The 230,686-nt window shown below is 49.0% G+C and carries 222 protein-coding genes, 1 rRNA gene and 2 pseudogenes (1 of these 225 cut by a window edge); 120 read left to right on the forward strand and 105 right to left on the reverse strand.

Annotated features, from left to right (window positions below; genetic code table 11):
• A 16S ribosomal RNA gene (locus ACXAH4_RS00005) occupies positions 1-296 on the reverse strand; the annotation flags it as partial.
• Positions 297-737: 441 nt separating this feature from the next.
• Between ACXAH4_RS00005 and ACXAH4_RS00010 the strand changes: the two genes are divergently transcribed.
• The gene (locus ACXAH4_RS00010) at positions 738-1,271 is read left to right on the forward strand and encodes a gamma carbonic anhydrase family protein (RefSeq protein ID WP_474880234.1); all 534 of its coding nucleotides are present in this window, start codon (positions 738-740) and stop codon (positions 1,269-1,271) included.
• A 14-nt stretch (positions 1,272-1,285) separates the two neighbouring features.
• Here the strand turns inward: ACXAH4_RS00010 and aroE are convergent, their stop codons facing one another.
• Positions 1,286-2,095 (reverse strand): shikimate dehydrogenase, encoded by an 810-nt coding sequence (gene aroE, locus ACXAH4_RS00015; protein WP_474848796.1) that lies wholly within the window; start codon positions 2,093-2,095, stop codon positions 1,286-1,288.
• Between aroE and ACXAH4_RS00020 the strand changes: the two genes are divergently transcribed.
• On the forward strand, positions 2,094-2,528 hold the full coding sequence (locus ACXAH4_RS00020) for a group II truncated hemoglobin (protein ID WP_474880236.1): 435 nt from the start codon (positions 2,094-2,096) through the stop codon (positions 2,526-2,528). The two genes, aroE and ACXAH4_RS00020, sit on opposite strands and share 2 nt — an antisense overlap.
• 68 nt (positions 2,529-2,596) lie before the next feature.
• Here the strand turns inward: ACXAH4_RS00020 and ACXAH4_RS00025 are convergent, their stop codons facing one another.
• The 7 genes from ACXAH4_RS00025 to ACXAH4_RS00055 all read right to left on the reverse strand — a co-directional run bounded on the left by ACXAH4_RS00025 (position 2,597) and on the right by ACXAH4_RS00055 (position 8,344).
• Positions 2,597-3,271 carry an OmpW/AlkL family protein gene (locus ACXAH4_RS00025; RefSeq protein WP_474880238.1) on the reverse strand — a complete coding sequence of 225 codons (675 nt, stop codon included), beginning with the start codon at positions 3,269-3,271 and terminating at the stop codon, positions 2,597-2,599.
• Positions 3,272-3,416: 145 nt separating this feature from the next.
• Positions 3,417-4,340, reverse strand: coding sequence for an oxygen-dependent coproporphyrinogen oxidase (gene hemF / locus ACXAH4_RS00030; protein ID WP_232373448.1), 924 nt, complete (start codon positions 4,338-4,340; stop codon positions 3,417-3,419).
• 3 nt (positions 4,341-4,343) lie between these two features.
• On the reverse strand, positions 4,344-4,904 hold the full coding sequence (tsaC, locus tag ACXAH4_RS00035) for an L-threonylcarbamoyladenylate synthase type 1 TsaC (RefSeq protein ID WP_474842351.1): 561 nt from the start codon (positions 4,902-4,904) through the stop codon (positions 4,344-4,346).
• Complete coding sequence (locus ACXAH4_RS00040; RefSeq protein ID WP_474848788.1) at positions 4,897-5,454, reverse strand: DNA topoisomerase family protein; 558 nt, start codon at positions 5,452-5,454, stop codon at positions 4,897-4,899. The genes tsaC and ACXAH4_RS00040 overlap by 8 nt, the downstream gene beginning before the upstream one ends.
• Positions 5,455-5,521: 67 nt before the next feature.
• Positions 5,522-5,998 (reverse strand): DUF494 family protein, encoded by a 477-nt coding sequence (locus tag ACXAH4_RS00045; RefSeq protein WP_119499443.1) that lies wholly within the window; start codon positions 5,996-5,998, stop codon positions 5,522-5,524.
• A gap of 3 nt (positions 5,999-6,001) precedes the next feature.
• Entirely contained in the window at positions 6,002-7,138 is a 1,137-nt protein-coding gene (dprA, locus tag ACXAH4_RS00050) for a DNA-processing protein DprA (protein ID WP_474848786.1), read from the reverse strand.
• Positions 7,139-7,174: 36 nt separating this feature from the next.
• A complete protein-coding gene (locus ACXAH4_RS00055) occupies positions 7,175-8,344 on the reverse strand; it encodes a LysM peptidoglycan-binding domain-containing protein (RefSeq protein ID WP_474880241.1) in 1,170 nt (389 codons plus the stop codon).
• A 106-nt stretch (positions 8,345-8,450) separates the two neighbouring features.
• Between ACXAH4_RS00055 and def the strand changes: the two genes are divergently transcribed.
• The 4 genes from def to trkA are packed head-to-tail and all read left to right on the forward strand — an operon-like array spanning position 8,451 to position 12,658.
• A complete protein-coding gene (gene def, locus ACXAH4_RS00060) occupies positions 8,451-8,960 on the forward strand; it encodes a peptide deformylase (RefSeq protein WP_119499442.1) in 510 nt (169 codons plus the stop codon).
• A gap of 8 nt (positions 8,961-8,968) precedes the next feature.
• On the forward strand, positions 8,969-9,925 hold the full coding sequence (fmt, locus tag ACXAH4_RS00065; protein ID WP_474880243.1) for a methionyl-tRNA formyltransferase: 957 nt from the start codon (positions 8,969-8,971) through the stop codon (positions 9,923-9,925).
• Complete coding sequence (gene rsmB, locus ACXAH4_RS00070) at positions 9,925-11,253, forward strand: 16S rRNA (cytosine(967)-C(5))-methyltransferase RsmB (RefSeq protein ID WP_474880245.1); 1,329 nt, start codon at positions 9,925-9,927, stop codon at positions 11,251-11,253. Before fmt ends, rsmB begins: the two co-directional genes overlap by 1 nt.
• 25 nt (positions 11,254-11,278) lie before the next feature.
• Positions 11,279-12,658 carry a Trk system potassium transporter TrkA gene (gene trkA, locus ACXAH4_RS00075; RefSeq protein ID WP_474848778.1) on the forward strand — a complete coding sequence of 460 codons (1,380 nt, stop codon included), beginning with the start codon at positions 11,279-11,281 and terminating at the stop codon, positions 12,656-12,658.
• Between the two features lie 45 nt (positions 12,659-12,703).
• On the opposite strand, the gene ACXAH4_RS00080 is transcribed toward trkA, so the two are convergent.
• Positions 12,704-14,155, reverse strand: a complete 1,452-nt coding sequence (locus ACXAH4_RS00080; protein ID WP_119499438.1) for a TrkH family potassium uptake protein — start codon at positions 14,153-14,155, stop codon at positions 12,704-12,706.
• 136 nt (positions 14,156-14,291) lie between these two features.
• The gene (gene elbB, locus ACXAH4_RS00085) at positions 14,292-14,945 is read right to left on the reverse strand and encodes an isoprenoid biosynthesis glyoxalase ElbB (RefSeq protein WP_349591021.1); all 654 of its coding nucleotides are present in this window, start codon (positions 14,943-14,945) and stop codon (positions 14,292-14,294) included.
• 435 nt (positions 14,946-15,380) lie between these two features.
• Between elbB and polA the strand changes: the two genes are divergently transcribed.
• Positions 15,381-18,158 carry a DNA polymerase I gene (polA, locus tag ACXAH4_RS00090; protein ID WP_474880633.1) on the forward strand — a complete coding sequence of 926 codons (2,778 nt, stop codon included), beginning with the start codon at positions 15,381-15,383 and terminating at the stop codon, positions 18,156-18,158.
• A gap of 403 nt (positions 18,159-18,561) precedes the next feature.
• Here the strand turns inward: polA and yihA are convergent, their stop codons facing one another.
• Positions 18,562-19,173 (reverse strand): ribosome biogenesis GTP-binding protein YihA/YsxC, encoded by a 612-nt coding sequence (gene yihA, locus ACXAH4_RS00095; protein ID WP_119499436.1) that lies wholly within the window; start codon positions 19,171-19,173, stop codon positions 18,562-18,564.
• A 175-nt stretch (positions 19,174-19,348) separates the two neighbouring features.
• On the opposite strand from yihA, the gene ACXAH4_RS00100 reads away from it, so the two are divergent.
• The 4 genes from ACXAH4_RS00100 to ACXAH4_RS00115 all read left to right on the forward strand — a co-directional run bounded on the left by ACXAH4_RS00100 (position 19,349) and on the right by ACXAH4_RS00115 (position 22,012).
• The gene (locus ACXAH4_RS00100) at positions 19,349-19,972 is read left to right on the forward strand and encodes a c-type cytochrome (RefSeq protein ID WP_474848772.1); all 624 of its coding nucleotides are present in this window, start codon (positions 19,349-19,351) and stop codon (positions 19,970-19,972) included.
• Positions 19,973-20,322: 350 nt separating this feature from the next.
• Complete coding sequence (locus ACXAH4_RS00105) at positions 20,323-20,994, forward strand: class I SAM-dependent methyltransferase (protein ID WP_474880247.1); 672 nt, start codon at positions 20,323-20,325, stop codon at positions 20,992-20,994.
• Positions 20,995-21,020: 26 nt separating this feature from the next.
• Positions 21,021-21,524, forward strand: a complete 504-nt coding sequence (gene yihI / locus ACXAH4_RS00110; RefSeq protein WP_474880248.1) for a Der GTPase-activating protein YihI — start codon at positions 21,021-21,023, stop codon at positions 21,522-21,524.
• A 14-nt stretch (positions 21,525-21,538) separates the two neighbouring features.
• The gene (locus ACXAH4_RS00115; RefSeq protein ID WP_474869770.1) at positions 21,539-22,012 is read left to right on the forward strand and encodes a DUF2489 domain-containing protein; all 474 of its coding nucleotides are present in this window, start codon (positions 21,539-21,541) and stop codon (positions 22,010-22,012) included.
• A 49-nt stretch (positions 22,013-22,061) separates the two neighbouring features.
• Here the strand turns inward: ACXAH4_RS00115 and ACXAH4_RS00120 are convergent, their stop codons facing one another.
• The gene (locus tag ACXAH4_RS00120) at positions 22,062-22,652 is read right to left on the reverse strand and encodes a DNA-3-methyladenine glycosylase I (protein ID WP_474848766.1); all 591 of its coding nucleotides are present in this window, start codon (positions 22,650-22,652) and stop codon (positions 22,062-22,064) included.
• Between the two features lie 119 nt (positions 22,653-22,771).
• Here ACXAH4_RS00120 and glyQ point away from each other — a divergent pair, with 119 nt between their 5' ends.
• The 3 genes from glyQ to ACXAH4_RS00135 all read left to right on the forward strand — a co-directional run bounded on the left by glyQ (position 22,772) and on the right by ACXAH4_RS00135 (position 26,261).
• Positions 22,772-23,677: a glycine--tRNA ligase subunit alpha gene (glyQ, locus tag ACXAH4_RS00125; protein WP_474848764.1), complete on the forward strand. Its 906-nt coding sequence runs from the start codon at positions 22,772-22,774 to the stop codon at positions 23,675-23,677.
• 2 nt (positions 23,678-23,679) lie between these two features.
• Entirely contained in the window at positions 23,680-25,752 is a 2,073-nt protein-coding gene (gene glyS, locus ACXAH4_RS00130) for a glycine--tRNA ligase subunit beta (protein ID WP_474880250.1), read from the forward strand.
• 65 nt (positions 25,753-25,817) lie between these two features.
• The gene (locus ACXAH4_RS00135; RefSeq protein ID WP_474880252.1) at positions 25,818-26,261 is read left to right on the forward strand and encodes a hypothetical protein; all 444 of its coding nucleotides are present in this window, start codon (positions 25,818-25,820) and stop codon (positions 26,259-26,261) included.
• Positions 26,262-26,315: 54 nt separating this feature from the next.
• On the opposite strand, the gene ACXAH4_RS00140 is transcribed toward ACXAH4_RS00135, so the two are convergent.
• From ACXAH4_RS00140 to dnaA, 5 genes are all read right to left on the reverse strand, one after another.
• A complete protein-coding gene (locus ACXAH4_RS00140) occupies positions 26,316-27,008 on the reverse strand; it encodes an HAD family hydrolase (RefSeq protein ID WP_474848758.1) in 693 nt (230 codons plus the stop codon).
• 168 nt (positions 27,009-27,176) lie between these two features.
• Positions 27,177-29,597, reverse strand: coding sequence for a DNA topoisomerase (ATP-hydrolyzing) subunit B (gyrB, locus tag ACXAH4_RS00145; RefSeq protein WP_474880254.1), 2,421 nt, complete (start codon positions 29,595-29,597; stop codon positions 27,177-27,179).
• Positions 29,598-29,607: 10 nt separating this feature from the next.
• Positions 29,608-30,696 (reverse strand): DNA replication/repair protein RecF, encoded by a 1,089-nt coding sequence (gene recF, locus ACXAH4_RS00150; protein ID WP_474842323.1) that lies wholly within the window; start codon positions 30,694-30,696, stop codon positions 29,608-29,610.
• Positions 30,697-30,765: 69 nt separating this feature from the next.
• Positions 30,766-31,869 (reverse strand): DNA polymerase III subunit beta, encoded by a 1,104-nt coding sequence (gene dnaN / locus ACXAH4_RS00155; protein ID WP_474842322.1) that lies wholly within the window; start codon positions 31,867-31,869, stop codon positions 30,766-30,768.
• A gap of 32 nt (positions 31,870-31,901) precedes the next feature.
• Positions 31,902-33,467, reverse strand: coding sequence for a chromosomal replication initiator protein DnaA (gene dnaA, locus ACXAH4_RS00160; protein WP_474880256.1), 1,566 nt, complete (start codon positions 33,465-33,467; stop codon positions 31,902-31,904).
• A gap of 617 nt (positions 33,468-34,084) precedes the next feature.
• Between dnaA and rpmH the strand changes: the two genes are divergently transcribed.
• The 26 genes from rpmH (at position 34,085) to ACXAH4_RS00290 (ending at position 55,265) form a co-directional block, all read left to right on the forward strand.
• Entirely contained in the window at positions 34,085-34,219 is a 135-nt protein-coding gene (gene rpmH, locus ACXAH4_RS00165; RefSeq protein WP_014290886.1) for a 50S ribosomal protein L34, read from the forward strand.
• A gap of 15 nt (positions 34,220-34,234) precedes the next feature.
• Positions 34,235-34,591, forward strand: a complete 357-nt coding sequence (gene rnpA, locus ACXAH4_RS00170; protein WP_119503225.1) for a ribonuclease P protein component — start codon at positions 34,235-34,237, stop codon at positions 34,589-34,591.
• On the forward strand, positions 34,579-34,827 hold the full coding sequence (gene yidD, locus ACXAH4_RS00175) for a membrane protein insertion efficiency factor YidD (RefSeq protein ID WP_119503569.1): 249 nt from the start codon (positions 34,579-34,581) through the stop codon (positions 34,825-34,827). Before rnpA ends, yidD begins: the two co-directional genes overlap by 13 nt.
• A 10-nt stretch (positions 34,828-34,837) precedes the next feature.
• Positions 34,838-36,502 carry a membrane protein insertase YidC gene (gene yidC, locus ACXAH4_RS00180; protein ID WP_474880258.1) on the forward strand — a complete coding sequence of 555 codons (1,665 nt, stop codon included), beginning with the start codon at positions 34,838-34,840 and terminating at the stop codon, positions 36,500-36,502.
• A 58-nt stretch (positions 36,503-36,560) separates the two neighbouring features.
• A complete protein-coding gene (locus ACXAH4_RS00185) occupies positions 36,561-37,043 on the forward strand; it encodes a YajQ family cyclic di-GMP-binding protein (protein WP_303572547.1) in 483 nt (160 codons plus the stop codon).
• Between the two features lies 1 nt (position 37,044).
• Positions 37,045-38,433: a tRNA uridine-5-carboxymethylaminomethyl(34) synthesis GTPase MnmE gene (mnmE, locus tag ACXAH4_RS00190; protein ID WP_474848750.1), complete on the forward strand. Its 1,389-nt coding sequence runs from the start codon at positions 37,045-37,047 to the stop codon at positions 38,431-38,433.
• Between the two features lie 2 nt (positions 38,434-38,435).
• On the forward strand, positions 38,436-38,870 hold the full coding sequence (gene mioC, locus ACXAH4_RS00195; RefSeq protein WP_474842313.1) for an FMN-binding protein MioC: 435 nt from the start codon (positions 38,436-38,438) through the stop codon (positions 38,868-38,870).
• Between the two features lie 6 nt (positions 38,871-38,876).
• Positions 38,877-39,539, forward strand: coding sequence for a DnaT-like ssDNA-binding domain-containing protein (locus ACXAH4_RS00200; protein WP_474848746.1), 663 nt, complete (start codon positions 38,877-38,879; stop codon positions 39,537-39,539).
• A 5-nt stretch (positions 39,540-39,544) separates the two neighbouring features.
• Positions 39,545-40,363 (forward strand): ATP-binding protein, encoded by an 819-nt coding sequence (locus tag ACXAH4_RS00205; RefSeq protein ID WP_119503219.1) that lies wholly within the window; start codon positions 39,545-39,547, stop codon positions 40,361-40,363.
• Between the two features lie 659 nt (positions 40,364-41,022).
• On the forward strand, positions 41,023-42,924 hold the full coding sequence (gene mnmG / locus ACXAH4_RS00210) for a tRNA uridine-5-carboxymethylaminomethyl(34) synthesis enzyme MnmG (protein WP_474880260.1): 1,902 nt from the start codon (positions 41,023-41,025) through the stop codon (positions 42,922-42,924).
• Positions 42,921-43,562: a 16S rRNA (guanine(527)-N(7))-methyltransferase RsmG gene (rsmG, locus tag ACXAH4_RS00215; RefSeq protein WP_474848742.1), complete on the forward strand. Its 642-nt coding sequence runs from the start codon at positions 42,921-42,923 to the stop codon at positions 43,560-43,562. The genes mnmG and rsmG overlap by 4 nt, the downstream gene beginning before the upstream one ends.
• 10 nt (positions 43,563-43,572) lie before the next feature.
• Complete coding sequence (locus ACXAH4_RS00220; RefSeq protein WP_474842305.1) at positions 43,573-44,364, forward strand: ParA family protein; 792 nt, start codon at positions 43,573-43,575, stop codon at positions 44,362-44,364.
• Positions 44,365-44,421: 57 nt separating this feature from the next.
• The gene (locus ACXAH4_RS00225) at positions 44,422-45,303 is read left to right on the forward strand and encodes a ParB/RepB/Spo0J family partition protein (RefSeq protein ID WP_119503215.1); all 882 of its coding nucleotides are present in this window, start codon (positions 44,422-44,424) and stop codon (positions 45,301-45,303) included.
• Positions 45,304-45,500: 197 nt separating this feature from the next.
• Positions 45,501-45,887 (forward strand): ATP synthase subunit I, encoded by a 387-nt coding sequence (locus tag ACXAH4_RS00230; protein WP_474842303.1) that lies wholly within the window; start codon positions 45,501-45,503, stop codon positions 45,885-45,887.
• A 93-nt stretch (positions 45,888-45,980) separates the two neighbouring features.
• Complete coding sequence (gene atpB / locus ACXAH4_RS00235; RefSeq protein WP_119503213.1) at positions 45,981-46,841, forward strand: F0F1 ATP synthase subunit A; 861 nt, start codon at positions 45,981-45,983, stop codon at positions 46,839-46,841.
• A 102-nt stretch (positions 46,842-46,943) separates the two neighbouring features.
• Entirely contained in the window at positions 46,944-47,165 is a 222-nt protein-coding gene (gene atpE / locus ACXAH4_RS00240) for a F0F1 ATP synthase subunit C (RefSeq protein ID WP_012520222.1), read from the forward strand.
• 44 nt (positions 47,166-47,209) lie between these two features.
• The gene (gene atpF / locus ACXAH4_RS00245) at positions 47,210-47,680 is read left to right on the forward strand and encodes a F0F1 ATP synthase subunit B (protein WP_474842301.1); all 471 of its coding nucleotides are present in this window, start codon (positions 47,210-47,212) and stop codon (positions 47,678-47,680) included.
• A gap of 14 nt (positions 47,681-47,694) precedes the next feature.
• Positions 47,695-48,228, forward strand: a complete 534-nt coding sequence (gene atpH / locus ACXAH4_RS00250) for a F0F1 ATP synthase subunit delta (protein ID WP_474880262.1) — start codon at positions 47,695-47,697, stop codon at positions 48,226-48,228.
• A gap of 13 nt (positions 48,229-48,241) precedes the next feature.
• On the forward strand, positions 48,242-49,783 hold the full coding sequence (atpA, locus tag ACXAH4_RS00255) for a F0F1 ATP synthase subunit alpha (RefSeq protein WP_119503210.1): 1,542 nt from the start codon (positions 48,242-48,244) through the stop codon (positions 49,781-49,783).
• A 57-nt stretch (positions 49,784-49,840) separates the two neighbouring features.
• Positions 49,841-50,701: a F0F1 ATP synthase subunit gamma gene (gene atpG / locus ACXAH4_RS00260; RefSeq protein WP_474842297.1), complete on the forward strand. Its 861-nt coding sequence runs from the start codon at positions 49,841-49,843 to the stop codon at positions 50,699-50,701.
• Positions 50,702-50,734: 33 nt separating this feature from the next.
• Positions 50,735-52,117 carry a F0F1 ATP synthase subunit beta gene (atpD, locus tag ACXAH4_RS00265; RefSeq protein WP_303572537.1) on the forward strand — a complete coding sequence of 461 codons (1,383 nt, stop codon included), beginning with the start codon at positions 50,735-50,737 and terminating at the stop codon, positions 52,115-52,117.
• Between the two features lie 67 nt (positions 52,118-52,184).
• Complete coding sequence (locus ACXAH4_RS00270; protein ID WP_303572536.1) at positions 52,185-52,601, forward strand: F0F1 ATP synthase subunit epsilon; 417 nt, start codon at positions 52,185-52,187, stop codon at positions 52,599-52,601.
• Between the two features lie 119 nt (positions 52,602-52,720).
• A complete protein-coding gene (locus ACXAH4_RS00275; protein WP_474848740.1) occupies positions 52,721-53,155 on the forward strand; it encodes a GFA family protein in 435 nt (144 codons plus the stop codon).
• The gene (locus ACXAH4_RS00280) at positions 53,142-53,507 is read left to right on the forward strand and encodes a VOC family protein (RefSeq protein ID WP_474880264.1); all 366 of its coding nucleotides are present in this window, start codon (positions 53,142-53,144) and stop codon (positions 53,505-53,507) included. The genes ACXAH4_RS00275 and ACXAH4_RS00280 overlap by 14 nt, the downstream gene beginning before the upstream one ends.
• A gap of 142 nt (positions 53,508-53,649) precedes the next feature.
• Positions 53,650-54,615 (forward strand): hypothetical protein, encoded by a 966-nt coding sequence (locus tag ACXAH4_RS00285; protein WP_474842291.1) that lies wholly within the window; start codon positions 53,650-53,652, stop codon positions 54,613-54,615.
• Between the two features lie 47 nt (positions 54,616-54,662).
• Entirely contained in the window at positions 54,663-55,265 is a 603-nt protein-coding gene (locus ACXAH4_RS00290) for a glutathione S-transferase family protein (protein WP_474842289.1), read from the forward strand.
• A gap of 7 nt (positions 55,266-55,272) precedes the next feature.
• On the opposite strand, the gene ACXAH4_RS00295 is transcribed toward ACXAH4_RS00290, so the two are convergent.
• Positions 55,273-55,851 (reverse strand): tRNA-uridine aminocarboxypropyltransferase, encoded by a 579-nt coding sequence (locus ACXAH4_RS00295; RefSeq protein WP_474842287.1) that lies wholly within the window; start codon positions 55,849-55,851, stop codon positions 55,273-55,275.
• Positions 55,852-55,883: 32 nt separating this feature from the next.
• On the opposite strand from ACXAH4_RS00295, the gene ACXAH4_RS00300 reads away from it, so the two are divergent.
• The 3 genes from ACXAH4_RS00300 (at position 55,884) to ACXAH4_RS00310 (ending at position 58,335) form a co-directional block, all read left to right on the forward strand.
• Positions 55,884-56,237 carry an MGMT family protein gene (locus tag ACXAH4_RS00300; RefSeq protein ID WP_474842285.1) on the forward strand — a complete coding sequence of 118 codons (354 nt, stop codon included), beginning with the start codon at positions 55,884-55,886 and terminating at the stop codon, positions 56,235-56,237.
• A 73-nt stretch (positions 56,238-56,310) separates the two neighbouring features.
• Entirely contained in the window at positions 56,311-57,498 is a 1,188-nt protein-coding gene (locus ACXAH4_RS00305) for an HD-GYP domain-containing protein (protein WP_474842283.1), read from the forward strand.
• 204 nt (positions 57,499-57,702) lie between these two features.
• Complete coding sequence (locus ACXAH4_RS00310) at positions 57,703-58,335, forward strand: YiaD family glycine zipper/OmpA-like lipoprotein (RefSeq protein ID WP_474842281.1); 633 nt, start codon at positions 57,703-57,705, stop codon at positions 58,333-58,335.
• A 40-nt stretch (positions 58,336-58,375) separates the two neighbouring features.
• On the opposite strand, the gene ACXAH4_RS00315 is transcribed toward ACXAH4_RS00310, so the two are convergent.
• From ACXAH4_RS00315 to ACXAH4_RS00325, 3 genes are read right to left on the reverse strand one after another with little or no spacing between them, the layout of a single operon-like run.
• Positions 58,376-59,401, reverse strand: a complete 1,026-nt coding sequence (locus ACXAH4_RS00315) for an MBL fold metallo-hydrolase (protein ID WP_474842279.1) — start codon at positions 59,399-59,401, stop codon at positions 58,376-58,378.
• Between the two features lie 19 nt (positions 59,402-59,420).
• Positions 59,421-59,936, reverse strand: a complete 516-nt coding sequence (locus ACXAH4_RS00320) for a DUF3237 domain-containing protein (RefSeq protein ID WP_474880266.1) — start codon at positions 59,934-59,936, stop codon at positions 59,421-59,423.
• Positions 59,937-59,977: 41 nt separating this feature from the next.
• Positions 59,978-62,887 carry a TonB-dependent receptor domain-containing protein gene (locus ACXAH4_RS00325; RefSeq protein WP_474842275.1) on the reverse strand — a complete coding sequence of 970 codons (2,910 nt, stop codon included), beginning with the start codon at positions 62,885-62,887 and terminating at the stop codon, positions 59,978-59,980.
• Positions 62,888-63,270: 383 nt separating this feature from the next.
• Here ACXAH4_RS00325 and ACXAH4_RS00330 point away from each other — a divergent pair, with 383 nt between their 5' ends.
• The 4 genes from ACXAH4_RS00330 to ACXAH4_RS00345 are packed head-to-tail and all read left to right on the forward strand — an operon-like array spanning position 63,271 to position 68,015.
• On the forward strand, positions 63,271-64,590 hold the full coding sequence (locus tag ACXAH4_RS00330) for an MFS transporter (protein ID WP_474880267.1): 1,320 nt from the start codon (positions 63,271-63,273) through the stop codon (positions 64,588-64,590).
• A 17-nt stretch (positions 64,591-64,607) separates the two neighbouring features.
• Positions 64,608-65,681, forward strand: coding sequence for a tartrate dehydrogenase (locus ACXAH4_RS00335; RefSeq protein ID WP_474842271.1), 1,074 nt, complete (start codon positions 64,608-64,610; stop codon positions 65,679-65,681).
• Entirely contained in the window at positions 65,678-66,931 is a 1,254-nt protein-coding gene (locus ACXAH4_RS00340; RefSeq protein ID WP_474842269.1) for a glycerate kinase type-2 family protein, read from the forward strand. The genes ACXAH4_RS00335 and ACXAH4_RS00340 overlap by 4 nt, the downstream gene beginning before the upstream one ends.
• A gap of 58 nt (positions 66,932-66,989) precedes the next feature.
• On the forward strand, positions 66,990-68,015 hold the full coding sequence (locus ACXAH4_RS00345; RefSeq protein ID WP_474842267.1) for an AraC family transcriptional regulator: 1,026 nt from the start codon (positions 66,990-66,992) through the stop codon (positions 68,013-68,015).
• A 151-nt stretch (positions 68,016-68,166) separates the two neighbouring features.
• Here ACXAH4_RS00345 and ACXAH4_RS00350 read toward each other — a convergent pair whose 3' ends face one another.
• The 3 genes from ACXAH4_RS00350 to ACXAH4_RS00360 form a co-directional block, all read right to left on the reverse strand.
• Positions 68,167-69,108: an alpha/beta fold hydrolase gene (locus tag ACXAH4_RS00350; RefSeq protein ID WP_474842265.1), complete on the reverse strand. Its 942-nt coding sequence runs from the start codon at positions 69,106-69,108 to the stop codon at positions 68,167-68,169.
• A 115-nt stretch (positions 69,109-69,223) separates the two neighbouring features.
• The gene (locus ACXAH4_RS00355; RefSeq protein ID WP_474842263.1) at positions 69,224-69,706 is read right to left on the reverse strand and encodes a nuclear transport factor 2 family protein; all 483 of its coding nucleotides are present in this window, start codon (positions 69,704-69,706) and stop codon (positions 69,224-69,226) included.
• A 65-nt stretch (positions 69,707-69,771) separates the two neighbouring features.
• The gene (locus ACXAH4_RS00360) at positions 69,772-70,230 is read right to left on the reverse strand and encodes a very short patch repair endonuclease (protein WP_474842261.1); all 459 of its coding nucleotides are present in this window, start codon (positions 70,228-70,230) and stop codon (positions 69,772-69,774) included.
• Positions 70,231-70,329: 99 nt separating this feature from the next.
• Here ACXAH4_RS00360 and dcm point away from each other — a divergent pair, with 99 nt between their 5' ends.
• Together dcm and ACXAH4_RS00370 are read left to right on the forward strand one after the other, a co-directional pair.
• Positions 70,330-71,607 carry a DNA (cytosine-5-)-methyltransferase gene (dcm, locus tag ACXAH4_RS00365; protein ID WP_474880269.1) on the forward strand — a complete coding sequence of 426 codons (1,278 nt, stop codon included), beginning with the start codon at positions 70,330-70,332 and terminating at the stop codon, positions 71,605-71,607.
• 135 nt (positions 71,608-71,742) lie between these two features.
• A complete protein-coding gene (locus tag ACXAH4_RS00370) occupies positions 71,743-72,342 on the forward strand; it encodes a hypothetical protein (RefSeq protein WP_474842257.1) in 600 nt (199 codons plus the stop codon).
• A gap of 115 nt (positions 72,343-72,457) precedes the next feature.
• Here the strand turns inward: ACXAH4_RS00370 and ACXAH4_RS00375 are convergent, their stop codons facing one another.
• Positions 72,458-73,321: a YicC/YloC family endoribonuclease gene (locus ACXAH4_RS00375; protein WP_119503195.1), complete on the reverse strand. Its 864-nt coding sequence runs from the start codon at positions 73,319-73,321 to the stop codon at positions 72,458-72,460.
• 242 nt (positions 73,322-73,563) lie between these two features.
• Between ACXAH4_RS00375 and ACXAH4_RS00380 the strand changes: the two genes are divergently transcribed.
• The 4 genes from ACXAH4_RS00380 to tusA all read left to right on the forward strand — a co-directional run bounded on the left by ACXAH4_RS00380 (position 73,564) and on the right by tusA (position 77,288).
• Positions 73,564-75,537 (forward strand): alpha/beta hydrolase family protein, encoded by a 1,974-nt coding sequence (locus tag ACXAH4_RS00380; protein WP_474842255.1) that lies wholly within the window; start codon positions 73,564-73,566, stop codon positions 75,535-75,537.
• 142 nt (positions 75,538-75,679) lie between these two features.
• Entirely contained in the window at positions 75,680-76,393 is a 714-nt protein-coding gene (gene rph / locus ACXAH4_RS00385) for a ribonuclease PH (protein ID WP_474842253.1), read from the forward strand.
• 9 nt (positions 76,394-76,402) lie between these two features.
• Entirely contained in the window at positions 76,403-77,047 is a 645-nt protein-coding gene (gene pyrE / locus ACXAH4_RS00390; protein ID WP_474848706.1) for an orotate phosphoribosyltransferase, read from the forward strand.
• Complete coding sequence (gene tusA, locus ACXAH4_RS00395; protein ID WP_303572503.1) at positions 77,034-77,288, forward strand: sulfurtransferase TusA; 255 nt, start codon at positions 77,034-77,036, stop codon at positions 77,286-77,288. Before pyrE ends, tusA begins: the two co-directional genes overlap by 14 nt.
• Positions 77,289-77,339: 51 nt before the next feature.
• Here tusA and ACXAH4_RS00400 read toward each other — a convergent pair whose 3' ends face one another.
• The 7 genes from ACXAH4_RS00400 to ACXAH4_RS00430 form a co-directional block, all read right to left on the reverse strand.
• A complete protein-coding gene (locus ACXAH4_RS00400) occupies positions 77,340-77,636 on the reverse strand; it encodes a DUF1206 domain-containing protein (protein ID WP_474880270.1) in 297 nt (98 codons plus the stop codon).
• Positions 77,637-77,711: 75 nt separating this feature from the next.
• Positions 77,712-78,143, reverse strand: a complete 432-nt coding sequence (locus tag ACXAH4_RS00405; RefSeq protein WP_474880272.1) for a DUF1206 domain-containing protein — start codon at positions 78,141-78,143, stop codon at positions 77,712-77,714.
• Between the two features lie 289 nt (positions 78,144-78,432).
• Positions 78,433-78,894, reverse strand: coding sequence for a hypothetical protein (locus ACXAH4_RS00410; RefSeq protein ID WP_474842248.1), 462 nt, complete (start codon positions 78,892-78,894; stop codon positions 78,433-78,435).
• Positions 78,895-78,964: 70 nt separating this feature from the next.
• Entirely contained in the window at positions 78,965-79,549 is a 585-nt protein-coding gene (locus ACXAH4_RS00415) for a YqaA family protein (protein WP_474848701.1), read from the reverse strand.
• Positions 79,550-79,558: 9 nt separating this feature from the next.
• The gene (locus ACXAH4_RS00420; RefSeq protein ID WP_474880635.1) at positions 79,559-80,842 is read right to left on the reverse strand and encodes a metal-dependent hydrolase family protein; all 1,284 of its coding nucleotides are present in this window, start codon (positions 80,840-80,842) and stop codon (positions 79,559-79,561) included.
• 73 nt (positions 80,843-80,915) lie between these two features.
• Positions 80,916-81,470, reverse strand: a complete 555-nt coding sequence (locus ACXAH4_RS00425) for a DUF1285 domain-containing protein (RefSeq protein WP_474848836.1) — start codon at positions 81,468-81,470, stop codon at positions 80,916-80,918.
• On the reverse strand, positions 81,460-82,308 hold the full coding sequence (locus ACXAH4_RS00430) for a DUF3014 domain-containing protein (protein ID WP_474848697.1): 849 nt from the start codon (positions 82,306-82,308) through the stop codon (positions 81,460-81,462). The genes ACXAH4_RS00425 and ACXAH4_RS00430 overlap by 11 nt, the downstream gene beginning before the upstream one ends.
• Positions 82,309-82,669: 361 nt before the next feature.
• Here ACXAH4_RS00430 and ACXAH4_RS00435 point away from each other — a divergent pair, with 361 nt between their 5' ends.
• A complete protein-coding gene (locus ACXAH4_RS00435) occupies positions 82,670-82,978 on the forward strand; it encodes a DUF6482 family protein (protein WP_474880273.1) in 309 nt (102 codons plus the stop codon).
• Here ACXAH4_RS00435 and ACXAH4_RS00440 read toward each other — a convergent pair.
• The 4 genes from ACXAH4_RS00440 to ACXAH4_RS00455 all read right to left on the reverse strand — a co-directional run bounded on the left by ACXAH4_RS00440 (position 82,972) and on the right by ACXAH4_RS00455 (position 87,630).
• Complete coding sequence (locus tag ACXAH4_RS00440; protein ID WP_474880274.1) at positions 82,972-84,288, reverse strand: ABC1 kinase family protein; 1,317 nt, start codon at positions 84,286-84,288, stop codon at positions 82,972-82,974. The two genes, ACXAH4_RS00435 and ACXAH4_RS00440, sit on opposite strands and share 7 nt — an antisense overlap.
• Positions 84,285-84,566 carry a hypothetical protein gene (locus ACXAH4_RS00445; protein ID WP_474880276.1) on the reverse strand — a complete coding sequence of 94 codons (282 nt, stop codon included), beginning with the start codon at positions 84,564-84,566 and terminating at the stop codon, positions 84,285-84,287. Before ACXAH4_RS00445 ends, ACXAH4_RS00440 begins: the two co-directional genes overlap by 4 nt.
• A gap of 81 nt (positions 84,567-84,647) precedes the next feature.
• Positions 84,648-85,181: a DUF6702 family protein gene (locus tag ACXAH4_RS00450; protein ID WP_474848693.1), complete on the reverse strand. Its 534-nt coding sequence runs from the start codon at positions 85,179-85,181 to the stop codon at positions 84,648-84,650.
• Complete coding sequence (locus tag ACXAH4_RS00455) at positions 85,171-87,630, reverse strand: M1 family metallopeptidase (protein ID WP_474848691.1); 2,460 nt, start codon at positions 87,628-87,630, stop codon at positions 85,171-85,173. The genes ACXAH4_RS00450 and ACXAH4_RS00455 overlap by 11 nt, the downstream gene beginning before the upstream one ends.
• Before the next feature lie 249 nt (positions 87,631-87,879).
• Here ACXAH4_RS00455 and proB point away from each other — a divergent pair, with 249 nt between their 5' ends.
• The 3 genes from proB to ACXAH4_RS00470 are packed head-to-tail and all read left to right on the forward strand — an operon-like array spanning position 87,880 to position 90,393.
• Positions 87,880-88,980 (forward strand): glutamate 5-kinase, encoded by a 1,101-nt coding sequence (gene proB, locus ACXAH4_RS00460; RefSeq protein WP_474880277.1) that lies wholly within the window; start codon positions 87,880-87,882, stop codon positions 88,978-88,980.
• Positions 88,981-89,031: 51 nt separating this feature from the next.
• The gene (locus ACXAH4_RS00465) at positions 89,032-89,463 is read left to right on the forward strand and encodes an acyl-CoA thioesterase (RefSeq protein WP_119503180.1); all 432 of its coding nucleotides are present in this window, start codon (positions 89,032-89,034) and stop codon (positions 89,461-89,463) included.
• Positions 89,464-90,393: a D-2-hydroxyacid dehydrogenase gene (locus ACXAH4_RS00470; protein ID WP_474880279.1), complete on the forward strand. Its 930-nt coding sequence runs from the start codon at positions 89,464-89,466 to the stop codon at positions 90,391-90,393.
• Positions 90,394-90,399: 6 nt separating this feature from the next.
• On the opposite strand, the gene ACXAH4_RS00475 is transcribed toward ACXAH4_RS00470, so the two are convergent.
• Positions 90,400-90,669, reverse strand: a complete 270-nt coding sequence (locus tag ACXAH4_RS00475; protein ID WP_474842236.1) for a hypothetical protein — start codon at positions 90,667-90,669, stop codon at positions 90,400-90,402.
• A 162-nt stretch (positions 90,670-90,831) separates the two neighbouring features.
• Between ACXAH4_RS00475 and ACXAH4_RS00480 the strand changes: the two genes are divergently transcribed.
• Together ACXAH4_RS00480 and ACXAH4_RS00485 are read left to right on the forward strand one after the other, a co-directional pair.
• Complete coding sequence (locus tag ACXAH4_RS00480) at positions 90,832-91,332, forward strand: RNA polymerase sigma factor (protein ID WP_474848686.1); 501 nt, start codon at positions 90,832-90,834, stop codon at positions 91,330-91,332.
• Entirely contained in the window at positions 91,322-91,903 is a 582-nt protein-coding gene (locus tag ACXAH4_RS00485; protein ID WP_474848684.1) for a hypothetical protein, read from the forward strand. Before ACXAH4_RS00480 ends, ACXAH4_RS00485 begins: the two co-directional genes overlap by 11 nt.
• Positions 91,904-91,911: 8 nt before the next feature.
• On the opposite strand, the gene ACXAH4_RS00490 is transcribed toward ACXAH4_RS00485, so the two are convergent.
• The 3 genes from ACXAH4_RS00490 to ACXAH4_RS00500 are packed head-to-tail and all read right to left on the reverse strand — an operon-like array spanning position 91,912 to position 98,479.
• Positions 91,912-92,931 (reverse strand): LLM class flavin-dependent oxidoreductase, encoded by a 1,020-nt coding sequence (locus ACXAH4_RS00490; protein WP_474880637.1) that lies wholly within the window; start codon positions 92,929-92,931, stop codon positions 91,912-91,914.
• Entirely contained in the window at positions 92,931-96,674 is a 3,744-nt protein-coding gene (locus ACXAH4_RS00495) for a translocation/assembly module TamB domain-containing protein (protein ID WP_474880281.1), read from the reverse strand. Before ACXAH4_RS00495 ends, ACXAH4_RS00490 begins: the two co-directional genes overlap by 1 nt.
• The gene (locus ACXAH4_RS00500; protein WP_474848680.1) at positions 96,671-98,479 is read right to left on the reverse strand and encodes an autotransporter assembly complex protein TamA; all 1,809 of its coding nucleotides are present in this window, start codon (positions 98,477-98,479) and stop codon (positions 96,671-96,673) included. Before ACXAH4_RS00500 ends, ACXAH4_RS00495 begins: the two co-directional genes overlap by 4 nt.
• A gap of 420 nt (positions 98,480-98,899) precedes the next feature.
• On the opposite strand from ACXAH4_RS00500, the gene ACXAH4_RS00505 reads away from it, so the two are divergent.
• Entirely contained in the window at positions 98,900-100,114 is a 1,215-nt protein-coding gene (locus ACXAH4_RS00505; RefSeq protein ID WP_474848678.1) for a multidrug effflux MFS transporter, read from the forward strand.
• Between the two features lie 70 nt (positions 100,115-100,184).
• Here ACXAH4_RS00505 and ACXAH4_RS00510 read toward each other — a convergent pair whose 3' ends face one another.
• Both ACXAH4_RS00510 and ACXAH4_RS00515 read right to left on the reverse strand, forming a co-directional pair.
• The gene (locus tag ACXAH4_RS00510) at positions 100,185-101,231 is read right to left on the reverse strand and encodes a hypothetical protein (protein ID WP_474848676.1); all 1,047 of its coding nucleotides are present in this window, start codon (positions 101,229-101,231) and stop codon (positions 100,185-100,187) included.
• 15 nt (positions 101,232-101,246) lie between these two features.
• A complete protein-coding gene (locus ACXAH4_RS00515; RefSeq protein ID WP_474848674.1) occupies positions 101,247-103,193 on the reverse strand; it encodes a hypothetical protein in 1,947 nt (648 codons plus the stop codon).
• 302 nt (positions 103,194-103,495) lie between these two features.
• On the opposite strand from ACXAH4_RS00515, the gene ACXAH4_RS00520 reads away from it, so the two are divergent.
• On the forward strand, positions 103,496-105,460 hold the full coding sequence (locus ACXAH4_RS00520; protein ID WP_474848672.1) for an alpha/beta hydrolase family protein: 1,965 nt from the start codon (positions 103,496-103,498) through the stop codon (positions 105,458-105,460).
• A 145-nt stretch (positions 105,461-105,605) separates the two neighbouring features.
• Here the strand turns inward: ACXAH4_RS00520 and ilvC are convergent, their stop codons facing one another.
• Positions 105,606-107,087, reverse strand: a complete 1,482-nt coding sequence (gene ilvC / locus ACXAH4_RS00525) for a ketol-acid reductoisomerase (protein ID WP_119503171.1) — start codon at positions 107,085-107,087, stop codon at positions 105,606-105,608.
• A gap of 155 nt (positions 107,088-107,242) precedes the next feature.
• Between ilvC and ilvY the strand changes: the two genes are divergently transcribed.
• The gene (gene ilvY, locus ACXAH4_RS00530) at positions 107,243-108,106 is read left to right on the forward strand and encodes an HTH-type transcriptional activator IlvY (protein ID WP_119503564.1); all 864 of its coding nucleotides are present in this window, start codon (positions 107,243-107,245) and stop codon (positions 108,104-108,106) included.
• On the opposite strand, the gene ACXAH4_RS00535 is transcribed toward ilvY, so the two are convergent.
• Both ACXAH4_RS00535 and ACXAH4_RS00540 read right to left on the reverse strand, forming a co-directional pair.
• Positions 108,088-109,608, reverse strand: a complete 1,521-nt coding sequence (locus ACXAH4_RS00535; protein ID WP_474880283.1) for a YifB family Mg chelatase-like AAA ATPase — start codon at positions 109,606-109,608, stop codon at positions 108,088-108,090. The two genes, ilvY and ACXAH4_RS00535, sit on opposite strands and share 19 nt — an antisense overlap.
• 77 nt (positions 109,609-109,685) lie before the next feature.
• The gene (locus ACXAH4_RS00540; protein WP_119503169.1) at positions 109,686-110,297 is read right to left on the reverse strand and encodes a trimeric intracellular cation channel family protein; all 612 of its coding nucleotides are present in this window, start codon (positions 110,295-110,297) and stop codon (positions 109,686-109,688) included.
• Between the two features lie 445 nt (positions 110,298-110,742).
• Here ACXAH4_RS00540 and ACXAH4_RS00545 point away from each other — a divergent pair, with 445 nt between their 5' ends.
• From ACXAH4_RS00545 to ilvA, 3 genes are read left to right on the forward strand one after another with little or no spacing between them, the layout of a single operon-like run.
• Positions 110,743-111,675, forward strand: coding sequence for a branched-chain amino acid transaminase (locus tag ACXAH4_RS00545; RefSeq protein ID WP_119503168.1), 933 nt, complete (start codon positions 110,743-110,745; stop codon positions 111,673-111,675).
• A gap of 36 nt (positions 111,676-111,711) precedes the next feature.
• A complete protein-coding gene (gene ilvD / locus ACXAH4_RS00550) occupies positions 111,712-113,562 on the forward strand; it encodes a dihydroxy-acid dehydratase (protein WP_474842222.1) in 1,851 nt (616 codons plus the stop codon).
• Positions 113,559-115,088, forward strand: a complete 1,530-nt coding sequence (gene ilvA, locus ACXAH4_RS00555) for a threonine ammonia-lyase, biosynthetic (protein ID WP_474848668.1) — start codon at positions 113,559-113,561, stop codon at positions 115,086-115,088. Before ilvD ends, ilvA begins: the two co-directional genes overlap by 4 nt.
• A 49-nt stretch (positions 115,089-115,137) precedes the next feature.
• On the opposite strand, the gene ACXAH4_RS00560 is transcribed toward ilvA, so the two are convergent.
• From ACXAH4_RS00560 to ACXAH4_RS00570, 3 genes are all read right to left on the reverse strand, one after another.
• Positions 115,138-116,121, reverse strand: a complete 984-nt coding sequence (locus ACXAH4_RS00560; protein WP_474842218.1) for a Kelch repeat-containing protein — start codon at positions 116,119-116,121, stop codon at positions 115,138-115,140.
• Positions 116,122-116,153: 32 nt separating this feature from the next.
• Positions 116,154-118,604, reverse strand: a complete 2,451-nt coding sequence (gene plsB / locus ACXAH4_RS00565) for a glycerol-3-phosphate 1-O-acyltransferase PlsB (RefSeq protein WP_474842216.1) — start codon at positions 118,602-118,604, stop codon at positions 116,154-116,156.
• 114 nt (positions 118,605-118,718) lie between these two features.
• Positions 118,719-119,144, reverse strand: coding sequence for a DUF2177 family protein (locus ACXAH4_RS00570; protein WP_474842214.1), 426 nt, complete (start codon positions 119,142-119,144; stop codon positions 118,719-118,721).
• 158 nt (positions 119,145-119,302) lie between these two features.
• Between ACXAH4_RS00570 and ACXAH4_RS00575 the strand changes: the two genes are divergently transcribed.
• The gene (locus ACXAH4_RS00575) at positions 119,303-120,097 is read left to right on the forward strand and encodes a hypothetical protein (protein ID WP_474842213.1); all 795 of its coding nucleotides are present in this window, start codon (positions 119,303-119,305) and stop codon (positions 120,095-120,097) included.
• Here the strand turns inward: ACXAH4_RS00575 and ACXAH4_RS00580 are convergent.
• From ACXAH4_RS00580 to ACXAH4_RS00605, 6 genes are all read right to left on the reverse strand, one after another.
• Positions 120,084-122,333, reverse strand: coding sequence for an ammonia-forming cytochrome c nitrite reductase subunit c552 (locus ACXAH4_RS00580; RefSeq protein WP_474880284.1), 2,250 nt, complete (start codon positions 122,331-122,333; stop codon positions 120,084-120,086). The genes ACXAH4_RS00575 and ACXAH4_RS00580 overlap by 14 nt on opposite strands.
• 16 nt (positions 122,334-122,349) lie before the next feature.
• Positions 122,350-123,813 (reverse strand): sulfatase family protein, encoded by a 1,464-nt coding sequence (locus tag ACXAH4_RS00585; RefSeq protein WP_474880286.1) that lies wholly within the window; start codon positions 123,811-123,813, stop codon positions 122,350-122,352.
• Positions 123,806-124,537 carry a hypothetical protein gene (locus ACXAH4_RS00590; RefSeq protein WP_474880287.1) on the reverse strand — a complete coding sequence of 244 codons (732 nt, stop codon included), beginning with the start codon at positions 124,535-124,537 and terminating at the stop codon, positions 123,806-123,808. The genes ACXAH4_RS00585 and ACXAH4_RS00590 overlap by 8 nt, the downstream gene beginning before the upstream one ends.
• Before the next feature lie 10 nt (positions 124,538-124,547).
• Positions 124,548-125,258 (reverse strand): sulfatase-like hydrolase/transferase, encoded by a 711-nt coding sequence (locus ACXAH4_RS00595; RefSeq protein WP_474880289.1) that lies wholly within the window; start codon positions 125,256-125,258, stop codon positions 124,548-124,550.
• Between the two features lie 12 nt (positions 125,259-125,270).
• Positions 125,271-126,935, reverse strand: a complete 1,665-nt coding sequence (locus ACXAH4_RS00600) for a sulfatase family protein (protein ID WP_474842204.1) — start codon at positions 126,933-126,935, stop codon at positions 125,271-125,273.
• Positions 126,936-127,018: 83 nt separating this feature from the next.
• Positions 127,019-129,370 (reverse strand): TonB-dependent receptor, encoded by a 2,352-nt coding sequence (locus tag ACXAH4_RS00605; protein ID WP_474842203.1) that lies wholly within the window; start codon positions 129,368-129,370, stop codon positions 127,019-127,021.
• 376 nt (positions 129,371-129,746) lie between these two features.
• Here ACXAH4_RS00605 and ACXAH4_RS00610 point away from each other — a divergent pair, with 376 nt between their 5' ends.
• Together ACXAH4_RS00610 and ACXAH4_RS00615 are read left to right on the forward strand one after the other, a co-directional pair.
• Positions 129,747-130,766, forward strand: coding sequence for a LacI family DNA-binding transcriptional regulator (locus ACXAH4_RS00610; protein WP_474842202.1), 1,020 nt, complete (start codon positions 129,747-129,749; stop codon positions 130,764-130,766).
• 42 nt (positions 130,767-130,808) lie between these two features.
• Positions 130,809-132,110, forward strand: a complete 1,302-nt coding sequence (locus ACXAH4_RS00615) for an MFS transporter (protein ID WP_474842200.1) — start codon at positions 130,809-130,811, stop codon at positions 132,108-132,110.
• 23 nt (positions 132,111-132,133) lie between these two features.
• On the opposite strand, the gene ACXAH4_RS00620 is transcribed toward ACXAH4_RS00615, so the two are convergent.
• Positions 132,134-132,601: a LysR substrate-binding domain-containing protein gene (locus ACXAH4_RS00620; protein ID WP_474848654.1), complete on the reverse strand. Its 468-nt coding sequence runs from the start codon at positions 132,599-132,601 to the stop codon at positions 132,134-132,136.
• A 15-nt stretch (positions 132,602-132,616) separates the two neighbouring features.
• Positions 132,617-132,784 (reverse strand): annotated as a pseudogene (locus ACXAH4_RS00625) (helix-turn-helix domain-containing protein); the annotation flags it as partial.
• A 24-nt stretch (positions 132,785-132,808) separates the two neighbouring features.
• On the opposite strand from ACXAH4_RS00625, the gene ACXAH4_RS00630 reads away from it, so the two are divergent.
• From ACXAH4_RS00630 to lexA, 5 genes are all read left to right on the forward strand, one after another.
• The gene (locus ACXAH4_RS00630; RefSeq protein ID WP_474880639.1) at positions 132,809-133,276 is read left to right on the forward strand and encodes an aldehyde dehydrogenase family protein; all 468 of its coding nucleotides are present in this window, start codon (positions 132,809-132,811) and stop codon (positions 133,274-133,276) included.
• Complete coding sequence (locus ACXAH4_RS00635) at positions 133,227-133,682, forward strand: aldehyde dehydrogenase family protein (protein WP_474880290.1); 456 nt, start codon at positions 133,227-133,229, stop codon at positions 133,680-133,682. The genes ACXAH4_RS00630 and ACXAH4_RS00635 overlap by 50 nt, the downstream gene beginning before the upstream one ends.
• A gap of 61 nt (positions 133,683-133,743) precedes the next feature.
• On the forward strand, positions 133,744-134,007 hold the full coding sequence (locus tag ACXAH4_RS00640; protein WP_474842194.1) for an aldehyde dehydrogenase family protein: 264 nt from the start codon (positions 133,744-133,746) through the stop codon (positions 134,005-134,007).
• 41 nt (positions 134,008-134,048) lie between these two features.
• Entirely contained in the window at positions 134,049-134,726 is a 678-nt protein-coding gene (locus tag ACXAH4_RS00645) for a type 1 glutamine amidotransferase domain-containing protein (protein WP_474848650.1), read from the forward strand.
• Positions 134,727-134,983: 257 nt separating this feature from the next.
• On the forward strand, positions 134,984-135,610 hold the full coding sequence (lexA, locus tag ACXAH4_RS00650) for a transcriptional repressor LexA (RefSeq protein ID WP_119503154.1): 627 nt from the start codon (positions 134,984-134,986) through the stop codon (positions 135,608-135,610).
• Positions 135,611-135,711: 101 nt separating this feature from the next.
• Here the strand turns inward: lexA and ACXAH4_RS00655 are convergent, their stop codons facing one another.
• Entirely contained in the window at positions 135,712-136,851 is a 1,140-nt protein-coding gene (locus ACXAH4_RS00655; protein WP_474880292.1) for a serine hydrolase domain-containing protein, read from the reverse strand.
• A 109-nt stretch (positions 136,852-136,960) separates the two neighbouring features.
• A complete protein-coding gene (locus ACXAH4_RS00660; protein WP_119503152.1) occupies positions 136,961-137,533 on the reverse strand; it encodes a YceI family protein in 573 nt (190 codons plus the stop codon).
• Positions 137,534-137,940: 407 nt separating this feature from the next.
• Between ACXAH4_RS00660 and coxB the strand changes: the two genes are divergently transcribed.
• The 4 genes from coxB to ACXAH4_RS00680 are packed head-to-tail and all read left to right on the forward strand — an operon-like array spanning position 137,941 to position 142,158.
• Positions 137,941-139,026: a cytochrome c oxidase subunit II gene (gene coxB / locus ACXAH4_RS00665; RefSeq protein ID WP_474842404.1), complete on the forward strand. Its 1,086-nt coding sequence runs from the start codon at positions 137,941-137,943 to the stop codon at positions 139,024-139,026.
• 9 nt (positions 139,027-139,035) lie between these two features.
• Entirely contained in the window at positions 139,036-140,658 is a 1,623-nt protein-coding gene (gene ctaD / locus ACXAH4_RS00670) for a cytochrome c oxidase subunit I (RefSeq protein ID WP_119503151.1), read from the forward strand.
• Positions 140,659-140,667: 9 nt separating this feature from the next.
• Entirely contained in the window at positions 140,668-141,258 is a 591-nt protein-coding gene (locus ACXAH4_RS00675) for a cytochrome c oxidase assembly protein (protein ID WP_119503150.1), read from the forward strand.
• Between the two features lie 21 nt (positions 141,259-141,279).
• Positions 141,280-142,158, forward strand: coding sequence for a cytochrome c oxidase subunit 3 (locus tag ACXAH4_RS00680; protein ID WP_119503149.1), 879 nt, complete (start codon positions 141,280-141,282; stop codon positions 142,156-142,158).
• A gap of 21 nt (positions 142,159-142,179) precedes the next feature.
• Here ACXAH4_RS00680 and ACXAH4_RS00685 read toward each other — a convergent pair whose 3' ends face one another.
• The gene (locus ACXAH4_RS00685) at positions 142,180-142,389 is read right to left on the reverse strand and encodes a DUF2909 domain-containing protein (RefSeq protein WP_303572462.1); all 210 of its coding nucleotides are present in this window, start codon (positions 142,387-142,389) and stop codon (positions 142,180-142,182) included.
• A 30-nt stretch (positions 142,390-142,419) separates the two neighbouring features.
• Here ACXAH4_RS00685 and ACXAH4_RS00690 point away from each other — a divergent pair, with 30 nt between their 5' ends.
• Genes ACXAH4_RS00690 through ACXAH4_RS00715 form a run of 6 tightly spaced genes read left to right on the forward strand, consistent with a single transcriptional unit; the run spans position 142,420 to position 146,871 of the window.
• Positions 142,420-143,130 carry an SURF1 family protein gene (locus ACXAH4_RS00690; protein ID WP_474842183.1) on the forward strand — a complete coding sequence of 237 codons (711 nt, stop codon included), beginning with the start codon at positions 142,420-142,422 and terminating at the stop codon, positions 143,128-143,130.
• Between the two features lie 5 nt (positions 143,131-143,135).
• Complete coding sequence (locus ACXAH4_RS00695; RefSeq protein WP_474880293.1) at positions 143,136-143,693, forward strand: hypothetical protein; 558 nt, start codon at positions 143,136-143,138, stop codon at positions 143,691-143,693.
• Positions 143,694-143,707: 14 nt separating this feature from the next.
• The gene (locus ACXAH4_RS00700) at positions 143,708-144,709 is read left to right on the forward strand and encodes a COX15/CtaA family protein (RefSeq protein ID WP_474842179.1); all 1,002 of its coding nucleotides are present in this window, start codon (positions 143,708-143,710) and stop codon (positions 144,707-144,709) included.
• Positions 144,702-145,619, forward strand: a complete 918-nt coding sequence (gene cyoE / locus ACXAH4_RS00705; protein WP_474880295.1) for a heme o synthase — start codon at positions 144,702-144,704, stop codon at positions 145,617-145,619. Before ACXAH4_RS00700 ends, cyoE begins: the two co-directional genes overlap by 8 nt.
• Complete coding sequence (locus ACXAH4_RS00710) at positions 145,616-146,263, forward strand: SCO family protein (RefSeq protein WP_474842176.1); 648 nt, start codon at positions 145,616-145,618, stop codon at positions 146,261-146,263. Before cyoE ends, ACXAH4_RS00710 begins: the two co-directional genes overlap by 4 nt.
• A gap of 5 nt (positions 146,264-146,268) precedes the next feature.
• The gene (locus tag ACXAH4_RS00715) at positions 146,269-146,871 is read left to right on the forward strand and encodes a GNAT family N-acetyltransferase (RefSeq protein WP_474842174.1); all 603 of its coding nucleotides are present in this window, start codon (positions 146,269-146,271) and stop codon (positions 146,869-146,871) included.
• On the opposite strand, the gene ACXAH4_RS00720 is transcribed toward ACXAH4_RS00715, so the two are convergent.
• Positions 146,868-147,953 (reverse strand): polysaccharide deacetylase family protein, encoded by a 1,086-nt coding sequence (locus ACXAH4_RS00720; RefSeq protein ID WP_474848638.1) that lies wholly within the window; start codon positions 147,951-147,953, stop codon positions 146,868-146,870. The genes ACXAH4_RS00715 and ACXAH4_RS00720 overlap by 4 nt on opposite strands.
• 21 nt (positions 147,954-147,974) lie before the next feature.
• Between ACXAH4_RS00720 and ACXAH4_RS00725 the strand changes: the two genes are divergently transcribed.
• Positions 147,975-149,303, forward strand: coding sequence for an MATE family efflux transporter (locus ACXAH4_RS00725; RefSeq protein ID WP_474880640.1), 1,329 nt, complete (start codon positions 147,975-147,977; stop codon positions 149,301-149,303).
• Here the strand turns inward: ACXAH4_RS00725 and ACXAH4_RS00730 are convergent.
• Positions 149,260-149,547 carry a hypothetical protein gene (locus ACXAH4_RS00730; RefSeq protein ID WP_474842170.1) on the reverse strand — a complete coding sequence of 96 codons (288 nt, stop codon included), beginning with the start codon at positions 149,545-149,547 and terminating at the stop codon, positions 149,260-149,262. The two genes, ACXAH4_RS00725 and ACXAH4_RS00730, sit on opposite strands and share 44 nt — an antisense overlap.
• A complete protein-coding gene (nfuA, locus tag ACXAH4_RS00735; RefSeq protein WP_119503141.1) occupies positions 149,504-150,082 on the reverse strand; it encodes a Fe-S biogenesis protein NfuA in 579 nt (192 codons plus the stop codon). The genes ACXAH4_RS00730 and nfuA overlap by 44 nt, the downstream gene beginning before the upstream one ends.
• Before the next feature lie 126 nt (positions 150,083-150,208).
• Between nfuA and ACXAH4_RS00740 the strand changes: the two genes are divergently transcribed.
• Positions 150,209-152,797 carry a M14 family metallopeptidase gene (locus ACXAH4_RS00740; RefSeq protein WP_474880297.1) on the forward strand — a complete coding sequence of 863 codons (2,589 nt, stop codon included), beginning with the start codon at positions 150,209-150,211 and terminating at the stop codon, positions 152,795-152,797.
• Here ACXAH4_RS00740 and ACXAH4_RS00745 read toward each other — a convergent pair.
• Positions 152,786-153,454, reverse strand: a complete 669-nt coding sequence (locus tag ACXAH4_RS00745; RefSeq protein WP_474880299.1) for a ComF family protein — start codon at positions 153,452-153,454, stop codon at positions 152,786-152,788. The two genes, ACXAH4_RS00740 and ACXAH4_RS00745, sit on opposite strands and share 12 nt — an antisense overlap.
• 66 nt (positions 153,455-153,520) lie before the next feature.
• On the opposite strand from ACXAH4_RS00745, the gene bioH reads away from it, so the two are divergent.
• From bioH to ACXAH4_RS00760, 3 genes are all read left to right on the forward strand, one after another.
• Positions 153,521-154,327, forward strand: coding sequence for a pimeloyl-ACP methyl ester esterase BioH (bioH, locus tag ACXAH4_RS00750; RefSeq protein ID WP_474880302.1), 807 nt, complete (start codon positions 153,521-153,523; stop codon positions 154,325-154,327).
• A 190-nt stretch (positions 154,328-154,517) separates the two neighbouring features.
• Complete coding sequence (locus ACXAH4_RS00755; protein ID WP_474880303.1) at positions 154,518-154,850, forward strand: hypothetical protein; 333 nt, start codon at positions 154,518-154,520, stop codon at positions 154,848-154,850.
• Positions 154,851-154,866: 16 nt separating this feature from the next.
• Positions 154,867-155,730: a putative metalloprotease CJM1_0395 family protein gene (locus ACXAH4_RS00760; protein ID WP_474880305.1), complete on the forward strand. Its 864-nt coding sequence runs from the start codon at positions 154,867-154,869 to the stop codon at positions 155,728-155,730.
• 33 nt (positions 155,731-155,763) lie between these two features.
• Here the strand turns inward: ACXAH4_RS00760 and ACXAH4_RS00765 are convergent, their stop codons facing one another.
• From ACXAH4_RS00765 to greB, 3 genes are all read right to left on the reverse strand, one after another.
• A complete protein-coding gene (locus ACXAH4_RS00765) occupies positions 155,764-158,289 on the reverse strand; it encodes a hybrid sensor histidine kinase/response regulator (protein ID WP_474880307.1) in 2,526 nt (841 codons plus the stop codon).
• Positions 158,290-158,394: 105 nt separating this feature from the next.
• Complete coding sequence (locus ACXAH4_RS00770; RefSeq protein ID WP_474880309.1) at positions 158,395-160,737, reverse strand: Tex family protein; 2,343 nt, start codon at positions 160,735-160,737, stop codon at positions 158,395-158,397.
• Positions 160,738-160,929: 192 nt separating this feature from the next.
• On the reverse strand, positions 160,930-161,415 hold the full coding sequence (gene greB / locus ACXAH4_RS00775; protein ID WP_474880311.1) for a transcription elongation factor GreB: 486 nt from the start codon (positions 161,413-161,415) through the stop codon (positions 160,930-160,932).
• A gap of 185 nt (positions 161,416-161,600) precedes the next feature.
• Between greB and ACXAH4_RS00780 the strand changes: the two genes are divergently transcribed.
• Together ACXAH4_RS00780 and ACXAH4_RS00785 are read left to right on the forward strand one after the other, a co-directional pair.
• On the forward strand, positions 161,601-161,891 hold the full coding sequence (locus tag ACXAH4_RS00780; RefSeq protein ID WP_474880313.1) for a hypothetical protein: 291 nt from the start codon (positions 161,601-161,603) through the stop codon (positions 161,889-161,891).
• Positions 161,892-162,058: 167 nt separating this feature from the next.
• The gene (locus tag ACXAH4_RS00785; protein ID WP_474880314.1) at positions 162,059-163,141 is read left to right on the forward strand and encodes an alkene reductase; all 1,083 of its coding nucleotides are present in this window, start codon (positions 162,059-162,061) and stop codon (positions 163,139-163,141) included.
• Between the two features lie 63 nt (positions 163,142-163,204).
• Here ACXAH4_RS00785 and fkpA read toward each other — a convergent pair whose 3' ends face one another.
• Positions 163,205-163,987: an FKBP-type peptidyl-prolyl cis-trans isomerase gene (gene fkpA, locus ACXAH4_RS00790; RefSeq protein WP_303572435.1), complete on the reverse strand. Its 783-nt coding sequence runs from the start codon at positions 163,985-163,987 to the stop codon at positions 163,205-163,207.
• A gap of 221 nt (positions 163,988-164,208) precedes the next feature.
• Between fkpA and ACXAH4_RS00795 the strand changes: the two genes are divergently transcribed.
• The 3 genes from ACXAH4_RS00795 (at position 164,209) to ACXAH4_RS00805 (ending at position 166,218) form a co-directional block, all read left to right on the forward strand.
• Positions 164,209-165,174 carry a WD40 repeat domain-containing protein gene (locus ACXAH4_RS00795; RefSeq protein ID WP_474842400.1) on the forward strand — a complete coding sequence of 322 codons (966 nt, stop codon included), beginning with the start codon at positions 164,209-164,211 and terminating at the stop codon, positions 165,172-165,174.
• Positions 165,171-165,401, forward strand: a complete 231-nt coding sequence (locus tag ACXAH4_RS00800) for a SlyX family protein (RefSeq protein WP_303572434.1) — start codon at positions 165,171-165,173, stop codon at positions 165,399-165,401. Before ACXAH4_RS00795 ends, ACXAH4_RS00800 begins: the two co-directional genes overlap by 4 nt.
• Positions 165,402-165,522: 121 nt before the next feature.
• Positions 165,523-166,218, forward strand: a complete 696-nt coding sequence (locus tag ACXAH4_RS00805) for a transposase (protein ID WP_474880316.1) — start codon at positions 165,523-165,525, stop codon at positions 166,216-166,218.
• Positions 166,219-166,259: 41 nt separating this feature from the next.
• Here the strand turns inward: ACXAH4_RS00805 and ACXAH4_RS00810 are convergent, their stop codons facing one another.
• Positions 166,260-167,402 (reverse strand): DUF748 domain-containing protein, encoded by a 1,143-nt coding sequence (locus ACXAH4_RS00810; RefSeq protein ID WP_474880317.1) that lies wholly within the window; start codon positions 167,400-167,402, stop codon positions 166,260-166,262.
• A gap of 214 nt (positions 167,403-167,616) precedes the next feature.
• The gene (locus ACXAH4_RS00815) at positions 167,617-167,823 is read right to left on the reverse strand and encodes a YheV family putative zinc ribbon protein (RefSeq protein WP_119503119.1); all 207 of its coding nucleotides are present in this window, start codon (positions 167,821-167,823) and stop codon (positions 167,617-167,619) included.
• A 125-nt stretch (positions 167,824-167,948) separates the two neighbouring features.
• On the opposite strand from ACXAH4_RS00815, the gene ACXAH4_RS00820 reads away from it, so the two are divergent.
• From ACXAH4_RS00820 to ACXAH4_RS00835, 4 genes are read left to right on the forward strand one after another with little or no spacing between them, the layout of a single operon-like run.
• Positions 167,949-169,856 (forward strand): ATP-binding cassette domain-containing protein, encoded by a 1,908-nt coding sequence (locus ACXAH4_RS00820; RefSeq protein ID WP_474880320.1) that lies wholly within the window; start codon positions 167,949-167,951, stop codon positions 169,854-169,856.
• Positions 169,840-170,328, forward strand: coding sequence for a TIGR02444 family protein (locus tag ACXAH4_RS00825; RefSeq protein WP_474848618.1), 489 nt, complete (start codon positions 169,840-169,842; stop codon positions 170,326-170,328). The genes ACXAH4_RS00820 and ACXAH4_RS00825 overlap by 17 nt, the downstream gene beginning before the upstream one ends.
• 3 nt (positions 170,329-170,331) lie before the next feature.
• Positions 170,332-171,351: a hydrolase gene (locus tag ACXAH4_RS00830; RefSeq protein WP_474880322.1), complete on the forward strand. Its 1,020-nt coding sequence runs from the start codon at positions 170,332-170,334 to the stop codon at positions 171,349-171,351.
• 7 nt (positions 171,352-171,358) lie between these two features.
• Entirely contained in the window at positions 171,359-171,592 is a 234-nt protein-coding gene (locus tag ACXAH4_RS00835) for a YheU family protein (protein WP_303572428.1), read from the forward strand.
• Positions 171,593-171,770: 178 nt separating this feature from the next.
• Here ACXAH4_RS00835 and ACXAH4_RS00840 read toward each other — a convergent pair whose 3' ends face one another.
• On the reverse strand, positions 171,771-172,313 hold the full coding sequence (locus ACXAH4_RS00840) for an outer membrane beta-barrel protein (RefSeq protein WP_119503113.1): 543 nt from the start codon (positions 172,311-172,313) through the stop codon (positions 171,771-171,773).
• A 436-nt stretch (positions 172,314-172,749) separates the two neighbouring features.
• Between ACXAH4_RS00840 and ACXAH4_RS00845 the strand changes: the two genes are divergently transcribed.
• From ACXAH4_RS00845 to ACXAH4_RS00855, 3 genes are all read left to right on the forward strand, one after another.
• Positions 172,750-174,396: an OpgD/OpgG family glucan biosynthesis protein gene (locus ACXAH4_RS00845; RefSeq protein WP_474880323.1), complete on the forward strand. Its 1,647-nt coding sequence runs from the start codon at positions 172,750-172,752 to the stop codon at positions 174,394-174,396.
• Positions 174,383-176,389, forward strand: a complete 2,007-nt coding sequence (gene mdoH / locus ACXAH4_RS00850) for a glucans biosynthesis glucosyltransferase MdoH (RefSeq protein ID WP_474880324.1) — start codon at positions 174,383-174,385, stop codon at positions 176,387-176,389. The genes ACXAH4_RS00845 and mdoH overlap by 14 nt, the downstream gene beginning before the upstream one ends.
• Positions 176,390-176,549: 160 nt before the next feature.
• Entirely contained in the window at positions 176,550-177,773 is a 1,224-nt protein-coding gene (locus ACXAH4_RS00855; RefSeq protein WP_474842135.1) for an NHL repeat-containing protein, read from the forward strand.
• A gap of 62 nt (positions 177,774-177,835) precedes the next feature.
• Here ACXAH4_RS00855 and ACXAH4_RS00860 read toward each other — a convergent pair whose 3' ends face one another.
• From ACXAH4_RS00860 to nudE, 3 genes are read right to left on the reverse strand one after another with little or no spacing between them, the layout of a single operon-like run.
• On the reverse strand, positions 177,836-178,405 hold the full coding sequence (locus tag ACXAH4_RS00860) for a YceI family protein (protein WP_474842133.1): 570 nt from the start codon (positions 178,403-178,405) through the stop codon (positions 177,836-177,838).
• Entirely contained in the window at positions 178,402-179,238 is an 837-nt protein-coding gene (gene cysQ / locus ACXAH4_RS00865) for a 3'(2'),5'-bisphosphate nucleotidase CysQ (RefSeq protein ID WP_303572421.1), read from the reverse strand. The genes ACXAH4_RS00860 and cysQ overlap by 4 nt, the downstream gene beginning before the upstream one ends.
• 4 nt (positions 179,239-179,242) lie before the next feature.
• On the reverse strand, positions 179,243-179,806 hold the full coding sequence (gene nudE, locus ACXAH4_RS00870; protein WP_119503108.1) for an ADP compounds hydrolase NudE: 564 nt from the start codon (positions 179,804-179,806) through the stop codon (positions 179,243-179,245).
• 70 nt (positions 179,807-179,876) lie between these two features.
• Here nudE and yrfG point away from each other — a divergent pair, with 70 nt between their 5' ends.
• From yrfG to ACXAH4_RS00885, 3 genes are all read left to right on the forward strand, one after another.
• Entirely contained in the window at positions 179,877-180,560 is a 684-nt protein-coding gene (gene yrfG, locus ACXAH4_RS00875; protein ID WP_474880326.1) for a GMP/IMP nucleotidase, read from the forward strand.
• A gap of 1 nt (position 180,561) precedes the next feature.
• Complete coding sequence (gene yjjX / locus ACXAH4_RS00880; protein WP_474880327.1) at positions 180,562-181,107, forward strand: inosine/xanthosine triphosphatase; 546 nt, start codon at positions 180,562-180,564, stop codon at positions 181,105-181,107.
• Positions 181,108-181,301: 194 nt separating this feature from the next.
• Positions 181,302-182,678, forward strand: a complete 1,377-nt coding sequence (locus ACXAH4_RS00885; protein ID WP_474842121.1) for an NAD-dependent succinate-semialdehyde dehydrogenase — start codon at positions 181,302-181,304, stop codon at positions 182,676-182,678.
• 84 nt (positions 182,679-182,762) lie between these two features.
• On the opposite strand, the gene ACXAH4_RS00890 is transcribed toward ACXAH4_RS00885, so the two are convergent.
• The 12 genes and pseudogenes from ACXAH4_RS00890 to gspC all read right to left on the reverse strand — a co-directional run bounded on the left by ACXAH4_RS00890 (position 182,763) and on the right by gspC (position 194,144).
• The gene (locus tag ACXAH4_RS00890; RefSeq protein WP_474842119.1) at positions 182,763-183,518 is read right to left on the reverse strand and encodes a type II secretion system protein N; all 756 of its coding nucleotides are present in this window, start codon (positions 183,516-183,518) and stop codon (positions 182,763-182,765) included.
• Positions 183,518-183,991 (reverse strand): type II secretion system protein GspM, encoded by a 474-nt coding sequence (gene gspM, locus ACXAH4_RS00895; RefSeq protein WP_474848832.1) that lies wholly within the window; start codon positions 183,989-183,991, stop codon positions 183,518-183,520. Before gspM ends, ACXAH4_RS00890 begins: the two co-directional genes overlap by 1 nt.
• Entirely contained in the window at positions 183,991-185,184 is a 1,194-nt protein-coding gene (gene gspL, locus ACXAH4_RS00900; RefSeq protein WP_474880329.1) for a type II secretion system protein GspL, read from the reverse strand. Before gspL ends, gspM begins: the two co-directional genes overlap by 1 nt.
• The gene (gspK, locus tag ACXAH4_RS00905) at positions 185,184-186,176 is read right to left on the reverse strand and encodes a type II secretion system minor pseudopilin GspK (protein WP_474842117.1); all 993 of its coding nucleotides are present in this window, start codon (positions 186,174-186,176) and stop codon (positions 185,184-185,186) included. Before gspK ends, gspL begins: the two co-directional genes overlap by 1 nt.
• Complete coding sequence (gspJ, locus tag ACXAH4_RS00910; protein WP_474880642.1) at positions 186,173-186,802, reverse strand: type II secretion system minor pseudopilin GspJ; 630 nt, start codon at positions 186,800-186,802, stop codon at positions 186,173-186,175. The genes gspK and gspJ overlap by 4 nt, the downstream gene beginning before the upstream one ends.
• A gap of 95 nt (positions 186,803-186,897) precedes the next feature.
• A pseudogene (gene gspI, locus ACXAH4_RS00915) lies at positions 186,898-187,269 on the reverse strand (type II secretion system minor pseudopilin GspI); the annotation flags it as partial.
• A complete protein-coding gene (gene gspH, locus ACXAH4_RS00920; RefSeq protein WP_474842113.1) occupies positions 187,266-187,904 on the reverse strand; it encodes a type II secretion system minor pseudopilin GspH in 639 nt (212 codons plus the stop codon). The gene gspH and the pseudogene gspI, both read right to left, overlap by 4 nt.
• A gap of 11 nt (positions 187,905-187,915) precedes the next feature.
• Positions 187,916-188,341, reverse strand: a complete 426-nt coding sequence (gene gspG, locus ACXAH4_RS00925) for a type II secretion system major pseudopilin GspG (RefSeq protein WP_442858472.1) — start codon at positions 188,339-188,341, stop codon at positions 187,916-187,918.
• An 8-nt stretch (positions 188,342-188,349) separates the two neighbouring features.
• The gene (gspF, locus tag ACXAH4_RS00930) at positions 188,350-189,570 is read right to left on the reverse strand and encodes a type II secretion system inner membrane protein GspF (protein ID WP_474842111.1); all 1,221 of its coding nucleotides are present in this window, start codon (positions 189,568-189,570) and stop codon (positions 188,350-188,352) included.
• A gap of 3 nt (positions 189,571-189,573) precedes the next feature.
• Entirely contained in the window at positions 189,574-191,136 is a 1,563-nt protein-coding gene (gene gspE, locus ACXAH4_RS00935; protein WP_474880330.1) for a type II secretion system ATPase GspE, read from the reverse strand.
• Between the two features lie 2 nt (positions 191,137-191,138).
• Positions 191,139-193,175 carry a type II secretion system secretin GspD gene (gene gspD, locus ACXAH4_RS00940; protein WP_474842107.1) on the reverse strand — a complete coding sequence of 679 codons (2,037 nt, stop codon included), beginning with the start codon at positions 193,173-193,175 and terminating at the stop codon, positions 191,139-191,141.
• A 21-nt stretch (positions 193,176-193,196) separates the two neighbouring features.
• Positions 193,197-194,144: a type II secretion system protein GspC gene (gene gspC, locus ACXAH4_RS00945; RefSeq protein ID WP_474842105.1), complete on the reverse strand. Its 948-nt coding sequence runs from the start codon at positions 194,142-194,144 to the stop codon at positions 193,197-193,199.
• Positions 194,145-194,257: 113 nt separating this feature from the next.
• On the opposite strand from gspC, the gene hslR reads away from it, so the two are divergent.
• The 3 genes from hslR to ACXAH4_RS00960 all read left to right on the forward strand — a co-directional run bounded on the left by hslR (position 194,258) and on the right by ACXAH4_RS00960 (position 197,564).
• Positions 194,258-194,662: a ribosome-associated heat shock protein Hsp15 gene (gene hslR, locus ACXAH4_RS00950; RefSeq protein WP_474842103.1), complete on the forward strand. Its 405-nt coding sequence runs from the start codon at positions 194,258-194,260 to the stop codon at positions 194,660-194,662.
• 23 nt (positions 194,663-194,685) lie between these two features.
• Positions 194,686-195,585 carry an Hsp33 family molecular chaperone HslO gene (gene hslO / locus ACXAH4_RS00955; RefSeq protein WP_303572402.1) on the forward strand — a complete coding sequence of 300 codons (900 nt, stop codon included), beginning with the start codon at positions 194,686-194,688 and terminating at the stop codon, positions 195,583-195,585.
• A gap of 416 nt (positions 195,586-196,001) precedes the next feature.
• A complete protein-coding gene (locus ACXAH4_RS00960; RefSeq protein ID WP_474880332.1) occupies positions 196,002-197,564 on the forward strand; it encodes a phosphoenolpyruvate carboxykinase in 1,563 nt (520 codons plus the stop codon).
• 82 nt (positions 197,565-197,646) lie between these two features.
• On the opposite strand, the gene ACXAH4_RS00965 is transcribed toward ACXAH4_RS00960, so the two are convergent.
• The gene (locus ACXAH4_RS00965) at positions 197,647-198,084 is read right to left on the reverse strand and encodes a hypothetical protein (RefSeq protein WP_474842099.1); all 438 of its coding nucleotides are present in this window, start codon (positions 198,082-198,084) and stop codon (positions 197,647-197,649) included.
• Between the two features lie 226 nt (positions 198,085-198,310).
• On the opposite strand from ACXAH4_RS00965, the gene ACXAH4_RS00970 reads away from it, so the two are divergent.
• Together ACXAH4_RS00970 and ACXAH4_RS00975 are read left to right on the forward strand one after the other, a co-directional pair.
• Positions 198,311-199,627 (forward strand): Na+/H+ antiporter NhaC family protein, encoded by a 1,317-nt coding sequence (locus ACXAH4_RS00970; protein WP_474880333.1) that lies wholly within the window; start codon positions 198,311-198,313, stop codon positions 199,625-199,627.
• A gap of 15 nt (positions 199,628-199,642) precedes the next feature.
• Positions 199,643-200,809, forward strand: coding sequence for an MFS transporter (locus ACXAH4_RS00975; RefSeq protein WP_474880335.1), 1,167 nt, complete (start codon positions 199,643-199,645; stop codon positions 200,807-200,809).
• A 20-nt stretch (positions 200,810-200,829) separates the two neighbouring features.
• Here ACXAH4_RS00975 and envZ read toward each other — a convergent pair whose 3' ends face one another.
• The 11 genes from envZ to prmA form a co-directional block, all read right to left on the reverse strand.
• On the reverse strand, positions 200,830-202,146 hold the full coding sequence (gene envZ / locus ACXAH4_RS00980; protein WP_349590632.1) for a two-component system sensor histidine kinase EnvZ: 1,317 nt from the start codon (positions 202,144-202,146) through the stop codon (positions 200,830-200,832).
• 15 nt (positions 202,147-202,161) lie between these two features.
• On the reverse strand, positions 202,162-202,884 hold the full coding sequence (ompR, locus tag ACXAH4_RS00985; RefSeq protein ID WP_474880337.1) for an osmolarity response regulator transcription factor OmpR: 723 nt from the start codon (positions 202,882-202,884) through the stop codon (positions 202,162-202,164).
• A gap of 183 nt (positions 202,885-203,067) precedes the next feature.
• Positions 203,068-204,315 carry an ArsB/NhaD family transporter gene (locus ACXAH4_RS00990; RefSeq protein ID WP_474880338.1) on the reverse strand — a complete coding sequence of 416 codons (1,248 nt, stop codon included), beginning with the start codon at positions 204,313-204,315 and terminating at the stop codon, positions 203,068-203,070.
• Between the two features lie 161 nt (positions 204,316-204,476).
• The gene (locus ACXAH4_RS00995) at positions 204,477-205,379 is read right to left on the reverse strand and encodes a phosphoribulokinase (protein ID WP_119503087.1); all 903 of its coding nucleotides are present in this window, start codon (positions 205,377-205,379) and stop codon (positions 204,477-204,479) included.
• Between the two features lie 148 nt (positions 205,380-205,527).
• On the reverse strand, positions 205,528-205,920 hold the full coding sequence (locus ACXAH4_RS01000; protein ID WP_119503086.1) for a phosphate-starvation-inducible PsiE family protein: 393 nt from the start codon (positions 205,918-205,920) through the stop codon (positions 205,528-205,530).
• Positions 205,921-206,114: 194 nt separating this feature from the next.
• On the reverse strand, positions 206,115-207,410 hold the full coding sequence (purD, locus tag ACXAH4_RS01005; protein ID WP_474842091.1) for a phosphoribosylamine--glycine ligase: 1,296 nt from the start codon (positions 207,408-207,410) through the stop codon (positions 206,115-206,117).
• Between the two features lie 19 nt (positions 207,411-207,429).
• The gene (locus ACXAH4_RS01010) at positions 207,430-208,242 is read right to left on the reverse strand and encodes a class I SAM-dependent methyltransferase (protein ID WP_474848827.1); all 813 of its coding nucleotides are present in this window, start codon (positions 208,240-208,242) and stop codon (positions 207,430-207,432) included.
• Positions 208,243-208,396: 154 nt separating this feature from the next.
• The gene (purH, locus tag ACXAH4_RS01015; protein WP_474842089.1) at positions 208,397-209,992 is read right to left on the reverse strand and encodes a bifunctional phosphoribosylaminoimidazolecarboxamide formyltransferase/IMP cyclohydrolase; all 1,596 of its coding nucleotides are present in this window, start codon (positions 209,990-209,992) and stop codon (positions 208,397-208,399) included.
• Between the two features lie 89 nt (positions 209,993-210,081).
• Positions 210,082-210,375: a DNA-binding transcriptional regulator Fis gene (gene fis, locus ACXAH4_RS01020; protein WP_018982332.1), complete on the reverse strand. Its 294-nt coding sequence runs from the start codon at positions 210,373-210,375 to the stop codon at positions 210,082-210,084.
• 31 nt (positions 210,376-210,406) lie between these two features.
• Complete coding sequence (gene dusB, locus ACXAH4_RS01025) at positions 210,407-211,405, reverse strand: tRNA dihydrouridine synthase DusB (RefSeq protein ID WP_474842087.1); 999 nt, start codon at positions 211,403-211,405, stop codon at positions 210,407-210,409.
• A 224-nt stretch (positions 211,406-211,629) separates the two neighbouring features.
• A complete protein-coding gene (gene prmA / locus ACXAH4_RS01030) occupies positions 211,630-212,511 on the reverse strand; it encodes a 50S ribosomal protein L11 methyltransferase (protein ID WP_474842086.1) in 882 nt (293 codons plus the stop codon).
• Positions 212,512-212,694: 183 nt separating this feature from the next.
• Between prmA and ACXAH4_RS01035 the strand changes: the two genes are divergently transcribed.
• The 11 genes from ACXAH4_RS01035 to ACXAH4_RS01085 all read left to right on the forward strand — a co-directional run bounded on the left by ACXAH4_RS01035 (position 212,695) and on the right by ACXAH4_RS01085 (position 223,156).
• Positions 212,695-213,489, forward strand: a complete 795-nt coding sequence (locus ACXAH4_RS01035; protein ID WP_474842084.1) for a substrate-binding periplasmic protein — start codon at positions 212,695-212,697, stop codon at positions 213,487-213,489.
• Positions 213,490-213,683: 194 nt separating this feature from the next.
• Positions 213,684-215,900, forward strand: a complete 2,217-nt coding sequence (locus ACXAH4_RS01040; RefSeq protein ID WP_474842082.1) for a FepA family TonB-dependent siderophore receptor — start codon at positions 213,684-213,686, stop codon at positions 215,898-215,900.
• Between the two features lie 60 nt (positions 215,901-215,960).
• Entirely contained in the window at positions 215,961-216,773 is an 813-nt protein-coding gene (locus ACXAH4_RS01045; RefSeq protein WP_474842080.1) for a DUF3450 family protein, read from the forward strand.
• A 1-nt stretch (position 216,774) separates the two neighbouring features.
• A complete protein-coding gene (locus ACXAH4_RS01050) occupies positions 216,775-218,103 on the forward strand; it encodes a MotA/TolQ/ExbB proton channel family protein (protein ID WP_474880341.1) in 1,329 nt (442 codons plus the stop codon).
• Positions 218,103-218,486 (forward strand): MotA/TolQ/ExbB proton channel family protein, encoded by a 384-nt coding sequence (locus ACXAH4_RS01055; RefSeq protein ID WP_119503076.1) that lies wholly within the window; start codon positions 218,103-218,105, stop codon positions 218,484-218,486. The genes ACXAH4_RS01050 and ACXAH4_RS01055 overlap by 1 nt, the downstream gene beginning before the upstream one ends.
• Positions 218,479-218,886: an ExbD/TolR family protein gene (locus ACXAH4_RS01060; protein WP_119503075.1), complete on the forward strand. Its 408-nt coding sequence runs from the start codon at positions 218,479-218,481 to the stop codon at positions 218,884-218,886. Before ACXAH4_RS01055 ends, ACXAH4_RS01060 begins: the two co-directional genes overlap by 8 nt.
• 9 nt (positions 218,887-218,895) lie before the next feature.
• On the forward strand, positions 218,896-219,519 hold the full coding sequence (locus ACXAH4_RS01065; protein WP_474842074.1) for an energy transducer TonB: 624 nt from the start codon (positions 218,896-218,898) through the stop codon (positions 219,517-219,519).
• Positions 219,519-220,889, forward strand: a complete 1,371-nt coding sequence (locus ACXAH4_RS01070) for a tetratricopeptide repeat protein (RefSeq protein WP_474880343.1) — start codon at positions 219,519-219,521, stop codon at positions 220,887-220,889. Before ACXAH4_RS01065 ends, ACXAH4_RS01070 begins: the two co-directional genes overlap by 1 nt.
• Positions 220,889-221,185: a hypothetical protein gene (locus ACXAH4_RS01075; protein WP_474842070.1), complete on the forward strand. Its 297-nt coding sequence runs from the start codon at positions 220,889-220,891 to the stop codon at positions 221,183-221,185. Before ACXAH4_RS01070 ends, ACXAH4_RS01075 begins: the two co-directional genes overlap by 1 nt.
• A 13-nt stretch (positions 221,186-221,198) precedes the next feature.
• Entirely contained in the window at positions 221,199-222,821 is a 1,623-nt protein-coding gene (locus ACXAH4_RS01080) for a PepSY-associated TM helix domain-containing protein (RefSeq protein WP_474842068.1), read from the forward strand.
• Complete coding sequence (locus ACXAH4_RS01085; protein ID WP_303572383.1) at positions 222,818-223,156, forward strand: DUF3325 domain-containing protein; 339 nt, start codon at positions 222,818-222,820, stop codon at positions 223,154-223,156. The genes ACXAH4_RS01080 and ACXAH4_RS01085 overlap by 4 nt, the downstream gene beginning before the upstream one ends.
• A gap of 21 nt (positions 223,157-223,177) precedes the next feature.
• Here ACXAH4_RS01085 and ACXAH4_RS01090 read toward each other — a convergent pair whose 3' ends face one another.
• The 3 genes from ACXAH4_RS01090 to ACXAH4_RS01100 all read right to left on the reverse strand — a co-directional run bounded on the left by ACXAH4_RS01090 (position 223,178) and on the right by ACXAH4_RS01100 (position 224,504).
• A complete protein-coding gene (locus tag ACXAH4_RS01090) occupies positions 223,178-223,471 on the reverse strand; it encodes a high-potential iron-sulfur protein (protein WP_119503070.1) in 294 nt (97 codons plus the stop codon).
• Between the two features lie 183 nt (positions 223,472-223,654).
• On the reverse strand, positions 223,655-224,311 hold the full coding sequence (locus tag ACXAH4_RS01095) for a flavin reductase family protein (RefSeq protein WP_474842065.1): 657 nt from the start codon (positions 224,309-224,311) through the stop codon (positions 223,655-223,657).
• A 1-nt stretch (position 224,312) separates the two neighbouring features.
• Positions 224,313-224,504 (reverse strand): zinc ribbon domain-containing protein, encoded by a 192-nt coding sequence (locus ACXAH4_RS01100; RefSeq protein ID WP_119503069.1) that lies wholly within the window; start codon positions 224,502-224,504, stop codon positions 224,313-224,315.
• Between the two features lie 151 nt (positions 224,505-224,655).
• On the opposite strand from ACXAH4_RS01100, the gene ACXAH4_RS01105 reads away from it, so the two are divergent.
• Positions 224,656-226,779 (forward strand): exonuclease domain-containing protein, encoded by a 2,124-nt coding sequence (locus tag ACXAH4_RS01105; protein ID WP_474880345.1) that lies wholly within the window; start codon positions 224,656-224,658, stop codon positions 226,777-226,779.
• A 116-nt stretch (positions 226,780-226,895) separates the two neighbouring features.
• Here ACXAH4_RS01105 and ACXAH4_RS01110 read toward each other — a convergent pair whose 3' ends face one another.
• From ACXAH4_RS01110 to accC, 4 genes are all read right to left on the reverse strand, one after another.
• Entirely contained in the window at positions 226,896-227,816 is a 921-nt protein-coding gene (locus ACXAH4_RS01110) for a hypothetical protein (RefSeq protein ID WP_474848575.1), read from the reverse strand.
• Between the two features lie 331 nt (positions 227,817-228,147).
• Complete coding sequence (locus tag ACXAH4_RS01115; protein WP_474848573.1) at positions 228,148-228,702, reverse strand: outer membrane beta-barrel protein; 555 nt, start codon at positions 228,700-228,702, stop codon at positions 228,148-228,150.
• A gap of 129 nt (positions 228,703-228,831) precedes the next feature.
• Positions 228,832-229,329 carry a DUF3750 domain-containing protein gene (locus tag ACXAH4_RS01120; protein ID WP_474880643.1) on the reverse strand — a complete coding sequence of 166 codons (498 nt, stop codon included), beginning with the start codon at positions 229,327-229,329 and terminating at the stop codon, positions 228,832-228,834.
• A 126-nt stretch (positions 229,330-229,455) separates the two neighbouring features.
• Positions 229,456-230,686, reverse strand: the 3' portion of a protein-coding gene (gene accC, locus ACXAH4_RS01125; protein ID WP_474842057.1) for an acetyl-CoA carboxylase biotin carboxylase subunit. It continues 113 nt past the right edge of the window; the window shows 1,231 of its 1,344 coding nt (coding positions 114-1,344); the start codon falls outside the window, past its right edge — the gene reads right to left on this strand; the stop codon is at positions 229,456-229,458.

Here is a 230,686-nt window from a genome sequence, read left to right on the forward strand (position 1 = left end):
TTCCTCTCAGAACAGCTAGAGATCGTCGCCTTGGTGAGCCTTTACCTCACCAACTAGCTAATCTCACTTGGGCCTCTCTTCAGGTAGGAGCCTAAGCCCCCTTTGGTCCGTAGACGTTATGCGGTATTAGCAGTCGTTTCCAACTGTTATCCCCCTCCCAAAGGCAAGTTCCCAAGCATTACTCACCCGTCCGCCACTCGTCAGCAAATAGCAAGCTATTCCTGTTACCGTTCGACTTGCATGTGTTAGGCCTGCCGCCAGCGTTCAATCTGAGCCATGATCAAACTCTTCAATTAAATATATCGAAAAACTTTTATGAATCGTCGGTTGACACTCTTAACGAGTGCCCACACAGATTGTCTTGTTATAAATTTTTAAAGAACAATGCTAAGAATTTTCTCAGCTGCTTCAATGTTTCTCCCTGAAGCGGGACGCGTATTCTACGCGTTTCGTTTTCAGTGTCAACAACTTTTTGAATTTAATTTCGAATAGTTGCTTCTGAAAACTGCTTATTGAATTTAGCCCTAAGCCTTATTCTATAAGCACTTCGCGGTGTCTGTCAGTGACGTTCCCCGTCGAAGTGGTGCGCATTATAGGGAGTTCAGTTCGCACGTCAACGGTTATTTTCAAAAAACTGAAACAATTCATCTGAACGCTTATTTCTTATACTTTCACGCCTATAAAGCGAGCGATCACACGGGTATAGTACCGTTATTATTGATTATGAGAGCTTTACTATGCCTGTCAGAAAGTACAATTCTGTTTCCCCTTCTATTGCTGATAACTGTTATATCGATGACTCAAGCGTGCTTGTCGGAGATATCGCTATAGGATCAGATTCAAGTATATGGCCACTGGTTGCAGCCAGAGGCGATGTTAATTATATAAAGATAGGCGACCGCACAAATGTTCAGGACGGTTCAGTGCTTCACGTCACCAGGAAATCTGCCGGTAATCCTGAAGGTAACCCACTAATTATTGGTGATGATGTAACGATAGGACATAAATGCATGCTTCACGGATGCACACTGGGCAACCGTATACTCGTCGGTATGGGTGCCATTGTGATGGATGGTGCTGTTGTAGAAGATAATGTGTTTATCGGAGCAGGTACATTAGTCCCGCCAAACAAGCGCCTTGAGAGTGGCTACTTATATGTAGGCAATCCAATTGTGAAAAAGCGCCCGCTCAAAGAGAGTGAACAGGCCTTTCTTAAGATTTCGGCAGACAACTATGTCCGGCTGAAAGATGAATACCTTACACAAGGCTGAATCTGAACTACCGTTTAAGGACGAAGTTTCTGAATAACACCGGCAGTCTCCGGCCTTTTACCTGTCCAGATGGTGAATGCTGCAGCTGCCTGTTCCACCAGCATACCAAATCCGTCTTTGGTTCCTGCAGCCCCTTTCTCAGCAGCATACTGCATAAAGCGTGTTGGCTGACTACTGTATACCATGTCGTAAGCCAACTCGCATTTACCGAACATACTGTCGGACACAACTGGCAGATCGCCCGTCAAACTCGCTGACGTGCAATTAATAATAATATGGGCTTCAACGCTGACGAGCTCGTCAGCCGTTATCGCTTCAAACTTAGGGTTTGCTATATCTGACACAATCGCCTGTGCTTTGGCAAAAGTACGGTTAGCAATAAATAATGATTCCGGATTTTCTCTCAATAATGGCCCTGCTACACCGCGGGTAGCGCCACCGGCACCAATAAGTAAAATACGCTTTCCGCTTAAAGTTCCTATTGTACTGAGTAAGTCCGCAACCAGTCCCATGCCGTCAGTCGTATAACCATTCAGGCAGCCGTCTACTTTATGCAGGGTATTAACGGCTTTTGCGGTTGCCGCCTCTTCATTACAATTTGCTTCACTTAATTTGAACGCTCTTTCCTTGAACGGGACTGTAACATTACATCCCAAAGCCCGCTCATCAGCAAAAAAATTCGTAACTGTATCTTCGAAACCTTCAATGGGCGCTTCAATCTTTTCATATTGAATGGTCTCCCCGGTTAAATCAGCAAACATATGATGAATTGCAGGTGATAAACTCTGAGAAATCGGGTTTCCAAATACAGCGAATTTTTTCATGGGTCTCTTTAGCTTATTAAACAAATCAAAGAAAACGTCTTCAGACACAACCCCCTCCACACCCTATGAAGCAATCGGGGGAGAAGAAACGGTAAAACTTATTGCCAACCGATTCTATGACATCATGGAACAAGATCCTATGGCTGAAGAGTTACTTGCAATACATCCGCAACCAATTGACAGAATAAGACATGTCTTTTTTCTTTATTTAACCATGTGGCTTGGCGGTCCCAATGAGTTTGAAAAGCAATTTGGTCATCCCCGCTTGCGTGCCAGACACCTTGGTTTTGCTGTGACACCTGCACTGAAGCGTCAATGGATGTATTGCATGCGAAAGGCAATGTTGCAATCGGTTCACGACATTGCTCTTGCAGAGAAGTTACTGGAAGCACTGGATCAACTCGCAGAACATATGATTAATACGGAACAATAAAAAAGCCCTCCGGATAAGGAGGGCAAAAGGCAAGTGCGAAAAACGCATGGAAACTAAATGTCAGATGCTCAGAATGTGTAACCTACAGAAATAGTGTAAACCCAGGGATCAATCTGAATATCGTTTACGCTTCCCTGAGCTTCACCCACATTGAAGGTGGCTTCGGTATCAATATCAATCCACCTTACCGACGCATTAATGTGCCAGTCGTTATTCAGCATGTAATCCGCACCGATTTGTGCAGAAACACCAAAGGAGTTATCCAGATCTAAATCTGTCAGTCCTGCATCCCCGTTAGCTGAAGTGAATTCCTCGTCATAAATGAATGTATAGTTCAGACCCGCACCGATATAAGGCTGGAACACTGCCGCGGGATCATTGAAGTAGTAATTAACGGTTAATGTAGGGGGTAAGTGTGTCACTTCTCCCAGCTTATCACCTGTGCCCAGCGGGTCAGACACACCAAAACTGACGTCATGGCTGAATGGTGTCGCTGCGAGTAATTCGATATTGATATTGTCGGTTATGAAATACGCAACATTCAGACCCAGTTGGGTATCGTTATCAACCGACAAATCTACGCCTAAATCTGCACCACCGGCAATAATGGTGGATGTTTCGTCGTCAGGTGCAACCGTTGTAAGACCGCCACGTACAACCCAGTCGCCTTTTTCATATGCTTGAGCGGCAGGAGCAGCAATGAGGGCTGCGAGGATAACAGTAGCCAGAGTGGTTGTTTTCATTTCGATTCTCTCGTGTGTTTAACGTTGATGTGCGTACTGTACGCCTCAGGAGAATCAAAATGTTGATCTGGAACAACAGAAAAAAATGGTTTTAAAATCAGCTTCCTGACCATTGATCTGAATCAATAGTCAGGATAAGCAGAGCTTACCAGTCTGTGGGTTTCAGCCAGTTAGCCAGCTTCGCTTCAGCGCTGCCTGCGGGCGCTTCGAAGCCATATTCCCAGCGGGCAAGGGGCGGCATGGACATCAGAATGGACTCTGTACGGCCGCCGGTTTGTAACCCGAATAACGTGCCACGGTCATACACCAGATTGAACTCGACATAACGTCCGCGACGATAAAGCTGAAATTGGCGTTCACGTTCTGAGTAAGACATGCCTTTACGGCGTTCAACGACCGGAACATATGCGTCCAGATAGCCATTACCTACTGACTGCATAAATTCGAAGCTTTTATCAAATCCCCATTCATTCAGGTCATCAAAAAAGAGACCGCCAACGCCACGGGTTTCGTCACGATGTTTCAGATAAAAATAGTCATCACACCATTTCTTATATCTGGCATAAATATCATCACCAAAAGGAGCACAGCACTTTTTAGCGGTGTCGTGCCAGTGCTGAACATCTTCTTTAAAGGGATAGAACGGCGTGAGGTCAAAGCCACCTCCAAACCACCAGATGGGTGTTTCTCCCGGCTTTTCAGCAATAAAAAAACGCACATTGGCATGAGAGGTGGGTACATAGGGGTTGTGGGGATGAATAACCAGAGACACCCCCATTGCCTGAAAACTTCTGCCGGCCAGCTCAGGACGTGATGCAGTTGCTGAAGCCGGCATGGCTCCGCCGAACACGTGACTGAAATTGACACCGCCCTGCTCTATCACCGCGCCGTTTTTAAGCACTCTTGAGCGGCCACCGCCCCCCAGTTCTCTTTCCCAGCTGTCTTCTACGAACTGACCTTTGCCATCAACCAGCTCCAGTGTCTGACAGATGTTATCCTGCAAGGCCAGCAGGAAAGCTTTAACTTTTTCTATCGCCTTGTTTGTGTCTTCAATATTCATTGTTTGCATTATTTAATCTCTGATCACCCGGCCGGAATCGCAATCCCGGATTGTACTGGGCCTGTCCAGTCCGCCCACATCGCCGTCAATGTAGATAACACTGTCTGCAAAGTATGCTCTTGCTTCACCCTGTGTTCTTGCAGGTTCTTCACCGGAAGGATTGGCGCTGGTAGAAACCAGAGGCTTGCCCAGCTTTTCACACAATGCTTTCACTACCGGATGTGTTGTCACCCGAACTGCTATTTTTTCGTGAGAACCTGTGATCCAACCGGGCGCTGTTTTGGACTTCGGCAAAAGCCAGGTATTCGGCCCGGGCCATGATGAGAAAATTTGCGCTCTGCGATCAGGAGGAACAGCATTGTCATTAACGTAAGGCAGCAAACGGGAATAGGTATCAGCAATAAGGATCATGCCTTTTTCAACCGGACGTTGCTTCAGTTGTAATAGTTTGTGAACCGCCAGCTCATTATCAGGGTCGCACCCTATCCCCATTACCGCTTCGGTGGGATAAACAATTAACGCTCCCTGTTCAAACGCTTCTTTTACAGGGTCAATCTGTTGTTCATTACTCATTTTCGGGCTCTGCCTGATAATCGCATTTAACTTGCGGGCAGCACACTTTGCCTTTTTTATTGATCAAAAGGCCCCAGCCACAATCTGGACAGCTACCCGGAACGGGCGGGAAATTTACCACATACTTGCATTGAGGATAATGATTGCACGCATAAAAGCGCTTTCCGTATTTATTTGTGCGCTCAATGATGTGTCCGGTATTACATTGGGGACAAATGATCTGCGTGTCCTCCTGCTGTTTTACCGGCTCAATATGATGACATTCAGGAAAATTTGTACAGCCAATAAACATACCGTAGCGACCTTTTTTAATGGCCATCGTACTACCGCAGTCGGGACACATCGTGCCGGCGATTTCTTTTAACGTTGTGGTTTGTTGATCGTGTAACGGCTTACTGAAATGACATTCGGGATAAGCCGTACATCCAAGGAAAGGGCCACTCTTGCTATTTCGGATTTGAAGATGACTGCCGCATTCCGGGCAGTCACCGAAGGCGTGCTCAAGCGCATGCTCATGAGCACTGAATAAGGAATGATCTATTTTTGACATGAACCCCTGATACCTTAGAGCACAAATTCAGGAGGCATCCCGGGGACCATGCCGGTACTACTCCTGATTAATGCAGCGTACCATCAGATTCTTCAAACAGAAGATCTTCCATCTGTGCATACGCATTCTCTTTACCGGGCACGTTGAATAACACCATCAACACGACCCATTTTAAATCTTCAAGACAGAACTCAGGAGAGTCTATTTCCATCACTCTGTCGATAACCATTTCACGTGTAGAAGCGTCGAGTACACCAACCTGCTCTAAAAACAGCAGGAATCCCTGGCACTCCACATCCAGACGCATTTGCTCTTCCTGGGTATAAATGCGGCTGACGCCAGATGATATACGCTGACAGAAATACGGCTTATTATCCGTTTCCTGGAGCGCAGCCAGTTTCTCCAGCCATGCTAACGCCTTATAGATTTCATCATGATGAAAGCCAGCGCGTATTAACTCATCCGTCAGTTCGTCCTGATCGACGCGGATTTCCGTTTCGCTATGAATGAAGTTCTCAAACAGATACATGAGGATGTCGAACATGGTTTATTTCCCCCTCAATTTGACGTAACCACCGGGAACGGGGGTTACGAGACCACGCAGTTCATATTCTAATAATGCCGCCATAACCGCTGATACAGGCAGTGCGCTGCGTTCGGCAATGATGTCAACGCCAGTTACATCAAAGTCCACACTATCTAATAATTTATCGGTTGCCAAGTTTTGATCTTCACTTTTTTGTTGTTGCTCAGCTGCGGCAGCAACGGGCGATCTGGCAAGATGGTTAAATTCCTCCAGGATGTGGTCTGCAGTTACCACAAGTTTAGCACCTTGCTGAATAAGTGCATGACAACCTTCTGTCTGCACATTTGCGATATTGCCCGGCACAGCGAACACTTCGCGTCCCAGATCTGCGGCCAGATTGGCAGTTATCAAGGTACCACTCTTTATTGTTGCTTCGACCACCAGCGTACCGGCTGAAATGGCAGCGATTAAGCGGTTTCTGCCAGGAAAGTGATGACGCTTCGGTGGTGTGCCGGGTGAAAACTCAGACACGAGCAATCCATTATGACTGACGATTTCCTCTGCCAGATGAATGTTCCGGCGGGGATAGATAACATCCGGCCCGCTTCCCAGAAAGGCTACCGTTCTGCCCTCTATGGCATTGGCAGCCTTATGGGCTGCGGCATCAATTCCGCTGGCAAGGCCGCTGGTCACAGTGACGCCGGCAGCGGCCAGCTGTGAGGCAAATAATGCAGCATTTGAAAGACCTGCCCGGGTAGCCATTCTGCTGCCGACAACCGCAATCTGCGGATCGCCAAGACGTGAAGTATTCCCTCTGGCAAACAAGAGTAATGGTGGTGATGTCAGACTACTGAACCCTGATGGCCAGTCCGGCATGTCCCGGGTAATGATCTGATTCGCCGGGTCTCTGTCCAGCCAGCGATAAGCCTGTTCATGAAGCTTGTCATTTGCAGATGTCCGTAACTGGCGAATCTGTGCCAGCTGTTCAGAAGTAAGAGGATGGTCAGGATTTGTCATCCACTCATCGGAATGGAGAAAGGCCCGGGCTGAAATGCTGTATTTATTGAGTAGCGCATTCCATTTCGCTGTAGTCATGGCCGGCACTGAAGCCAGTGTCAGCCAGGAATGTATTGAAGTGTTTTGATGATTTTTCCGCATACCGCAGCCCCTCAGCTACGGTATGGGTTATCCCGGTTAAGGATTAGCGACAATAGCGCCCGTCTTCACCAGTTCTCTGGCACGGGTAATGATGCCGTAGCTGGCTTTATCAAATGTTTTGAAAATGACGATTTCGCCGATTTTAATGGCCGGCTGATGCACCGTGCTGCCATCGTTAAACACGCTGTACATGGCATTATTTTCGCCAGCGTATTTGGGTAATTCACCGTCAATAATATCTGGCCCCTGAGAATAAAGTCCCATCACAGTGCCGGGAGACACTTGCTCAGAACCTAAATCCACAATGACCACATCGTCTTTACCCAGCAACTGATGCTGATGAAGGTTTCCTACCACAAAACCCCGCTGTTCAGGCGTTGCAGCCTGCAGCACGAGATCCTGCCGGTCTGTGAAATCTCCGTCATACAGCCGGTCGCCACGGGCTGCTTCAAAGTTTGATTTGGTGACTTTGACCAGCCACTGGAACGGCACGGTATCGTCAATCATATTGGCATCAGCAACATGATGAACCTGAATCCCGAGGATCTCTCCGTCCAGGTTTTCAATAGTAGATTGTCTGCGGACTACACGATACTGATCTGAAGATCGGCCGTAACTCCGGCTGATCACTAAATCGTCGGTAACAAAACGGATATCGCCGGTTTGATTACCGAGAATATGGGGCAGCTTTTCATAGACCTCTTCATCAAGTAATTCATTTTGATTGATGTAAGGAGCAATAACGGACCAGGGCAACATACTGATGGGGTCAGGCTTATTTTGTTTACGCAGGGACGGTCCGAGGGTGATGTGTTTTTTATCCCGCTGAACTACCAGTACCGGCTGACCGTCGACAATACGTATTACAAGAACGTCGCCGGGGTAAATCAAATGAGGATTGATAATTTGAGTATTGTTACGCCACAGCTCCGGCCATAGCCAGGGCTTGTCCAGAAACAGGCTGGCAATATCCCATAACGTATCATTGCGTTTCACTGTATAGGTTTGCGGGGCATCTTCTTTTAACGTGACTGCCTGAGCTAACCCTGTAAGGCAGCTTAAGATCACTGTCACTGCGGTCAGGGCAGCGGCAAAGCGCTTTTTAATCAATCCGGTTGTCATGTTTGCTCCAACCACTCCTGTTGAAATTTTCGACATTGACTCTATATCGGCCATGTATCCGCTATTTCCAGCAAAAAACTGCACGGCAGTTACCGTTATACGATAGAATAGTATCAGAAACCAATGTGTAAATAGCGCTGGCTATTGGATCGTATATTAATTCATACACGCAAGCGAAGCAGAACGACAGATGGCAATTTTAGACGTATTAAGTTTTCCTGACGAACGCCTACGTACCGTAGCGAAGCCCGTTGAGTCAGTAGATGAAGAAATTAAGCAACTGATCTCGGACATGTTCGAAACCATGCGCGATGAGAAAGGCATCGGCCTTGCCGCCACGCAGGTAGACAGACATGTACAGGTTGTAGTGATGGATGTATCTGAAAATCAGGATACGCCCAGAGTATTCGTGAACCCTGAAATCACAGCGAAAGATGGTTCCACCATCAGTGAGGAAGGCTGTTTATCGGTACCCGGTAATTACGCCAAAGTAGACCGTGCAGAACGGGTGACTGTTAAAGCACTGGACGGTGAAGGGAATCCTTTTGAGCTTGAAGCTGACGGTCTGCTGGCTATCTGTATTCAGCACGAACTGGATCATCTGAAAGGTAAATTATTTATTGATTACCTGTCACCGCTGAAACGCCAGCGTATCCGGAAGAAGTTAGAAAAAGAAGCAAGACTGGCTGCTAAGGCCTAGGACTATTTGTGACCACACCACTACGAATCATTTTTGCCGGTACGCCGGATTTTGCTGCCGACCATTTACGCGCCCTGCTCGGTTCTGAGCATGAGGTTATTGCTGTTTATACGCAACCTGACCGTCCTGCCGGACGGGGCAAAAAGCTGACGCCCAGCCCTGTAAAAGTATTAGCTGAAGAAAATGGCATCGATGTTTATCAGCCTGCTTCTTTAAAAGCACGGGAAGCTCAGGAAACGCTGAATCAGTTGAACGCTGATGTGATGGTAGTAGTGGCTTATGGTTTGTTACTGCCGCAGGCTGTTCTGGATATGCCCCGCTCAGGCTGCATAAACGTACATGGCTCTATTTTACCGAAATGGCGCGGAGCGGCACCTATTCAACGCTCTTTGTGGGCAGGCGATGAAGAAACCGGCGTGACCATTATGCAAATGGATGTTGGCTTAGATACCGGCGATATGTTGCATATTGCCAGGCTGCCTGTTGAACCGGAAGATACCAGTGCCACGCTCTACGATAAGCTTGCGAAGCTGGGGCCTGAGGCTCTGGTTAACGTGCTGAACGATTTGGAAAGCTATACTGCAAAAGCAGAAAAGCAGGATGATAATCTGGCCTCCTACGCGAAGAAGCTCAGTAAAGAAGAGGCTCTTATCGACTGGCAGGACAGCGCAGAGCAAATTGAAAGAAACATCCGTGCGTTTAATCCCTGGCCGGTGGCGTGGATGCAAATCGGCAAGGATAACGTGAAAGTATGGTCTGCACATGTGAGCGACAATACGTCAACACAACAACCGGGCACAGTGGTAAGTGCCAGTAAACACGGTATCGTTATTGCCACTGCCACGAAAGATTTAATCATCACCCAACTACAAATCCCCGGCAAAAAAGCGTTGCCGGCAGGCGATGTTGTGAATGCACGGCAGCAATGGTTTGTGGCCGGTAAACTGGTTGGCGGAGAAGCATAATGGCTTCGGTTCAGCCGGTTCCCCTTCCAAGACAAAAGAATTTACGCGCCGATACTGCCTGGGTAATTTTTCAGATCCTGGAAAACGGCAAATCCAGCAGAGAATGTCTTGCTAAAGTACAACGCCGGCATCACGGAAAGGATAACGCCTGGATTCAGGAAATGTCGCTGGGTGTCATGCGTCAACTACCAGTTCTCCAATTCTGGTTGCGGGGATTACTCGATAAGCCTCTGAAAGGGAATAAGAAGATCCTGGAGCACCTGATGCTGCTTGGTCTCTATCAACTGGCTTTCAGCCGGGTATCATCTCACGCAGCAGTAAGCGAAACAGTGAATGCTGCTTCTTATTTGGGTGGTATGTCTTTAAAGGGACTGGTTAACGCTATCCTGCGTAACTTCGAACGTCAGGGGCTGGCAGATAAGCCGGTAGACGATCCCATTATTGCAAGCGGATTACCCAAATGGCTATTTAAACGCATTCAGGATGCTTACCCACAGGTGGCCGACCGCATTATTGAACAAACCAATGATCAGGCGCCTATCTGGTTAAGGGTGAATACGTGCCAGGTTTCACGTGAAACCTTTTGTGATGCCCTGACTGAAATGAACATCCCGTTTGAAACAGTGGCTTCCCACCCTCAGGCGGTAAGACTTATCACCCGCAGCGACATTACTGCACTGCCGGGTTACGACAAAGGCTGGTTTGCGGTGCAAGATGGCGCAGCTCAGCTTGCCGCACCTTACCTGGACCCGCAACCCGGTGAAACCATACTGGATTGTTGTGCTGCTCCGGGCGGCAAAACCGGTCATCTGTTTGAAGTTCAGCCTGAACTGACCCGCTGTATTGCGATCGACAGCGATGCAATACGCCTTGAGCGGGTTAAAGAGAATATGACGCGGTTAAAGCATCATCCTGAAATTAAAACCGGTGATGCATTGCGTCCCGATCAATGGTGGGACGGGAAATTATTCGATCGCATTCTGCTGGATGCGCCCTGCTCTGCAACCGGCGTTATCCGTCGTCATCCTGACATTCGCTGGCTGAGAAAGCCGGCTGATATTGCAGCACTTGGTGCATTGCAGTCGGAAATTCTCGATGTTATGTGGTCATTGTTGAAGCCGGGTGGCACCTTGCTGTACGCCACCTGTTCCATTCTGCCTGAAGAGAACCGTGAACAAATAAAGCAATTCCTGGCACGTACTACAGATGCTGAATTGTCTGAGCTTTGTGAGGGTGAAAGCAGAGATTTCCCGGGCCGGCAGATAGCAACCGGTGAGGAACAAATGGATGGTTTCTATTACGCGAGACTGATAAAGTCTTCTCATTAAACTAGTAAGAGTCTGAATTACATCAATGAAAATCATCATTCTTGGCGCGGGACAGGTTGGCGGTACTCTGGCAGAAAACCTGGTTGGTGAAAAGAACGAGATCACAGTAATTGATTCAGATCCCTCTATACTGCGAGCCCTTCAGGACCGCCTTGATCTTCAGGTAGTCGAAGGCGTGGGTTCCCACCCTGATATTCTCAAAAAAGCCGGCGCTGAAGACGCCGATATGCTGATCGCTGTTACAAATAGCGATGAAAGTAACATGCTTGCCTGTCAGGTTGCATACAGTCTGTTTAAAACCCCGACTAAAATTGCCCGCGTTCGCAGTGAGCAATACATCATTTATCAGGAACAGTTGTACCAGGAAAATAACATTCCTGTGGATCACATCATTGCGCCTGAGCAGTTGGTAACCACTGCAATTAAACGTCTTATTGATTATCCCGGTGCGCTTCAGGTTGTGGAATTTGCCGAAGGTAAAGCGAGCCTTGTTGCGGTTAAAGCCTACTATGGCGGTCTGCTGGTTGGACACGCCTTATCAGCCCTGAAAGAACATATGCCCAACGTGGAAACCCGTGTTGCGGCAATTTACCGTCGCGGCCGTCCAATCCGCCCGCTGGGCACGACGGTAATAGAGGCTGATGATGAAGTATTCTTCATTGCTGCCACCAAACATATCCGTGCGGTAATGAGTGAACTGCAGAAACTGGAATCCAGCTACAAACGCATTATGATTGCCGGCGGCGGTCTTATCGGTGCTGGCCTGGCAAAACGTCTCGAGCACAAACACAACGTGAAGCTGATTGAATTCAGCCCTGAACGCGCACAGTATTTATCTGCGAATCTGGATAAAACCATCGTATTTTGTGGTGATGCCTCTGATCCTGAATTACTGAATGAAGAGAGTATCGATCAGGTAGATGCCTTTATTGCTGTCACCAACGATGATGAAGCAAACATCATGTCAGCGATGCTGGCTAAGCGTATGGGTGCACAAAAGGCCATGGTGCTTATCCAGCGCAGTGCTTATGTGGACCTGGTACAGGGAGGTGAAATTGATATTGCATTCTCACCCCAGCAGGCTACGATTTCCGCATTGCTTACCCATATTCGACGCGGTGATATCGTTAACGTATATTCTCTGCGCCGTGGTGCCGCAGAGGCCATAGAAGCCATTGCCCACGGTGACGAAAACACTTCAAAAGTGGTGGGCCGTGAAATCGGCAATATCAAATTACCGCCCGGCACAACAATCGGAGCTGTCGTCAGGGAAGATACGGTAATCATTGCTCACAGTGATACGAAGATAGAAGCCAACGATCACGTGATTCTTTTTCTGGTAGATAAGAAATACATCAATGATGTAGAGAAGCTGTTCCAGCCAAGCGCATTCTTCTTCGGCTGATAACTAGTGATCTACTGATACCACGTTCCGCGCAGTGTGTTTGCGTCAGCTGCGCCAGAACGTAGGTGAGAACAGTACCAGCAGTGAAAATACTTCCAGCCGTCCGAATACCATTGCCAGTACCAGCAGCCATTTACCACCGTCACTCACCTCTGAATAAGTACCCGCTACGCTGCCCAGACCTGGGCCGAGGTTATTCAATGATGCAGCGGTCGCCGTAAAAGCAGAAATGTTATCCAGACCCGTAGCAATCATACCAATCATGATCACCACAAACACAATGGCATAAGCAGAAAAGAATCCCCACACAGCCTCTACCACCCTGTCAGGCATCGCTCTTTCGCCCAGCTTTACCGAATAGACAGCTTTAGGATGAATGAGGCGGTCAACTTCACGTTTACCCTGCAGGAACAATAACAGTACCCGTACGACTTTCAGACCACCGCCTGTTGAGGACGCACAGCCGCCGATAAAACTGGAGAATATCAGCAAAATAGGCAGGAACGCCGGCCAGGATGAGAAGTCAGTGGTGGCAAAACCGGCAGTGGTACTGATAGACACCGCCTGAATCATAGCCTGATCCAGCGCTTCCTCTGCAGAGGTGTAATAGCCGGATAATGTAAGCACCAGAAAGCAAATCATGATCAGCGTAAACTGAATAAACAGAAATGCCTTAAATTCCGGATCCCGTAAATACCCTTTCAGGGAACGGGAACTTACTGCTGCGTAATGCAAAGAGAAATTCAGTGCCGCAATCAGCAGAAAGACAGAACAAATCACATTCACCATGGGACTATCGAAATAGCCCAGGCTGGCATCATGGGTCGAGAAACCACCTATCGCGACGGTGGCGAAGGAATGACATATCGCATCAAACCAGTCCATACCGGCCAGCCAGTAAGCCACCATGCAGGCAATGGTTAGAGATAAATAAATATACCAGAGATGCTTGGCAGTATCGGCTATACGGGGTGTCATCTTGGAATCTTTCACAGGGCCCGGCGTTTCTGCACGGTACAACTGCATGCCCCCGACCCCCAGAATTGGCAGGATAGCCACCGCCAGTACAATGATACCCATACCGCCCAGCCACTGTAATTGCTGACGATAGAATTGAATTGAATGGGGTAGAAACTCTATACCTTCTATCACGGTGGCGCCCGTGGTAGTGAGACCGGAAAAAGATTCAAAAAATGCGTCGGTCACGGTCATGCTGGGCTGTTCAAGCAAGATAAACGGAATCGCACCGAAACTTGCCAGTACTGTCCAGAACAGGACTACGATAAGAAAGCCTTCTTTCGCACGCAGTTCTTTGCGGTGATAGCGGTTCGGATACCACATCATCATGCCCGTGCCCACACAAAGCAGGAATGCAATGATGAAAGGCAGGCCGCTTCCATCTTCGAACATCAGCGATATCAGTGCCGGTGGGATCATTGTCACGCTGAACAATGCAACAAGTAATCCGAGAATCCTTACGATTGCACGATAGTGCATGTGCCGTTGAACCTTATTGTTTTTTTACCCATGCCAGGCATGGTTGTGTGTACTACCCCAATAGCTGACATTATGCGGTGACAAAGGCGAAAGGGAAAGTCCCATTCGCCGATACTCCCCGCCTTGCGGGGAGGTTTTAATTCATTGCCAGTACAGTTTCGACCATTTTGTCGATCCCCGCCTTTGCTTCAAGGATGTCCCCGGCGAGCATATAAGCAGGCGTGGTTACCAGTTTGGCGTCGGTATCAATTACAATCTCATCTACTGCACAGTCAACGTGAACAGCACCCAGTGCATTAATACCTGCGGCAGCACCTTCATCATTGCCAATGGTCACCTTACGCTGACTGCCATAAACAGCTGCTGCCAGTGCCGGAGCAATACAAGCGTAACCGGCCGGTTTGCCCGCCTCTGCAAATGCTCTGCATACAGTGAGTACATCTTCATTCACAGAGCAGTCTGCACCATCAACTGCAAATGTACACAGATTCTTGGCCGCACCAAAACCACCTGGCAAGATGATGGCGTCAAAGTTGTCAGGCTGACATTCGGTAACAGGTTTAATTTCCCCTCTGGCGATACGGGCAGATTCAACCAGCACATTACGCTGTTCGTTTTCAGCCACTTCACCGGTAAGATGATTTACCACATGCATTTGCATGACATCCGGTGCGAAACATTGATATTCAGCGCCATTGCTGCGAATCGCCAATAAAGTAATCACTGCTTCATGTAATTCAGTGCCGTCGAATACACCACTTCCACTTAAAATCACTGCTACTTTTTTCACGTTTCACTCTCCTTTGCTCTGCAAGCCAGACACAGCAGGCGTTATGCCATTTGCGATTAAAAAACAAACAAAAACTATACAAAAATTATCAAACTCTGCTGTCACTGTTTGTTATCAGTATGCTACATTAACTGACCAACTTGGTTAAACAACAAATTCTTAATTCACCAAGTTATCCACACTATCAGGGAAGAATTCGTCAAGGTAATGACATCTCTTCGAATTCCTGCAAAACCTTATATATAAAGATCTACGGATTTTTTTGCCGTATCAGATCTGTGTGCCCGATCCAACTTCTTTTTATTTTGATCACAAAGTTATCCACAGGCGATCCGCTTTTGTGGATCGAACAGCTCCGCAGACGGTTATATGGCTTTAACAGGCGGCCTGTGGCATTCTGCTCACTTTACTAATGCCTGCGATTTAAGTTTCCTTATGTCTGAAAACAAAACTCCTCCCTTTATTCTGGTTGATGGATCTTCTTACCTGTTCCGCGCCTTCCATGGTTTACCTCCACTGACAAATTCTAAAGGTCAGGATACCGGTGCGATTTACGGTGTGATCAACATGCTGAGAAGCCTTATCCGTCAGTACAACCCCACTCACATGGCGGTAGTCTTCGATGCCAAGGGAAAAACCTTCCGCGACGACATGTATAAAGAATACAAGGCAAACCGTCCGCCGATGCCGGAAGAATTACGATCTCAGATTGCACCTTTGCATGACATTATCAGGGCAATGGGCTTGCCGATCATCGTGGAAGAAGGTGTAGAAGCCGATGATGTGATCGGAACCCTTTCACGTCAGGCCACCGAAAAAGGGATCGACACACTCATCAGTACAGGTGACAAAGATATGGCTCAGCTGGTCAATGAGCATGTCACGCTGATCAATACCATGAACAACCAGATCATGACGACTGAGGGTGTTAAGGAAAAATTCGGTATTCCTCCAGAGCTGGTTATTGATTTTCTGGCCCTTAAAGGGGACAAAGTCGATAACATTCCGGGCGTGCCGGGAGTAGGCGACAAAAGTGCACAGGCACTGCTGAACGGGATCGGTGGAATTAAAGCCATTTATGAGAATCTGGACGCTATCGCAGGCCTTTCATTCCGTGGCAGCAAAACCATGGCTGATAAGATGCGTGAGTATGAAGAGCAGGCGCGGTTATCTTATGATCTGGCAACAATAAAGCTGGATGTTGAGATGGATTTCCAGCCGGAAACGCTGGTACCGTCGGAAGCTGATAATACAAAGCTTGCCGCCCTGTTTGCCGAATATGAGTTTAAGCGCTGGTTTTCTGAAGTCTCATCCGAATCAGCCGCAGGGGAATCTGCTACCAGCGCAAAAACTGACGAAAGTAACGGTGAAGACGACACTCCTGCACTATCAGACATCGACAAAAGCAAATACGAAACCGTTACAGATAAAGCTGCTTTTGAAAACTGGCTGAAGAAGCTGAAACAGGCACCACTTTTTGCATTTGATACTGAGACCACCAGTCTCGATTATATGGAAGCTGAAATTGTTGGTGTATCTTTCAGTACAGCACCCGGAGAAGCCGCTTACGTACCGGTAGCACATGACTATCCTGATGCACCGGAGCAACTTGACCGTGATTACGTGCTTGGTGCATTAAAGCCGTTGCTGGAGTCAGATTCAGTTAAAAAGGTTGGCCAGCATCTGAAGTACGACAAAAACGTCCTGGCCAATTACGACATCAATTTACAGGGCATTGCTTTTGACACCATGCTTGAGTCTTACGTGCTTAACAGCACGGCAACCCGCCATGACATGGACTCACTGGCGATGGCGTACCTGAATCACAAAACAATCCACTTTGAAGAGATTGCCGGTAAGGGAGCGAAGCAACTTACCTTTAATCAGATTGATTTGAACGAGGCCGCCCCCTATGCCGCCGAAGATGCAGACGTTACTTTAAGGTTGCATGAAGAAATCTGGCGCCGGCTGGAACAGCACGAACCACTGAAAAATTTATTACTGGATGTCGAAGTGCCACTGGCCAGCGTACTGTCCAGGATGGAACAGCTGGGCGTGCTGATAGATTCACAAAAGCTGAATCAGCAAAGCCAGGATCTGGCTAAGCGTATAACTGAACTGGAAGCCAGTGTGCATGAAGCCGCGGGTGAAACATTTAACTTAGGTTCAACTAAACAGCTGCAACAGATTCTGTTTGAGAAATTGTCTTTGCCTGTGATCAAGAAAACGCCCAAAGGCGCCCCGTCTACGTCGGAAGAAGTATTACAGGAACTGGCGCTGGACTACCCTATTCCTAAAATGATCATGGAATACCGTGGTCTGACAAAGCTTAAAAATACTTACACAGACAAGCTGCCAAAGATGATCAATCACCGTACAGGCCGTGTGCATACGTCTTATCATCAGGCAGTCACCGCAACGGGACGGTTGTCTTCCACAGATCCTAACCTGCAGAACATCCCTATCCGCACTGAAGAAGGCCGCAGAGTACGGCAAGCGTTCGTGCCACGGGACGGTTATAAGATTGTCGCCGCGGATTACTCTCAAATAGAGCTGCGTATTATGGCTCATCTTTCTGAAGATCAGGGTTTGCTTGATGCATTCTCGCAGGGCAAAGACATACATAAGGCCACAGCGTCTGAAGTATTTTCAGTGCCTCTTGAGGAAGTAACTGCAGATCAGCGCCGCAGCGCGAAAGCTATCAACTTCGGACTGATATACGGCATGTCAGCTTTTGGTTTGTCCAGACAACTGAATATTCCCCGTAACGACGCACAAAAATACATGGATTTGTATTTTGAACGTTATCCGGGCGTACTGCGCTATATGGATAAAACCCGTGAGCACGCGAAAGAAACCGGCTATGTTGAAACGGTATTCGGGCGCAGACTGTATCTGCCTGACATTAAAGCAAGTAACGGTGCCCGCCGGAAAGGTGCAGAACGTGCGGCAATTAATGCTCCTATGCAGGGTACAGCGGCTGACATCATCAAACTGGCAATGCTGCGTGTTGATGAGTGGATCCAAAAAGAAGCCGCCAGGGACGTATTTATGATGATGCAGGTTCACGATGAGCTGGTTTTTGAAATTAAAGAAGAAGTGGTGGAAGAACGCGTTGCCAGCATTGTAGCCCTGATGGAACAGGCTGCCGCCCTGTCAGTTCCTTTACAGGTTGAAGCCGGTACGGGAGAAAATTGGGACGAGGCACACTAAAACAGTAAGTAGATTACAGCATTTAGCGTATTTATCGTGATAATCACCGATATTTGGTAATTTTATTACAATTTCACTTGCCTTTTCAGCATTCTGTTGTACCCTAATGGATGTAGGGTACAGAGGTGAGAAAGCTGTTTTCAAACCTTTGCTTTAACCCCGGTAGTTTTACCGGGGTTTTTTTATGCCCTTAGAAAAGTCATTCCGAAAGCACCCAAGCAATTGTTTTTATTGGAAAATAAAATAAATCTCAAAAAAACTTCTATTTTTTTTCAATTAATTTGAACTAACCGGCTTAAGGGGCACTCTATATCTTCGGTTTTTATGTGTTTTCTCTCAGTCCTTTTCCCCGGCCACTTTGGTCGGGGATTTTTCTTTCAGCTACAAGAAAACCAAAAAACGCCTAAGCGTCCTCTTCCTCATTCAGTTCAAACCACTTATCCAGAACAGCAGCCGCTTCGCTGACACCAATCTTTGATAAAGACGAGAATGCCTGAACAGTAACATCCCCGTTAAAGGCAAGTGCCGCATCTCTGGCAAACATAAATGCTTCTTTTCGTTTACCAGATTTTAACTTATCCGCTTTGGTCAGAAGTGCGAGAACAGGTAACCCTGCATCAACAGCCCAGTAAATAAGATCCTGATCGAGATCTTTAAACGGGTGACGGATATCCATCATGACGACCAGTCCCCGCAAGCTCTTCCGCTTTTGCAGATACTCACCCAGCGAGGCCTGCCACTTCTTTTTCATTGCAATAGGAACCTGCGCAAAGCCGTAGCCCGGCAAGTCAACCAGCCTGCGGGTTTCATCAAGTTCGAAGATATTGATAAGCTGGGTCCGGCCCGGTGTTTTACTGGTCCTCGCCAGGTTCTTTTGTCTTGTCAGTGTATTTAACGCGCTTGATTTTCCGGCGTTTGAACGGCCGGCAAAGGCGACTTCTATGCCCTCATCCTGCTTTAGATGGCGGATATCAGGCGCGCTCATCAGAAACTTAGCTTTTGTGTAATACGACATGTTGAATATCCGTCTATACTTTGCATTTAATTTTAATTTATTTGACACCTGTCAGAAAACGGTTATAAAACCATAGTTTTATTATGGAATAGGTTTTTCTGGCGTGCTAAATGTGTAAAATACAATGATATCACGTATATCGTCGAAGCCGTTTGGTCCTTTGTAGAGATTAGTTATGAAAAAACTGTGTTTAGTTGTTTGTATGACGTTAGGTTTCACCACAAATGCCATGGCGGCAGGCGACCCTGAAGCCGGTAAAGCGAAATCGGCCGTGTGCGCAGCTTGCCACGGAATGGACGGTAACTCTATGATTCCTATGAATCCGAAGATCGCCGGCCAGCATGCAGGGTATCTGCAAAAACAACTAAAAGAGTTCAAACTGGCTTCTCAGACCGGTGGTCAGGAAGGTCGGAACAACGCAGTCATGAATGGTATGGCAGCACCTCTCTCCGAACAGGACATGGCTGACTTAGCCGCCTATTTTGCCTCTCAGGAAGCAAAAGCCGGCGAAACGCCAGAAAATTATGTTGCTGCGGGTCAGGCTTTATATCGCGGCGGTGATGAGAAACGTGGGATCCCCTCCTGCAGCGCATGTCACGGTCCGGATGGTAATGGCATGGGTCTGGCCGGGTTTCCGGATATCAGTGGTCAACATACCGATTACGTAGCCGCACAGCTGAAAGGTTTCAGAGCGGGTCAGCGCGCCAACGATATGAACGCAATGATGCGGGATATAGCGATGAAACTTACAGATGAAGATATCGAAATACTGTCAAACTACCTGGCAGGCCTGCACTAAGTACTTGTTATACAACGCTTGTTAATTAATTGTAAAAATTACCTTGTTTTTTGAAATTTGTTCTGTAGTATACAACTTCAAGTTTGGTGCTTTGCCTGAAAGCGCACCAGCTATACAACAATAATAAAAAGCAACAGTATAGGATTTTGGATAAAGTGTCAGGAAGACCTTGAACAATAATTCCAGCTCTGTGAAAAATAAGAATAAGGGGAGCACACCCTTGCACTTAGTGCAAATACGGGAGAGGTGTCATCAGACACTGATAAACGAGGTGATGGTTTAGGCCATCACCTTTTTTTCTTTCCGGCGCCTGTTACACTTCACAAATAGCATTCATCCTTTTTAATCCGATGCCAAAACTTACCTGCCCTCTTTGTCAGCATTCAGACATTCAGTTTTATCACGAAGATAAACGTCGACAGTTTCATCAGTGCCAGCGGTGTGATCTGGTATTTGTTGACGGACGCTCTCTGCCCTCCGCAGAAAGAGAAAAGCAGGAATATGATCTCCATGAAAACAACGCTGAAGATGAGGGCTACCGTCGATTTTTACAGCGAGCGATGGAGCCTGTAACGGCCACGGTCACCCCGCCGGCAAAGGGACTGGATTTCGGATGCGGGCCGGCCCCGGTGCTCGCCGGTATGTTAAGCGAATCCGGTTATCATATGTCGGTATACGACCCTTTTTATGCTGATGACAGCACTGCCCTTGAAACATCCGGGTACTATGATTTTATTACCTGTACGGAAGCCATAGAACATTTCCATACGCCGCACCGTGAGATTTCATTGTTAACCCGGTTGTTAGCCGCTAACGGTGTGCTTGTCATTATGACCAAGCGTGTTGAAAGCGCATTGAAATTTGCCAGCTGGCATTACAAAAACGACCTCACCCACGTATCATTTTTCTCTGATCAAACCTTCGCCTTTATTGGTAAACAATATGGGTATGACGTCACTCTTTATAGCAAAGACGTTGTTTTGTTGAAGAAGCAATCACAGATACCTGGTATAATCCGGTAATTAGTTTTTATTAGCAGGAGACAACTATGTCGTCCCGTTCGAAGAAGACCAGAAAAATTGGTCGCATTGGTGTCCGTAAAGATCCGGACTTCCGGAAAAAGAAGCCCGCCGGCTCAGAGAATTCCTCAAAGACAAACAAACATAAAGGTAATCCAGCGGGAAGCCGTAATGTTGTTGAGTCAAAACCAGAGCAAACGAAGGCGGTACGGGTGAACAAAGATCCCCGTCATGGCAGTAAAAAACCAGTGCAATTGATTAAAGCACCGGTAGCCCGTGCGACAGTGAAAAAGTATGCAACACCGGCTGATGAACTGGCAGCTCTGGAAGCAGATAACCGTTTATCTGATTTGCTGGATAAACTGGATGAAGGACAAGCCATTTCAAAAGCTGAACAACAATACGTTGATGACAAAATGGCACGACATCGTATCCTGTGTGATCTGCTGGGTATTGCTGAAAGCGACGATGAAGATGATGACGATCCGATGGACAGTCTCGATGCCATGAGTATGGACGAATTTAAAGACTAAAGGTGTCAGGTTTTATGTGGTTAACCATTGCTATCATTGCCGGTTTAGTCATTATTCTCGGCCTCGGTTTTTACGCAGGCCGTTTGCTTTTCATGCTTAAACAACAAAATGAGCGGCATAAAGCGGCCCGCGACGGACGGATAGAAAACATTACAGAAAGCATTATTGTCATCAGCAAAGCGATGCAGCAACAACAATGTGAGTTATCTGAAGGTGCTATCCGGATCACGAAGCTGTTAAACGCTTTACCACTGGAAACCCCGCCTGATTACCGCTCTGAGTTTCCTCACATTCATGCTTTGTACGTGGAAATCAGTGGCTTTGCTATTTTGGAAGAGCGCAAGCAGCTTCCGTTAAAAGAGCGTAAAAAGCAGGATGATGCACGGGAGCAGATTGAATCTGAATACGAATCCCGCGTTCTCAGGGAACTGGATGCGATAAGAAGCTGGAGCGAAAACCTCAGCCAACGTACTTCAGCATCGAAATAACTGATAACTCTCAGCGGCCGTATTTAACACGGCCGCAGCCCTGCAACGGCTAACGCCTCGCCTCCTCGCAACAAGCCTGGTAACAATGACAGGTGACCGTATGGTCGTTTACCATTCCCACCGCCTGCATGTAGGCATAGCAAATCGTTTCTCCGACAAATTTAAAACCAGCTTTTTTCAGTGTCTTTGCCATCAGTACGGACTCTGCTGAACTTACCGGAGCATCTTTATAATTCTGCCAGCTGTTAATAATGGTTTTATGGTCAGTAAACTGCCAAATGTAATCTCTGAATGAGATATTCTCTGTAATGGCCAGATATGCCTTTGCGTTCGCAATGATGCCTTTGATTTTTAGTCTGTTGCGGATGATACCGGGTTCCTGCATCAGACGTTCAACATCCTGCTCCCCCATTTGCGCTATTTTTTCCGGATCAAACTGATGAAACAGTGTTTCGTAATTTTTTTGTTTTTTCAGAATGGTGATCCAGGACAATCCGGCCTGCTGACCATCAAGACAAAGCTTCGCAAACAGTGAAATATCGTCCATTTCCGGCCGCCCCCAGTGCGTGTCATGATAAAGCTTATACTCCTCATCATCAGACACCCAACCGCAACGGTTAACATCAGGTGGCACTGTCATGGCGTTTCTCCTTTTAATTACGCGCTTTTTAATCAGTTTTCGCTGTTTCAGCCTACATTCATCAGCTTACAAATTGTATACTACTCCACCTTTACATTGGTCAGTTATAAGCAGCAAACATGCAGAAATACGATATTAAAACCTTTCAGGGTTTGATCCTCGCACTGCAGGATTACTGGGCACGTCAGGGTTGCGTGATTATCCAGCCTCTGGATATGGAAGTAGGTGCAGGTACATTTCATCCGATGACATTCCTGCGTTCTTTAGGTCCGGAGCCTATCAGCAGTGCTTATGTACAACCTTGCCGCCGTCCTACAGACGGCCGTTATGGCGAAAACCCCAATCGTCTGCAGCACTATTATCAGTTTCAGGTCATGCTGAAGCCGTCTCCTGATAATATTCAGGATTTATATCTGGGCTCACTAAAAGAGCTGGGCTTTGATCCGCTGGTGCATGATATCCGTTTCGTAGAAGATAACTGGGAATCCCCTACCCTGGGTGCATGGGGTCTGGGCTGGGAAGTCTGGTTAAACGGCATGGAAGTGACTCAGTTCACTTACTTCCAGCAAGTGGGTGGTCTGGAGTGCAAACCGGTTACCGGTGAAATCACCTACGGTCTGGAACGTCTCGCGATGTACGTTCAGGGCGTAGACAGTATCTACGATTTAGTCTGGACTGACGGTCCGATGGGCAAAGTAACTTACGGCGATGTATTCCACCAGAACGAAGTGGAACAGTCAGCCTATAACTTCGAATACGCCAACGTAGGCTTCCTGTTCAGGACTTTCGATGAATGTGAAGCAGCCAGCCAGTTACTGATTGAAAAGAATCTGCCATTGCCCGCCTACGAGCAGGTAATGAAGGCGTCGCACGCATTTAACTTGCTCGACGCCCGTCACGCCATCTCAGTGACGGAAAGACAGCGTTATATTTTGCGTGTCCGGACGCTGGCAAAAGCTTGTGCTGAAAGCTACTACCAGGCCCGCGAAGCCCTCGGCTTCCCATTGTGTAATAAGGAGCAGTAATCGTGCGCACTGAAAATCTTTTGGTAGAAATTGGTACAGAAGAATTGCCACCGAAAGCCCTTAAATCATTGGGTGAGAGCTTTGCTGCTAATCTACAGGCAGCACTGGATAACGCAGAACTGGCCTACTCAGGCATTCACTGGTTTGCAGCTCCCCGTCGTCTGGCAGTATCTGTATCTGATCTTGCCGGGTCGCAGGAAGATAAAGTGGTAGAAAAGCGTGGTCCTGCCGTGTCAGCAGCATTCGACGCCGACGGCAATCCGACTAAAGCGGCCATGGGCTGGGCACGGGGCAACGGCATTGAAGTTGCTGATGCAGAACGTATGGTCACAGATAAAGGCGAGTGGTTGTTGTACCGCGCCAGTGTCAAAGGACAAGGCATCGGTGAACTCATTGAAGGTCTGGTGAATCAGGCCATCAGTAAGCTACCTATACCTAAAGCGATGCGCTGGGGAAGTTCAACAACTCAGTTTATTCGTCCGGTACACACAGTTACTGCTTTGTACGGCGCCGAACTGTTACCTTTGACTGTTTTAGGTAAAGCCAGCAGTCGTGTAGTTCAGGGCCACCGCTTCCATGGTGAAGCTACGTTTGAACTTGACCATGCTGATAGCTACGCTGCAGCCATGAAGTCTCACTACGTTATAGCTGATTTTTCTGAGCGTGCTGAGTACATCCGTAACGAACTCGAAAAGGCCGCTGACTCTCTGGGCCTGAAAGCTGACTATGATGAAAGTCTGCTGGAAGAGATCGCCTCTCTCGTTGAATGGCCGGTAGTCATGCAGGCATCTTTTGAAGCGTCTTTCCTGGAAGTGCCCAAAGAAGCACTTATCTACACCATGAAAGATGATCAAAAGTATGTGCCTCTGTTATCAGCAGACGGTGCGCTGGATAACCGTTTCCTGTTCGTCAGTAATATTGAGTCTCAGGATCCTGTTCAGGTTATTTCCGGTAACGAAAAGGTTATCCGCCCCCGACTTGCTGACGCGGAATTCTTCTTCAACACTGATAAGAAGTCTTCGCTGGAGAGTCGTCTTGGCAGTCTCGAAACCGTGTTATTCCAGAAACAACTGGGTACGCTTAAAGATAAATCTGACCGCATCTCTGCGTTGTCAGCGTTTATCGCTGAGCAGACAGGTGATGACACTGAAGCAGCTGCGCGTGCCGGTTTACTGGCAAAAACGGATTTAATGACGCAGATGGTCATGGAGTTTCCGGACGTGCAGGGCGTCATGGGTAAGTACTACGCTATCAATGATGGTGAAGCCCCTCTTGTAGCTGACGCATTGTATGAACAATATATGCCCCGCTTTGCCGGCGATGAATTACCTGTCTCCGGTGTCAGCGCAGCAGTATCTCTTGCAGATAAACTGGATACGCTGGTGGGTATTTTTGGTATCGGTCAGTTACCTAAAGGTGATAAGGACCCCTTCGCACTTCGCCGCGCAGCAATTGGCGTACTACGTATCATCACTGAAAAGGACTTAGCACTGGATCTTGAAACTCTGGTGTCTAAATCTGTTGAAGTGTATGGCGATAAGCTTACCAATGCAGACACCGTAACGCAGGTCGTTGATTTCGTACTAGGACGCTTTGTTGCCCTGTTACAGGACCAGGGTGTCAGTATTGATGTTATTCAGGCCGTTGCAGCCCGTCGTCCTACCCGTCCTGCAGACTACGCAGCACGTGTTCAGGCGGTAGCCGCGTTTAAGGAACGGGAAGAGGCAGAAGCACTTGCAGCAGGCAATAAACGTGTTGCGAACATTCTCGCCAAGCAGGAAGGTAATCTTGCAGGGTCTGTAGATACCGCACTACTTCAGGAAGATGCTGAAAAGGCACTGTACGAAGCGCTGGAAGATGTTCAGGCTGAAGTGAAAGCTGGTGTTGCTTCACAGGATTATAATGCTGTGCTGAGCGCTCTGGCGACTCTCAGGGAAGCTGTTGATAACTTCTTTGATAATGTCATGGTAATGGCTGAAGATGAATCCGTACGGAACAACCGGCTGGCCTTGTTGTCTGTATTAAGACAGCAGTTCCTTGAAACCGCTGATATTTCGTTACTGACTAAACAGTAACTGGTATCGCCTTTTTAACGATGCCCGGCTACAACAATGTCGGGCATTTTTTTAGTGGAGTCACAGTGAATAAAAAGTTCGCTTTTTTATTAATGTTTGTCTTCCTTTCCGGGTGTAGCAGCCGGAGCGTAGTCAGTTTACCCGGCATCATGGAGCCGCCGGAAATTAAATTTGAGAACCTTTACCTGCGTGGTGTTTTTAACTGGTGGGAAGCCAATGCCAAATATCAGTTAAAGGAAGGTTCACAAGGCTGGTACGTAGATGTTGATTTGATTGCTGATGGTCAACCCTATGACTTCCGTTTATCTGACGGTTTCTGGACGCCGGATCAAACTTGTGGTGCCCGCTACAAAGGTCAGGTTGTCATGATGCAATCTTCCATTTATATGGTCTGCGGCACCGAATCCGAAAACCTGCAGTTCACACCCGAGAAAACCGGTGTGTATCGTTTTACCTTCACCCCTGCCAGTGGCGGTGAGGTCATGCTGCTGGTTACACCGAAAGCGTAAACAAAAACGGCTTCATTACGAAGCCGTTTTTTTATCTCTCATTCTTACCCTTAATTACACCCACTCCGCCACTCTGACTTTCTCCCCGGCGAGTTGCTCTGCCCGACCTTTTAACTTTTCAGAGGGATTGATAAGCGTAATGCTTTCCGTGCATTTATCCATAACAGGCATGTCAGACAAGCTGTCTGTATAACCGTGCACCCATTGTTCAAAACATTCTTTTTTCTGTGTAGCCATCGTCAGTTTATTTTTGCCAAAGCAGTATTCTGAAGTAAACAGACCATAGAATGCATGTGTGAGACGCGAGCCGATGATCCTGTCAAAAGGAATACGGCATTGCCGTGCGATATATCTTGCCAGCCAGGATGGGGCTCCGGTAATGATAACAATCCGGTAGCCTTCCCTTTGTCTTATTAGTATCTCCTCCAATGCACTTTCATAAATCAGTACATCCTGCCTTTCAGATAGTTGCTGATAGTATTCACTCAATCTTAATTTGAGATCCTTACCTGTCACGCCCAACGTAGCCAACCAGCATACGAGGTGCAACGACATCAACCTGGTTTTTCTGAACGCAAATAGAATAAGCAACAGCGGGAATAAAAGAATAAACAGAACAACCTTCCTTTTGGATGCGCATATCAGATACCGGTAAAACAAATATCCGGAATCACCATTGAACAGGGTTTTATCGAAGTCAAAGACGACGGTTTTTTTCTTTGCCTGCCTACTATCAAGTAGTTTCAAATTCTGCTCCATCAGCATCTCAACGCTTCCTGTTCTGGTTATGACTCATTTTTACCGGACGCCGTCTAACTGAGTGTGCATCCACTAACCTTCTTAAATGCACACGGCATTTTATATTTACAATAAAAAAGGGTGACTAATGCCACCCTTGTATTGATTATCAGTAAACTACACGTCGAGGTTTTCTACCTTCAGTGCATTCTGCTCGATGAATGCTCTGCGTGGCTCAACCTGGTCTCCCATCAATGTTGTGAATAACTGGTCACAAGCGATGGCGTCTTCAACGGTAACCTGAAGCATACGGCGGCTGTCAGGGTCCATCGTTGTTTCCCACAACTGATCAGGGTTCATTTCACCCAGTCCTTTATAACGTTGAATATACTGACCGCGCTTAGCTTCACCCATCAGCCATTCAAGGGCATCTTTAAATGACTCTACCGGCTGTTTCTTCTCACCACGCTGAATGTATGCTGAGTCATTCATCATGTCGTTGATAGATTCATTCAGGTCACGAATTTTTGCGTAGTCAGTAGAATCGATGAACTCCTGGTTCAGTTTGTAGAAGTAGTCGATACCGTGCATACGCATGGTGATCTGAATAAAGAATTCGCTACCTTCTTCTTCTGGCAGGATGTCGTAACGATACGTTGCGCCATCATTCTCTTTTTCATTGAGGCTGTTTACGAAACTTTCTGCCACGGCGCTAAGCGTTGACTCGCTCTTCAGATCTTCGTGTCTCAATGTTGGAGAATATATTAAACGGTACAGAATCGCCGGCGGCATCAGACGGTGAAGACGCTTGATCATCTTCTCAACAGACTGGTATTGCTTCACAAGATTCTCAAGAGCAACACCGGAAATGCCCGGTGCATCTTCACTGGTAAACAGTGCTGAACCATCAATAGCAATATTTGTCAGGTAGTTAGTCAATGCATCTTCGTCTTTCAGATACTGTTCCTGCTTACCCTTTTTCACTTTATAAAGTGGTGGTTGAGCAATATAGACGTATCCACGTTCGATGATTTCAGGCATCTGACGATAGAAGAATGTAAGCAGCAACGTACGGATGTGCGAGCCATCCACGTCCGCATCGGTCATGATAATGATGCTGTGATAACGCAGTTTCTCGGGATCGTATTCGTCACGACCGATACCGCAACCTAATGCAGTAATGAGGGTTGCGACTTCCTGAGATGACAACATTTTGTCGAAACGGGCTTTTTCTACGTTCAGAATTTTACCTTTCAACGGCAGAATAGCCTGATTTTTTCTGTTACGACCCTGCTTGGCGGAACCACCTGCAGAGTCACCCTCCACTATATACAGTTCAGATAGTGCAGGATCTTTTTCCTGACAATCAGCAAGTTTACCGGGAAGACCAGCCAGGTCCAATGCACCTTTACGACGCGTCATTTCACGAGCCCTGCGGGCGGCTTCACGAGCCCTTGCTGCATCGATAATCTTCGAAGCAATGATTTTACTTTCGTTGGGGTTCTCGAGCAGGAAGTCAGCCAGCTTTTCGTTCATCGTAGACTCAACGGCGTTCTTCACTTCTGAAGAAACCAGCTTGTCTTTTGTCTGTGATGAAAACTTAGGATCAGGTACTTTAACAGAGATAACGGCCGTCAAACCTTCACGGGCATCATCACCACTGGCATTAGTCTTAGCCTTTTTATTCAGGCCTTCTTTTTCCATGTAGTTGTTCAGTGTACGGGTAAGCGCACCACGGAAACCGGCTAAGTGTGTACCACCATCACGCTGTGGAATATTGTTAGTAAAGCAGAATATGCTCTCCTGGAAACCATCGTTCCACTGCATTGCGACTTCAACAGAAATGCCGTCTTCACGCTCAGTGCTGAAGTGGAAGACCTTCTGATGGACCGGAGTCTTATTTTGATTAAGGAACTGAACGAAAGCCTGGATACCACCTTCGTACATGAAGTGGTCTTCTTTTCCGTCACGCTCATCTTTAAGGCGAATGGACACACCTGAGTTCAGAAATGACAGTTCACGTAAACGTTTAGCCAAAATATCATAGTGGAATAAGGTATCGGTGAAGGTATCGGAACTTGGCCAGAAACGCACAGAAGTACCGGTTTTGTCCGTATCGCCGGTTATCGCCAGTGGTTCTTGTGGTACCCCATGGTGATATTCCTGCTCATGAACTTTGCCTTCACGACGAATTTTCAATTTCAGTTTGCTGGATAACGCATTTACAACCGAAACACCTACGCCGTGAAGACCGCCCGATACTTTATAAGAGTTGTCATCAAATTTACCGCCGGCGTGCAGTACCGTCATGATGACTTCCGCCGCTGATACACCTTCTTCCGGGTGCATGGCAGTAGGAATACCACGACCATTATCTGAAACAGATACTGAACCGTCAGAGTGAATTTGAATCACAATTTCAGAGCAATAGCCTGCCAGCGCCTCGTCGATAGAGTTATCTACAACCTCAAATACCATGTGGTGCAAACCGGTTCCATCGTCTGTATCACCAATATACATACCCGGGCGTTTACGTACTGCATCCAATCCTTTCAGGACTTTAATACTGGACGAGTCGTAGTTGTTTTGCTCTGACATAGTCTAACCTTTACTCCTCGTTCACGTGGCCATGTTCCACGTGAAACATTTTTTTGTCTTTATATTTGCTTATAAACTCGAGTTGTTCACGCTCTATAGCAGTCACAAAAAGCTGCGTGTCCATCGCGACTAACCCGTCTATAAACCGCTCTCGCTTATCTAAATCAAGTTCAGCTCCAACATCATCAAGTAAAAAAATACTGCGTCTTGATGTTTCCTGTTGGAACAATGTTGTCTGTGACAACTGTAATGCAGCGACAGCCATTCTAAGTTGCCCTCTTGAGAGAACTTCCTGCGCCGCAGAACCATCCACTTTAAATCGTAAGTCTGATTTGTGTGGCCCTGAAGTTGTGTAACCTACCTTTGTATCGTAGTCACGTTTTCGCGTCAGGCTTTCAATCAAAGAAGCATCTTTATCCCACCCCTTATAATACGAGATTTCGAGAGAAAACTCAGGTAGAAATTCACTACAAATGGCATTAAATATTGGCTGTAACCGCCCTATGTAGTCTTTTCTCTTCTCACTAAGGTGTTCCCCTACGGTTTGGAATTGTTGCTCCCAATAAGCGTTCTCGGGCGCACTCAGATTTGCTTGTCTCTTAAGTAATGTATTGCGTGTTTTTAGCAACTTTTGGAATGTTTGAAACAGCAAATTGAATTCATGTTCCACGTGGAACAATCCCCAATCGATGAAACGACGGCGTTCCCCGGGTGACCCGATAATGAGGTCAGTACTCTGAGGTGTAAATAATTGAACCGGTATAAGACTAACTAAGTCAGCGAGACGGTGTGAATGGTTGCCGTTTATTGAACAAACAAATTGCTCATGCCTGCTACGCTGTAATCCGATGTTTTTTACGTTGCCATCATCGCCCGCACAGCGGGTGAAAATGCTGAAACGGTCTGCATCATGACGAATAGCAGACTCATGCTTGTTTGTGCGAAATGAACGCCCATAACCAAGATAGTAAAGCGCTTCAATAAGAGATGACTTACCGCTGCCATTCTTACCACTTATCAGCGTTAAAGAACGAGACGGGATAAATGAAGCGTATTGAATATTTCGGAAATCAGTCAGCTGGACTTTGTCCAGTTTCATAGGCGTTGCCCGGGGGAAGTATAAAACAGAGAGACGAAAGCAAAGCCTTCGCCCCTGCTTAAAGATGGCCTACAGACGCATCGGCATGATGACATATAACGCAGCATCATCACCGGCATTTTGGATAAGAGCACTGGAGTTAGAATCAGATAAAGTTAGTTGCACTTCTTCTGTCGTCAGAGCATTAAGAACGTCAATTAAGTAAGCGACGTTAAAACCAATTTCTAAATCGTCGCCTTCATAGTTCACATCAACAATTTCTTCCGCTTCTTCCTGCTCAGGGTTGTTGGCTGTGATTTTGAGCTCACCACTGGAAAGGTTGAGTCTTACACCGCGGAATTTCTCGTTCGATAAAATTGCAGCACGGGCAAACGCATCTTTTAATACTGCCTTACTAGCAAGAATAGTTTTATCCCCGTCTTTCGGTAACACACGACGATAATCAGGGAACCGCCCGTCAACCAGTTTACTGGTGAAAATAAAATCGGAAGAGAAAAGACGAATATGGTTAGCACCTATTTGTACTTTAATAGACTTATCGTCATCTCCGATTAAGCGGGAAATTTCCAGTACACCTTTACGGGGTATGATCACCTGACGCGCCGGTAAGGATGCACTTTCATAATCCAGCCTGCATAAAGCAAGGCGGTGACCATCCGTAGCGACGGTACGGATAATATGTTCTTCGGTTTCCAGTGACATGCCGTTTAAATAATAACGCACATCCTGTTGCGCCATGGAGAAATGGGTACTGTTGATCAGGCGTTTGATGTCAACTGAAGAAAGCTCGAACTCAACCTCACCTTCCCAGTCTTCAAGATTTGGATAATCGCTGGCAGACAGCGTGGATAAAGTGTAGCGACCACGTCCTGCACGGATAAGCGCTTTGCTTCCATCGAGGCTGAACTGGATATCAGTACCGTCAGCAATACCACGGCAAATATCAAATAATTTCTTAGCAGGAACTGTAATTTCACCTTCTTCATACTCGCCTTCAAGACGGGTACTGGCGATGAGTTCTACCTCGAGATCCGTTCCGGTTAGCCAGAGTGCATCCTCACTAACTTTAATAAGTACGTTAGAAAGAATAGGTAATGTGTGTCTTCTTTCTACTGCACCGGAAACTAACTGTAACGGTTGAAGAAACTTTTCTCGACTAATGGTAAATTTCATTGATTTACTTTCCTGCCTGGAATGTCAAAGTTTTATGAGGACAAGGTTCTTATCAGGTTTTTATAGTCCTCTTTTATATCATGACTTTCCTCTCTAAGCTGCTCTATTTTTCGGCAAGCGTGCAGAACCGTAGTATGGTCTCTGCCACCGAAAGCGTTACCCAATTCAGGTAGACTGTGATTGGTCAATTCCTTAGCAAGCGCCATAGCTACCTGCCTTGGTCTTGCCACACTGCGGCTACGACGCTTAGAGAGAATGTCAGCAACCTTAATCTTATAATAATCTGCGACAGTTTTCTGGATGTTATCCACTGTAACGAGTTTTTCCTGTAAAGCTAACAGGTCACGTAATGCTTCACGGACGAAATCGATAGTAATAGGCCGACCGGTAAAATTCGCGTTAGCGATGACACGATTAAGTGCGCCTTCCAGCTCACGCACATTTGAACGTAATCGCTTGGCAATAAAGAACGCCACTTCATCAGGCAGGTGAATTTTATTTTCTGCCGCTTTACGCATAAGAATGGCCACCCTGGTTTCAAGTTCAGGGGGTTCTATCGCTATGGTCAGGCCCCAGCCAAACCGGGACTTGAGGCGATCCTCTACCCCGTCAATCTCTTTAGGGTAACGGTCTGACGTCAGTATGATTTGCTGGTTTCCTTCAAGCAATGCATTGAAGGTGTGGAAAAACTCTTCCTGTGAACGCTCTTTATTCGCAAAAAATTGAATATCATCGATGAGCAAGGCATCTACCGAGCGGTAAAACCGTTTAAAATCTTCAATAGCATTATTCTGAAGTGCTTTTACCATGTCCTGTACAAAGCGCTCTGAATGCATATACACAATTTTAGCACCCGGACGGTTTGCAATAATGCCATTACCTACTGCGTGCAGTAAGTGGGTCTTACCCAAACCGGTACCACCGTATATAAATAGCGGATTGTAGGAACCTCCCGGGTTATTAGCAACCTGAGTCGCAGCCGCTCTGGCCAGCTGGTTTGATTTACCTTCAACAAAATTATCAAACTGATAGGTCGGATTGATATTGCTTTTGTGCTTCATCGCTTCAGGGATGGGGACAACTGCTGGCCCACGTCCGGCAGGTATATTAGTCCCCGTCTGCTGATGAACAGGTTCAGGTTCGCGATATGCACCGGCACCAGAACTGGCTTTAGTGATGTTCGGGGCAGACAGGTTGTCATTTTGTTGTACATGTGGAACAGGCGCTGAGGCATTCACCTCCGGCCGTCCCATCCCTGTCTCTGCGGATGAAAACTGTGCAGGAGGTTGAGAACGGCTGAAAGTACCGGATTGAACAGGAGCCGGTCGACCTGAGGGGATACCGCTGGTGGGTCGGCCAGTACGGGTAGCAACATCTAAATGAAGTTGTGGGGAATCCTGCCCACAAAACTCGGTGAACAACTCTGTGATTTTGTCTCTGTACTTATCTCTTACCCAGTCCAGAACAAAACGATTCGGGGCAAATAACGTCAGAACGTCTGCATCTTCCTGAGCAGTAAGCGGACGTATCCACATACTATATTGTTGGGTCGGCAATTCCTGGCGTAGGCGCTCGAGGCACATATTCCACAGAGACATAATAATGTAGGCTCCAAAAGCTGCTGCAGACGCCAGTAAGACAAAAAACGGCGAAGAGAATACGTATTCCTGATTGAGAAAAAGGAAAAGCAATATTTATTCTGGGTAACAGCGGTGTATGTTGTATTCTAATTGTGATCGCTGTGGATTATCTGATCTTCTGTGGGTAAAGTAAATCACGATCTGGCTCGATCTTCCGGATCCAAAGATTAAACTATTGAAATTTATCCCTTATTTTATTTCGTTATATCTCTATCACAGATAATCGCTAAAACACTGTACGCTTGATCAGGCTGTGAGATCCGGGTAAAAAAGCTATGATCTTTACCGATCATCTATTGACTTGTGGATAAAATTATATTTGCAGACAATTTATTCACAGCAAAATTATCATGAATTGAAATATCTTTGCAGAGCTGAACAAAATTTCTGCACTATTTTATAAAAAATATGCAGTATAAAGGCGTTTTGGATTGACATCAGGTGCCGGGATCTCTAGAATTCAGCGTCCTTTTTGGATGGGCGGCGTAACATGCTTATCAATGGACACAATGTTTTGTTGGTAAGACTGCTATTTTGCACGTCTGATATTTAACTAGAAAAGTGAGACTTTGGTCATGAAAAGAACATTTCAACCGAGCAACTTAAAGCGCAAGCGTTCTCACGGTTTTCGTGCTCGTATGGCGACTAAAAATGGTCGTAAAGTACTAGCAGCTCGCCGTGCTAAAGGTCGCGCTCGCCTTTCTGCTTAAGAGTACTACCCAAAAGTGGGTGAAAATAATTTTTCCAGGGAGTTACGTCTGTTAACTCCCTCCCACTTTACCCATGTGTTTAATGACGCAACTCCTGCTGTATCCCCTGCTTTTACCTTACTTGCCCGCAAAAACGAATTAGCACATGCCCGTGTCGGGATTACTATTGCTAAGAAACGCGTGCGAAAAGCCCATGACCGCAACAGACTGAAACGTATCATCAGAGAAAGTTTTCGTCACCGTCGTCACGCACTGCCTGCAGTCGACATTATTGTGGTTGGCAAATCCGGCGCAGATAAACTCACCAATGACGAAATATTTTCTATGTTGGATAAGCAATGGAAAAAGTTAGCAAAACGCTGCGCAAAATAACCATCGCTCTTCCTCTGCTACTGGTTAAATGCTATCAGTGGTTCATTTCGCCGGTTTTAGGACAACGGTGCAGATTTCACCCGACTTGCTCATATTATGCAATTGAAGCATTAAATTCGCATGGATTGCTAATTGGCGGTTGGTTATCGATTAAACGCATATTAAAATGCCACCCTTTCAATCCGGGCGGAAACGACCCCGTGCCGGAATCACGGAATAATAAACACTCAGAATAAAGAGACCTCTATGGAATCGCAACGTAGTTTTCTGTTAATCGGCCTTGCCCTTGTGAGCTTCTTACTATGGCAACAATGGCAACAAGATTATGGCCCGCAACCTGTTCAGCCCGCCGCATCTGAACAAAGTAGCACGAATGCCGGTAGTAACGGTGTACCGTCCTCTCTGCCAGGCAGCGATGATGTGCCGGTTGCTTCTCAGGACGACGTGCCCGGCATGGTGCAGGAAGCTAAGCCTGAATCTGCACGTACAGTTCACGTACTTACTGACACGCTGGATCTGAAAATTGATTTAGTCGGCGGTGACGTAGTTAAAGCGAATCTGGTGAAATTTCCGTTAACTCAGGAATCATCAGAAAACTACAGCCTGCTGCGCCCTCAGGATGGTTTGTATATAGCACAAAGCGGTCTGGTTGGTCGTGATGGTCCTGACGGAAACCGTTCAGGGCGTCCGCGTTATGATGCTTCACAACAAGAATTTGTCATGCAGGGCGATACCTTGTCTGTGCCTCTGACCTGGCAAAATGCAGATGGCGTGAAAATTACCAAAACCTTTAATTTTACTAAAGGCAGCCACGACATCGCCCTGACCTATACCATCGAGAATAACTCGGGCAATACGACAACTTACCAGCAGTATGCACAGCTTAAACAAACCACTCAGGTACCTGATGGCGGAAACATGTTCATGCCAACTTACCGTGGTGCAGCATACGGTAGCGAGGAAGATCGTTATGAGAAGTACACGTTCGACGACATTGAAGATAAAAATCTGAAAGTGTCTACGGAAGCCGGATGGGTTGGTATGCTCGAACATTACTTTGTTTCAGCCTGGATCCCGCCTGCTTCTCAGGTAAATAACCTTTATACCAAACTGGTTCAGAATCAGTACGCCATTATCGGTTTCACCGGTACGCCGGTAAATGTAGCCAGCGGTGAAACTGCGACAATCGGTGCAGAGCTGTATCTGGGCCCTAAAGATCAGGACAACCTCGCGCAGCTGGCAAATGGTCTGGACCTGACAGTGGACTACGGCATTTTATGGTGGTTATCACAGCCATTATTCGCACTGCTTCAATTCCTGCACAGCCTGGTAGGTAACTGGGGTGTCGCCATTATTCTCATCACTGTTATCGTTAAGGGTGCTATGTATCCGCTGACGAAGAAACAGTATGAATCCATGGCCCGCATGCGAAATCTCGCACCTAAGATGCAGCAACTGAAAGATCGCTTTGGTGATGATCGTCAGAAAATGTCTCAGGCGATGATGGAACTGTATCGCAAAGAGAAAGTAAACCCGATGGGCGGTTGTCTGCCAATCATCCTGCAGATGCCAATTTTCCTCGCGCTTTACTGGGTATTACTGGAAAGTGTTGAATTACGTCACGCAGATTTCTTCCTGTGGATCACAGACCTTTCTGTGAAAGACCCGTATTTCGTGCTGCCGGTACTGACCGGTGCGAGTATGTGGTTACTGCAAAAGCTGCAACCCACAACCGTAACCGACCCAATGCAACAGAAGATCATGCAGTTCATGCCTGTGGCCATGAGTGTGTTCTTCCTGTGGTTCCCGGCCGGTCTGGTACTTTATTGGTTAGTCAGTAATATAATCACCCTCATCCAGGCAAAACTGATTTATGCCGCAATGGAAAAGAAAGGGCTAAAATCTAAGTAACTATCCCATCATTATCAGCCCGCTATAGCGGGCTGATTCATCTAAGAGAGGTCAAATAATGCCATCTTTCGACATCGTATCTGAAATCAATATCGAAGAAGTCCGTAATGCAACGGAAAACACCCAGCGGGAACTGGCTACCCGTTTTGATTTTCGCGGCGTAGAAGCCAGCATCGAATTTAAAGAAAAAGCCGTGACCATGAAAGCTGAGGGTGAATTTCAGGTTCAGCAGCTTGAGTCAATGTTCCGTAACGCCTGCTCCAAACGCAATCTGGATACCAGTATTCTGGATTTAAAAGATTACGATCACCGCGGCAAAACGGTGACCCAGGTCATTACGTTCAAAGAAGGTATCGAGCAGGATACTGCCAAGAAAATTGTAAAGCTTATCAAAGACAATAAAATCAAAGTGCAGACAGCCATCCAGGGTGATCAACTTCGGGTCACCGGTAAGAAGCGTGATGACTTACAGCAGGTTATTGCACTGGTGCGCAGCTCCGATTTAGGCCAGCCGTTCCAATTTAAGAATATGAAAGACTGATATGCACCCTATTGCCTCCTCACAAGATACCATCGTCGCACAAGCTACAGCACCTGGCCGTGGCGGTGTGGGTATTGTGCGTGTATCAGGGCCCGCAGCAATGGAGATTGCGCAGGCACTGGTACCTGTCACACTGGCTCCGCGCTCAGCGACTTATACGCCTTTTCATAATCAAAAGGGCGATGTGATCGATCAGGGAATAGCACTTTATTTTAAAGGGCCGAATTCCTTTACCGGTGAGGATGTGCTTGAACTCCAGGGCCATGGCGGACAAATCGTCATGGATATGCTCATTGATGCTATCCTGGCCTGCGGGAACGTACGCCTGGCAAGGCCCGGGGAATTTAGTGAACAGGCATTCTTGAATGATAAGCTGGATCTCGCTCAGGCCGAAGCCATAGCAGACTTGATTGATGCCAGCTCTAAACAGGCTGCGAAAAGTGCTCTGCGCTCATTGCAGGGAGAGTTCTCCCGCACAATAACCGCTTTATCTGAGCAAATCATTCATCTTCGCATGTATGTAGAAGCGGCTATCGACTTTCCTGATGAAGAAATCGATTTTCTGTCAGATGGTAAAGTCGCCGGGGATCTGGCTGATATTGTTGAATCCCTTGCAGCGGTACAGCAAAAAGCCAGACAAGGCTCGCTTTTAAGAGAAGGCATGCAGGTGGTTATTGCCGGTCGTCCTAACGCAGGCAAATCAAGCTTACTGAATGCGCTGGCGGGTCGCGAAAGCGCTATCGTCACAGATATCGCCGGTACTACCCGTGATGTCTTAAAAGAACATATCGACATTAACGGCATGCCGGTGCATATCATCGATACAGCCGGCTTACGGGAAAGTCCGGATAAAGTTGAGCAGATCGGTATTGAGCGTGCGTGGAAAGCGATTGCGGAAGCAGACCGCGTGTTATTTGTCGTCGACAGTACAGACACCGCTGTAATCGACCCGTATGAGATCTGGCCTGAGTTCATGGCACGACTGCCTGAAAACATACCCACGACAGTAATCCGCAATAAGGCCGATTTATCAGCAGAGACTGTGGGCATTCAACAGCTCACCACACAACATGGCAACGTCAGCGTGATCGGCCTGTCTGCCAGCACCGGTGAGGGTGTGGAATTACTGCGTCAGCACCTTGCCGATACCATGGGTCTGGACACCACCACAGAAGGACAGTTCATTGCCCGCCGCCGTCACCTTGACGCACTGGCGCAGGCAGCAGAACATGTGGATAACGGCCAGCAACAATTGCTCTCACATCTGGCCGGAGAATTACTGGCCGAAGAGTTACGTCTTGCTCATCAGGCACTCACTGAAATTACCGGTGAATTCACTTCAGACGACTTACTGGGTCGTATTTTTTCTTCATTTTGTATCGGTAAATAATTATGTCTAAACATCTGTCAATCATCGTCGGATCTGTACTGGGTGCATCAGAGTACGTTGCTGAAGCGCTGGAGCAGGTAGCGCAGTCTGCCGGATTCGCTACCACACTGCAGTTCGAGCCGGATCTGGATGCACTGGAAAAAAAGGGGTCATGGTTAATTTGCACCTCAACACATGGAGCCGGCGAGCTTCCAGAGAATATTCAGCCTTTTGCGAAGGCTCTGGAAGAAACCGATCTGAGTGGTATTGACGCCTGGGTTGTCGGGCTGGGCGACAGCAGCTATGACACCTTCTGTTATGGTGCCATGGAAATGGAAAAGCGCTTAACTGACGCCGGTGCAACGTTAATTGCGCCGCCTTTGCATATTGATGTACTTAACCATCCTATCCCTGAAGATGTAGCGGTAGAATGGTTTGAACAACAAGTTAAGCAATAACGTTTTATGTTTACCGAAGCAGAATATCACGCCCTCACCTCGCCGCTCTCTAACGACAGCAGAGTGTTATATTGCCTCGGTCTGAAGCCGACAGCCGATCTGAACGCCGCCCGTTCAGATGTCCTCAATTATAAGTTTCTTATCACCCTGTTAAACGGCAACGATCAGCAGGAAGACACCTATACCCGTGGCCAGCAAATCAATACGCTGCTCAGCGAACTGGATCAGGCCGGCCTTATCGCCCTTGAGGGAGAGGCAACCTTTGAGACTTCTCTGAGCGGCCAGCACGTGTTGTTGCCACTGTGTCGTCACGCACAGGATGACTTCACCCATCTTCACAGACAATACACAGCAATCCACGGACGCTGGCGTCCTGATCCTGCGCTGTTTGAAGAAATGGCAAACCTTATCGGGCTTATCGATCGTGAATTCGGTGATGAAGATATCGGTGAATTTGTATCCTACTGGCTGGGCCGGCCGGATGCTGTTTTCAGCCACTTCCAGTGGACACAGAAATTTGCTTATGCCATCAAGAGAAAACGGATGACGACCGGCCATACTACAACCAAAAAAGTGGGAAGTCAGACTGTACCCGTTGCAGCAGGCATAGAAGCAGACGATAATGCCAGAAAGCTGGTGGAAAAATACGCCTCACAAAAGAAGAGCTGAATGTCATGCAATCGTTAAAAGATAAGCTTAATCAGTTGGCCCGCGCCATGGGCAAACCGGAAGTTAAGGACGGTTTTACAGAATACGAAACACTCAGAAAAGAGTATGAGCGTAAGGCGAATGAGGAAGTCCGCCAGTTACAGCAGGACAGTAAAAAACAACGCATCACAGATCTGCACGGCCGCTCTGATCTGAATCCCCGCTGGACCTTCGCAAACCTGATTGAAGACAGTGAAGACGTGATTGAAGCGGTAAGCATCGCCCAGTCATTTATTGCTGCGCACAGTGACAGAGAGTGGCGTCAGGCCGGTTCTCACATGATGTTATTCTACGGTGACTATGGCCGCGGAAAATCACACATCGCCGGGGCTATTGCCCACGAACTCATTGAGCAGTACGAGATAACGGTGTTATACCGTCAGCTGTCCACACTGATGGAAATGCGTCATTTCTCCTTCGATTTCGGTTCACAGGATAATATAGGTCAGCGCTTCCGCGAAGCCCACCAGGAATTGCTGGATGTGGACTTGCTGATCCTTGATGAAGTCTGTGTGAATGAAAGTATGCTCAAGAAAAACCAGCAAAGCTGGCTCGGTAATCTGCTCAGACAGCGCCTGGTGAATAAGAAAAACTGTATCTTGATCACCAACCATAATCTGACAGAGCTCGAGCTGGCATTAGGTAAGTACTGTTTTGAGTCGATTAAAGAGTATGACACCTATAAGGTGCGTTTTTCCGGCCCCAGCCGCCGTGACGGTCTGGTTAATGATGAACAGCCTTCTGAGACGCAGCAGACGCGTTATCAGCCTAATCAGGTACGCTGAGGCGAACTGACCGTACTAAGTTTTCCAGGAAAAGCGTCATAATGACGCTTTTTTTATTTCTTTTTGCCTGCGGGTTACTAATCGAAACAGAAAAAAGGATCGTGGATAAGTGTGCGATCATGTGATCTTGTGGAAAAGATCTAATCACAGGAAGATCACCCTTCAAACACACGTAAAACAGGGATATATGCGATCATCAAGTGATCGTTGCCGACAAGTTATCCCCAATCGGATCACATCTTGATCACGCCTGTGGATAGGATCCTGTAAACCACTGTGCATAAGCTCTGATCACGAAAAGAATAACTTTTCTCAAGATTTGGATTGTGGATAATATACCTGGTTATGCACATGATCCCGGGTGGGTTATGATCGGCTCTGTACCGAACTTATTCTTTCTGTAAGATCATGATCTAAAGAACGAAAAAGCACTTACTCACAGATCTTCGCGATCCTAATAAATATAAAAATAAAGATCTTAAAAGAGATCTTATATTCTATAAGCCGGTAGCCTTTTCCGGATCCAAAGTAAATTGCAGAAAATTTAACCATTTTAATCAGGCAATAAGTCAGCTAAAATACGCGCCCTTTTTCTGACAGCCCGTAAAGCCAAAGAAATATACGATTAACTACATTCCCCGTGTTATGTGAGGTTCAACATGTTTTATCAGGAAGCATTCGATGTCATCGTTGTGGGTGGTGGTCATGCCGGCACCGAAGCAGCATTAGCATCTGCCCGTATGGGTGCAAAAACCCTGTTATTGACACATAACATGGAAACCATCGGACAAATGTCCTGTAATCCTGCTATCGGCGGGATCGGAAAAGGCCATCTGGTTAAAGAGATCGATGCCTTAGGTGGTGCAATGGCACTGGCAATTGATCAGGGCGGGATCCAGTTCAGAACTCTGAATTCAAGTAAAGGCCCTGCTGTGCGTGCAACCCGCGCCCAGGCTGACCGGGCACTGTATCGTCAGGCTATCCGTAATGTGGTAGAAAACCAGCCAAATCTGTCGGTTTTCCAGCAAAGCTGTGATGACCTGATCGTAGAGAACGATCGCGTGGCCGGTGTGGTTACCCAGATGGGTCTTAAATTTAAAGCCAAAACGGTTGTTCTGACAGTGGGCACATTCCTTGGCGGTACCATTCACATTGGTCTTGAGAACTATCGAGGTGGCCGTGCAGGTGATCCGCCGTCACTGGCTCTGGCAGAACGTCTGCGTGCATTACCCTTCAGAGTGGATCGCCTGAAAACCGGTACCCCTGCCCGTCTTGATGCCAGGACGCTGGATTTCAGCGTTATGCAAGCACAACCCGGTGACACCCCTGTACCGGTATTCTCGTTTATGGGTAACCGTGAAATGCATCCGCAGCAGATCAGCTGCTACATCACCCATACTAACGAAAAAACCCATGATATCATTCGTGGAGGTCTGGATCGCTCACCCATGTTTACCGGTGTCATTGAAGGTGTTGGCCCGCGTTACTGTCCGAGTATTGAAGATAAGATCACCCGTTTTGCTGATAAGGACTCGCACCAGATCTTCGTGGAGCCGGAAGGGCTTAACAGTATCGAGGTATATCCGAACGGTATTTCAACCAGTCTGCCCTTTGACGTTCAACAGGCGCTTATTCACTCGATCCGTGGATTTGAAAATGCCCATATCATCCGTCCCGGTTATGCCATCGAATATGATTTCTTTGATCCGCGGGATCTGAAGCAAACGCTGGAAACTAAATTTATCGGCGGACTTTTCTTTGCCGGACAAATTAACGGCACTACCGGTTACGAAGAAGCCGGTGCACAGGGACTGATGGCGGGAGCTAACGCAGCACTGCAAGTTCAACAGAAAGATCCGATGATTTTACGTCGTGATCAGGCTTACATGGGTGTACTGGTAGATGATCTTGCGACCATGGGAACCAAAGAACCTTACCGCATGTTTACCAGCCGTGCTGAATATCGTCTGCTGTTACGGGAAGATAACGCAGACAGTCGTCTGACAGCGCTTGGCCGTGAAATCGGACTGGTTGATGACGCACGCTGGGCAGCGTTTAACTCGAAGATGGAAGCCGTTGAACTCGAGCTGCAACGTCTGCGTGGCCAGTGGGTGCATCCTGATCACAAAGCGGTGCCGGAGCTCAACACGCTGCTTAAAAATCCGGTGAGCCGTGAACACTCATTTGAAGAGCTTATCCGGCGTCCGGAAATGACGTATAACGCGCTGATGAACATTGACGGTATCGGCCCGGGTATTGACGATCCTGTTGCAGCTGAGCAAGTGGAAATTCAAATCAAGTATGCCGGTTATATCGCCCGGCAGCTGGATGAGATCGCAAAAGCGCAACGCCATGAAAATACGTTGCTGCCAATGGACTTTGATTACAGTAAAATATCCGGTCTTTCGAACGAAGTGGTTGCCAAGCTTACCGAAGCCAGACCCGAAACCATCGGAAAGGCATCGCGGATCTCGGGTATTACGCCCGCGGCTATCTCGTTGTTGCTGGTGTATCTGAAAAAGCATGGCATGTTACGTAAACAGGAATTAAAGACAGCGTGAGTAACGTCGATACTGTAAAACTCAATGAAATTTTGTTGCAGGGCTGCGAAAAGTTAGCGCTGAACATCACTACTGAACAGGCTGAAAAGCTCACCGGATATGTTCAGCGTATCGATAAATGGAATAAAGCCTACAACCTTACCTCGGTGCGCGATCCTGAGCAGATGATGGTAAAACATATTCTTGACTCACTGGCCGTTACCCGGTTTGTCAGTGGTAAGCGGGTTATCGATGTGGGCACCGGACCGGGTCTGCCCGGCATGCCTCTGGCTATTATGTTGCCGGATATTGAATTCACGTTACTGGATAGTTTAGGCAAACGTGTCCGGTTTATGAAACAATGTGCATTCGAACTTGGTCTGACAAACGTCACTCCTGTGCACAGTCGAGTAGAAGAGCATGAACCTGCACAACCTTACGATATTGTGTTGAGCCGTGCTTTTGCGTCGTTGAAAGATATGTTGCACTGGTGCCAGCATCTGGTAGATTCATCAGGAGTCTTTTTTGCTCTGAAGGGACAATTTCCTCAAAGTGAGATAGACGAAGTAAGTGATCACTTCCAGATCGGGTCTGTAGAGGCGTTATCCGTGCCGGATCTGACCGGAGAGCGTCATTTAGTAACTATTCGAAAAGTCTGACGGGTGCACAGTGGCGAAGGTAATCGCAATAGCGAATCAAAAAGGTGGTGTGGGCAAAACAACCACAGCAGTGAATGTTGCGGCGTCTATGGCTGCGACCAAACGTAAAGTGCTGCTTATCGATCTGGATCCTCAGGGCAATGCCACCATGGCCAGCGGTGTTGATAAATACGAAGCAGAATGCACGTGTTTTGAATTACTGATTGAAGAAAAGCCTGTTGATGAAGTCATCATCAAAGATACGTCAGGAAAATACGATCTTATTGCCGCAAACGGTGATGTCACGGCAGCTGAAATCAAACTGATGGAAATGTTTGCCCGTGAAGTCCGTCTGCGTAATTCACTCAAGCCGGTGATGGATTATTACGATTTCGTTTTTATTGACTGCCCGCCCTCTCTTAACCAGCTTACCGTTAATGCGCTGGCTGCGGCTGATTCAGTACTGGTACCCATGCAGTGTGAATACTATGCCCTTGAAGGTTTAACGGCGCTGATGGATACCATTCAGAAACTGGCGTCGGTGGTAAACCCTGAACTGAAAATTGAGGGCGTACTGCGCACCATGTACGATCCCCGAAACCGTCTGGCCAATGATGTGTCTGAGCAACTGAAACGTCATTTTGGCGAACAGGTTTACCGCACGGTCATTCCCCGCAACGTGAGACTGGCCGAAGCGCCTAGTTTCAGCATGCCCGCCATGTACTATGATAAGTCATCGGCAGGCGCAAAAGCCTACCTGTCTCTGGCCGGTGAAATTCTTCGCCGCCGTGAGAAGACATTACAGCCCGCAAAAGCAAGTTAATCTGTTAAACTAGCCAAAAATCGGTTTGTCTTAATCGCTTGAGTCATTGAGGAAAATATGTCTGCTAAGAAAAGAGGACTCGGTCGGGGCCTGGATGCATTGCTGGCGACCAGTCAGTCTTCCGCTGCCCGTCGTGAACAGGAAACTGACAGCACTGCGGCATCGCAAAGTGAACTGAGCAAGCTGCCGGTCGAATTTTTGAAGCCGGGGAAATATCAGCCCCGTAAAGACATGTCTCCAGAAGCGCTTGAAGAACTGGCGTCTTCTATCCGTTCCCAGGGCGTTATTCAGCCGATTGTGGTGCGTACACTGGGTAAAGATCAGTACGAAATTATTGCCGGTGAACGACGCTGGAGGGCTGCACAGCTTGCGCAACTCGACGTTGTGCCCTGTCTCATCAAAGACGTGCCGGATGAAGCGGCTGTGGCCATTGCACTGATTGAAAATATTCAGCGCGAAGATTTAAACGCCATGGAAGAGGCACAGGCCCTTGAGCGTTTAATGAACGAGTTTGAACTTACCCATGCACAAACCGCTGAGGCGGTGGGTAAATCCCGGGCGACGGTAACAAATTTATTGCGCCTGAATAACCTCAATGATGATGTCAAAACCTTGCTTGAGCACGGCGATATTGAAATGGGTCATGCCCGTGCACTGCTCGGACTCACCGGCGGTCAGCAATCTGAAGTGGCTCAAGTCGTATCCGGAAAAGGTTTAACGGTAAGGGATACAGAAAAGTTAGTACGCAAATGTCTGGAGCCGGCGAAGCCGAAACCGGAAAAAACCGTCGATCCGGATGTGCAAAGTCTGATGACCCGCCTGTCTGATAACCTTGGTGCGCCGGTCGTGATTGACCATAACGCCAAAGGGAAAGGCAAAATTACTATTAACTTCAATGATTTAGAACAGCTGGACGGTATCCTTTCTAAAATACACTAATCCACTTTACGGCCGTGGTTAGCAAAATGTTAACGGTGGTCGTTATTCCCGCACTTTTCGCGTACAATGCGTTTCGTCCTGTTATTCGATAAGAAAATTTTCAGAATAACTTTCAAAACGCGATGTATGGTTGAAAATTATCGGTAAAACAGTATACTTCTGACGCTTTTTATTTGGGCTCAAATAAGCATAAAACAATGGTGAACAGAGATTTGGCAGGGGCCGGTAAAAAACTTGCCAGACATGCCCTGCAGATTCAGGCAATTGTCATGACTCTGCTGGTCATCATCAGCGCCTGGGCGATGTCCGTTGAAGTAGCGAAATCAGCTGCTATTGGCGCGTTAATCAGCATTCTGCCCAACGCGATTTTTGCGTTATTCGCATTTCGTTACTCCGGTGCCAGTAAAAATGAACTGGTAGTACGGAGCTTCAGCCAGGGAGCCAAACTGCGCCTGGTTTTAGCAGTTATTTTATTTGTGGTGGCATTTAAATTTTTGCATGCGATACCCGAAGCGGTTTTTGCAGCATTCGCCGTCACAACTGTCAGCTATTGGCTGGCAATGTTTCGTCAACAAAAACGATAACAAAAAGACAGAGTGGTACCTTGGTAGCAAGACCAGGGTCTTACAGACGAAACGCCGGAAAGTTTTTACACTTTAATTTTTTTAGGTTGAAACATGGCATCTGAGATTACAACACAAGAGTATATTCTCCACCATTTGACCAATGCCACCATGTGCGTCACAGACGACGGGGTGAAATTTAGTCACGGTGAAGAACTGCATAATGTCGCTGAAGTATGTGCTGAAGCGGGTTTCTGGGTTTGGAACATCGATACGATGGGCTGGTCTATCGGTCTGGGTATTTTGTTCCTGTGGTTATTCCGTAAAGTGGCTAAATCAGCTACTTCCGGCGTACCGGGCAAAACCCAGGCGTTTATCGAGCTGGTTGTTGAGTTCGTAAACGACAACGTTCGTGACACCTTCCACGGTAAAAATAATCTCATTGCGCCACTGTCGCTGACCATCTTCGTCTGGGTGTTCCTGATGAACCTGATGGACTTGATTCCGGTAGACTTCCTGCCTTCAGCTGCAGGTCAGATTGCTAACGCAGCCACCGGTGTGGACCCGCATCACGTGTACATGAAAGTGGTACCTACCACCGACCTGAACATGACGCTGGCACTGGCGCTGGGCGTATTCTTCCTGATTATTTTCTACTCCATCAAAGTAAAAGGCATTGGTGGTTTCATGAAAGAGCTGACATTCCAGCCTTTCAATCACTGGGCTTTCATTCCGGTTAACTTCATTCTGGAATCCGTTACCCTGCTGGCACGTCCGTTCTCTCTGGCGCTGCGACTGTTCGGTAACCTGTATGCCGGTGAATTGATCTTTATTCTTATTGCGACCCTGGGTGTATGGCAGCTGCCTCTGCACTTCCCATGGGCGGTATTCCATATTCTGGTAATCGTGCTTCAGGCCTTCATCTTTATGATGTTGACCATTGTATATCTGAGCCTGGCTCACGAAGACCATTAATGTAGTCCGGATCTTTTGCAATCCCTGGAAAAGAAAGCAAACGATTCAAACTGTTTTACTTTTACACTTTAACTTTAAATTTAACTTAAATCGGAGACGTACATGTTATACATCGCTGTTGCACTACTGATTGGTCTTGGTGCCCTGGGTACCGCTATTGGTTTCGGTCTGCTGGGTGGTAAATTCTTAGAATCTGCTGCTCGTCAACCAGAACTGGCTCCTCAACTGCAAGTTAAGATGTTTATCGTAGCGGGTCTTATCGACGCCATCGCAATGATCGGTGTTGGTATCGCGCTATACCTTCTGTTCGCTGTTGGTGCTTAATTTTTTAAACCCATTTTTTAGCGAACATATGAGGAGGAGCGGTCGTGAACATTAACGCCACTCTAATTGGTCAATTAATCGCGTTTATCGTATTCGTGTGGTTCTGCATGAAGTACGTATGGCCACCATTACTGGGCGCGATTGAAGAGCGTCAGAAGAAAATTGCCGATGGCCTTGAAGCTTCTGAACGCGCTGAAAAAGACCTGGAACTGGCTCAGCAGAAAGCTACTGACCAGTTGAAAGATGCGAAAGCGCAAGCAGCTGAAATTGTCGAGCAAGCCAAAAAGCGTGCTAGTCAACTTGAAGAAAGTGAAAAGCAAAAAGCTTACTCAGAGCGTGAGAAAATCATTGCTTCTGGTTATGCCGAAATTGAAGCTGAACGCAATCGTGCCAAGGAAGAATTACGCGCTCAGGTAGCAGCTTTAGCTGTTGCTGGTGCAGAACAAATTCTTCATCGTGAAATCGACGCAAACGCACAAAACGACATTGTTGAAAAACTTGTCGCTGAGCTATAAGAGGGAGATGAGCCATGTCTGAATTGACAACCGTTGCTCGTCCCTACGCTAAAGCTGCTTTCGATTTTGCTGTCGAACAAAACGCCGTTGCCAAATGGCAGGACATGCTGGTGTTTGCCGGCGAAGTTGCTGACAACGAAGACATGCATCAGTTAATGACTGGTGCTGTTGCCGCTGACCAACTCGCTGAGATTTTCATCAATGTGTGCGGTGAACAGATCGACGAACATGGTCAGAACTTTATTAAGGTTCTGGCTGAGAATAAACGTTTAGTTGCCCTGCCAGCCATTTCAGAGCTGTTTAATGCTTTGAAAGCGGATTACGACAAAGAAATTGAAGTCCAGCTGACTTCTGCTTCTTCATTGTCTGATGCGCAAACTGCTGAAATCAGTGCATCGTTAGAAAAACGTTTGGCACGTAAAGTGAAGCTTAATTGTAACGTGGACCCTGCCCTGGTTGCAGGCTTTGTAGTCAAAGCCGGTGATACAGTTATTGATGGTTCCGTGAAGTCGAAATTGAACCGTCTCGCAGACGCGTTGCAAGCATAACGGGGATAAGAGTATGCAACTTAATTCCACTGAAATTGCAGAACTGATCAAAAAGCGAATTGAACAGTTTAATGTAACCAGTGAAGCTCGCACCGAAGGGACTATCGTCGCAGTAACTGACGGTATTATCCGCATTCACGGCCTTGCCGATGTAATGCAAGGTGAAATGATTGAGCTTCCTGGTAGTCGCTACGCTATTGCACTGAACCTTGAACGAGATTCAGTTGGTGCAGTAGTTATGGGTCCTTATGCGGACCTGCAAGAAGGCACTAAAGTACAATCTACCGGTCGTATCCTTGAAGTACCTGTAGGCCCTGGCCTGTTAGGTCGTGTTGTAAACACCCTGGGTGAGCCTATTGATGGTAAAGGCGCTGTTGAAGCGGCAGGCTATGAGCCAGTAGAAAAAATCGCCCCTGGCGTAATCGACCGTCAATCGGTTGATCAACCAGTACAAACTGGCTACAAGTCTGTTGATGCGATGATTCCTGTTGGTCGTGGTCAGCGTGAGCTTATCATCGGTGACCGTCAGTGTGGTAAAACAGCCATGGCTGTTGATGCCATCATTCAACAGAAAGATTCAGGCATTAAGTGTGTTTACGTAGCAGTTGGCCAGAAGGCTTCTACTATTGCTAACGTAGTTCGCAAACTGGAAGAACACGGCGCGCTGGCTCACACCATCGTTGTTGCGGCTTCTGCTTCTGAATCTGCTGCTCTGCAATACCTGGCACCTTACTCTGGTTGTACCATGGGTGAGTACTTCCGTGACCGTGGTGAAGATGCACTGATCGTATATGATGACCTGTCTAAGCAAGCTGTTGCTTACCGTCAGATCTCTCTGCTTCTGAAGCGTCCTCCTGGTCGTGAAGCATACCCTGGTGACGTTTTCTACCTCCACAGCCGTCTGCTGGAGCGTGCTGCCCGTGTAAACGACAAGTACGTAGAGCGTTTCACTAACGGTGAAGTTAAAGGTCAAACGGGTTCACTGACGGCTCTGCCTATCATTGAAACTCAGGCCGGTGACGTTTCAGCGTTCGTACCTACAAACGTTATCTCTATCACCGATGGTCAGATCTTCCTGGAAACTGACCTGTTTAACGCAGGTATCCGTCCTGCTGTTAACGCCGGTATCTCTGTATCACGTGTTGGTGGTGCTGCTCAGACCAAGATCATTAAGAAATTGGGTGGCGGTATCCGTCTTGCGCTTGCACAGTATCGTGAATTGGCTGCGTTCTCTCAGTTCGCATCTGACCTTGACGAAGCTACACGTGCACAGCTTGAACACGGTGAGCGTGTAACCGAACTGATGAAGCAGAAGCAATATGCGCCTCTGTCAATCGCTGATATGGGTGTGTCTCTGTACGCCGTTGAGAAAGGCTTCTTAAAAGATGTAGAACTGGGCAAAATCCTTGATTTTGAATCAGCCCTGCACGCTTATATGAACAGCGAACACGCTGAGCTGATGAAGTCTATCAATGCAACCGGCAACTACAACGACGATATTGATTCTCAGTTGAAAGACGCTTTAACGAAGTTCAAAGCAACTCAAACTTGGTAATCAATGGTGCTGGCTTTCGTGGTCAGCACAATTCGTTGAGTAATCGGAGAGATAATCATGGCCAGCGGTAAAGAGATTAAAGGTAAAATTGGGAGTATCAAGAATACTCAAAAGATTACCAGTGCGATGGAAATGGTTGCTGCGTCGAAAATGAAAAAGGCGCAGGAACGTATGGCTCATGGCCGTCCATACGCGCAAAGCATGCTAAAAGTGATTGGTCACATTGCTAACGGTAACCTTGAGTACCGTCACCCTTATCTTGAAGAGCGTGACGTGAAACGGGTTGGCTTTATCGTAATTTCTACTGACCGCGGATTATGCGGCGGCCTGAACACTAATGAGTTCAAGCTGGTAACCCAGAAAGCGAAAGCGTATCGCGATCAGGGTGTTGAAGTAGATTTTGCAGCGTTAGGTTCGAAGGCTTGTGCATTCTTTAACCGTTTTGGTGGTAAGCTACTTGCCGCAGAAACAGGTTTAGGTGATGCACCTTCGGTAAGCGATGTAGTGGGTGTGGTACGCGTGATGTTACGCGCCTACGACGAAGGCACACTGGATAAAGTTTATCTGGTGTATAACAACTTCGTTAACACCATGTCGCAAACGCCTGTGATGAATCAATTATTGCCTTTGCCAAAGTCAGAAGATGAGACACTGAAGCATCGTTGGGATTACATCTACGAGCCGGATCCGAAAGAAATTCTGGAATCCTTAATGGTTCGTTACATAGAATCCCAGGTATATCAGGGTGTTGTGGAAAACGCAGCGTCAGAACAAGCAGCACGTATGGTTGCAATGAAAGCGGCAACAGATAACGCCGGCAACCTTATCGATGATCTGCAACTGGTATACAACAAGGCCCGTCAGGCTGCAATCACACAGGAAATCAGTGAGATTGTATCCGGCGCCGCAGCGGTGTAGGCAAAGGTTTAGAAGAGATAACGAGGACTAATTATGAGTCAAGGTAAGGTCGTCCAAATCATTGGCGCCGTTGTGGACATCGAGTTTCCACAAGATGCGGTACCAAGAGTATATGACGCACTGAAAGTTACCGAAGGTGACTTATCCGGGCTAACCCTGGAAGTGCAACAGCAATTAGGCGGTGGTGTAGTTCGTTCCATCGCTCTGGGTACCACTGACGGTCTGCGTCGTGGCCTGGCAGTAGAAAATACGCAAGCACCTATCATGGTTCCTGTTGGTACAGCCACTCTGGGCCGTATCATGGACGTGCTGGGTAATCCAATCGACGAAGCAGGCCCAATTGGTGAAGAAGAGCGTATGTCTATTCACCGTGCAGCGCCCAGCTACGAAGATCAGTCAAGTTCAGTAGAACTGCTGGAAACCGGCATCAAGGTTATCGACCTGGTATGTCCGTTTGCGAAAGGTGGTAAAGTTGGTTTGTTCGGTGGTGCCGGTGTAGGTAAAACCGTAAACATGATGGAGCTTATCCGTAACATCGCAATCGAGCACAGCGGTTTCTCAGTATTCGCTGGTGTTGGTGAGCGTACTCGTGAGGGTAACGACTTCTACCACGAAATGAACGAATCAAACGTACTGGATAAGGTATCTCTGGTATACGGTCAGATGAACGAGCCACCGGGTAACCGTCTGCGTGTAGCTCTGACTGGTCTGACGATGGCAGAGAAATTCCGTGACGAAGGTCGTGACGTTCTGTTCTTCGTAGATAACATCTACCGTTATACTCTGGCAGGTACTGAGGTATCAGCACTGTTAGGTCGTATGCCTTCAGCAGTAGGTTATCAGCCTACCCTGGCTGAAGAGATGGGTGTTCTGCAGGAGCGTATCGCATCAACTAAGACTGGTTCAATCACGTCAATCCAGGCGGTATACGTACCAGCCGATGACTTGACTGACCCTTCACCAGCTACCACCTTTGCTCACTTAGATGCAACGGTAGTACTGTCCCGTGATATCGCGTCTTTAGGTATCTACCCTGCGGTAGACCCTCTGGACTCAACTTCACGTCAGCTGGATCCACTGGTAATCGGTCAGGAACACTACGACACAGCGCGTGGCGTACAGACTGTACTTCAGCGCTATAAAGAGCTGAAAGATATCATCGCGATCCTGGGTATGGACGAGCTGTCTGATGAAGATAAGCAAGTGGTATCCCGTGCTCGTAAGATTCAGCGTTTCCTGTCTCAACCATTCTTTGTAGCAGAAGTATTCACCGGTTCTCCTGGTAAGTACGTTTCTCTGAAAGACACTATCAGTGGCTTTAAAGGCATCCTGGAAGGTGAATATGATCACCTGCCAGAGCAAGCCTTCTACATGGTTGGTTCGATCGACGAAGCGTTGGAAAAAGCCAAGAAATAAGAGTGAAGCCGGGCAGGCCTTAACGTCTGCCCGTGCTTGATTCACGTTCCTTACTAAGGAGTTTACAATGGCAGCTATGACCGTTCATCTGGATGTAGTAAGCGCAGAAAAAGAGATTTTCTCTGGTCTGGTTGAAACATTACAGGTAACAGGAAGTGAAGGTGAACTGGGTATCCACCCTGGTCACGCGCCACTTATTACTGCAATTAAACCTGGTATGGTGCGTTTGGTTAAGCAGCACGGTGAAGAAGAGATGATTTATGTTGCCGGCGGTGTACTTGAAGTACAGCCCGGTATAGTCACTGTTCTTGCTGACACTGCTGTTCGTGCAGAAGATCTGGACGAGCAGTCTGCAGAAGAAGCAAAACGTCGTGCTGAAGAGCATATCGCCAACCCGGGCGCTGATTTCAACTATGCAGAAGCGGCACAAGAGTTAGCAGAAGCTATTGCTCAATTGCGTCTGATTCAAAAACTGCGTAAGTAATACATCAGCAAAAAATTGAAAAACCCGGCTACATGCCGGGTTTTTTGTGTCTGCTACTTGCTGTTTTGCTGTAAACCGGTGTACTGTGTATTTATCCAGTTTATATTCACCGGAGAACAATGATGTCAGATAAAGGATTAACCGGACGTTGTTTGTGTGGCGAAGTGGAAGTGCATGCAACGCAGGCAGAAGAACAAGTCGGTGTATGTCACTGCGACATGTGCCGGAAATGGAGCGGAGGCCCCTTCTACAGTGCTCACTGTGGTGTTGCGGTAACCTTTAAAGGGGAAGATGCCATCACCCGCTTCTCGTCGTCTCCGTGGGCTGACAGAGGCTTTTGTCACCGCTGCGGTACCCATTTATTTTATCTATACAAAGAAAGCGGTGAGTATTTCGTGCCTGCCGGTTTGTTCGATGGTGATAACTTTTCCATGGGAACTGAAATATTTGTCGATGAAAAAGGGCCTTACTACGAACTACATCCCACCAGCAGGAAAATGACCGGAGCTGAAGTCATGGCTGCTTTTCAGCAGGGAGGCGATGATGAAAAATAAATCATTAAATTATCTGGAGTATCCTTCCGCATCACTGGAAAAGACCAGGACGTTTTTCGCTTCTGTGTTTGGCTGGTCCTTCACAGATTACGGTGAGGCTTACTGTGCTTTTTCTCTGGATAATGTGGACGGCGGCTTTTATGCCAGTGAAGAAATCAGCACTACGTCCCGGGGTGCAGCTCTCACCGTGTTTTACAGTGACGATCTGACCAGTCTTGAAGCTGAAATTGTTGGCGCGGGTGGAACTATTACTCAGCCTGTTTTTGCTTTTCCCGGCGGTCACCGGTTTCATTTTACAGAACCCGGCGGAAGTGAATTCGCAGCATGGTCTGACTGCTATCAGCAAGAGTGATACAAACTATTACAAACAAAGGCGCAATTGCGGCATTGCAGAGGTTGCATTGCGCCTGCGGATGATTAAACTAGCAGCATAATAAAAACAAAATTTGAACAACAGTGGGAAGGACTTTACTGAGTATTATCGTGAAGGCCGTATGACGACTGAATTTAATTATCCCTCAACTTCTGCCGCTTCTTTCTGGCACATGCCGGTTCTTTATTTTGTAATTTGCTGTATTGCCAATTACTTCACCGGTGCGCTGGATTACCAGCTTATCAATGATTTCCGGGCCCAACGCGACTTCAATGCTGCCTTAGGCATGCCCTTGCTGACGACCTTTTTCTGGATCAGCCTGCGCATTCAGCAACAGCAAATGGCTGGTGCCATCATGAGTTATTTGCTGGATAAAAACGCCCTGAGTTTATTTGCACAGCATCGTGCCCGTCTGGCGGTGAAACTGCGCCACCACATTCTGACCTCCGCCACCCTCGCTATTTCCATGACGGCTGTCTATATCATGAGTGAAGAACTGGTTGCCTTCGATATGAACATGCAGGTTCTGGTGCTTGATCTGATTGCAGTACCTTTCTGGTTCTTTTTCTGGCTTTTCCTGTTTCAGATGATCTATTCCACTCACTACATGATGAAGCATTTCATTCATATTAATATTGCCACCAGCAGCGAACTGAAAGCATTGAAAAGAGTGTCGCTACTGTCGATGGAGAATGCCCTGTTCAGTATCACTGCGTTGATCATCATTCCCGTTTTCTGGTTTAAAAAAGATATACCGGCAATCGATCTTGCCATAGTGACCCTGTTTTCATCGTCTTTGACTGTGTATCTCATCATGCCTGCTGTAAAGGTGTACCGGCTTATCGGCGCAAAAAAGCAAAAGATAATGGATCAACTGACCCGCGGGCTGACGTCCATTTACTGTGAAGATGAAAGTGATCGCATTAATCACGCACGGCGCAACGCGATTCAGCAGGAAATCGAAGAAGTGGAAAACATTACTGCTACACCGGTTACGTTTGAACAGTGTAAACGCATGCTGAGCGTCGTCTTTCTAATCCCTGCTTCCTGGATGACATTAATTTATATTGAACATCTTGTGACCTGATAGAAACGTCAGTAAGCTGAAGTGCTGTAGATAAAAAGGAGTTGGTCATGCTGGTTTATGGAGATAGCCGTTCCGGAAACTGCTATAAAATTCAATTATTACTTTCCATACTGGGTAAACAAGTCGACTGGGAAGAAGTCGATATTTTAAAAGGGGCAACGCAAACCCCCGCGTTTTTGCAGAAGAACCCGAATGGTAAAATCCCGCTGTTGGAAATGGAAGATGGCCGCACGCTGTCCGAATCAAATGCCATCTTAAACTTCCTTGCTGAAGGTTCCGCACTCATTCCCCGCTCATCTTTCGATCTGGCTAAGATGCTGCAATGGCAGTTCTTTGAGCAATACAGCCATGAGCCCTATATTGCGGTAGCCCGGTTCATTAATTTATATCTGGGGTTACCGGAAGAACGTAAAGCTGAATATGAAGCTAAACAGGCTGGCGGGCACAAAGCACTGGCAGTCATGGAAGAGCAGCTTTCCCGCACCCCTTTTCTGACCGGGTCACAATTGTCACTGGCTGATATCAGTTTATACGCTTATACCCATGTGGCCCACGAAGGCGGATTCGATCTGACAGCCTATCCGGCGGTGAATAACTGGCTGAAACTGGTTGAAGATCACAAAGGCTACACGCCGATGAAAGCCGGCTGAACCCTCTTTACTTGCGGCGCAGGTGTGCCGCAGGTCCCTGCCATTGCGCCTGCATAAACTGTTGTAAGCGGTATAACGGCACCGGATCTGTCTCTGTCGTTACCTTCATCACATGGGCAACAGCTTCAAGCGTAGATAATCCTGAATCTGAACGGGTGTGCCTGATACGGTAATCACTCGGGCCGGCATGACTGAAATGATACTGGGGGAGCGGGTGTAGTTGTGTAAAACGTTGCCACAATCCGTAAGCCTGACGCCAGCTTCCATCCAGCAGAATGAAGAGATCGTGTGTGTCTGATTGTGGTGTCTTTTCTAAAGAAGCGCTTTCCGGAGACGGATAAATCACCGCCGGAGATCCCGCATTATTAAGAGCATCTGCCACGGCCATTTCCGCCTCATCAGCGCCTGCGGAAAGTATGGGTGTATCAGGTAAACACAGCTGTACTAATTTAGCGGTATTTTTTGCGTGAATGGCTTCTTTATCATGCTGAATGATGAGAAACTGAACAGGTGTACAAATCTGCGTCACTGCACTGCATACACAGGTTTTTTGCGGATAGCGGCAAACTGAGCAATATGGACGCATTCGAACACTCTATTGGAAAATAAAAGCGCATTATGGCCGATACTGGCAACAACGACAAAGTGAAGCAAATACTGCAAACCGTTATGGCCGTGCCGGAAGGGTCGGTTGCTACCTACGGGCAGATTGCGGATCTTGCCGGTCTGCCCGGCAGAGCGCGGCTGGCAGGTCGTTCATTGCGTGCTGATTTCAATGGAGAACCGGTTCCCTGGCATCGTATTTTACGGGCTGACGGGAAAATAGCCTTTCCGCCCGGCTCTGAAAAAGCGAAGGAGCAAAGAGAATTGCTTATGGCCGAAGGAATCATGGTAAAAGATAATCGGGTGAAACTGCGAAATTGTCAGTGGCAACCTGATATGGCAACTATACTCTATACACTGAAGTACTGAATGTGGCCACAGAGCTAAAGCTAATCTTTAAACTTCAGTGTACAGACTCATTTATTCCATGGTGTGATAGCAAGTGACCGACAGCGTATTTAAAACGATTACTATAGACGAATTAGCGCCCGGCATGTACGTCAATGAAATCATTGAGCAGTCAGGAAAAGTGAAAATCAAAAGCCAGGGGCGCGTTGCCCGTAAGGCTGTGGTGGAATCTTTACGAAAACGCGGCGTCCTCAAACTCGTTATCGATTTATCGAAGCAATTCGAACCTGACGCTGTGCCTGTGCCGGCAGAGGAGCCGGTTCCGGCGAAGAAAAAGTCCCGTATGAGCCTGACGTCCGAACTGGTCCGGGCAGAAGATTTATATAAACAGGGTAAGGAAATTCAAAGAACCTTACTTAAAGCTGTTCAGCAGGGTCTACCTTTCGACGATCGCATTCCCAGTGAGTTTTCACAGAACCTTGTGGCATCAGTCGAGCGCAATCCTGACGCACTGCTTTGCCTTACCCGCATCCGTGAAAAAGATGATTACCTGCTGGAGCATTCGTTAAACGTAGCTATTATTCTCGCTAACTTTGCGCGTCATATGGGAATGACTGATGACCAGGTACAGGAACTGGCTTTTGCCGGATTCCTTCATGATATGGGCAAAATTCGTGTGCCGGATGAGATCCTGCATAAACCAGGCAGACTCACTGATGAAGAAATGGACGTGATGAAGAAGCATGTCGAATATGGCGTGGATGCCCTGCATGAGGTAAATCTGAACCCGGACCTCGTCAGAACCGTCAGTGAACATCATGAGCGTCTTGACGGATATGGTTATCCGGCAGGAACAAAAGGTGACAACATCAGCACCGCAGGGCGTATGCTGGCAGTTGCAGATATGTACGATGCGCTTACTGCTGACCGTTGTTACAAAGCCGGTATGCCGAGCCAGCGGGCTTTCCAGATCCTTATCGGGGAATGTCCTCATAAGCTTGACCAGGCACTTGTTCAGCAATTTATCAAATGTATGGGCGTCTATCCCGTAGGCAGTCTGGTGCTTCTGTCTAACGATAAACTGGCTATGGTGTTGTCGCAGAACGACTCTCCGCTGACACCGGTTGTTAAAGTGTTCTATTCGCTGACCGGTAATCATTATGTTACCCCGCGGGATATCGACCTTTCCCATGATAAGCGGGTAAAAATTGAAAAAGCGGTAAAAGCCAGTGACTACAAAATTAACTTCAACCAGTTTTTTGCACAGAACATTTCTCCCTGATTTGTCTTTAATTGCATACACCACCGGGAACATTTTACCCGCCGGTGTGTGCAATCATCGCAGTTAACTTCCCGTTTATCCCCTGCGGGCAAGGCCATTCAGCTTGTATTCATTTGCCGGCGCGTATTTTGGCGTTAAACCGGATGATGGAACAGGTCTTGCTGTCCTGACCGGTACAGTTGTAATTATCTTAAGAGGGATATCATGAAGAAAGTCTTCGCAGTCGGACTCATCACCGCTTCTTTAATCGCGGGTGGTTGTGCAACAAGCCCTAACAATACACAAAAAGGTGCAGGGATTGGTGCTGTCGTCGGTGCATTGTTGGGTAAAGCGACCGGGGATAACGACAAAAGCCGTTATGCCTGGGGTGCCGTGGTCGGTGCTATTGCCGGTGGTGCGATTGGTAACTATATGGATCGCCAGGAAGAAGAAATGCGCGAGCAACTGGCTGACACCGGCGTACAGGTAGTTCGGGAAGGGGATAACCTGCGCCTCATTATGCCGGGTGATATTACGTTTGCCACCAACAGTGCGTCTATCAGTCCTAATTTCAATCCTGTCTTGCAGGATGTGGCAACGGTGGTAAATCAGTACGAGAAAACGGTGCTGCTTATCGAAGGTCATACCGATGACACCGGCGCAGAATCTTACAACCAGACGTTGTCAGAGCGCCGTGCGCAATCTGTTAAGAATCGGCTGACCACGTTCAATGTTAATCCTACCAGGGTAACCACAGTGGGTCTGGGAGAGTATCAGCCAAAAGTGCCTAATACCTCGGCTGAAAACCGTCAGATTAACCGTCGTGTTGAGCTGAAAATACAACCGCTGAGTGAATAGAATCAGGGAGGACCACTCCTCCCTGATTCTGTTAATATGATTAATTCCCGCTTTTAACCCTGTGATATTGCGCCATTGCACAATTAGATAAAACGTCAAATACATCTGTTGCATGTTTGCCCATATCAAACGGGTGGAGAGCTCCGGGGGGGCGCCGCGCAAGTTGCTCCATCTTTTCTATCGAGCCATCCCTTTTTCCATGATTCGATAGAAAAACAGTCACGTCTTGCTCTTCCGCCAGCGCTTTAAAGTTACTCGCAGACTTTGCATAAGCAGCAAATTGGGCTGGTTTAACGCCAAAGTTAAATCCGGTTCCACCCCATAATGCGGCTCTGAATGGTTGTCCGTTGTCATACACCGTAAAAAGGGGAGAAATCGTACCCATTGTATGTCCCGGAGTCACTCGAATTTCCATCTCAGCGTTACCTGCTGAAAGTATGGTACCATCTGTTACTGCAATGTTACCTTCTAACGCCGGAGCTGGCCCGAATTTGGGATGCTCAGGCATGATTTCAGCAAGCTTCCAATCTGATTCACTCATAACCACGGGCATACCATATTCTTGTGTCAGGTATCTGAAACCGCCGTAATGATCGCCATGCGCATGAGTAATTACTAAATACGCAATTTTCTCAGGTTTAAGTCCCAGTGTTTTCATCCCGCCAATAATGGTTTCACGTGCTTCTTTATTGCTGGTCAGGGCATCAATTAAAATATAGCCATCTTCATCTCCCAAGACCCATGCAGATACACCCGCGTTTCCAACAAAATACAAGTTGTCGAAGACTTGCATGGGCCCTGGCTCTTTTCCGGGAGAACGTTCTCGCGGAGATTTTTTAGCATCGGCGCTATCTTTCCTGCGAGGGGTCGCAGCCCGGTCTCTGGGGGCATTTACATCGCGAAAGGTCATTGTTAAGTCACAGAGATTGGTATAACCAGGAAAGTAAGAGCCGGTAGAAATACCCTTTTTTGCAAGTTGTTCCGCTTTGGTTTTTGCTTCCTCGGCTTGGCTGCAAAACACTACGCCAATGAGGAGAACGAATAGCAGCGAACGATGAGCTTGCATACAGGATCCTTCTATGTAGTTATTCCACGCGGTATATACGAATATTTACCGCTCTTGGGGATTTAATTGACTCAATGGTTCCAATATAAAAGTCTTTATTGAGCCAGTCATATTTTCCGGTAGCCACATGAAACTCTGGACGGGTAAATGCGTATCGCTGGCCGGTCAGTGTGTGAACAATACCTTTATTGTGAACGACAATAGTAACACCATCATCTGTCTTAAGTGCATAAATAGCTTCAATATTCTTTACATTGTCCTGGCGATTCACCTGCCAGTCGGCGCCGCCGGGAATTACGCTTCCTGAAATATTGTGACCTGTGAAATGCCCGCCAGTAATAGGAACTATGTATCTGTGGCCGTCGTCAGTTTCACCGACGTCAATTTTAGTCCCGAGTTCAACATGTATTTGTAGCACTGGCGCAGATTGAATATGAGGAGCCGGGAAAGCATCGGTGCCTGAGTTTTCGTGGGCGAAAACAGAAGAGTTGAATATATAAAAGAGAGTAAAAAAAAACGTATGACGAAGTAACATTGTAGTTTCCTTAAAAAAGGGCGCCTGAGCGCCCCTTATGTTTATATTTTCCAGTTTGCCTGGACATACAAGGTGCGACCTATACCGTCAAATACACCCTGGTTTGTTGTACCGCTGGTACCACCTATAACTGGAGGTGCTTTGTCTGATAAGTTGTTAACACCTGCTCTGAATGTTACTGATTCATCAAATGTATAGCTGGCAGACAAATCAATATAGCTATAACTGCTACTGCCAGGCGTTGTCGACGCCGGGTTTGAAACCACGCTAACGTCATCCATACTTGAAACATAACGCCAGCGCGCTGTAACAGAGAAATCTTCGCTAACGAGCGTCAGGCTATTGACCAGTTTCCATTCAGGATAGCTCTCTGTACCCGAAACTGTTCCGGCGTAATCCTGATAAGGGCTGTCTTCAAATACGGCAATGTCAAACTTAGTTAAGTGGTTGGCAAAACTATTAAAGACTAATTTCGATGAGTCGTTTACGAACTTAGCTGGCACCGTCCAGTTGAAAGATATATCCAGACCACTTGTTTTATAACCACCCAGGTTTAGATATGGCTGATTAACGTACTGGAAAATACCGTTATTATTTCTGTCGAATTGCTGACAGAAAAAGTTTTCTGTGCTGTATTCAGGGTTTGAGCCGTCCAGGTTATAGCATTTCGCCAATGACTGGTCGGCCGGTATAGCCGCAATTGCCTTCTCGATTTCCAGATCATAATAATCCAGGGTTAACGACATATCCTCGAAGTATTCACTGTCAAAGGGGGATTCCAGCACCATACCTAACGTGAATGACTCTGCTTCTTCCGGATCCAGAGTTCTGTCGCCGAAAGTTGTTGTAACCAGCGCGTTTGAGGGTTGTCTGAATCTACCCAGAAGTGATGGATTCAGTCCTGTTGCTATACAAAGTGCCCCTATCGCGTCTGCATTTTCACCGCTCAGACCCGGATGGCGGTAGTCACAGGGATCACCGCCGCCACTAGTTGGTGAGCCTATTCCGGAAACTTGTTGAGTTCCTGCGTTAAAGAATTCTTCAACATTTGGAGCTCGTAATGCGTGTTGGAAGCCAGTTCTGAACAACACGTGTTCATTCGCCCGCCAGTCTAATTCTGCTTTATATGTGTTTGCTGTACCAGCCAGGTTGTAGTCAGAAAAACGGTAACCGACAGTCATATTCACTGCCTGGTCCATATCACTCGATGCCCATAAAGGAACATAAACTTCCGCGGAAATTTCTTTTACATCAATACTACCTGAAGTAGGTTGTGTTGCGGATAAACTAGCGAGCCTGTTAGCTGCAATGTCATCATCCGGGTTAAAGTCATATGTGTTTTCGCGATAGTGGGCACCAAGAGCGAATCGTACCTCACCGGCATCAAGCTCGGTTATCAAACCTTCGACGACACCTTCAATAACTGTTTGCTCCATTATCGTTTCATTGACTGGTGTGCGGGAGATATATGACAGACAGTCATCAGATAATTGGTTGAGGCCGTTAAATACCTGGTAGCCGCCACTACAAATACTGTTACCACCATCAGGTGCATCAACCAGTTCCTGCATTGCAACATAACTCACTGAACCAGATGTTGTAGAGTCGGTATTCTTGGTACGGCCTTTGGAAACAAACACGTCCCAGGACAAATCCATGGATTCAACATAGCCGTTCAACCCTACTAAACCTTGCCATACTGTTGAGTCGGTATTATAGGTTCGCGGGCCAGCCGCACCTAAACGTACCTGATATTCTACCGGTAAATCCGGCTGGCTCCTTGAAGCAAGCAAATCAGAGAAGGCTTCATTTGCAACAATATACGGATTGGTTACCGGAACGAACACACTCCAGGGAGCTGCCAGTACGGGCTCTGACCCTATATTTTGAGCTTCACTATCTGAGTATTGGAAGTGCCCATAAAGTGTTAGGTCGTCATCCAGAATATAATTTGCTTTACCAAATATGGCTTTTCTTTCAAGAGGAACCTGCACATAGTTATAGTAACCAGGGTGGTAACCATAACCAGAATCACTCACCAGGAAAGGAGCTTCTGTAGGGCCTCGGTAATTGATCGCCTGGCCGCGACTGACTGCGAAAATTGAGCCGTCATCATTAACCCCGAAAAAGCTTCTGTTACTCACGCCCTCAAACCCATAGCCGGCGAACAGTTCATTAACAGCATCTGCACTTGGTGGTGCGTCAGGTAACGTTCTGCTGAAAGGTGTAAATCCACTAGCTGGTTGATCTAAGAAGAACGGCCTGTCCTGAATAGAGATCCCTTCCCGGTCTACCCATTCAGCACTAATAAACACATTACCCTTAGAATCAGAAAAATCCGAACCATAAGCGATACCATATAGTGTGGTTTGGCCATCACCATCTTTGGGTTGAGTTAGTTTCGCAGATAGTTCCAGCCCGTCAAGATCTGTTCGGGTCTGGAAATTTACGACACCTGACATTGCGTCTGAGCCGTAAGTTGCAGAAGCCCCGCCACTGACAATCTCTACACCACCTATAGCATTGGAAGGAAGCGTGTTTATGTCAATGGCACTGTTTGCATTAGAAGACTGCATGCGGCGACCATCGAGTAACACAAGGTTTCTCTGAGGCCCTAAGCCGCGGAGATTCAGTGTAGACTGCCCAACAGTTCCCCCGGAACTGCTGTTACTGAAGCTACCCTGGCCAGGCTGAAACTGAGGAAGCTGACGCAGATAATTGTCCAGCGTTACGTCGCCGGCACGGGCAAAATCTTCTGCGTCGGTTGTCACTGTCGGGCTGGAAGAGACGAGATCTTTACGCTTAATTCTGGTACCTGTTACGGAAATTGTCTCGACTTGCTGTTCTTCCTGAGCTTCTGTCGTTTGCGGCTCCTGTGCGATAACTACTGTTGGACTTAACATAGCCCCAATTAATACGGCAATTCTCGTTTTAGCGTGTGATTCAGTCATAAATGCTCCAGTGTGTCTTTTCATATAATTAGTCTTAGTCCTCTATCCCAGTGATCTCGGGCAGACTAATTTATAAGCTGAAGTGTTAATTAAATGTTTAAATTATTAAATGGCAGATGATGACTATTTTTTTTGCAATATGTGACATTGGGAATCTTATGCAAAGAAATTTCAGGTGTGTAAAAAGTTATTGAATTTCAATTTTTATATTTTATAAGTATTTGAAATTGTTTGGTTAAATGTTATTTCTGCAACTTTTTATTACACATTTACAAATACGCTAAATTTGAAATAATTGGCATTTCGTTTACCTTTTTGCAAAAAAAATTGCATATTGTTCAGCTTTTATTTTAAGTGTAATGTCCTTTTTCATTGTTAAATTAATGAAAATGGTGATGGTGTTGTCAACTGAACAATTAACGATGAAAAGGGTTGCCTGGAGAATCGTCCCTTTCATTATGTTGCTTTACTTTGTTGCTTATCTGGATCGGGTAAACGTCGGAATTGCTGCAATCACGATGAACGATGATATTGGCCTGTCCAAGGCTGCGTTTGGATTGGGGGCAGGTATCTTTTTTATCGGCTATTTTCTTTTTGAAGTCCCTTCTAATCTCATTCTTCACAAGGTTGGCGCCCGCAGGTGGATAGCGAGGATTATGCTAACCTGGGGTCTTGTTTCCGGCGCCATGGCCTTTGTACAGGGGCCCATTAGTTTCTACATACTCAGATTTTTACTAGGGGCTGCAGAAGCGGGTTTTTTTCCCGGCATAATTCTGTATTTAAGTTATTGGTTTCCATGTCGATATCGCGCGGGGATCACGGCAATGTTTATGGCAGCAGTGCCAATTTCAATCGGCCTTGGTTCGCCAATATCCGGATGGCTGCTGTCTTTCGACGGCATCATGGGAATGAAAGGCTGGCAGTGGCTATTTCTCATTGAAGCCCTACCTGCTGTGTTATTGTCTGCTGCAGTTCTTCTCTTTCTTACTGACAGGCCGGAAAAGGCGAAATGGCTGCCTGAAGAGCAAAAACAGTGGCTTGTGGAAGAAATGAGCAAAGAGAGAAAAGCCGTTGCAGCAAGTCATGGTGCTTCAGCCGTTTTCTCTGCGCTGCTTAACCCGCGAATTCTGGCGTTGGCACTGGTTTATTTCGGCACATCTGCCGGGCTTTACACAATAGGGATATGGGCCCCACAAATACTGGCGCAATACGAACTAACCTTAACCCAAATTGGTTTGGTTAATGCGATTCCCCCTGTCTTTGCTGTAATAGCAATGGTTTTCTGGGCAAAACACTCAGATAAAACGGGCGAACGTACAACCCACGTATTCGTCGCGTGTATTGTTGCTTCCGTAGGCCTGTTTGCCGCAGCTTTTACAACATCTCTGCTGGCTGCGGTGTTGGCACTCATTGTCGTCAACGTGGGAGTGAGTTCTGCTAAACCACCTTTATGGGCAATTCCTACTCAGTTTTTGACAGGCTCAGGGGCTGCAGCGGGTATTGCTGCAATCAATTCTATCGGCAATCTTGGCGGCTTTTTCGGGCCAACGTTAATCGGCTACATCAAGATGTCAACCGGAGACTATACGTGGGGACTGATTGGCGTTGGTATTAGTCTGGTGGTCTCAGCATGTATCGTGTTGTTTTTAGCAGGAAAGCCAACCCAAACCCATACTTCTTTTAATTCAACAGCGCTTAAGTAAGTGCATAAGGGGTAAATGTGAAAAACTATTCAATTGCGGCGATACCGGCGGACGGTATAGGTATAGAAGTCATCAACGAAACCGTTGACGTTCTCAATGTATTACAGGAGGAAACCAAAAAAGCGACCTTTAATTTTGAGTTTTTCGACTGGGGCTCAGACTACTATAAAAAGCACGGCGAAATGATGCCAGATGATGGCTTAGAAAAGTTAAAGAAACACGATGCCATATTATTCGGAGCGGTGGGGGCACCAGACGTACCAGACCACATAACTCTGTGGGGCCTGCGATTAAATATTTGCCAGAATTTTGATCAATACGCTAATGTGCGACCAACCCGTGTATTGCCCGGAATTAGTTCTCCGTTAAGAAATTGTAAGCCCGGGGATCTGGACTGGGTAATAGTCAGGGAAAACTCTGAGGGTGAATATTCGGGTCAGGGAGGGCGATCTCACCGCGGAATGCCAGAGGAAATTGCGACAGAAGTGTCCATATTTACCCGTGTGGGCGTGACCCGTATTATGCGTTATGCCTTCGAGTTGGCTCAGAGCCGTCCAAGGAAGCAGTTAACGGTCGTCACCAAATCCAATGCACAGCGACATGGTATGGTTATGTGGGATGAAATAGCGGCCGAAGTGGCGCAGGAATTTCCCGATGTAACCTGGGACAAAATGCTGGTTGATGCTATGACAATGCGTATGACGCTAAAACCAGAATCTTTGGATACCATTGTTGCAACGAACCTTCACGCAGACATCTTATCTGATTTAGCCGGTGCTTTAGCGGGAAGTCTGGGTGTTGCACCGACTGCCAATATCGATCCTCAGCGTCGCTTTCCGTCGATGTTTGAGCCAATTCACGGCTCAGCGTTTGACATTACCGGAAAAGGAATAGCTAACCCGGTTGCATGCTTCTGGAGTGCAGCACAAATGTTGAATCACTTCGGGGAGTTTGAGCTCGAAGCCTTACTGATGGAAGCAATAGAGTACGCCACGGGTGTAGGAAAACTGACTCCTGATGTAGGTGGTAAAGCAACGACAAAAGACGTTACTGAAGCCGTCATTCACTATATTCGTGATCACGCGAAATGAATGCAGATGTACAAAAAGCAACATTAACAGCTATTGCTCAGGTAGCTATTGATAGCGTGGTTCCATCCGCTGACTGGTTTGCTTGTTTGCCCGCACCGCCCAAGGGGCGGTGTGTTGTAATCGGGGCAGGTAAGGCGTCCGCATTGATGGCGGCGGAATTAAACTGCTACTGGGAGGGTGTGCCGCTCTCTGGCATAGTTGCAACCCGATATGGACATGGTGTCTGTGCGGGACGAGTTGCAGTAATCGAAGCAGGACATCCGGTACCCGACGAGAATAGCGAACGTGCTGCCAGGGCAATGCTGGATGCCGTAGTTAACTTGTCAAAAGATGATCTGGTCATTAGTTTGATATCCGGTGGTGGCTCAGCGTGCTGTGCATTACCTGTTGAAGGTATTCATCTTTCTCAGAAGCAGAAAATTACCCAATCGTTATTGAGAAGTGGCGCATCTATCAGTGAAATGAATGCAGTCAGGAAAGCACTGAGTCAGGTCAAAGGCGGCCAGCTTGCAAAAGCTGCCGCTCCAGCCCGCGTATTTAACCTGATAGTAAGTGATATACCCGGAGATGTACCGGAAGATGTGGCTTCCGGCCCAACAATACCAGACACAAGAAGACCGTTGTGTGCACAAAAAATACTAGAAAAATATGGGCTATCCGAATGGAAGCAATACGTTCCTCTTTATCAGCATAAGGAGTCGAATGATGATGTAAGCGTAGAGTACAAGATTGTCGCGTCTGCCCGACAGGCCCTGCAACGCGCCGCGAGAGAAGCACAGAAACACGGTTATAAGCCTGTCGTGCTAAGTGATCAATTTGAATGCGATAGCCAAGTCCTGGCCAGTATCATGGCTGCCATTGTGAAGTCCGCTAAAACAGCAGGTTTTCCTGATAAACCTCCTTTGGCTATCATCAGTGGTGGAGAAACATCGGTTACCATTTCAGGTAAATCGTATGGACGGGGTGGCCGAAACACGGAATTCGTACTGGCGTTGATGAAAGAATTAAAGAATTGTTATGGCGTTGGTGCAATTGCGGTGGACAGCGATGGCATAGATGGTACCGAAGATGCCGCAGGAGCATTTTTACTATCAGATAGTCAATTCAGAGCTATGGAAAATAACTTGGATCTTGAAGAATATCTTACGAAGCATGACAGCTATTCATTTTTTAAAGAGATGGGGGATTTATTTATCACCGGACCAACGTTGACTAATGTGAATGACATACGCATTATTCTTGTGAATTAAATGACTTTGCCTTCTTATTTTAGTTAAAAAATTATCAGGGAATTAAGAGAGTCAGACGGTGAACACTGATAAAATGGAGTATGGGTCCGCTGCTAATCATTACTTGACTGCACTGGTCGAGGCCGCTGCGCTCAAAGGTGTTGACGTTGATATTCTGATGCAAGGTATCGGTCTATCGCGACAGGATCTATACCGGCCTGAACATCGTATTCCGACACAAAAGCTGGCGGATTTGCAAAAAGCTATCTGGCAGTGGATGAATGATGAAAGTATGGGTCTTAATGACATGGTCATTCCGTACGGCTCCTACTACATGATGGGACAGTTAACCGTAAATCAGCCGACCTTGAGAAAAGCCCTTATTTTAGGAATTCGTTTTTACAACCTGTTATTCAGACGTGAGCAAATAACTCTGCAAGAAAATGGTAAATCGGTCACCCTGCGCCTTGTTCTGCATAAACCTGAGTTGGATTATCACCATCTGTTCGCTGAGATTTGTCTTTTATCATGGCATCGTTACGCCGCGTGGTTAATTGCCGATGAACTGCCCATTATTGAAAGCCACTTTCCTTATCCTACGCCCGCTCATGTCGGTGAATATAGTTATCTCTTCCCAGGGCCGCACAATTTTGAAAGCAAAGAACTTTCATTGATATTCCCAACCCATTACCTGGATAGAGAAGTCAGGCAAAACAGTGCAAGTCTGAAGGTCTTTATGAACCGTTGTCCTCTCGAGCTGTTCCGGCAGTACAAAGCGGACTATAGTTTGAGTGGTGAATTGAAACCTCTTATCAAATCAGGCCTGCAAAATCGCATTGTTACGATTCAGTACTGTGCAAACAAAATGCATATGACTCCGAGGACGTTAATGCGGAAGCTCAGAGATGAAGGGACTTCGTTCCAACAATTGAAAGATATAATCCGTCGTGACAGAGCAATGCATTTCCTTTCGCAGACGACAATTTCAATAAATGAAGTTGCTGAAAGGGTTGGATATTCCGATCCCGCTGTGTTTACCAGGGCGTTTAGATCATGGACGGGAGACACGCCCAGAGCATACAGAATGAAGACTATAGACGAATAGTAAATCCTCAAAGTTTCAATTGCATATGAGTCAACGCCTGCCATTCTCGTTTACATAACGAACTAAAGATAGCGAGTTAGACATAGAGTTTTTTGCGGTCACAGCTTTAGCTGCTCTTGCTTTTCGTACACAAAGCAAGAGCAGCCAATAATTACTGAGTAACCGGAAGATAACTTTTAATAAACTCAGCGGCCATATCAACGTATTCTTCGGTATCAAATACCGGGTCGCCATGACCGGCGCCTTGTACAACAACTAACTTATTTGATACTCCTGATTCCCCCAACCTGGTTTTCAAAATTCTACTTTGACTATCCGGAACAACTCCATCAGCATCTCCGTGCATGATGATGAAAGGTGGGGTATCTGTATCAATATATGTAGTAGATGATGCCCATTTAGCTAGATCTGGTCTTTCAACAGGAGAGGCGCCAAGGAGCCTTGCTTCTGCTGCATCTGGTGCGTCATGGTCAACATTTCCACTGTTTCCCCTCATAGCATTAATATCACTGGGGCCAAAGAAGTCGAGAACTACAGCAATATCGTATTCGGGCTGTCTACTTGCCTCATAGAAGCCAGTTTCAGTATCGTTGTTAGATGTAGCAATCAGAGAGGCCAGGTGACCACCTGCAGAGCGTCCCATAATACCAACTTTATCAGTACTGATATTGTATTGACTGGCATGATTTACCAAATAGTTAATTGCATCGTTGATATCTGCTACTTGCGCAGGAAAAACGGCTTCTCCGCTCAAGCGGTAATTGACCGCGGCAATTGCGTAACCTTCATTTACCAATTTATCAGCCAAGGTACCATTTTTGGAAATAAATTCGTCTTTGGAGCCCCTGAACCAAGCTCCTCCATGAACCCATATCAAAAGAGGCGTATGTTCCGCTTTACTCTGTTTGGGTATATATAAATCCAGTTGAAGAGCTTTACTACCGATCGTTTTGTAAGTCAGTGTTTTTACATTATAGGCTGGGATAATTTTGTCCACTTGATTCTTAGACTTACCGTTTGATCCGGAAAAATTGCATCCGGGAAGAGCTGTAAACAACAATGTTAGAGTAATAACCTTTAAAATTGTGCGCATCAGGTAATTTCCTAAAGTTGAAGGCGATAGAAGATGCTAATGTTAAAAAGTAAAAAACAGAATGGTGAAAGTATGTTAAATACTGTCCATATCATGCTATCGCCAGTCCTTTTAGTTAATTTGCTACAGGTATCTCAGCAGAGGAAAGCTTTATCATTTCGGTGACTGTACTGGCTAACTGGTTAGGAATAGGAATGGTCAGATGATATTGGGCAATTTTCCATTTGTCGTTTTCAAGCACCAGTACACCGGTTCCCCGCGTTACACCATAGCTGGCATTATCAAGAAGTTCATCAAACCAGGCCGTATTGCCGTTAGCAGAAAAATAAATATGCCTGTCGCGGGGATGATAGGTCCAACCCTGCCCCTTATCGAAATATGGCTTCGCATAGGCTTTAAATTCATCAACCGGCCAGGTTTCTCCCGCATCGGTACCGATGAATACAGCATTGGCTGAAAAGAGGCTGAAATACGTGGTGAAGCTGGCATCAGATGCAGCCTGATGAAACTTATCCAGCACGTTGCTGACTTCTTCCTGAGGACTGGCTGACACCGACAGTGACAGCATAAACAACAAGCAACAACTTAACCGTTTCATCTCATTCTCCTTTTGCTAAACAGGTATAGTACATTACTTGCGGGTGGTCACAAACGTCTCTGCCTTCAGCGTATTTCCAGTGCTCTTTTAAAGCCGTGCTTCATATGGATAAGTTTCTCAAGTCGCGATATGACTTCTTCAAAAGGCAGTTTGCCAACCCCCTTCAGGGCACACTCCCAGACAATAATTACCTTCCATCCCTGACTAAGCAGGTCGTGCTGGTGGCGTTTATCCCGCACTGTATTCTGCGTAAGTTTGGTGAGCCAGAATGCTGTTCTTGTTTCCGGCAAGTGTGCCAGATGACACTGTTCGTGCATGTGCCAGAAGCAGCCGTGCACGAAAATACAGGTTCTGTATTTGGGTAACACAATGTCCGGCGAGCCCGGTAACCGCTTAACATTTTTCCTGTAACGGTACCCTCTGGCAAACAGCGCCCGCCGGACCAGTAGTTCCGGTTTTGTATTTCTGCTTTTTATCGCAGACATGTTTTTACTTCGTGTAGCTTTGTCGTGTACGTCTGCCAATAAAAGTTTCCTTCCGTTTTAAATGACAAAGCGCTGGTAGCTGATCTGTTCTGATGCTAACCTCGCAGGGATAAAAACCGGATAAGCAGAAGTCTCCCCATGAGTAAACAAAACCAGAATCTTAGCGCTGATGATATCAGGTGTATACGTCAACGGCTGGGATTGGGCAGAACAGAATTTGCAAATCTTTTGGGGTTGGGCAATCAGGGCGAGCGGACAGTTCGCGGTTGGGAAAATGGCGAGCACCTGCCTTCGGCTAAAAAAGCAGAAGCAGTGAGAACCCTGGAAAAACGCATGGTGCAACTGGCCAAAGAAGCCCCTTTCGCAGCTACCGGCTCAGAATACCACTTTAACTTTATCGATCTCTTTGCCGGAGTGGGTGGCATACGACTTCCATTTCAGGAGTTGGGAGGTAAGTGTGTATTTACTTCAGAATGGGATAAATTTGCACAAAAAACGTATCTTGCGAACTACGGTGAAATGCCACACGGCGATATTACCCAAATCCGCGCGGCAGATATTCCGGATCACGATGTGCTGTTGGGCGGGTTTCCCTGCCAGGCATTTTCGCAGGCAGGTCTGAAAAAAGGGTTCAGCGATACCCGCGGCACCATGTTTTTTGAAATTCAGCGCATTCTTGTTGAAAAGCGTCCGAAAGCATTCCTGCTGGAAAACGTAAAGCAGCTTAAAGGCCATGATAAAGGTCGTACACTTAAAACCATTGAGGCTATCCTGCGGGGAGATTTTGATCAGAGTATACCGGATGATATGCCTCTCAGTGAGGAAGCGCGCCATGCTCTTTCTGAGAAGCTGAATTACTGGGTGGACTATAAAGTGCTGCGGGCGGCAGATTTCGGTGCCCCGCAAAACCGTGAACGGGTATTTATCATCGGCTTCGATAAAGATCATTTCAGCGAAGCAGATATCAATGCACATTTTCGCTGGCCGGAACCACCAAACATACCAACCCGTGTGGGCGATATTCTTGAGAGTGCGTCCGAACTGGCAGCCAAAGATGATCGTTACACCTTGTCAGACAGGCTCTGGACGGGCCATCAGAAGCGTAAAGCGGAGCATAAACAAAAAGGTAACGGGTTCGGCTATTCACTGTTTACGCCCGACAGTGCCTACACCAACACGATCAGTGCCCGCTATTATAAAGACGGGTCCGAGATCCTGATTGACCAGAGCGCACTGAACAAGAATCCGCGTAAACTGACACCAAGAGAATGTGCTCGATTACAAGGCTTTCCCGAGGCATTCATCGTTGATGCTGTATCTCAGGGCCAAATCTACAAACAGTTTGGCAACTCAGTCTGTGTAAATGTGATCAGGGCCGTCGCCAGCGAAATGGTAGCGTTTATGAGGAAGAGATAAAAAAGCTCTGATTCGAGACGACTAAAAGAATAAGTTGAACTCCTTGAAAAATTGGAATGCTATCCGGTTTTTATGAATATCACACCCAAGATGAGTAATGAATAGCGTACTTATTAAAAATTTATAAGGCAAGTGATGTATAGAAGAATAATGCTAATTTTAGGCGATGAAAAAAATTCTATTTTGATTGACAATATTACCAAAGTTATAACGTCAATTATAATTACAATAACTATTATATTGTCATATTCGCAATTTAAAATCCAAACCGAGTTCGAATTGAAAAAGCCATTGATGGATTTAAGGGTGAAGATGTATTCAGATATTTTGATAGAATCTGCAAAACTTTTGCCTGCAGCAAAGAATCCACTAGATATTGAGAAGTTAAAGAATTCAAATCTAAAGCTAAAGAATATTTACTATGAGTCATTTGTAGTTTTTGGAGATCCAAGAGTAAATGAGGTATATAAAAAATTAATAGATACAGTAGATGAAATAGTTGAGAGAAATGAAAGTAGAGAACGGTCAATGTCATCTAATGACTTTCAGAATAAATACTCGTTAGAAATTTATTCGAGTAGATCATTTTTAGCAAAGTGTATCGGATCTACGTTAAAAGAGGTTCTAAATGTACAGTTGGATGAAAAATTTCAAACGATTAGTGAACTAAAAAATCACTCAATATATTGCAGCATTCCGGATAGTGATGAATATCGGATACTACCTAACTATTAATTCAAAACTTGATTTACCCACCAAATCATTTGGATTCTGGTGGGTAAGCAGTATCAAACTGACTATTTGTAATAAAAATATGTAATATAAGTGTGTTGCAATAAATATGTGAACGCTATTCAATATTCTGGATCTGCTCGCGCATCTGCTCAATCAGCACTTTCAGCTCAACAGCTGATTGAGTGATTTCTGAGTTTATTGACTTGGAACCCAGCGTATTCGACTCACGATTGAATTCCTGCATCATGAAATCCAGACGACGGCCGCAGGCGCCGCCTTTTTTCAGGATATTACGGGTTTCTTTAACGTGAGCATTCAGGCGGTCGAGTTCTTCTGCCACATCAATCTTTTGCGCCAGCATGACCATTTCCTGCTCGAAGCGGGTGGGATCAAGTTCTACTTTGGCTTCTTCAAAACGGGACTGAATTTTTTCACGCTGCCACTCAACAATAGCCGGCATTTTTTCAGCAACTGCTGCGGCTTCTTTTTCAATGCCGTCCAGGCGCTGTTCAATAAGTGCTTTAAGCGCATCCCCTTCGGTGGCGCGGGCTTCGATGAACTGAGTAAGGGTATCGTCAAATGCCGCCAGAATATCCGCCTGAATGGCATCCATATCGGCTTCTTCGGCAGCGATAACGCCGGGCCAGCGCAGAATATCAAGGGGGTTAACTCCGGTGGACTGACCGTGTGACTGCACCCAGTCTGCAGCATGCATGACTTCTTTCGCAAGTGCTTCGTTAAGCGTGAGTTTGGTTACAGCGGCATCGTTAGCGCTGAAACGCAGCGCGCACTCTACCTTTCCCCGCTGTAAACGCTTGCGAAAGCGCTCACGGAGCACCGGTTCCAGTGCCCGGAATTGTTCAGGCAAACGGAAGTAAGTTTCCAGAAAACGCTGGTTCACCGAGCGGACTTCCCACACGGCTGTTCCCCAGTCTTTTTTCACTTCACTGCGGGCAAACGCGGTCATGCTGTAAATCATAAATTTTCAATCTCCGTATGGATTTATGCGTAAGTCTACGCAGGAATCACCGGGTTGTCAGTGGTAATGTTCACTGTGTTCATACTTTAGTACAAGGTTCAGACAGGTTTTGATCGTCCCTGCTTGCCTGTAACTGTGTTGCTGGCTATTCTGTTACCGGATAAATTTGTTACATTTAATGGATTCTGATTTCAGAGATAATGCCTCATTATCAGAAGTATGTTTACTCAGGGATGACCCACATGTCGTATAAGAAATTAGGTGCGCTGGTCGCATTTTTGTTCCTTTCTTTTTCTGCTTTTGCGGCTTTCACACCGCAGGACATAGCTAAAAATGCTATTTACGCAGATGCCAAAATATCACCGGACGGAGACCGTCTGGCCATCGTGGTTGTACAGGATGGCATCAGAAACCTTGCCGTGCTGGACATGAAAGATTTCTCAACGGTTGGCGGAATGGCCATGCGCGGGGGAAATGAGGTCGGTACCTTTTACTGGGCGAATAATGATCGCCTGGTAATGGAAATCTGGCGTAAAGAGCCATGGCAATCTGAACCTCAGTTCTGGGGCGAACTTTACGCTATTAATTACGACGGTACTAACGGCGAGATTATCTATGGATTCAACGTCGAAGAGCGTCAGAATACCCGGATTAAAAGAAAGAAAAGCGTAGATGGCTGGGCCCGCGTGATCAGTACAATGCCGGATAACGACAATGAGATCCTGATTGCATCAGAGCCGATGAACGTAGACCGGATTGGTTTCGTTCAGCGTCTTTCTGCCAGCTACGACAGCATCGCATCAATTCACCGTCTGAACGTTTACAGCGGCAAATTGTACCCCGCCAAGGCTTATGCGCCCGCGCCACAATCTGACATTTTTACTGATGACAGTGGTAACCTGATCATGGCAACCGGCACAAATAAGAATGACGATACGCTTATTTTTCGTCGTAAAGGCGATGACTGGGAAGAAATCAGTGAGCAATTCGGGCAGGCTTTCCATCCGGTATCTCTGAACGAAGATGCCACGGAAGTGATTTACCTGGATAATTTCGAACAGGACAAAGTCGGCCTTTTCCGGATGAATCTCAAGACCGGTGAGCGAAAAGAAATATACACCGATGATGTAGTGTCTTTGTCTCAGGTAAATCTGACAACCGATAAGTCCTCTGCCTATGCTATCCGCGTGGATGACGGTATGCCGGCGTACATGGTTTTCGACAGTGCCGGTGAAGAAGCCAGAATCTTTAAAGACTTGCTGGGTGCCCTGCCGGGTTACAACGTGAATATGGTCAGCCGTTCAGCAGACGGCAATTTGTGGCTCATCTATGCCACCAGCGATATTGATGCCGGTACCTATTATCTTTACAACAAATCTGCCAATAGCCTGAGCCAGCTGTTCGCTAACCTTGAACACATTTCCGTAGACGACTTCTCTGAAACCAAACCGGTGAGTTTTGAAGCGTCAGACGGAATGAAAATTCACGGTTTCGTTACCTACCCTGTTACGATGAAACAGGGACAGAAAGTTCCTCTGGTAACTCTTGTTCATGGCGGTCCGCACTATGTACGTGATTTATGGTGGTTTGACCGTGAAGTTCAGTTACTGGCGAACGAAGGTTATGCTGTTCTTCAGGTGAACTACCGTGGTTCCGGTGGCTATGGCGGCGATTATCAGGTTGCCGGCTACAAGCACTGGGGTGACGATATTCAGCAGGATATTATCGACGGTACACGCTACATCATTTCTCAGGGACATATCGATAAAGACAAAGTGTGTATCATGGGCGGTAGTTTTGGTGGCTATTCTGCGGTGATGTCTGCAGAACTGGCACCCGACCTGTTCAAGTGTGCTGTTGCTAATGCCGGCGTCTATGATCTTAATCTGGCACTGGAGAAAGGTGACATTACTGAATTCCTCACCGGTGATGCCTATCTGGAAAAAGTGCTGGGTACTGACCCCGCTCAGTTAACTGCATTTTCCCCTGTGTCCCACGTGAGCAAACTGTCCGGTCCGGTACTTATTGCCCATGGTGCCCGTGACCGCCGGGTTCCCCTTGAGCACGCCGAACGTCTGAAAAGTGCCCTGGACAAAGCTGGCAAATCCTATGAGTGGTTCGTGAAAGACTCGGAAACACATGGTTTCTATGATGAAACCAACCGCGGCGAGTACTATCAGAAGGTCGTGAATTTCCTCTCTGAAACATTAAAATAATCTGATAACGCTGCATTTATGCGGCGTTTTACTTTTTTACGCCTTAATTCCCTTCCCGCCGGATTCAATTTGCCGGTGTATTTACGCTATACTTGCGCCTGTTAAAAAATACAGATTTATGACCTTTTCTCAGGAGACTCCTATGCGTCCAAGCGGCAGAACCGCCAGTCAGATCCGTCCCGTTACGATTACCCGCAATTACACTTGTCATGCTGAAGGTTCGGTTTTAGTCGAATTCGGTAATACCAAGGTACTTTGCACTGCGACGGTGGAAGAAGGTGTACCGCGTTTTATGAAGGGTCAGGGAAAGGGCTGGGTAACGGCTGAATACAGTATGCTGCCGCGGGCAACGCATACCCGCAGCCAGCGTGAAGCAGCACGGGGTAAACAAGGCGGCCGTACCCTTGAAATTCAGCGCCTGATCGCCCGCTCTTTGCGTGCGGCACTTGATCTGAAACTGCTTGGTGAAAACACAATAACACTGGATTGTGACGTTATTCAGGCTGACGGCGGAACACGTACCGCTTCTATCACTGGTGCCTGTGTTGCACTGGTGGATGCCCTTACCTTCATGCGTGCTAAAGGCATTATCAAAACTAACCCGCTGAAATTCATGGTAGCAGCATTGTCTGTGGGTATTTACGAAGGTACGCCAATTGCTGACCTGGAATATACCGAAGATTCAGCAGCCGAAACCGACATGAACGTAGTAATGACCGAAACCGGCAAGCTGATTGAGATCCAGGGTACCGCGGAGGGCGAACCGTTCTCCTTTGATGAAATGCACGAAATGCTGGATATCGCTAAGCACGGTCTGCGTGAACTGTTTGATGTTCAGAAAGCGGCTCTTGCGTAAGGAGAGCAGATGAAAGCGTTTAAAAGAGAGTTTATTGAGTTTGCCATCGCCCGTGGCGTGCTGAAATTTGGCGAGTTTACCCTGAAGTCAGGCCGTACAAGTCCTTACTTCTTTAATGCCGGGTTGTTCAACAAAGGTGGCGATCTGGCCAAATTGGGTCGTTACTACGCGGCAGCACTGGCGGATTCCGGCATAGGCTTCGATGTACTGTTTGGCCCTGCTTACAAAGGGATCCCTATTGCCACAACCACAGCAGTAGCCTTAGCTGATCATCATGATATGGATGTGCCTTATTGCTTTAACCGTAAGGAAGCGAAAGATCACGGTGAAGGCGGTAATCTGGTAGGCAGTCCGCTGGAAGGCCGTATTATGCTGGTGGATGATGTGATCACTGCCGGAACAGCTATCCGTGAGTCAATGGAGCTTATTGCTCAGAACGGTGCCTCTCTGGCCGGTGTACTGATTGCGCTGGATCGCCAGGAACGGGGTAAAGGCGAGCTGTCTGCTATTCAGGAAGTGGAACGTGATTTTGGTACACAGGTAGTTTCTATCGTGTCTCTGAATGACGTAATTGCTTATCTGGAAGAAACCGGTGCGCACGCAGAGCACATGGCGTCAATTCGTCAGTACCGTGAGTCATATGGGATTGGATAATCCCCTCTTCGCCAGCCCGGACCACGAACTGGACACACTGGGCCTCCGTTGCCCGGAACCTGTGATGATGGTGCGTCTGAAAGTGCGGAAAATGCAAGAAGGTGAAACGGTTCTGATCACCGCAGATGATCCGGCAACAGAGCGGGATATCCCGGGGTTTTGCCGGTTTATGCAACACACGCTGGTGGCAAGTCAGACTGATGCATTGCCTTATCAGTTTCTGATTAAGAAAGGGCTGTAGCCGTTATCTCATACAAACAGTTTTTAAAGCCGGTGATACGCCGGCTTTTTATTACCGGTTTCCCGGCGTGGTGCGGTAAATTGTTTCAAAACCACAGAAAATGCCAAACATGGCTATGCCGGCACCTGTCGCAGCAAGTCCATACTGCCCGTACCGCTGATTTAAAATAGTACTGAATGCTTCTTTAATTCCACCTGCCTCTGACGGATCCAGTTCAATTGCCGCCTGAATAAAAAAAGCACCTACCAGAATGTAAACAACACCCCTCGCGAGATAGCCGAGTCTGCCGGCAATACGGCTGATATGAATCTCACTGTCCCGCATATGATGAGTATTAAATTTTTCCATGAAATCGGCTTTACAGGCATGCTTTAGCTGGATGAAAGAAAATATCAGAATACCCGTACCGATGGCAGCAACCAGTCATTCTCCCCACGCCTGCTGCATTAATTCCTGTGAAACCTGTTTACTGCTGTCTTTATCTGAATTACCGGTACCAATCAGCACTCTGATTGCACCCCAGGCCCCGACTCCGTAAATCGTCGCTGATAATACAAAGAAAGCTCTGGTGATCACATCGCCGGCTTTTGACATATCCAGGTTCTCGGTATTCAGAAAGGCCTGAATAAGACGCCATAACATATAGCAGACGAGCCCGCATACTACGCCGGCGAGCAGATACCATCCTAAAGGCTGCTCCAGGAGTGTTCTGAAAACATGGTCCTGAGTGGGTTCTTCAGATTGCAGGAACGTAAATGCTGTGGTTATAACGAAAATACCAAGAAGAATATAAACAACGGTTTTTGCACCATATCCGGCGCGGGCAATATAGCTGATAGTGGTTGAAGCGATCACAGTATCTTATCCGGTATTCGTTACGCTGGCAGGGGGAAAACCCGCAAGCTTTTTCCTATATTATTTGAATACGCAAATAACTGCTGATAGCGATTTATCTGTTGCTAAAATTAATGGCTTTCCGTGATGGCCTGAAGTAAGAGCCGCTGTAAGCGCACTTTGTCATCATGAGACTGGCAGCGGAGATCGCTGATGTGCAAAATCCTCTGCCGTAGCATATGCTTCAGAAGCCTGATATCCACTTCCAGCGTTATGGTTGTGGATGACTGGCTGTCCACCGGTAAGGTCACTAGTGAAGTACCCTTGAAGATAATGTTTGCCGTTGGTAGAAGGCCAGCCCTTTCTGCAGTGAAAACGTAATTTGTTGCAGCATCGTCAGTAACTCAGGGTGTAATGCAAACAGCGGGGCCAGCGCATAGATTTGCTGTGATGCCGCATCAAGACAGGTGGCAGCATCTTCAATGTTCCCTGTAGCAGCATGGCTGCGTGCAAGCTGTATGGCAGCAGCACCATAAGCGGTCAAATCTTTTCTCTGTGAGGCCGGGGAGGTTTCCGGTGCCTGCAAAGAAAGCAATACCGCCTGCGCGATCTCATAAGCTTCCCCTGCTGTCTGACGGGCGGATTCCATTTCACCGGACTTTGCCTTTTCCAGCGCAGTTTGACTGGTTTGTGTAAAATGGTTGCGGGCATGCTCCGGGTGGGATTGCAGCCACTTCCAGTATTCCGGGCTAAGATAATGGGTTTTCATCATACGCACCTCCTGAATTAAAAGTAATGCAAATGAGAATTATTATCAAATTAAATTTAATGCTGTTGCCCGGTTAAAACAATGTAGTGATATACCAGATCAACAGCACGACAGCAGTCAGTGCAAGTATTGCCTTTGTTTTATATCGCCTGATTAACGCTTCAGCTTTGTCTCCGGCAACATATACCGCCAGTGCCAGACCAAAATACCGTATGGACCTGGCGATGACCGTGGCCAGTAAGAACAACAGCAGGGAGTATTTTGTTGCACCCGCTGCCAGCATGGCTATCTGAAACGGAATGGGGGCAATCCCGAGCGTCAGCACAAACCAGAAACCCTGCTGCTCCATTTTAGCTGAAACTTGCTTAAATTGTTCCGGGTCAGAAAAGGTATTGATGATCCAGTCGCCGGTTAAATCGAAAAGATAATACCCCAGCGCATAACCGAATAATGCACCAACAACACACCCCAGAGTGGCCATCAGGGCAATGCTCCAGAGCTTTTCCCTCCTTGTCTGCATCAGCGGTATGAGGATCGCTTCCAGGGGCACAGGTACGATGGTAGATTCCAGAAATGACGCCAAAGTAATGCCTTTCAGCATGTGCCTGGAATCCACCATTTTCTTCGTCGTACGTTTTAACTTTTTCGTTATGGGCATAATCTTCCGTTATTGTTTGAAGATTGCCCCGTCCTTCATAACAAAGACAACCTTCTCCATCACCCTGATGTCCTCAAGGGGATTACCTTCAACTGCAATGATGTCGGCCAGTTTACCGTTTTCGATAGTGCCGAGTTCATCACTGATATTCAGCAGTTTTGCCGGTGAAACCATTGCACTGCGCAATGCTTCAGCAGCAGGCATGCCTGCTTCTGTCATCAGCGCAAATTCCTGAGCGTTATCGCCATGTGCAGAAACGCCGCTGTCAGTGCCAAACACAATGCTTACACCCGCTTTATACGCTTTGGAGAAGGTGTTTTGGATCAACGGGCCGATGGCGGCAGCTTTGGGTCTGACAAGTTCCGGAAAGAATCCGTCGATTTTCGCTTTCTGAGCCACAAACTCGCCGGCGAGAATTGTCGGGGTATACCAGGTGCCGTGTTCTTTCATTAAATCCATGATCTCATCGTCCATGTAAGTACCATGCTCGATAGACGTCACACCGGCTTTAATGGCCCGCTTCATACCTTCTTTTCCGTGAGCATGCACAGCCACTGTCATGCCGTAGTCATTAGCCGTAGCAACAATGGCTTCCAGTTCATCGTCCATAAACTGCGGATTCTGGCCGCTTTTCGCTACGCTCAGAACGCCGCCGGTGGCAGTAATTTTTATCACGTCAGCACCATCCTGATAGCGCTGGCGCACTGCATCGCGGGCTTCAGCAACGCCGTTTATAACACCCTGCTCCGGTCCGACATCAGGGCGAAGTTTGTGTGCCATCCCGTTACTGGGATCTGCATGTCCGCCGGTTGTCGCAATCGATTTACCGGCAGAGAAAATACGCGGCCCCTGTGCCAGGCCTTTATCAATGGCTTTTCGCAGTGCGATGGTTTCGTTGTATCCGTCACCCAGATTACGCACGGTTGTGAAGCCGGCAGACAGGGTTTTCTCCGCAAAGTGTGCCGCTTTCAGGGTGTAGTCAGCTTCGTTGAGCGTGAAGCGTTCCATGTAAGAAGACGGGCCCTGCTGGGAGGAAAGGTGAACGTGCATGTCCATCAGTCCCGGCATTACCGTATGATTTTTAAGATCAATCACTGTGTCGCCGTCTTCAGCGCTGATATAGCCTTTTTTCACCGCGGTTATCTTGTTGCCGTCGACCACAATTGTCATCCGGCTTTGCAGAGAGTCGTCAGTTGCAGAAAATAAGTTGCCGGCATGAATGAGGGTGTCTGCCTGCAGGGGTAAAGTGTTCAGTCCCAACAGGGCTGTTATACATAAAGAGAGTTTTTTCATTGTCATTATCGTTATCAGTGTGTGGGTTTTCTACTGTAATGAAATGACTGTGCGGATACCAGTACGGCAAAGGTTATTCGCTGATTTCTCCGAGAATGAGCTCATAATCACCGCTTTGAACTGTGAAGCGGGTGGTGCCGTCGGGCGCTGTTTTTTCCTCAGCTTCGTTGAGTAACTGATAGTAAACATTCTGATGAAGTCTGGCCCACAAGTTACGCCGTACATTCACGTAAGGTAAAAAGGTGCCGTCTAAAGAAGCCCGCAGTGTGCCGGGATGAGAGGCGCTGACAGTGAATGTATCACCGGTTTGTGTGGTTAATCTGAGGTGATTATCTTCCATTGCCCACTGAATAATAACAAAAGGCACATCCTCTACCTGTATACCGACTTTCTCCACCGGTGTTACCAGAAAATAATCGTCATTTTCTTTTACTAAAACAGAGGAAAAAAGTCTGACAAGGGATAATCGTTTAACAGAAGATTGCTGATATTGCCATTCACCGGAGGCAGTGATGCACATATCGATGTTACCGCAAAATGGCGGATGCCATTGTTCTACCGGAGGGAGGTTGCACCCGTCATCTGACGGGTGCGACTCTATCTGAGCCTGAAACCGGTTAAAATCCATCGTCTGCAAGCAGAGATTTCAATTCCCGTAATTTCGCCTTGATACGGCGCATATTGTCCGGGCCGGTTCTCAGCAATTGCTTTTGCGGCGTGCTGAGTTCTTCCAGTTGCGGATCAGCATATTTGTAGGCAACTGAGTCCGAGTATACTTCTACAGGAACAGGTACTTCCGGGGTATCGAGCAGTTGATCGATAGCTTCCACCACGACAGATTCAAACGGCTGGCCGGGCTGTCCAATCTCGTCATACTTCGACTGGATTTCCCCTTTGTAACGTTTGAACAGATCTAGCAGAGCTTCATTATCAAAACTTTCCATCATGGTAACGTACGGCGTGTAACGCTTGTAGCTGGCGGCATCAATCCACTCTTTATCAGCCTGACGGTAAACTTTGAATGTTTGCTCCGGTGCGGTTAACGGTACCTGCTGGGTCGCAGGCATTTCATCATTGGCCAGATTGGTCACTGTAACAACAAAGCGCTGAATAAGACCCTCATTCACAATCAGGTTGTTCGCTTCTTCCGTACCTGAAATAGCATTTAAGGCTTCTTCTACGCCCTTATCCGACACATCCAGAGGTTCCGGTTCAGGCTCTGGCTGTTCCGGCATAGGTTCCGGCTCGTCAACGGGATCAATATCTACCGGTTCCGGTGGCGGGGCGGGCTGAAAATCGTCCGGCTCGTCAGGCAGAACTGGCATTTCTTCTGCCGGCACTTCTTCGGTAACCGGTGCAGGTTCTTCCTTCGACGGCCACAACAGAACTGCAATTATGACCACTACAATCACCGCGATAATTAAAATATGCGGCGCCAGCGTTTTCTTTTCTGAATCATCACTCATAAACTTTTCACCCTGTAATGTTCCCTCTGGATCATAAACCCGTGCTACCTCAGGACATTCGCCTCAGAAATTGGCTGAATTCAACTGTCCTGAGATAGCACGGCTATCATACTACCAGAGATGTGTTCTCTGTTTTGAGAATCAATGGATCAATTTGTTCCGTACTAATAGCAAATTCCTCTTTTCTAACACTTTTCTACTCAGAAAAGCCTGATTTTGATCGCATTATCTTTGCTATAACCAGAAAAAATGCGAAAAAACGGAGCGCTTCATTACAACATCTTAATGGGAATTCCGTCTGTAAAAGTAGTCCTTTCTGAATGGTATTTGTACACTTCAGACAGGTTAACGGAGAGCAGCGATGAACAAATTCTACTTTCGCGATATCGAAAACGACCCTGTAGTCATTGATTACCTTGAAGTGCAGTCATTCGAAATGAACGTATATCTGGTACTTATTTGCATCGGCCAGCGTTCGGGACAGGTTTACGATAACGAAGACAAGCCCATGCGTTTTTACAGCGCAGGACAGATCCGCGAGTTGTTCGCTCATTGTCATGTAGAAAAATCGGTGATGAAGCATGACACCCCCTACGATGAGATGATTGGCAATCCGCCAAAAGCGTCACATTCTGTAGCGTTACCATTCACTATGGCATTACCCTACTGAATCCAGGGTGAAGCAATATGGCGTAGATTCATCTGTACTTTTAACCGTCTGGCCAGCAGGAATAATCCGCCCAGTTTACGGTGAATGAACAGAGCATCTGCCGGCGGCACATGCCAGAAATTTTCCCGGTACGTCAGTGCGGTACCCATATTGTGTAACCGCATTATCAGGTCACTGTTACCAAAATCATAGCTGCCGTCAACATGTATCGCTTCACAGGCGGTCATTCCGAGTTCAACGACTTTGGTTTGCTGCTGAGTGGTATGTTCACTCGTGACAAGTCCTATAGACAAAGCCGCACTGAGCATGGCGTCAGCATCATTGTTTGCCGCCGCGCGCAAAAGCGAACGGTATCCTTCAGCCATAGCCGGGGCAATTTCTCTGGTGGCACCGAAATCCAGCAGAATAATTTTTCCGGAAACGGGGTCATAGCGGTAATTTGCCAGATTCGGATCGCTCTGTATCAGTTTAAAATCGAAGACTTCTCTGAAAAACAACCTCATCAGTGCGCTCATGATCCCGTTACGCAGGTCTTGTTCCAGTTGCAGTACCGACTCTATGTCATCCCCTTTTTCAAAAGACATGGCAAGGACATTTTCAGTACACAGCGACGGGTAGCTGTGGGGCACAATAAACGCATCATCATCCTGCAAACGGGAACGGTAGGTGTCCAGCATATACGCTTCCCGCAGGTAATCAGCTTCCTGTTTAAGCTGCTGTTTCGCTTCTTCCAGCACCGGTGCAATATCCAGCGTTTTAGGGATAAGACCACTCATCCGAACCAGTGTGGCCACATTATCAACATCACTGTCGATGCTTTCACGTACGCCGGGGTACTGGACTTTTAACGCCAGCATTGTGCCGTCGGGAGTGATGGCTTTATGGACCTGACCGATAGACGCGGCGGCGACAGGGGCAAAAGAAAAATACAGCATGTTGTCCAGCCAGTTTTCACCCAGTGCATTGCTCAGCACTTCAGTAAGCTGGACTTTGGGCATCGGACTGGCATCTTCCCGCAGACGGGCAAGGATTGCGGACAGTTCTTCAGGAAGAAAATCTCCGCCGTCCATGGAAATAAGTTGCCCTACTTTCATGGCGGCACCGCGCATAGTGGCCAGTTTGTCGGCTATGCGGGTGATGTTGGCCGGCGTCAGCAACAAGTCAGCCATTGCAGGCCGCTGCCCTTTCAGTAATTGTCCGGCACCACTGGTCACCATATTGCCGGCAATGCGCCCAGCCAGAGAGCCCAGACCTATTACCCGCGACAGTCTGCCAGAGGGGACGGGTTTGCCGTCCGGCTCATCGCTCATAGTGTCACGAATGCAGAAAGGAGCTGAATGCAGAATCCGGCTGCACTGCCTGCTGCAAATCCGGTCCAGCCGTTTTTGCCCAGGTAACGGAAAACCGTAGCGGAGAAAATACCGCACCAGATCATGGCGGCATAAATTGAAAGGGTGCTGTCGGGGCTGGTGGCGCCCGGAATAAATAACAGCGCAACGAAAAGAATGGCCATAGCGCCGGATAGCAACACCCACATAATATTCTTTTTGTCAGTGAAGCTGTTGGTTTGAGGAGTCGTTTCAGACATAACACTTACCCGTAACGCGAAAACAGTGTGGTTAACTATGATGCAATACGGGCAAGCGGGTCAATGTGAAGATATAAGACTTTAGTGGTGGCGCGCAGAGCTGTTAGCGAACTCCACACTGAGTAATTCCACGTTATCACGGAATGTCAGGGTTTTTACGTCGCCCTGTCCTTCCACGTTAAGTGTATTAATTTGTGCGGGCCACAAGTCTCTGAGTGCATCGTGACGGATACTGAGACCTTCCAGCGAAGGTGGTTGTTCGGTTTCCTGGTAAACCCAGAAAAACTTACCATCCACTTCATAACCTACGGTTTTCAGCCCCAGACTTTCGCCGTCTGCATTCAGTAATGCAAAGCGGGCCATCACGTAATCAGTGAAAGCCTGCTGAGTGGTTTTGTCATCCAGAATATCTGCACGCTTATCGAACAGTGCTTTTACAGCATGTTCCGCATCATGCAGATTAAACCGGTGCATCACCTCAATATTTTCTGTTCTCGGATTGAACAGAACCGTGGTGATTGCCGCTTTAATCTGATGGGCAGAGACTGCCTGACAAACCATCATCAGCAGAGCCGCAAAGCTCCACTGAATCATGCGGTGAGACTTAGTTGTCATCACCCTCTCCGTCATCTGTTTTCAGTTCAGCTTTGCTGTCCTGCATCAGATCCATTGAGGTACGGGCTTCGCTCTTCTTCGCCTTATACGCTTCGATACGTGAAGGAATAATGCGGCGCGGGTAGTAGTTGTTTTCCACATCTACGTCAGCAGTTTCCCAGCGGGGATCCACAGTAACGCTTACCAGCTCTTTATCTTTGTCGGTCACGACCAGCTTAGAGACAGCTTTCGGTGTACGGCGCCAGATTTCAGCAGGAATACGCATTGACTGTTTGGTACCGTCTGCAAATTCCATTTCCAGCAGAATTGGCATAACCAGTCCGCCCAGGTTGCTGAAGTCCATGACGTAGTAGTTTTTGTCTTCACGTACAGCACGCTCAAAGGTTTCACGTTCCCACGGTTCCAGTTTGTTCAGGAATTCGCGGTACTTGTTGCGGTCTTTGTTAGTTGGTGTGTACTGATCATTGTCATCGTAGAAATCTTTGATGTCGTCGAAACGCTCAACCCATAGCTTGCGGCCTTCTTCACGGTTACGCTCGTCGGTCAGAGACAGAGGCTTATCCATTTCAGCTTCGCGCTGACGGGCCAGGTCGATGTCAGGATCTTTCGTGTCCAGGCGCAGCTTATACACACGGTCCAGTGAAATATCGACATGATCGGTAGTATAGAACCAGCCACGGAAGAACCAGTCGAGATCGACACCGGAAGCTTCTTCCATTGTCCGGAAGAAGTCTGATGGCGTTGGACGCTTGAACATCCAGCGCTGTGCATACTCTTTAAAGGCAAAATCAAACAGCTCACGGCCAAGAATGGTCTCGCGAAGAATGTTCAGTGCAACTGCCGGCTTGGTATAAGCATTCGGGCCCAGGTGCAGTACCGAGTCAGACTGGGTCATGATGGGTACCTGAGATGAAGACTTCATGTAGCCGGTAACATCGCGGGGTTCAACACCCCATGGAATGTTCGGATCCCACTCGCGGCCGGCAACGCCGTCCAGGAAGCTGTTCAGGCCTTCATCCATCCAGGTCCACTGACGTTCGTCAGAGTTAACGATCATCGGGAAGTAGTTGTGACCCACTTCGTGGATAACCACACCGATAAGGAAGCGCTTTTCAGACAGCGAGTAAGTACGTGAACCATCGTCCTGTAACTCAGTACGCGGGCCGTTGAAGGAAATCATCGGATATTCCATACCGCCAACAGGGCCGTTAACAGACTGGGCTGTAGGGTACGGGTAGCTGAAGGTGAAACGGTTATATACGTCCAGCGTATGCACCACTGACTCTGTAGAATATTTCTTCCACAGGTCGCCACCTTCTTTCGGATAGAAAGACATGGCCATAACGTGTTTCTGCGGGCCGTCCTGCTCTACGCCTTTGGCATCCCACATGAATTTACGTGAAGATGCCCACGCAAAGTCACGCACGTTGTCAGCTTTGAAGCGCCAGGTTTTGGTTTTGCCTGTGCCTTCTTTCTCGTTTTCCAGCGCTTCTTCGGCGGTTACGATAAAGACCGGGCGGTCAGCGGTTTTCGCTTCTTCCAGACGCTTACGCTGAGTGCTGGTAAGTACGTCTTTCGGGTTCTGCAGCACACCGGTAGAAGAAACAATGTGGTCAGCCGGTACGGTCATAGACACATCGTAGTTACCGAATTCCAGGGTAAATTCACCGCGGCCGATAAATTCTTTATTCGTCCAGGCTTCGTAGTCAGTGTAAGCCGCCAGACGGGGGAACCACTGCGCCAGCAGGAAGATGTCGTTGCCGCCTTCGCGTTCGTCATCAGGGAAGTGTTCATAACCTGAACGGGCAGAGACTGCGTCTTCTTCAACGATGTTGTAACCGAATTCGATGGTGAAATCGACTGATTTGCCGGGTTTCAGCGGTGTTGCCAGATCTACACGCATCAGCGTGCCTACAATCACGTGATGCAGCGCTTTACCGGCACTTTCAACGGCTTTAATTTGATAGCCCAGTTCGTGATCGTCAACGAATTGCTGACGGCGCAGTGCACCCATACTCAGTTTAGCCGGGCTGTCGCCGCTGGCTGACTGCGTCGCCGGACCACGGTTACCGATGCCGCCAAAGGTAGTGGTGAGGGCTGACATGGAATCATCACGGAATTTGTTCTGATCAAGCTGGATCCAAAGATACTTCAGCGTGTCAGGTGAATTGTTGTGATAAGAAATCTTTTCAGAAGCATCAATACGGCGTTTTTCTTCGTCGAGTTTTGCATTAATGACGTAATCGACTTGCTGCTGCCAGTACTGATGACCAGCTTCACCGGCGGCGTTTCTGTATACGTTAGGGGTAGGAAGTACTTCGTCGAGTTGTCTGAATTTATCTTCGAAGTCGCCCTTTGTTTGTTTTATCGCTGCGGAGGCAAACGGAGCCTGAACCAGTAAACCCAGTACAGGAGCCAGCCAAAGCAGTCGCTTTTGTCGCGTGCTCATATATATCCTTGTAACTTGAATCTAACTCTGACGAGTCTGATTTGTTATGTTATATCTTTTTTCAAAAGTAATGCAGTTTTTAGCCGTAGATAGCTATGTACTCACCGCAAACTGAAGCTTACATCACAGACCTTCAGATCAGAATAAACTGCGGCATGACAAATTGTTCTTTGGGAAAGCGCGGATATGCGTTTTTTTCTGAATGGGTTTGCAGTATTCTCAAACTCTCTTTGTTTATCAGTTATCTTCATGAGTAATTTCACCTGGCAGCGTGCCGTCGTAAAGGTCGGCAGCGCGTTAATCGCACCTGATGGTTTACATGTCAGTGCTAAGTATTTACTGCCCCTGGCGCGGTTCATTACCGAAAGCCGTGCTGCAGGAAAAGAAGTGATTGTCGTGTCATCAGGCAGTATTGCTGCCGGACGTGGACGGGTAACCATCAACCATCCGGCTTCTATTGCCGAAAAACAGGCCATGGCCGCGATCGGGCAGATGCAGATGATGGCGAACTGGCAGCGTTTTTTTGACTGTCCCTGTGCCCAGATTCTGGTGACTGCGGATGACCTTCGCGACCGTACCCGGTACGTCAATATTAAAAACACCCTGCGCGAATTACTTAAACATGAAGCGCTGCCCATTGTGAATGAAAATGACACCGTGGCGGTGGCCGAACTTAAAGTCGGCGATAACGACAATCTTGGTGCATATACTGCGCTGGTGGCACAGGCTGATACCCTGATCATGTGCTCGGACATCGACGGTTTGTACACCGCCGATCCCCGCAAAGATGCCTCGGCTACTCTGATCCCTGTTGTTGATTCCATTACTCCGGACATCTATGCACTAGCCGGCGGAGCGGGAACGTCCATGGGCACCGGCGGAATGCGGACGAAAATTGAGGCAGCGGATAAATGTACCCATAGCGGTATTCAAACGCTTATCGTCAACGGCCGTGATGGCAAAGCCTTTGATGCATTGCTCAAAGGCCAGTGCCCGGGAACATTATTTACTGCAAGGCAGTCCAGTCAGACCGCCCGATCTTTATGGTTAACCCATACGTTAAAAACCCGCGGTGTTATCAACATTGATGCGGGTGCCCGCCGGGCTATCACAGACCGGGGCGCTTCTTTACTGCCTTCCGGTGTCACCGGCATTTCAGGTAAATTTGTTGCCGGAGATGCAGTGGAGCTGCATTGCGACGGGAAAGCGCTGGCGAAAGGTCTGGCACTTTACGACGCCAAAGATCTGGCCCAGATAAAAGGGCAGAAAAGCAATCAAATCCGCCATATTCTCGGTTATGACTATGGAGAGGTGATTGTCCACCGCGACGACCTGGTGTTGTTGCCCTAGACGCATATAAGCCCGCAGGTGGTTTAGCTGAGAAGCAGAAGGAGTGAACGGATGACGGATTTTACACCGGGATTAAGTGACTACCCGTGGCATGTAGAGTTAACCACACGGTTACAGGATAACGATGAAAATGGCCATATCAACAATGTGGCGTTTTACAGCTTCTTTGATACGGGCGTGAGCCGTTTTCTCAAAGAGCGTTGTCCGGATGCCTCGCGGGATATTGTTGCCTATGTGGTAAGCTCCCAGTGTCAGTATATTTCTCCCGCTTCTTATCCGGAAAGTATTTTTGTTGGACTGCGTGTGGTTAAAGTCGGTCGCAGTTCAGTGACTTACGGGCTGTCTGTGTATGCCGGCGATGCTAAGCGCCGCGTGGCACACGGACAATTTGTCCATGTTTATGTTGAACGGCAGACCGATCATGCCGTGCCTGTTCCCGCTGATATCAAAGACGCACTGGAATCCATCAGGGAGGAATTCTGAATGAAGGCCGTGTTGCTGGATGCTGATACGCTGAAGCCGGAAGAACTTGATATTTCCTGCCTGACTGACCTGCCTGTGTCATTGACACAGTATGCCACCACAACAGCGGATGAGCGCAAAGAGAGAGTGCACGATGCTGATATCATCCTGGTAAATAAAGTGGTGCTGGACGCTGATGTGTTGCGTCATGCAAAGCAATGTAAGTACATAGGTGTTCTGGCAACCGGTACCAATAATATTGATAAAGACTGGTGCGGGCAGCACGGTATCGAGGTTGCCAATGTGGAAGGTTACGGCACTGACGCCGTTGCCCAGCACGCACTGATGCTGCTGTTAAATTTGTCTACCTCGTTTGCCCCTTACGCCCGCGATGTTAACGCCGGCAAGTGGTCTGCAGGGCCGCACTTTTGTTTGCTGGATCATCCGGCCATGGAGCTGGCGGGCAAACATCTGGTGATTGTGGGTTATGGCGAACTTGGTCAGCGTTTTGCTGAAATGGCAAAAGCGATGGGTATGCGTGTCACGGTTGCTGCCAGACCGGGCAAGGCGGATGACGACAGACCGTCGCTGGACAGCTTGTTACCTGATGCTGATGTGGTGTCGCTGCACTGTTTACTGACAGAGGATTCCCATCATCTCATCAATGCGCAGCGCCTGAGTAAAATGAAGCCGTCGGCTTTTCTTATTAATACCGCCAGAGGTGCGCTGATTGATGAAGCCGCGTTGTTACAGGCGCTGAAAAACGGGGACATTGCCGGCGCCGGACTTGATGGCCTGTCGACAGAGCCGCCCCCGGCAGATCATCCCCTGTTAAATACCGGTCTGCCTAACCTGCTTATCACTCCCCATTCTGCATGGGTGGCAAAAGAGGCGCGGCAAAGACTGGTGAATATTGCTGCCGGACGGTTGTCTGCCTTCCTGTCAAAGTAAGAACAGTTACAGCCGGTTGAGTTTCTGATTCAACTCGTAGGCAGGCTCTGTCACGATGGCTTCAAGGGCTGCGATACGGGCTTTCAGGGCTGCCATTTCTGAATCATCCCGTTTTTTTGCTGAGACTTTTTCACTGAATGAAGCCTGCATAAACGGGTTGGTGACCTCTCCGTTCATCCACGCGACCAGTTTCAGGTTATAGCGGGCATCAAGAAAGCATACGGTCAGGGAAACCGACAGCACACTCAGGATAATTATCACAGCGGTAATAGTCATGGTTGTCTCCGGGTAATCAGGGTTATTTTTAACCGCAATGGCGGCGTGTTGATCAGGTAGTCCTGGCGGAATAAAAAAAATTACAAATCACTGTAATTTTTTTCTTTGTCCCGCGACTATGACATTGGAAACAGGGAATTTTTGTATGAACGGGAACCCATTTTGGCCGAAGATTTCGCCAGCATATTAAAACAGTACAACGGATTACTGAGCCGTGTTGCCGCCGGTTACGAGGCCAATGATGCACTGCGTCAGGAATTGCTGCAGGAGATTGCTGTTGCAGTGTGGCAGGGACTGCAGCGCTTTGAACACAAGAGCAGCCTGAAAACTTACATTCTGAAAATAGCCCACAACCGTGCGGTCACGCATGTTGCTTCAAACGCCCGGCTTCCCCGCACTGATGAACTGGATGAAAACACTGAACACGGTGTGTCTGCATTATTAAACCCTGAAGACGCCACCGTACAGGACAAGCAATTACAAGCGCTCCTCTCAGTGGTACGTACCCTTCCTTTGCCGGGGCGTCAGGTGCTGACTTTATCCCTTGAAGGGCTGTCCTACGGGGAAATTGCAGATGTTTGCGGGATCACAACCAGCCACGCCGGTGTGCTGCTGAAACGCACAAAAGAAGAAGTGGTGAGGAGGTTAAATCATGACGAATAATACGGATGATCTGGCAGCCCTGTGGCAGACGCAGGACGTGCAGACTATAGACATCGACAAGCTACGGCGTGAACTCACCGGTCAGCGTCGCAAGCAGCGGCTGTACATCCTGATCGATCTCCTAAGCCCGGTGCCGCTCATACTGATGTTGTACATCATGGCAGATGAGCTGTCGTCTTTCTCCCGTACTGTGATCTGGGGATTGCTTATCATCACTATTCCGATGGTGGGATACCTGCTCTGGCTGCGCCGGCATGCAGCTTTCAGTAATGCCGTGAACACGCAGGCGTATGTGGATGTGCTTTACCGTCAGATAGCCAACAATGTGAAAATTGCCATGTTAACGAAGCATTCCTGCTGGCTTGCTGTTTTGTATCTGGCCGGCATACTGGGATGGGAACTGGTGACCGGTGAAAAAGCAGCTCAACCGGACTTTTCTTCAATGCGGTTCTACGGGGCTCTGGGGTTGGGAGTGGTGTTTTCTTTGCACTGTTACCTGTGGGGACAGCGCCGTGAACGCCGCTTCAGAGCCAGGCTACAGGAACTGGCTTTGATTAAAAACCAGTCCTGAGGCGTTGTTCAGGCTGCCCAGTCCTGCTTCGTCATCACTGACGTCAGGCTGCCAACATGACGGATTGCCTGTAAGCATTTTCCGGTATCGGTGACCGGGAATGAGAAAATCATCTCATCTACGCCGGTAGCCTCAATAAACTGTGCAATCTGGTGCTCAGCCTGCTGCGGCGTGCCGGTAATGGCAAAGCGGAGGGTGTTATTGATGGCCGCGATTTCGTATTCAGACAATACGGCTTCAATATGATCCACCGGAGCTGGCATGGGTTTGTTGGCCTGCTTTCTCAGGTTAGCAAATTGCAACTGGACCGACGTAAACAGCCGGGCAGCCTCGTCTTCGTCATCAGCGACTACAGCCATCACACCGGCGGATACTAAAGGTTTCTCCAGTTGTTCAGAGGGTCTGAAGCTGGCGCGGTAAACGCTTATGGCATCCTGCAACATTTCCGGTGCAAAATGGGAGGCAAATGAATAGGGTAAACCGAGCTGACCGGCAAGTTTTGCTGAGTAAAGGCTGGAGCCCAGCAGCCAAAGTGGTACACGAGTGCCTGCGCCCGGCATGGCGATAACTCCCTTGCCACCTTTGTCATCAGACAAATACGCCTGCAGAGCCTGCACATCGGCGGGATAGTCATCCACGCTGGCGTGCATATTTCTGCGAAGCGCCATGGCCGTCGCCATGTCTGTACCCGGCGCCCGGCCAAGGCCTAAATCAATCCGGCCCGGAAACAGTGTCGCCAGCGTACCGAACTGTTCGGCAATGACCAGCGGTGAGTGATTGGGCAACATAATGCCGCCGGAGCCGATACGGATATGGCGGGTGGCATTACCGATGGCCGCCAGTAATACTGCTGTTGCTGCACTGGCTACGCCCCGCATGCCGTGGTGTTCTGCCAGCCAGAGGCGCTGGTAGCCTTGTGCTTCTGCTTCTGCCGCAATGGCTTTGCTTTTTTCAAAGGCATCGGCTGCCGTCTGGCCTTCACCGATGTGCGCCAGGTCAAGAATGGAAAACGGTACAGATTGCATGATTACTCCTCGTCAGCCTCATCATCAGCTTTTTTCTCTGCTTCCTGCGGGCCGCCCAGAAAGAACTCATAATAAAAATCGATAGCAAATTCCGTTTGTTCTTCAATGGTTGTCTGTACACCTTCCACAAACAGTTTGGGTAACAGACGATAACGCAGTGCCAGGTCGGGTGGCTCCTGACGTCGTCTCAGTGTTTGCGTACTGCTGTTGTCTCCGCTCAGGCCCACGTCAACGTTGTATTGCACAGTAAGACGATCGTTTATGCGGCCATTCAATGATAACTTCGTTGCGCCGCCCCCTGCACTTGATGTGGTGCCGACGCTGAAATCTTCAATCCCCAGCGCACTGCCCACTTTGCCTTGAAGCTTCTCTGTATTGGATAAACCGAAGCCCAGCAGCAAGGCGTTGTAGTCTGGCGAAGAAGAACTGGATGACCCCGGGCCGGAGCCGGTTAACAGGTATGACAAACTGTTACTCTGGTTCATTGCCGGCTCAGAGAATAAGTTTATATTCGGGCTGTCAGCCGCGCCGTCAATGCGGATCCCTGCAACCACACCATCTTCAGTTTTGTCCGGGTCGCGGATAGCTTCAACCAGCAGCATAGGTTGATCCAACGGGCCGTTAAACTGCACTTCACCGGTCTGGATAATCAAGTCCTGACCATAGGCCTGGTAGCGTCCGTCAAGGATCTGCAAATCGCCGTATCCCACCAGTGCAGGATGGGTTCTGACTTCAATGCCGCCGTATAGATTAGCTGTCAGCCCGAAAGCATCCAACTTTACTTCGCCGGTTTTGTCTTTGTCGATGTTTACCATGACAGTGGCATCAATAATATCCAGCGGGTCTTCAACCGGCGGTTCGCCCCGTAAATGCACGTCTTTGGATGGCGAAACCGCACTGGCAGGCAGTTCTTCAATTTTTACTCTGGCCCAGGGCAGGTTCACATTACCGGTCACCTTTACGTTGTTGGGTTTGATGCTGGCTGTAATGTCAGGCGACACCTGCATGCGGATATCACGCTGGTTAATCTGGAAGCGTTTGCCTTTAAGGTTCACATTAGCGGTAAGCTCATCTTCCCAGCTAACATCGCCGGACAACGTCCCTTTTCCTTCACCGAGCAAAAACGCGCCGTTAAAGGTGGCACTGCGGTTAACGAATTCGATAGTCTGTTCCCAGTCGCCTATTTTCACCGGCATATCTTCAATATCCACATTGCCGTTTGTCAGCTTCACGCTGCCGGTGAGCGACGGTGAGCTTGCCGTGCCTTTAATTGCCAGCTGGCCGTTCAGTGCGCCTTCCAGTTCCCGTATCGCTTTTGACATGGGTTTGAACGGTGCGATGCGGATATTGTCGATATTCACCGTTCCTTCCAGCGGAATGTTTTCTTCAACGGGTCTGACTTTCATGTCGGCGTTTACCGCCCCCAGCTGTTCGCTGAGAATGTTCAGTGTGGAGGTAAGCAAATCATCTTCATACCGGCCTTTGGCGGAGACTTCATCAAGGTTCAGCTTCAGTTGCTGTTCAGGCCCCATTGTCCAGACAGACGGAGTGACTGCCAGATCAAAATTCGCTGTCATTGGCGCATTCTTGCCAAATTCACCGGTTGTATTCACCGACAGCTTCGCATCAGAACTGGCTGTAAATGTGTCGGGCAGCAGCTCATGGGCCCACAACCCGAGTGGCAGACCGTTCGCTTTGACAATCCATTTTGTCCGTTCATCTTTGAACAGCACATCTTCGATGCAAAGCTCACCGTTCTCACGGGACTCCCAACAATTCTCAGATATTTTCATGCTGAAAGGTTCTGGCCGCACTGCAACCCGGAAAGGCTGATTTAACTGCCACCGTGTTGTCAGCAATCCCAGCTGGCTGTTTGTGATGTCGGCGGTGTAGCGTTCATCTTTCCACGCGCCGTCCATTTCCAGTTTCAGATGATGATCAGGCAGGGTGAGATCCACATTAAAATTGTGTGCTGATAAAGAGCCGCTGATCCCCAGATTACCGTTCATTTCCCCCTGTTCAGCGGCCAGCGCACTCAGTACCGGCGATACTTTTACGCCGGTGAGTGTGATGTCACCTTCCGCCACCGGATCGCTCCATTCACCTTTGGCTTTGATACGACCTTTTATCTGACCGGATACATCAGGATAAAGCTGCTCAGTGGCGTCTACGTCCAGGTCGATATCTGCATTAATGTAACGCTGGTTAAATACTTGCGCGGCAACGTGAACCCGGTTTTTTTCCTGTACAACACCTAAGTTGGTAACAATTAAATCGCTGGCCTGAGAGTACACCAGTGATCCTGTCACGTTCAGCTCACTACCGTCCCTGATGCCGTCCACTGCAAGATCGGTAACGCTGACTTCAACGCCCTTGTCGGTGAGCTGCATCAGACTGGTTAGTCCGCCTTCAATTTGCGATGGTGCATAGGGCGACAAGCTGCGCGCTGAAATGCCGTTAAGTCTGGTTTTTCCCGACCAACTGACAGATTCATTTAAAAACAGTGTGCCGGTATTGGTAATTTTCCCTTCCAGGATATCCACTGTCAGGGCATTCACTGTGATGTTGTTGCTGTTGAGTACAACATCGGCATCAACGGGAATATCGCCGATATCCGGCAAGCTTGCACCGGTTTTGGCGGTAAAATGGTAGTTGCCCATGGTACCTGTGAGATCCAGCGCACCTTCCCACAATCTGGTGTCCTTAACGTCAGGTACAGGTTGCTCCGGCCAGCTAACAGAGAGTTCAAGGGGCAGCGTATCATCCAGAATGCTGGCGTTACCGGTCACGCTGGCTGAATATGTTCCGCTGGCATCAACATCCAGTGCTAAAGCTTTCAGGGAGCCGTCGGCAGACACGTTGACCTGCTCCTCCACACCGGCGGCATTAACATCAGCACTGGCTGCTAAAGACAGAGGATAATCTCCGGACAAGGTCACCTTTGCATCCGCATCGAGTTTGGCCAGCGTATGTTCCACGTGGAGCTTATCCAGTGCGATGTCGCTTGATTCCAGTGTAAGGGTACTGAAACTCAGCAGCGCCATTTCCTGCGTCACTGCGTCGCCCTGCTTTAACTGTGTATTACGCAGGGTGAAGTCTTGCACGGTGACCGGGATGGGGATGACGATTTCAGGCAGTTCCGGCGCTTTATAGCTCAGTGCATAACTCACCGGTTTGTCATCACCCGTTTTATCTGCTGCTTTCTCTGTACTTTCTGGCAGTGCGACAATAAGTCCTTCAATATTTACTGGTGACAGCGTCACCTCTTTAAAGGCCTGACCTTCCAGTGACAAAGACTGCAGAGTGATGTGACCTGCCAGCAACTTAACCGACACATCTGTAATACCTAATGCATTGATTTTCACCGGAACCGGAATTTCGACCGGTTCTGTACTTTCCGGTTCCGGCTCATCCTCAGCCGGTGCTCCGGAGAGTTGCTCAACACGGGGGCCATCAACATTCAGGTAGTCGATACACACTTTGGATGTGATGAGACAGCCCAAAACTACATTGATTTCAGCCCGTTTAACGTTTACCGACCACTGTTCGTTCTGCCAGCTTACGCCTTCTACAGAGAAGTCACTGAGTACCGTTCCGTTGATATTTTCGATATGTAATCCGTCGACAGCCTTGTTCGCAATATAGCGGATCACAGGCGTACCTAACGGACTGATGATAAGGCCTGCAATCAGTACAATCAGCAGCAGAATGGTAAAAAACCAGAAAGTGAACTTCCGTCTGCTCATAGTTCCGGCCCCAGAATAAAGTGAAGCCGCCAGCTGTTTTCGAATTCAGACAGACCTCTGGCACCATAAACCCGCACAGGTCCGATAGGCGATAACCAGTGAAAACCCACACCAAAGCCATAAGCCAGGCCTTCGTCAAAGTCGTTGGTTGCCGTACCGGCGTCAGTGAAGACCGCAGCACGCCAGTTTTCGGCTACACGGTAGGCGTATTCAACACTGGCCGTCACCAGGTAGCGGCCGCCCACCGACACGTCGGTCAGTTCCTCTCCGGTTTCCGGGTCGATAATGACGTCAACAACCTCTTCACCAGTCTCCGGGTCAATATAAACATTCTTTTTCGGTGAGATATCACGGTAAGCGAAGCCCCGGATACTCTGATCACCACCGGCGAAAAACCGCAGTGATGCAGGTACACGGTAAAAGTCATTGGTCTCAATGGCACCGCCCTCTGCTCTCAGCATCAGCCAGTGTTTATTGAGTGTGCGGATCATGCCGCCTTCCAAAACGGTTTTAGTGATATTGATGTCAGAACCGGCGTTGTCACGGCCAAACTGGAAAAACGCCTGGAGGTAGGTGCCTTTGGTGATATTCAGCGGGTCGTTACGATCCAGATAACGTATGGCGTACCCCGGCATGACCAACTGAGTTGTCTGTTCCACACTCGTACCCTGGGTGTAATTTTCCCGCAGATAAGTCAGCGAGCCGTCCTGCTGCCAGGGGGAATTGGCTTCCTGCCAGTAACGGTGAGCGGCAACGGTAAGGGTTTCAGCCTCGGTATTGGTATTGCTGTAATCAATAAACTGGTAACCGCCTTCAATACTGAGGTAGTCATTGGTGATGTCTTGCATTGGAATACGGTAGTCCACCGTAAACGACTGCTCCGGTGAAGATAAAAACAGTTCAGAGGTGACCGAATGCCCGCGGGTGTTGATCCATGGCCGTTCCCATTTTAACCGCAACCGGGCACCTGTATCTGTAGCTGCACCCAGGCCCACGTTAAAGGTATCCCTGGGCTTGTGTACCAGTGTAATCTCAACGGGCACGGTCAGATCCACCGCTTCGCTGACCACCGGACGGGCAATAACACGGGAGAAGTAACCCGACTGATTCAGACGGCGGTTAAATTCTGTCAGTTTCGCTGACGAGTAATACTCGCCGGATTCAAAGGGCTTTAACCGGTTGAGGATGGCTTCAGATTTCTGATCGCCAATCAGCTTTACTTCACCGAACTTATAGCGGGGGCCGCTCTGTGCGATAAGCAGAATATTGGCTGCTCTTTCTTCCCTGACCAGGTCGAGCCGCGTTGCCTGCCAGTTAAAGTCAAAATAACCGTGGGACAACGCGTAATTAAACATGGACGATTTAAAGTTTTCGTATACCGGCTGATTCAATACATCGCCTTTTTTCAGCGAAAAGGCATTAAAGCGGTCACGGAAATCTTTATCTTCACGGCCGGTACCGATGATCTCACGGGTAACATTGGTCACTGTTAGCGGCGTGTCCAGATTCACATGAAGGATCACATCATCGCCGGATACTTCTACGGTTGTCGTGCTGTTGTAATAGCCGAAAGGCTCAACCGCTGTTGACACAGTCGTGCCCAGCTCATCCTGCCAGAACGGGTCTGACAACACATCTTTGCTGATATCCAGACTGTTAAGGTGTAAACGGATATTATCTTCCAGTTTCCCGTCTTCTACGCCTTCAATATCCACATCGATGGCGAAGGTGCAAAATGCAGGTAACACAAGGGCGCAGGACAGCACAAAGCGCTGCCAGGCGTTAACAGTAAAACGGTGAATCATAACCGGGCGAATTTCCTTTTCCTGTGGTGCAGATGGAAAGTGTGCATTAAAGCCCCGTGATAGAAAGGCTCTCTTGCAAAAGCCGGAAAACAGTATTGATGGATGCCTACCCTAAAAAAACGGTCGTACAATGATAATGGTATTCGTAGAAACGATGCAAAACGATCATCTTTCAGACGCTATCAACTGCGTAAAATTGCCGTTGAAACTAAACCTGCATTATCACAGGCGTTAGAGTATATCCCGGACTGCAAAGTTCAAAAGGCGCTATTTTGCCGGGGTATGCGTTTTATCAAACCGGTTATGCTTTAAAAGGTGTAAATTTTCTACATTCCGGCGGTAAAGACTGACGCAATTTCCGGCAAATTCAGGCTATACTATGCGCCCTTTATTTTATGTCGATTAGAGTAGACAACACACATGTCAGAAAACCCTTCCCCAATTAAGCCAACGCTGGGCCTTGTCGAGTTTGTTGCTCTGATGGCGTTAATGACTTCATTGGTTGCCCTGAGCATCGACGCGATGTTGCCTGCTCTGATCCAGATTGGCGAAGCGCTGCATGCAGACGATCCCCATGATGCGCATCTGATTGTGTCTATTTTCTTCGGCGGCATGGCTTTCGGTCAGCTCTTTTTTGGCCCCTATTCTGATACCCGTGGCCGGCGGGAAGCCATTTTACTTGGCATCTCGATTTTCGTTGTAGGTACTGTGGTCTGTATGATGGCAGACGACATGTCTACCATGCTGGCCGGCCGTTTAATACAGGCATTCGGTGTTTCCGGTCCCCGTGTGGCTGCAATGGCGATCATCCGCGATTTGTATGTGGGCGATGCAATGGCCAGAGTGATGTCATTCATCATGATGGTTTTCATTCTGGTGCCGATGATTGCGCCGATGGTGGGTCAGGCTGTCCTGACGTTCTTCCACTGGACGCATATTTTTACGCTGTTTCTGATTGTCTCTGTGTTCACCGGCACATGGTTTTTGTCCCGTCAGCCGGAGACACTGCCTGCTGACCGGCGGGGCCGCTTCGCCTGGTCTAAATTTTTCCAGTCTTCGAAGTTTATTCTGACCCACGGAAACGTGATGGGTTATACCGTCGCCATGGGCTTTATGTTCGGTGCTTTCCTGGGATACCTGAGTGCTTCACAGACCATTTTTCAGGAATATTACGACACAGGCACCATGTTCCCGTTTATCTTTGCATTCCTCGCGTTCTCCATCGGCCTGGCATCGTTCTTTAACGGCACGATGGTAGTCCGCTTTGGTATGAAAAAGCTGGTGGGTATTGCGTTATACGGCGTTGTGGGTTTCTCTGTCGTTTTCCTGGCGCTTATCACGGTATTCAGCGGATTACCTCCTCTGACCTTGCTTCTGCCGGTTATGTTCTGCGGATTCTTCTTTGTGGGGATCCTGTTCGGTAATCTGAACGCCCTTGCAATGCAGCCTCTGGGACAGATGGCCGGCCTTGGCGCAGCCATCATCGGCTCCATGTCGAGTATATTCTCTGTTCCTATCGCCTTGTCTATCGACAGTTTCTTAAACGGCACCCTATATCCTATCGGTTTTGGCTTCCTGATCTTCTTCTCCCTCGCTTTTGTGAGCGTGAGATTTGCGGAAAAGTCGGTGCACTGAAACCGGCGGCAGGGCAGAAGATATGTAAGGGATTCCATACCGCTACTGTGTTTGTTCGTTATTGTTTTGCTTACTCTTTGGAATTTTCTGAAGCTTTGGGATTGTCATTTGTTTGCGCAGACGTTTTATCATCAGAATTGTCTTGCTGAGGTGTTACAGAATTAGTCGAATTTTGAGGCGTTTCAGTTCCATTTTCTGAATCTATAGCGACAGTGATCCGCACTGTTGTTAGTTCCCCTTTATCGCTGATCACTGAAATGACTGAATCACCAATAGCAATAGGGGAAATCGTAATCCGATCATTGGGATCATCACATGAAACTGATGCGACTAATGGAGCAGACGATGAGCAATTGGAAATTGCTTGACCTTTGTAAACTAGAACCTCGCGCTTATAGTTATCCTTATTGTTGCTAATTTTCTTCATCGTCAGGTCTGCGCTTGTCACTTCAACTTTAATGAGGTTATCAGTCATGGAAAAACGCGCATATTTGCCCATTGCTTTCTCCAGTTCCTCTATTTTCGGGATTGCACCAAGTAGTGTATCTCGCATAACTTTCAGAGCCGCCGAAGAACTTACAATAAGGGCGGCGCCTTGTGGGGTCAATTGATCTTCAGGAATCAGGTCTGTCTTATCATTCGCAACCTGTGCACGACTTTGTAGATATAACGCTTCAGCTGCTTCGATGAGCTCAAGAGCCTGCGAATATGCTTTGGCTTTTTCCCCAGCATTAATAATGTTGGCCATGTCGGGTGACAATGCACTTAAGCCGGCTAAGCCTGTGACAACATCAGGGTGAACACCAGTAGAAGCGGAAAAAGCAGAAGCAAGAGCTGCAAAAATAACCTGAAAACTGGCAAATGCTTCTTCTCCGACTCGCCCTTGCTTGACTTTTTTACGCAATGTGTCTTTCAGATAATGTGAAAATAGAAATACTTTTTTGTCATTAATTGAATAATCAACATTAAAGTTCTTCAGGTTTTGAATAGTACCAATGTCATAAGCTGGTACAGGGTTTACTGCAAGGATATGACTTTCCTTGCCTTCGTGAATAGTTGAGCAGCCAGTAAGTACTGAGAAAATAATTAATCCAGTAAGCGTAAAATGTTTTTTCATCCTTGAACACCTTCGTTAATTGACGGAATTTGTTTTAAATAATACGTCGCTGACAACAGGTTCTACGTAGCCCTCGCTTTTTTCGTTACCCTCTTTAGTGGTTTCAATAGGTAATGGTCTGACAACTTTTGGGGTGCATGCGACTATGTCCTTCTTTTTTACTAACTGATTGTTTTCATTGGTTATTTCCCATGTGGTGGGTAGCCAGTAATTAAGATCTCCGAAATCTCCATGTTTAACTGGCAATATTGGCTCTATACCATTTGGAAGAAATTCAATATTGTTAAAAGCTTTAAGTGTTACATTACCGTTAACACCCTCGAAGGCGTTCAATATTGCTGGTAGTGAAGAGCGAACATTTACTTCCGAGCCAAATGTTCTTTTGAGATGATGTTCTGGTTGATCGTGATATTTGTCGATGGAGACCAATAGTGAGCCTGAAGGACCTGCACCCCAGAGGTAATCTTCAGCAACCTCAGAAACTCGGTTCAGTGTAAGGTTGTAAAAATTAGTTTGGGGTGAATTCTTCATAATTTCCGGCACGATAGAGAGGGTTTCCTGTGTGCTTGCTGCTGCTGCCATATAGATAACATCACGCAAGATATCTGATTTTTGCCATTCTGATTGATAGCGTTGCAGTAAATTATTGATCGCGATAGTACCCATACTATGTCCGACTAACGTAAGCCGGATGTCTGCCTCAGGGAATTGACTTTGGAGCGCAAGCAAGCTCTCGAAAAAGGCACCTAGGGAGCTTCCAACACCATCTCTATAATCTTGTTGGAATTCGAGTTCTTTTTGTAGTCTGGCATCTGCATCGCCGGTCGGGTCAAACATATTCCTTGCCCTTCGTTTCATAACCTGCCATGCGTTACCTGCGAATGTCCCATTCCAAATGCCGCCAACTACATATCTGATTGGAGTTAACAGTATAAAAACTCCAACCTTGCCCCTATGCTTTAGAGAGCTTCTCTTGTATACAGAGCGATTTATGTATAAAAAACTCTCTTTGTCTTCAGTATCCGATTTCGCATTTAATCGTACTTTTTTTGCCTCGAAATCTGATGCATCTGTTTTTCCGTTGGGCTTACATTGAAGGTTATTGAATTGTAAGTTAGCTTCTTTCCATACATGAGATAGCAGTACGCTAGGATTAGAGGCCATCCTGTCTTTGTCATTGGTGAACTGATAGTACATGTTGGCAGGAAATTCGCCAATGGAGGTAACTATGTCTTCAAATAAAATAACTGGTGTGGACGCAAACGACAGGTTTGGGTTAACTCGTCGACCTTCCCTGATTGAAAGAAGGTGTTCTTCATATGTACTAAGGGCGCTCGACGGCCAAGATACAAAAATTGGATATTGCCAATCGTTAGTGACAGTTTTGAACCCTGGGTTAGGGTAATTACTAGTGGGGTGGCCGAGCGGTAAGCCCGATTTAATGTATTCTAACTGCTTTGATAGCCGCTCGTCTGAGTTGTCGTAATTGTTTAGACCACCATGAAAATAGACTAAGAATTTTATCGGAACTTTCCTGTCTATAAACATGCTCTTAAAAGACTCGTAGACTGTTTGATTACATGCTTTAAGAGTAAGGCCCATTTGGGCGCACTCATCTAATGTTTGAATAGCTTGATCACTAGTGTGAGTACAATGTGACAGCTTCGACTCGCCCATCTCACCTTCAAGGATGTATTCATTTCGACAGGCTAATTGCAGTGCGCTGGAAAAAATATGCTTGAATCTTTCGTTTACCTCTGAAAGCGTCATGTGACTTTTAAGCTGTTCATCATTAAAAACGAGCGAGTCTGACTGATTATCTGAATTAATAAGGTAGCCATGGCCAGATACCCGAAGAATGTGCCTAGCTACATTTTCTTCGTGTTGGGCACCGTAATAATTATTAGATGCGCACGCAGTTAGCATGACTGAAATTAGTACAAGCCAAACTAATTTAACCATTAAACAAACTCCTTTTGTTTTGATTAAATAATAGTCAGTTGTTTTGAGCTGAACAATGATGATTTTTTATTATATTTAAATAGGAACTTACTGAAAAAGTTATCAATCGCTGATTATAACTATACATCTTTGCTAAGTTAAAAAGCTTCTGATAAATAGCAGTTTCATTTGTTCTAAGTTACATTAATCCCTTATTCATGCCGTTTCTGAACGGGAATATCCGTTATGTTGTTTGCTTATATTGTTGGCTGTTTTCTTTACTGCTCGTCAGCTCAAAGAATCAATATTGGACGTGGTAGTTTATGAAATTATCATCAACCGATGCCGTTAAGTATGGCGGCTGGCCATCTCCTGTCTCCGCTCAGGCGGTTGTGCAGGGTAGCCGCGGTCTGTCCTCTCTGGCCGTCGATGGTGACTTTGTTTACTGGGTTGAGTCCCGGCCTGAAGAAGGTGGCCGGTGTACCATCATGCGCAGAAAAAAGGGAAAAAGTGGAGGTGAGCCGCAAGAGGTGCTGCCTGCACCGTGGAATGCAAGAACACGCGTACACGAATACGGTGGCCGTTCCATGTTGGTTAATAACGGCGTGGTCTGGTTTACGCATTTTAATGATCAGCGTGTTTACCGCATGGTCATTGGCGCAGCGCCGGTGGCTATCACTCCGGCAGCAAACATTCGTTTTGGAGCCTTTGAGCTTGATGCGCCCCGTAACCGGCTGATTTGTATCCGCGAAGATCATCGCGTATCCGGTGAGCCGGAGAATACGCTGGTCGCCATTCCGGCTGAAGGGATGTCAGAAGGCGACGTGCTTTTTTCAGGCAGCAGCTTTGTGTCTGCACCCGGCCTGTCCCCGGATGGCAAATCCGTTGCCTTTATCGCATGGAATCATCCGGATATGCCCTGGGATAACACTACGCTGTGGTCGGCTGCCTTTGCCGCTGACGGCAAACTGGAAGGGCTGACAGAACATAACCCGGATACCGGTGAATCGGCTATAGATCCCCAGTGGGATGCTGAAGGTAACCTGTACGTGCTGAGCGACCGGAATAACTGGTGGTCACTGTACCAGGTGTCGGGCACTGCATTTACTCTGTTGTCACCGCAGCCGCAGAATTCAGAGACAGGCGGACCGGCCTGGCAGGTGGGTAAGCATTACTACCGCATCCGTCAGGATGGCTCCATTCTGGCGAATGTGGTTCAGGGAGCCATTGGCCAGCTTTATCTGTTTGACAGAAAAACCGGCGAAATGCATGTGCTGACGCCGGAAAGTGCGGCTATTGAAGACTTTGTTGAGTCGGACTCTGCATTGTATGTCATTCAGGATCCGCAAACCCGCCCGGGTGAACTGATTGCCTTATCTGATTTAACCGCTGACTCCCCTGAAGTCAGTGTGATCACAACCTCCAGTGATTCCACGCTGCCCCCGGCGTGGGTGCCAGCCATTCAGGCAGTGAGTTTCCCGGTGGGTGAAAACGCGAAAGCATACGGCACGTATTTCCCGCCGGCGAATCCGGACGTGTCAGCACCAGAAGGCTGTGCGCCGCCACTCATTGTGATGATCCACGGCGGGCCGACATCAAAAGCGTCACCCACCTATTCAGTGAGTAAGTATTTCTGGACCAGCCGGGGCTTCGGTATTCTCGACCTTAATTATCGCGGCAGTACGGGTTATGGCCGTGAATATCGTCATGCACTTTACGGTGAATGGGGTGTAACCGATGTAGAAGATGCTGTAGCCGGCGCGCAGTGGCTGGCGGATCAGGGGCTGGCAGATGCCGGAAAGCTCATTATTCGCGGTGGCAGTGCCGGTGGCTATACGACGCTTGCGGCCCTGGCGTTCAGTGACGTGTTCAAAGCGGGTGCCAGTCATTATGGTGTCAGCGATCTTGAGGCGCTGGCGGGAGATACCCACAAGTTTGAATCCCGCTATCTTGACCAGGTGATCGGACCGTATCCGGAGCGAAAGGACTTGTACATTGAACGCTCACCCATCCATCATCTCGATGGCTTCAATGCGCCGCTACTGCTGCTACAGGGCCTGGAAGACAAAGTGGTACCTCCAAATCAGTCAGAGATGATTTTCGAAGCACTGAAAGACAAAGGAATTCCGACAGCTTACGTGTCGTTCGAAGGTGAAGGGCATGGTTTCAGAAAGTCTGAGAATATTGTGACAGCCCTGAATGCTGAGCTGTATTTCTATTCTCAGGTGCTGGGCTTTGATACTGCAGAGCCGTTACCGGAAATCGATATTGCAGGGCCTGGTAAATAATCAGCGCAGCGGTATGGCTTACTCAATTCAAGCGCCGGCGTTCTGCCGGTGTTTTTGTTTGCAGATATGGAATTTCAGGCATAAAAAAGCCCGACCAAAATGGTCGGGCAAGAGGGCTTGGTTAAGCACCTAACGACAGAAATCGTTACACACCAATGATGGCTTTCATGTCCGTCATGTAGCCGCGTAATTCTTTACCGATAGCTTCTACACCGGTATTACGGATGGCATCATTTACTTCTACCAGGCGGCGGTTATCAACTTGATTAGAGCTGACATTTAAACCTTTGCCGATAACACTGGTATCGATAGACGGCATAAACTTCTCACGCATCAGCGGTACTGCAGCATTTGCGAACAGGTAGTTACCGTACTCAGCAGTATCGGAAATTACCACGTTCATTTCATACAGACGCTTACGTGCGATAGTGTTTGAAATCAATGGTGTTTCATGCAGTGATTCGTAGTAGGCAGACTCAGGTAAGATACCTGCTTCAACCATTACGTCGAAGGCAACTTCTACACCGCACTTGATCATGGCAACTAACAGGATGCCGTGGTCAAAAAATTCTTGCTCAGTGATTTTACCATCATACTTAGGTGCGTTTTCAAAACCAGACTGACCAGTTTCTTCACGCCATTTAAGCAGGTTGGCATCACCGTTTGCCCAATCTTCCATCATAGTGCGGGAAAACTCGCCGCTGATGATGTCGTCCTGGTGTTTTTCAAACAGCGGACGTAACAGATCGGTCAGTTGTTCAGACAAATCAAACGCTTTGATTTTCGCAGGGTTTGACAGTCTGTCCATCATGTTTGTTACACCACCGATTTTCAGTGCTTCGGTGATGGTTTCCAGACCATACTGAATTAACGCAGCGGCATAGCCGGCGTCGATGCCATCAGCAGTCATTTTTTCAAATGCCAGGATAGCGGCGGCTTGTTGCATACCACATAAAATGGTTTGCTCGCCCATCAGATCTGATTTAACTTCTGCAACAAAAGAAGATTCCAGAACACCTGCACGGTCACCGCCAGTAGCGCTTGCCAGTGCTTTTGCGATATCCCAGCCTTCACCTTTCGGATCGTTCTCAGGGTGAACCGCAATCAGTGTAGGTACACCGAAACCACGCTTATATTCTTCGCGTACTTCAGTACCGGGGCACTTAGGTGCACACATCACTACCGTGATGTCTTTACGGATTTGCTGACCTTCTTCAACGATATTAAAACCGTGAGAATAGCCTAATGCAGAACCTTCTTTCATCAGCGGCATTACCGCTTCAACAACGCTTGCGTGCTGCTTATCAGGAGTCAGGTTGTATACCAGATCGGCTTCAGGGATCAGTTCCTGATAGGTACCAACTTTAAATCCGTTGCTGCTTGCACGCTGGAAAGAGTCACGTTTTTCGTCGATTGCTGCCTGACGCAATGCGTAAGCAACATCCAACCCTGAATCTCTCATGTTCAGACCCTGGTTCAGGCCCTGAGCACCACAGCCGACGATAACAACTTTCTTGCCTTTCAAGAACTCACAACCGTCTGTGAATTCGCTGCGCTCCATGAAACGACAGCGACCTAACTGGTCGAGTTGCTGACGTAGAGACAGAGTATTAAAATAATTAGCCATATAAAATTCCGAACATCATTAATCTAGTCATTATCTACGGGCTCAAAGCCAGTCGATGACCTCGTCGATGACGACTTGCTGCGAAGATTACTTGATCACTTTTGTTTTGGAAAATGATATATTCGCAAAACAGTATTTCATTTTTTGCAATATTTATGGATTTCCGTTCACTTCAACTTTTCAATCATCTCGCATCCAGTTTACATTTCGGTGACACCGCTGAGGCAATGTATGTGTCACCGTCCACGCTAAGTCGCTGTATTCAAAGGCTTGAAGAAGAGTGCGGTGCAGTGTTGCTGAAGCGGAATAACCGTTCTGTGGTCCTTACCCATGCCGGCCATAAGCTGCTGGCGTTCTCTACGGAAGTACTGAAAGACTGGCAATCTTTGCAACGTGAACTGCACGATGACAGCGAAGCATTACAAGGAGAGCTCAGTGTATTTTGCTCGGTAACGGCCAGCCAGAGCCATCTGCCGGCCCTGCTCAGGCAGTTCCGCTCCCGCTATCCCGGTGTGGATATCAGGCTGGTGACCGGTGATCCGGCGCTGGCTAACGAAAAGGTGAAGCATAAGGAATGCGACGTGGCGATCGCCATCCATGCACCTGATTTTCCTACCGATATGACATTCACACCACTGGACAAAGTGCCGCTGGTACTGATTGCTCCCCGTGACTGGCGGCTTACTGAACTGGCTCAGATAGACTGGCGGCGGCATCAGGTGATCATGCCGGAACACGGCCCCACGCGACGGATTGCTTATCACTGGTTTGCAGAACACGGTATAAGACCTAATGTCTATGCTTCTGTGGGAGGCAATGAAGCCATTGTGAGCATGGTCGCACTGGAATGCGGTGTGGGGTTTGTACCTCAGGTTGTGCTGGATCATTCCTCTATGGCAGGCAGTGTCAGCAAAATACAGGTTGGCGATATTGAAGCTTATGAGCTGGGGATCAGCTGTTTGTCTTCCCGCCGGAACGAGCCACTGGTTGATGCTTTATTTCAGATCCCGCTAAGCTGACGGAGCAGATTATCCAGCGCACGGTAGCCCAGTGCCTCTGACAGGTGATTGCGCTGCACCGTATCCTGCCCTTCAAGATCGGCAATGGTTCTGGCCACCTTCAGAGCACGATGAAATGCCCGCATAGAGAGTGACAATTTTTCAGCCGCCATCTGAATAAACTGCGTGTCCTGTGCAGACAGCGCGCACATTTCTGCCAGTGTATTTACCGGCAACATGGCGTTCAGGCTCCCCTGCCGGGCATACTGTATAGTCTGCGCCTGACTGACTTTTTGCCGTGGCTGGCGGATGTCTTCCGGTTCGTGGTTTTCCGGGGTCAAAGTTAACTGATAGTCCGGTAAGCGGGGCACTTCCACCTGTATGTCGATACGGTCAAGCAGCGGACCGGATATGCGGCTCAGGTATCGCAATATCTGGTCCGGTGGCGTTCGGCCGTCATCTGCATCGCCGGTAGGACTGGGATTCATTGCGGCTATCAACTGGAAACGTGCCGGGAAGGTGGCCTGCCCGGATGCTCTTGAAATATGCACTTCACCGGTTTCAAGCGGTTCGCGGAGTACATCCAGCGCCCGCCTGCCGAACTCTGGCAGTTCATCTAAAAATAGTACACCGTGGTGTGCCAGTGAAACTTCCCCGGGAGCCGGTGATACACCACCACCGGTAAGTGCAACGGCTGAGCTGGTATGATGGGGAGAGCGGAAAGGACGACAACCGGCAATGATGTCGCGGGTAACGGTATGTTTGACTGAATACAACGCCGCCACATCTAGAGCCTCATCCGCTGACAGTGGCGGCAGTAAGCGGAGCAGCCGGCTGGCAAGTAAACTTTTGCCGGTGCCCGGTGGTCCTGTGAAAAGTAAATTATGCGCGCCGGCCGCTGCGATCATAAGTGCCCGTTTCGCCTGATGCTGGCCATGAATACCTTCCCACACGGGCTGTGCGGAGCCATGAACAGGCTTTACCGGATGGTTTTCATCAGCGGCAAGGGGCTCAAGCCCTGCCAGGTGCAGAAAAACGGAAATTAAAGAATCGGCAGCAAAGCGCCTTGCACGGTCAACCAGTGCGGCTTCATTTTTGTTTGCAGCGGGATGAAACAGTGTGCGGTCTGCAGATCTACAGGCAATGACAGCTGGGATAATGCCGCTGACAGCCATCAGCTCGCCGGTAAGCGACAACTCGCCGGTAAATTCCATTCCGTCACAGGCGCTGTCATTAAGCTGACCATGTGCCATTAAAATACCTATCGCGATGGCGAGGTCGTAACGGCCGCCCTGCTTGGGAATACTTGCCGGAGACAGGTTTACCGTGATCCGTCTGGCCGGAAACTCAAAGCCGCTGTTAACAAGTGCACTGCGAACCCTGTCTCTGGCCTCCTTCACTGAGGTTTCTGCCATACCCACCAGTTGAAATGCCGGCAATCCGTTTGCCAGATGCACTTCCACCCTTACCAGCGGGGCATCGATTCCCGTACCGGCGCGGGTCTTAACCACTGCCATTCCCATGTCCGCACTCCTGTGTTCTTCTGCCGTGCAGTTTACAGAGGTGGCGGAACGGGAATAACTGAACCGGTGAACAGTTCTCAGTCGGGCTTAAATACCGGCAGTTGCCAGTGCCACCGCATGGCACACAGGCGCATGACCACGGTGACAAGCAAAGCAGCCCAGGGGCAGTAATGCTGATCAAAGCCAGAATAAAGCAGCAATGCGTAACTTAATCCGCCGGTAATGCAGGTAATGGCATAAAGCTCTCCGTTCAGTACCAGCGGGACTTCACGACAAATAACATCGCGCAGCAGGCCGCCAAAAACGCCGGTGATCGTCCCCATAGCAATGGCTACAGACATGGGTGCTTCATGAATAAGTGCTTTTTCCATGCCCACGACATTAAATAACGCCAGGCCGAAAGCATCGGCAATCAATAAGTAGTGATAGGGGAATCGCGGGCTGACTCTGAGCCAGGCAATGGTCGCCAGCGCAGCAATTAAAGTGGTATAGATGTAGTCTGTATTCTGAATCCAGAATACCGGCAAATCGAGCATAATATCCCGCAGCGTACCGCCACCAATTGCAGTCACCGATGCCAGTACAACGACCCCGAAGCCGTCCATTTTTTTCTGGTAAGCCATTAAGGTGCCGGAAATGGCACAAACAGCCACACCCGCCAGGTTTAACCAGTGAAACCAGTCTGTCATTTCTTTACTCAGCTTTTTTTATTGCTTAACACGCACGCCTGTTAAACGGAAAATCGGCGTTCAGGGCGCAAAATACTTGATTATGGCATGGGTTTCATGCTATTTCTTCGCACCATACAGATTCGTGGTCAGCCAGCCACGATCCGGGGGCCCGTTCCGGCCCTTTATAAAATTCCGAACTATCAACAATCCAGTCATAACAAGTCCGTATTCAGGGACTATCCTTTTCTGTGTCGACCTACAGGCGAAATCAGGCGTGAACAGGTGTGTCTGCAACCTTACAAAAGGTGTAAATATTCCTGTCCAGTCGCAAGCAGAGTCCGGAGAGGTTATTGGGCACTTCACTGCGGTCATGTATCATTCGTCTTAAGACATTTGTCTTGTCACTTATTTTGTACCGAACTAACGGTTTCAGGCGAACAGCCTGCTACAGGAAGGAATTAACATGGCTAAGCAACCAGCAGAATTTATTTGGTTTAACGGTGAAATCAAGCATTGGAAAGATGCAACTGTGCATGTAATGACACATGCTATTCATTACGGTTCATCTGTCTTTGAAGGGATCCGTGCGTACAACACGCCAGATAAAGGAACTTGCGTCTTCCGTCTGGACGAGCACAACAAGCGTTTGCTGGACTCTGCGAAAATTTACCGCATGACGATTCCTTACACGCTGGACCAAATCAATGAAGCGACGATGGATATCATTCGTAAGAATGAACTGAAGTCAGCTTATATCCGTCCAATCGCTTATTACGGCGATATCGGTATGGGTCTGGCTGTACCTTTCGGTACTGAAACTGAGCTGGCCATTGCTGCCTTTGAATGGGGAGCATATTTAGGTGAAGAAGCACTGAAGAATGGTGTGGATGCCGGTATTTCTTCATGGAACCGTCTGGCGGCCAACACCATCCCTACGGGGGCAAAAGCCGGTGGTAACTATCTGTCTTCACAACTTATCTCTATGGAAGCCCGTCGTCATGGTTACGGTGAAGGTATTGCACTGGACCGTAACGGTTATATCTCAGAAGGTGCCGGTGAGAATATCTTTGTTATCCGCAATGGTATCGTATCCACCACACCGAAGACGGCAGCCATTCTGCCGGGTATCACCCGTGACACAGTGATCACCCTGCTGAAAGAAATGGGCTATGAAGTCCGTGAGGAAAATATTCCCCGTGAAGCGATGTACCTGGCTGACGAAATTCTGATGTGCGGTACAGCAGCTGAAGTAACGCCGGTTCGCAGCGTTGACGGTATTTCAGTAGGTAACGGTGCCCGCGGCCCGATCACTGAGAAAGTACAGGACATGTTCTTTGGCTTGTTCAACGGCAAGACCGAAGATAAATGGAACTGGTTAACGCCGGTTTATAAGTAATTTTTTTTGAATTGAATTAAGAAACGGGAAAGCATTATGCCCAAGTTACGATCTGCAACCTCCACCCAGGGAAGAAATATGGCCGGCGCACGTGCGCTGTGGCGCGCTACCGGTATGAAAGACACTGATTTCGGTAAGCCGATTATTGCTATTGCCAACTCCTTCACGCAGTTTGTGCCAGGGCATGTGCATTTAAAAGATCTCGGACAACTTGTTGCCCGCAGCGTAGAAGAAGCCGGTGGTGTTGCTAAAGAGTTCAACACCATCGCGGTAGACGACGGTATCGCTATGGGCCACAGCGGTATGCTGTACAGCCTGCCTTCACGGGAAATCATTGCAGATGCCGTTGAATACATGGTGAATGCCCATTGTGCTGATGCCATTGTGTGTATTTCTAACTGCGATAAAATCACTCCGGGAATGCTGATGGCGTCTATGCGCCTGAATGTTCCCGTGGTGTTTGTGTCCGGCGGCCCCATGGAAGCCGGTAAAACCAAGTTGTCAGATCAACTGATTAAGCTGGATCTGGTTGATGCCATGGTTGCCGCTGCGGATGACCGCGTCAGCGACGAAGACACGGACCAGATTGAGCGTTCTGCCTGCCCGACCTGTGGTTCTTGTTCAGGCATGTTCACCGCAAACTCGATGAACTGTTTAACGGAAGCGCTGGGTCTGTCTCTGCCGGGTAACGGTTCTATGCTGGCTACCCACGCTGACCGCGAAAAGCTGTTTAAGCAGGCGGGTAAGCTGGTAGTTGAGTTGTGTGAGCGTTACTACAAAAATGATGATGAAACTGCGTTGCCACGCAACATTGCATCCTTCAAGGCATTTGAGAATGCTATGAGTCTGGATATCGCCATGGGTGGTTCTACAAACACCATCCTGCACTTACTGGCAGCGGCGATGGAAGGTGAAGTGCCTTTCACCATGGCAGATATCGACCGTCTGTCACGGAAAGTACCGCATTTGTGTAAAGTTGCACCGTCTACACCTAAATATCACATGGAAGACGTGCACCGTGCCGGTGGCGTACTGGGTATTCTTGGTGAACTGAATAAAGCCGGTCTGCTGAATCAGGACGTGCATCATGTTCTGGGTAAGACGCTTCCGGAAGTGATCAGCGACTGGGATATCACTAATCCGGAAAACAAAGATGCTGATACTTTCTTCCGTGCAGGCCCTGCAGGTATCCGTACTACGCAGGCATTCAGTCAGGATTGTCGCTGGGATGAAGCAGATGCCGACCGCAGCGAAGGTTGTATCCGCGATCTTGAACATGCTTACAGCAAGGACGGTGGTCTGGCGGTACTGTACGGTAACCTGGCGGTTGATGGCTGTATCGTGAAAACTGCGGGTGTGGATGAATCTATCCTCAAATTTACCGGTTCTGCGAAAATTTACGAAAGCCAGGATGATGCGGTAGCAGGCATCCTGGGTGACGAAGTGAAAGCCGGTGATGTGGTTATCATTCGTTATGAAGGTCCGAAAGGTGGCCCGGGCATGCAGGAAATGCTGTACCCGACCTCCTACCTGAAATCGAAAGGTCTGGGTAAAGCCTGTGCACTGATCACTGACGGACGTTTCTCTGGCGGTACCAGCGGTTTGTCTATTGGTCACTGTTCACCGGAAGCGGCCAGCGGTGGCGGCATTGGTCTGGTGGAAGACGGCGATAAGATTGAAATTGATATCCCTAACCGGACTATCAACATTGCGATTTCTGACGAGGAACTGGCTCACCGCCGTGCGGCGATGGAAGCCAGCGACAAGCCCTGGAAACCGAAGAACCGCGAACGTAAAGTGTCTCTGTCACTGAAGAACTTTGCCATGCTGGCTACCAGTGCAGACAAAGGTGCTGTGCGGGATGCCTCTAAACTGGAAGACATATGACCGTCAGCGATCACGAATACCTCAAAAAGGTCTTGTTAGCGCCGGTTTATGAAGTTGCGGTTAACAGCGAGTTGTCTGTGTTATCCAGACTCTCGCAGTTAACAGGTAATGATATTTATCTGAAACGTGAAGATCAGCAGCCAGTTAAATCATTCAAGCTGCGCGGTGCTTACACCAGATTAAGTGCGCTGAGCAAAGCGCAACTGGATGCTGGTGTTATTGCAGCATCTGCAGGCAATCACGCTCAGGGTCTTGCATACGGTGCAAAGAAGAAAGGCGTACATGCCACCATCGTAATGCCGGAAACTACGCCGGACATCAAGGTGGATGCGGTACGTCGCTTCGGCGGCCACTTCGCCAACATTGTGCTCCACGGTACAAATTTCGATATGGCCAGCAAGCACGCGCAGATGCTGGCGAAAACTCACGGCTACACCTTTATTCCTCCGTTTGATGACCCTGATGTTATTGCCGGCCAGGGAACTGTAGCCCGGGAGCTGCTGGAGCAAAATCCTAACCTGGATATTCTGTTTGTGGCTATCGGCGGTGGTGGTCTGGCTGCGGGTATCGCGGTATACCTCAAACAACTGAAGCCGGACATCAAAATCATCGGTGTTGAGTCGGAAGAATCAGCCTGCTTTAAGGCGGCCATGGAAGCCGGTGAAATCGTGACTCTGCCCTCGGTGGGTATTTTCGCCGACGGTGTTGCGGTAAAAACTATGGGGACAGAAACGTTCCGTCTGTGTGAAAGATTGCTGGACGGCGTGATCACTGTTACCAATGACGAAATATGTTCGGCAATCAAAGATATTTTCGATGACACCCGTGTCATCGCAGAGCCTGCCGGTGCGATGTCTGTGGCGGCTATTAAGAAATATGTGGCAGAGCATAATATCAAGGGCAAGAAGCTGGGTGGTATTCTGTGCGGTGCCAACATTAATTTTCACACGCTGCGTTATGTGTCTGAGCGTTGTGAATTAGGTGAGCAGAAAGAAGCTGTTTTTGCAGTGAAGATCCCCGAGCGTAAGGGGGCTTTCAAGCAATTCTGTGAAGTCCTTGGCGGTAAAGCTATCACTGAATTCAATTACCGTTTTGCTAACGGGAAAGACGCGCACATCTTTGTGGGTGTAAATCTTAAAGGCGGTAAGCAGGAGTTTTCTGCGCTTAATGACTCGCTGACTGAACAGGGCTACGACTGCTTCAATATGAGCGACAACGAGCTTGCGAAGCTGCATGTACGCCATATGGTTGGCGGCAGACCGCCGGCGTTGCTGAATGAAGCGGTGTTTACTTTCGAGTTTCCTGAGCACCCGGGGGCGTTACTTAAATTCCTTGGAACGCTGGGTGAACGCTGGAATATAACACTGTTCCATTACCGTAATCATGGTGCCGCTGAAGGCCTGGTACTTGCCGGTTTTGAAATACCACCGGAAAGCCGTGATGAATTTAATGCTCACTTGCAGCAGTTAAGCTACGAGTTTAAAGAGGTCACAGACGACCCCGCGTATAAATTCTTCCTGTCATAAAAAAGGGGCTGAACAGCCCCTTTTTTATGTCTGAATGAACTGGAACAGGCTACTTACCAACGGCCTGACGCAATTGCTTCGCATCAAATATCTGAATAGTGTCGAGCACAGGGCCCGGTGAGTCCTGATTGCCGCCAATCAGATAAACAGCGTCGTTGTAGGTAACCGCTTTTGCGTGTCTGACACCGGTCATGGATAAGTCGCTTTGATGCCAGGTGCCAGCCTTAAAGTCGTAAGTCCACACAGCATCAAGATTGTTGTAGTCACCAAACACTATCAGGTAATCACGCCACACAGTGGTGGTATGTGCACTGACAGGCACCGGCAGCGGAGGCAGAGATTTCCACTTTTTAGTCGCCGGATCGTACTGTTCAAACACATCCAGTTGCTCTTCACCAGTGTAACCGCCAACGACATAAATTTTATTTTGCCATGTGACAGCAGAGGTGGACTTGGCTGTGGGCATCGGCGCGCCCAGAGACCACTCGTCCTTGCTGATATCATAAACTGCCATCAGTGCTGTAGGTTTAAGCTTGCGGGTCTGCCAGTCGTGGTGAGAGCCGCCCAGCACATAGATTTTGCCATCCAGATATACTGCGGTGTTAGTACGCGTAGGGTAAGGTAATGTCGCCGCTTTAGTCACTTTACGGGTTACGGTATTAAACACCTCGACGGTGCTTTCATAGTTTGCCCGTTGTTTTGACGCAGAGATCCCGCCAATCAGATACACGTGGTTATTGTCATCGTAAACCGACGAAAAATAGCGGCGGGGAATAATATGGTTTTTCAGTACCTGCACGTTTTTGGTCGCCGGGTCGAGAATTTCCACATCATTCAGCAGACCCTTCTGGTTACTGCCACCAAACACAAATATGGTTTTCTGATCGGTAGCTGCACCGGCACCAAGACGGGGACTCTCCAGCTTGAACCCTGCCGGTTTCCGGTATTCACTGATATCCGGTACAGATGAACATGACGCCAGCATCAGTGTCACTGCGAAGGCAAATAAATATCGACAAGTGCCCTGTATCATAACTTTCCTTTTCACTTTTACACGTGGATCCGTTACCCGCACGTTGCTTCCACATTCTGCAAGTGCTGGGTAATTTCAGGCCACACCAGAGACAACACATCCTGGCGCAGCGCATCGCTTTCTTCAGAATACTTCAGACTGCCATCCGGCGCAGAATCCAGCCAGTGGTTCTCCCGCAGGGCAGAAATGAAAGAAGAAAGCACATTCTTGTCGTAAAACTCCGGAGAGTTCATGCCGTATAAGGTTGACAGACGTTCCGCCACCTGACGGCTGGTCCGTTCCAGACTATTGCGGCTTATCACCCGATCACGCTCGATAATGGTAAGTACCACCGCGTAGCGCTGGAAAGTTTCCTGCATACACCGGCTCAGCAGCCAGGCTGAATGGAACGCCCGGTCTGATGATGCCGGCGGATGCAACAGTCCCTGCTCCATCTCTGTCAGCATGCCTTGTTCCAGCAAAGTGGTGATGAGCTTGTCGGTGTAAGCCAGCGCCTCATCCTGAGTCATGTAGATAAAAAGCTCACGTTGCAGCAAAGGATACAGTGCTGCCATCAGGCGTAATATCTCATGACGGTGAATGCCGGGCCGGCCGAAGACAGCTGAAAGGATAACGCCGGGCAAGGCAAACAAATGAAGAATATTATTTCTGTAATATGTAAGGAATACAGCGGCATCTTTTAGTGGCGCGATCATCGTGCCGTAGCCATCCTGACTGATATCAAAACGTTTCAACGCCAGGGTTTCTTCCAGCATGGTTCTGCCGTTGCTGGCGGGAATGGTGGCGTCATCACTGTACGGCGCACTGCGCAGCAAAGCCAGGTAGTTGTCCATCACCCTGACCAGCTCTTTTTCCGTCATGGTCTGTGTTTTAGACGACAACAAACATAAAGAAATCAGCGCCATACCGTTAATGGCAGCATTTCGGTTAATACGCAGCATTACCTCGTGGGCCAGATCGTTAACCAGTGGCGTCAGCCAGTTTGGTTTTTTCTCCGGGTCTGCAGGTAAGGTTTCACGCCAGTCAGGAACGCTTTGTTCAAGGAACTGATTCAACTGAATCGGCTCACCGAAGTTTACGTAACCGTGGCCATAATTTTTCAGTTTTCTGATGGCAGAAAACACCTGCAAATTAGACTCTTTCTTTTTGCCGCTGCCTTTCAGTTCACTGAGATAGCTTTTTACTTCCATCACGTTTTCGTACCCGATGTACACGGGCACAATACTCACAGGACGTTGAACACCTTTAAGTACTGCCTGCATAGTCATGGCAAGCATACCGGTTTTAGGCGGGATCAGACGACCTGTGCGGCTGCGGCCACCTTCCGGATAATATTTAACGGAATAGCCTTTATTAAACAGTAATTCCAGATATTCACGGAAAACCGCAGTGTAAAGCTTATTACCGGCAAAACTGCGGCGCAGGAAGAAGGCGCCGCTACGACGGAAAATGGGACCCGCCGGCCAGAAGTTAAGATTGATACCCGCAGCAATATGAGGTGTCACCATACCTTCGTGGTAAATCACATAGGTCAGTAACATGTAATCCATATGACTGCGATGACAGGGCACGTAGATGATCTCATGACCGTTGGCAGCCAGTTCACGGATCCGCTCACTGTGGCCCACACTGATACCGTTGTAAATCTTGTTCCAGATTCGGGTAAGTATGCGATCGCCGAACCGGATCAGGCCTTCACGGTAATCTGCGGCAATCTCATCGATATACTCTCTGACAGCTTCTTTAGGATCCTGTTTCTTTGCCTTTTTCGACGCAGATTCTTCAGCCATGGCCCGTTTAACCGCTTCCGATCCCAGGATAGCATTGTGCAGTTCCTGACGTTCGAGCAATGTCGGGCCCGTCATACTCTGGCGCTTACGATGGAAGTGAGTACTTGCTACGCGCACAAGTTTGTGAGCAATCGAGTCATCCGTACCCCGCTGGGTCGACATTTCTCTCGCTGATACAGCTTTGCTAAAATTAATGAAGTTATCGCGGCCCAGAAACATCACGATAAAGAATTTTCGCAGCCAGCTTGGTGAGGCATGATGGGCAATTAAATCACTCAGACCGGGTTTACCTTTACCCGGCGCACGTCCCCAGGTAACGAATACCGGTACAACCTGCACATCCACATCTTCATGGTCACGATGCAAGTGGAAAAGATCTGAGAATATTGATTCTACATCCGTCTGGGACGGCTGCCCGAACAAGGGTTCCGTTTTACGCAGAAAGACACTGGCGGGATAGGTTTTGCCGGCCAGTTCGACATCTTTCACAGGGCTGGGCAAACCTAACCGCTGTGTGCACATACGCAGCGCAAGCTGGTCGGTCACAGAGTTGGTGGGCAGCAGATAAATGATCGGCTTAGTGCGGTCGATACCCAGTTCTTTTTCGACATTCGCGGGAATGTTGTGGTCTTTCACCAGCAACTTTACGGGATAATGAAACACTGACAAAAGCGTTTTGCGCATCCACGACATGAAAATGGAATCCTGTGTTGAGAAAACGGGCGCAGTCTACCATAAATTTACTGCGATCCAGATGAACATAAGACGGGGTTACCATGATAGGGGGTCTTTGGGCCTGAGTCACCCTCAGTGCGCCAGTTTATCGCTGATTTTTTGTGCTGCAAAACCGCCGCAGGTGGCAATGATTCCTGTGGCCACGGTTCCCCATATCCAGTCAATCAAAGTCATATTCAATGGCCAGTCCCGGATAATGGAATAGCAGGTCAGATTGTAGGTGCCGTAGGCGGTAGCCCCCAGGGCCAGGCCCGCTAATGAAGTATGAATCAGGTTCTTTCCGGCATAAGGACGTATCGTTAAACAGACGACCGAAGCACAGTAAAGCAGATAGAATGCGATCCATGGCCAGGTAATAAATTGCGGTCGCAATAGACTTTCAAACGCTTCACGATACAACGGCATAGCAATAACGCCCAGCCAGACTGCGTCCAGGCAGGCAAAAGCCAGTAGTACGGCGATGTATGCGCCGGTGAGTGTTTTAGAAGAATAATGCATAAGATCATAAACGGAAAAGGCGCGTAAAAGGTTCAGCGAAAAAATAGCTCAACCGTTTATCGCAACATAAGCCATACTAAACAGACTTACCCTGTGGCGATGACAGGTTTATTTACTGTTCACCCTACAACGATAAAAGGACAGAACGCGGGGATACCATGCAGAAAAAATTGTTTGAATTCGGTGATTTATTTTGGGTTCCGGAGTTTTATCACGCCTTTCTGCGTCGCTTTATGGGCGCATTGTATAAAGTATTCGGCTATCACAGATTATGGTTGCCTGAGCTGAACCGCTTTATCAACAAAGCCGGTGGCACAGTGATGGATCCTTGTGCCGGCAGTGGCTATGTCAACGAACTGTTGATGAAGGAGTTGAATAAGAAAGATCTGCGTTTTTACCTGTCGGATTTCATGATTGATAAAAACCCGGAATTTCGTGAACGCATTAACAATCTGGGTGATGACCGTATTCATTATCTGGAACAACCCATTGACGTGCTGAAAGACAATCCGGATTTCCGCTGCCCGAAAATCTTTATTAACTCTTTCCACCACTTTGACAACGAACAGGTGGCGCAGATCTTCAAGCTCAATCTGTCACACGGTGACGATGTGCTGGTGCTGGAGTATTGTGATAACTCCTTTATGAGTTACGTGTCTATGCTGTTAGGCCCGCTGGTGGCGATGATCATGTTACCGTTTATCACCGAGCGCCGGCTATTGCTGGTGACTGCCATTTTCACCTATCTGATCCCGGTAGTACCGGTGATGTTATTGTGGGACGGCATTGTATCGAGCCTGCGTTGCTATTCGAACAAGTCCATTAAAGCCGTACTGAAAGATGCCGGATTTGACGATGTAACGGTAACTTCGACCTTTCGTCGTAGTTTATTATATCCGGCGGGAGTAACGGCACATCACATCGAGGCGCCGTCTGCCGCTAAGGCTGAATAAGCGGTTTTAACTGCAGATATACGCTGTCCTGCGGATACACCTTACCCAGTGCCGTGACTGCTTTCTGGAGCATCACGGCGTTTTTGCTTAAATAGGCGTATTTAGCGCGTGTTGTCAGCAAATCATAATCGCCCGGCCATCTTGTCGCCGCGTCATCCAGCACCGTGAGTGCTTTTTCGGGTTGTTTGAGCTGCCACAAGGATACGCCGTAAACAAAGGCGAAACGCGGGCTGGCATCTTCTGCCCGGGCGGCCTTTTCCAGATGCGTCGTCGCTTCTTCATATCGCTTGTCCCGCACCAGCATCAGTCCGTAGGCAAACTGCACGGCTCCGGAATCCGGTGCGATGGTCAGTGCATTTGTCAGATATTTTTTCGCGCCGTCCTCATTACCCATGTTGCGTAAAAAATCGGCAAAGCTCAGCAGAGCCGGTAAGTTGGCAGGGTCAATGCGAAGCGCCGCCTCGTAATACATTTTTGCGTCGATTATGTTTCCTTTACGCAAAGCCAGCTGGGCCAGACCCGTGTTGGCGCCCGGGTGATCCCGCGTGGCCAGTAATGTTGCTTCATATTCTGCTAAAAGGGGGCTGATTTGCGCCTCCGGCAGAATACTGTCTGCCGGCGCATTCAGCAGTGCCGCTGCCACCTCACTGCGTACAGACAATGCCGGATCATCTGCAAGTGAGGCCAGTACAGCTGCCTGTTGCTGAGCTGATAATGACGGTGCTGCCATGGCAGCGCCCCGGCGTAAAGCCGCAGATGGAGAAGCCGCATGGGCTTTTATCAGTTTTGCGGCTTGCTGCGGCGCCTGAGCGGCCACTTTTCTGGTCAGGGCACTGGTGAGTAAATCAGGCAGCGTAATTTTTAGATCAGTAAGCAGTGATACGGATTCAGCAATGGCTGCGGGATCCCACGTGGTTAATGCCGCATTTAACTTTGCCCATTCACCTGAGGTATCCGGCGATGCGCCGTCACGGGCTGGCCATTTTTCAACAGCATCGCGCAGCCAGTCCGTAGATTTGTCTTCATGACAGGTGGCGCAGGGTCTTACACTGTCTTCATTCAGGGCAGAAGGCCGGTGGAATTTATGATCCCGTCTGTCATCCACGCCCATGTAGGTGCGTGCCGGCATATGACAGTCCAGGCAGTTGGCGTCTTTATGACCCAAGGTATGGGTGTCGGCCATGAATACGTCAGGACGGTGACACGTTGCACATACCTGTGCTCCGGGCAGGCGGGTTTTACCCGAGTGGGGATCATGACAATGGATGCAGGTAACACCAGCCTGCGCCATTTTGCTTTGCATAAATGAACCGAGTACAAAAACTTCATCACGGATTTGACCGTCACTGAAATATAGCGGTTCGTCGATGGCATCTAACTGGAATTGCTGGTGGTATGGTTGTGTCAGATCCGGTTCACCTAATTCTGCTCTGCGGCTGTGGCACCCTCCGCAGGTATTCAGGGCAAGTTCACTGATTGGGGCGGGAGAAGACTGAGGCCGTGCAATGGCGTCTCCTGGCTTAAAATGAAAAGCGATGGCTTTGCCCAGTGCTTTAAGGCCAGTGTTGGTTGCGCTTAACGTGCCTTCACCGGCCAGTTTGATATGTTCACTGCCCGGGCCATGGCAGCTTTCACAGGCCACATTAACGTCTGAGTAGGTAGTATCGAACGTATTATTAACGGGGTCATAGTGCTTTTGTAAATTGGTCGAGTGGCAGGAAGCACACCGGCTGTTCCAGTTTTGATAGTATCCTGTCCAGAAAAAAGGATGTTCCGGATCGGTGACTTCATTGTTCTGCAACTGATACCAACGTTGCCCGCCCTGCTCTGCCGGCCGGCTGTCCCATGCCACATCAAAAGCTTGCAGCCGTCCTCCGGTTGTCCGCAATAAATACTGCTGCAGTGGTCTGAAGCCGAACGTATAAACCACGTCGAACGTTTGTTTTTCTCCCTGCCCGTTCAGCGTTTCGACAAAGTAAGCATCACCTTCTTTGAAGAAACGGGAAGTGCGGGCTCCCGCACTGAAAGTCATGTCGTTAAAGTTTCCCAGCACGCTTTTGTCACTGGGAGGCAGCATGCTGTGATAGTGATCAGACTGACGCCAGGCGTCCCCTTCCTTCTGATGGCAGGACAGGCAGGCTTCCGCACCGGTGTAGTGCTTATCGCTACTGGCTGTGGCGGTAAAGGTAATGCATAAAAACAGGGCTGCCAGGCAGCCCCTTATCAGGTTGTTCACTATTATCTGCTTTTCGTTACTGACAAAGTCGCGACCCTTTTTGACACTTATCAAGCTGGTTTTCAACCGGTTTAATGCTTGCCGCGTGCTGTTTCCGCAGTGCAGCTAGCTCTGCAACAATGGCTTTTGACTCTGAAGCAATGTTGTATTTCTCGGAAGGATCGGCGTTCAGGTCAAACAATAACGGCTCTGCCAGTGTTTCTCCGGGGTTACCGCCATAGCCTTCTTTGTAAATAAAGTGGGCTTTGTAGCGGCCTTTACGGACAGCGAACACTTTTGCTCCGCGGTAGTAAAAATACACATCACGGACTGCATCTTCACCGTCCAGAAGTGTGCTTTTAACTGAATAACCGTCGCTGTCTTTGGGAATTTCACCACCGGCTAAATCGACCAGTGTGGGCAGTAAATCAATGGTGGAACCAATATCGTGACGTATCCCCGGTTTGATATGTCCTGGCCACCAGAAGATGCCGGGAACACGCATTCCCCCCTCAAAAACGTCGGCTTTACCACCGCGAAGCAGTCCGGCACTGCCGCCCATGGTTTCGAACCACAGCCAGGGGCCGTTATCCGAACTGAAAATCACCAGCGTGTTGTCATCGATACCTTCATCTTTCAATGTTTGCAGAATTTGACCTACCGACCAGTCCAGTTCTTCTATCACGTCGCCATAAAGACCTTGTGTGCTGCGTCCTTCGAATTCCTCCGATGCGAACAGTGGCACATGAGGCATCGCATGGGCGATATACAAAAAGAACGGATTGTCTTTATGAGATTTAATGTAATCCTGTGCCTTTGCGGTATAGGTTTTGGTGATTTGATGCTGGTCTGGCGCACGTTCAATGACTTCCTCTCCCTGCATCAGTGGTACACGGAAGTATTCTGATTCGGGGTTTGTCCACTGTTTGCCTTTATTCCAGTTTTTAACGCTCCAGTCCGGACCATTTAACTGCTGAATTTTCTCAAAATCCTGATCCATATCGTTGGAGTAAGGAATACCAAACCAGCTGTCGAACCCGTGATTGACCGGCAGGTATTGTGGCAGATGGCCAATATGCCATTTACCAATCATCGCCGTGTCGTAGCCCTGTGTTTTGAGTGCTTCAGGTATGGTGGTTGCGCTGTCCGGCATGCCCCCTAAGGAGTCTTCGCGGAAAACCTGACGCATCGGCGTGGATGATGCCAATCCCGCACGAACGGGATATTGTCCCAGCATCAGACCGGCGCGGCTGGGGGAACACACCGGAGCAGCCACGTAGAAATTTGTCCATTTCTGTCCCTCCATCGCCATTTTATCCAGATTAGGCGTGGTGAGTGTGGGATGACCGTTATTGCTCATGTCGCCATATCCCATATCGTCAGCGAAAATGATAATGACATTGGGTTGCTCAGTGCTTTTTGCGCTGGCTGAAAATGCAGGTAGCAAACATGCTGCGCCGATGGTGGCAGATAACAGTGTTGCTACAGAAAACTTAGTCATGATGATATTGCTCCACATTACTTTCCTGATAGCCATAGCGGACGGCTTTTGCTTCGATATAACTGTTGGGTTGAACAGGAACGGGTTGGGTATACAGTTGCCAGGGCTCCCCGGCTGCCATTCGCCAGGCAACGGATGCATTGTCACTGGACGAGGTAATCGCAACGCACACCTGCCGGTGACATTCAGTCAATTTAAATTGCGGGCTGGCGGTCACCGGCTGTTCAAACCCCGGCCACATGGCCCCGACCATACTGGTTTCCGGCTCAGTGCTTTTATCATGAACCTGTACCTCCCAGTTTTTCAGCGCTTTCTTCATCCGGCTCAGGCGTGCTTTTTGTGACGGATCGTCTGCCAGGTTGCGGGTTTCCCAGGGATCATTGTCTGTATCGTAAAGTTCATCACCGGGCCTGGGAGCTTCAAAGTAAAACTGCTGTGCGGGATTAAGGCTTTGTTTATCCAGCCCTTCCCGCCAGGCAATCATCACAGGAAACATGTCGCGGAAAACCAGTGGTCTGAAGTACGGCAGTTCAGGCATGTCATTTCTGATGTATTTAAAGCGGAGATCTCTTACGGCGCGCACTTTATCCGGCACCATATCCATGCGGTCTCTGGCTGCGTAGATATACTCTCTCTGTTCGCCGGAAAAGATACCGGTGCCCTGCAAAAAATCAGGGAGCGGTGCACCGGCAAAGGATAAAAACGTGGGCGCAAAATCCACCATAGAAATTAACTTATCGTTTTGTGTACCGGCGTACCACAGGTGTGTCAGGGTAATAAGGCGGCACGGTAACGGAAGCCGGGTCGGTGACGGCCTGCACCCTTGCCAGATCTTGTTTGATTAAATCCGTAAAGCCCTTAAATTTTTCTGCGGCTTTACCGTCTTCTGTTAACAGGTGTCCTTCGTGAGTCGACATCAGGTTTATCATTGCGAAGAATGGTTTCCCGCCGGAGAGTTCATTCCATAAATCTGCTTTCAGTGGCGAAAAATAGTATCCGATATCTTTATCCCAGAGGGTCGAAGGTGTGCCGAACTGGTAATCCTTCTTGGCGAAATTCACCGTTTCATAACCGGCCCGCCGGAGCAGTTCAGGAAATGCTTTCATCTGCGCGGGAGTAACGGTTTCGTACCCGGTTCTACCATTCGGCAAAGGTAACTGGGAGGTACGCATTTGATGGGTTCCCATGGAAATGGGATACATACCGGATATGAGTGCAGAACGGTTCGGCGCACACACGCCGGCCGCTGCATAAACGTTGGTAAAGCGAATGCCTTGCTCAGCGAGTGCATCAATATTTGGGGTCTTAGCAATCTCATCGCCGAAGGTTCCTATGCGCGGACTCAGATCTTCGGCAACGATGAACAAGATGTTGGGTTGCTTTCCCCATGCGGTTAGGGATAAACCGGCAACAACGGAGAAAGTTAACCAGCGTAACATTCGCATTTACCAAACTCCTTAGTGACGCGGCTTGTCAGCCGTTTTTTCCATCCACGGGAAGTACATTTCACCTTTGCGCTGCATGTCGATTTTCATCGGCGTATCAGGAAACAGTCCCATGTACATGTCTTTGCGGTTGGGCTCAACCAGCCACCAGTCCGGGAAAGGAGCGGCCTTCAACCCGTCTTTCTTGCGCAGGTTCATACCTTCAGCCAGCCTTGCGTTAAAGGGTACCGAGGGCTTGCTGTTATCAGCAGGACGCAGAGCGGCGTAGAGCGCCTGACGCAGTGGCAGTAACTCATGAGCATATTTCGGATCGCGGATAAGGTTATGCATTTCTTCCGGGTCGTTTTTCAGATCGTAAAGTTCTTCGATGTCCCAGACACCGTGATACTGGATGTATTTAAGATCGCCGCGACGAATGGCGAAGGTGGTAGGCGTCATGGGGAAAGACCATTCCCAGTAGTACTCGTAAACAAAATCAGGCGACTGCCACTCGTCTTCTGCTACCTTGCCGGATGCCACGGGCAGAAAGCTTTTTCCTTCAAACTGTTCAGGTTGCGCTGCGCCCGCCAGTTCGAGGAAAGTAGGAGCCATATCCAGGTTTCTCACCAGTGCCTCATTGGTCGCACCTTGTGGCAGCAGGCCAGGCGCGCTGATCACCAGAGGAACGCGTACTGAGCCTTCATAAGCATTGCGCTTATCGATAAGGCCGTGATCGCCAATCAGAAAGCCGTTGTCTGAGTAAAATACCACCATGGTGTTGTCGTACAGATCGTTGTCTTTCAGGTACTGCACTAACTCGCCCAGGCTGTCATCAACGGCTGACAATGTGGCGTAATACTCCTTAAGGTATGCTTCCATAGTGCGGTCGCTGGCATAGAAAAAGTCTGTGCCGTGCCAGCTGTTGCGCTGATTATGTACCCACATGGGCTTGTTTTTAGCGTCCTCTTCTGTCACCACCGCTGAGTCCGGTAATTTGAAATCCACATCATCGTACTGTCCTTTATGGCGCTCAGCCGGCGTGGCATCGGAATGCACAGCTTTATGGCTCAGGTACATGAAAAATGGCTGGTTTCCTTTCACATCATTTTTCAGCCAGTCCAGTGCGTAATCCGTCAGCTCGTCAGTGATGTAGCCTTTCTGATTAACGTGTTTACCGTCCACGTTGAGCTGATTCACCATACCTTTCGCCAGCATCGGAGCCGGAATGGCGTCAGTCGGGTAATACGCTCCCTGTCCGGGAAAGCTGACCCATTTATCAAATCCGTCACGGGGCATATCTGAATGGCTGCCCATGTGCCACTTACCGAAAAAACCGGTTTGATAGCCTGCCTGTTGCAGGTATTTGGGAAAGAAGGTCAGGCCTTCTTCACTGGAGTTATTGTTATCAACAATCTTGTGGTTACGGGCGGTCATGCCGGTAAGAATGGTGGCGCGGCTGGGTGAACACAGTGAGGATGTCACTACCGCATTGGGAAAATACACACCGGTTTCAGCCAGTTTATCAATGTTCGGGGTTTGCAGTTCTTCCTGCAGAAAACCCATACCGTCGTAGCGAAGGTCATCCATCAGTACAAAAATAACGTTACGCTGTTGTTCTGCAGCGCTGGCATTCATCGACAAGCTTAAGGCGATGGCGCTGGCAGCAGTTAACAGCTTCTTAGTGAATGTGTCGGGCATGGTTGCTTATTCCGTATTTGTAAAAAGTGAAAAAGTGCGGATAAAAGCAACGTTGTCTTTTATCCGCGAAATGTATCACCGGGTTAGTAAGCGCCGAAGCGATATGTAAATTCAACACCCATATAACGCTGGAAGTCTCTGGTCAGCTGAGCGTTAATGTTGCTCTGATCAAAGATAGCGGTACCGATTTGAGCAACATAGGTGTCGTTGAGTGCGTTTTTCGCAAATACACTGGCGACCCATTTACCGTCATCTGCCTGCAGACCGACAGTCAGATCCAATACGCTGTAGCTTGGCAGAATAAGATACGGTGCCTGGTTCTGATTCATCTGGGTTTCATCCTGCCAGCGGTAATTGGCGCTGACGAACATATCCATGTCGCCGTCCAGGTAGATGTTGTATTTGCCGGACAAAGTAAACTTGGTATCCGGAGAGTTAGGCACATCTCCGCCGGTAATCGACTGGAAGCCGTCAATACAGCCTTGTGCTGCTGTTTGATTGAAATAGCATTGTTGATCCTGGAATTCACCGTAGGTTGCATCGATAAAGGCGACACCACCACTGATCAGTAACTCAGGGACAGGCTTGGCGTTAAACTCTACTTCCAGACCTTCGGTGATCACTTCACCGGCGCTGGTGAGTGAGAAGGTCACCGTTTCCGGGTTGTAAGCCTGACCCTGGAAATTCTCGAAGGTAGTGTGGAAACCGGTGACAGACAGACGCAATCTGCGGTCGAAAAACTCTGAACGCACGCCGCCTTCCCAGGCTTTGTTTGTTTCCGCCGGTACCGGTGCGGTTCGGCTTTCGTTCAGCGAGAAAATCAGGTCGAACGCAGGGGCTTTGTAACCTTCGGCATAGCTACCGAAAATCATGGTGGTATCGTTGATATCGTACGACAGCGCCAGGCGGCCTGTCAGTGCGTCGTCTTCGGTTTCATTGGTGAAATACCCGGCTGACGCAGGCAGTGCCGGTAATCCTGAGAACGGGCCGGTAATGACTGTAGCGCCGCGGGCGAAATCAAAAGATATTTCATCTTTGGTGTAGCGCAGGCCCAATGACGCAGTAAAATCTTCGGTTACATCCCAGTCTGCCTGACCAAAGAATGCGTAGTTGCGGGTATCAACTTTTGAGTCCATCGCAGCAAAACCGATGCCTGAGCCTTCTTCTGAACAGGCGACAGTGCCCACAGCCGGATCGTAGGCATCGGCGCAGCGCATCACTTCACGTTCGAAATAACGCTCAACGGTTTGCTCCCAGTAGAATGCACCCGCTGTCAGGAAAATATTATCAGTGGCCTGGCCGGATAAACGCAGTTCCTGTGAGAACTGGGTTTGTTGCTGATCGCCGCCGCCGGAAGCGCCGTTTTTGGTGAACAGTACATGGCCTGTTACCGGCGACGTGTACGGATTGATATCTGCATCCTGAGCTGTTTCCAGGGTGAAGCCGCGATAAGCAGTAATTGAGGTCAGCGCAAAGTCTTCAAAGCTGTGGTTGTATTCAACTGAGATCCCGCCGGTTTCAGTGTTGGAATATGCCGGACTGGCAATCTTGACCTTGTTGTTACCCCAGGATACATCCACGTCGGCATAGTCTTCTCCTAACTGATGCAAGTCTGCCAGTGAGCCCCGGCCAATACTTTGTAAAACTGACGTACAGCAGTCCCTTTCCTGCTTCGAATAATCGGCAATAATATAAACGTTGTCATTCATACCCAGATCGATATCGAGTTTACCTCTTACACCTTTACTTTCGTCTCCGTTGATGGTGTCGCCATTAGTAACATTTTCCACAAAACCATCGAAATCACGGTTATAAAAAGACAACCGTCCGCGCACATTGTCACTGATCGGGCCGGTCACCTGACCCATCATGCCCCAGGCGTCATCATCAGTGAGCGTAAGGCGGACTTCACCAAAGAATGAATCTTCCGGACGTTTAGTAAAAATACTCAGTACACCACCGGAAGCATTTTTACCAAACAAGGTGCCCTGCGGTCCGCGTAGTACTTCAACCCGGTCAATATCTGCCAGATCCGACAAAAACTGTACCGTACGGCCAAGGGGGACACCGTCAATGACTGTACTGACAGTAGGTTCAACAGCAGTCTGGAACGCGGTGGTACCAATCCCGCGAATGTTCACACCGGAACCACGCATATCGCCGGACTGGTTAAATGTCACCGACGGACTTACCTGAACTAAGTCCTGGAATTCTGTGGCCTGAGCGGCATCTAAAATTTCGCCGGATACTGTGGTAACGGCAACCGGTACTTCCATGAAGCCCTGTACCCGCTTTTGTGCGGTGACTTCAATGACCTCCAGTTGTGAGTTCGTTTTCGCGTCATCATTGGTGTTGTCCTGAGCCGCGGCATAAGTGGATGTCATCGTGCCCAGTGCGAGCAACAATGCGCGATTCAGTGGTTTTTTGTTAAACATCGGATTTTCTCCTCAGAGTGTAGTCCTTTCGGGGCTGTTATCAGCACCCGGCAAATTAACGGTTTTTATTTTTATCACTCACCGGTACGGCAGATTCCGGTGTGGCAAATGTTTAATATCTGTTAAATGTTTAACAATCATACTACGTTGATATTTGAAAAGTCTATCGTTGTCTTTTAACTGTTTGTTAAATCAGTTAAGTTTAATTTTATGATTTAATTTATATTTATTTTACATATTCTGAATGGTTATAAATCTATTTTTATATAATATATGCTATCGTTGTCTATTTGCGAAACTTTTTACAACTTGATGGATTCTCTGTCAGGTGTCTTCTGTGGCACAATGTGTTCATAAATAAACGAAGCTCGCCATAATGAAGACGGATAAGAATCTCACGGTACATGATGTCGCCCGGGTTGCCGGTGTATCAATTAAAACGGTATCGCGTGTATTAAATAATGACCCGACAGTCAGAGATAAAAATAAAGAAAAGGTGCTCAGTGCAGTGGCCGTTACCGGCTACCGGCCGGACCTCAATGCCAGGCGCCTGCGCACCAAACAGTCTTATCTTATTTGTCTCTTATATATGGACTATGCCTCGAACTCCTATTCGGCGAGACTGACATCCGGTGCTATCGAAGTGTGTGACGAAGCTGGCTACGATTTACTGGTGCGGCCGGTAAAAGACAGAACCTCGCTGGCGGAACAGGTTAAGGCACTGGCGGAACGTTCAAACCCTGACGGTTACATTCTTACGCCACCACTGTGTGATGATCAGGGAGTATTGTCAGTCATCGAAGCTGAACAAAAACCGGCGGTTAAAATTCTGCCTATGTCACTGGACGCCAACAGCTGCGTCTCCTGTGACATTGTGGCCGGCGTGAAAGAGGCGGTGAGTCATTTACTTACGCTGGGGCACCGCCGTGTTGCGATCATTAATTTTAACAATGTACACGGTGGCTTACTGCGTTATCAGGGCTATGAAGAAGCGCACCGCGATTTTGATATTCCTGTTGATACATCGCTGGTTTTTCAGGGCCCTATGTCGTCAGATGAAGAATATGAAAAGATTATCCGCCATCTGCTGTCCGGGGACGATCGCCCCACCGCATTTTTTACCTTCAATGATTATCTTGCCACTCTGGTTTACAAAGTGGCCAGCCAGCTGAAATTGCGGATCCCTTATGATGTATCGGTGATAGGTTTTGACGACGACCCTTCCAGTAAGAATCTGTGGCCACCACTCAGCACTGTGCACCAGCCGGTGGGCAATCTGGGACGCGCAGCGGCCGGCAAGCTGATCCAACAGCTTGTGTTGCATCGTCCCTATGAAGAGAAAGAAGATCTGACTTGTAAATACGTGCAGCGAAGCTCCTGCGGGCCGCTGCTCTGATATGAATATGCCGGTTGCTATCCCGCCCTCCGGAAGCTGCTCATGCTGACATCTTTCCAGAGACAGGCCTATGCATCCGGTGCTTTTACTAAAAGTACACTCTGGAACTTTACTGATTTACTGCTGCTTTATTATTTTGCCGATATACAGGGACTGGGGGCAGCGGCAGCGGGCCTGATCCTGATGGTGTCTCTGCTTGTATCCGGCGTGCTGGATATCTCGCTGTCTCTGCTTCTCGACAGATATAATTTGCACTACCAGAAAGTCATCGCCTCAGGTGCGCCGCTGACAGTACTGTCGTTCGCTATTTTGTTTTATCCCCTGCCGGCCGGTGCGGACTACCTGTTTACTTTTTATCTTGTGGTGACCATCCTCTTTCGCATTGGTTATGCACTGGTAGACATACCTCACAACGCGATGATGGGGTCACTGACCAGAGACAGCCATGAGCGGACACGTCTGTCTTCATCCCGCATTTTTTATAATTCCTGTGCAATCCTGCTCTTCGCCGCATTTGCCGGCGATACACTTGCTATGCTGGAGTCACAGGATAACGGGATGCGGACTATCTTGCTTATCACGGCAAGCGTGTTCATGCTGGTGAATATTTATTTATGTATTTTGCCGGTCTGGCGGGAAGGTAATCTGACAGCGGTCAAACACCCGCCTCCGCTCAGTAAAGCATTCCGTGCACTCCTGCGAAATAAGGCATTCATGGTACTGGCGGTATATTCATTACTGCCGTGTATCTTTATTCCGGTGTTCTACAAATCCGGCGTTTACTTCGCAAGCATGCTTTTTCACGACGAGAAGCTGACGACCTGGTTCATTATGAGTCTGGCGGCAGGAAAGCTGGTGGCGCTACCCTGGTTTAACCACCTCTCACAGCGCATGGAAAAGCATCATGCCATGATCCTTGCGCTGGCCGGGCTGGCTGTGACTTTCCTTAGCTTTCTTCTGCTGACCCCGGCCACGATGACCGGTGCATGTGTTTATTTCGCTGTTTGTGGTTTTTTCTCAGGCGGACTGCTGGTACTGGTGTGGTCAGCATTACCAGACACCATTGAGTACGGTGCGAGGGATCAGGGGATACCTAATCAGGCGCTTACCTTTGGCGCATTTCATCTGGTGATGCGGATAAGCGACGGGCTGTCTTTTGCTGTGATTGCCGGTGCGCTGGAATATGCGGCGCAGAGTGCAAACGCTGATATTGAGTCTGTGCTGTTTGTCGAAATCATTTCGCTGGTAGCCAGCGCAGGCTGTCTGCTCGGGGCTGTGGTGCTCTGGTTTTATCCTCTCACCCGGGCGGTGCATAACGCGTTAGCTACTGAAAAAGATAAGTAATGGCGCCGGGGTAAACGGCGACATTACGACCATAATTGAGTGAGTAAGGTCTGTCTTGCGTGAGCAACGCGGACTTGACGTAAAGCACTGGGTAACCAAATTAGGTAGTAGTGAATTTCATGTGTACCAACTGGCGAAGGGATCTCCATGAGTTCGCTTTGAGCAATTTGCTGCTGACATAAGAACTCGGGCATAACAGACCAACCAAAGTCTTGTGCTGACAATATGCGCTTTACGGTACTTGGAGCGGCCACTGGGAGTAATTTACTGGTATAAATCAGCTCGCTTTTTAAACGATCATCTAAGACTGGGTGGGCTGAGATTCCCAGATCACAGTGCCCCTCAAGTAACATGTCCGACACCATACTGCCGTTACCGGTGTGCATACGAATTTTCACCCCCGACTCCAATAACGGTAGCATCGGTACACTGAGTATCTCAGCTATAAAATCCGCATGTCCGACTATCTGCAAGACACCAGAGATGTCCATTGATCGAGCTCTTGCTTAAGCCAAAGCCGCCTCAGCTACTTCCAGCTTATCACCAATGTCCATGGCTAATTCATCCGCTGTGGAGGTAGGCTCGACGCCACTAGAAGAACGCTCAAATAAAGGTCGCCCAATGGCCACCTCTAGTCCTGCAATGTGTTGTGATACAGCAGGTTGCGTCAAGTTAAGTGACCGCGCTGTATAAAATTAATCCGTGATAACCATAAAGCCATTGCTTCTGCCATGAGCGAAGATTTTGGACACCGTAGCTTATATCAGTCTTACGTGGCCGATATGGTAACAACCAGTAATATGTTGCAACACGCCATCGATAATCTCGATACCTGGATGGAGGCAGAACAAACCGCCTCACCTGATCCTGAAATGCACACTGAAATACAGTTTCAACCGTTAGGGATTGTTGGTGTCATTAGTCCCTGGAATTTTCCAATCAATTTAGCATTTGGACCGTTAGCTGGTGTATTTTCAGCGGGTAATAGCGCCATGTTAAAACCTTCTGAACTGACGCCTGAGACTTCAGAATTATTGGCTGAGTTAGTGGCCCGTTACTTCGGCCCTGAAGAGCTAACCGTAGTACTAGGGGATGCGTGCTGCTGCAGAAAACCTTGTGCCAGTGACTCTGGAACTGGGTGGAAAGTCGCCTGTTATGGTGGCTAAAGGTGCTGACCTGAGCAAAGCAGTTGAGCGCACATTAACGATTAAATCCTTTAATGCAGGTCAAATTTGCCTGTCACCAGATTACGTTTTGCTGCCTGCAGAGCAAACTCAAGCGTTCAAAGCTCAAGCGCGAGAATTTATGGGACAAACCTTCCCAAGCATTCAAGAAAATACCGATTACACCGCAATCATTAACGAACACCATTACCAGCGCTTAGTCGATCTATTAGAAGATGCACGTCAAAAAGGCGCAGAGATCATCAATCTTGCGCCGCAAAATGAACCGGCTTATGACGCCTCAAGCCGTAAAATCGCTCCGCAACTAGTGATTGGGACAACCGACGATATGGCAATCATACAGGAAGAAATATTTGGTCCATTATTGCCCATTCGTCTGTATCAATAAGAGGACGAGGCAATTGATTACATCAATCAACACCCTCGCCCTTTAGCCGCCTATTACTTCAATGAGGACAGCACAGCAAGTATTTGCACAACAAACGACTTCCGGAGCGCTGGTCATCAACGACGTCATGACCCATGTATCTATTGATGAGCTGCCTTTTGGTGGTGTGGGCGCGTCAGGTATGGGGGCTTACCATGGTATTCATGGCTTCCGCCAGTTCTCTCATGCCAGGGCGGTGGTAGTACAAAGCGAAGCGGGTGTATCAAATCTTCGATTGCGAGCACCGTATGCAGACAAACAAGCAGCCGTAGACGCTTTTTTTTAATCATTGATTCATCCATATTGTTAAAAGATAGAGAGGTTTATATGAAAATCTTAATGGTACTTACATCGCATAATGAGCTGGGTAACACCGGTGAAAAAACAGGCTTTTGGTTGGAGGAGTTTGCAGCGCCTTACTACACCTTTACAGATGCTGGTGCTGAGTTGGTGTTGGCTTCACCTCTGGGGGGACAACCACCTCTGGATCCGAAAAGTGATTTGCCTGATTTTCAAACCCCTGCGACTGAGCGATTTAAGCAAGACCAACAAGCGCAGCAAGTACTGGCGAACACTGTCAAACTTGAAAACGTGTCACACACAGATTTTGATGCGGTGTTTTATCCGGGCGGCCATGGCCCCCTGTGGGATCTTGCTGAGTCAGAACAGTCTGTTTCACTGATCGAAGCGTTTGAGCGGGCAGGCAAGCCAATCAGTTTTGTGTGTCATGCCCCTGGGGTCCTGCGTCATGTAAAAACTGATAACGGCGAGCCGCTTATCAAAGGTCGTAAAGTTACTGGCTTTACTAACGGAGAAGAAGCGGGGGTGGAGTTGACTGATGTGGTGCCATTCTTGATAGAAGATGAATTCATTCGTCTTGGCGGTCACTATGAAAAAGGTGCGGACTGGGAGCCTCACGTAGTTGAAGATGGCCGATTGATTACAGGCCAAAATCCAGCCAGCTCCGAAGCTGTCGCGCAAGCCTTGATTAAACAACTTGCATAATTTCCCTCAAATTTAGCCGGTGGCGTTCTGATTAGGAGGCCCCTGGCTAAAATTTCTTGATAAGAAGATACCTTTTTATTCCCAAGGAGAACTAAAACAGCGTATTACAATGTACAACTAATGCATATCGTTGCAATGAAAACCAGGCGTTGTTAACTGCGCCCCCTGAATAAGCGTAATAATTTCGCCGGCAGCCCTTGTCAAACCAGCGCAACTGTATATACTCACAGGAACTGTATAGAAAAACAGGGCTGTTTATGCGTCCACTTACTCCAAGACAAACGGAAGTTCTCGAACTGATCAAAACCACCATGCTGGAAACCGGCATGCCGCCCACCCGTGCGGAAATTGCGAAGCAATTAGGGTTTAAATCAGCTAATGCAGCAGAAGAGCATTTAAAGGCGCTGGCCCGTAAAGGTGTAATCGAAATTCTGGCGGGTACCTCACGGGGTATAAAGCTGAATATTCCGCTGGAAGCAGAAAACGATGAAGACGCAGGCTTACCGTTAATCGGCCGTGTTGCGGCAGGTGAACCTATTCTGGCGCAGGAACATGTGGAAATGCATTACAAGGTCGACCCTGATCTGTTCCACCCCCGTGCGGATTTCCTGTTACGTGTAAACGGTATGAGTATGAAAGATATCGGTATTCTGGATGGTGATCTACTTGCCGTTCACCGAACTACTGACGTGCACAATGGGCAGGTAGTTGTTGCCAGGGTTGATGAGGATGTCACGGTAAAACGTCTGGAAAAACGCGGCCGCGAAGTTTGGCTGCATGCAGAAAATGAAGAATTCGATACCATAAAGGTGGATCTTGCTGCTGAACCATTCAACATTGAAGGTCTGGCTGTAGGTGTAATCCGCAATGCTGACTGGATGTAAGTCCTTTCGCTAAGCGCGGTGCAATAACTATTGTGTGCGCTGGCCACAGCGCTAAAAATTGGAAGGGCGATGATATAAACCATCATCGCCCTTTTTCTTTACTATTGGCTGGTATGTGCAAAGTGCAGTGTCTTGAGCGCCAGCAGAAAAACATCAGCATTGTCTTCACCACTGACATTTTTTACTACAGTAACCGCTGTTTTATGTTCACGGCAAAGAATGGTCATTGTAATGCCGCCCATACTGCCACCTGAGTGCATCACTGCATCAGGAATATCGTCCATCAAAGCCAGCGCGCTCACGTTATCTTTATACGCTTTACGTTTTTTGTAATCGCCAAAACCGGTTTTCCAGCCTATGCCGAAGCCCACGGTTTCACCATTGTTAAGCCTGGCAGGAGTAAACATGGCGCGGGTAGTCTCTGGTTTCAGGTAATCGCTTGCCACATGGGCTACAGCAAACCGGACAATATCTGACGGCGTAGAAATAAAACCGCCGCCGGCCCATTTATAGCTGTGATCCGTTTGTGGCGCATTAATCAGCTCACCTTCGTGTACGGTGTAAGGTCTCGCCCGGTGATCGATGATGGTGTACTGGTCGTCAAATACCGTGTTGTCCAGTTTCAGCGGCGCGAACACTTCTTCGTTTATGATGGCGCGGAAATCCCGGGACGCGTCAGCCCCTTCCATTGCGGCACTGACCAGTGTCCAGGCAAACGTTGAATAACGGTGATCTGTGCCGGGTGCAAACAGCAGTGGATCATCTTTAAACATCGCCAGTGCACTGTCGATATCCGGATAACTTTCATTCAGAAGGAATTCATTGGCACCTTCTTTGTAGTGCCTGATGCCTGCTGTATGTGAGGTAAGCTGGCGCAGAGTAATGACCGGTTTATCAGCAGGCCATGCGCTGACGTATTCAGTTACCGGTTTATCCAGATCAATGTTGCCCGCTTCCGCAAGACGCATTAATCCGGCCGTAGCGATGAGTTTAGAGACACTGCCGATACGCACCTTGTGATCTGTCGTCATCGGTACATGGTTTTCCACGTCGGCAAAACCGTAGCCTTTAGCCATCAGCATGCCCTTATCGTTGCCCAGTGCCATGGTTATACCCGGCACTGTGTCATGACTTACCGCTTCTTCAAACTGAGCGTTAATAGCGCCGGAAGGAAGATCTTTGGCAAAAACAGAGGGTGTTAAAAATAACAGAAAAGAGGAGAAAACAGCGCGGCGCAACATAGAAGCAATCCCTGACAATAAAAACAATCAGACTACCGCAGTTAACAGGCCGCTACCAATAAAAAAGCCCGCTCGCGCGGGCCGGGCATCTGGACGGTGATGCGAAAACTTATTTAGCTTGTGCTTCTGTGGTGATGTGCAGCGTGACTTCGTCACTCACATTCGGTACATACATATCAATCCCGAAGTCAGAACGCTTGATGGTGGTCATTGCATCAAAACCTATCGCTTCTTTCTGTGTCATCGGGTGTACACCTGAACCATTCAGAGTGACATCCATAGTGACGGACTTAGTCACACCTTTGATCGTCAGATCGCCGGTCACTTCCATCGTCTTATCACCTGTCATTTCAACATCTGTACTGGTGAAGGTGGCAGAAGGAAACTTCGCTGCATTGAACCAGTCAGCACCGACAAATTCTTCATTCAGCTTTTTAACAAATGAATCAATGGTATCAATTTTCACCGACACATCGATTTTGCTGTCTTCCGGCGCGTCTTTGTCAAACACGATGGTGCCTTCAGCGCCGTTGATGGCGGCTGTCGGGTTAGAGAATCCGAAGTGATTCCATGAAGCGATAACGCTGGTGTGAGTAGGATCAATCTGATAGCTCACAGGCGCCGCGAATGCGCCTGCACTGATTAAACCTGAAACTAATACTGCCGGGATAAATTTATTCATTACACATTCCTTTCATAACGTTGATGTCACAAGTGTGAGGACGATTTACTTACCTATAATACGGCGTTCCTTAAATACGGATGTGTCGAAGATCTGAACGAAACATTCGAAATATCAGAATGAAGTGCTTTGACCCTGTTTCTGAGGCCACCCCGGCCATTTATTTTTTCAGAAAGACTAGACACAAGATGAAATCTGTTTAATTCTTATACCGCTGTTAACGAAAAAATAACAAAAAGAGATAAAAATTAACAGGCGGATAGCCTGATACGACAGGGTCCTGTGAGCAGGGTATTACACAAGATCCTCCATCACGGAGGTGTTGAGTGAAGAAACTCGTATGTAACGCAATGATGGTTTGGGGGTTAGCGATGTCTGTTATTCCGGCGTCGCTGCAAGCAGAAACCATGGCAACATCAGACCGGGCAGGTGAAATCAACCTGAGACAAGGTGTCACAGACATCAGTGGACAGGTGTACGACCTGCATATGCTGATGTTCTCAATTTGTGTGGCCATCGCTGTGGTGGTGTTCGGTGTGATGTTTTACTCCATGTTCAAGCACCGTAAATCCCGGGGCGCCAAACCGGCGCACTTCCACGAAAACGTGAAAGTAGAAATCGCCTGGACAGTCATTCCTTTCCTGATCCTGATATTTATGGCCGTCCCGGCAGCACAAACCCTCATCGCGATGGAAGATGCCAGTGAACCTGAAATGACGGTTCTTGTCACCGGTTCCCAGTGGAAATGGCATTACAAGTACATGGACAGCGATGTGTCCTTTTACTCCATCATGGCCACACAGCGTGAGCAGATTGAGAACAAATTCGAAAAAGGGGAAAACTACCTGCTTGAGGTAGATCGTCCTCTGGTCATTCCTACCGGACAAAAAGTCCGCTTCCTGATCACCTCTGACGACGTTATCCATTCCTGGTGGGTGCCAGATTTCGCAGTAAAGAAAGATGCTAATCCGGGCTTCATCAATGAGGCGTGGACCAAAGTGAATGAGCCCGGTATCTACCGTGGACAGTGCGCTGAACTGTGCGGGAAGGATCATGGTTTCATGCCGGTAGTGGTGATTGCGAAGAGCCCGGATGAATATAAAAACTGGATGACAGAGCAGGAAGCCATTGTGAAACAGGCGAAAGAAGAAGAGCAGCGCCTGCTGGCCATGAGCATGAGCAAAGAAGAGCTGATGAGTACCGGCGAGAAAGTGTACAACGCGACATGCGCAGCCTGCCATATGCCTAACGGTCAGGGGTTGCCGGGCGTTTTCCCTGCACTTAAAGGCAGTCAGATGGTATTGGAGGATCAGAAAGCGCACATCGATATTGTGCTTAACGGTAAAGCAGGCACGGCCATGCAGGCGTTTGGCAAGATGCTGTCCCTGAAAGATATCGCTGCGGTGATTACCTACGAGCGTAATGCTTGGGGAAATAACACCGGCGATGTGATCCAGCCTAAAGACGTTAATGCAGTAGCAACCGGTAAATAGGAGCGTGCGATGAGTAAAGCAACTGAAACTATGACGCCGGAGCACACTGCGGCACATGATGAACATCACGATGATCACCACGGACACGGCGCTCCGGCAGGCCTGATGCGTTGGGTGCTGACAACTAACCACAAAGATATCGGTACGTTATATCTGTGGTTCGCCTTCATCATGTTTCTTACTGGCGGCGCGATGGCGATGGTGATCCGCGCCGAACTGTTCCAGCCCGGTTTACAAATCGTAGACCCGAATTTCTTTAATCAGATGACCACAGTGCACGGCCTGATCATGGTATTCGGTGCTGTCATGCCGGCGTTTACCGGTCTGGCTAACTGGCTGATCCCCATGATGATTGGCGCACCGGATATGGCATTGCCCAGAATGAACAACTGGAGCTTCTGGATCCTGCCGTTTGCATTTTCCATGTTGTTAGGTTCACTGTTCATGGAAGGCGGTGGCCCGGCTTTCGGCTGGACCTTCTATGCGCCGCTGTCGACGACATACAGCAGCGACAGTACCGCGCTGTTTGTGTTCTCAGTCCATATTATGGGGATTTCCTCCATCATGGGCGCAATCAACGTAATCGTGACTATCTTTAATATGCGTGCGCCGGGTATGACGTGGATGAAAATGCCACTGTTCGTCTGGACCTGGCTTATTACTGCATTCCTGCTGATTGCTGTAATGCCTGTACTGGCTGGTGCAGTGACCATGGTGCTTACCGATAAATTCTTCGGGACGAGTTTCTTTGATGCTGCCGGCGGCGGTGATCCGGTGATGTTCCAGCATATTTTCTGGTTCTTCGGGCACCCTGAAGTCTACATCATGATCTTGCCTGCTTTTGGCATTATCTCGCAGATTGTGCCGACCTTCGCCCGCAAGCGCCTGTTCGGCTATGCCTCCATGGTGTACGCCACTGCCTCCATCGCCCTGCTCTCATTCATTGTCTGGGCTCACCATATGTTTACCACAGGTATGCCGGTGTTTGCTGAAATGTTCTTTATGTTCGCCACCATGCTGATCTCCGTACCCACCGGCGTGAAAGTGTTTAACTGGGTGGCCACTATGTGGCGGGGTTCCATGACCTTTGAAATCCCCATGTTATTTGCTCTTGCCTTCATTGTGCTGTTCACCATCGGTGGCCTGTCCGGATTGATGCTGGCAATCACCCCTGTGGATTTTCAGTACCACGATACTTACTTTGTCGTGGCCCATTTCCATTATGTTCTGGTGACCGGAGCGGTGTTTTCCATTATGGCGGCGGTGTATTACTGGCTGCCCAAGTGGACCGGTAAGATGTTTGATATCACGCTGGCTAAGTGGCATTTCTGGTGCTCACTGATTTCCGTGAATGTGCTGTTCTTCCCTATGCATTTTGTGGGGCTGGCGGGTATGCCACGGCGGATCCCTGATTACTCGCTGCAATTTGCTGATTACAACCAGTGGATCAGTATCGGCGGGTTTGCTTTCGGGTTATCCCAGCTGATTTTCCTGGTACTGCTTATTAAAGCCTGTAAAAAGCAGGGCGAACCGGTTACGTCACAGGTGTGGGAAGGTGCAGAAGGTCTGGAGTGGGAAATTCCCTCTCCTGCTCCTTACCACACGTTTGAAACGCCTCCGGTTGTGAAGTGAGTTATCAAAATGGACAACCGCGCAGCCGGTAACCGCACCCTTACCCTGCGACTGCTTGTGGTCGTAGCGGGAATGTTTGGCTTCGGTTTCGCTCTGGTGCCTTTGTATGACGTGTTCTGTGATATCACCGGTATCAACGGAAAAACGGCTAACCGGGCCGCAGTGTGGCAGGGCAAAGATATCGATACCAGCCGCACAGTGACCGTAGAATTTATTACCCGCACAAACAGCGGTATGCCCTGGGAATTTCGTGCAGAAACACAGCGTGTGAAGGTGCACCCCGGGGAAGTGAATACCGTGGCGTTTTACGTCAGAAACCCGGCTGCCAGTAACATCATTGCTCAGGCAATTCCCTCTGTCAGTCCGGGACAGGCGGCCCTTTATCTGAATAAAACAGAGTGCTTTTGCTTTAACCAGCAGCCCTTACAGGCTGGTCAGGAAGCGTGGATGCCTATGTCGTTCTACGTGGATGCCGGGCTGCCAGAGGATATTACCTATTTTACCTTGCAGTACACACTGTACGACGTGACCGCCAGGGCCGGCGATCTGAGCGGCAGTGACAACCCTTATTTACGACAGCCTGTAAGCGGCAGCCGCTGACAGGCCGGAAGGAGAGTAGCCATGCAACAAGAATATCAACGGTATTATGTGCCTGCACAAAGTCCCTGGCCCATTGTCGGGGCGGTAGCCTTATTTCTGATTGCGGTGGGAGCCGGCAACACCGTCATTGAAAGTACCAAAGGGGAAGGCGGCTACGGGCCGCATGTTCTGGCGGCGGGCATCGTCACGTTGCTGGTGATGCTGTTTGGCTGGTTTAAAAATCAGATTGATGAATCCATGGGCGGATTATACAGCGATCAGCTTGGCCGCTCTTACCGTCAGGGGATGAGCTGGTTTATTTTCTCTGAGGTGATGTTTTTTGCCGCCTTTTTCGGGGCACTGTTTTACGCGCGCATGATTTCGGTGCCCTGGCTCGGAGGCGCCTCGAACAATGCGATGACCAATGACGTGTTGTGGCCGGCCTTTGAAGCCATGTGGCCCCTTGTTACCACGCCGGGGGGCACGACTACTCAGGAAATGAGTGCTGCCGGATTGCCTACCATTAACACCATTATTCTGCTGATTTCGTCCGTTACCCTGCACTTTGCTCACGTGGGCCTTGAGCAGAACAAACGCAAACAGCTGACCGTCATGCTGGGTGTAACCATATTACTGGGACTGGGCTTTCTGACACTGCAAGTCGAAGAATATATCCATGCTTATCAGGAGCTGGGTCTGACACTGCAGTCCGGCGTGTACGGCAACACCTTTTTCATGCTCACCGGCTTCCACGGAATGCATGTGACGCTGGGTACCATCATTCTGATTGTTTTGTTTTTAAGGGTGCTGAAAGGGCACTTTACACCCAAAAGCCACTTCGCGTTTCAGGCCGGCAGCTGGTACTGGCATTTTGTCGATGTGGTTTGGGTAATGCTGTATCTGTTTGTGTATGTGCTTTAAGTGAAAGCGCACCGGCCCGCCTCAGTAAGGGGCGGGATTCGGACTGATAAGTCCGGTAGCCAGTGCGACAAGGATCAGGGTAACAATGATGACAGAAGTTAAAACACGGCGGCCGATGTATTTGCTCATAGGTTCGCCGTCCGGGTCATCTTTCATCATTACCCGCATGGCGAGAAACAAGTTAGCGATCATGTAAATCACTAAGCATACAAGGACGATTTTTATAATCATTTTTTTCTCCGTCAATAAGGGGAGCCAATTATGAATCAGGCAAACCGGTTCCGTTCCTTACCTCTCGCTGTGGTGGTACTGACAGCGGTTATCTGCATGATTTCGCTGGGCTTCTGGCAACTCGACCGGATGCACCAGAAAGAACAGCGTCTGGCTAGCATAGCGCAAAAAAGCAGCGAAGGGTCAATCTCTCTCAGTCAGCTGGATCCTGTGCGGGAAGATATCCGTGATTATCAGGTGGGATTTAACGGCCGCGCAGATACAACTCAGATCCTGTTTCTGGATAACAGGGTGGAAAACGGGCGCGTGGGGTATGACGTTATCGTGCCTGTACATAGCAGTGAAGGCACGGTGCTGGTGAATTTTGGATGGGTGGAGGCGCCGTTAAGCCGGAATGAACTGCCCGGAGTGGATGTAGAAAGCAAGTTCCAGCACTTCCATGGCCGTATAACTATGCCGGGACACAATCCGGTGGTGCGCGAAACGCTGTCGTCTGATGCTACGTTTCCCGTGGTGGTGCAGGCGCTGGATATCCCCTTTATCCGCCGCCTGACCGGACAGCCTCTGCAACCCTTTGTGGTTGAGTTAACTGCACCGGAAAAAAGTGCGTTTGTCCGCAACTGGCAGCCCGTTGTAATGCCGCCGCAGAAGCACCTGGGTTATGCCATTCAATGGTTCGGGCTGGCCATCGCTGCGGCTGCAGTCAGTTACTTTTCAATGAATTCGAATAAAAAAGGATGATCAGTATGGCAGGAAAAAACAGCAAGTTGACTATGTTAGGCGTTGCCGCCGTATTTGTACTTCCGGTTATGCTGGCAAAGCTGGCCCTGGACAATCAGTGGTTTTCCAATGCAGCCACTAACAAAGGAGAGCTGCTGCAGCCTGTGAGGGATCTGACCCCGGTGTTTGCCGCTGAAAAGCCTAAATGGCGCATTGTGTACTCTGTGCCGGAGCAGTGCGATGCCGCCTGCCAGAATGCGATTTACAGTATTCATCAGGTGTGGATTGCCCTTGGCAGGGAGACTGACAGAGTTGAGGCAACGGTACTGCTTACCGGTAACAGTGATGCCGCCATTGCTGAGAAGTTGCAGTCAGAACAAAACCTGCATGTTGTAAAGGTGGCAGACAGTCGTCAGCAGGCAGCGCTTAATGTCAGTGATGCAGGGTCTATTCTGCTCGTCGACACCCTGAATAATGCCATGCTTCGTTACCCCACCTTTACCGACAAGCAAATGGCAATACAGCATAGCCGGGACATTCTGGCTGACGTGAAAAAACTGCTGAAACTGTCACGTATCGGATAATCCGGGAGGCAAGCATGAGAAAGTTAGTCCTGTTTAGTCTGATCCTCGCGGTGGTTGTTATTATTCTCGGGGCCTACACGCGGCTCACCGATGCCGGGCTGGGCTGTCCTGACTGGCCGGGATGCTACGGGTTGCTCACCGTTCCGTTACAAGACCACCATGTTGAGGCGGCGAATGCCGCTTTCCCCGAACGTCCGGTAGAAGCGGCCAAAGCCTGGAATGAAATGATTCACCGTTACTTTGCCGGTGCACTGGGTTTATGTATTTTTACTATCGCTGCCATCGCTGTGAAGCAGCGTCACAGCGGCCGTACCGTACGCCTGCCACTGTTGCTTGTTGCACTGGTTATCTTTCAGGCTGCCCTGGGCATGTGGACGGTGACGCTGAATTTACTGCCGGTTGTGGTTATGGGGCATCTGCTCGGCGGCTTCACCATACTGGCGTGCCTGTTTTTACTGCATCTCAAATTACGGGAGAGTAAACGAAAGCCCCGGCGTATTAACAGCATCACCAAATTTGCACTGTTTGGCATGGCTATTCTGCTGATGCAGATTGGCCTGGGGGGATGGACATCAGCAAACTATGCCGCACTTGCCTGTACTGACTTTCCGGTGTGTGAAGATGGCTGGGCCTCCAGGCTCGACTTTTCCGGTGCATTCAGTGTGCCTTATGCCGAAACCTACGAATATGGCGCCCACGGATACGGTGAACGCATGACAATGCATATTGTGCACAGAGCCGGCGCGGTCATTACGTTTTTATATTTACTCTGGCTCGGCTTCAGGCTGTACAGCCGGGAGGTGGCTGCGCCGGTGAAAAGTGCCGCGCTGCTGCTCATCGGGGTGCTGATGATTCAGGTAACACTGGGCGTAAGCAACGTCGTGCTGAGTCTGCCCGTCATTGTGGCCGTTGCTCACAACATCGTCGCTGCCTGTTTATTACTAGTAATGGTATGGATCACTTATCAGGTGTCCCGTTATCAGGGTGATCCGCAACAGGGAGGAGCACATGGCTAAATCTGTTTCTGTTCATCAGCGCCGCTTAGCGACATCTCAGCCGGTCAGCTGGCGTGACTATTATGAGTTAACCAAGCCTAAGGTGGTTATGCTGCTGTTGCTCACAGCCCTGGTCGGTATGTGCCTGGCCACCGAGTCGCTGGTGCCGGCAAATGCACTTATTGCCGGTATGGCGGGGATTGGCATGCTGGCTTCTTCAGCAGCAGTGATTAATCATGTGGTTGATCACCGCATCGACGGTATGATGGCCCGGACTGTTAACCGGCCGGTCGTGAAGGGTAAGGTGAGTGTATCTCAGGCGCTGTTTTTTGCCGCTGTACTGGGGCTCGCCGGATTCGCATTACTGTGGTTTTTCGTGAATGCCCTTACCGCCATGCTAACACTGGCCAGTCTGGTCGGGTATGCGGTTATCTACACCATGTTCCTCAAGCGGGCGACGCCTCAGAATATTGTTATCGGCGGACTGGCAGGTGCAGCACCGCCGCTGCTGGGCTGGACAGCGGTTACCGGCGAGATTCACGCCCATGCTTTGCTGCTGGTATTAATTGTTTTTACCTGGACCCCCCCTCACTTCTGGGCGCTGGCGATACACAGGCAAAAGGACTACGCACGGGCAAACGTGCCTATGCTGCCGGTTACCCACGGGGAATCGTTCACCAAAACCTCGGTGCTGGCTTACACCGTGCTGCTGGTTCTGGTGTGTTTGCTGCCCTACCTTACCGGTATGTCTCACCTAATTTATCTGGCGGGATCGCTGGTATTGAATACAGGGTTCTGTTTGTGGGCATGCAGGTTAAAGTTTGCGGCTAAGCCCGACACGGCAATGAAAACATTCCGCTATTCTATTTACCATCTCATGTTATTGTTTGTGGTGCTCTTAATTGACCACTACTTACCCGTAACACTATGACTCAAAGAACCTTAACCGGCATCATCGCTGTGGTAGCGTTGATCGCCGGCATTGCAGGTGCCCTTTATATCGCTCCGCCTTCCGGTGAAAGCCGGGCACCGGAGTACTTTCAGGCTTATCCTCAGCCCAAACCACTGGACGATTTTTCTCTTACAGATGCTGACGGACAGCCTTTTACCAGGGAAAATCTGACCGGCGCCTGGACATTAGTATTTTTAGGCTACACTTATTGTCCGGATGTGTGCCCCACAACGATGGCGTCTTTAAATAAAATATGGCCTGAACTTTCGTATATAAAACCCGGGGCTAATACTCAAGTACTATTTTTGTCTGTAGATCCCAAAAGGGATACTTTTCAAAGGCTTAAAAGTTATATAAGTTTTTTTAATAAAGACTTCATCGCTGCAACCGGTCCGCACGCCGAAATATTCCCCCTTGTCAGGAACATGGGATTGATGTACTCATTAACTGAGGACACTGATAAAGCTGACTATCTGGTCGATCATAGCGCGTCGGTGGTTCTCATCAGCCCCGAAGCGGAAGTGCTCGGAAGGTTCAAACCAATAATGGAGCCCGGGAAGTTAGCGATCATAGACAGCGAGCAAATTCTTGCAGATATGCCTAAGGTGGTTATCACCCGGTAGTATTCATGACAGTAGTAGTACGTCAGGCAACCGCAAGGGATGCGACTTATGCGGTGCCGTTGTTACTGGATGCGGGAGAGCATTTACTTACGAAAATATATGGGGACGGCGACCGTGATACGGCGTTTGCTTTCCTGTCAGCGGCCTGGCTTCGCGGCACGGGACAATATGGTTTTGCCAATCACTGGCTGGCGTGTATAGAAGACGAAATTGTCGGCATTATTTCATGCTGGCATGACAGCCTTCCGCAGCACTTTGATCGGGATACATTGACATCGATTACCGATTTCTTTGGTCTTGATGAGGCTATTGATGTGGTGATGCGAAGTCAAACTTACACCATCGCGCTTAACCCGCCTATGGTGCTGGAAATGTCTATCGGACATCTGGCTGTAGCAGCCGGAGCCAGACGAAGTGGTGTTGCCACCATCCTCGTCAGGTACATGGAAAGCATGGCACGTGAACTGGGCAAATTATCTCTCGTCCTGGACGTAGAGGAACACAACACCAGAGCCATCGATTTCTATAAATCCATGGGCTTCAAATCAAGGCAGGGGATCCCGCCTTTCATTCAATTCACTAAAGGTATTGCGCCGGTTATCACTTAATCCGGATAGGTGCCGTCTTCGCCGGAAATAAAGAACGGTTGCGAAAACCAATAGTAGCGACCGTTTTGCGAATTCGACGGTGCGGTACAGTTAATACGTGAACGGCCAACCGGCAGCACGGTATTCAGCGTGTATGACAAGGTTTTGCCGTTGATGTTAACCGGCAGTGATTCACCCTGGTAGTAACAGGCGGCGCGGGTCAAGCCCACATCGTCGCTATTGGTGGTGAACGACAATGTTTCATCGATAACTCTGGCAGTGCGCTCAGGGTTATCGATATCGTTGTGTGTCACCGGCATACCCAAACTTGCAATTTTCACTTTCAACGGTGCCATGTTTGCAAAACGGCCAGCCGCGGGAAAGCGTGGTAATGCGGTAAAATCACTGTAACTGCTGATGCCGCCGGAATGCTGTCCGAATCCGGTGTATCCCTCTTTTGCCAGTTTATCAGCCAGTGTTTTATTGTATTCACCGAAGGGGTACGCCAGGTATTTCAGTGACTCACCGGTTTGTGCCGTGAGTTTCTTCTCCGCTTCTTCTACATTTTGCCATACCCGTTCTAACCAGGCCTCTTTGGACTCATCCTGCTGACGGTCCAGCATGTGCAAATGGTCCAGTGTATGGTTGGCAAAATCCACACCGTCTTTGTGCATGGCTTTTACATCATCCCAGCTTAACTGGTTTTTCAAGCGGCCAATTTCATCAGGATTGATAAATACGGTGTAGGGAAGTTTCAATGACTGCATCACAGGGTGACCGTTTTCAAGAATATTCCGGTAACCGTCATCAAAGGTGACCGCCACGGCATTTTCCGGCAATGTCTGCTTGTTTTTCAGCGCTTCTGTAATGTCCTGAAGGGGCATGACTTTGTAATTTTCCGCCAGCCAGGTCATGTGGGTTTTAAATTGTTCAGGTGTAACACTGGTGCTTGCCGGCGTGTCTTCAGATACGTGGTGGTAAAGTAAAACCACTGCACTGTCCTGCCCGGCAGCGGCCGCAGATTGTGCCATCACTAACAGCGTCACAACGCTGGCAAACACACCTTTTCCCCACTTCATTGCGCGGTTTCTGATAAGCTGCATGCATATTCCTTAAACTGTGTTATTTCCGTTTTGACCACGACCGCCACTGCTGGCTGGCCAGCCCATAAAACCTTACTGGCCATCGCTTTTCCCATGATCCTGGCCAATATTACCACTCCCTTACTCGGGCTGGTTGATACGGCCGTAATGGGGCATATGGATTCATCTGCCATGCTGGCCGGTGCATCTATTGGAACATTGATCCTCACGCAAATCTACTGGGTGTGCGGCTTTCTCAGAATGTCGTCCACTGGCCTGAGTGCACAGGCAAAAGGCGATCCTAAACAGCCCGGCTTACTCTCCGCAAAAGTACTGTGGCAAACAGGCGCGGTTGCCTTCGTTGCCGGCTTACTTATCGTTGCTCTGCAAGTGCCTGTATTGCAGGCAGGGCTTGCGTTAGCCTCATCCGGTGCTGAAGTGGGTTCTTATACCCGGGAGTACTTTAATATCCGGGTATTGGGCGCACCGGCTGCGATGCTCAACATGGCATTAACCGGCTGGCTGGTAGGTCAACAGAAAACCCGTCATGTGTTATGGATACAGGTGGCAGGCAACCTGTTGAATGCTGCGCTGGATATTCTGTTTGTGTATGGCCTTGATATGTCTGTTGGTGGTGTGGCGCTGGCCAGTGTGCTGGCTGAATACACCATGATGTTATCGGGCGTGGTGTGCGCCCTTAAGCTCACTACAGGGTGGCGTCCGCAGGCAGACTGGTTTAACCGCGCAGCACAAAAAATTCTGCTGAAGCTTAACAGCGATATGTTAATCCGGAACCTGGCGCTTCAGGCCTGCATTGCATTTCTGACCATTCAGGGGGCGAGGATCGGTGAAACCGCGGCAGCGGTGAATGCCATTCTCATGCAGTTTTTCGTGTTAATTGCACTGGGGCTGGACGGCGTTGCCTATGCTGTTGAAGCGCTTATCGGCGAAGCGGCCGGCGCAAATGACAAGGAACGCCTGGGCGGGCATGTGAAGCGGGGATTATTCTGGTCTTCGGCTTTTGCCCTCGTGTATGCCGCTTTGTTTTACCTTGCCGGTGATTTTATTATCGCATCTCTCACGGGGATTGCTGCGTTGCAAACCGCTGCGCAGGCTTATTTGCCCCTCATGGTGTTGTTGCCGCTGGTGGCACACTGGTGCTTTTTCTTTGACGGCGTATTTGTTGGGCTTACCCGCTCAGACGCCATGCGAAATACCATGCTTGTCAGTGCGGCTTTTGTGTTTTTTCCGGTTTGGTGGGTGTGTCAGTCACAGGGGAATGTGGCGCTCTGGTATGCCATGCTGGCTTTCCTGCTGGCGAGAGGTATCACTCTCGGTTTCGTTTTCTGGCGGCGGGATTCATCACTTTAAGACGTTGCCAAAGTATGGCCAGATAGCCACTCATGGCGATGACAAAACCACTGAACAGAACAATAAGCGAGATAAAATACAGCGCGGGATGGTAAGAGCTGATGGTCATCAGCGCCGTGGCACCCGCGATAAAGAGTGCCAGGCCTGTTTTGAACCGTCGCCAGCTGCGGTGTAGTGCAGTCAGCGACGCGTCAGACGGATTAATAATACGAGTGCTCGCCGGCTTCGTGCTCGGTGGCGTCACGCACACCTGTCAGTTCTCCCGGGAACTGTTCAAGTAACTGCTTTTCAATCCCTTCTTTCAGGGTGACATCGACCATTGAACAACCGTTACAGCCGCCACCAAATTGCAGAATGGCGAAACCTTCTTCAGTGATTTCAAGCAATACTACTTTACCGCCGTGGCTGGCCAGTTGCGGGTTAACTTCCGACTCAATGACATAGCTTACACGGTCAACCAGAGGCGCATTGTCGTCCACTTTTCTGGCTTTTGCATTTGGCGCTTTCAGAGTGAGCTGAGAACCCATCTGGTCCGTCACGTAGTCAATCTCTGCTTCTTCCAGAAACGGCGCACTCTCTGCGTCAACAATGGCGTCGAATCCGTTGAAGTTTAAACGGATGTCGCCGGGTTCAACAGCAGACGGAGGACAATAAGACACACCGCATTCCGCTGTTGAGGTTCCGGGGTTAACCACGAACACTCTGATGTTCGTCCCGGCATCTTGTTTTTCCAGCAGTTTTGCGAAGTGAGCCTGTGCGTCTTCTGATATATTGATCATTAACAAATCCTACGTTGCATCGTGATAGCGCATATAATAACAAATTTACCTGACTAAAACAGTCAAGTATTGCATGCTTTTATACAGGTGTGGTCAAAAGTACAAAAAACAACAGGAAAAAGAAAAATGGATTCAAGTTTCAGACGCGCAGGAAAATGGGTGTTCGCCCTTTTTGCTTTTGTCGTGTATTCAGCATCAGCAGCACCGGTATTTAAAGATACCGGAGGTAAACCGGTTACCGCTTATCTGCCGGCAAATACCAGCTATGACCCTGCTATTCCGACCCCTGAATCTTATCTTGGTACTGAAGTGGGTACCTGGCATGTACGCCATGATCAGCTGGCCGGGTACATGTATACTCTGGCAGCAGCATCTGACCGCATCAGCATTGAAGAAACCGGCCGCACCCATGAAAACCGTCCGTTATTGCTGCTCACCATTACTGCACCGGAAAACCGCAGCAAGTTACCGCAATGGCGGGAAAACCATCTTAAAACAGTGAACAGCGGGGCTAAAGCCGCAAAAGATGCGCCTCTGTTTCTGTACATGGGATACAGCATTCATGGAAATGAGCCTTCCGGAAGTAACGCTGCACTGGTCATGGCGTATTACCTGGCCGCAGCGCAGGATGAAACGGTAACAGATTTGCTCAGCAAAAATGTCGTGTTGCTGGATCCCTCATTCAATCCTGACGGTTTGTCCCGTTTCGCACAGTGGGCAAACATGCATAAAAGCAAAAATCTTGTCGCTGACGGAGAAAACCGGGAGCACAAGGAAGACTGGCCTTCCGGCAGAACGAATCATTACTGGTTCGACTTAAACCGTGACTGGTTATTGCTGACCCATCCTGAGTCACTGGCGCGGATCAAACAGTTTCAGAAATGGCGTCCTCATGTACTGACCGATCATCATGAGATGGGGCCGGACAGCACCTATTTCTTCCAGCCCGGTGTGCCGTCGCGGAAAAACCCGAATACGCCTGACGGCAATGTGAGGCTTACAGAAGCGCTGGCAGCTTTTCACGCCAAAGCGTTTGATGACGCAGGTCAGTTATACTTCTCGGAAGAAGGTTTTGACGATTTTTACTACGGGAAAGGCTCATCGTATCCCGATTCCATGGGCAGCATCGGTATTCTGTTTGAACAGGCAAGCAGCCGCGGACACGTACAGGATACGGTGAACGGAGAGCTGGCCTTTGCACAAACTATCCAGAACCATGTGACTACCAGTCTGAGTACGATTGCCGGTTCGCTGGCCAATAAGCCAGCCATTCTGAATTACCAGAATACATTTTTCTCTGAGACGGCTGACGCGATTGATAAGGATGAGCACTTCGGGGTGATTGTGGCTATGCCGGATGACAGTGGCCGTAAAGAGGCTTTACTGTCGATCCTCAATCAACATGAGATCCAATACAGTTACGCAAGAGATGACGAGGAAATTGATAACAAGCGCTACAGCAAAGGCAGTCTGGTTGTGCCTTTTAATCAGCCAAAATACCGCCTGGTAAAGAGCCTGTTTTCTACCCGTCAGCAATTTGCTGAGAACACCTTCTATGACGTGTCTAACTGGAATATCGCGCTGGCGTTTAATCTTGATTACGACGTGCTGAGCAAACGCGCCGGGCGTGGCATCAAAACGGAAGCCGGGCCGGTGAAAATGCCGGTACCGCTCGTTGACGGTGAAGCGTACGCCTATGCATTTGAATGGAAAAGTTACTATGCGCCGGCAATGTTGCAACAGCTGCTGGAAAACGGGGCCACAGTGCGCAGTGCTGAAACGCCCTTTACCGCCAAACTGACTGATGGCCGGAATCGTGATTTCGCAGCCGGAACCATTATTGTGCCTACACCATTATCACAGCCTGATGATCTGCTCAGCCTGTTACAGGATGCGTCGGCCTTAACCGGTGTGGAAGTGTTTGGTATAAAAAGCGGACTGACGCCGCAGGGCTCGGATCTTGGCGGTCGTACTCTTGCACCGGTAAAAGCGCCATCAATTCTGCTGGTGGGCGGTAACGGCACCAGTTCATCGGAAGCCGGAGAAATCTGGCACTATCTGGACACCCGTGTAGGCACCGCGCCGGTCATTGTGGAGCAGGACCGTCTGAGCACTATCCGCCTGGCTGACTACTCCCATATTATTTTCGTCAGTGGCAGTTACAGTGGTCTGAGCGACAAGCTCAACAATGATATCAGTGACTGGGTGAATAATGGCGGGGTGCTGATTGGACAGAAATCGGCGGTAAAATTCTTTGCACAAAAAGGCTGGCTGGATGCGGAAATCGTATCCCGCGATAAAGTCGACAGTGTTTTTCCGGTAGATAAGCTGACCTATGCAGATAAATCTGCGCTGGGTGCCAGTAAAATTATTGCCGGTGCCGTGTACGAAACCGGTATTGACCCGACCCATCCAATTTTCTTTGGTTACACGGGTAAAACACTGCCGGTATTTAAAACCAGTAATATGATTGTGCATGCTGACGCCGACCCGTTCACCAGGCCCGGTTACTATTCCGGCAGTCCGTTAATGGCCGGATTCAGTGCAAAACAACTGGAAACCATGATTGGCGGCACGGCATCTGTGCTGACTCAGCCAAAAGGTCGTGGCGTGGTGATTGGCTTTACTGACAACCTGCTTTTCCGGGGTTACTGGTATGGTACCGGTAAGCTGATGTCAAACGCGATCTATCAGTCAGGTCACTTAGTCCGCTAAGGGGAACCGGCAGGTCAGCGCCATCACCCAGACTTCTATGATGAGGTCAGGGTGATGTTGACGCAGCTGACCGGCGAGTACATTAGCCGTCGCGCCTGTGGTCATAACATCATCAATGATGGCTACGTGACGCAGCTCCTTACAGGGATTCACCCGAAAAGCGCTGTGCAAATTATACATCCGCTGGTCCTTTTTCAGCGTGTGTTGTGAGCGTCCGCCGGTGCGGTGGGCCCAGTCAGCGATGACCGGTCTGTCAATTCTGCGGCCAATGTGACGGGCCAGTTCTGTTGCCTGGTTGAACTGCCGGCGAAAAAAGCGGTGTAGTGGTATGGGAACGGGCAGTAAGGCATCCGGTAACAGTGTGTCTTCATCGATACACTGTGAGGTGAACCAGTTGGCAAGAATGGCCGGACTTATCTGGCAGCGCCGGAATTTCATGGCTTTGATGAGCTGGTCAAATGGCCAGCGATATTCTCCGCAGGCCCTTAAAGCACTGTAGGAGGGCGGTAAAAATTGCTGGCTGATTTTTTTGTAGCGCAGTAAATTACCCTGATAGCCAAGCTGTAACAAAAAGCGGGTATCAAATTTGCAGAACGTACACACAGGTAAGTCACTGTACTGATTACACAGCAAACAAGCTAAGTTGGGAAGTCGCATGGTTTAGTACTCTGTCAGCCCGGCAGTGGTGCTCTGCAGCGGCAAAATTGCAGGCATAGTCAAAGGATGTCATCAGTGTTAAATGCTAACGTCTCAGAAAATCTCGTCAGCCGTACCCGGGGTACAGGAAAAGATCTGGTTTTGCTTCACGGCTGGGGCATGAACAGTGGTGTGTTTGAACACTTCATTCCGTTGCTGGAAAGCGAATTCAGAGTGACCACCATTGATTTGCCGGGCTTTGGTGAAAACAATAGTGTACTGCCAAAAGAGCCCTACACCGTGGCATCTGTGGCAAAATTAATCACGCCGTATCTGCCGGAAAACTGCGTGGTCGCAGGATGGTCACTGGGCGGTCTGGTTGCACAGCAACTGGCTCTGGATTTACCGGAGCATGTAAGTGCCCTCATCACCATTGCCTCAACGCCCAGATTTGTTAACGGTCCCTGCTGGCCGGGTATTGATGCCGAATTGCTTGCCCAGTTTGAAACTCAACTGGCAAAAGATTACGGTAAAACTCTCGAGCGGTTTCTTGCCATTCAGGCCATGGGCAGTGATACCGCCCGCCAGGATATGAAAGCCATCAGACAAAGTATTACCGCATGGCCTTCACCGGCAGAAGAGGCGTTGAAAGCTTCTCTGGCGCTGCTTTCCAGTGAAGATCTCCGCGAACATATCGGGCGTATCAGGCAGCCGACATTACGGATATACGGACGGCTGGACAGTCTGGTACCGACCAGCGGGATTGACCGTATCTGCGAGCTGCACCCGCAAAGTGACACGGTTGTATTGCCCCACGCATCTCACGCCCCTTTTATTTCTCATCCGCAACAGTCTGCCGATATTATTCGTCAGTTCATTGGGGCGACCTTCTGAAGTACCTTGAGCTATATATTGATGTGATATCAGCATCTTAATGAGAAACGCGCCTCCAGCGGTTTACAGGAGGCGCGTTTTTTTATCTCCGGTACTTCTCATTTTACTCATTTTGGTCAATAATTAACCGTGAGAGAGTATGAGGTGCAGATTGGTGTGGTAGCCAATATGCAAAAAAGAGGTATCAGTCATGTCGAGTATTATTGGTAATAATATCAATTCGGCGATCGTGTCTGGCATGAGCGGCATTCAGAATGCCTATCAGGGCATGACACAGGCATCCGTGAATATTGCCCAGCGCGCAGCGCAAACCAGTGTTGAATTAAATGGCACCAGTCAGGTGCTGAATAATGCATCGCTGAACAATTTGTCGAATATCCGCAACACATTGCCCACCGGTGGTGACAGCCTGACGTCTGATTTAATGTCATTGCAGTACAACCGCAACAATGCCCTCGCTTCTGCAAAAGTGGTCGATACGGCGTTTGATACCGTCGGCACCATTATTGATACGCTGACCTGATCACAGCTTCAATATCATGAATATTGTCACGCCCGTTCCGACTTCGTTAGTGTTCACCACCGCAAATGTGAACACCGAGTCTGCACGCCGTGACAATTTACTGAAAGACACCATACCTCCTTCTAAGGACGCAGATCAGAGCGCGTCTGAGCAAGGGTTAGGTTCTGAATCAGACCGTGCAAGACTGCCCGGTCAGAAACCTGCTCCCGTAACCTATGAACGTCCGCAAATTCAGGTTGATGCCCGTGCTGATGCACTGCAGCAGAATGAAAATGCAGACAACCCTGAAGCTGCTACCGATAACGCTAATCAGGAAAGCGCAGGTAAAGAATCGGCGGAAGAGAAGCAGCAACAGCAGGCTCAGCAGCAGGAAGTTGAAGAGCTAAAATCCCGTGACCAGGAAGTGCGTCAGCACGAGCAGGCTCATGCAGCCCGTGGTGGCCAGTATGCAGGTTCTCCTCAATATCAGTATGAAACAGGCCCGGATGGTCAGCGATACGTAACTGACGGGGAAGTCAGCATTGATGTGTCCGATGCTGAAACGCCTGAGCAGACCGTTCAGAAAATGGAGCAAGTGCGCGCTGCCGCTTTAGCACCGGCTGAGCCATCTTCGCAAGATTTAAAAGTGGCCGCAGAGGCATCCCGCAAAGCAAATGAAGCCCGTCAGGAATTGTCATCCGGTGGTAACCCGGGCTCAACAGAAACTGAAAGCGGGGATAGTGCAGAAGCATTTTCTGTCGATGCTGTTGCTGACCGTTCGCTGGAAATTGGCGGCGATGCTTACCAGTCTCCGGCCATACAGTCACGTATTGGCGTAATTCAGCAATTCTATCAGGCCACTGTGACTCCGAAAGCAGGTGGTTTCTCCGCCAGCGCCTGATGCGTTTTAGCGGTATTTATTTTTAACCGGCATTTAGTCGTTGCTCAGATACTTCATTATTGTGTCCAGTAAGGTGTCTTTCTGCACCGGCTTACTGATGTGGTCATTCATACCCGCTGCACAGCAGGCGTCAATGTCCTGACTCATGGCGTTTGCCGTCAGGGCAATAACCGGTGTGGTAATACCCATTTCCTGTCTGATATGACGGGTTGCCTCATAGCCATCCATTTCCGGCATCTGAATATCCATCAGTACAATATCAAAGGTGTTGTCTACCATCTGTAGCACAGCCTCACGGCCGTTAGCAGCGCGGGTGATTTGAAGGCTGGTGGTTGAAAGCATAGCCAGAATCACTTCCACGTTAATATCGTTGTCTTCTACCAGCAGTAACCGCTGCCCCGAAAAAGTATTGTCTGACGTTTTTGTTACTGGTTTAACGGGCTTTATCTGTGTTGCGTAAGGCATGGTGACGGTGAAAAAGAAGTCAGAGCCTTTGCCTGTTTCACTTTCCAGTTCAAGCTTAGAGTCCATCAGCGACAACAGCTGATTACAGATATGCAGTCCCAGACCTGAGCCGCCATATTTGCGGGCGGTTGAGCTTTCAGCCTGAATAAAGGGTTCAAACAGGGTTTCTTTCTGTGCTTCACTGATACCGATGCCGGTATCTTTCACGCCGGCCTCAAATGTGCAGCTTTCCTCATCAATACGCAGTAGTTTCAGCCTGATTTCAATTTTGCCTTCAGATGAAAATTTAATGGCGTTACTGATCAGATTCGCCAGGATCTGCTTGAATCTCAATTCGTCGAATATCAGTACCGGAGGCAATTCAGGATCGATAGAGAAAACCAGCTTTAGCCCTTTATTCTGAGCCTGACCGTGGAAGATATCCGCCAGTTTTTTCAGACTATGGCGAATGTTGTACTGTTCGGCATCAAGCTCCAGCTTGCCGGCTTCAATTTTAGAGAAGTCGAGCAGGTCATTAATCAATTGCAGCAGCATTTCTGAAGAGTTAACGATCTGATTCGTAAGGCGTTTATGTTTCGGATTATCCAGTTTTTCGGTCAGCACCTGTCCAAAACCGATAATAGCGTTTAACGGAGTACGGATTTCGTGACTGATATTCGACAGGAAATCGGTTTTTAGCTTGTCCTGAAGTTCAGCTTTGGCTTTTGCATCTGCGTATAACTGGTTAGTGTGGCGTGATTTGCGAAGCAGATAGAGAATGATGAGCAGTGTGACAATACCCAGAACGATAACCACAACTAACCACTGATTGTAACGTTGCTGGGTTGCTCTGGCCGATTCTATGGCCGTGAGAAGTGCCGATATAGACTCATTTTCTTTCTCCAGTTCACTGGCTTTCTCTCTTTCCTGCTCTATCTGATGTACCAGATTCGCACTCTCAATTAATTCCAGGTCTTCGTACTTCTTTGCATCCAGATAGTCTTCATGAAATTGTTCGTACTGAGCAAATGCGGTTTTGTAATCTCCTCTGGCCGCTGTTATATGAGCAGCAATCTGTTCCAGCTCTGCACGCCAGGTCGTCTGCTCAGCAGTTCTGTCTTCGTCGTACATTTTACGGGAAATATCCAGAGCCTCTTCTGCCTCTGCATATTGCTTCATATCCAGAAACGCTTTTGCCCGCCATTTATAAATTTCGGTATCGTAAAATGCAGATGTCAGCGGATGAGAGGTAACGGCTTCCGAAAGAGGTAGTGCGAGATCGTACTGTCCTGAATTGAAGTAGGTCGTTGCCATACCGTACAGAGCAAGGTATTCAGAGTAGTTGATATCGATGTTCTTATCGTTGGCCTCCGCTTTTCTGAAGTAGCTGATGGCGGCATCATAATTGCCCCGGTTACGGTGCAATATCCCAATGTCGTACAGGTTGTCGCTGACCAGCAGCCAGTCTTGCTGACTGAGCGCCCCGTTGAGTGACTTCTCATAATACTCCAGCGCTATATCCAGTGAATTAATGGAATGATAGTAATCAGCAACCATGTAATTGTGCAGGGGGAGTAATTGTTCCAGCTGATTACTGAATATAAGCTCGCTGAGTGTATTAATGAGCCTGGCGTTAGAGGCAAATACCTGGTTTTCGCTGTAGGTCACAATCAGGTAGGCGATGGCGAGTGCACGGACATCAGGTGCAAGGGAAGCTTGCTTCAGGAGTCCTTCGAACAGGTAATAGCTCTTACTGTATTCAGCATTGATGCCATACATTCTGGCCAGGCCCGCGCGGATAACCGGGCCGGATTCTTTGTCCTGCGAGACAGATTCCAGCACCGCGAGTACGTTATCAGACGCAGAATGATGAATCTTTAGCATGTAAACGACGTAAAGCGCCCCGATGCGGGCTTTTTCTGTCTGTGTATAGTCGTCGCTCAGTAACCGGGATTCCAGTGTGTCGAGCACTTCACCGACCGGCATAGGGGTTTCCTGCCGGAGTCTTTGTTCAAAGCTTTCCAGTTCTGAAGTCAGGTTGGTGGCAGATACAGTCAGGCTGATAAACCAGAGCGCAACAGCCAGCGGGCGCCAGATAAATTTAATGGTGATCACAGTGACATATAGCCTGTCCAGAATGTTTTATTAAATTTACTCAGAGCGGCGGGTAAAAGCAAGAAAGCCGGCATCATGCCGGCTTTCTGAAGGTTCTGTCCGCAATTACTTCTGTTTAGCTTTAGCAAATGCATCTGCGAATGCATTGCCCATGGCAGCATTTGCCGGCGCTTGCGCCTGTCGGTTATTACCACCGCTATTACGACCGGGTTGACGTCCTTTACCTTGCTTCCCGGCAGGTTTCCCGGCGCCGCTCTGGCGCTTTTCAGCGGCCGGCGCAGGGGTATCGTCAAGGCGCATAGTAAAGGAAATACGCTTACGCTGTACGTCTACTTCCAGCACTTTCACTTTTACGATATCACCGGCTTTTACTATTTCACGGGGATCCGAGATGAACTTGTTGGTCAGTGCCGAGATGTGAACCAGGCCATCCTGATGCACACCCACGTCAACGAAAGCACCGAAGTTTGCCACGTTACTGACAACACCTTCCAGAATCATGCCCGGCTTCAGATCGCTGATGGTTTCAACGCCTTCTTTGAAGGTCGCTGTTTTAAATTCAGGACGGGGGTCACGGCCGGGTTTGTCCAGCTCTTTCAGGATATCTTTTACGGTTGGCAAACCGAATGCTTCACTGGTGAAGTCCTCCGGTGCCAGCTTACGCAGCAGATCGGTGTTACCAATCAGGTCGTTTACGGCGACCTGCGTACGGTCAACAATGCTGTCTATAACTGGATAGGCTTCCGGGTGAACGGCGGAGGCATCCAGCGGGTTTGTGCCTGCGGTGATACGCAGGAAGCCGGCTGCCTGTTCAAAGGCTTTAGGACCTAACCGTTCAACCTTTAATAAGGATTTACGGTCGCCAAAAGCGCCGTTGTTATCGCGAAATGCAACGATATTTTGTGCCAGTGTTTTGTTCAGGCCCGATACATAAGACAGCAGTGCAGGAGACGCGGTGTTCAGGTCGACGCCTACGGCGTTTACACAGTCCTCGATAACGCGATCCAGTGATTTGCCTAACTGACTCTGGCTTACGTCGTGCTGATACTGGCCAACACCAATAGCCTTCGGCTCAATTTTTACCAGTTCGGCGAGAGGATCCTGCAGACGACGGGCAATTGATACAGCGCCACGCAGCGATACGTCCATATCCGGCAGTTCTTTCGATGCCAGTTCCGACGCCGAGTACACCGATGCTCCGGCTTCACTGACCATGATTTTCTGAGCACCCAGCTCCGGCGCTGCTTTCAGCATTTCAGCAACCAGTTTATCCGTTTCGCGGGAGCCGGTACCGTTACCGATACTGATGAGCTCTACTTTATGCTGTTTGCACACATTAATCAGTGTGCGCATAGACTTATCCCAGGCGTTTTGCGGCGCGTGGGGGAAAATCGTATTTGTGGCTACCACCTTACCGGTTCTATCGACGACCGCGACTTTGACCCCGGTACGTAAGCCCGGATCCAGACCCATGGTGGTTTTCGCGCCGGCCGGCGCCGCCATCAGCAGATCATTAAGGTTTTTAGCGAATACGCTGATGGCTTCTTCTTCAGCCTGTTCACGTAAGCCCGAAAACAGTTCGGTTTCCATGTGCAGAGCAATTTTGATTTTCCAGGTCCACTGTACAACCTGCTTTAAAAACGCATCAGCAGCACGGCCTTTATCACTGATATTGTAATGATCGGCAATGATGAATTCGCAGTGTGACGGTGCCGTGGCATCTTCATTTTGCGGGTCTGCGTTCAGTTGAATATGCAGCATGCCCTCATTGCGGCCACGGAACATGGCAAGAGCACGGTGAGACGGCACACTTTTCAGTTTTTCCTGATGGTCGAAATAGTCTTTGTACTTAATGGCTTCCTGCTCTTTACCGGGAGCCACTGTACTGGTTACGAAGGCATTGTCATTCAGATAGCGGCGTACTTTCGCCAGCAGAGAAGCGTCTTCGGCAAACCGTTCCATCAGGATAAAGCGGGCACCTTCCAGTGCGGCTTTGGTATCAGCTACGCCTTTGTCAGCAGAAACAAACGCTTCTGCTTCGGCTTCCGGTGTCAGCGACGGGTCGTTAAACAGTTTATCAGCTAAAGGTTCAAGCCCTGCTTCAATAGCGATCTGACCTTTAGTGCGGCGACGTGGCTTGTAGGGCAGGTATAAATCTTCCAGCGTCGTTTTGCTGTCCGCTGTGGTGATGTCTTTTCTCAGCGCATCAGTAAGCTTACCCTGTTCTTCGATGGACTTTAAAATCACGCTGCGGCGATCTTCTAATTCACGCAGGTATGTCAGTCGCTGTTCGAGGTTACGAAGCTGAGTATCGTCCAGTCCTTGCGTTGCCTCTTTCCGGTAACGGGCGATAAAAGGAACCGTAGCACCCTCATCGAGTAATGAAACAGCCGCCTGCACCTGATTGGCATTAACGGCAAGTTCTTCGGCAATTTTGTTGATAATCATAAATAAGCTCTGTGGCGTTTTAATTTGTGTCCTGCTGGATTAATAAAGGGAGATGAGCACTCTGCCCCGAGTCGCTGCCAGCTGTTACCTAAATAGGGTGCAAAAAAGAGGCGTAAGTATATCACCGATGGCTTATGTCAGAAGGGCTTTTGTCTCAGCAAACTTCATTTCATGTCTCATTTAGCGGGTTTGCTATATCTTATCCGTCTTGTCGTACCAAATTTTATTTATCCACCATTCAAAGTTGCCTGCTTCGGTTTTGACAAAAATTTCATCTTCGGTGGTTTTTCCGATGAGTGCGCGGGCCATCGGCGCATCCACCGAGATATAGTCCTTGCGGCCGAAAATTTCATCATAGCCGACAAGGCGGAGGGTCATGGTTTTGCCGTCTTCATTTTCAATTTCGACCCAGGCACCAAAAAACACTTTGCCTTCCTGTTGCGGCGAGTAATCCACAATTTTGAGATTTTCCAGACACTTACGCAAGTAGCGGACCCTGCGGTCGATTTCCCGCAGACGTTTTTTATTGTACTGATAGTCAGCATTCTCACTACGATCCCCGAGACTCGCTGCCCAGGTGACTTTGCGTGTTGTCTCCGGTCTTTCTTCACGCCAGAGATGATCCAGCTCTGCCTGTAATTTTCGGTACCCATTCCGGGTAATAAGCGGTGTTCGCATTTGCCTTTTTCGCTATGTTTTTGTTTTTTCAGCTAATCAAAACTAAAATTACGTCGATAACTAGTTTGCAATGTGGTAATTGTGCATAACTTTTACAAGCTTATGCAGATTGTTTGCATGAATATTGAACAAATTTGTAAATAAAATGTCGTAGTAATATCCATTATTAACATGGAATAAATCGAGTGAATAACATTATGCAGCATGGGCAAACTCAGACAGAAGTAAAACGTGGTGGTCAGTCCTTCACGTCAAACGGTATTACTATTGCCGGCTTTCTGCTGTTTCTCACCGGCGTTATTCTGTTCTCCATCGGGATGATAGATATTTTAGTCCACATTAACAGTGTGAAAACCGCAGCGTTGCTGGTGGGTGGTATCGCCGCTTATAAAGTTGGTCATATGATGATCCGCCACTGCGCTACGTTAAGGAAGAGACCGGAGCGTCGCAGACATTTATTGTCAGGTAACAGCTGATACAGGGCTGACAGATATAACTTTTGATACAACAACCCCCTCCTTCGTGAGGGGGTTGTTTCGTTCTGGCCGCCGGCAGATTTAATGTTTGTAACTAAACTTCCCGATGATCAGGTGCGTAGGGAAATTACCTGCTATCCATCACAGTTAATTTCAGGGAAGCTAATATGAAATCACTATTTGAATCTGCCCGTATGGGCAATGTGGATGTGAATAACCGCATCTTTATGGCGCCGCTCACCCGTAGTCGCGCTGACGATACCACCGATGTGCCTGCAGATATAGCCCTGACTTATTATCTGCAGCGTGCAACGGCAGGACTCATCATTTGCGAAGCCACCCAAATCAATCCGCAGGGTAAGGGATATATCCGGACTCCCGGCATTTACAGCGCTGACCAGGTATCGAAATGGCGGGAAATCACAGAAGCTGTGCATGCTGAGGGAGGAAAAGTGTTTCTTCAGCTGTGGCATGTAGGCCGTATCAGCCACAGCCACTTTCAGCCTGATAATCAGAAGCCGCTGGCGCCGTCAGCGGTGAAACCGGATGTTGATGTGTTTTTTGATGGCGAAAAGCGTCCGGCGTCTGAACCGGAGGCGATGACTGTCAGCGACATTCAGTCAACCATTGCGGATTATCAGAAAGCTGCTGAGAATGCCCGTGAGGCCGGTTTCGACGGTGTGGAAATACATGCTGCCAACGGCTATCTGATTGATCAGTTCATCCGTGATAAGACGAATTTGCGGGACGACGAATATGGCGGCAGTATCGAAAACAGACTGCGCTTTCTAAAAGAAGTCACCCGTGCGGTACTCAAAGTCTGGGATGCGTCGCAGGTGGGTATCCGGCTGTCGCCGGTTGGTAATCAGAATGATATCGCTGACAGCGATCCGCTGGCGACGTTCAGAGAGGTGATAAACTTCTTAAACCCGTTGAATCTGGCTTACTTGCATATGGTTGAGCGCTTCCCGGGTATGCCCGCCAGTAACGAAGATCTGGCGACGCTCGTCACCTTGCGCGAACTCTGGCAGGGATTTTATATCGCTAACGGGGACTATGATTACCTGTCAGCCAAACAGGCTGTGGAATCAGGTTACGCAGATGCCGTTGCTTTTGGCCGGCCTTACATCGCTAACCCCGATTTGGCATTGCGTCTTGAAAAAGGCGTTGCGTTGAACGAGCCGGATCCGGATACATTCTACGCAGGTGAAGAGAAGGGATATATCGATTATCCGTTTTACAGTGAATAACAAAACGGCCCGTTAAGGGCCGTTTTCAATTCTGTTTCCGGCGCGGCCGGAGAGAGAAACAAATTACTCTGTTTCGCCTTCTTCAGTGTCCACTACTTCAATCAACTCAACATCGAAGATAAGCGTTGAGTTAGGCGTGATCAGACCGGTAGAACGTTCGCCGTAAGCCAGTTCCGCTGGAATAACGAAACGGAATTTTGACCCTTCTTTCATTAACTGAACACCTTCGGTCCAGCCGGGAATAACGCGGTTAAGCGGGAAAGTAACCGGCTCATTACGCTCGTATGAAGAATCGAACACAGTACCGTCAATCAACGTACCGTGGTAGTGAACTTTAACTGTGTCAGTGGCTTCAGGGCTCTTACCGGTGCCTTCTTCAATCACTTCGTACTGAAGACCTGAATCAGTCACAGTCACGCCTTCTTTCTTAGCGTTTTCTGCCAGGTAATCAGCGCCCAGCTGAATATTCTCTTCTGCTGCTTTTGCTGCCATTTCCTGCTGCTTTGCACGCATGGCTTCTTCACCGGCCTGAGCAAATTGCTGAATTTCAGCACGGCTGAACTTCATGTTTTCGCCCAGAGCGTCAGTGAAACCCTGTTTCAGCGTTTCAATATCCAGCGGTAAACCAACCTGTTCCTGCTGCTTTGCGCGGGTCGTGATGAATACGCCCATGCTTGCACCCATTGCGTAGGCGTGCTTCTGTTCGTCTGTCATGTCCGCAGCGGCTGTACCCTGTGCAGGTGCTTCTTTTGCCGCAGCTTCTTTAGACTGCTCATTTGTATTTGGCTGACAGGCAAAAAGACCTAAAGCAGCAACGGTTGATAAGGCGACAAGCGACTTACGCATAAACTTCTCCATTCTAATATTATGTTCGTCGCACCGCACGGGGACGACTGGCTTGTGTTATAAGGTATAAACTAATCAATTTAGCAAACCGATCAAAGTAAAATCATTTTGCTAAATTGATATTAAGGTCATCCGACCCTAACTGTTCCATGCTATGGTAAACACGGCTGCATATAAAGCGAAACCTGTAAGACATGATTCATCGACGATTGTTCCAAACAATGCCATTACTGGCGTTTTTACTTTTTTCAGTAACCGGATGTACTGTGCCTGATACCACCCCGGTTAACCAGTGGTGGCATGCAGAAGACGGCGCCTACGCCGCTGACATATCGCCGAACGGTGAGTACAGCGTGGTATCCGGTGTCGATAACGGTATCAACGTTTGGCACAATTTAGATGACAATGTGCTGTTTCACTGGCAGCACCAGAGCGAGGGCAACAATCTGGTCCTGGCTATTCATATTTCCGCTGACAATAAATTTGTGGTGACATCAGACCGCGAAGCTTTTGCGTTATGGAGCATTGAAAGTGGTGAGCCGGTAGGGTTCTGGCGCATTGATGAATCGACAATCCGCGATGTGGCGGTAACCAACAATGGAAAAGGGATCCTCGTTGGCCGCTCCAGCGGTAAAGTCATGTACTTTGAGCCGGAAACCGGACGGCGACTTGAGTTTCTGGGTCACCAGGAACGCATCAACTCTGTGGATATTTCACCCAACGGTGAATATGCCCTTACCGGTGGTAACGACTATGTGGCGTATCTATGGAGTACGCAGACAGGACAAATTATCCATACCTTTACTCACAGCAGCCGTATTTCTAAAGTGGCGCTGGATGATGCCGGACGCTACGTATTTACTGCAGACAGTAAACAGGGCTCTAAGGTGTGGGATGCACAAACAGGTGCGCAGATCAGCAACCTGAAGTATATTGCGCGCCAGAAAATATTTACTGATGCCGTCTTCTCTGAAGATGGTAAGCATTTACTTACCGGTTCACCCTCACGCAGTATCTACATGTGGGATGTTAAAACCGGTGAGCAGACCGGTGAATGGAAAGTGGCGGCGAAAGAAGGCACGAGGCCGGCAACTGCCGTGGTGTATGCCGTCGGGTTTATGGGTAACAACACACTGCTCTCTGAAAGCAGCAGTGGTTTAGCTGAATTATGGGCAATTGAAGAATGAGCGACACACTTACGCTGGAACACGCCATGCAGGAAATTGAAGAACTGCAGACCAAGGTAGCGTTCCAGGAACACACAATTGATACGTTGAATGAAGCACTGACGTCTCAACAATATCAAATCGAAAAAATGCAGGTACAGTTGCGTTTTATGATGGAGAAAGTCAAAGGCTTTGAACCGTCTAATATTGCTAAGCTGTCAGACGAAACTCCGCCTCCTCACTATTAATCTGTCTGCAACACCTGTCAGTGCAGGCAGTGAAATAATCTGTTGATTGTTTTAGATAATTGCATGAATCTTGTCTAAGCTAAGAAAACGACCCGTTAAATGACATAACGAAGCACTTTTCATGGCCAGAAAGTTAAGAACGTCTCCGGCAGGTATTCCGCAACTCGTCCAGCGAACAGGACGAAAAGGTGTGTCCCCGTTTCGGGATGACACAGACAGGCTGACCTATCTCGATTATCTCGGCCGTTATGCACAGCGTTATAATGTGGCAATGCATGCCTGGTCGGCAAGTAAAGACAGCATTCTTTTTCTGTGCACTCCCGCGGCCGGTGACGGTATCTCGTTAATGTTGCAGGCAACCGGACGACTTTATGCGCAGTACTTTCACCAGCGGTATGGCACCAGCGGAGCAATCTGGCGTGATCGTTATAAATCAGCACTGGTTTTAGATGATGAGCTGCTTTTGGAAGTGTACCGCTTCATAGAGCAGAAGCCGGTAAATGAAGCGTTGTGCAGTACGCCTGAACAATACGCCTGGTCAAGTGTCAGTGCCAATGCACTGGGGTTACCCAACACCATGGTGACGCCTCACAGTGCCTACGAACGGACAGCAAAACAACCGGAACAACGAAGAGCGCTGCATTTGCAACACTTGCAGCACCAGAATAACGATCTGGATGCAGATATTGCCAAGTCACTGAAAATGGGACTGGCTATGGGAGATCCCGGTTTCATCAAGCGCATTGAACAGGTTACCGGTCGTCGTTTGACGGAAGGTAAGCGCGGTCGTCCGCGCAAGAAGGCTGTGACGTCCTGAGCAGCTGAGCGGGTGATGGTAAACTGATTCACCCCTGCCGGTTACTGTGGATCAGGGCGCGGGTTTTCTTCACCGGCGGCTTCCTGTTCTTTCTCTTCTTTTGCCTCTTCGGCGTCGCTCCATTGCACACTATCTTCAAGATTACCGTTGATAGCCTGAATAAATGCATTTTTTAGAATGCCACCTATGGTCGCGAGAACCGGTGTGTCTACATTATTCAGTGAGCCGGAAATGGGAATGCGTGTGGCTATCTGATCTTCACTCTGGTTTTCGAACAATTCCGCAATAAAAGCTGACAGTGCTTCGGCAAGTCCGCGAAAGAAGCCATCATCATCCTCTTCGATGTCTCCTTTCCATGAAAAAACCTCAACCTGATGCAGAATAGGCTTGGCGTAGCCTGAAATTTCTCCGTCGTCGCTGGCCAGTTCCAGCGCCAGTTCTAATGTACCGGCTTCTAAATCGAAGGGTGCGTAGGTATCGAGGAAGTTTTTAAAATTCACCAGCGCCACATCGTTGGCCTGCAGATTGACATCGAAGGTTGGATTCTTAGTAGCCGGATTCAGTGAGCCCGACAGCGTAATGGTCCCTTGTTGCTCTGTATTTCCGCTGGCTTCGATGGTGGCAATGAGATCTTTTGACAAAGAGCGGCTGTTAACCAGATTTCTTGCTACAGCATGAATATCGTGCAGCTCAATGTTAACGGCGGGCTCTGAATCCGGATTGATGAAACGGACAATACCCCGACGGATTTCAAAGCGGTCAACTTTAAGCGGCACTAACTGATCCGCCAGATAAAGCCAGTTCTCATTTTCACCTGACTGACTTTCAGCATCACTTTTGCCATCTACGAAGTTTAGTTCCGGTGCGGTAAGGTCGACCTGCGCTACCAGTGCTTTATCCAGCAAGGCATTCCACAACAGGCTGAATTCTACCTGCTTTGCTTCAAAGAACGGTTGTTCTACCTCACCGGTCCGTTTCAGAATCACCACATCATCCAGACTGTAAGCGCCACGCCACAGCATAATGTCCACATCGCCAACACTACCGGTAAATTCTTCTCCTTCATCCAGTACGTCGTTGATGTACCACTGAGCTGCAAAGGGCAAACTGATGCGGACGACTATCAGCAGCCAGGCGAGGATCGCGAGTGCTTTTAATGTGGTTCTGGTTTTATGTCTGGCCATGGTCAGTCCGCGCTTAAATGAAAAATAAATAATCCGGAGGTATTTATTAACAATTCAAGTGGCGTGCCAGTGAATGTAAAGAGGAAAATGCTGCAGGGCTATAGGGTTAACGGTTTGTTTTAGCAGGAAAAACTAATGTGAGGCAGGCACCCGGGCAGGTCCGTGCGGCATAAACGCACACCCTTTTCCTGCTCCGGCGGGTAACTTTAACAAATCAGTGTGGCTTAAATACACCAATCACATTTTCATCCGATCGGGTTTTTGCTTCTACTTTGTCGTCGGTTTGCGATTGCGAATATCCGCACTTAACGCATTCCAGTTTTTCCACATTGTTCTCAAAAAACAACATGATGGAATCCAATGCCTGACACTTGGGACAGGTTGCGCCGGCGATAAAACGTTTTCTTTTGCGTTCAGCCATGATTACTCCGCAGGTTACAACAATTTCTTCTTGCTGGATTATGGCGACTAATGAGTGAAATACAAGCCATCGCCGGGGGAGTTTGCTATCATACGCCGCTTAAATAACAGGACAACTGCGCAGGCATGATCACCTTATCTGACGTTACATTGATGCGTGGTAGCAAAGTGCTACTTGAAAACGCCAGTACACAAATATTCCCCGGACACAAAACCGCTCTGATCGGCAGCAATGGCTGTGGTAAGTCGAGTTTGTTCGCTTTACTTCGCGGAGAATTACAGGTTGATGCCGGCGATTGTCAGGTACCTGCACACTGGCGTATCGTCAGCGTGGCACAGGAAACACCGGCCACCGATCGCTGTGCGATTGATTACGTGATTGACGGTGACAAATTACTGCGCGGATTACAGGCTAAACTGGCTGAAGCCGAAGCGAAGCAGGATGGCGAAGCTATGGGACAGCTGCATGGTCAGCTGGAACATGCAGGCGCTTACGATGTAGAGGCGCGGGCGGCTACCATTCTGGCTGGTCTGGGCTTCTCAACCGCTCAGCTGTCAGCACCGGTGACTGATTTTTCAGGTGGATGGCGCATGCGGCTCAATCTGGCGCAGGCACTGCTTTGTCCTTCTGATCTGCTGTTGCTGGACGAACCGACCAACCACCTCGATTTAGATGCAGTCATCTGGTTAGAAAAATGGCTGCAACGCTATTCAGGAACGCTGATTCTTATCTCTCACGATAAGGCATTTATTGATAACACTGTGGCGCAAATCGTCAGTGTCGAACAGCAACAACTTATTGCCTACACAGGCAATTACTCTTCCTACGAAAAGCAGCGCGCAGAACGACTCCGCTTACAGAATATCGAATTCCAGAAACAGCAGGATAAAATCGCTCATCTTGAGTCTTTCATTACCCGCTTCAAAGCCAAAGCCAGTAAAGCTAAACAGGCGCAAAGCCGTATCAAGCAGCTCGAGCGCATGGAGCAGATTTTACCGGCCCATGCTGCCAGCGCCTTTAATTTCGAATTTGCAGAGCCAACCGGTCTGCCGAACCCGCTTATTCAGATGCGGGACATACAACTGGGTTATGGCGATAAGGTTATTCTTAACAACGTCAAACTGAATCTGGTACCGGGCAGCCGCATCGGTTTGCTGGGGCGCAATGGTCAGGGTAAGTCGACACTGATCAAACTGCTCGCTTGTGTGCACGACCCTATGCAGGGCACGTTTACTACGGCCAAAGGGCTTAACGTGGGCTATTTTGCCCAGCATCAGCTGGAAACGCTGGATCCCAAAGCCTCTGCTATTTTGCATCTTCAGCGGTTAGATAAGCAGGCTACCGAACAACAGTTACGGGATTACCTGGGAGGCTTCGGTTTTCATGGTGACCAGGCCCTTGAACCTGTTGCACCCATGTCCGGCGGTGAGAAAGCACGACTGGTACTGGCGCTGATCGTTTACCAGAAGCCCAACTTATTGTTACTCGATGAGCCGACCAACCACCTCGACCTGGAAATGCGTCATGCACTGAACATGGCCTTGCAGGGATTCGAAGGTGCGATGGTACTGGTATCACACGATCGCTTCCTGCTGACCTCTGTTTGTGAAGACTTTTATCTGGTCGACAGCGGTCAGGTTGAGCCTTTTAATGGTGATTTGGAAGATTACCGTAGCTGGATTTTATCCCAACAAAATGAAGAGAAAACGGCAAAGCAGCAAACCGATAAACCGAAGGTGGATCGCAAAGCGGAAAAACGTCGTGAAGCTGAGTTTCGTCAGTCAGTCGCACCGCTGAAAAAAGCGATTGAGAAGCATGAAAAAGCCATGGAAGCCACGTCAGCCAAACTCTCTGACGTGGAAACGTCGTTAAGCGATACCACGTTATACGAAGAGCAAAACAAGGTCAGGCTGATGGCACTGCTTGATGAACAGACAACGTTGAAACAGGCGATGGAAGAGCATGAAATGGCATGGCTCGACGCCCAGGAAGCAATGGAGGCGGCAAAAGCTACTTATGAATCTGAATACTGACACCTTCTGGCAATACAGTTTAGATGTTTACGGACGTGATAATGTCGCTGCCACAGCGATTGCGTTGCAGGATGACTTCGGCATAAACGTGAATATGTTGCTGCTGTTATGCTGGTGTATGGATAACGGCGGTATTGTTACATTAAACCAGTGGCAGGTGCTGCATGCGGCTATTGCTGAAACTGAGAGTTTACTTGTGGCTCACCGTGAAAAACGCCGTGCAGCAAGGCAGACCAGTCCGTTTAATGAAAAAGCCTATGACGCCCTGAAGCGGGAAGAACTGGATCTCGAAATGCAGCAGCAGGAAGCACTTACTACCATGTACAACCGGCTGTCTATAGAATATGTGCCGGTTCAGGGAGTGAACGGCAGCATTGCCAGTTTCGTGAATTTATTTAAGTTGCGCCAGCAACCTCAGGCGGTTAAATACCTTACGTCAGTGATTCAGTCTCTGCACAGCACCGCGAAGTAATTCATGCATACACCTGAACATGGTCATGGCGTTGTTCGCCGCAGTCATTTCGAACCGTTATGGTGGGCCCGTAACCGTCATATTCAAACTATCTGGCCGCGATTTTTTCAGAAACGCAGACCGGTTTCTTACACCTGGCAGCGTATAAACACGCCCGACGACGACTTTCTTGATCTCGCCTGGGGACCAGAACCACAAGATATGCAGGGCATGGTTGTGATGTTTCATGGACTTGAAGGCAGTATCCGTTCTCACTATGCCAACGACATGATGGCCGCGCTCAGCGAACAGGGCTGGCAGGTGGTTATGATGCACTTCAGGAGTTGCAGTGGTGAAGTCAACTGCCAGCCCCGCGCTTATCACTCCGGCGAAACAGAAGACCCGGCGTTCTTTTTAGACTGGCTGGACAAGCGTTTCCCCGACGTGCCGAAAGTCGCCATCGGCTTTTCGCTGGGCGGCAACATGTTACTTAAATTGCTGGGTGAAAACCCCGGTCAGAAATGGCTGCAGGCCGCCATGGCTGTGTCGGCGCCGGTAAAGCTGGATGCGTGCAGTGACAGCATTGGCGAGGGTTTTTCGAAGGTTTATCAGAACTACCTGTTAAAGAGTATGAAGGCCACGCTGATAAGTAAAATGCGTAAGCTGGACTACAAAGATTTGTTATCGCTGACGGTTGAGCAGGCAGGCAAGTTGTCGTCGTTCCGGGAGTTCGATGAAAAAGTGACGGCACCCTTACACGGCTTTAAGGATGCGCAGGATTACTACGAGAAATGCAGTGCGTATCCTTTCCTGAGTGCCATTCATTGTCCCACGTTAATTGTCCACAGTCTGGACGATCCTTTTATGAGTCCGTCGATTGTGCCGGATGCTACTGCACTGTCCCGCAATGTAACCCTTGAACTCAGTGAGTTTGGTGGTCATGTAGGCTTTATGCAAGGCGGCTTTCTGCGACCGGTGGTCTGGCTGCAGCAGCGTGCCGTAGACTATTTTTCTGAGTTTCTGCCAGTCCGGCCAGCAAAGTGAGGCAAGCATGATTATCCCCATTGACGCATTAGAGAAAGACACGCTGCGTAACATTGTCGAATCCTTTGTACTTCGTGAAGGTACTGATTACGGCGAAGTTGAAGCGAGCTTTGAAGACAAAGTGGAACAGGTACTGGCAGCACTGAAGCAGGGTGACGTTGTGCTGGTTTATTCAGAGCTCCACGACTCGGTAAATATCCGCGAAAAAGGTGATTACCGGGAAAGTGAAGAAGACGCCTGAAGCTGTCCGTCCTCACGCATCTTTCAGACTCGCAAACAGGGTTGTAAATCTCGCCGGTGAGTTGCGCTGATGCTGCCAAATCCAGTCATTCGCGTACCTGAACGATCTGGACATTTCCTACAGCACATAATAAAAAAGGACGTGAATACACGTCCTTCCGGTCAAACTGCGTTCATACTCAGAACGTATAACGGGCGTTCAGTTGCGTAATGTCCAAATCATCAATTTTTTCATAGCTTGCACCCACAGCCCAGCGGGGTGAGAAGTAGTAATTGGCACCGACTTTTACCGTGACATCACCGTCATCGATATCGTAGTAACCCAGTTCACCCTGCAGCTCTACCTGTTCAGTTACCATGGATCTCACGCCGGCATTCAGGGAATAACCGCTGTCTTCGTTGTTTTCCACCTCTGCACGTTCATAGTTGAGACCGAAATAGGCATCGGTGAAACTGTTCAGAGGCAGCCGGTAACCAGCACCCAATGTCAGTAAGTCCAAATCGGTACCACTTTCATCCAGCATGCTGTAATCGCCGGTAACATAAATATTGTTTTCCAGTAAATATGTGGCACCCAGGTCAAGTCCGTCAAAATCTGCCCGGCCAATTTCGGCATTTGTATACCCGCCCTCAGCGAAGCGCCAGTTCGGTGATGCAGCCATTGCCGCAGAAGATAGTGTGGTGGCAGCAACAAAAGCGGTAAAAGTTTTAGTGAAGCGCATAGAAAACTCCTTAAATATGCAAAAAGAAAATCCACTGTCAGTGGCCTGTTCAGCAATCTTTTTGCCAATCCGGTCATCGTTGGCGCTATTTTCTACTTGTATAATTCCGTAAGGCTATGTTTTATATGTCAATATTAATTGCCGGGAGGCTGGTGTTTTAACGTGAGGTTAGGAGGGATCGTCTAAGTCTGAAGCATGGTGTTCAATGTTCATACTACCTTAGTGTCTGTCTGAGCAGACAGGTTCCCCTGTTTTACCCGGTGGTCTGTAATACTTGCTGTGCACTCTCTACACACTTTTACGGACGGATTCGGTAAGGTTATGAAAAATATCGTAAATATGTGATCCGAACGACATGGATCACCTTTTGCACTCATCCGGTCAATAAGAAACGGAATATTCCCGTTAGGAAAATTTGAACCGGAGTCAGTCAACCATGCTGCCGCAATTACAGTTAGCGAATAACACGGAAATTACGACACCATCTTTTACTTCATTCGTCGCATCATTTTGCGCTTTTTTCTCAATCAGTCCCGCGGTAATGCGCGCCTTTGTATATTGCATTTGTGTGGGCTTCAGTACATTAAGCCTGGCGGATGAAACGGCTACCGGAAACCTGCCTGAAGGCAAACCTATATTGAATCGCGTTATTGAATCGGCGCAAAAAAATGCTACACGTGATTATGTGGTTAATGATCACAATCTGGCAGACGAATTGAAAAACATCGGTTACGAAACCTATCGTCAAATTCGCTTTAACCCTGAGAAATCCTTGTGGCACGGTGAGCATGATTATGAAATGCAATTTTTTCACCCGGGCTTTCTCTATCAGCAACCTGTCACAGTGGTCACCATTGCTCCGGACAACAGTGAACATACCGTACCCTTTGACAGCAATAATTTTATCTATGAAAAGAATGCAGAGCCGCTGGCCGGTCTGACCGATGCAAAATCCGGCTATGCCGGATTTCGTTTGCATTACCCTATTAAAAACAAAGAATACAAAGACGAATTCGCCGTTTTTCTCGGCGCTTCGTATTTTCGTTTAGTAGGCAAAAATCAGGTTTATGGCATTTCAGCCCGCGGCCTTGCCATCGATACGGCGATGCCGGATGGTGAGGAATTTCCCCACTTTACCAAGTTCTGGGTGGTTGAGCCCCGTGAAGGCCAGCCCATTAAAATTTATGCCCGTTTAGAAAGCCCGTCTGTTGCGGGTGCTTACAGTTTTGAAATCATGCCGGGTAAAGATACCACCATGCAGGTAAAAAGCTGGATATTTGCCCGGGAGAATGTGGGTAAGCTTGGCGTCGCACCATTCACCAGCATGTTCCTTTACGGCGAAAACTCGCAAATCCGCCGCGATGACTATCGCCCTGAAGTGCATGACAGTGACGGGGTGATGATGCTCAACAATAGCGGGGAAATTATCTGGCGTCCTCTGACTAACCCGACCAAATTACAAATCACTTCGCTGAGCGATGTGGCTCCCAAAGGCTTTGGTGTGCTGCAGCGGGATACAGACTTTGCTAATTATCTCGATGCCGAGGCGAACTATCATCTGCGCCCGAGCTTGTGGGTAACCCCGAAAAAAGGGTTCGGCAAAGGTAAGCTGGAAATCGTGGAAATTCCTACTGACTCAGAAGTGAACGACAATATCGTGGCTTACTGGGTGCCTGAGAAGCCGTTCAATGCCGGTGAAAACCGCTACTTTGAATATGAATTGAAGACTGTTGAAAAGCAGCCTATGCCTTATGGTCTGGCGACAGTGGAAAGAACCCGTCAGGGGCTCAGTCAACTGCCCGGCTTTGAAACAACGGAAGAGCGAAATGTGCGCCGGTTTGTTGTTGATTTCACTTTACCGGAAGGCATGAAGCTGAATCCTGATGAGGTAGATCTGATTTTAGACGCCACTAACGGCAAGGTCGAGCAGGCCAGAGTGTATAAGGTAGATGGTGATAAAAGCGTTCGCGTGACATTTCTGGTCATTCCTGACGGCGAAGCGGTTGTCGATATGCGCATGTTTTTAAATCAGAACGAAACGCAAATGAGCGAAATTTGGAGCTATGTGTATGAGCCACAATGATCCCGGGGAAAGCACCGTGGCACCGGACAACATAGCCACGAAAGATAAAATTTTAAAAGTAAACGGCCGCCGGTGGCGGCTGGTGCTGATGGGGCTGTTGACCATAGTGTCTACGGCCCTTGCCGGTTACAGCCTGTTTGAAATTTTCAGGCCCAACCGGTTTACGCCGCTGGAAATGATACAGCTGGCACTGAGCATGGTGCTGTTCATCTGGCTGACCTGGTCATTCTGGACCTCTGTTATCGGCTTTCTGCTGAAGCTTTTTCATATCGACCCGTTATCACTTCGCCGGGAATTGAAGGCCTCTGATGAGCAGGCGCCCGTCACCCAACGCCACGCTATCGTCATGCCGGTGTACAACGAGGATACTGACCGCATTATCGTCGGGTTCGAAGCCTGCGTTGAAGCCATTCTTGATACCCCGTACGCTGACAAATACGATTTTTATATGTTGAGCGATACCCAGGATAAGGCGAAAGCCGAAGCAGAGCTTAAAGCCTGGCAGCGTCTTATTTCCCGTCTTGGCGAACAAAGCCAGCAGATTTTTTATCGACGCCGCGAGGATAACTGGGGCCGCAAGGTAGGTAACATCACCGATTTTTGCGAGCGCTGGGGCAATCAGTACGAATCAATGTTGGTGCTGGATGCGGACAGTGTCATGTCTGCACATCGCGTGCTGGATATGACCCGCCGCATTGAAGCTAATCCTGAAGCGGCAATGATTCAGACTATTCCCATGCCTGTCCGTCAGGACACTTTTTTCGGGCGTTTTGTGCAGTTTGCGGCGCACCTTTACAGCCCGATGCTGGCTACCGGCTTGTCGTTCTGGCAGACAGACAGCGCAAATTATTGGGGTCATAATGCCATCATCCGTGTGCAACCTTTTATGCAGCACTGTGGCTTACCCACCCTAAAAGGCCGGGCACCGTTTGGCGGCGATGTACTGAGTCACGATTTTGTGGAAGCGGCACTATTGCGCCGGGCCGGCTGGGAGTGTTATCTCATCACCGACACTGACGGCTCATACGAAGAAGTTCCGGGTAACATGGTAGATTACGCTATCCGCGACCGTCGCTGGGTGCAGGGGAATATTCAGCACTTAGGATTGTTAAGCACAAAGGGGCTTAAAGCTACAAACCGGTTGCACTTTGCTTTCGGTGCCTTTGCTTACATGTCGTCGCTGCTGTTGTTTATGATGCTCATGGCGGGGACTGCCGATGCGCTGGTTAAAGCGCTTATCGACCCGGTTTATTTTACATCTGCCCACCAGTTATTCCCCGAATGGCAAATTGTCCACGAGGGGTTAATGATAGCCACGCTTTACGGCACCATTGCCTTGCTGTTCATGCCGAAAATGCTGGGCGTTATTCTGGCGCTTATACAGCGCAGAAAAGATTTTGGTGGTGCTTTCAGGCTCATGTCCGGTGCGCTTATCGAGCTGTTTATGGCCGTACTTATCGCACCTATGATGATGTTCTTCCACAGTTACTTCGTGATCAGTGTATTCATTGGTCACCAGGTAAAGTGGGAAGCGCAAACCCGTGAAGGACGTATGGTGCCATGGAAAGTCGCTATTTCTAAAGCCGCAACAATGACCACTTTGGGGTTAATCTGGGCCGGTGTGACTTTCTACTTCACGCCTTCGCTGTTCCTGTGGTTGCTGCCGGTATTAACCGGTATGGTGTTCGCAGCGCCCATTATCCGTTTAACCAGCAGCTTGTCGTTTGGCAAAACCTGCCGGAGGTTGGGGATCTTTGTGATTCAGGAAGAGATAAACGAAGCTCCGGTACTGGTGGAAGTGCGTGAGCACATGGCGACTATTTCAGCAGAAGAAATTGCAGGTTTTCCTGCATTGCAACCGGTTTTACCCGACGAAACCCATCAGACCATGTTCGTGCAGGATCTCAAAGCCCCTCCTTTACCAAAACGCTTAACAGACGGCCAGATTGCGGAATTTGCTCAAAGCCGGCCGAAGGCGAAACACGCAGCCTGATATCCTTTCTGACGGGGGTTACTGCCTGGTAACCCTTCCGTCATCAAATACAGTAAACTCATAAAATAGCAGAAGAAACCGGCTACTCGTCGAATTCTTGTACACAATAGCAGACTGAACCCTTAGGCTAAAAATTCGTCAACCTCGGGGGAGTGTGCTTATGAGAGCTGTTTCAATTTCATCACCTGCAAAGCTGCGTCCTGCAGCTATGCTATGGGCCATCAGTGGCGCGTGGCTGAGTGTTCAGGCTCAGCCGTTACAAAGCGAAAGTACGACGACAATTCCCGTTGTCAGTCACTCAAATAATGTTTCTCCCGGTTATGCCATTCCTCAATTTGCAGTGGATCCCGCATGGCCTGCATTACCGGAAACCTGGTTAACGGGCCAGGTGCCGGGGCTGGCTGTGGATAAACATGATAATACCGTTTGGGTATTGCACCGCCCGGCATCTATTCCAAATCTGTCACTGGGTCTGACAAATGGTTCTGCCAGTTGTTGTGAGCCGGCACCTTTCGTCATGCAGTTTTCTGTTGAAGGTAAGTTACTTAATTCATGGGGAGGGCCGGAAGGCGACCGTCCATGGCCTGAGAATGTGCATGGTTTATATGTCGATGCTGAGGGCAAAGTGTGGATAGGCGGCAATGGGAAAAGCGATCATCAAATTTTCAGCTATACCCGCGACGGTGAATTTGTAAAGGCGTTCGGGGAAGCAGGAAAAACGGATGGTAATACGTCTGAACACTATCTTGGCAACCCGGCAGACATTGTGGTTGATGGCACGGATGTGATGATTGCTGATGGTTATATTAACAAGCGTGTAGTCAGGCTAGGTAAACAGGATCTGGACTTTGTACAGGCCTGGGGGGCATGGGGTAACGCGCCCGGCGGCGGTACCCGTGAAGGAAGTTTTGATACTTCTCAGGCAGCATCCGGAAACGGAGATTTGTCCACGGGGGCTAAGCATTTTGGTGATATTGTCCACTGTGTTGATAAATCTCAGGATGGCAGAATTTATGTGTGCGACCGGCGAAACAACCGCCTTCAGATCTTCAGAAAAAATGAAGAAGGACAGGTTCTGTTCGAAAAAAATCTGGAAATTGCCGCTGAAACGGGCGGTCTGGGCACCGCCACAGATGTCGCTTTCTCTCCCGACAATAAGTATCTCTACGTGGCAGATATGATGAACGGGCGTATCTGGATCCTCTGGCACGACACCTACGAGGTATTGGGAAGTATTGGCAGAAACGGTCGTTATGCCGGTGAGTTTACCTGGTTACACAGCATTGAGACGGATAAGGACGGCAATCTGTACACGTCTGAAGTGTCTACCGGACAGCGGGTTCAGAAGTTCGTTCTGACAGGGCTCAGTAAGCCAGATGCGTAAATAATGGTAACGGACAAAGCGTGTTGCCGGCTTTGTCCGTTATAAATGGCAAAAAGAGAATGTTACTCTTCAAACGTGACCGAGAATGTCACCGGGACAGCCAGTGTGATGCTGCTTAACTTGGCGACATCCTGAAGTGCCTGAATGCCGCCTTCCAGTTTAAAAGAAGAAGCGTTAATCACAGTCGGGGCTGTTGTGGATACCGTTAACTTGTCATTCGCCAGCTTGCTGACAATCACCTGAAAGGTAGCGGGCGCTTTTACGCCGTGTAAATCCAGTTCACCGGTTACAGAGCCAGTCTTGCTGCTACCTTTTTTCAGCTTCATCAGTTCAGCAGGAACATCTGCAGTGAAGGTGGCATTAGCAAAGTTCGGGGTATCAAACAGCATTTCCTGCATGCGGGTATCACGCAATTCAATGCTGGTGTTCACACTGGTTAGCGGAACGGTAACAGATAACTTACCACCATCGCTGAGCGTGCCGGATAATTCATCGAAGCTGTGAACTTCCGTTATCTGGGCATTCTTGGTAGACAAAAAATGCAGGCTGGACGTATCGCTGTCTAAAGTCCATGCCGCTGAGGCCGGTAAAGCAATACACGCCGATAATGCCAGTAACGTTCGTTTCATCATTCCTTCGCTCCTTTTTCATATTGGACAATGTCCTGCCAGGGGACCCGTTGATCACCAAGCACCACAAAGTCCGGGTTTTCCAGCGTATGACGCTGGTTATAAGTCAGTGGCTCAAAATTCGCTGCCAGGATGCTACCACCGGCTTCCGACACGATGCATTGCGATGCACCTGTATCCCATTCGCCGGTAATGCCTATACGCATGAATACATCAGCTTTACCTTCGGCAATAAAGCATGATTTCAACGAGCAGCTACCCAGAGGTAACGTTTGATAAACCCGTTTTGCACACATGCGGGAAAACACTTTGTCCCGTGACTGACGGCGGCTGATGGCAATCATCACCACACTCTCATGGGGATCATCCAGCTTCCTGACGTGGATCTGTTTGTGCTCATCCGGACTTTCCTTGAATGCGCCGGCATCTTTACTGGCGTAATAAAGCGACTGTCCGGGAGGCCAGAATATGACACCTATAGTAGGTTCATTGTTCTCGATAAGGGCAATATTCACGGCGAAGTCACCGCTTCGGGCGATAAACTCCTGCGTGCCGTCAATGGGATCGATAAGCCAGTAACGCTCCCATGTTTCGCGCTCAGCGAGGCTGGCGTGTTTGTTTTCTTCAGACAGGATCGGAATGTCAGGGGTAGCTTCAATCAGGCGCTTGTTGATGATGTCGTTGGCGAGGTAGTCGGCACTGGTTACCGGTGACTCATCATCTTTGGTGTAGGCGTCGAAATCGCCTTTGTCGTAAACTTTAAGTACCGCTTCGCCGGCTTCAACAGCAATACGTTTGGCTATCTCCAGTAAGGAGGCGCGGGTGTCGTCTGGCATAATGTTATTGCTCCTTTAACCACTTCTGAGCTAAGAACAAGGCGGCGACGCAGCGGGCTTCTTTGAAATCTTCCCGGCCGAGAAGTTCATCTGCCTGGCTGAGAGGCCAGTTGACCACCTCCAGCGGCTCCGGTTCATCACCTTCAAGTGTTTGCGGATATAAATCCCTGGCGAGAACAATGGTCATTTCTGCATTGAAAAATGTGGGGGCCATGCTGACGGTATGAATTACGTTCAGGTCGCGGGCGGCGTAACCTGCTTCTTCCTGGAGCTCACGGTTTGCTGCCTCAACGGGCGTTTCACCCGGATCAATCAAACCCTTCGGAAAACCAAGCTCGTAGGTATGCGTGCCCGCCGCATATTCGCGGATAAGCACCATAGTATTGTCATCTAACATCGGCACAATCATTACAGCGCCACGGCCGCTACCAGCCATGCGCTCGAACTGACGTTCGGCACCGTTTGAGAAAGTAAGATCCAGCCTTTCGACTTTAAATAAACGACTGCGGGCAACAATTTCCCGGTGTTTGATTTGCGGCAATGTTTTGGCGGGATCGATTTTACTCATGTTTATCCGTTACAACTTTCGTTATGATGACAACCAATGCTTAAGCTTAATGTATTTGAAGGAAAATCGCTTGCCATTTCTACCCTGGAGTGAAATCGACACAGTTCTGCTCGACATGGACGGAACCTTACTGGATTTACACTTCGATAATCACTTTTGGATCGAACATTTACCAAAGAAAATCGCTGAACGGAGCGGAAAGCCCGTTGAAGAGTGCAAAGCCACAATGATGGCGCATTACCAGCGGGTGATGGGGCAGATCCAATGGTATTGTCTGGATTACTGGGCTGAGCAGTTAAATATGGACATTATGGCGGCTAAGCGGGAAGTTGAGCACTTAATTTCCATGCGCGATGATACGCTGCCTTTCCTTGATGCTCTTCATGAAACCGGCCGGAATGTGGTGCTGGTAACCAATGCTCATCCGGACAGCCTTTCACTAAAGGTGGAACATACGCGGCTGGATGCTCACATTGATACGTTGATCAGTACCCATGAGTTTGGTGTGACGAAAGAGTCTCAGAACTTATGGAAGCAGCTTCAGGCGAAACTGCAATTTGATCCCGCCCGCACATTATTTGTCGATGACAGCATCACTATTTTACAGGCGGCGAAAAAGTTCGGGATCGGCCACCTTCTGGCCGTAAGTAACCCGGACAGTCAGCAACCAGTCCGGGACATTGATGCATTCCCTTCCGTAACCGATTACCGCACCTTGCTGGACGAAATTCGCCAGTTTCCGGTGGAGAAATAACATGACGGTTTGCATTGTGGGTTCGAAAAATCCGGTAAAGCTGAATGCAGCCCGTAATGCGTTAAGTTTATCCCTGCAATTGCCTGCCCTTGAAGCCATTGGCGTGAATGTGCCAAGTGGTGTGCCGGACCAGCCCATGAATACCGCGCAAACCCGCGACGGAGCTGTAAACAGGGTCAAAGCCTGTCTTGCTGAAGCGGACGAGCGCTCTAAATCACAGGACTGGTTCATCGCCATTGAAGGCGGTGTCGATATGTTTGATGACGGTCCGGCCACGTTTGCGTTTGTTGCCATTTATCATCAGGGCATCTGGTCTGTGGGACGCAGTGCAAACCTGCCTTTGCCTCCATCAGTCTTCACCGCACTAGAGGCCGGTGAAGAATTGGGCCCGTTGATGGATAAGCTGTTCGATACGGACAACATTAAACAGAAAGGCGGGGCAATCGGCCTGCTGACCAACCACCTCGCCACCCGCCAGAGTGTTTACGAACTTGCCATCACACTGGCCATGGCGAAATTTAATTATCCGGATTTGTTTTCTGCGTAATAAACCGCTGGAAAGTTTACTTAAACGGATGTGAAAAAATTTCTTATCTGATAATTGGTTATCACTTGCCTTTGATGATGATTGCCTCTCCCTAAGCGCTAACTGGCTGAAAATAAATCAATTTAATAATTTAATCTTACCCTGGCCTCACCTTTGCACCGCCTTCTGTCCATGTTGAAAACAGGAGACAGAGCATGTCTGATAAAGTACAAACGATTAATCCTGCAACAGAAGAAACCGTTGCCGAATATACGCTGATGTCCGAAGCGGACGCGAATCAAGCCGTTGATAATGCCCATGAAGCCTTTCTGTCATGGAAGAAGACCAGTTTCGACGAGCGGGCTAAATTGATGAATAACCTCGCTGATCAGATTGAGAATAACGCGGACACCATTCTTGATTTGATGACCAAAGAAATGGGTAAGGTGACTGAACACGGTAAGCAGGAAATTGCGCTCTGTGCTTCTATTTGTCGCTACACCGCTGAAAACGGCGAAAAAGTGCTGGAAGATGAAAACCGGGTATATGACGGTGGCAGCGCCATTATTACTTTCCAGCCGATTGGCGTTATTCTGGGTATCCAGCCCTGGAACTTCCCGCTTTATCAGGTCATCCGTTACAGCGCAGCCAATGTCATGGCGGGTAATACAACGGTGATGAAGCATGCCGCCAATGTGTTTGGTATGGCAGAGTTTATTGAAAAACTGTACCTGGACGCCGGTTTCCCGAAAAACGTGTATCAGTCGTTACTGATTGACGGCAAAACTGCCAGCAAGCTCATTGAGCACGATAAGGTGCGCGGCGTGACTTTCACAGGCAGTGATAACGTTGGTAAAACGGTGGCCGAAACCGCAGCCGGTCTGTCGAAGAAAACCGTGCTGGAACTGGGGAGTAACGATGCCTTTGTGGTGTTATCTGATGCTGATATCGACACCGCGGTGGAAGCCTGTGTTCAGGGGCGAATCGTCAATAACGGCGAGACGTGTGTAGCGGCTAAGCGTTTTATCATTGTTGACAGTGTTTATGATGCCTTCCGTGAGAAATTCGTCGCTGCATTTAAAGCGTTGAAAGTGGGCGACCCCACCGATCCTGAAACCGATCTTGGCCCTATGGCCCGTGAAGATTTGCGTGACAAGTTGCACGAGCAGGTTGAGGAGTCAGTGAAAAACGGTGCCACAGTCACATTAGGCGGCGAGATCCCTGACACCACAGGTTGGTTCTATCCGGTCACTATTCTGGAAAATATCAAACCGGGCATGCCTGCGTATGATGATGAACTGTTTGGCCCTGTGGCATCATTTATCCGTGCGAAAAACGATGCGGATGCCATGCGCATTGCCAATGACTCCCGTTACGGTCTGGGCGGCGGTATCTTCACCACGGATAAAGAGAAAGCTATCCGTTTGGCCCGAGAAGAGTTCGATACCGGTATGGTGAATATTAATGGTTATTCACTGGCACAGCCTAACCTGCCATTTGGCGGTGTGAAAGACAGCGGTTATGGCCGTGAACACGGCGGTTTCGGTATGCGTGAATTCGTGAATGAGAAAACGATTTTCATCGCTGAGTAGGCCAGTCTGACGGCCAAAAATAAGGCCTGAATAAGAATTAGCCCCAGAGTCAGGTGACGTCCGGGGCTTTGCTCTTTAAACAGCCTAAAGCTGAATTTCAGTATACCCGTCTGGACCGGGAGCGCCGAAAATGGCAGCGGCCTGATGCACTTCTTCAGGTAATGACGGGTCGGGCTTAAATTTGCCTTTAATTGAGAAGTTTGAGAAACCCTGTTCCAGGATAGCATCCAGTGAGAGACCCAGCATGTTGGGCTCTTTAACGGTAATACCGATACCTTTCCCTTCGCAGCGTAGCTGTGCTGAATAGTTACCAAAGTCGATGGGGCCACGGGTGCCGGCTACGGTGGCATTCAGCCAGTCGCCGAAGCCTGTGAGTTCGTTACAGTCGGGACCGAAAGATAATGCTTCGACTCTGGCTCTGAACCGGCCGCCGGCGTTAACCGGCAGTGGCAGTTGCACTTCCGCTAACACACGGTCTACCGGCAGAAACAGCAAAAAGTCGTCCGACTCCACGGTTTCAGGATTCAGCAGGCTGGTGCGCAGTTCGCCTTTAAACGACACTTCGTCGGAATCACGTAAATTGCCGCCTTTAATGTCGGCGTGCACGCTGCCAATCAGCATGGGTAAGCCCGCAATATCCCATTCCACGTTGGTTACCGGAATGCCTTCTACAACTACCGCCTGCGCTTTACCGTGCCAGACAGTACCGCTGACACCATAAATTTTTACGCCTTTCGGGAGTGTCTGACTCTGTATAAGGTGAACGGCGGGCATGTAAGCCACCACAAAGAAAAGAAACACAAAAACAGCAGCGAGGGTCCAGAGTATTTTCGATTTCATTATTTACCCAATTGCAGTCGACGGATGCGGATCATGCCCGGGGCGTTCCCTTCGGTAAGGTCGGCCTGAAGAATGAGGATCCCCATTTCTTCCATGGTTTGCAGCCATGCCAGCACATCATTGAACGGCGCTTCATCCACCGTCACCTGAATCTGTTCGTCCTGGGGCTGCATACGGGCTATGGCGATTTTAAAACGGGCCGAGGTAGTATTGACCGCCTGTGGCAGTGAGCCATTAAAGGTTTTAATCCCGCCGCTGCGACGAAGTTGTTGTGCGCGGTTTGCATTTTCCTGCACCCACAGCAGCAACTCCTGCTGGTTATCAAGACGGGCTTTCTCCTGCGCTAATCCGTCAGATAAGGGGTGCCAGATCAGCCAGTAGAACATTGCGATAATCATGACTACACCGGTAATGATCACCAGGCGCTGCTCACGCTCACTCAATGCACGGTATTTATCCATTAACTTCATGATTAACCCCGTATCGCGACTGTGCCGATGACCATGTCATCGCGGTTATTAATTGCACCCTGCTCTATTTCGAATCCGGCGGTCTCAGCCTGCCTGCGGAACTGCTCCAGCGACTCAAAATTTCTGCCCTGTGCCTGCATACGGATTTCCGTTCTTGAGGCATCGAAACGCAACGTTTGCGGTTTGATTTGTGATGAGGAGAACGCATTAGTGAGCTGATCCATCATCACCAGCATGGAAGCGCCACCGCCTCCCTGTTCCATTGATGCCATCTCACTGCGGATCTTCAGCCTGAGATCCCGGTAAGGACCCAGCCCGGGAAATCCGGCCTTAACAACCTGATCGATTTGTGCACTCAGGCGGGCATTTTCCTGCTTAAGCTGATAAATACTCACGCCTTTATCAATGAGGCTGGTGGTCAGAGCGACAACCGCCAGTACTGCGGCGACCCGCCACTGATGCCACTGACCGGCCTTTTTACGTTTAATGCGGTAATCGCCCTGAAACAGATTAAAGTCTGTCTTAACGGCTTCCGTTGCCAGTATGTGCATGGGCAATTCCAGCTCTGTTTGCTGGATATCTGCATTTGGTACTGAGACTAAATCGATGTCGGAATAGTTTTTCACCGGCACCAGGGTATCAGAACGACGTAACTGGCTTGCGAACGCCGGAAGCAACCAGCTCAGTTCCCCCTGCATCCCCTGCCATTCGTCTTCACGGACCAGCAATGCATCACCGATAGTCAGTACGCTCCAGGCACCCGGCGTATGGGGGACAGCCAGAACATCAGGAATGAGTTTGTCGCAAAATAACCCTGCGTCACTCAGCCATTGTTGCCATTCATCCATTTTCTCACGGCTGACAACAGCAACTGCCTGCTGGTCACCTTTTTTCGGACCCATGGCAAAAAACTGTTTGTGGATATCCTGTGCCAGCTCATCTTCCAGCATGAAAGGGATTGCAGTGAGTACTTTACGGCTGGCGCGGGGAGGAAGTGTCACCCAACGCAATAACACGTCACTGGCAGGTGCCAGAGCAATAACGGCACGTTGGCCTGCGCGTTCCTTCAGGGTGGTAAGTTGCGAGGCATCAGGTAATTCGCCGGACGCAATGATCACCTGTTCACCGCCCGACCATACCAGCCACTGCACCGGATCTTCATGCCGGGAGCCCAGCCTGACCAGTAATTGTTCCATTACTTTACTCCTCCAAATTCACGTCGGATAACGCTTACGTTCTCTCCACCCTGAGCTTTAAACAGCGTACTGAGCGAAAAAGTGGCTTTATTGTAGCTGGTCTTCGTATGCAAAATAAAATATCCGGTGGTCACGGTGAACCAGCTTCGCTGTTCATCACTTAAATCCAGTGCCGCCAGCACGGGCTCACCCAGAAAACTGTCAACGTCTGCCCAGCCATCCTGTGGCCGGCTGCTGATAAGGCTGGTGGCCTGAGACATATCCAGTCCGGTTAGTCCCGCCAGAATGGCCGCCCGCTCTTCTGTGAGCGTATTCACATTGATAGCCAGAGCGGTATCTTCCGGCAGCACGCACACAAGAGGCAGAATAGCATTTAACCACACAGGGCTGACACCGTTTATAAGCCTCAGCTCCGATTGATTGGTCATTAAGCTGTTGGCAGCCAGATAAGGATGCTCACGACTTTCATATTCACTGTCTTCAGCACCGTAGGTACGCATGCGCGTATCGCTGTCGAGCCAGTCAGCCAGACTGTCGCGGACAGTTTCTGCGGTGTAATTGTCGATGTTATCGCCGGTGGCCTCGAGCATACGGCCGAAAGCTTCCATGGCTTCAGTTGTTTGTGTCGCACTGCTCTGATTGTTGTTATCGTCACTTTCACCCAGCGCATTCAGGTTGAAGCAGCTTTGGGCGTCTTCCAGCTGCGCCTCAATACCGCCGTTATCCAGCGGATAAGCAAATTTTTGCGACCAGGGCTGGGTAATTACAATTTTATCGCCGGTTTCATCAAAAATGGTTTTAATCGACTTGCGGGCGAAGGCTTCTGCTCCCATGGCATACCAGTAAGCCTGATTATTATCTTTTAAGTTAGCAGCCCGCTGAATTTGTATTTGCAGGCGGGAGCCCATGTCTGTAGCTATAACCACGACAATAGCCACAATCATAAATACGATGATAAGTGCTACGCCACGCTGCTTTTGAAGCCCCTTCATAAACTGGCTCCGCTGAGGGTAAATTCACGGCGGATGCGGCCAAAATCGTCGCTGACAAATTCAAACGCGATGGCTTTGGGCAGGGTGGCTCCGACAAAACTCTCACGCCAGTTCAGTTCGCCGTTGTCTGACAGGGAGTTTTCTTCTTCATCAATATCAGCAATAAATTCAATTTTAAATTCGCTGATATCTTCCAGCAGCACGCGCACTTTCGGCTCTGTGCCCACTACATTATCCACGTAATTGGTGTACAGCCGTTCCAGTTTGCCGTCTCTTACGCGGTAGGCCACGGCCTGCAGAGTACTTCGCGGCAACATCATTTGCGGGTTTTGCCAGCCACTGCGCACAAAAGCGAGGCCGTCATTATCGCTTTCATCTGACTCACCGCCACGCATAACAATGGTGTTTGTCTGACCGTCGGTGCGTACTGCCCTTGGTACAGCCTGCTGCATATCCCGCTCGATGGTGGTGACTGCGCGTTGCAGGCGCTGAAACTTTTCGAACCGGGCAGAAGACAGTTCATCGCTGTCGATAACCGTAGTCAGCACTGCCGTAGACGCCACGCCGATAAAGGCAAAGATAGCGATGGCAATGAGTATTTCAACCAGCGTGAATCCCCGTTGCATCATGGTGTCCCGTCATCATCGTCTGAGGTACTATTGGTTCCGCTGGTTCCGTTGGCGCGGGAATTTGATGATCCGGCTGTTGCTGCAATTTCAGCAGGTTTTGCCACAAAGGTGGTCACCGAGGTTTCAAAAAATTCGTATTGATCGTCCAGCCCGACGCTGACTTCAACGGCACGTAAATCGTTGTCGGTAGTTTTGGTGACCTTCTGTTGCCAGTACCAGGTACGATCTGCCATATCCATGGTGCCTTTAGCGTTATTCGCAGGGGGCCATTTGCCGGTGAGTTTTATCTCATTTAAGCGGTTATTGGCCACCCAGGTAGCAAAGGTGGTTTCTTCCACTCTGCTCACGCTGCTCAGATGTTCCGCTGCAGATTTCATTACCGCAGTACCGGCCAGTGCAAAAATCACCAGCGCCGCCATAACTTCCAGCAGGGTCATGCCCCGTTGTTTTACCGGTGTGATCATTCGGGTGGCTGCTCCAGCGGACCATTAAGCGTAAGCGGCGGCACATCCTGATTTAATAACTGAAAATACGCCGGTGCGTCGGTGCTGAAGGAGGGTTCATAGCTGAACACAAGGGTAAACGGCGTGATTTCACCACTGGACATAATGAGAACCTGCGGAGGCGGCAATTTTTTATCTTCCTCATTTCCAATTTCCACACCGGCGTCATCCAGAGAGAAATTTTCATCGAATACTTCACGGTCGAATAACTGATCTTCTGTATCCCAGGGAAGATCGTCCAGGTTCAGTGCAAAGGTGAAAGGTTCCGCGAGGGTATGAGGCGCATACAGCTTCTCATCATCGATTTTTTGCCATTCGTCTTCGTCGTTCAGAAATACAAAATAGTATTCATGATCCGTCTGCTCGATGCGTAATCCCAACTGGCGCTGGTTCAGTACGGCATAGTCGCTGGCCATATCAACCAGCACTTGCAGGCGCTGAGCTTCTTTTTTTAACTGATCAGACTGACTGACAGTAAAAACATTGAATACCACATAAGTGGCAGCGAGCCCCATTAATGCCATTACCAGCATCAGTTCGAGTAACGTAAACCCGCACTGCAAATGCCGCTGTAATGTATGCCGGGGCTGTTTCATGTACGTAGTCGTTACAGGTATTCGTTCACGTTCCATGTACCGATGTCATCATCTGTACCCGGTTCGCCGTCAGGACCGTTAGAGTAAATGTCGTAGTCGCCCATTTCGCCCGGGCTCATGAACTGGTAAGGATTGCCCCACGGATCTTCCGGCAGGCGCTGAATGATGCCGCCTTTGGGATAGTTTTTCGGAATGGGTTCGATAGTCGGAGCCTGAACCAGTGCTTCAAGGCCCTGTTCCGTGGTCGGGAACCGGTTTGCCTGCATTTTATACATGGCAATAGCACCTTCAAGCTGCTGAATGTCTACCGCTGCTTTTTTCTTCTGAGCGATTTCCTGGTTGCCGATAACGTTGGGTAATACCATTGAAGCGATGATGCCGATGATCACCAGTACGATCATGACTTCAATCAGGGTAAAACCGGCATGTCTTCTCATTTTTCTCATTAGATATTCACCATTTTGTTCATAGCTAAAATCGGTTGCAGGATGGCCATTACAATGAACAGCACCACAAGGGCCATCACCACAATCAACATAGGTTCAAAAATTTTCAGGGAAATACTGACCTGTGTTTCAAATTCCCGTTCCTGGTTATCCGCAGCGCGGCCCAGCATTTGTTGTAATTCACCGGATTTCTCGCCGGATGCAATCATGTGCATCATCATCGGAGGAAACATCCTGGTGTTATCCAGCGCTGCCCGTAAGCTGCTGCCTTCTTTTACATTGACCGCCGCTTCGTTTATTTGATTCTTGATATGCTGATTTTGCAGCACATCCGCTGAAATGCGCATGGCTTCAAGCAGCGGAACCGCACTGGATGTCAAAATACTCAATGTGCGGGCAAACCTCGCGGTATTCAGGCTTTTACTGACTTTTCCGACCACGGGTAAGCGTAATATTAACTGATGATATTTCAACTTCATGGCAGGCTGTTGCACAAGCCGGTTACCCACGGCAACCAGAATGAAAATCAGCAGTAAAACAACCAGACCGTAACTCTGCATCCATTCACTCAAATCGATAAGAAACTGAGTGATGGCCGGCAGCTCCTGCCCCATGTTGGTAAAATTACCCACGATTTTAGGCACGACTATGGTCAGCAGCAGTGAAATAACACCAATGGCAAACACCAGCATAATGGACGGGTACACCAGCGCCTGAGTTATCTGACTGCGGGTTTGCTGTCTTCGTTCCGTGTAATCGGCAAGACGGTTTAATACTACGTCAAGGTGACCGGATTTTTCACCGGCTGCCACCATAGCGCGGTAGAGTTCGTCGAATACCCCGGGGAACTGGTTCATGGCATCCGCAAGGCCGTGACCTTCCACAACTTTACTGCGAACTGCCATCATCATATTTTTATGACGGGGTTTTTCACTTTGTTCCGCCACCGCCAGTAACGCCTCTTCGATAGGCAGTGCAGATTCAATGAGGGTAGAGAGCTGACGGGTGATCAGCGACAGATCCGCGGCCGAAATACGCGGGCGGAACAGAGAAAAGCCCTGTGATTTACCGCCGGATTTTTCCGCTACCAGTTCAACTTCTAAGGGGATAAGCCCTTTTTCACGCAATTGCTGACGTACCTGTCTGGCATTATCGCCTTCAAGTACGCCCTGTTTATTGCGACCACTGGCGTTTACCGCTTTGTATGAAAACGCTGCCATGGATTAATCCTCGCGGGTCACGCGCAACACTTCTTCCAGCGACGTTTTACCGGCCAGCACTTTATGGCAGCCGTCTTCGCGAATACTGGGGGTGGTCTGGCGAATGTATTTTTCGATAGCCTGCTCACCTTTACCATCGTGCATCATGCCGCGGATAGGTTCATCAACCAGCAGCAGTTCGTGAATACCTGTCCGGCCGCGATAACCAGTTTGATTACAGACGGCACAGCCTTTGGGCTGATAAATGGTCGGCAGTGGCTCACCGGCGGGCAGATTCAGTAATTCCGCCTGCTGTTCGTTTGGTTTCACCGGAATACGGCATTCAGGACACAATGTTCTGACCAGGCGCTGGGAAAGCACGGCAAGCAAACTGGAAGACATCAGAAACGGTTCGATGCCCATGTCTTCAAGACGGGTAATGGCACCGGCAGCGGTATTGGTGTGCAGTGTTGAAAGCACTAAGTGACCGGTTAAACTGGCCTGAACCGCAATTTGCGCGGTTTCAATATCACGGATTTCACCCACCATCACCACGTCCGGATCCTGACGCAGTATCGCACGCAGGCCGCGGGCGAAAGTCATATCTACACGGGGATTTACCTGAGTTTGGCCGATGCCGGGTAAATCAAATTCGATAGGATCTTCAACGGTGAGGATATTGCGGTCTTTCGAGTTAATTTCCGTTAAGCCCGCATACAAGGTGGTACTTTTACCGGAACCGGTAGGACCGGTAACCAGGATAATGCCGTGAGGCTTGCGGATTAACGATGAAAAGATATCGCGGTTGCGTTTGGTCATGCCCAAATCTTCAAGATTCAGACGGGCATTGTTCTTATCTAATAAACGCAGTACGACCCGTTCACCGTGATTGGACGGCATGGTCGATACACGCACGTCAACCGCACGGCCGGCTATACGCAGGGTAATACGGCCATCCTGAGGGACGCGCTTTTCGGCGATATCCAGTTTGGCCATAACTTTAATACGGGAAACCAGCATGGAAGACAGCTTGCGGTTAGGGCGTAAAATTTCCCGCAATACCCCGTCAACGCGAAAACGCACTATGAGCTGGTTCTCGAAGGTTTCGATGTGAATATCTGAGGCGCCTTCTTTAATGGCTTCACCGAGCATAGCGTTGATCAGTTTAATGATTGGCGCATCGTCTTCACTGTCGAGAAGATCTTCGGTATCCGGTAATTCTTCGGCTAATGAGAACAAATCGCTCTCATTACCTAAATCTTCCATCAATTGTTTGGCAGCCGAAGAGTCACGCTGGAATGCCTGTGTCAGCAAGCCTTCGAATTTATCCTGCTGAATTTCCGTTAAGGTAAACGGCTCACCGAAAAAGCGGCGCACTTCAGCAAATACCGCAAATGGCGTGGCTTCGGTGAAATACAGGGTGGCCGGATCCGTATTCGTTTCCAGCAACACATGATGCCGTTTGGCAAAGCTGAAACTCAGCTGGCGCGGGCCTGCTGCTTCTGCCAGTTCATCATCCGGCAGGCTATCCATAGCTTCTTCCTGTGCTGCGATAGCCTGCTCTAGCGGGTCTTCATTCGCAGCCATGATCAATCGTTATCCTTGTTCTTCTCTTTTTCCAGAATGTAATCTTCAAAAGAGGGAGGCAGCGCCAGCGCATCATCCCATTCCGGCATGGAAGGCTGTTCCTGTGATGGCATCAGCGACACACCTTCAGAGTGGCGCTTAAGTTGCTGGGCACGGATATAGTTGTACTTACGGTGACTGATTTCATTCATACGCACACCGTCGCGCACGATGGTAGGCTTTAAGAACACCATCAGATTACGTTTACGCTTGCTGGTAGAGGTAGACTTAAACAGGTGACCTAAAATAGGGATATCACCCAGCAGCGGTACTTTAGACACACTTTCCTGAACATCTTCATCAATCAGGCCGCCCAGTACAATGGTGCCGCCGTCATCAACAATAACCGTGGTTTTGATTTGGCGTTTGTTGATAGAAATGTCTACAGATGTCGCGCCACTTACGCTGGATACTTCCTGCTCGATGGTCAGCTGAACGGCATCACCTTCGTTAATTTGCGGGGTGACTTTCAGCTTGATACCCACTTCCTGACGATCAACGGTCTGGAAAGGGTTTGAATTATTATCGCCGGTGGTCGTGCCGGTAATGATAGGTACTTCCTGGCCCACGATAAAGAAGGCTTCTTCGTTATCCATGGTAGTCAGGTGAGGCGTTGCCAGTACGTTTGAGTTGGTATCGTTACTGACTGCCTGAACGACGGCTCCCCAGCCGTCTTTAATGATACCGGCAAGCAGGCCATTAGCGCCGCTCAGCAGGCTTGCGAGGGCGGTGTAATCACCCTCTTCGGTGGAATCGATTTGTACCACGTTGCCTTCATCGGTGATGTAGGCTTCTGTGGTGGTGGTATCTTCTGCCTGTTTCAGCGCCACAGCCAGTGAACCAACCGGTACAACACCATTGTTAAACTGGGTGCCGCCGCCTTCTTCAGTAACCCATTGCACACCCAGGGTTGCGCCGTCGCCTTCAAATACTTCAACAATAATGGCTTCAACCTGTACCTGCGCACGGCGTACATCTAACTGGCGGATAACTTCTTCTAAAGAACGCATCATGTCCGGCTCAGCTGTGATAACCACGGCATTGGAGTCTTCATGGGCATCAATGCTGATATCGCGTTTGGCACTGCCACGGCTTTGTGTGTTGCCGCCCTGTGCTTCAGCCTGAATGCTGGCAGATACACCCTGCAGTACTTTTACCAGATCTTCTGCTTTGGCATAGTTCAGGAAGACAACGCGGGTATTGCCGCTAGATTCCAGCTCCTGGTCCATACGCTGGATCAGGTTAACAATGCGGGCACGGGCTTTAGCATCACCGCTGACAATCACTGAGTTTGTACGGTCATCTGCCACAGCGCGGGGCTCTGACTTGCCGGTGTTAGCGGCTTTGCCCTGAGACTTATTGATGCTGTCGACAATACGCACCATTTCTGATGCCGATGCGTAACGCAGCTTAACAATTTCCACTTCTTCATCACCGGCACGGTCAACGCGTTCGATAATTTCCACCAGGCGGTTTACCACAGCCGCACGGCCTGTGAGCATCATTACGTTGGACGGATCGTGAGCAACCACGTTGCCGCCACCGGCCTGATCATTAAGTTGGCGAAGGATTGGGGCTAATTCACGCACAGGGACGTTGTAAACGGGTACAACGCGGGTGATCATTTCGTCACCGTCCACTGCCGAACCTTCAACAACCGGAATATTGGAGGTCTTCGCCTCCTTTGAGCGCACGACTTTCAGCACACCGCTGGGCATTTCTACCACAGCGAAATCGTAGACTTGCAGTACGTTTAAAAAGAACTGGTAGTATTGTTCTTCAGTGAGCATGTCGTATGAACGCACACTGATTTTGCCCCTGACATTGGGCTCGACAATAATGGTTTTCTTGAGGTTTTTACCAACAATGGAAATGAATTCATTGATGTCGGTATCTTTGAAATTCGGCATGTACTCTGCGGCTGTGGCAGAGACGCACAGCGCGGCAGCACAGATAGCTGCAGTAATCCGGGAGAATAAAGTCCGGCTCTCTTGCCTCATGAGTCTGTCTTCCTGTTTTTATTAGTCATTACCCGCCTCCGGGATTTCCAGGTACAAGGTAATGTACTCACCATCACGTGTCAGCGTCAGCTCTATGGTATCGGCCTGACGAAGTTCACTCATGGCTTCCTTTGATTGCTGGGTATCGGTCAAATCCAATCCGTTGATTTGGATGACAACATCGCCCGCCTGCAGGCCGGCTGATTGAAACAGATCTGGTTTTTTACCCGGTTTGATTTCGTAGCCGACCAACTGGCCATCACCGATTTTGGGCGTAATAGCGATGAAATCCATGAAATCTGCCGGGCTTTCCCGTAATGATGAGGCGACGTCTTCATCCAGCTCCACCTGATTTTGCGGAGGAGGCGGAATGCGGCGTTTAGGCGCGGGGGCTGCGGCACGGGGGTTGTCATCAGCGCGCGCTGTGCGCTGGCGGTTTGCTTCGTCGTAATCCACACCGTCAAGCATCAGGGTTTCACGGCGAATACCGTTTTTAATAATAACGCGGTCGTTCATGACCTGATCGAGTGTCGCGTTAGTTCCTTCTATTTTTTCGCCCAGACCGTATACGTTTTGGGTACCCCGGTTTTCAATGATCGCCGTGGCTTCTTCTTTAAGCGAACTGACTACCACGCCTGTCAGCGTTAAATTTAGTTTTGTTTCCGGCGCGTCTGTCACCGGCTGTTCGTCTGCGGCCTGTTCAGACCGGTTGACGGTTCCGAACAGGTTCAACTGTTGTAATCCGGCAACATCGACCCCACCTTGCGCAGATGTAATGCGTTCAGGCTGTGAAGTGAGTCCGGCTGGTGTGGCAGGCCCGGCTGGTTCGGGTATAATTCGCCAGATGAGTTTTGCAGCAAACGCTAACAGGTACAGGCTCAGCAAAACAACAATTGCGAGATGCACTTGTTTCTGATGCCGGCTGAAGAAAAGTGCCAGTGACTGAGAATTCAATTTGTCGAGTGTCATGCGTTGTCGAAGGTACTGCTTTTTTAATAATAGATTTAGAGCTAGCCGACCCATCATAGCCCGGTCGAGGCGGGGGTCACAACAGTAAAACGAAAGAGTGACAAAAATATTACATGAGCAATCGTAATCAAAGCGATACTGACGTAAATGTCCGCCTGGACAAGTGGCTCTGGGCTGTTCGTCTGTTCAAAACCCGCGGTCTGGCGCGGGAGATGGTGCAGGCCGGTAAAGTGCATTACAACGGCCAGCGTGCGAAGCCGGGCAGAAACGTAGAGCCCGGTGCCATGATAAAAGTTCCGGCCGGATGGGACATTAAAGAAATAAAAGTGCTGGGACTGAGTGATAAACGCCTGAGCGCACCGCTCGCTGAAGCGCTTTATGAGGAAACACCGGAAAGTATTGCCCAGCGGGAATCCAATCAGCAGGCCCGTAAATTAAGTGCGTTTCACAGTCCGCGTCCTGACAACAGACCGGACAAAAAACAACGCAGACAGATTATTAAATTTAAGCAGCAGTAAGCTGCTAAGACAGGATAAATTTCATGAGCAACTATGATGAATTACATCGCTATTTGTTGAATGCAGCAAACGTACGCGGCGAGCTGGTCAGGCTGGAAGAAAGTCTGCAATCCATTGTGCACAGCACGGAATACCCGGTGCAAATCCAGCACCTGTTGAGTGAAATGGCAGCGGCAACCTGTTTGCTGACGGCAATTTTAAAATTCAAAGGCGAAATCGGTTTGCAAATTCAGAGTAAAGGGCCGGTGAGCTACGCGGTAATCAACGCCACCCACGAATACAAACTTCGTGGCGTAGCCCGCTGGGATGAAACGCTGACGGTTTTGCCTGAGAGCTTTGGTGAACTGGTAAAAGATGCTGTACTGGTGATTACCATCACGCCGGAAGAAGGTGAACGGTATCAGGGAGTTGTAGGGCTGGACAAGCCTACACTTGCTGAATGTCTGGAAGCCTATTTCACGCAGTCTGAACAACTGGCGACGAAAATCATTCTGATGACTGATTTGCAGGAACCTACCCGCGCCCGTGCTGCGGGTATGCTATTGCAGGTTCTGCCCAGTCAGGCTGCCGCAACAAATGTGGCGCAGGATACTGACTTTGAGCATGTTTGCAAGCTGACAGAAACCCTGAAAGAAGATGAAATGTTTGGTCTGCCGGTGAACGATATTCTGTATCGTCTTTACCACCAGGAAGAAGTTGAAGTGTATCCGGCTCACCCGGTTTCATTCTCATGTTCCTGCTCCAAACAGCGCAGTGCTGACGCACTGAGAAACGTGGACAAACAAGAATTGCTGCAGATCATTGAAGAGGATGGTGCCATTAAAATGCACTGCCAGTATTGTCATTCTGAATATCTGTTCGACAGCGTCGATGTGGAAGCCATTCACAACGGCCAGTTTGTGGAAACCCGTAAAGATCAGTAAAAGCCCTGCGAAGTGCCTCCGAAAGCGCTTCGCAAAAAGCGGAAATACAACAGCGCCTGCCGGTTAAGCCCCGGCAGGTCCTGCTTTCATGCTGCAGCTGCAAAGCCCTGCTTCCGGAAAGGGCGACCAACGTTTAATTGTGTGTAAACCAAATTCTGTTCCCTGTATTTTAATTTTACAATCAAGTTACAATCCTCTCGTTTATTCATAATTTATTGAAAATTAATTATTATTTTTTCATTCCAACTTTCCATGATTTACTCATTCTGAAAGTTTATTTCTTTAAATAGTCATTCAGATCAAAAAATAATCGCTATTTGTATTTATGATGTTGTCTCTGCCCTTGTTTTATATACAATCGAATTGAAAAGGATTTTTGAAAGTTAAAATGTAAACTTACCAAAGGGCTTACCAAAATGACCGCGGCACCACTTTTAAATTCAGATACAGCAGTAAACGTGCTCACTGATCTCACGTCAGCTGAGTTAATAGAAATTGCACTTAAACGTGGCGAAGGCTGCCTTGCAGACAATGGTGCGCTGGTAGTAGAAACCGGACACCGGACAGGTCGTTCTCCTGCGGATCGCTTTATTGTCAAAGAGCCCTCTACGGAATCAGACATTGACTGGGGTAAGGTGAACAAGCCCTTTGATGCAGATAAATTTGATGCATTGTGGGACCGCGTAGACGCTTTTTTAAATACACAGGAACATTTCCTTTCTCATTTACAGGTTGGCTCTGACCCTACACATGCTTTGCCAATAAAAGTACGAACACAAACGGCATGGCAGCATATCTTTGCCCGCAACCTGTTTATTCAGCCCGCAACGTGGAATCCGGATAACAAAGAGGCATGGCAGATCCTCAATGTGCCCGGTTTTACCTGTGATCCTGAGCGTGACGGCACCAACAGTGACGGTGTGGTTATTCTGAATTTTGCTGAGAAAAAGGTGCTTATCGCCGGTATGCGTTATGCCGGTGAAATGAAAAAAGCCATGTTCAGCGTACAGAATTTCCTGTTACCGGCAGAAGAAGTGTTACCTATGCACTGCTCAGCCAACGTGGGAGAGCAAGGTGATGTCACCTTATTCTTCGGATTGTCCGGCACCGGCAAAACCACGCTGTCTGCCGATCCCAAGCGCTTTCTGATTGGTGATGATGAGCATGGCTGGGCGCCCGGAAGCGTGTTCAACCTGGAAGGTGGTTGTTATGCAAAGTGCATCGATTTATCGCAGAAAAATGAACCTGTCATCTGGGATGCCATCCGTTTCGGTACGATTTTGGAAAATGTGGTACTGGATGAAAAACGCACCCCGGATTATGCCGACGTCAGCCTGACACAGAACTCCCGTGCCGCCTATCCGCTGGAGCATATTGAAAAGCGTGTGGCTGAGAATAAGGGCGGTGAGCCCCGCTCCGTTGTGTTCCTCACCTGTGATGTGAGTGGCGTATTGCCGCCGGTTTCTGTGCTCAGTGAAGAAGCCGCGGCCTATCACTTCTTAAGTGGTTACACAGCAAAAGTCGGCTCGACAGAAATAGGGTCCACTGCTGATATTGAATCGACTTTTTCAACCTGCTTTGGCGCACCGTTTTTCCCACGTCCTGCCGGCGTGTATGCGGAACTACTGATTAAGCGGGTAAAGAGTTTCGGCGCTAAAGTGTTCCTGGTGAATACCGGCTGGACAGGTGGTCCCTACGGCACCGGCAAGCGCTTCGATATACCTGTTACCCGAGCAGTCATCGACGCCATCGTTTCCGGAGAACTTGCCAATGTGGAAACCCGGCATATTGATGGTCTGAATCTGGACGTGCCGGTAGCGGTACCGGGTGTCGACAGTAAATTGCTGGTGCCGGCAGAAACCTGGGCCGACCAGCAGGCTTATCAAACCTATGTTGAAAATCTGGTGCAGGAATTCAAAGCCAATTTCGAAAAATACGATGTCAGTGATGCCATCGTGAAAGCCGGCCCCGGCTTCTGACAGCTTTCTATCCGACGTTAGTCGACTTATTGCCCGCAGTGTGTCTGCGGGCTTTTTTTGCAATGTAGTTGCTGGCTGGCGGTTACTGCCCGCCGGCCAGTGCGCTTTGAATGGCTTGCGGATCCATGAAGTGGGAATAATTACCGATAGCGTCAGTAACCACCGGATCCTGCATTAACTCGCCCATTGCGACCTGACCAACCAGTTCGAAGGCACGCTGGAGTGCCATGGGATCAGATTCAGAGGCAACTTTAAACTGCGCCGGGCAGTCGCTTGCGAGCAGGCGGGTAACCAGGTCGCCGATGTCCTTATCAGACTCAAGGCGGTCTTTTTCCGATACTTCGGCATAGTTTTTTATTTCAGGATGAGCGGCCATGGAAAAGAAAATCCATTTTGCCAGCGATTTTCTTTCTTTGCCGTTTAAGGAATCGATCAGACAACTGCCTAATTCGTTCGACATCGCGGGTGCGGCACTCAGGGCCGACGCGCTGATAATTAAAGCACCGATTAACTTCTTCATATTACACCTTTCTTCTGTTCCTTGTGTGCAGTGCCAGCCGGGTATCTCCATGCCGGTTACCGCTCGCCTGTATGACGGATGAAAATCGTCATGCAGAAGGATTACATAAGATAGCGTGAAATAATATAGGCTAAAGTATCTGTTTTACCGCTGTTTTACGTTCACCCGGACAGCGTGTTTACGATAAAATCCTTACCGGATTCATCTGCACAATCAACGAGGTCCCGTGCAAAAGTCAGCACCTGCCCAATTTCTGGGGCTAACGCCTATATTGTTTTTTGTTGTCACTATGCTGATTGCCGGCATTATCAGCGACAACATTACCGCTATGCCAGTTCTGGTAGCCCTTTTCCTGGCCGCCGGATATGCCCTGCTGCTGAACCCGAAGGATCAGAAGCTCACTCTGAATGAGAAGATTGCGCAATTCTGCGAGGGAGCGGGTAACAAGAACATTATTCTGCTGGTGCTGATATTTCTACTCGCCGGCGCATTCTATTCGCTGACCATCGATATCGGCGCGCGGGATGCCACCGTCAACCTGGCGTTAAGCGTAATACCAACGCCCATGATATTGCCGGGTCTGTTTATCATCTGTTGTTTTATTTCTTTTTCCATGGGGACTTCTACCGGCACTATCACGGCGCTGGCTCCTATCGGGCTTGGACTGGCTGATGGGCTGGGTGTGTCACCGGCATTGCTGGCCGGTGTGGTTGTTGGCGGAGCCATGTTTGGTGACAACTTATCCTTTGTGTCAGACACCACCATCGCGGCAACCCGCAGTCAGGGCGTCAGGCTGACCGACAAATTTAAGGCTAACCTGCTTATTACCCTGCCGGCATCCGTGATCACCATTATCATTCTGGCATTTGTCAGCGTGGCGGATACCAGTTCGTTACAGCAGGGTGATTACGAACTCATCCGCATTCTGCCCTACATGCTTATTATTGCCTGTGCACTGGCAGGTTTGAATGTGGTACTGGTGCTCGCTATCGGTATCGGGTCCGCAGGGGTTATCGGCCTTATCACCGGTAGTTTCGCACCTATGGGGATGTGGCAAAGTATACAAACCGGCCTGGGATGGATGCAGAATCTGTCGGTTATCGCTCTGACAATCGGTGGTATTGTCAGTCTGATGCATGCTTACGGCGGTATTACCTGGCTGATTCAGGTGCTAACCCGGCGTGTGCAAAGTCGTCAGGGGGCAGAGTACAGTATTGCGGCTCTGGTCAGTTTGCTGGATTTATCCACGGCGAATAACACGATTTCTATCGTGGCAGCCGGTCCGATAGCCAGCGATCTGAATAAACAGTATGGCGTTGACCCCCGCCGTACAGCCAGCATTCTGGACGTGTTCTCGTGCAGTTTTCAGGGGCTGGTGCCTTACGGTGCGCAAATCCTCACAATCGCCGCTGTGGGCGGGCTATCTCCGCTGTCCGTTTCCATGTATTGTTGGTACCCCATGTTATTGTTTGTGTTTGGTGTACTGGCCATTGCGTTTAATATTCCTAAGTTCGTTACAGAAAACGGTAGTCCTGACGTCTGACAGTAAGGCGTGCCTGTGAGCCGCCGGCCGGTTACCGCGATCATATTTGGCGGATTTTTTCTGTTCGGGATGCTTTTTATTCTCTGGGGTGTTTTGCTGCCGGAGATTGCTGCCGATCTTGAAATGAGTGAAACCGTCAGCGGAGCATTGTTCCTGCTGTTCTCGCTGGGCATGATGCTGGGTGCGCTGTTTGGCGGCAAATACGTCAGTAAATTCGATTTTCTTTATCTGCTGGCCTGGTTGTGTGCTGTGGATGCGGTGCTGGTGTTCGGGGTCTCCCTGATGACCGCCTGGCAAGGGATGCTGCTGATGGTGTTTCTCACCGGTGTGGTGAGCTCTGCGGTGATCACCATCGGACATACACTCATAGCCCAGTTGTACGCAGAGAAGCGGTTTGCCATGATGGGGGTGATGGACTTTATGTTCAGCCTCGGTACTTTCGCTGCGTCTTTCTATGTGACCCTGATCTACACCTTTTCTCACGAGTGGCAGAAGCCCCTGCAATTTCTGACTTTCCTTCTGCTTTGCGTGTCGGCCTACACATTTATGATTGCCGGCCAGCACAGAAAACTGAGCAAAGGTAAACCGGCAGAAAAGAAATCATCACTCAAATACATGGATATGCTCAGGCAGCCTGTGTTTCTGCTGCTGTGTCTGGTGAGTTTCGGCTACGGGGCGGTGGAGTTCGGTAATGCGAACTGGTTTGTCAGTTACGCAAAAAACGATGGTTACGATGGTGAACAGGCCCGCAATCTGCTGGCGTGTTTCACCGCCGGAATGACATTAAGCCGGCTGATTTTTTCCTGGTTCCTGCGCTATTACAGTGTTTACCGGTTAATGATAATTCTGGCCACCATGACCCTTGCCGGTGCTTTCGGTATTAAGCTTGCCGCAGGCAGTGTGGCTATTGGCAGCTTCAATTTCCTGCTCGGGTTGGGATTAGGGGGTCTCTTTCCTCTGGTACTTTCGGCGGCAATGAATGTGGATCCGTCAAAAGGTCCGGTTTTGTCCGGGATTTCGTTGATTGGGAATGCTATCGGGGTGCAGGTAGCCTCTTTTGCTACCGGATTCTGGGCCAGTTTTCAGGGGCTTCATATCGCCTTCTGGATCATCCCGCTTGCCAGCATATGGCTGTGGAGCACCACCTGGTATTACAGTCGCCAGATTAAGCAGCAGGTATAGCAGTAATGACTGAATGGCGGCTAGTGAGCGCCGGGTAGCCAGAATTCCGCGACCAGGCCACCTTCGGGGTGATTCCTGAGTGTGATGTTGCCGAAGTGCATATTGATAATTTTACGGGTGATAGCCAGACCCAGCCCTGAGCCCAGACTGCCCCTTGCTTTATCTCCCTGTTTGAACGGCATAAAAGCGTTATCCAGCTCGTTGTCAGGGATGCCGGGGCCGAAGTCGCGGATGCGGCAATAAACCCGTTGTTTCGCGCGGTCAAAGAAGGTACTTATCGAAATTTTGTCACCGCCGTAGCGGAAGGCATTTTCAATCAGGTTATCCAGTACCCGCTTGATGGCTACCGTGCGTACCGGCGTATCCGGCAAAGAAGTCAGTTTCAGGGTGATATGATGGCTTTCGTAACGCTCATGCACCCTTACCATATCACCGATAAGCGTATTCAGATTGGCATTTTCCCATTCGCCGGTACGGTCAAAGCGGGCGTATTCAATAAACTGATCGATGATTGCATTCATATCTTCGATGTCTTCATTGATGCCGTCACGCACCCACTCACTTTCTTCCGGCAGCATTTCCGAAGCCAGCCTGATTCGGGTAAGCGGGGTACGTAAATCATGAGAGATACCGGCGGTCATTAATGTCCGCTCATCCTCCAGTTGCTTTATACCCTGATTCATCCGGTTGAATGCGCGGGTCACTTCCCGCATTTCGCTGCTGCCCTGTTCTTTCAGCGGGGGCGGAAACTGTCCTCTGCCAACCTGCAATGCGGCCTGCTGCAGCGCCTGCAGCGGCCGGTTAAGATGGCGTACAAACCACCAGCCGCCGGTCACACTCAAAATACCGATTACCATCAGATACATGGTGGGGGGCGGTGAAATATGGGCGTCGTTGCCGCCTATCAGCGGAATACTGACCCAGATATTCGGTCGCGTGCTGAGAGATATCCACACACGGTAAGGCTCGCTGCCAACTGCGGTTTCAGCCGTACTGATCCGCACATCTGCTTTGACACCAATTTGGGAAGATACCTGCGAAGACATGAAATTATAGTGTGTGGCATCACGCAGACCCTGCTGCAGCGCCTGCTCCGTGGTCATGATTTCGACTTTGGTTTGTTTTGCGTAGGCCAGCCGTTGCTCAAGAGGCGCGCTCATCAACCCCTGCGATTGCACGCTTTGTACCTGCGTTGCCAGCAAACTGCTGATCTGCTGGGTGGTAGGACGCACAAAATAGTAGGTGACTGACAAATAGGACACCACCTGATTGATCAGCAGCAGTACACCGATCAGCAGTACGGTTTGTCCGAATGCACTTTTAGGAAGCAGCCTCACGCAAGGAACATCATCTTATGCTGCGCCACCGTCCGGCACAAACACGTAGCCAAGGCCCCATACCGTCTGAATATAGCGCGGGCTTGCCGGGTCTTTCTCCAGCATGCGGCGCAGACGGGAAACCTGCACGTCGATACTCCGTTCCAGCGCGCTGTAATCACGGCCACGGGCCAGATTCATCAGTTTGTCCCTGGAGAGCGGTTCTCTGGGGTGGGTGACCAGTGATTTAAGTACAGCAAATTCGCCGCTGGTTAACGACAGCGGCTTACCTGCGGCTGTCATTTCGCGGGTAGCGAGGTTCAGGCTGTAATCACCGAACTCAACAATTTGCTCGTCTCTGGACGGTGCGCCGGGCGCTTCTGTGGTTTTGCGTCGTAATACGGCTTTGGCACGGGCCAGCAGTTCGCGGGGATTAAACGGCTTGGGCAGGTAATCATCGGCCCCCATTTCCAGGCCGATAATGCGGTCGACTTCGTCACCCTTGGCTGTGAGCATGATGATGGGCATGTCGTTGTCTGCCTGTCGCATGCGCCGGCAGATAGATAAACCATCTTCACCCGGCAGCATCAGGTCCAGAACCATCAGATGGAAGTTCTCACGCTCAAGCAGGCGGTCCATTTGCTCTGCATTGGCTGCGCTGCGCACCTGAAAGCCCTGTTCAACAAGATAACGCTCCAGCAGGCTGCGAAGGCGCATATCATCATCGACAACAAGTATTTTGGACGTTTCCTGACCCATGATTGTTATTCCTGAACAGTGGCTGTGTAACCGGTAATAAAAAGCAGTACGCCGCGCAAAACGGCGGGTACTGTCTTAAGTTACCTTAACTATAACCACTTCAGGTCACGGACAAAAGCACAGAGATGTTGCGAATGTCCGTGGAATGTTACAAATGATGTCAGTCGGGCATCAGGTCTGCCGTCAGCCGAGTACCAGGTCCGCCATCATCAGAACCATGGCAAAACCGAAAGAGTAAGCCAGCAGCAACAGCAAGGCGAATTTGCCGTATTTAGCGAAGGTCAGCCCTTTCACTTTACTCATGGTAACAATCCCCGCCGAAGAACCGATGATCAGCAGTGAACCCCCTACGCCAACGGCATAGGTAAACGCCATCCACTCCGCGGTAGACATGGATATATCAGCTTTCAGCAGTGCGGCTGTCAGTGGCACGTTATCAATCATTGAAGACAGCACGCCCATGATGAAGTTTGCGCCGGTTGACGGGAAGATGTTGTACACCTCAAGCAATGCACCCAGTGCGTGAATATGGTCCAGCATACCAACCAGCAACAGTACACCGAGGAAAAACAGCAGGGTGTCGAACTCAATGAGGCGGATGTAGTCCAGGATCGGGTCTTGATACTTCTCTTCGCCCATGAAGGTCGCGACCAGGAACATGACAGCCATACCAGCCAGGAAACACAGCATCGGTGGGATGGCAAACAGAACGTTGGCAACCAGAGTCAGTATGATGGTGGATAAGAATATACCGGCAATGACATAGTCAACGGTACGCATATCATGACGGGTTTTCTTTATCTTCACGGTGCCGTTCATACCTATACTCAGCATCATTGCCAGGAATAGTACGGCGGAAAGGGACGGAATGATGAGCAGCAGCAACTGCGTGATAGTAACCTTGCCGTCGAGGAAAATCATCAGAGTGGTTACATCGCCGGTGATGAGTGACACGCCGCCGGAGTTCACCGCAAATACCACCAGTACCGCAAACCGCATGGTCTGGTTAAACGGTAATCCCAGTGACAGTACCATGGCTATGGACACCAGAGTGGCGGTGATGTTGTCTGCCAGAGAAGAGAAACAGAAACTGAAGATGGCGGTGAAGAAGATAAGCTTTCGCAGCGTAATTTTGGCCGGCATGATGATATTGAGCATATTCTCAATCATGCCTTTACGGTTAAGGTAAGCAACAAATGTCATGGCGGCGACGAGGAACAGCCACAGGGTGGAAATTTCGCTGATGTTTTCAGTAAGGTGTTCGTTGAGCTCTTCTAAACCGGGCCCGCGGTTAGCGTTTATAAAGAGAAGGATCCAGGCAAGTGTTCCGAGAAAAAGCGTCGTTTTGGCTTTGTTTACGTGAATGACTTCTTCGAAAACGACGCCAAGTAACGCCAGTACAGCTATGCCGACGAGTACATAATCCAGCATGGTTTTTACCCCCAAATTGTAAGGGGTAAATTATACGTTTTCAGGGCCCGCGGCTGAACGCCCGGTGCGTTGTAAACCGCGGAAAATCAGTTATATCCGTTATGCATTTGAATGATGAAAACACAATGAAAACGGGCTGTTAACGGCTATGTACGATTTGCTTACTGCTCGCTCACCCAGTCCATCTGACTGCCTGCCCGGCGCTTCTGATCAAGAATATCTTCAATCAGCGGTGTGAGGATTAATTCCATCGCCAGACCCATTTTTCCACCCGGTACCACCAGGGTGTTAATGCGGGACATAAAGGCGCCGTCGATCATTTGCAGCAGGTACGGATAATCAACATTTTTCATTTCACGGCGGAATCGCACGACGACAAAACTTTCGTCCTGGGTAGGGATCTCCCGGGCACTGAACGGGTTAGATGTATCGACAGTGGGAACACGCTGGAAATTAACGTGAGTGCGGGAAAACTGCGGTGTGATGTACTGAAAATAATCGTCCAGTCCGCGCACGATACTGCTCATCACCGCTTCACGGGAGTGTCCCCGGTCAGTGGTATCGCGGACAATTTTCTGGATCCACTCCAGGTTTACAATCGGTACCATGCCTACCAGCAAATCTACATGGCTCGCCACGTCATTTTCTTCTGTGGCAACGCCACCGTGCAGACCTTCATAGAACAGTAAGTCAGTGTTTTCCGGCAGCGCCTGCCAGGGCGTGAATGTGCCCGGCATCTGGTTAAACGGGACGGCTTCATCAAAGGTATGCAGATACTGGCGGAATTGTCCGGTGCCGGTTTGTCCGTATTCTTTAAACAGGGTTTCGAGTAATTCAAAATCGTTGGCGCGGGGGCCGAAGTAACTGATATGGCGGCCCTGTTCCTGCGCTTTGCGGATTTCCACCTCCATTTCCGGACGGGTAAAACGGTGGAAGCTGTCACCGCCAACCACTGCCGCATTGACATTCAGGTTACGGAAGATGTGCGTGATCGCATTTGTCGTTGTTGTGGTGCCTGCGCCGGAAGAACCGGTGATGGCAATAATCGGATGTTTGGCTGACATAATCACAGAATAGGAATACCGGACTTCTGTTATAAGCTGGCAGCACGGAAGAATCAAGGGGAACTATGTTGCAGAATAAGTCCGCAACGGGTTCGAAATTCACCTGATTTATAGTGCCCGGCCATTGCCGGGCGTGCTTTGTACGCCGTTAACCGGGAGGATTCAGATGCCGGTTTTTCAGTTTCTCCAAACTGATTTTATCTTTCAGACTCATGATCACTGCGGCAATACTGAGCAACAAGATACTGCTGGACTCATAAAGAAGCACAATTTTATCCAGCTCTTTGCTTTGCAAAATAATCATGCGGCTTAGCGCTGTCATGGCGATGATCAGCGGCAACGTAACCGGAATCCGGCTGCTGTTATAGTACGCGGCCAGCATGCCGATGACTTCGGCGTAGATGAACAATAGCAGCAGATCTGAAAGTTCAACCTTACGCTGATGAAACATATGCATGATTTCATCGCCCACAGCAACCAGCGTCGCCAGCATAATGAGGATTAGCAACAGTTTTTCAATTTGCTCGATAAATTTTGCCATATCTGACTATCTTGAAGCATTTTTGTACAGACCTGTAAGACTAATTGGAAAGTGCCGGCGGGCACACCGTGCTTTGGTCGTATATAGCGGGGAATTTTCCGGGACTGTCGGGTTACGACCAGAGAATAAGGTCTTTCTTTGGGGGAACGGGAAGAAAAGGCAAAAAGAAAGGGCGCCGCAGCGCCCTTACCGGATTATGCCTGACCGCTTGCTTCGCGGGCGATAGCGCGGTATGCGATATCTGTTCTGAAATACACATCTTTCCAGCTGATGGTATTCAGTAATTCATAGGCTTTCTGCTGAGCTTCAGTAACATTGTTGCCCAATGCAGTAGCGCATAGTACACGACCGCCTGCAGTCACTACCTTACCGTCTTTCATGGCAGTGCCGGCATGGAAAACTTTGCCTTCGTGAGCAGCAGCTTTATCCAGCCCTTCAATGACATCACCTTTGTCGTAACTGCCCGGGTAACCCCCTGCAGCCAGTACAACACCAACCGCAGCGCGCTCATCAAAATCAATGGTTTTGCCGGCCAGTTCACCTTTACAGGCCAGTTGGCACATTGCCACTAAATCAGACTGCAAACGCATCATGATAGGCTGGGTTTCAGGATCCCCGAAACGGCAGTTGTATTCGATAACCTTTGGCGTACCGTCTGCCATGATCATCAGGCCTGCATACAGGAAGCCTGTATAAGGATTCCCTTCACTTGCCATACCTTCAACGGTAGGCATGATGACTTCCTTCATTACGCGGTCATGGATTTCCTGCGTCACAACCGGAGCCGGTGAGTATGCACCCATACCGCCGGTGTTCAGACCAGAGTCACCATTACCTGCGCGCTTGTGATCCTGGCTGGTGGCGAAAGGCACAACATTTTTACCGTCTACCATCACGATGAAAGAGGCTTCTTCACCATCAAGAAACTCTTCGATTACCACGCGGCTGCCGGCGTCACCAAATGCGTTACCTGCAAGCATGTCACGGATGGCATCTTCAGCTTCCTGTAACGTCATCGCAACGATAACACCTTTACCGGCGGCCAGACCGTCAGCCTTCACGACAATCGGTGCACCTTTTTCACGCACATAGGCGATAGCAGGATCGATTTCAGTGAAGTTCTGGTATTCCGCTGTAGGAATGGCATGGCGGGCTAAGAAATCTTTAGTAAACGCTTTGGAACCTTCCAGTTGGGCCGCAGCTTGTGTCGGTCCGAAAATCATCTGACCGGCAGCCTGAAACGCGTCAACAACACCTTCAACCAGCGGCGCTTCAGGGCCGACAATGGTTAAGTCAATCGCGGTGTCTTTGGCAAACGCCAGCAAACCTTCGATGTCTGTTACACCAATGTTCACGTTTTTCAGCTTAGGTTCAGTGGCTGTGCCTGCATTACCCGGCGCAACATAAACAGTGGAGACAGAGTCAGATTGTGCGGCTTTCCACGCTAATGCGTGTTCACGGCCACCGCTGCCAATAACTAGTACGTTCATCAAAGCGTTCCGTTATCTCTTATTCAGGTTTAATAAATTTAAGTGTCATCCGGTTGCTTTCACCAATAGACAGATACTTTGCCTGATCTTCTTTGCCTAAGCGCAGTGAAGGTGGCAAGGTCCACACGCCTTTAGCGTGATCGGCATTGTCTGCAGGGTTAGCATTTACGTCACTTTCCGCAACCAGTTTGAAACCAGCAGCTTCAGCAGCATCGATGACAAAAGACTTTTTCATATAACCGCTGCTTTTCATTGCTTCGTCAGCAGCGGATTCCGGTAATTCATGATCAACTACGCCCAGGATGCCGCCGGGCTTCAGGGCTTTGTAGAACGACTTAAACGAGCTGGTCACGCCTTCTTTATCGCCGCCCATGTACCAGTTATGGACATTACGGAAGGTCAGCACTGCGTCTGCACTGCCGTCAGGGGCAATGTCAGGGCTCTTTGAAGGATGGAAAGCCGTAATCGTGGCACCCTCATAAGGGCCGCCCGCTTTGGCTTTTTCTTTGAAGCCGTTGAGTGAACCGGCGTAATAACCCGGTGCACCGTCGAACATAAAGAAGTGCGCTGCAATATAGTTGCCGTCGTCTTTTAATAAAGGTGCGAGAATATCGGCATACCAGCCACCGCCGGGCCAGATCTCAACAACGGTCATGTCCGGTTCAATACCGAAAAAGCGCAGAGTTTGTTGAGGATGACGGTACTCGTCACGGGCTTTGGCATCCGCTGAGCGGTTATCGTTTTTTACCGCATCGGTAATAGCGTCTGCGCTGGCCAGTGTTGATGTGAGTGAAGCAGATACAGCAAGCAAAGAAGCGGCAATTACACGCATCGTGGTCTTCATAATTGATCCTTAATTGTTTTAACGGTGCATAGCATTTTTAAAGTAATACCTTGTACTGCAGCAGCTAGGTTAACGCAGGACAGTAAAAACGCAAAAGGGTTGTGGCGAAAGCCACAACCTTTACCGTAAACAACTTTTTCAATTAATGGCGGAAGTGACGCATGCCGGTGAATACCATAGCAATGCCATGTTCATCAGCTGCTGCGATAACTTCATCGTCACGCATTGAACCGCCCGGCTGGATTACCGCTTTGATACCGGCAGCCGCGGCTGCATCAATACCGTCGCGGAAGGGGAAGAACGCATCAGACGCCATTACTGAACCCGCTACCTCCAGGTTCTCATCGGCCGCTTTAATACCGGCGATTTTCGCAGAATACACACGGCTCATCTGGCCTGCACCCACACCGATGGTCATGCTGTCTTTAGCATAAACGATAGCGTTAGATTTCACGTATTTTGCTACTTTCCAGCAGAACATCAGGTCGCGTAATTGCTCTTCTGAAGGTTGTACTTTAGATACGACTTTCAGATCTTCCATATCCACCATGCCAAAATCACGTTCCTGAATTAACAGGCCGCCGTTAACACGTTTGAAGTCGAAACCGTCGGTAAGCTGACCCTGCCAGTCACCACACGCCAGCAGACGTACGTTTTTCTTTTCAGCAACGATGGCTTTCGCTTCTTCGCTGACAGTAGGGGCAATGATGACTTCAACGAATTGACGGTCAACAATGGCTTTCGCTGTGTCGGCATCCAGTTCACGGTTAAACGCGATGATACCGCCGAAAGCAGACGTCGGGTCAGTTTTGAAAGCGCGGTCATAGGCTTCAAGGATGTTGTCACCCAGCGCCACACCACAAGGGTTTGCGTGCTTAACAATGACACAAGCCGGTACGTCGAATTCTTTCACGCATTCCAGCGCTGCGTCGGTATCTGCAATGTTATTGAAAGACAGTTCTTTACCCTGAAGTTGCTCAGCAGTAGCGACAGACGCTTCCTGAATGTTGTTCTCAACATAGAAAGCCGCAGACTGGTGGCTGTTCTCGCCGTAACGCAGATCCTGCTTTTTGCTCATCTGTACGTTGAACGTACGGGGGAATTCTTCAGCTTCACAGCAACCTGTTTCACACGCAACAGTATCAATGCGCGTACCGAAATAGTTGGCAATCATGCCGTCATATTCTGCGGTATGTTCGAAGGCTTTGATGGCCAGGTCGAAACGTGTCTGGTACATCAGTGAACCTGCATTTTCTTCCATTTCAGCAAGCACGCGGCTGTAATCCGCTGCTTTAACCACAATCGTCACATCTTTGTGGTTTTTCGCTGCAGCGCGAACCATCGTAGGGCCACCGATATCGATGTTCTCAATCGCGTCTTCCAGCGTGCAATCGTCTTTTGCGACAGTGGCAGCGAACGGGTAAAGGTTCACTACAACCAGATCGATTGGCGCGATATTGTTCTCAGCCATTACACCTTCGTCCTGACCGCGACGACCCAGAATGCCGCCGTGGATTTTCGGGTGCAGAGTTTTCACACGACCGTCCATGATTTCAGGGTGACCAGTGTGTTCTGAAACCTCTTTAACCGGCAAACCGGCTTCCGCCAGTAATTTTGCCGTACCGCCGGTAGATAGCAGTTCAACGCCTTTGTTGTGTAATGACGTGGCAAATTCAACGATGCCGGTTTTGTCAGAAACACTTAACAGGGCGCGCTTGATAGGTTTAGGTGTTTGCATAGTGGTGTTGAGCTCTTTGCGTAAGTTAACGAGTGGAACAAAAAAGAGCACCGTTTGGTGCTCTTAAAGTCGGGCTAAGCCCTTTAATCTTAGTTCATGCCGTACTGCTTCAGCTTTTTGCGCAGTGTGCCACGGTTGATGCCCATCATGATGGCGGCGCGTGTCTGGTTGCCGCGGGTGTAAGTCATTACTTCTTCCAGTAACGGCGCTTCAACTTCAGCCAGAACAAGTTCGTACAGATTATCGATGTTAGCGTTGTCCAGTTGCTTCAGGTATTTGTTTACCGCTTGCTTTACTGAGTCACGCAAAGGCTTCTGTGCCTGAGTTTGTGAAGGAGTCGTTACTGTTGTAGTAAAAGGTGAAGTCACATTTTGATCGAACATAATACTTTCTTGCTCTATTAGTTAGTCATTACTATGCCGCAGGAGAGATCTGTCGCTTATCTCTCGTTTGCAGCGATTGAAAATACGCATCAAGGGCGTTGAGTTGAGCGTAAGCTTCCTCAAGACCATTGAATGTCCGGCGAAACTGATTTTCCGTGTCGTGCTCCGCGAGATACCACCCTACGTGCTTCCGGGCTATTCTCACACCCATAATGCCGCCGTAGAAGTCGTGTACATTTACAACGTGCTCATGCAATACCGCTTGCTGTTCTGACAACGAAGGAGGCGGCAAGTTTTCACCTGTATGCAGGTAATGTTGGATTTGTTTAAAAATCCACGGATTACCTTGCGCACCGCGCCCAATCATTACGCCGTCAGCACCGGTATACTCAAGTACGAAACGTGCTTTTTCCGGAGAAGTAATATCGCCATTTGCGATTACAGGAATAGACACCGCCTGTTTAATGGCACGAATGGTGTCGTATTCTGCATTTCCCCGGTACATACAAGCCCGCGTTCTGCCGTGAACTGCCAGCGATTGTATGCCGTTCTGCTCCGCAATCCGGGCAATGTCTGCCCCGTTGCGGTTATCTGTGTCCCACCCTGTACGGATTTTCAGAGTGACTGGTACGTCAACAGCGTCTACCACTGCCCGGACAATGCTTTCTACAAGCTCCGGGTACTGCAAGAGCGCTGAACCAGCTAATTTCTTATTCACCTTTTTGGCCGGACAACCCATGTTGATATCGATGATTTGCGCACCGTTCTCAACGTTAAATTGTGCCGCCTGCGCCATCAGGTCAGGATCTGCGCCGGCAATCTGTACCGAGCGGATCCCGTCTTCACCGGTATGATCCATACGATGCATGGATTTTGCGGTTTTCCAGACCTTGGGGTTGCTGGACAACATTTCAGATACAACTAACCCTGCCCCCATTCTCCTGCACATCTGCCGGAAGGGCCTGTCTGTCACGCCAGCCATAGGCGCGAGCATCAAATTGTTCTGGAGTGTGTGAGGTCCGATTCGCATACTTTACAGCCAACTGTTGCGCAGAATTTATACACCAGGCCAAAACGGGGCGCTAAGTTTACGTGTTTTCGCAAGCCTTGAAAAGGCTAAAAATCACACAAAATTTCAAGCCGGGCTATTGACAGTGCTGGCGAGTTTTGCGTGTGAAATAACCCGTCAGCCTTTCGCCGAAAAAGGCCACAGCCCCTGTATTTGACAGATTTCTGACAGTTTTATGAATAGATTCAGTGGGTTCTTATGCCGCTGACTCTTGCCCAATCGCCTTCTACAGCACTGGGTTCCAGGGAAAAACTGGTCTGGTAAGCTGCTTCAATTTTTTCCACCTGCTCTTCCAGAATGCCTGATAAAACGAGCTTTCCACTGGTTTTGCAGTAGGCAGTGATAACGGATTGCAGTTCTATGAGTGGCCCGCTGAGAATATTGGCCATGACCACATCGGCTTCCAGTTCGGGCTGATCTTCAGGCAGATACACACTTAAGCGGTCTTCCACACCGTTGCGGCGGGCATTTTCCATGGATGCCTGCAGGGCCTGAGGGTCGATATCAATACCGATCACTTCTTTTGCTCCCAGTTTCAGTGCCGCCAGCGCGAGAATACCTGAACCGCAACCGAAATCGACCACGGTTTTGCCTTCCAGGTCCAGGCTGTCGAGCCAGCGCAGACAGAGTGCTGTGGTAGGGTGCGTACCGGTACCGAAAGCCAGACCCGGATCGAGCATAACGTTTACCGCATCAGGGTCCGGCACATCACGCCAGCTGGGACAAATCCACAAACGCTTACCGAACTGCATGGGATGAAAGTTATCCATCCACTCCCGTTCCCAGTCTTTATCTTCTAACTGATCAAGTTTATGTTTAAAGCCTTTTCCCAGCACCTTCGATTGTTCAAGTCTTTGAATCACCGCTTTCATGTCGTCGGCTGCACTGAATAACCCGACTACCTGCGTATCCGGCCACAGCATGGTCTCACCGGGCTTGGGTTCGTACATAGGCGTGTCTTTGGCATCAACAAATGTAACAGCCTGCGCGCCATTGGCACTTAACATATTGCCAATTTGCTCTGCGTGTTCAGAGTCAGAATCGATTCGTAACTGGATCCAGGACATGGGTACTCTTTCAAGGGAAAACGTTAATCAGCAGATATTTTATCAGCTACTGCCTGCAAAACGCACCCCACAGCGCCATTTAACCCGAATTTTGAATCCCCCCGGAAGAAGTATCCTTATGTCTGATTTCGTTTCTCACTGGCAGGTGCTACTTTTATAAGAGGTATTGAGACAGGAAAACCAATGAGACTGCTGGCCAAACTGGTAATGATAGCTTTTCTGGCTGCTCCGGCATACGGCGCCGTGGTGCGCAGTGTGGATGTGGTTTCCGGCTGGGACAAGCCACCCTATGTGATCGCTCAGGGTGATACTGGATTTGAGATCGAGCTGGTTAAATCTGTCCTTCAAAATGCCGGTTACGAACCTAACATGATGTATGTACCTATGGGCCGCTCAGTAAGACTTGTCAGAGAGCGTGATGTGGATGTGGCCCTTTCAGTGAGCCGTCGAAACGACATTCCCGAAGCCTGGTTCAGTGACGTGTATGTTGTATACCAGAATGTTGTGGTGACACTGAAGAACCGTAATTTGTCTATCGAGCGGGTGGAAGATCTGAAAAACCACACCGTTGTGGCATTTCAGACTGCGTCAGAAGCTCTCGGTCCCCAATTTTCACAAGCAGTAGCAAAGCACAAGGGCTATCTTGAAATGGCTGATCAGCACCGTCAGGTCAGCATGCTGCTGCTTGGTAGTGTGGATGCTATTGTACTGGACCGGAATATTTTTGAAGCAATACGCAGTAAACATCCTAAAGGGCAGGATGTGGAAGTGACCGTGCACGAACTCTTTGACGTCAGCCCTTATCATGCCGTCATTCCGAATAAACAGCTCCGGGACAAATTCAATCTTGAGTTAACGAAATTCCGTGAAAGCGGTGACTACCAGGCCCTCGCCAACGAGTTCTCGCTGATCAATTTGCTCGACAGCTATGTCCAATACCCCTTCCTGACACATCTCGAACACCCCTCCGACTATTAAAATTGTTTAAAAATTATCTTTACTTATTTTAATGACCAATGATAATGATTCTCATTGGTATATATGTTTTAATACGCTTTGAATGGAAGTATAGTTAAAAGATTAGAAGAGCGTTTTCACCCGCCGGTATTCCCGTGTTCTCGTAAGTTATTTTTCATCCACATAAAAACACTCTGAGTTTCAAGGAAAAAGTAATGCCTAAATTAGGTAAGATAGTACTGCTCACGTCATTATTTCCCGGCTTATCAGCCGCTGTTTTCGCGCAAGAAAATGAAGAATTAGAAACCCTCGACACCACTGTTGTTCAAGCCGCTTCAGAAGAGCTTAAACAAGCCCAGGGTGTGTCGGTTATTACAGCAGAAGATTTCAAACGTCGTCCGGTTACCAATGACATCTCCGAGCTGGTTAAAACTATGCCGGGTATCAACCTGACCGGTAACTCCAGCACTGGACAGTATGGTAATAACCGTCAAATTGATATCCGCGGCATGGGCCCGGAAAATACCCTGATTCTTATCGACGGTAAGCCTGTGCTTTCCCGCAACGCTGTCAAAATGGGTCGCTCGGGCGAACGTAATACCCGTGGTGACAGTAACTGGGTACCACCTGAAGCCATTGAAAGCATCGAAGTTATCCGTGGTCCTGCGGCGGCCCGTTACGGCTCAGGTGCTTCCGGTGGTGTCATTAACATCATTACTAAAAAACCGGATGTAGCAGCAGGCAGCATTACAGTACAAACCGAAATTCCTGAAAATTCGCTGGAAGGTGGCAATAAACGCGCAGATGTTGTGGTCAGCGGGCCGTTATCTGAGCGCTTCTCTCACCGTACCGTGCTGAACTACAACAAACAGGAAGGTGATTCTCCTGACATCAACCGCGATGCCACCGTTGAAGACAGTAACGTTGCTGCCGGCTCTGAAGGTGTTGAGAATATTGACTTCCGTACGCTGGTTCGCTTTGACCAGGACGAAACCAGTACCTGGGAAGTAGAAGCGGCTTACAGCCGTCAGGGTAATGAATACGCCGGCGACAACGCATTCCAGGGCGTAGATAACGCGCAAAGTCAGTTATACATTGGCCAGGAAACCAATGTTGTAAGACGTAAAACACTTTCCGGTACCCATCGTGGAACGTTCGATTTTGGCGACTCTTTCTCTTACATCCAGTTTGAAGAAACAGATAACACCCGTTTGAGCGAGGGGCTGGCCGGTGGTACGGAAGGTCGCTTCAACACCGAGACCGGTGAAACCGTGACAATCATGCTGCGCAATCTGACTGCAAAATCTGAGTGGAACATTCCGCTGGATCTGTTCGGAAAAGCCCAGACTATGACAGTGGGTGCCGAATTCCGTGGTGAACGTCAGGATGATGCGTCGTCTAATCAGGCCGGTATTAATGTAGCTGACGGCGTTGTTATTGATGGTACTGACATTGACGCAGCCGACCGCGACCCTCACATGAGCTCAGAATTGTTCGGCCTGTACGTCGAGGACAACATCGTTCTGACCGATGACATTATGCTGACGCCGGGCGTACGTTTAGATCACCACAGCGTAGCGGGCAACAACGCGTCTCCCAGCCTGAACATGAGCTGGCAGTCAACGTCTGAAATTTCTTTCCAGGCTGGTATCAGCCGTGCGTTCAAAGCACCAAACCTGTATCAGACTAACCCGAATTATGTTTATACCACCCGGGGTAACGGTTGTCCGGTGGATTACCCCAGCCAGGGAAGCGGCTGTTCAATTCTGGGTAACCCGGATCTGGAACATGAAACGTCGGTAAACAAAGAAATCGGTATTAACTACGCTGGTAATGATGATGGCATCAATGCCGGGTTAACGTATTTCCACAACGATTATAAAAACAAAATCGTGACCGGAAATACCGCACCGATTTATGTGCTGGAAGGTAGCCGTGGCGGTACTGTTCAGGTTTTCCAGTGGTACAACACGCCGGAAGCCGTTATTGAAGGTCTGGAAGGTAACCTGCTTGTGCCGTTTACTGACGACATCGAATGGTCTGTGAATGCCACAGTGATGATTGAATCGGAAGACAAAGAAACCGGTCAGCCGCTGTCTATCGTGCCTGATTACACGATTAATACGCAGGTAGCATGGACTGTCACAGAAAACTGGGAACTGGTTGCCAGCGCCCAGCATTACGGCGAAACAGAAAGCCCGACAACCAGCACGACCAGTGGTGCAGATATTGAAAATCCTGAACCGCGTGACCCTTACACCATCGTTAACCTGAACAGTGTGTATACCTACAAAAACATCGATTTTACCATCTCAGTGAAGAACCTGTTTGATAAAACGATTTTACGTGAAGGTACGCAAACTAACGCAGGGGCGAATACCTATAACGAGCCGGGCCGTAACTGGCTGCTGTCGGCAACTTACCACTTTTGATGATACCAGCCGGTAACACAGTGTTTGTGTTACCGGTTTTTAGTAATGAAGGGAACGGGAATGAAGACAATGCAAATGGGGCATCTGAGAATACCGGCTACATGCAGTGCCGGTATTTTGCTTACTGCATCACTATTGACCGGTAACGCCATGGCTGCCGTGACAGATGATATGGACGGACTGACCCGCCAGTGGCTGCACATTGAGGCGCAGGAGCGCAAGCTGGTCATGGACTGGCAGGAACAGGAACCGGTGGTCCGTCAGCGGATCGACCTGCTGAAAGCTGAAAAATCGCAGTTGCAGAAGATTCTTGCGACCAGTAATGATTCACAGGATGACGTGGATGCCCGCCGGAATGCTCTGCTGGCCGAACAAAACACCCTTGAAAGTCAGCAGGCTGATGTAACAGGTGCATTATCTTCTCTGGTTACCCGCATCAATAGTTTATATGAAAGTCTGCCACCGCCTCTGAAGTTTAACTGGGACAAGGAAGATGCTGCGCTGGCCGGTGACGGTGGCGACAACCCTTCGCAAATTTTGCAGGTCGCACTGGCTAAATTATCCCGGCTGGAACAATTCGACAGCAAGCTCACAGTAAACGAAGACGTGCTCACGGCGCCTGACGGTAAAGAAGTGGTGGTGAAACAGTTATATCTGGGGTCACAGCTGGCCTGGTTTGCAAACAACGACGGTAGTGTGGCCGGTTCCGGCTACCCGGAGAACGGACAATGGACATGGCACTTCGATGACAGTGTTGATGGTGAAGCCATCAGCCGCGCACTGGCGGTTTTCGAGCGCCGTCAGCAACCTGAATTTATTGCACTGCCTTTGCCTTTTACTGCGCAAAATCCGGTAAGTGGCGGAGGTCGTTAAGATGAAAAGAACTTTACTACTTATTATGCTGGCGTGGGCCTCTGCTGGTGCCGGTGCACAGCAACAGGACATGCTGAACAAAATTGAAAGCGCGAAGCGCAGTCTGAACAGCGCGGAATCACGCATCGTAAAAGAGCGGGTTTCGTTGTCCTCCACCCTCAGTCAGTTAGAAAAAGACGTGATGTCTTTACGGGACAAGACTGCGGTCGCCCGCCGTCTCGCAGATGAAAAAACACTGAGTCTGAGCAAGCTGGAAGAACGCTTATCTGAATGGAAAGAGCAGCAAACCTACCAACAGAACCTGCTCAACCGTTTCCTGCAACAGCAGGGCTTACCGTTTAATGAAGTCAACGCCATGGATACCGCCGCGAAAATGGCGGCTGTGTCTGACGCTGCAGTGAAAACAGCCTCTCTTCCCGGCTGGCAGCCCCGTACGCTGGTGCTGGAAAACGGTGAACTGGCCAGTGTACCGTCACTGTCGGTAGGACCGGTTACCTGGTTTAAACACAATGATGCGGTAGGACTGGCTGAAACTGTATCCGGCAGACTGCAAACCAAAGGGATGTTGCCCTCAGGACTGGCGGCAACTATGCAGGAACAGGCGGGTACAGTTGTTCTGGACCCGACCCTTGGCCGTGCACTTACCCGTGAGTCTGCAAACGAAGGTGTGATTGAGCACGTGGTGAAAGGCGGTATTTGGGTAGTCCCTATTTTACTGTTCGCGTTGATTGCTACGGTTATCGGTCTGCTTAAAGTGGTGCAACTGCTTCGTCTGCCTAAAGTGATTCCGGTGCGGTCCCAGGCGATGCTGGATAAGATTCTGCAGTCAGGTGGCGCGGCCCGTGCCCAATTTAAAGGCATGCAGGAAGATTTACTTAAAATTGCTGAGCAGGCGGTAACGTTCCGTGACCGTGACGATCAGCTGTTCGTACAACTGCAACAAGACCGTCAGACCCTGGATAAGTGGATCAATGCTGTGGCTGTTACTGCCGCTGTGGCTCCGCTGCTGGGACTGCTGGGCACTGTAAGCGGAATGATCGAAACTTTCCGCATGATGACATCATTCGGCTCAAGCGACCCTGAAGTGATTTCCGGCGGTATCGCCAAAGCACTGGTGACGACGGAGCTGGGTTTGATCGTCGCTATTCCTGCACTGATCCTGAATGCTCTCCTTAGCCGCAAAGCGCGTCAGTACTACACGGAACTGGAGAACTTTGCACTAATTTTAAGTGGCGACGAGGGCAACACACATCAGGAATACCCGGATGCGCAGGCACGGGATACTGACACTGAATTGTCAGGGGCCGGACATCCATCCGGAGCAGGCTGATGATCGAATTATTCACCGGCAACCCCTTGTGCTGGGTCATGGTACTGACCGGTTGGTTTGCCTTTCAGCAAATCTGGATGCTGTACCTGAACCGGTTCGACAAGGACGTTCGCAGTAAAGACAGCGACCCGTTAATGACGCCGTCCGTGCTGGTAGGGGCGTTGCCGCTGATGGGGCTGCTTGGCACCATCATGGGATTACAGGGCAGCTTTACCGGCATGATGACCGACGGGGCTGACAGTCAAATCGTGTCTGCAGGTATTGCCGATGCGTTATTTACAACTCAGCTGGGGCTGGTGATGGCTATCCCGGGCTGGTTATGTTTGTCATATGTGAAAGGACATCTGCACGATACGCAGGAAGGTGAGGTGAAACATGGCTAGTCGATTACAACGCCGGCTGGAAGCACAACCCATTCAGTCTATTGATATGTCACCACTGCTGGATGTGGTGTTTATCCTGTTGATTTTCTTCATCGTTTCCACGGTGTTCGTTAAAGAAACCGGGGTCGAAGTAGATAAGCCCCAGGCCATCTCGGCACAAAAGCTTGACCAGATGTCCATTCTTATTGCCATCACTGCTAATGGTGAGGTGATGTACGACAGCACCAACATCGGTGTTGCCGGGGTACGGGGAACGGTAGAGCAACTGATGGTGCAGGAAGTGCGTCCGGTGGTACTGCAGGTAGATAAAACCGTGTCGACAGATCTGCTGGTGGAAGTGATTGATGCCGCCAAAATGGCCGGTGCTGTTGACGTCAACATTGCCACAGCAAAATTGTGAGGATGCAGAATGAAAAAGCAACTTTCAGCATTTTTACTCAGCGGCGGTGTCATGATGGTGTCGCTGGGAATACTGACTCTGGGTTATTACCTCAACAGTGAAGACGGCCCTGAGCTTGAAGTCAGACAGCTTGATATTGCCATTGCACAGCCGCCCCCGCCGCCGCCCCCGCAAAGTCAGCAGGTGACTGAGCAGGCAGATGTGAATATGCAGGTGGAAGGTGCTGGTGCGCCTGTATCGATGGCGGATATTCAGGTGGATCCGGAAATTGAAATTGATAAACCGGAGCGGCCGGACGTGGCAATGGCGCAACCGGACTGGGCTGCACCGGAAATAGACTGGGAGGCTTACGCTCTCAGTGAACTGGACGGCAAGCCTACCTTGCTGACTCCGGTAAAAATCCGGTTCCCGAAAAAACTGAAACATCGCGGTATTGAACGGGTTGTGGTGAAGCTGGATGTAATGATTGATGAGAAGGGTGACGTCACCCTGATTGATATCGTCGACAACCCGCATCATGAACTTAATAAGGAAATTCAGCGCTTTGTGAAAGGCAGTAAATTCACTGCTCCGCACAAAGCCGATCACGCTGTCAGAGCAAGATTTATCTGGCCTGTGGAGATTGAAGCATAATGAAAAAATTCACGTTTAAACGATTAGGGTGCTGTGCGTTACTACTTGCTTTCACAGCGGGCGCGCAGGCAGAGGTTAAAGTATCGCTGGAAGAGCCGGTCTGGGAATTCAGTTACCGCGCCGGTAAAAGCGATGCCCACAGGAACAGAGTAAACCGTGACGAAGGTGAGTTCTTTCATAACGTACAGCCGTTGCTGCAAAAGCAGGATTTCAACGGCGTAGAGCAAGCCTGGAACACCTACCGTCAGGAACACGAAAAAGTCAGTGCCATGCTGCATGAAATGATGGGCCAGGTGTTTTTAAGCTTAAAGAAAAACAGTGAAGCGAAAAAACACTTCGAACTGGCGTTAAAGGAAGATCCTTCATCGTCAACTTCACACCGTGGCCTGAGCATGATTTATATGCTTGATGAGTCTTACGAAAAGGCCCGTGAACATGTGGTGGCTTCGCTGGCACTCGGGGTGTCTGACAGTCAGGTGTATGGCCAGCTCGGATACCTTAACCTGCAACTGGAAAAACCCCGCAGTGCTACCGCAGCCTACCAGAATGCCATGATGCTGGAACCCGGTAATGCCCAGTGGGCGCAGGGGCTGCTGTTTGCGCTGATTGCCAGTGACGCACTTCCCCAGGCGTCTTCACTGGTGGGAGAAATGCTCAGTGAAAAGCCAGACAGCGCAAGGTTATGGCTGCAACGCAGTCAGATTGCGATGAAAAGTCAGGATGATCTCACTGCTATCAGCAGCCTGGAAACGGCGCTGTCTCTGGGGGAAAAGCGTGCGGAAAATCTCACGACTCTGGCAAAACTTCATGTGAAGTCCGGCAGTCCGCATCGTGCGGTTGCGCTGCTTAACGATAACGTCAGTACGTTGCTGGCCGGCAACAGTGATGGCGCAGAGACCATGTTAAGTATTGCCAACTGGCTGGCGGCCAGTCAGGACTGGCAAAACCTGGGTGCTCTGGTCAGTACATTGGATAAAAACGCTAAACGCCTTGATAGCAGTAACACAGCAATGCTGAACGTTATGAAGGCGAACCTCGCCATTGCGAAGGATCAGAACAGTAAAGCGCAGGACTACCTGCTGACTGCTATTAAAGCCGCGCCGGCGAACGGTGATGCGCTGATGACGCTGGCAGCACTTCTGCGTAAAGAGAAGAAAGACGAACGTGCAAAAATGTATTACCTGCGTGCCGAAGCACTCCCCGAATATAAAGAACGGGCCATGCTGGGACGGGCACAGGTCGCCATTAATCAGAACGCTTACGCTGATGCACTGACGTTGCTTCGTCAGGTGTACAAATCGAATCCGGGACGCAGTGATTTGCTGAGCAATATTCAGTCTCTGGAAAATATTGTGAAGAACGCATCATAATGACAACACAACATCTCCCTTTCTATTCAGCACCTGCCTTTACGGTAACTGTCAGAGTCATTCTGGCGGTGGCGGGTGGTTATGCGGCGGCTACCGCAATCAGTTTGTTGCTGGCGGCCGGGTCAGAGGTGTCCGGCCGCCAGGAAATTGCCTTTATCCGTATGGTGTTTTTCCTTGCATGGACGGTTTATATCATCTGGATATTCGCCATCAATAACCATGTAAAAGCCTTCATCACCGCGCTGGCAATTAACGCCATGGCGTGGGGACTGGTGTGGTCCGGTGTAGCGTCATGAAGGGGAGACGGCAATGAAAGGTTCACTCAGACAGTCGATGACCTGGCTGCATACATGGAGCAGCATCACCGCGGGCTGGATCCTGTTCGCGATATTTTTTACCGGTACGCTGGCATTTTTCAGAAGTGAAATTACTCACTGGATGCAGCCTGAATTACATGTGTCTGTGCCGGCTGAGAACAGCGCTGAAGTGGCTTACCGCTATTTGCAGGGCAAGGCCACGGGGGCTCAGGAATGGCAAATTTCTTTACCGGGACCCAGAGAAGAAACGGTCAGTGCAAGCTGGCGCAATGGCGGGGAAAATCGCCAGCAAATGCGTTCGCAACGTGCCGTCCTGGATGCGTCTACCGGTGAGGAGCTGACACCGAGAGAAACCGCCGGTGGCAATTTTCTGTACCGCTTCCACTTTGAACTATACGGCGTACCGCGTGCTGCAGGTGAGACCTTCGTCGGCATTGTCAGCATGATGATGCTCATTGGTATTGTCAGCGGCGTGATCATGCACCGTAAAATCTTTGCAGATTTTTTCATGTTCAGGCCAAAGAAGAAGCTGCTTTCCTGGATAGACGGGCACGTTCTGGCATCCGTGCTGGCGCTGCCATTTCATCTGATGATCACATTCTCCGGCTTGTTACTGTTAGGAGGCACTTTGCTTCCGTGGAACGGCAGTGGTGGTGGTCATGGTGGACCTCCCGGTGGCGGAGGTCCGCAGGGACAGGGCGGGCCGCAACGGGGCGCACCGCAAGCGCGGGCAATACAACATAAGCCGGCAGCGCCGGTTGTGGACAATAGCGCCCTGCTGGCACAGGTTATGGCCAGTGCTTCTGCTGAATGGGGCGTACCTGCTGACCGCATCACCATTAAAAATCCGGGCACAGATAAAGCGACATTTTCTGTATCCGGTCCCAACCGTGTTGAGTTATCCGCCGGTCGTGGCGGGAACAGCGGGCTGGTTTTTAACTCTGAAGGTGAAATTCTTAAAGTAGAAGAGGCGTCTTCTGCACCGAATACCAGCCAGGCAATTTATAACTATATGGATATGCTGCATCAGGCCCGTTTTGCCGACAGTGTTACCCGCTGGCTGCTCTTTTTTGCCGGTATCCTGGGCACGTTAATGGTGGGGACCGGTTCTATCCTTTGGGTAGAGAAGCGCGCCAAAAAGCAAATGGGACGCAGAGGCTTCGAACTGGTGAGAGGCACGAACATTGGCGCTATCGCCGGGCTGATGGTGGCTACCGGTGCTTATTTCTGGGCGAACCGCCTGTTGCCTGTAGAATTGGCGACACGCAGTGACTGGGAAATACGTAGCTTTTTCATTGTGTGGGGGCTTTGTGTGGTAGCCGGACTGTTCAGACGCGACCGGAAAGGCTGGCTCTGGCAAACGCTGGCGGCTGCAGTGCTCTTCACCTTTATTCCGTTGCTGGATGTCGCTACATCACCTGTCCCGGTGCCTGATACGTTAAGGATCATATTCGATGCAGCCTGTCTTATCCTGGCCGCGCTGGCCTGGTATGCGGTGAGTAAGCTTAAGGCAGAACCTAAGTCAAAACGCGCGCCGTCAGGCCGCAAAGACAGCCTTGCCCGCCGGAGACGGCCTGCACCGGAAGCGGGCAGCACCGGGGAGCAGACAGCATGATGACATTTCTGTGTTTACTGCTGTGCATTGCCGGTTTCCTGCACTTTTCTATGGCTAATCCGAAACATTTCCGTGCGGTCACCGGTGATGAGATTGAAAATGTGCCCGGGGGCAGGCTGATATTTCAGACGCTGGCAGTGTGTTTTCTGACTGTAGCGACGTTTCCGGCGATAGCCGGCTGGCAAACTGAAATCGGACTGGTTGTGTGGTGCGGATTGCTGCATGTGGCAGCGGTACTGGTGTCTTTGCTGTTTACTTATCAGCAGGATGCGCTGGCATTTGTATGGCGCTGGTGTGTGCCGGGAGGCTGGCTTCAGCGGGTATTACCCCGCTGATCCAACTGTCCGGGTTCAAACTTAGCCCGGACGTTTTACCCAGGCACTGCACCAGCCGTTGGTGTTAACCAGTTTACCCGGGAAAATGGCGCAGGGACGGTGAGCTTGTCCGTCCTCACCCTGAATGTACATGCAATTACCGCACTGAGACCCTTCCACCGTTGATTTCGGGGTATATTTCAATGCCTGTGCTGTGGGGTCGTCGGTCTGCAGTTGCTCCTGTGCCTGTGCGCGAAGTGCAGTGCCACCTAACGTCAAACCGATCAGTGTGGTGCCTGACAGTTTTAGGAAATCACGACGGTTCACATTACTCATAATTTGCTCCCATAAAGCTTAAACGAGAATGATTTGTTTTTATTTGGTCTTATAACGTAAAAAACCTGCCGCGATGACAGGTTTACCATGACAATAGTTATACGACACATTTACGGGACTGCCAAATCGTTCCGTCACATATTTGATGTAGATTAACTTTTCTTCACCGCAGGACCTGTGCATTTACGCGTTTTTACCTGCCAGCGTGACGGGTTTGTCCGGTTTCGCATAGGCATAACGGGCGATGGGTTCCGCACGGTGGTAAGTATCCAGCCCGCTGATACAGGCAAGATTCATTTTCTCCAAATCCAGTTGTCCGTCCTCACCGGTGGCCCCCTCCATCACGTAAATATCAAGCACCCTGCCAATGACCAGTACTGTCTTATTACATTGCAGCGTGGTTATTTCTTCTGCCGCCATGGCCATACGCAAAGGACTTTGAGCGACGAAAGGCGCGGCGAATCCGTCTTCTTTCAGCGGTGTTAAGCCCGTGGCATCAAACTCACTGGTGTGTTCATCATAGCGGGCAGAAGTCTGGTGAGCTTTATCTGTCCAGCCGGCGCTGACTGCATTAATGGTGTACACACCGGTTTCACGAATATTTTCCAGCGTTTGCCGTGGCACAGTGTGCGGACGTAACAACATGCCCTGAAGAGGAGGATGCGCCCCCACGTGAAATACAGAGCTGATAATGGCCAGGTTATCCCGTTTACCGTCAGTGGTGCCTACAAGGTTGGCCCCTTTGTAGCCTGACAAGCAGTTGATCAGGTTCGTTCGGGTCTGTTTTTCCAGCTCATTAATAGCAGCAGAGGAAAAATGCCGCATGGACGGGTCAGTCATATCAGGCATTCTCCTGCTCAACCTGCACAGTTAAGTTGTCGCCGTCACTGTACACTGTCATTTCAATAGGCTGACAGCAGACCTGGCAATCCAGTACCTGCATAACATTGATATCGTTCTGCTCATCAATTTCTACTTCATTCGGCTCCATGCAATAGGGGCAGTGAAATAACTTAGGGGTCGTCAGACTCATAACCACTCCGGATAACTGATTAAAATGATGTTGCTAACCTTTGATATACGAAGAAAACAGATAACCGGATTGTAAGGAAACTGCATCCGGCGGGTTGATTAAAGTGGCTGTATAAATATACACTTGGTCAGGTGTACAGTATCCGGTGCAGATGATGCGTAAAACGTTGCCTGAAAAATATTATCTTGATCACTTCCGAGAGTTTTTGTCCTTTTTCGACGGTGCCAGTGGCGCATTGCTGGACGACAGTGCGCGGCGTTTTATTGAGGATTTCGATGCACTGCCGGAACCGCAGCAATGCATCATCGCCCGTGCAGCAAACCGCAAATACGCCATCATCAACCGTGAGCATTTCTACTACGAAGAAATACCGCATCCGCAGCAGCAAATAGATGCGCTTTCCGCCTCCGGCTGGTTCGGGTGTGTAACAGAAGCGCCGCTGCAGGAACTGGCCGGTATGCTGACCAAGGCTGATATTCTTCAATATCTGCATGATCTCGGGATCAGCGGTCAGCCTGCTTCAGCTAAAAAAAGTGTACTGATGGCAGGCTTATTCGATGGCATAAAACGTCATGGCTGGCCGGCGTCATTGTCGGTGGAGCATTTACTGTTTTGCCGCTTCGATGCCACTATGCGTTATTTGCTGTTTCTGTTCTTCGGCAACATCAAAGGGCGGCTGAATCAGTTTTCCATGCGTGATCTCGGTATTATGCGTACGCGGGGCCAGGCTGTGTCTGATCAGGCACGCTTCGAATTGCCGGAGGATGCCGGCGCTGCTTTTTACTATGCTTCACGCACCGGCGAACTGGATTTTCTTGATGATGAGGCCTGTCTGGCAGCAGCAAAAGCCCCCGTGCCGGAAACCTTCTCCACCATTTCAGCAGTGCTGGCGGAAAAATACCACGCAAAACTGGGGTCAAAGCTGCTTTCTGTCGACCGGCAGGCTGCACTGACTTTTCTTGAGCAGTCTCCCGGCGACACAGCAAAAGAAAAATGGATTCGGGAAGCTTACAAAGAAGGGTCGAAAGACGAGGTGAAGCAAAGCCTGGAAAGCATTATCGACTCCCCGCCCTCTGATACATTGCTGGCTTTCGCAGAAGATTTTTATCAGCGTAAATATCATAAGAAGCGCACCAGTATAGTGACGGATATGTTGCGCAACGCATCCCGTACACTGCAACTTGACGAGAGTCAGAATCAGTCTGTTGAACGGGGCGTCATTGCCTGGTATCAGCGTCACGGCGCTGAAGCCTGGCGAACCGAGAATCGCTTGTGGCGGAGTCTGTTTGCCCTCACGTTCTGGACATTATTGTTTGAAGAGGATGCGCCGGTAACTGCCTTCGACCGGCGTCCCCAAAGCCTGAAGAATAATGCTTTCTACGAGTCATTTGCGGTAAAAATTGATGAACTGCTGGCAAGTTTTACTACTGCAGACGCACTGATGAAGCACGTAACGGCCATGGCCGCTGCCCATTATGGTGAATCGAACAGCCTGTTCCTGTGGGGAACAAAATTGCTGGGCCCGGTCAAAGGGTTGCTGAAGCATGCGCCGGTTACACAGGTGACAGCCATGCTGAAAATGATGGCGCAGGACTTTGCCAGTCTGCGTGACGGTTTTCCCGATATTATGGTGGTGGAAAACGGGGCGCTGCGGTTTGAAGAAATTAAGGCGCCCGGCGATCAGCTTCGCCGCAACCAGCTTGTCAGTATTCAGAAGCTGCAGCAGGCCGGATTTGATGTGCAAATAACGCAGGTAAGCTGGTACCGTGACCCGGAGCAGCCCTATGCTGTCGTTGATATCGAAACCACGGGCGGCAACAGCCAGTATCACCGGATCACCGAAGTCGGCATTGTGAAAATTATCAACGGGGTAGTGGTGGATGAGTGGCAGTCTCTAATCAATCCGCAGCGACACATTCCTTCGTCTATTACCCGGCTGACCGGGATCAGTAATGACATGGTCGCCGGTGCACCGGTGTTTGCCGACGTAGCTGAATCCATCGAAGCGTTTACCCGCGACTGTGTGTTTGTCGCCCATAACGTTAATTTCGACTATGGATTTATCAAGCAGGAATTTGCCCGTCTTGAGCAGCCTTTCCGGCGGCCCAAGTTGTGTACTGTCAGAGAGTCCAGAAAAGCCTTTCCCGGACTTGCCTCATATTCACTGGCGGCGCTGACAAAACACTTCGGCATTGATATGGAACAGCATCACCGGGCATTATCTGATGCAAGGGCGTCAGGCGAACTGCTGGTGATGACGCAGCAACAGGATTAAAAATGCTTAATGCATCGTTGCTGAACCCGCGGGTTTTCTCCTGCGTATTTTATTATGCACTGTTGAAGTGTGTACGCGTTCTTGCTGTTTGGCCTTCTCTCCGGGAAGGCCTTTTTTTATAACTTCATTTTTAAACCGGTGAGAATACGCTCAACGTTGTCCACCACGTCCAGCCGGATAAACCATTCTGCATCTTCTGCGAACAGCGCACTGCCGCCTATTTCGCCGGAAAAGCCATGACCGTATCCGAGAAAGTCCTCGGTGAGTTCCGCACGGGAACCCAGCCCTTCATCAACCCGGGAAGCGTAGACAAAGTAGGACAGCGGATAGTTTTTAATGGCACCTTCCCCGGCAACGCCAATAATGGCTTTATTGCGTGACTGGTCAAGACGCTGGATCCACTCAATAAATACTTCGTGCTGCGGGTGCCAGGCATAGCGGTATTCACTGCGGACAAAATTACCGCCTGTCATGCGCTCCAGACTGATCTCAAAGCCGGCTTTATCTGAAAAACGGCCCGAATATTCCAGCTCTGCATAATCCAGTTTCGCCGGTAGTTGCAGAGCATCTGAGGGATCCTGATTATCCAGTTGCCCGGCAACCAGTTCTACGGCGTGATGACTGTTCAGATTAACCACATGGCGAATACCTTCAATCCAGCCGTCCTTCGACAAGCCGGTGGAAGATACCCGCCCTTTGTAGGTGGGAATAATACCAATCTCCGTCTTGCCTGCAGATGACGTATGTCTGACATATAAACGACGGACATGAAGCTGCTGGCTGCTACCGTCAAACAAGGTGTTGTGGCTTGAAGAGAAGTCATTACCGGTGACAATAAAACTGTTCAGGCTCCAGCTTTCCCCCATAGCGAGTTGAGGATAATAGCGGATCCGGTATTGCGTGCGGTGATCTCTGTCTGAGCGGGCATCTGAACGAACCTGTAAATCCAGCTTGTCGTTAAAAGACCATTCACTCTGACCCGAAGCACTGGTGCTGATAAAAAGAGCAACACACAAACCTGAAAAATACCGCCACATAACACTGCTTTCCATATACCGGACACAAATAAACCAAACACAATACGATGAATTTATTACATTAGCTCAGGCGACAAATGTTCGGGCAAAAAAAAAGCCAGCACGGGGCTGGCATAGAAGTGGAACGCAATGAGATTGGGAACTCAAACACATCGGGAGAGATGTTCAGGAAGAGGTCTTCCCGTTTGAAGTTGAGATTATAATAGCGCTGACCAGCTGGTCCGGATATCGGGAAAAAGCGATGAGTGAAATCGTATTTTACGAATGATCTTGCGAATGATTTTACGAGGAATATGAGAGAGGCGGAAGCACCGCCTCCCAGCACGCAAAATCAGAAGCGGTAACCAACACCTGCCATCAATGCCGCAGAAACGTCATCGCCAGAGTCTGAAACTGCTGTTGATTCGAGCTTGGCATAAAAGCCCTGTGCTTTACCTGAAAAGGTGAATCTCGCGCCTATTCCGGCAGTAAACTCATTTCTGCGATAGGTACTAGAGTAGGAGCCGGGAATGCATTCAAATTCATTACAGATAACGGAGTCTATCACTGCGTTGTCTTCATCTATCCGCGATACTCCCAGCTTCCCATAGAAACGAAACCAGTCTGTATTGAAATCGTGACCCAAATTTAAACCGGCGTAAGCAATGGTAATCATCCCTTTTTCACGGCCATATTTGAATTCTACAGAGGTAATTTCGTTGAAATCGTATCCGGCTTCCACATATTGACCGGAGTAGCCGCAACTACTGCAATCTTCAGACGTAGTTGTGAAAAAACCGGCTCCGGCGTAAAGACCACTGTCTTCATAAGCTAAAGCAGAGGGAGCAAACAAACCGGCGGCAACTGCAGAAGCTAACAGTGGGGCAGCTTTGAAAAAAGACGACATAAAACAACTCCTTAATGAATCGTCAGACACACCTGTAAAGAGCAGGAATCTGATGCACCAGTCCGTCCGGTGCACTCATAAGGTAGATGCTGACGCGCTGTTAAGCCACCCGCGAAGTGTAACCAAACATTACCTGGCGTAACCTGAACCAATTGCGGTAAAAGGCATATCCAGTTCCAGCTCAGGAACCTGAAGGCCTACCCAGGCCGGAAAGGTATTGCTGTTCGGTCCCGGAAAAAGGGTATATTCATCTGCCCAGGGATAGCGGGCAACGGCTTCCTGCACCTTAGGTAGCAAAGCTCTGGCTTTTTCACCGGTAACCGAAAGGACTTTCTCCGGCTTTGCTCCATACCAGTAGCGATCCGGCGTCGGCGTAGTGTACTCCCTCAGCGCAGGCAGGCCACTTTTTACCCGCCAGCCAGTGACTTCATACACTGTGTACTCCGGTGCATCCTGCGGCTTTACCGCAATCCAGGTATGCACGGCAAACCAGCCACGCCAGCTGTAGGCATCAGCCGCATAGACTTCGATAACCGCGTCAGAAAAGTTATCCGGCGCATAAGCAATGCCCGCAGGCTCTCTGGACGCACTGCGCCAGTCCTGACTGGAACATCCAGCGGTGATCATAATGAGCGTGAGTAACAAAAATTTTCGCACAGTTTTCTCCTTTTCTTCGTTTCATACTCTCAGGACGGTGAAAACAGCACAAACAAAAACACCCGCAAAAGCGGGTGTTTTATCGATTTTTGACGTTTACGCCATACCGAGTTTCTTCTCGAGATAGTGGATGTTAGTACCACCGGCAAAGAAGTTTTCATCGGCCATGATACGGCGCTGTAACGGGATGTTGGTTTTAATGCCGTCTACTACCAGTTCGTCCAGCGCGTGGCGCATACGGGCAATGGCTTCATCACGGCTTTCACCGTAAGTGATGAGTTTACCAATCATGGAATCATAATACGGCGGTACGCTGTAGCCGCTGTAAATATGCGATTCCCAGCGTACACCCAGACCACCCGGTGAGTGGAAAGTGTTGATTGTGCCAGGGCTTGGAATGAACGTGTCCGGGTCTTCCGCATTGATACGGCATTCAATGGCGTGACCACGAATTTGTACCTGTGACTGGTCAACAGACAGTGGCTGACCGCCAGCAATGCGAAGCTGTTCTTTAATCAGATCAACGCCGGTGATCATTTCAGAAACAGGGTGTTCTACCTGAATACGGGTGTTCATTTCGATGAAATAGAATTCGCCGTTTTCGTACAGGAATTCGAAAGTACCTGCACCGCGGTAACCAATTTCTACACAAGCTTTACAGCAGCGCTCGCCAATTTTGTTGCGCATTTGCTCTGAGATACCAGGCGCCGGCGCTTCTTCCACAACTTTCTGGTGACGACGTTGCATTGAACAGTCACGTTCACCTAAGTGAATCGCATTGCCCTGACCGTCTGATAGTACCTGAATCTCAACGTGACGGGGATTCTCAAGGAACTTTTCCATGTACACAACCGGGTTACCGAACGCGGCACCGGCTTCTGCCTGTGTGGTTGCGATAGATTGGATCAGTTCGCTTTCGCTGCGTACAACACGCATACCACGACCACCACCACCACCGGCAGCTTTAACGATGATTGGGTAACCAATGCGTTTAGCAATGGCTTTGTTGCGTTCTTCATCGTCGGTCAGCGGGCCATCGGAACCCGGTACACAAGGTACACCGGCTTTTTTCATGGCGTTAATCGCTGACACTTTGTCGCCCATCAGGTTAATGGTGTCCGCTTTCGGACCAACGAAGATAAAACCGCTTTTCTCGACCGCTTCAGCAAACGCTGCGTTTTCCGCCAGGAAGCCGTAGCCGGGGTGAATGGCAATTGAATTGGTTACCTCCGCCGCAGCAATAATGCGCGGAATGTTCAGGTAACTTTCAGTTGCAGAAGCACCACCGATACAGATGGATTCATCTGCCAGCAGTACGTGTTTTAAG

It is taken from the genome of Alteromonas sp. ABV2_168 (assembly GCF_056161165.1).

Excerpts from the sequence above, each read along its gene's own strand:
- ACXAH4_RS00860 (WP_474842133.1), bottom strand. The coding sequence starts at position 178,405 with ATGATGAAACGAACGTTACTGGCATTATCGGCGTGTATTGCTTTACCG.
- gspD (WP_474842107.1), bottom strand. The coding sequence starts at position 193,175 with ATGAGGCAAGAGAGCCGGACTTTATTCTCCCGGATTACTGCAGCTATC.
- dprA (WP_474848786.1), bottom strand. The coding sequence starts at position 7,138 with ATGCGGAAAAATCATCAAAACACTTCAATACATTCCTGGCTGACACTG.
- ACXAH4_RS00845 (WP_474880323.1), top strand. The coding sequence starts at position 172,750 with ATGCTGCCGCAATTACAGTTAGCGAATAACACGGAAATTACGACACCA.
- greB (WP_474880311.1), bottom strand. The coding sequence starts at position 161,415 with ATGCGAACACCGCTTATTACCCGGAATGGGTACCGAAAATTACAGGCA.
- ACXAH4_RS00425 (WP_474848836.1), bottom strand. The coding sequence starts at position 81,470 with ATGGATTTTAACCGGTTTCAGGCTCAGATAGAGTCGCACCCGTCAGAT.
- gspK (WP_474842117.1), bottom strand. The coding sequence starts at position 186,176 with ATGAAGGGGCTTCAAAAGCAGCGTGGCGTAGCACTTATCATCGTATTT.
- ACXAH4_RS00435 (WP_474880273.1), top strand. The coding sequence starts at position 82,670 with ATGAACAAATTCTACTTTCGCGATATCGAAAACGACCCTGTAGTCATT.
- ACXAH4_RS00710 (WP_474842176.1), top strand. The coding sequence starts at position 145,616 with ATGACTCAAAGAACCTTAACCGGCATCATCGCTGTGGTAGCGTTGATC.
- ACXAH4_RS00375 (WP_119503195.1), bottom strand. The coding sequence starts at position 73,321 with ATGATTTACAGCATGACCGCGTTTGCCCGCAGTGAAGTGAAAAAAGAC.
- ACXAH4_RS01010 (WP_474848827.1), bottom strand. The coding sequence starts at position 208,242 with ATGCGTGTAATTGCCGCTTCTTTGCTTGCTGTATCTGCTTCACTCACA.
- atpH (WP_474880262.1), top strand. The coding sequence starts at position 47,695 with ATGTCTGAATTGACAACCGTTGCTCGTCCCTACGCTAAAGCTGCTTTC.
- glyQ (WP_474848764.1), top strand. The coding sequence starts at position 22,772 with ATGCAGAAATACGATATTAAAACCTTTCAGGGTTTGATCCTCGCACTG.
- ACXAH4_RS00470 (WP_474880279.1), top strand. The coding sequence starts at position 89,464 with ATGAAGGCCGTGTTGCTGGATGCTGATACGCTGAAGCCGGAAGAACTT.
- ACXAH4_RS00615 (WP_474842200.1), top strand. The coding sequence starts at position 130,809 with ATGCTGACATCTTTCCAGAGACAGGCCTATGCATCCGGTGCTTTTACT.
- ACXAH4_RS00605 (WP_474842203.1), bottom strand. The coding sequence starts at position 129,370 with ATGTTTAACAAAAAACCACTGAATCGCGCATTGTTGCTCGCACTGGGC.
- rsmB (WP_474880245.1), top strand. The coding sequence starts at position 9,925 with ATGGCTTCGGTTCAGCCGGTTCCCCTTCCAAGACAAAAGAATTTACGC.
- ACXAH4_RS00545 (WP_119503168.1), top strand. The coding sequence starts at position 110,743 with ATGGCTAAGCAACCAGCAGAATTTATTTGGTTTAACGGTGAAATCAAG.
- tusA (WP_303572503.1), top strand. The coding sequence starts at position 77,034 with ATGGGATTGGATAATCCCCTCTTCGCCAGCCCGGACCACGAACTGGAC.
- ACXAH4_RS00045 (WP_119499443.1), bottom strand. The coding sequence starts at position 5,998 with ATGTTCGACATCCTCATGTATCTGTTTGAGAACTTCATTCATAGCGAA.
- ACXAH4_RS00025 (WP_474880238.1), bottom strand. The coding sequence starts at position 3,271 with ATGAAAACAACCACTCTGGCTACTGTTATCCTCGCAGCCCTCATTGCT.
- ACXAH4_RS00995 (WP_119503087.1), bottom strand. The coding sequence starts at position 205,379 with ATGTCAGCCAAACATCCGATTATTGCCATCACCGGTTCTTCCGGCGCA.
- ACXAH4_RS01035 (WP_474842084.1), top strand. The coding sequence starts at position 212,695 with ATGAGACTGCTGGCCAAACTGGTAATGATAGCTTTTCTGGCTGCTCCG.
- ACXAH4_RS01040 (WP_474842082.1), top strand. The coding sequence starts at position 213,684 with ATGCCTAAATTAGGTAAGATAGTACTGCTCACGTCATTATTTCCCGGC.
- ACXAH4_RS00760 (WP_474880305.1), top strand. The coding sequence starts at position 154,867 with ATGAATATTGTCACGCCCGTTCCGACTTCGTTAGTGTTCACCACCGCA.
- gspG (WP_442858472.1), bottom strand. The coding sequence starts at position 188,341 with ATGAGAAGACATGCCGGTTTTACCCTGATTGAAGTCATGATCGTACTG.
- gspL (WP_474880329.1), bottom strand. The coding sequence starts at position 185,184 with ATGGAACAATTACTGGTCAGGCTGGGCTCCCGGCATGAAGATCCGGTG.
- ACXAH4_RS00575 (WP_474842213.1), top strand. The coding sequence starts at position 119,303 with ATGCAGAAAAAATTGTTTGAATTCGGTGATTTATTTTGGGTTCCGGAG.
- ACXAH4_RS00990 (WP_474880338.1), bottom strand. The coding sequence starts at position 204,315 with ATGCTGGATTATGTACTCGTCGGCATAGCTGTACTGGCGTTACTTGGC.
- ACXAH4_RS00720 (WP_474848638.1), bottom strand. The coding sequence starts at position 147,953 with ATGCAGCTTATCAGAAACCGCGCAATGAAGTGGGGAAAAGGTGTGTTT.
- ACXAH4_RS00535 (WP_474880283.1), bottom strand. The coding sequence starts at position 109,608 with ATGGGAATGGCAGTGGTTAAGACCCGCGCCGGTACGGGAATCGATGCC.
- ACXAH4_RS00675 (WP_119503150.1), top strand. The coding sequence starts at position 140,668 with ATGGACAACCGCGCAGCCGGTAACCGCACCCTTACCCTGCGACTGCTT.
- ACXAH4_RS00600 (WP_474842204.1), bottom strand. The coding sequence starts at position 126,935 with ATGCCCGACACATTCACTAAGAAGCTGTTAACTGCTGCCAGCGCCATC.
- cyoE (WP_474880295.1), top strand. The coding sequence starts at position 144,702 with ATGGCTAAATCTGTTTCTGTTCATCAGCGCCGCTTAGCGACATCTCAG.
- ACXAH4_RS00515 (WP_474848674.1), bottom strand. The coding sequence starts at position 103,193 with ATGGTTAAATTAGTTTGGCTTGTACTAATTTCAGTCATGCTAACTGCG.
- ACXAH4_RS01090 (WP_119503070.1), bottom strand. The coding sequence starts at position 223,471 with ATGAGTAATGTGAACCGTCGTGATTTCCTAAAACTGTCAGGCACCACA.
- ACXAH4_RS00270 (WP_303572536.1), top strand. The coding sequence starts at position 52,185 with ATGGCAGCTATGACCGTTCATCTGGATGTAGTAAGCGCAGAAAAAGAG.
- cysQ (WP_303572421.1), bottom strand. The coding sequence starts at position 179,238 with ATGCCAGACGACACCCGCGCCTCCTTACTGGAGATAGCCAAACGTATT.
- proB (WP_474880277.1), top strand. The coding sequence starts at position 87,880 with ATGAGTAATTTCACCTGGCAGCGTGCCGTCGTAAAGGTCGGCAGCGCG.
- nudE (WP_119503108.1), bottom strand. The coding sequence starts at position 179,806 with ATGAGTAAAATCGATCCCGCCAAAACATTGCCGCAAATCAAACACCGG.
- mnmE (WP_474848750.1), top strand. The coding sequence starts at position 37,045 with ATGCACCCTATTGCCTCCTCACAAGATACCATCGTCGCACAAGCTACA.
- plsB (WP_474842216.1), bottom strand. The coding sequence starts at position 118,604 with ATGTCGTGGATGCGCAAAACGCTTTTGTCAGTGTTTCATTATCCCGTA.
- ACXAH4_RS01075 (WP_474842070.1), top strand. The coding sequence starts at position 220,889 with ATGACAACACAACATCTCCCTTTCTATTCAGCACCTGCCTTTACGGTA.
- atpD (WP_303572537.1), top strand. The coding sequence starts at position 50,735 with ATGAGTCAAGGTAAGGTCGTCCAAATCATTGGCGCCGTTGTGGACATC.
- trkA (WP_474848778.1), top strand. The coding sequence starts at position 11,279 with ATGAAAATCATCATTCTTGGCGCGGGACAGGTTGGCGGTACTCTGGCA.
- ACXAH4_RS00505 (WP_474848678.1), top strand. The coding sequence starts at position 98,900 with ATGTCAGAAAACCCTTCCCCAATTAAGCCAACGCTGGGCCTTGTCGAG.
- ACXAH4_RS00655 (WP_474880292.1), bottom strand. The coding sequence starts at position 136,851 with ATGTTGCGCCGCGCTGTTTTCTCCTCTTTTCTGTTATTTTTAACACCC.
- yjjX (WP_474880327.1), top strand. The coding sequence starts at position 180,562 with ATGACGGTTTGCATTGTGGGTTCGAAAAATCCGGTAAAGCTGAATGCA.
- ACXAH4_RS00885 (WP_474842121.1), top strand. The coding sequence starts at position 181,302 with ATGTCTGATAAAGTACAAACGATTAATCCTGCAACAGAAGAAACCGTT.
- ACXAH4_RS00560 (WP_474842218.1), bottom strand. The coding sequence starts at position 116,121 with ATGATACAGGGCACTTGTCGATATTTATTTGCCTTCGCAGTGACACTG.
- ACXAH4_RS00785 (WP_474880314.1), top strand. The coding sequence starts at position 162,059 with ATGAAATCACTATTTGAATCTGCCCGTATGGGCAATGTGGATGTGAAT.
- mnmG (WP_474880260.1), top strand. The coding sequence starts at position 41,023 with ATGTTTTATCAGGAAGCATTCGATGTCATCGTTGTGGGTGGTGGTCAT.
- hslR (WP_474842103.1), top strand. The coding sequence starts at position 194,258 with ATGAGCAATCGTAATCAAAGCGATACTGACGTAAATGTCCGCCTGGAC.
- ACXAH4_RS00315 (WP_474842279.1), bottom strand. The coding sequence starts at position 59,401 with ATGCAAGCTCATCGTTCGCTGCTATTCGTTCTCCTCATTGGCGTAGTG.
- ACXAH4_RS00410 (WP_474842248.1), bottom strand. The coding sequence starts at position 78,894 with ATGATGAAAACCCATTATCTTAGCCCGGAATACTGGAAGTGGCTGCAA.
- ACXAH4_RS00610 (WP_474842202.1), top strand. The coding sequence starts at position 129,747 with ATGAAGACGGATAAGAATCTCACGGTACATGATGTCGCCCGGGTTGCC.
- ACXAH4_RS00585 (WP_474880286.1), bottom strand. The coding sequence starts at position 123,813 with ATGACTAAGTTTTCTGTAGCAACACTGTTATCTGCCACCATCGGCGCA.
- dnaA (WP_474880256.1), bottom strand. The coding sequence starts at position 33,467 with ATGTCTCTGTGGAATATGTGCCTCGAGCGCCTACGCCAGGAATTGCCG.
- ACXAH4_RS00805 (WP_474880316.1), top strand. The coding sequence starts at position 165,523 with ATGGCCAGAAAGTTAAGAACGTCTCCGGCAGGTATTCCGCAACTCGTC.
- ACXAH4_RS00340 (WP_474842269.1), top strand. The coding sequence starts at position 65,678 with ATGAATGCAGATGTACAAAAAGCAACATTAACAGCTATTGCTCAGGTA.
- mioC (WP_474842313.1), top strand. The coding sequence starts at position 38,436 with ATGTCTAAACATCTGTCAATCATCGTCGGATCTGTACTGGGTGCATCA.
- purD (WP_474842091.1), bottom strand. The coding sequence starts at position 207,410 with ATGAACGTACTAGTTATTGGCAGCGGTGGCCGTGAACACGCATTAGCG.
- ACXAH4_RS00465 (WP_119503180.1), top strand. The coding sequence starts at position 89,032 with ATGACGGATTTTACACCGGGATTAAGTGACTACCCGTGGCATGTAGAG.
- yidC (WP_474880258.1), top strand. The coding sequence starts at position 34,838 with ATGGAATCGCAACGTAGTTTTCTGTTAATCGGCCTTGCCCTTGTGAGC.
- yihA (WP_119499436.1), bottom strand. The coding sequence starts at position 19,173 with ATGTCGTATTACACAAAAGCTAAGTTTCTGATGAGCGCGCCTGATATC.
- polA (WP_474880633.1), top strand. The coding sequence starts at position 15,381 with ATGTCTGAAAACAAAACTCCTCCCTTTATTCTGGTTGATGGATCTTCT.
- ACXAH4_RS00795 (WP_474842400.1), top strand. The coding sequence starts at position 164,209 with ATGCCATTACTGGCGTTTTTACTTTTTTCAGTAACCGGATGTACTGTG.
- ACXAH4_RS00325 (WP_474842275.1), bottom strand. The coding sequence starts at position 62,887 with ATGACTGAATCACACGCTAAAACGAGAATTGCCGTATTAATTGGGGCT.
- ilvC (WP_119503171.1), bottom strand. The coding sequence starts at position 107,087 with ATGGCTAATTATTTTAATACTCTGTCTCTACGTCAGCAACTCGACCAG.
- ACXAH4_RS00770 (WP_474880309.1), bottom strand. The coding sequence starts at position 160,737 with ATGATTATCAACAAAATTGCCGAAGAACTTGCCGTTAATGCCAATCAG.
- bioH (WP_474880302.1), top strand. The coding sequence starts at position 153,521 with ATGTCATCAGTGTTAAATGCTAACGTCTCAGAAAATCTCGTCAGCCGT.
- ACXAH4_RS00825 (WP_474848618.1), top strand. The coding sequence starts at position 169,840 with ATGAATCTGAATACTGACACCTTCTGGCAATACAGTTTAGATGTTTAC.
- ACXAH4_RS00320 (WP_474880266.1), bottom strand. The coding sequence starts at position 59,936 with ATGTTACTTCGTCATACGTTTTTTTTTACTCTCTTTTATATATTCAAC.
- yihI (WP_474880248.1), top strand. The coding sequence starts at position 21,021 with ATGTCGTCCCGTTCGAAGAAGACCAGAAAAATTGGTCGCATTGGTGTC.
- ACXAH4_RS01045 (WP_474842080.1), top strand. The coding sequence starts at position 215,961 with ATGAAGACAATGCAAATGGGGCATCTGAGAATACCGGCTACATGCAGT.
- ACXAH4_RS00400 (WP_474880270.1), bottom strand. The coding sequence starts at position 77,636 with ATGGAAAAATTTAATACTCATCATATGCGGGACAGTGAGATTCATATC.
- ACXAH4_RS00640 (WP_474842194.1), top strand. The coding sequence starts at position 133,744 with ATGAGGACAGCACAGCAAGTATTTGCACAACAAACGACTTCCGGAGCG.
- ACXAH4_RS00295 (WP_474842287.1), bottom strand. The coding sequence starts at position 55,851 with ATGCGTCCATATTGCTCAGTTTGCCGCTATCCGCAAAAAACCTGTGTA.
- ACXAH4_RS00960 (WP_474880332.1), top strand. The coding sequence starts at position 196,002 with ATGACCGCGGCACCACTTTTAAATTCAGATACAGCAGTAAACGTGCTC.
- ACXAH4_RS00020 (WP_474880236.1), top strand. The coding sequence starts at position 2,094 with ATGGGTCTCTTTAGCTTATTAAACAAATCAAAGAAAACGTCTTCAGAC.
- gspE (WP_474880330.1), bottom strand. The coding sequence starts at position 191,136 with ATGGCTGCGAATGAAGACCCGCTAGAGCAGGCTATCGCAGCACAGGAA.
- ACXAH4_RS00280 (WP_474880264.1), top strand. The coding sequence starts at position 53,142 with ATGATGAAAAATAAATCATTAAATTATCTGGAGTATCCTTCCGCATCA.
- ACXAH4_RS00115 (WP_474869770.1), top strand. The coding sequence starts at position 21,539 with ATGTGGTTAACCATTGCTATCATTGCCGGTTTAGTCATTATTCTCGGC.
- ACXAH4_RS00660 (WP_119503152.1), bottom strand. The coding sequence starts at position 137,533 with ATGAATAAATTTATCCCGGCAGTATTAGTTTCAGGTTTAATCAGTGCA.
- ACXAH4_RS01095 (WP_474842065.1), bottom strand. The coding sequence starts at position 224,311 with ATGACTGACCCGTCCATGCGGCATTTTTCCTCTGCTGCTATTAATGAG.
- ACXAH4_RS00645 (WP_474848650.1), top strand. The coding sequence starts at position 134,049 with ATGAAAATCTTAATGGTACTTACATCGCATAATGAGCTGGGTAACACC.
- ilvD (WP_474842222.1), top strand. The coding sequence starts at position 111,712 with ATGCCCAAGTTACGATCTGCAACCTCCACCCAGGGAAGAAATATGGCC.
- ACXAH4_RS00595 (WP_474880289.1), bottom strand. The coding sequence starts at position 125,258 with ATGCGAATGTTACGCTGGTTAACTTTCTCCGTTGTTGCCGGTTTATCC.
- ACXAH4_RS01100 (WP_119503069.1), bottom strand. The coding sequence starts at position 224,504 with ATGAGTCTGACGACCCCTAAGTTATTTCACTGCCCCTATTGCATGGAG.
- ACXAH4_RS00690 (WP_474842183.1), top strand. The coding sequence starts at position 142,420 with ATGAATCAGGCAAACCGGTTCCGTTCCTTACCTCTCGCTGTGGTGGTA.
- ACXAH4_RS00755 (WP_474880303.1), top strand. The coding sequence starts at position 154,518 with ATGTCGAGTATTATTGGTAATAATATCAATTCGGCGATCGTGTCTGGC.
- ACXAH4_RS00620 (WP_474848654.1), bottom strand. The coding sequence starts at position 132,601 with ATGGACATCTCTGGTGTCTTGCAGATAGTCGGACATGCGGATTTTATA.
- gspC (WP_474842105.1), bottom strand. The coding sequence starts at position 194,144 with ATGACACTCGACAAATTGAATTCTCAGTCACTGGCACTTTTCTTCAGC.
- ACXAH4_RS00570 (WP_474842214.1), bottom strand. The coding sequence starts at position 119,144 with ATGCATTATTCTTCTAAAACACTCACCGGCGCATACATCGCCGTACTA.
- atpB (WP_119503213.1), top strand. The coding sequence starts at position 45,981 with ATGGCATCTGAGATTACAACACAAGAGTATATTCTCCACCATTTGACC.
- ACXAH4_RS00500 (WP_474848680.1), bottom strand. The coding sequence starts at position 98,479 with ATGATTCACCGTTTTACTGTTAACGCCTGGCAGCGCTTTGTGCTGTCC.
- ACXAH4_RS01065 (WP_474842074.1), top strand. The coding sequence starts at position 218,896 with ATGAAAAAGCAACTTTCAGCATTTTTACTCAGCGGCGGTGTCATGATG.
- ACXAH4_RS00820 (WP_474880320.1), top strand. The coding sequence starts at position 167,949 with ATGATCACCTTATCTGACGTTACATTGATGCGTGGTAGCAAAGTGCTA.
- ACXAH4_RS00310 (WP_474842281.1), top strand. The coding sequence starts at position 57,703 with ATGAAGAAAGTCTTCGCAGTCGGACTCATCACCGCTTCTTTAATCGCG.
- dcm (WP_474880269.1), top strand. The coding sequence starts at position 70,330 with ATGAGTAAACAAAACCAGAATCTTAGCGCTGATGATATCAGGTGTATA.
- ACXAH4_RS00290 (WP_474842289.1), top strand. The coding sequence starts at position 54,663 with ATGCTGGTTTATGGAGATAGCCGTTCCGGAAACTGCTATAAAATTCAA.
- fkpA (WP_303572435.1), bottom strand. The coding sequence starts at position 163,987 with ATGCGTAAGTCGCTTGTCGCCTTATCAACCGTTGCTGCTTTAGGTCTT.
- ACXAH4_RS00450 (WP_474848693.1), bottom strand. The coding sequence starts at position 85,181 with ATGACAACTAAGTCTCACCGCATGATTCAGTGGAGCTTTGCGGCTCTG.
- ACXAH4_RS00330 (WP_474880267.1), top strand. The coding sequence starts at position 63,271 with ATGAAAATGGTGATGGTGTTGTCAACTGAACAATTAACGATGAAAAGG.
- tsaC (WP_474842351.1), bottom strand. The coding sequence starts at position 4,904 with ATGAGTAATGAACAACAGATTGACCCTGTAAAAGAAGCGTTTGAACAG.
- ACXAH4_RS00800 (WP_303572434.1), top strand. The coding sequence starts at position 165,171 with ATGAGCGACACACTTACGCTGGAACACGCCATGCAGGAAATTGAAGAA.
- ACXAH4_RS01055 (WP_119503076.1), top strand. The coding sequence starts at position 218,103 with ATGATCGAATTATTCACCGGCAACCCCTTGTGCTGGGTCATGGTACTG.
- purH (WP_474842089.1), bottom strand. The coding sequence starts at position 209,992 with ATGCAAACACCTAAACCTATCAAGCGCGCCCTGTTAAGTGTTTCTGAC.
- ACXAH4_RS00695 (WP_474880293.1), top strand. The coding sequence starts at position 143,136 with ATGGCAGGAAAAAACAGCAAGTTGACTATGTTAGGCGTTGCCGCCGTA.
- ACXAH4_RS01080 (WP_474842068.1), top strand. The coding sequence starts at position 221,199 with ATGAAAGGTTCACTCAGACAGTCGATGACCTGGCTGCATACATGGAGC.
- ACXAH4_RS00810 (WP_474880317.1), bottom strand. The coding sequence starts at position 167,402 with ATGGCCAGACATAAAACCAGAACCACATTAAAAGCACTCGCGATCCTC.
- lexA (WP_119503154.1), top strand. The coding sequence starts at position 134,984 with ATGCGTCCACTTACTCCAAGACAAACGGAAGTTCTCGAACTGATCAAA.
- ctaD (WP_119503151.1), top strand. The coding sequence starts at position 139,036 with ATGAGTAAAGCAACTGAAACTATGACGCCGGAGCACACTGCGGCACAT.
- ACXAH4_RS00815 (WP_119503119.1), bottom strand. The coding sequence starts at position 167,823 with ATGGCTGAACGCAAAAGAAAACGTTTTATCGCCGGCGCAACCTGTCCC.
- ACXAH4_RS00100 (WP_474848772.1), top strand. The coding sequence starts at position 19,349 with ATGAAAAAACTGTGTTTAGTTGTTTGTATGACGTTAGGTTTCACCACA.
- ACXAH4_RS00890 (WP_474842119.1), bottom strand. The coding sequence starts at position 183,518 with ATGAAATCGAAAATACTCTGGACCCTCGCTGCTGTTTTTGTGTTTCTT.
- ACXAH4_RS00475 (WP_474842236.1), bottom strand. The coding sequence starts at position 90,669 with ATGACTATTACCGCTGTGATAATTATCCTGAGTGTGCTGTCGGTTTCC.
- mdoH (WP_474880324.1), top strand. The coding sequence starts at position 174,383 with ATGAGCCACAATGATCCCGGGGAAAGCACCGTGGCACCGGACAACATA.
- hemF (WP_232373448.1), bottom strand. The coding sequence starts at position 4,340 with ATGCAAACAATGAATATTGAAGACACAAACAAGGCGATAGAAAAAGTT.
- ACXAH4_RS00080 (WP_119499438.1), bottom strand. The coding sequence starts at position 14,155 with ATGCACTATCGTGCAATCGTAAGGATTCTCGGATTACTTGTTGCATTG.
- ACXAH4_RS00370 (WP_474842257.1), top strand. The coding sequence starts at position 71,743 with ATGTATAGAAGAATAATGCTAATTTTAGGCGATGAAAAAAATTCTATT.
- ACXAH4_RS00300 (WP_474842285.1), top strand. The coding sequence starts at position 55,884 with ATGGCCGATACTGGCAACAACGACAAAGTGAAGCAAATACTGCAAACC.
- ACXAH4_RS00740 (WP_474880297.1), top strand. The coding sequence starts at position 150,209 with ATGGATTCAAGTTTCAGACGCGCAGGAAAATGGGTGTTCGCCCTTTTT.
- ACXAH4_RS00840 (WP_119503113.1), bottom strand. The coding sequence starts at position 172,313 with ATGCGCTTCACTAAAACTTTTACCGCTTTTGTTGCTGCCACCACACTA.
- rpmH (WP_014290886.1), top strand. The coding sequence starts at position 34,085 with ATGAAAAGAACATTTCAACCGAGCAACTTAAAGCGCAAGCGTTCTCAC.
- ACXAH4_RS00275 (WP_474848740.1), top strand. The coding sequence starts at position 52,721 with ATGATGTCAGATAAAGGATTAACCGGACGTTGTTTGTGTGGCGAAGTG.
- nfuA (WP_119503141.1), bottom strand. The coding sequence starts at position 150,082 with ATGATCAATATATCAGAAGACGCACAGGCTCACTTCGCAAAACTGCTG.
- ACXAH4_RS00540 (WP_119503169.1), bottom strand. The coding sequence starts at position 110,297 with ATGACAGACTGGTTTCACTGGTTAAACCTGGCGGGTGTGGCTGTTTGT.
- gyrB (WP_474880254.1), bottom strand. The coding sequence starts at position 29,597 with ATGTCAGAGCAAAACAACTACGACTCGTCCAGTATTAAAGTCCTGAAA.
- ACXAH4_RS00205 (WP_119503219.1), top strand. The coding sequence starts at position 39,545 with ATGCAATCGTTAAAAGATAAGCTTAATCAGTTGGCCCGCGCCATGGGC.
- ACXAH4_RS01000 (WP_119503086.1), bottom strand. The coding sequence starts at position 205,920 with ATGGCAAAATTTATCGAGCAAATTGAAAAACTGTTGCTAATCCTCATT.
- gspH (WP_474842113.1), bottom strand. The coding sequence starts at position 187,904 with ATGAAACAGCCCCGGCATACATTACAGCGGCATTTGCAGTGCGGGTTT.
- def (WP_119499442.1), top strand. The coding sequence starts at position 8,451 with ATGGCAATTTTAGACGTATTAAGTTTTCCTGACGAACGCCTACGTACC.
- ACXAH4_RS00855 (WP_474842135.1), top strand. The coding sequence starts at position 176,550 with ATGAGAGCTGTTTCAATTTCATCACCTGCAAAGCTGCGTCCTGCAGCT.
- ACXAH4_RS00745 (WP_474880299.1), bottom strand. The coding sequence starts at position 153,454 with ATGCGACTTCCCAACTTAGCTTGTTTGCTGTGTAATCAGTACAGTGAC.
- fis (WP_018982332.1), bottom strand. The coding sequence starts at position 210,375 with ATGTTCGATCAAAATGTGACTTCACCTTTTACTACAACAGTAACGACT.
- ACXAH4_RS00040 (WP_474848788.1), bottom strand. The coding sequence starts at position 5,454 with ATGTCAAAAATAGATCATTCCTTATTCAGTGCTCATGAGCATGCGCTT.
- ACXAH4_RS00120 (WP_474848766.1), bottom strand. The coding sequence starts at position 22,652 with ATGACAGTGCCACCTGATGTTAACCGTTGCGGTTGGGTGTCTGATGAT.
- ACXAH4_RS01110 (WP_474848575.1), bottom strand. The coding sequence starts at position 227,816 with ATGTGGCGGTATTTTTCAGGTTTGTGTGTTGCTCTTTTTATCAGCACC.
- pyrE (WP_474848706.1), top strand. The coding sequence starts at position 76,403 with ATGAAAGCGTTTAAAAGAGAGTTTATTGAGTTTGCCATCGCCCGTGGC.
- atpG (WP_474842297.1), top strand. The coding sequence starts at position 49,841 with ATGGCCAGCGGTAAAGAGATTAAAGGTAAAATTGGGAGTATCAAGAAT.
- ACXAH4_RS00510 (WP_474848676.1), bottom strand. The coding sequence starts at position 101,231 with ATGAAAAAACATTTTACGCTTACTGGATTAATTATTTTCTCAGTACTT.
- rph (WP_474842253.1), top strand. The coding sequence starts at position 75,680 with ATGCGTCCAAGCGGCAGAACCGCCAGTCAGATCCGTCCCGTTACGATT.
- ACXAH4_RS01050 (WP_474880341.1), top strand. The coding sequence starts at position 216,775 with ATGAAAAGAACTTTACTACTTATTATGCTGGCGTGGGCCTCTGCTGGT.
- recF (WP_474842323.1), bottom strand. The coding sequence starts at position 30,696 with ATGAAACTGGACAAAGTCCAGCTGACTGATTTCCGAAATATTCAATAC.
- ACXAH4_RS00835 (WP_303572428.1), top strand. The coding sequence starts at position 171,359 with ATGATTATCCCCATTGACGCATTAGAGAAAGACACGCTGCGTAACATT.
- ACXAH4_RS00445 (WP_474880276.1), bottom strand. The coding sequence starts at position 84,566 with ATGTCTGAAACGACTCCTCAAACCAACAGCTTCACTGACAAAAAGAAT.
- atpA (WP_119503210.1), top strand. The coding sequence starts at position 48,242 with ATGCAACTTAATTCCACTGAAATTGCAGAACTGATCAAAAAGCGAATT.
- ACXAH4_RS00225 (WP_119503215.1), top strand. The coding sequence starts at position 44,422 with ATGTCTGCTAAGAAAAGAGGACTCGGTCGGGGCCTGGATGCATTGCTG.
- ACXAH4_RS00485 (WP_474848684.1), top strand. The coding sequence starts at position 91,322 with ATGACGAATAATACGGATGATCTGGCAGCCCTGTGGCAGACGCAGGAC.
- ACXAH4_RS00415 (WP_474848701.1), bottom strand. The coding sequence starts at position 79,549 with ATGCCCATAACGAAAAAGTTAAAACGTACGACGAAGAAAATGGTGGAT.
- ACXAH4_RS00285 (WP_474842291.1), top strand. The coding sequence starts at position 53,650 with ATGACGACTGAATTTAATTATCCCTCAACTTCTGCCGCTTCTTTCTGG.
- hslO (WP_303572402.1), top strand. The coding sequence starts at position 194,686 with ATGAGCAACTATGATGAATTACATCGCTATTTGTTGAATGCAGCAAAC.
- ACXAH4_RS00440 (WP_474880274.1), bottom strand. The coding sequence starts at position 84,288 with ATGAGCGATGAGCCGGACGGCAAACCCGTCCCCTCTGGCAGACTGTCG.
- ACXAH4_RS01120 (WP_474880643.1), bottom strand. The coding sequence starts at position 229,329 with ATGATCACCGCTGGATGTTCCAGTCAGGACTGGCGCAGTGCGTCCAGA.
- ACXAH4_RS01105 (WP_474880345.1), top strand. The coding sequence starts at position 224,656 with ATGATGCGTAAAACGTTGCCTGAAAAATATTATCTTGATCACTTCCGA.
- ACXAH4_RS00350 (WP_474842265.1), bottom strand. The coding sequence starts at position 69,108 with ATGCGCACAATTTTAAAGGTTATTACTCTAACATTGTTGTTTACAGCT.
- ACXAH4_RS00830 (WP_474880322.1), top strand. The coding sequence starts at position 170,332 with ATGCATACACCTGAACATGGTCATGGCGTTGTTCGCCGCAGTCATTTC.
- ilvA (WP_474848668.1), top strand. The coding sequence starts at position 113,559 with ATGACCGTCAGCGATCACGAATACCTCAAAAAGGTCTTGTTAGCGCCG.
- ACXAH4_RS00185 (WP_303572547.1), top strand. The coding sequence starts at position 36,561 with ATGCCATCTTTCGACATCGTATCTGAAATCAATATCGAAGAAGTCCGT.
- ACXAH4_RS00685 (WP_303572462.1), bottom strand. The coding sequence starts at position 142,389 with ATGATTATAAAAATCGTCCTTGTATGCTTAGTGATTTACATGATCGCT.
- ACXAH4_RS00590 (WP_474880287.1), bottom strand. The coding sequence starts at position 124,537 with ATGGTGGATTTTGCGCCCACGTTTTTATCCTTTGCCGGTGCACCGCTC.
- ACXAH4_RS00010 (WP_474880234.1), top strand. The coding sequence starts at position 738 with ATGCCTGTCAGAAAGTACAATTCTGTTTCCCCTTCTATTGCTGATAAC.
- prmA (WP_474842086.1), bottom strand. The coding sequence starts at position 212,511 with ATGTCCTGGATCCAGTTACGAATCGATTCTGACTCTGAACACGCAGAG.
- dnaN (WP_474842322.1), bottom strand. The coding sequence starts at position 31,869 with ATGAAATTTACCATTAGTCGAGAAAAGTTTCTTCAACCGTTACAGTTA.
- atpE (WP_012520222.1), top strand. The coding sequence starts at position 46,944 with ATGTTATACATCGCTGTTGCACTACTGATTGGTCTTGGTGCCCTGGGT.
- ilvY (WP_119503564.1), top strand. The coding sequence starts at position 107,243 with ATGGATTTCCGTTCACTTCAACTTTTCAATCATCTCGCATCCAGTTTA.
- gspF (WP_474842111.1), bottom strand. The coding sequence starts at position 189,570 with ATGGCAGCGTTTTCATACAAAGCGGTAAACGCCAGTGGTCGCAATAAA.
- ACXAH4_RS00200 (WP_474848746.1), top strand. The coding sequence starts at position 38,877 with ATGTTTACCGAAGCAGAATATCACGCCCTCACCTCGCCGCTCTCTAAC.
- ACXAH4_RS00520 (WP_474848672.1), top strand. The coding sequence starts at position 103,496 with ATGAAATTATCATCAACCGATGCCGTTAAGTATGGCGGCTGGCCATCT.
- gspJ (WP_474880642.1), bottom strand. The coding sequence starts at position 186,802 with ATGCAACGGGGATTCACGCTGGTTGAAATACTCATTGCCATCGCTATC.
- ACXAH4_RS01070 (WP_474880343.1), top strand. The coding sequence starts at position 219,519 with ATGAAAAAATTCACGTTTAAACGATTAGGGTGCTGTGCGTTACTACTT.
- ACXAH4_RS01115 (WP_474848573.1), bottom strand. The coding sequence starts at position 228,702 with ATGTCGTCTTTTTTCAAAGCTGCCCCACTGTTAGCTTCTGCAGTTGCC.
- ACXAH4_RS00965 (WP_474842099.1), bottom strand. The coding sequence starts at position 198,084 with ATGAAGAAGTTAATCGGTGCTTTAATTATCAGCGCGTCGGCCCTGAGT.
- ACXAH4_RS01085 (WP_303572383.1), top strand. The coding sequence starts at position 222,818 with ATGATGACATTTCTGTGTTTACTGCTGTGCATTGCCGGTTTCCTGCAC.
- ACXAH4_RS00230 (WP_474842303.1), top strand. The coding sequence starts at position 45,501 with ATGGTGAACAGAGATTTGGCAGGGGCCGGTAAAAAACTTGCCAGACAT.
- ACXAH4_RS01060 (WP_119503075.1), top strand. The coding sequence starts at position 218,479 with ATGGCTAGTCGATTACAACGCCGGCTGGAAGCACAACCCATTCAGTCT.
- ACXAH4_RS00355 (WP_474842263.1), bottom strand. The coding sequence starts at position 69,706 with ATGAAACGGTTAAGTTGTTGCTTGTTGTTTATGCTGTCACTGTCGGTG.
- ACXAH4_RS00495 (WP_474880281.1), bottom strand. The coding sequence starts at position 96,674 with ATGAGCAGACGGAAGTTCACTTTCTGGTTTTTTACCATTCTGCTGCTG.
- ACXAH4_RS00680 (WP_119503149.1), top strand. The coding sequence starts at position 141,280 with ATGCAACAAGAATATCAACGGTATTATGTGCCTGCACAAAGTCCCTGG.
- ACXAH4_RS00715 (WP_474842174.1), top strand. The coding sequence starts at position 146,269 with ATGACAGTAGTAGTACGTCAGGCAACCGCAAGGGATGCGACTTATGCG.
- ACXAH4_RS00455 (WP_474848691.1), bottom strand. The coding sequence starts at position 87,630 with ATGAGCACGCGACAAAAGCGACTGCTTTGGCTGGCTCCTGTACTGGGT.
- ACXAH4_RS00430 (WP_474848697.1), bottom strand. The coding sequence starts at position 82,308 with ATGAGTGATGATTCAGAAAAGAAAACGCTGGCGCCGCATATTTTAATT.
- ompR (WP_474880337.1), bottom strand. The coding sequence starts at position 202,884 with ATGGGTCAGGAAACGTCCAAAATACTTGTTGTCGATGATGATATGCGC.
- coxB (WP_474842404.1), top strand. The coding sequence starts at position 137,941 with ATGGCAACATCAGACCGGGCAGGTGAAATCAACCTGAGACAAGGTGTC.
- aroE (WP_474848796.1), bottom strand. The coding sequence starts at position 2,095 with ATGAAAAAATTCGCTGTATTTGGAAACCCGATTTCTCAGAGTTTATCA.
- ACXAH4_RS00105 (WP_474880247.1), top strand. The coding sequence starts at position 20,323 with ATGCCAAAACTTACCTGCCCTCTTTGTCAGCATTCAGACATTCAGTTT.
- ACXAH4_RS00380 (WP_474842255.1), top strand. The coding sequence starts at position 73,564 with ATGTCGTATAAGAAATTAGGTGCGCTGGTCGCATTTTTGTTCCTTTCT.
- ACXAH4_RS00420 (WP_474880635.1), bottom strand. The coding sequence starts at position 80,842 with ATGAAAAAACTCTCTTTATGTATAACAGCCCTGTTGGGACTGAACACT.
- ACXAH4_RS00700 (WP_474842179.1), top strand. The coding sequence starts at position 143,708 with ATGAGAAAGTTAGTCCTGTTTAGTCTGATCCTCGCGGTGGTTGTTATT.
- dusB (WP_474842087.1), bottom strand. The coding sequence starts at position 211,405 with ATGCGAATCGGACCTCACACACTCCAGAACAATTTGATGCTCGCGCCT.